This is a genomic window from Actinoplanes sp. NPDC004185 (assembly GCF_053603475.1).
In genome coordinates this window covers 1-179,731 of sequence record NZ_JBSGFR010000017.1, presented here as the reverse complement: position 1 = coordinate 179,731, position 179,731 = coordinate 1, and the positions used below count along the sequence as shown (strand labels likewise).

Here is a 179,731-nt window from a genome sequence, read left to right as displayed (position 1 = left end):
CCATGGCCACCAGATACGACAAGCTGGCCGTGCGCTACGAAGCCACCCTCACCGTCGCCGCCATCAACCAATGGCTCAAAGCTTTATGAAACGCGACCTAGTACCAGATGGCGATGCGGGCGCCGTTGTTCTCCTCCGGCGGGCTGGGATGGCTCTGCGCCGCCCCGGTCGCCATCCGGTGGGCGCTCCAGGCCACCGCGGCGGCGTCCAGGATGTCGTCGGGCGGGGCCTGCCCGGCCGGGCCGAGCTGGTCGGGCAGCACGATGCCGTGCTTGGCCAGCAGTTGCCGGCGGCGGGCCTGACCGGTCCAGGTCTTCTTCGCGTACGCCAGGGGCTCGCCCGCCATCTGCCGGAACGACACCTCGGGGTGGGCCTCGAAGAGCAGCCCCGGGTGCCGTTCCCAGATGGCGTTGGCTTCGAGCAATTTGGGCCGCAACGCCCAGGACTGGCGGCTGAGCCCGGCGCCGGTGAGCTCGCGGCAGAGCCGGTTGGCCGCGGCGAAGTCGCCCTCCTGCCACACCGCGCGCGGTGGCACCCGGAAGACGCTGCTGCGGCGAGGGCCGAGCTGGTCGGCGGCGAGGGTGTCCGCGGCGCGCCAGCGGTCGGGGAGCATGCCCAGCGGGATGTCGACGCCGATCACGGCCGCGCCGGAGCTGCCCGCGACGATCTCGTACAGGGTGGACGCCAGCATCGCCCGGCCGAACGCGCCGTCGCGCAGCTCGACCCCCACCCAGCCCAGGGCGTACGCGTCGACGCCGATCACGTGGATGCTCATCGGCAGCTCAGCGGGGGAGCAGTTTCTCGACGGCGGCGATGAGCTCGCCGTCCTGGGGGTCGGTCTGCGGGCCGAACCGGGCGGCCACCGCACCGTCCGGGCCGACCAGGAACTTCTCGAAGTTCCACTGGATGTCGGGGCCGTCGCCGACCAGCTCGCGGTAGAGCGGGTGGCGTCCGGGCCCGTTCACGTCCACCTTCTCGGTGAGCGGGAACGTCACGCCGTAGTTCACCTGGCAGAAATCTTCGATCTCCGCGGCGGTGCCGGGCTCCTGGCCGCCGAACTGGTTGCACGGGACACCGAGGACGACCAGCCCGCGGTCGGCGTAGATGTCGGCGAGCGCCTGGAGTCCGGCGTACTGCGGGGTGAGGCCGCAGCGGGAGGCCACATTGACCACCAGGACGACATGATCGCGGTAGCGTTCCATATCGGCCGGTCCGCCCGAGAGTGTGTGGATGTCGACGGCAAAGATGGTCATGACGGCAGACTACGCGCTGTGCGCGAGCGAGTGCACGCCGTGGCGACGTCCGGAAGAAAAGTTAAGGACGCGCTTAATCAGCGATGACCTTCTTGACTCATGTTCATAGATGTGACTACCGTCTCTTCAACTTCCCTTTGGAAAGTTTCCTAACTGTTCTTGAGGAGACGCAGTGAAGAAATCCCTCCGCCGCGCCCTATGGGCCGGGGCCATCGTGGCGGTCGCGACCGCTGCGGTCCCCGTGGTCCAGGCCTCGGCCGCCACCGCCTGTGCCCCCGCCTGGAGCGCCTCGGCGGTCTACGTCAAGGACAACTCCGTCTCGTACCAGTCGAAGAACTACACCGCGAAGTGGTGGACCCAGAACGAGGTGCCCACGGCCAGCGGCGAGTGGGGCGTCTGGGCCGACAAGGGTGCCTGCGGCGGTGGACCGACCACGCCCCCCACCACCACCCCGCCGACCACGCCCCCGACGACCCCTCCGACGACCCCGCCCACCACACCGCCGACGACCCCGCCGACCAACGGCCCGGCCGGTAAGGCCGTCGTGGGCTACTTCGCCGAGTGGGGCGTCTACGGCCGCAACTACCACGTCAAGAACCTGGTGACGAGCGGCTCGGCGGCCAAGCTGACCCACATCCTGTACGCCTTCGGCAACACCACCGGCGGCCAGTGCTCGATCGGTGACGCGTACGCCGACTACGACAAGGCCTACACCGCGGCCGACAGCGTGGACGGCGTCGCCGACACCTGGGACACCGGCGCGCTGCGCGGCTCGTTCAACCAGCTGCGCAAGCTCAAGAAGCTGTACCCGAACATCAAGGTGATCTGGTCGTTCGGCGGCTGGACCTGGTCCGGTGGCTTCACCCAGGCCGCCGCGAACCCGACCGCGTTCGCCAACTCCTGCTACAACCTGGTCAAGGACTCCCGCTGGTCCGACGTCTTCGACGGCATCGACGTCGACTGGGAGTACCCGAACGCCTGTGGCCTGCAGTGCGACGCCAGCGGCCCGGACTCGTACAACAAGGTCATCTCGGCCCTGCGCACCAAGTTCGGCCAGAACTTCCTGGTCACCTCGGCGATCTCGGCCGACGGCTCCAACGGCGGCAAGCTGGACGCGGCCGACTACGCCTCGGGCATCTCGAAGCTGAACCTGGTCTTCCCGATGACCTACGACTACTTCGGCGCCTTCGCCGCGCAGGGCCCGACCGCCCCGCACTCGCCGCTCACCTCCTACACCGGCATCCCGCAGCAGGGCTTCTGGTCCGACGCGGCGATCCAGAAGCTGAAGAGCAAGGGCGTCCCGTCGAACAAGATGCTGCTGGGCATCGGCTTCTACGGCCGCGGCTGGACCGGCGTCACCCAGGCCGCCCCGGGCGGCACGGCGACCGGCGCGGCACCGGGCACCTACGAGGCCGGCATCGAGGACTACAAGGTCCTCAAGAACAGCTGCCCGGTCACCGGCACGGTCGCCGGCACCGCGTACGCCAAGTGCGGCAGCAACTGGTGGAGCTACGACACCCCGAGCACCATCGCCGGCAAGATGACCTACGCCAAGCAGCAGGGTCTGGGCGGTGCGTTCTTCTGGGAGTTCTCCGGCGACACCGCCAACGGTGAGCTGATCACGGCCATCAAGAACGGCCTCAGCTGATCTCTTCCTAGATCGTGGGGCGCCGGGGATCCTCCCGGCGCCCCCTTTCGTTGCGCGGATTAGGCTTCCGACATGCGCCGAGAGTGGCACCAGCTCAGTCATCCCGGGGTCGGGACCACCGCCCTGCAGACGTCCCGCCCATCCACCGACTCCGCCGAGGACTCCGCCCTCGGGCTGGACAAGTGGCGGGAGCTCCCGCGCCTGCAGATGCCGCCGTGGGCGGACATGGACGAGGTCGCCTCGGTCTGCCGGGTCCTCGACACCGTCCCGTCGATCGTCGCGCCCTACGAGGTCGACCAGCTCCGGCACCGCCTCGCCGAGGTCTGCGAGGGCCGCGCCTTCCTGCTGCAGGGCGGCGACTGCGCCGAGACCTTCGCGGACAACACCGAGAGCCACCTGCTGGCCAACGCCCGCACGCTGCTGCAGATGGCCGTCGTGCTGACGTACGGCGCCTCGATGCCGGTGGTCAAGGTGGCCCGGGTCGCGGGGCAGTACACCAAGCCCCGGTCCGCGGCGACGGACTCGCTCGGGCTGCCGGCGTACCGCGGTGACCTGATCAACTCGCTGGACGCGAACGAGGCGGCCCGGGTGGCCGACCCGCAGCGCATGATCCGGGCGTACGCGAACTCGGCCGCGGCGATGAACATGCTGCGGGCGTACCTGGCGGGCGGCCTGGCCGACCTGGCCGGCCTGCACGACTGGAACAAGGACTTCGTCCGGGCCTCGCCGGCCGGCGAGCGCTACGAGGCGATCGCCCGCGAGATCGACCGCACCCTGGACTTCATCCGCGCCTGCGGCATGACCGAGGACGAGGCGCTGCGCACGGTCAGCCTGTACTGCTCGCACGAAGCGCTGGCGCTGGAGTACGACCGCGCGCTGACCCGCGTCTCCGACGGCAAGGCGTACGGCCTGTCCGGGCACTTCCTGTGGATCGGCGAGCGCACCCGGCAGCTGGACCACGCGCACATCGACTTCATCAGCCGCATCGCCAACCCGATCGGCGTCAAGCTCGGCCCCGGCACCAGCCCGGAGACGGCCATCGAGCTGTGCGAGAAGCTCAACCCGGACAACATCCCGGGCCGGCTCACGCTGATCAGCCGGATGGGCAACGGCAAGGTCCGCGACGCGCTGCCGGCCATCGTGGAGAAGGTCAGCGCCACCGGGGCCAAGGTGGTGTGGCAGTGCGACCCGATGCACGGCAACACCCACGAGTCGTCCAACGGCTACAAGACCCGGCACTTCGACCGGGTCGTCGACGAGGTCCTCGGCTACTTCGAGGTGCACCGCGGCCTGGGCACCCACCCGGGCGGCATCCACATCGAGCTGACCGGCGAGGACGTCACCGAATGCCTGGGCGGCGCGCAGGGCATCGAGGACCTCGACCTGCCGGGCCGCTACGAGACCGCCTGCGACCCGCGGCTGAACACCCAGCAGAGCCTCGAGCTGGCCTTCCTGGTGGCGGAGATGCTGCGTGGCTGATCTGCGGTCCGACACGGTCACCCGGCCGACCGCGGCGATGCGCGAGGCCATGGCGACGGCAGCGGTGGGCGACGACGTCTTCGGCGACGACCCGACGGTCATCGCGCTGGAACGGCAGGTGGCCGAGCTGTTCGGGCACGAGGCGGCCCTGTTCGCCCCGTCCGGCACGATGGCCAACCAGATCGCCCTGCAACTCGTCGTCCCGCGCGGCGGCGAGCTGCTGGCCGGCGCCGACGCGCACGTGGTCACTTACGAGCAGGGTGCGGCGGCTGCGCTCGGGGGCATCTCCACCCGTACCTGGCCGTCGGTGGGCGCGGCGCTGGATCCGGAGCAGATCGAGGCGATGATCCGCCCGGACGGCTACCCGTCGGTGGCAACCCGGGCCGTCGCCGTCGAGCAGACCCACAACCTCGGCGGCGGCACGGTGGTCCCGCTGAAGGTCCTGCGCCGCCTGCGTACGGTGGCCGACGCGGCGGGCGTGGCCCTGCACTGCGACGGCGCCCGCATCTGGCACGCGCACGTCGCGGAGGGTGTGCCGCTCGCGGCGTACGGGCAGCTCTTCGACACGCTGTCGGTCTGCCTGTCCAAGGGCCTGGGCGCGCCGGTCGGCTCGCTGGTCGTGGGCAGCGCGGCCCACATCGCGCAGGCCCGGGTGCTCCGCAAGCGGCTGGGCGGCGGCATGCGCCAGGTCGGCATCCTGGCCGCGGCCGGACAGCACGCCCTGGACCACCACCTGACGCGGCTGGCCGACGACCACGCGCGGGCCCGGCGGCTGGCCGAGGCCCTCGAGCCGCTCGGGGTGGTACGGGCGGAGGACGTGCGGACCAACCTGGTGCTGCTGGACCTGACGAAGTCGGCCCTGGACGCGCCGTCGCTGGTGGCGGCGGCAGCCGAGCGGGGAGTGCTGATGGCGGCGATGCTGCCGCGTACGGCCCGCCTGGTGACCCACCTGGACGTGACCGACGACGACATCGACGTGGCGATCACGGTGCTTCGGGGTCTGCTTTCCTGACGCTTCTGGTTACATCAGGAGCCGACGCTGTCCCGCATCGCCGAGGAGTTCCGATGACCCGCCGTGCCACCGGCACCTTCACCACCGCCTTCGAGCCGTTGCCCATCGACGACGACACGATCAGCCGGACGGAGGTGCGCAAGACCATCGAGGGCGACCTGACCGGCACGGGCCGCGCGGAGCGCTGACGACCGGATCGGCCAGCACCTGGTCCACGACGTGACGCCAGGCCGGACCGGCGCCCGGCTCGGCCAGCATGATCAGCGCCTTCCACAGCGCCCAGCCGCGGGCCCGCTGCCAGGTCTGCCGGTCCAGGCCGACGGCGTCGCGGAAGGCTGCGCGCTCGGCCCCTTCCAGGGTGTTCCAGGCGATCACCAGGTCGCAGGCCGGGTCGCCGACACCGCAGGTGCCGAAGTCGATGACGGCGGCCAGCCGCCCGTCGCGGACCAGCAGGTTGCCGACCGCGATGTCCCCGTGGAACCAGACCGGCGCCGACTCCCAGGACGAGTCCATCGCCTCGGCCCACACCGCCCGGCACGCCCGCACGTCCACGGCGTCCCCGAGGTCCTTCAGGGCCCGCTCGACCTCGTCGGCGTAGGCGCTGGGGTGGCAGCCCCGGAAGAACGAATGCCGGCCGCCGGGCGGCCCGGGCACGGGAGCCTGCCGCAGCACGGTGAGGAACTCGCCCAGGTCGCGGGCCAGCCGGACGCGGTCGACCGCCGCGGCGTCCTCGAGGGTGTCGCCCGCCAGCCATCGCCGGACCGACCACGGGTACGGGTAACCGGCCCCCGGACGCCCGGCCGCCACCGGAGAGGGCACCGGCAACGGCAGGTGCCCGGCCAGCTCGGGCAGCCAGCGGTTCTCCTTCTCCACCGCCGCCACGTAGCCCTCGGCGCTGGGCAGCCGCACGGACAGCTGATCACCGAGCCGGAACGTGCGGTTGTCCCAGCCCTGCCGGGGCACCGGCGTCACGGGCAGGTCGCTCCACTGCGGGAACTGCTCGGCGATCAGGGCGCGTACCAGATCGGTCGTGATCGTGGGCTTCACCGCTCGGGCCGCAGCTCCTTGAGCAGGGCGATGTCCGCCGCGTGGCCCTCGTGTTGCTCGGTCGGGGTCTCCACGATCACCGGCAGGCCCGCGGTCGCCGGGTGGGCCAGCAGCTCGGCGAAGGCCGCCGCGCCGATCCGGCCCTCGCCGATGCGCTCGTGGCGGTCGCGGGTCGAGCCGCACTCGTCCTTCGAGTCGTTGGCGTGGATCAGCTGCAGGCGGCCCGGGCCGACCGTGGCCACCAGGGCGTCCAGCGTCTCGGTCATGCCGCCCGGCCGGGCCAGGTCGTGCCCGGCCGCCCAGGCGTGGCAGGTGTCGAAGCAGACGCCCAGCCACGGGTGGTGCTCCACCGCCTCCAGGTACGGCCCCAGGTCCTGCACCTTCGACGCCAGGCTGCGCCCGCCGCCCGCGCTGGGCTCCACCAGCACCTTCGGCAGGCCCTGGGCCGCCGCGACGTCCAGCAGCGGCAGCAACGCCTCGCGCAGCTGGTGCAGCGCCTTGTCGTCGTGGGCCGGGTCGACCGAGCTGCCCGCGTGGTAGACGATCGCCGTCGCGCCGATCGCGGCTCCGCGGCGTAGCGCGTGCTCCAGCGTCTCCACCGACCGCTGGACCGTCTGCTCGGTGGGTGAGCCCAGGTTGACCAGCAGCGACGCGTGGATGTAGGCCGGCAGCCCCCGCTCGCCGCAGCCGTCCCGGAACAGCGTGTCCTGCTTCGGGTCACCGGGCGGCAGCGCCCAGCCGCGGGAATTCGAGACGTAGACCTGGACCGCCTCGGACCCGGCCGCGTCCGCGTACGGCAAAGCCGCCTTGGCCAGGCCCCCCGACGTCCTCGTGTGCGAGCCGACCGGCCTGCTCACGCGCACGTCAGCACCACCTCGGTCTGCGGCGGCACCGGCGTGCCGGCCGGCGGGTTCTGGATCCGGACCACGCCGTTGGGATTGAAGTCCAGGCGGGCGCGCAGGCCCTGCGACTCCAGGACGCCCTTCGCCTGCTGACAGGGCTGGTTGTTCACGTCCGGGACGCCGACCTGCGGCGGGCCCTTGCTGACCACGAGCTTGATCTCGTCGTCCTTCTCCGCGCCGGTGCCCGGCTTGGGGGACTGCTCGATGACCTGGTCGGCGGGCTGGTCGCCGTCCTTGTACTGCTCCACCACGGTCAGGCCGAGCCGCTGGGCCTCACCGCGGGCGTCGTTGATGTTCTTGCCCGTCAGGTCCGGCACGGTGATCGGCGCCCGGCCCTTGCTGACCACCACGGTCACCGTCGAGCCCGGCTTGAGCTGCGCGTCCGCCTTCGGGTCGGTGGAGATGACCACGCCCTGCGGGATGGTGTCGCTGTACTTGCCCTTGCCTTCCTTGAACTTGAGCTTGGTGCCCTCGATCTCGCCGCGGGCCACGGCCAGCTCCTTGCCGACCACGTCGGGCACCGGATAGCGCTCCGGGCCCAGCGAGAGGGTCAGCGAGACGACGCCACCCTTGAGGATGCGCTCGGTGGGCGGGGGATCCTGGCTGAGCACCACGTCCTTGGGGACGTTCTCGCTGAACGCGCCGTCGCGGATGCGCAGCTCGAAGCCCTCCTTGGTGGCGGCCTGCTCGGCCTGGGCCCGGCTCATGTTCACCAGTTGCGGGGTGTCCGTGTAGCGGCCGAGGGTGACCCACCAGGTGCTGCCGACGACGACGAGCACCATCAGCGCCACCGCCGCCATGATGAGAATCTGCCGCCGGTCGCCGTTGAAGCGACCGAGCAGACCGCCGGCGGCGCGCTGGGGCGGCGCTCCGGCCCGGCGCTGGCCGCCGCGGACCCGGCCCTGCTCCGGCAGGCGGGCCCAGCCGGGGCGGTCGCCGCCGGTGGCCGGGAAGGTCGTGGTGATGGCGGGCACGAGTGCGGTGGCGTCCGCGGCCGGCGGGCGGGCCGGGACCTGGCGCAGCAGCGCGGTCTCGACGTTCGCCGCGCCCAGGTCGTCGCGGACCACCTGCACCTCGGCCAGCAGTGCGCCGGCGTCGGTGGGGCGGGCGCCCGGGTCGCGGCGGGTGGCCCGGGCGACCAGGTCGTCGAGCACGGTGGGCAGGCCCTTGACGATGCTGGACGGCGCCGGGACGTCGTTGTCGACGTGCTGCCAGGCGACCTCGACCGGCTCGTCGCCGTCGTACGGGACCCGGCCGGTGAGCATCTCGAAGAGCACGATGCCGGCCGAGTAGACGTCCGTGCGCGCGTCGGCGTGCCCGTCGGTGACCAGCTCGGGCGCCACGTAGGCGACCGTGGCCATGAGCTGGCCGGACTCGTCGGTGCTGCTGGCCTCGACCGCGCGGGCCAGGCCGAAGTCGGCCACCTTGACCACGCTGTCGATCAGGTTGGCGATGCCGCCGCTGGGCGCCTCGGCGACCAGCACGTTCTCCGGCTTGACGTCGCGGTGCACGAGCCCGGCGCGGTGCGCGGCGGCGATGGCCGAGAGCATCTGCTCACAGATGGCCAGCGCCTCGACCGGGTTGAGCCGGCGGCGCTGGATCAGCAGGTCGCGCAGGGTGCGGCCCTGGACGTACTCCATGACCAGGTACGGCAGGCCCTGGTGGCGGCCCTGGTCGTACACGGCGACGACGTTGGGGTGGGTGAGCCGGGCGATGGTCTTCGCCTCGTCGGTGAAGCGGTCGACGAAGTGCACGTTCGTCGCCTGCGACGGGTGAATGATCTTCAGGGCCACCGTGCGTTCGAGCCGGTCGTCCACAGCGGTGTACACAGTCGCCATGCCACCACGGGCCACGCGACCGGTGATCCGGTAGCGCCCGTCAATCGTCGTGCCGATCAACGTGTCGGCGACAGTCGTGTCCATCGGCGTGAAGTGTATGTGTCCTTCGGGCTGGGGCAGCCCAGGATCTCACAGCTGAGACCGAACGGGTACAGCGCGCAGTCCTGACCAGGGCAAAGTGGAGAAAACGACCCGCGCGGCCGAGGCCCCGCGAGTCGTTTATCGTGACAAATCGGATCAGTGCCGTCCTGCGTGGCGTGCCCGGCTCTCGTCCTGGTCCGTCCCCGCGGTGTCGTCCGGCCCGGACGGCTCCGCCGAAACGGGCGATTCGCTCGGCTCCGGCGAGTCGCTGCCGTCCGGCGAGGACGACGGCGAAGGCGTCGCCGACGGGCTGTGCGGCGTCGGCACCGGCGCGGTGGGCGTCGGCACCGGCGGGGACAGGCAGCAGTCGGTCGGCCGGGTGTCCGGCCGCCCGGCCGTGGTGGTCCGCGGCGGCACCGGCGCGACCGCCGGCGGAGCGAGCGGCGCTTTGCCGCCGGCCGTGGTGGGCAACACCCGGATCGACCCGGGTACGGGCTCAGCGGTCGTTCTGGCCGCCGCCGCCGGCCGGCCACCGGGCGCGTAGGCGGTGCCCCGGCCCAGGCCCGAGTTGGACAGATCACCCTCGGAGCCGCGCGGCGCCTCGGCGGCCAGCGGGTACGGCTCCGCCCCGGCCGGCTTCTCGCCGACCAGCGCACCGATCCCGTTGACGACCGCGAAGTAGCTGCCCGCGGCCCCCGCCACCGCGAGGACGCCGAAGGCCGAGACCGCCGCGATCCGCCGGGGCCGGGGCACCAGCTGCTCGCCGTACGAGGTGCGCAGCCCACCGGTCATGCCGGCACCGCCGAAGGTGCTGAGCCCGGTCGAGGTCACGTCCGGGTGACCGGCGAACGGACGGCCGTCCCTGACGCCGGCCTCCGGCCCGTCGGCGTCCGGCTCGGGCCGGCCCAGGTCGTACCGCACCGAGCGCCACGCTCCGGCCACCTCGGTGCGGGCTTTGCGCCACATGGTCATCGGGACTGTTCTCCGATCTCGAGGAACCGGGGACTTCCCGGTTCCGCATGCTCCGCTTGGTCAGCCGCGGAGCGGGCATGGCACGCTGGTCGGGTGACCGATTCCGTAACCGTGGGTGAGGCGGGGGCCCCGCAGCCCACCGGCCCGACCGAGTGGATCAACCTGCCCGACGTGGCGGACAAGCTCGGCGTGTCGATCAGCAAGGTGCACCAGATGATCCGCGACGGTGCTCTGCTCGCCGTCCGGCGCGACGGTGTCCGCGTGGTGCCGGCGGAGCTGGTGGCCAACAGCACCGTGCTCAAGCACCTCCCCGGCATCCTCACGTTGCTTCGCGACGCTGGGTACAACGACGAAGAGGCGTTGCGGTGGCTCTACGAGCCGGACGAGACCGTGGACGGCTGCGGCGCCAAGGGCCTGGGCGGGGACCGGGCCCGCGAGGTCAAGCGGCGTGCCCAGGCGCTCGGTTTCTGACCGCCCACATGCGACACCTGGCGTACCTCCTCGTGCTCGCGGGCTGCCTGGTGTCCGCGATCTGGCTGGAACCGGTGCTGAAGGTCAACGTGCTGCGCCGGTGGCGGCGGCTGCTGCTCACGCTGTTGCCGGTCGTGGTGATCTTCGTGCTGTGGGACCTGGGCGCGATCGCCGCCGGGCACTGGACCTTCGACCCGGAACAGACCACCGGCGTGCTGTTCCCGGGCGGCCTGCCGCTGGACGAGGTGCTGTTCTTCGTCGTGGTGCCGGTCTGCGCCGTGTTGGGCTTCGAGGCGGTCCGGGCCGTGCTGCGCCGCCCGGCCGGTGACGAATGACCTACACCGTCGCGGCGCTGCTCGGCGTGGCCGGGGCGCTGATCGTGGACCTGGCGGTGCTGCGGACCCGGCTGGTGACCCGGGTGGTGTTCTGGGCCACGTACCCGATCATCATCACGTTCCAGCTGCTGTCCAACGGCATCCTGACCGGCCGCCGGATCGTCATCTACGACCCGGCGGCGATCATCGGCTGGCGGCTGGCCTACGCGCCGGTCGAGGACCTGCTGTTCGGCTTCGCGATGGTGCTGCTGACCCTGTCGGTCTGGGTCTGGCTGGGCCGCCGCGGGGTGCAGCGCACACCGGCGGCGGGCGAGGGCAGCCGGCTGCTGAGGTGGGCCCGGGCCCGGCTGGGACAGCGCGACTCCGCCGACATGTGACACCATCCCGCGGTGCGTCTGAGGCCGTGGCTCCTGACCGCCGCGGCTCTGCTGGCGGTGGTGCACGTGATCGGGGTGCTGTTCGCCAGGCCGCTGTACCGCCACGCCGAGGTCCTGGCGACGCTCTGTCTGCTCGCCTACGCGATCCGCGGTGACCTGCTGGCTGACCGCCGCCCGGCACGGTGGGGGTTGAGCATCGCGGCGGCTGTGCTGGTGGCCGGGGCCACACTCACCGTGCCACCGCCGCCCGGTGACGACGCGGGGTGGCAGTTCCTCAGCCCCGAGCAGTACGACGGCCTGATCCGGCGGCCCAGCTGGAAAGCATGATCCCGGTGACGGCCACTCTTCTCTTCGTGCTGGTGCTGCTGGTGGTCGGCACGCGCACCGCAGGCCGGCAGCGGCCGAGCCGGTCCGGGCTCCTGACGGGAATCGCAGCGGTGCCGCCCGGCTGCCCTACGCCGTCCGCGACGACGCGAGCATGTTCTCGCTGGATCTGTTCACGGCGACCGACGCGCTGCCCCAGCCGACCCAGGCGCTCCCGCCGGCCGTCGGCCGAACGGGTCTGACCACGCACGCACCCGGCATTCGGCGGGAGCGACGGTCAGCACCATGCAACCAGGCACGACCGCAATGTGACCTTGATCTTGATCCCGGTGACCTTGATCTTGATCCCGCTCAGACGGCTCGCCGCGTGGCCGCGTCGGCGAGCTCGAGCAGCACCCCCCGCGCCTCCGCCTCGACCTCCGCCGCCGCCAGCTCAGCCAGCGCCGCGGTCGTCAGCGCCGTGATCCGTTCCTCGGTCCGCGCCAGCGCCCCGCTGTCGCGGATGAGCGCACGCAGCCGCTCGACCCCGGCGTCGTCCAGCGCCGGATCGCCCAGCCGGGCCTCCAGCTCGGCGCGCTCCTCCGGGCCGAGTGCGGCGTGCGCGGCCGCCACCAGGTACGTGCGCTTCCCCTCGCGCAGGTCGTCCCCGGCCGGCTTGCCGGTCTGCGCCGGGTCGCCGAACACCCCGAGGACGTCGTCGCGCAGCTGGAAGGCCTCGCCCAGCGGCAGTCCGTAGCCCGAGTAGGCCCGCACCAGTGCTTCCGGCGCGCCGGCCAGGGCCGCACCGAGCAGCAGTGGCCGCTCGACCGTGTATTTCGCTGATTTGTACCGGGCCACCTTGCCGGCCCGCTCCGTCGACATGTCGCCGGTCACCACCGTGAGGACGTCCAGGTACTGCCCGGCGGTCACCTCGGTGCGCATCTCGTCGAAGACCGGGCGGGCCCGGGCCAGGTCGGCCGGTTCGATGCCGGAGGTGTGCAGCAGCTCGTCCGACCACACCAGCGCCATGTCGCCCAGCAGCACCGCCGCGCTGTCGCCGAAGCTGTCGCCGGCTCCGCGCCAGCCGGCCGCGGCGTGCCGGGCCGCGAACCGGCGGTGGATCGACGGCTCGCCGCGGCGGGTGTCGGAGCGGTCCATCAGGTCGTCGTGGATCAGGGCGCTGGCCTGCACCAGCTCGAGCGCCGCGGCGGCGGCGACGACCTGCTCGGAGTCGGCCCCGCCGGCGCCGCGGTAGCCCCAGTAGGCGAATGCCGGGCGCAGCCGCTTGCCGCCGAGCAGCACGAAGTCGTCGAGGGCGTCGGCCAGGTCGGCCAGCACCCCGTCGATGGCGAGCAGCCGGGACCGCTGGGTGGTGAGGAACGCGGCGAGGGCCTTGTCGACGCGGGACCGCAGGCCGGCGCGTTCTAGCGGGGACGTCACGGGGCCAACCTAGCGGGTCTGGCCGGGTCCGCCAGCCGGTAGAGTCTGCGGTGTGTCTCTCGGACTTCCTTCGCGGCTCCCGACGTCTCCGGCGATCGGGGAGCTCATCCGTCGTCCGGACCCCACCTTCTCGTTCGAGTTCATGCCGCCCAAGTCGCGCGAGGGTGAGCAGCTGCTCTGGCAGACCATCCGGGAGCTGGAGACGCTGCGGCCCGACTTCGTCTCGATCACGTACGGCGCCGGCGGCAGCACCCGGGACACCACCGTCGCGGTGACCGAGCGCGTCGCCACCGAGACGACGCTGCTGCCCATGGCCCACCTCACCGCGGTCAACCACTCCGTCGCCGAGCTGCGCAACGTCGTCGGGCGGCTCGCCGGGGCCGGCATCCGCAACGTGCTCGCCGTGCGGGGTGACCCGCCCGGTGATCCGATGGGCGAGTGGGTGCGCCACCCCGACGGCGTGCTCTACGCCGAGGATCTCGTGCGGCTGTTGCGCGAGGCCGGTGACTTCAGCGTCGGCGTCGCCGCTTTCCCCTACAAGCACCCGCGCTCGGCCGACATCGAGAGCGACACCCGCAACTTCATCAGCAAGTGCCGGGCGGGTGCCGACTTCGCCATCACGCAGATGTTCTTCGAGGCCGACGAATATCTGCGGCTGCGAGACCGGGTCGCGGCGGCCGGCTGTGACACGCCCATCGTGCCCGGGGTGATGCCCGTGCTGCGGATGGCGACCATCGCCCGGGCCGCTCAGCTGTCCGGTGCCCCGTTCCCGCCGGCGCTGCTGGCCCGTTTCGAGCGGGTCGCCGACGACGACGCGGCGGTGCGCGCGCTCGGCATCGACCTGTGCAGTGAGATGTGCCAGCGTCTGCTCGACGAGGGCGTGCCGGGCATCCACTTCATCACCATGAACCGATCCACGGCGACCCGCGAGGTGTGGCAACACCTGGCCGCCAACGTCCCGGCTTGACCTGGCAGGAGTACGCGGCGGCCTGGTCCAGGCTGCACGGCGGCTTCGACCCCGAGTCCGCCGCGCCGGTCGTGCGCGGCTGGATCAGGCTGGCCTACCGCGGCGGCAGCCTGCTCGGCCGGTTGCGGATCAGCCCGGCCACCGTCACCGCCTGCGGGCTGCTGCTCTGCCTCGCGGTGCCGTTCGCCGCGCTGCTCGGCCGGTCCGGCCTGCTCCTCGGGGCCGGGCTGGTGCTGCTCGCCGGTTTCGCGGACGCGCTCGACGGCGCGGTCGCCGTGGTGACCGACCGGACCAGCCGGCTGGGTTTCGTCTACGACTCGGTGGCCGACCGGCTGGGCGAGCTGGCCTGGCTGGCGGCCTTCTGGGTGGCCGGGGTGCCGGGCTGGCTGGCGGCGGCCGGCGCCGCGGTGAGCTGGCTGCACGAGTACGTCCGGGCCCGGGCCGCGGCCGGCGGCATGGACGGCCTGGGCATCGTGACGCTGGGAGAGCGCCCGACCCGGGTCTCGGTGGCCATCAGCGGGCTGCTCGTCGGCGGGGTGGCCGGCCTGGTCCACCCGGGCTGGGAGACGACGGTCGTGCTGGTGGCGGCGATCGGGTGGCTGCTCCTGGGCGTGATCGGGCTGGCCCAGCTCGGCGTCGCGGTACGCCGCGAACTGTCCGCCTGACGGATCTTTATTCGGTTGTCCACGGTGGCCCCGCCGCCTACCTTTCTCAGCAGCGACGTGTCCCGGATCACCGGGACCAAAGGGAGATTCACGTGACTGCCTTCCGGCACGAGAGCAGGGCCGACGGCCCCGGTTGACGCGCATCCGCGCCGACCGGCCGCCGTTCGTCCCCTGTGCCCGTGGGACGGACGGCTTTTTCGTGGCCGAGAACATGGGGGAGGTGACCCGCGATGAGTGTGGTGCTGGTTCTCAACGCCGACTTCGGGCCACTGCACCGGGTCAGCGTCCGGCACGCCATCCGCATGCTGTGCCGTGAGGTGGCGGTCGTGGAGGAGGCGCGGCCGGACGCCCGGATGGGTGTCTTCCCGATCCCGACCGTCGTCCGCCTGGTCAGCTACGTGGTGACGCGCTGGCGGCACGGCCGCGGCCCGGGCTGGTCCCGCGGCGGCGTGCTGACCCGCGACGGCCGGCGCTGCGCGTACTGCGGCGGCGCCGCGTCCACCATCGACCATGTCCTGCCGCGCTCGCGGGGCGGCGGCAACACCTGGCTCAACACCGTCGCGGCCTGCGGGCGCTGCAACCAGCGCAAGGGCGACCGCACGCCGGCGGAGGCGCGGATGCCGCTGCGCTGGGTGCCCACGGCGCCCGGCTGGGCGGCACTGACCGCGCACTGATGACGACGGCCGGCGGGTTCACACGGGGGTCCGTCGGTCGTCCATCAGGCCGGGAGCAGCAGCGTTTCCACCATCGCGCGGTACGCCACCGGGTGCACGACCGGGATGCCGTACTGGCGGGCCTTCTTGGCCTTGCCGGACATCGAGTCGGGGTCGGCCGCGACGAGCAGCTGGGTCCGCTTGTTCACGGCGTCGCCGACCACCAGACCGGCTGCTTCGGCTTCGGCGTGCCACTGCTCGCGGTCGGGTTCCATGGTCCCGGTGAAGACCACCAGGTCGCCGCGCCGCAGCTGCCAGAACTGCCGGTCCGCACCGGCCGTCGTCCGCGCGGCGTCGGCCAGGGCCTTGTCCACGGCTGTCGGGGCCAGCCCGAGGAGGGCGGCCACCCCGGCCAGGTCGTGTCGCTCGGCCGGGGTCAGGACGCCGTCGGCCAGCGCAACGGTGGCGAGACCGGTCAGGTACCGCTTGTGCAGGCATCGGACGTCGGCCTGCCCGAGCCCGAGGGACTCGGCCACGGCGAGCAGGCCGTCCGCCTCGGCGTTGGAGATGTGCCGGTCGAGCAGCGCCTGGTCGAGCAGGTCCAGGTAGGCGTCCGCCCGGGGCTCCTGCTGACGGGGGAGGCGGTCGGCGAGGCGGGTGAGGAAGTGCGGTTCCCGGACGCCGGGGGAGCGGCGGGGCACGGCGGCGGCCGTGGTCGCCGGCAGCGCGGGCCACGGCAGCGACCGGGCTCCGGCGAGGGTCGGTGACCACGGGGGCGGGGCGCCGGTGATCGTCAGGTAGTGGGCGAGCAGATCGGCTGCGGCGTGGGCGTCGTGCAGCGCGGAGTGCGCCTGGTGGGCGGGCATGCCCGCGGCCCGGCGGCAGTCCAGCAGGCTGCGGCCGGCGCTGGGCAGGAAGTGCGGGGCGAGCAGCATGGTGCACAGGCCGTACCGGGCGTCGATCGGCGCGGTGTGGCCGAGACGGCGGAACTCGGCCGCCAGGAACAGCGCGTCGAAGGCCAGGTTGTGGGCGACCAGCGTGCGTCCCCGCAGCCGGCCGGCGATCATCCCGGCGAGCTGCGCGAAGCCCGGGGCCCGGCCGGCCTCGGCGGCGGAGATGCCATGGATGTGCTGCGGCCCGAGATCCCGGTCCGGGTTGAGCAGGCTGCACCATTCGTCCTGCACCCGGCCCTGCTCGTCGAGGTGGACGACGGCGATCTCGATGATCCGGTCGTGCCAGCTCGCGCGCAGCCCGGTGGTCTCCACATCGATGACCGCATACATGGCTGCTCCTACGCGCTGTTGTCCTGATTGCCCCGAGCCGTCCGGCTCGGGGCATGACGCTAACAACGCACCGCAGGCGGGGGACTCCGCTGCGTGGGGGGTCTTCTCGGCCGGTGCCCGGCGAGAAGAAGACGACACGCTGAGCCGGGAAGTCGTCCGGAAAAGCAATCATCCGGTACGGGATGATCGCGCGTTACGCTTCGGTCATGTCGTCCGCAGCCCCCGAGCGCACCGAGCGCGATGTCACCGGCCTGCTCAACATGGCTGGTCACGCCCTGTCCAACCGGCTCGCCGCCGCGCTGGCCGCCGTCGATCTCACGCCGCGCATGCAGTGCGTCCTGGTGCACGCCCTCGAGGAGGAGCGCACCCAGATCCAGCTCGCGGCCCTGGCCGATCTGGACAAGACGACCATGGTCAGCACCGTGGACGACCTGGAGCGGCTCGGACTGGCCGAGCGCCGCCCGTCGGCGACCGACCGGCGGGCCCGGATCATCGCGGTCACCGAGGCCGGCCGGGCCGCCGCCGAGCAGGGTCAGCGGATCGTCGACCAGGTGCACGCCGAAGCGCTGGGGGCGCTGCCTGAGCAGGCCCGCGAGGCGTTCGTCGCGGCGCTGCGGCAGCTGGTCGACGGTGGCCTGGAGCCGGGGCCCAGGCCGGTGCGGCGAGCACGCCAGGCGGCAAATAGGTGACATCTAGATAGTCTGCAAGCGGACTATCTGTTACGGTCGCACCATGGTTGCTTCCGCGTACCCCCGTCGGGGCCCGGCGCTCGCCGTGCTCTGCGCGATGTCGCTGATGATCGTGCTGGACAGCACGATCGTGGCCGTCGCCGTGCCCGCCATCCAGCTGGATCTCGGCTTCTCGCCCGCCGGGGTGGCCTGGGTCGTCAACGGCTATCTGATCGGCTTCGCCGGTTTCCTGCTGCTCGCCGGGCGCATCGGCGACCTGCTCGGGGCCCGCCGGGTCTTCCTCGCCGGACTGGGTGTCTTCACCGCCGCCAGCCTGCTCTGCGGTCTGGCCGGCACGGCCGGGCTGCTGGTGGCGGGCCGGTTCGTGCAGGGAGTCGGTGGCGCGCTGGCTTCCGCGGTGATCTTCAGCCTGATCGTGCGGCTCTATCCGGAGCCGGGCCCGCAGGCCCGGGCGATCGGCGTCTACAGCTTCACCCAGGCCGGCGGGGCCGCCTTCGGCTTCGTGGCCGGCGGGCTGCTGACCGAGGCCGCCGGCTGGCCCTGGATCTTCCTGGTCAACGTGCCGATCGGCGTCGCGGTCCTGGCCGGCGCGCTGCGGGTGCTGCCCCGCGAGGCGGGCCTCGGCCTGGGCGACGGGATGGACGTGAGCGGAGCGGTCCTGATCACCGCGGGACTGTCGCTGGGCGTCTACGCCATTGTGGACGGTGTCCTCTGGTACGGCGTGACGGCCGCCCTCCTGGTCGTCGCCTTCCTGCTCCGCCAGCGGTACGCCCGCCGCCCGCTCGCCCCGCTACCCGTCCTGGGCCGCCGCCGGCTGCTGGGCACCGGTGCCGCGGTGGTGCTGATCTTCGCCACCGGCATGGGCTTCCAGTTCGTCAACGCGCTGTTCCTGCAGCGGGTGCTCGGCCTGGACGCGATCGGGACCGGCCTGGCGTTCCTGCCGACCCCGATCGTGATCGGCCTGATCTCACTGTTCGTGGCGCCCCGGGTGACGGCCCGGCTGGGTGCCCGGCCGGTGCTGCTGACCGGGCTGGGTGTGCTGGCCGCGGGCCTGCTGCTGCTGGTCCGGGTGCCGGTCGAGCCGCGGTACCTGACCGACGTCCTGCCGGCCCTGCTCATCATGGGTCTCGGTATCGGCGTGGTCATCCCGGCGATCATCATGCTGGCGATGGCCGGTGCCGGTCCGCGGGAGACCGGGCTGGTGTCCGGCCTGACGAACACGGCCCAGCAGGCCGGGGCCGCGCTGGGCCTCGCGGTGCTGGCGGTGGTGGCGGCCCGGGTCACCGATGCGAGCCTGGCCGCCGGCGCGGCCGAGGTCGCGGCGCTGCGCGACGGTTACAGCCGCGCCTTCCTGACCGCGGCCGGATTCACCCTCGGTGCGCTGCTCATCGGAGCCGTCGTGCTCCGCCGCGGCCCCTCATCGGTGGGCGACGGCGGAGGGCTCGTCGACGACGACGGCAGGTCGGGCGGGGAGGCGGCGGTCGCGGACGCGGCGGTTGCGGGTGCGGTCGCGCTCGAGCCACCACTCTGCCGCCAGTAGCGGCAGCGTCCACCCGAGCCAGGCCGCCACGGCGGACACGACCCAGCTGAACAACACCTCGTCACCGTGGAAGGTCGTGTCGAGCTGCGGGGAGAGCGTGATCACGGCGATCGCACCCCAGATCCGGTTGGTGATGATGGAGGCGGTCAGCGCGAAGCTGCGGATCATCCACCGCCGGTGCTCGGCGAAGCGGCGCTGCCGGGCCATCCGCCAGCCGGCCAGGGTGCAACCGAGCCACAGCACGGCCAGCAGCAGGTTGCTCGCCCGGGTCGCCGGCCCGAACGGCGTGAACGCGCCCACCACCAGCGCGGTCACTCCGGCCGGCAGCACCCCGCCGAAGACGTAGAGCCGGCCGAGCCGCCGGTGCCAGACCGGGTGCCGGGCCCGCAGCCAGGGCCAGATCTGCAGGACCGCCGTGGCCAGCGCGACGCTGCCGAACAGCACGTGCGGCACCAGCGTCCAGTAGTGCGCGACGCCGAGAGCCTCCGGCTGGGGGACGCGGGAGCGGTCCGGGTCGAGGCTGAGGTACGGCGGCAGCGAGAAAGCCAGGAACAGCGCCACCACCACCCCCAGCGGAAAGACCCACGGTCGCCGCCACCATCCCCGTTTTGTCGTCATCGCCGTCCCCCTCCGGTTGCGTATGTCGTACGCAGGGAGCGTATGGCATACGCACAAGCTTCGGAAGAGGCGCTCGTAGGATGGCCACCGTGACGACCGAGATCCCGCGTACGCTGCGCGTCCTCTGGGGTGAGCCGGACCGGCCCGGCGGCCGGGGCCTGAGCCGCGACCGGATCGTCGCGGCCGGCATCGCGCTCGCCGACGCCGACGGCATCGCGGCCCTGTCCATGGCCCGCCTGGCCGAGCGGCTCGGCAGCGCGCCGATGTCCCTCTACCGGCACGTGTCCAACAAGGACGAGCTGCTGGCGTTCATGACCGACGCGGCCCCGGGTCCGCCGCCCGAGCTGCCGGCCACCGGCTGGCGGGCGGCCCTGGAGACCTGGGCCCGGGCCCTGCGCGGCGTCTACTACACCCACCCGTGGATCCTGCAGGTCACCGCGGGCCGGCCGCCGCTGGACCCGGGTCAGCTCGCCTGGCTCGACCGCGGTCTGTCCGCCCTGGACGACACCGCCCTCAGCCCGGCCGAGCGGTTCGAGGTGCTGATGACGGTGCTGCACTTCGTCCGCGGCGAGGCCGCGCTCGGCGCCGTCCTGCTCCAGCGCCGGCCGGGCGACCAGGCCGAGTACGGCCGGCTGATCGCCCACTTCGTCACGCCGGACCGGATGCCCGCCCTGGCCGCGGCCTCGGCGGCCGGCATCTTCGCGGCCGGCGACGGCGATCCGGAGTCGTCCTTCACCTTCGGGCTGACCCGCGTCCTCGACGGTATCGACGTCATGGTGACGCGCGGTGGAGGCTGAGCTCGGGCACCTCGCCGAGCTCGGGGCGGCCCGCGCCGCCCTGGACGAGCGTGAGCTCGAGCTGATCGACCGGCGCGCCAGGCCGGGGCCACCTGGAGCCAGGTCGCCGCGGCGCTGGGCCTGACCAGCCGCCAGGCGGCCGAGCAGCGCCGGCAACGGCTGGTCGCGGCCGCGCGGTCGCGGCGCCACGAGCAGGACCTCCGGTACGCCCACAGCATCGTCACCCTGCGCGCGGCGGTCGACGACCTGCACCGCGGCATCGCCACCGACCGCCGCTGGACGACCCGGTTCCCGCGCGCCGCCCTGGTCCGGGCGACCGTGCGGACGGCCCTGGACGCACCACCGGGCGGCCTCTATGCGCTCGCCGCGCAAGCCGACGAGGACCTCGCCGCGGCGCCCCTGCCCGGCCACGTCCGGCTCGCCGCCGCTGCCCTGCACCGGGCGTTGTCAACGGATCGTTGACAACGCCGACAGGCATTGAGTCGGAACGACTCACCTGTTGAGGATGGACGGCATGCGTCGCAACGTCGTGCTCTTCGTGGCGATCTCGCTGCTGTCCGGCTTCGGCAGCACCGTGATGTCCCTGGTGGCGGGCATCTGGATGCTGGACCTGACCGGCTCGGCGAGCCGGGCGGCACTGACCGGCCTCTGCGTCTACGCGCCGGTGCTGGCCGGGCCGTGGCTGGGCGGCCTGCTCGACCGGGTGCCCCGCCGCCCGTTGCTGATCGCCACCAATCTCGTGCTGGCCGCGTCCCTGCTGAGCCTGCTGGCTGTACGCACCCCGGCCGGCAGCTGGCTGATCTACGCCGTCTCCCTCGCGTACGGGATCAGCTACGTCCTGCTCGACGCGGGGGAGTCGGCCCTGCTGCCGGCGGCCCTGCCGGCCGGCACCCTCGGCGAGGTCAACGGCTGGCGGTCCAGCGCCCAGGAAGGCATGAAGCTCGTCGCCCCGCTGGCCGGCGCGGGCCTCTACGCATGGCGCGGCGGCGCGGCCGTCGCCGTCCTCAGCGCGGCGCTGCCGGTGATCGTGGCAGTCCTCTACGCCGCGCTGCGCCTGACCACCACCCCGGCGGCGACCAGCACGAAGGCCCCGTCCGGACGAGGACTGCGCGCCGGCCTCGCCATCCTGGCCGGGCACCCCCTGTTGCGGGTGACCGTCACGCTGGCCGCGGTCTCGATCGCCATGTCCGGCCTCGCCACCGCCGCCCAGTACGAGGTCGTGACGGTCGACCTGGGCCTGGCCGCGACCTTCTTCGGTCTGCTGCTCAGCGCCCAGGGCGCCGGTTCCGTCGTGGGCGGCCTTCTCGTCGGGCGGCTGATCAGCCGCGGGGGTGTGACGGTCGCGGGCGTGGCCGGGACGGCGCTGTTCGCGGTGGGTCTCGGGGCGCGCTGCCTGCCGTGGTGGCCGGCGCTGCTGGTCGGCGGGGTGATCGGCGGCATCGGTCTGCCCTGGACGCTGGTCGCGGCGGTCACGGCCGTGCAGACCCACACCCCGCCCGAGCTGCTGGGACGGGTCGCGGCGACGGCGAACACGCTGATGTTCGGCCCGATCGCCCTGGCCACTCCGCTGGGCGCGGCGGCGGTCCGGTGGGGAGCCCGCCCGGTGCTGCTGGCCGGCGCCACCCTCTGCTTGGCCGCGGCGGTCGTGGCCGTCCGGTCCCGGTCCGGGCAGCAGACCGGGGCAACTGTGCACATTGGCAGGTAACCGGGCCCGACAGCCACCGCCCTCGGCGGCTGCGCCTCCCTCGCTCTCGCCGCCACGGCGTCCGCCGCCCCCGTCGTCGCCGTCAATCCGGGCAACGTCCCGGCGACCGCCGCGACCTACGAACACGAGTGCAGCGCCAACCTGGGCGGCGGGCCGTACCCGGACCGGGACGTCTGGGTCCTCAACCTGCCCGGCAACGCCGGCCAGACGGGCGTGTTCGACACCGATCAGGACGGTGCCGCGGACAAGACCGTGGTCATCGAGGCCGGCGCCGCGGACGACGACGACATCGTCTTCGTGGGCCAACAGCATGGCGTGGGTGGCCATCCCGCTGGCGACCACCCAGCCGGCCACGACAACGACCACCACGCCGCCCGGTGACGTGCCGGCCACGCCGACGGACACCGCCACCGGCGACAGCACGCCGACCCCCACCGTGACCCCGTCGCCCACGCCGGCCGCGGGCACCGGGACCGGCGGCGGTGGCCTGCCCCTGACCGGCGCCGCCGTCAGCAGCATCGCCGCGGTCGGGGTGGCCCTGGTCGGCGGGGGCGCGACCCTGCTGCTGCTGCTGCGCCGCCGCCGCAAGTTCATCGCCTGATCCCCGAACTTCGGGCCCGGCCCGCCCCGACGGTCATCGACCGCCCGGGGCGGGCCGTGGTGTTTCCGGCGGTGGCGTCGTCAACCCGTAGTCGAGAGTTCGCGGCGGATTTCCCTCCGCCTTGAAAACGTTGTAGCCGAAATACGTCGTGCCGATGACGGCCGGGTACCGCGAGCAATAGAAATGCGTGGTCGCGCGCAGGGCCGCGCGTTTAACCGTGACGTCGGCCACTAATCCCGCGGTTTGATCCGGCATCGAGTCGTGCCCGGCCAAGGTCTGGAATCCGTATTCGACGACGATCGGGGATCCCGGCTGGGCGGCCACCGCCCGATCCGCCGCCGACCGTAGCCGCGGCGCGTCGATCAGCTCCTCCGCGCTGCTGCCGGCCCGCGGTACCCGGCCGCCTGGATAGCTGTAGCTGGTCAGCACGTACCCGTCCGCGCCGCTGTCGCGATAGGACGGGATGCGGTACGACCCGTCCCAGCCGTAGAACAGGCCCACGAAGACGGGCACCGGGCCGGCGTGCGGCCGGACCAGGGCGACCAGCTCCTTCGCGTACGCGACCTGGCGGCGCCCGGACAGCTCCGAGTTGACCCCGCCGAGCCGCGCCTGCACCCGCGGGTCGTCCACCGGCATGTTCAGCGCCAGGTAGGCCACCGGCTTGTCCTGGACGTAACTGAGCAGCTCACGGTGCCGGTCGAGCACCTCGGCGGCGTCCTCGGGGCGGAACGCGAACGTCGCCGGGTCGTACGCCTCCACCCGGACGACCGCGCGCATCCGCAACGTTGTCAGCGCCGCGAAGAACTCGTCGAGGCGGGACCGGCCCCAGGTCTCGAGGCCGTAGACGTTCACCGTGTCGATGGCGTGCTCGTCGCGCATCCGCCGCAGATCACCGCTGACGTCGGCGGTCGGTGACCAGGTGGCGCCCTGGATCCAGCCGGCCGGGCCGGGATACGGCGTCAGCGCGGCCGGGGTGCCGGTCGGGCAGGCGCGGGCCGGCCGGTTGCCGTCCGACCCGCACGCCGTGAGCGGCAGCACCGCCAGTGTGAGGGTCAGCACATGGGCCAGCTTAAATGTCATGCCGCCATTTCTCCGGTATGGACACAACGTTTCCGTGGGCCCCACAATACCCGGCTGACCTGCCCCGGCGGCCGGGCCGTCAAATATTGACAGAGTTCATCCGGGTGAAACAATGCGGCACCGCCGCCGGCGTGAAACGCGGGCGAACGAACCGTTTTACCCGCCATTAATATCGCCGGTCCAAGGTGGGTCCCGGCAGCAACTTCCAGGGGAGGAACAATCATGTACGACAACTCGGCGTCATTGGCGCTCACCGGCAGCGGGATCACCATTCTCGGGCAGACCGCGAGCCTGACGGCGGTGACGGTCGGCGGCGCGCTGTTCGTCGGCATCGGCGCGGTCCTGGCGATCGGCGACCGGCTCAAGCGGCGACGGGACGGCTCCTGATGACCAAGTCCCCCCGGCTCTACCTGATCATTCTGGGCTGCTGGTCGGTGCTGCTCGCGGCGCTGCTGGAAACCTCCCTCGACCAGCTCGACGCGGCCACCCGGGCCGGCTGGCCGATCGTCGCGCTGGTCGTGGCCAGCACCGTCTTCATCGCGTACTTCTGGCTCAACGGCACCAAGGACGTCGTCTACACGCTCTACTACCACCTGGTCTCGGCCCGGCGGTCGCGGCCGGTGCCGCGCCGGGCGTCGGCGGCCCAGCCCCGGGTCGTGCTCGTCTACTGCACCTGCAACGACTTCTCCGCCGACAGCCTGCTGCGCAGCATGGGCCAGGACTACGGCAACGTCGACGTGGTCATCCTGGACGACTCGTCCAAGCCGGAATACCTCGCCCAGGTCGACGCCTTCGGCGCCGAGCACGGCGTCCGGGTGGTGCGGCGGGCGGACCGGGCCGGCTTCAAGGCCGGCAATCTCAACAACTACCTGGGTACGGCGGAGTACGACTACTTCGTCATCCTGGACAGCGACGAGATCATCCCGCCCGGCTACATCCGGCGCAGCCTGGACTACTTCGCGGCGTACCCGAACGCGGGCATCGTGCAGGCCAACCACATCGCCACCCGCAACCGCAACGCGTTCATGCGGATGTTCTCGATCGGCGTGGACTCGCACTGGATCGCGTACCAGACGGTCAAGGACCGGCACGGCTTCCTGTCGCTGCTCGGGCACGGCGCGATGGTCAGCCGCGAGTGCTACACCGCGGCCGGTGGCTTCCCGCACGTGGTCGCCGAGGACCTGTGCTTCTCGATCGCCGCCCGGGACGTCGGCTACTACACCGTCTTCGCGCCCGACGTGGTGTGCGAGGAGGAGTATCCGGTCGACTACCTGGCTTTCAAGAAGCGCCACTCGAAGTGGACCCAGGGCAACATGGAGTTCATCAAGCGCTACACCGCGGTGATCCTGCGCTCGCGGATGAGCTGGTTCGAGAAGCTCGACATCGTGCTGTTCACCTACAACCTGCCGCTGACCGCGGTGTTCTCGATCTACGTGGCCATCCACGTGGTGGTGCTGCCGGTGCTGGGCTACCGCATCGAATACCCGTTGTGGATGCTCGCCCCGACGGCGCTGTTCCTGCTGGCGCCGATGCTCAACGACGTGATCTTCCACTTCCGCGCCATGCCGAAGCTGCGCCTGGCCTGGTATCTGCTGCACACGATCCTGCTGTACGGCTCGATGCTGTTCATCAGCTTCCGGGCCTCGGTGACCTCGGCCTTCGGCAAGTCGGTGTTCGTGGTGACCCCCAAGGAGGACCAGCGGATCACCCTGCGCCAGGCGCTGGTGGCGAACCGCGCGGAGATCATCTTCGGGGTGCTGCTGATGGCCGTGTCGATCTACCTGACCGGCAGCGCCCTGCCGGTCCTGCTGATCGCAGTCCCGGCGATCCTCTGCTTCTACCTGGCTCTGAAGCACAACACAGCCACCCCGGTGGCGGAGGGCGCCGAGCCCGAGGCGCGCGAGCCCGTGCCGGCGGCCTGACGGTCCGGTCGCGCGGCGCCGGATCCGATGACGCGTCCGGCGTCGCGGCCGCTGCTCAGAACAGGCGGCTCAGCACGCCCGACTCGACGAGGATCACCAGGCCGATGGTGATGAAGACCAGCGGCACCAGCCAGTGCCCGTGCCGGCGGACCAGGTCGATGATCCGGCGGTGCGAACCGAGCCAGGACGCCGCCGCGCACCACACCGCGATCAGCACCGCGAAGACCAGCACCACCACGACACTGCCGCCGGCGCCCAGCGTGCGGAACATCGGCGTGTAGACCGCGATGTTGTCCGCGCCGTTCGCGATCGTCACGCCGGCCACCGCGAGCGCGTTCCCGGCCGCCACCGGGGAGTCGTCGCCGTCACCGCCGCGGGCCGCGCCGATCAGGCCACGGACGCCGAGCGCGATCGGGACCAGCCCGAGCAGGCCGACCCACTCGTCGGGGACCAGGGCCAGGCCCAGAGCGGCCAGCGCGGAGACCGTCACGAGCACGGTGATGCCGGCGTACTGCCCGGCCCAGATCTGCCAGGGCCGCGGCCGGCCCGCCGCCCGGGCGGCCAGGAACAGCACGGTGAGCACGATGATGTCGTCGACGTTGGTGCCCGCGAAGACACCGATCGCCGCCAGTACGGTCCCCAGCAACCTCTACCTCTGTCCCACGCCCGGCACCGGCCGGTCGATGTCGCTGTTGTCGATCACCAGGTCGGCGCGCTCCCACGGCCGGCACGCGGCGAAGTACAGGCGCTGACCCTGCACGTACCGGGCCATGCTCGGATGGTCCGGGTCCGGGTGGGTGCCGTCGCGCCGGGCCATCCGCCGCGCGGTGACGGCGAACGGCGCGGTCAGGAAGATCGAGAAGTCCCAGTACGCGGCCAGCTCGTCGCGGTGCAGGAACAATCCGTCCACGACGAGTACGGCGTCGGCCGGCCCCTGCACCCACGGCAGATCGAGCACCTCGTCGGTGGCGACGTCGTGCACGGCGCTGCGGTACCGCCGGTCCCCACCCGGCCCGAACGGCGTGAGCACGTCGGAGACCAGCGCCGGACAGTCGTAGGAGTCCAGCCAGAAGCCCTCGGGCGAGGTGCGTCCCCGCCGATGCCGGATGGCCCGTACCTGATGGAAGCCGTCGGCGGACACGTGCACGACCGGCCGCCCCAGCGCGCGCAGCGCGGCGGCGAGCTCCCGGGCGAACGTGGTCTTCCCGACCCCGTCGACGCCGTCCACGGCGACCCGCACGGCGCCGGCCGGCGCCGGGATCCGGGCCGCGACCTCGGCGATCACCTGCCCCCGGGTCACGGATTGACCAGGCCCGTGCGGTACGCGACGACGACGGCCTGGACCCTGTCCCGCAGGCCGAGCTTGGCCAGTATCCGGGCGACGTGGGTCTTCACGGTCGCCTCCGACAGATGCAGCCGGCCGGCCAGCTCGGAGTTGCTCAGCCCGTGCGCCAGCAGGCCGAGCACTTCCAGCTCGCGCGGGGTCAGGACGCCCAGGTCGCGGTGCACCACCGGCACGTCGGCGTCGCGCTGGGCGAAGCGTTCGACCAGCCGCCGGGTGATCGCCGGGGCCAGCATCGCGTCGCCGTCGCGGACCAGCCGTACGGCGTTCACCAGGTGCTCGGGGGTGACGTCCTTGAGCAGGAAGCCGCTGGCTCCGGCGGTCAGCGCCGCGTACACGTAGTGGTCGAGGTCGAAGGTCGTCAGCATGATGACCCGCGGCGCCGCACCGGTGCCGGAGAGAATCTGCCGGGTGGCCGCCAGACCGTCCATCTCGGGCATCCGGATGTCCATCAGCACCACGTCGGGCCGGTGCCGGCGGACCGCCTCGACCGCCTCGGCCCCGTTCCTCGCCTCGGCGACCACCTCGATGCCGTCCGCCGTGAGAATCATCCGGAAGCCGGCACGGACCAGCGCCTGGTCGTCGGCGACCACCACCCGCAGCGCCGTGGTCACGACACCTCCACCGGGATCCGGGCATGGACGCGGTATCCGCCGCTGAGCCGCGGTCCCGCCTGCAGGACCCCACCGTAGACGGCGAGCCGTTCGCGCAGGCCGATCAGCCCCCGCCCGGCCCCGGTGGCGGCCGCGGTACCGGACCGGCCACCGGTGTCGGCCACCTCGACCTGCACGTCGTCGTCGCCGTAGGCGAGCGTCACCCGCACCGAGGCGCCGGCCGCGTGCTTGACGATGTTCGTCAGCGCCTCCTGCACCAGCCGGTAGACCGTGAGCTCGACACCGGACGGCAGCGGCATCCGGTGCCCGCGGCGGGTGAGCTCGATCGGCACGCCGGTGTCCCGCATCCGCTGCACGAGCCCGTCGAGCCCGTCGAGACCCGGCTGCGGCGCCAGGTCCGCCTCGCTCGCCGGCTCCGGGCCCTCGCCCTGCATGGTGAGCAGGCCCATCACGTGGCGCAGCTCGGTCATCGCCGACCGGCCGCTGGCCTCGACCGCCAGCAACGCCTCCTTCGCCTGCTCGGGCGCCGAGTCCATGATCTTGCGGGCGCCGCCGGCCTGGATCACCATCACGCTGACGTTGTGCGTCACCACGTCGTGCAGCTCCCGGGCGATCCGCGCCCGTTCGTGCTCGGTGGCCCGGCGCACCGCCTCGGCCTGCTCGTGCGCCATCACCGCCATCCGCGCCTGCCCCTCGTCGGCGCGGTGTTTCCACCGGCGCAGGCCGTCGGCCGCGACGGCGATGGGCAGCAGGATCAGGTACGGAACCGCACTGTCCGACACCGAGCTGGCGTCCGACTGCAGGGTGTTGTGCAGCACCGCGGCCACGGGCAGGCTCGCCAGCGCGGGCAACCGGTACGGGCTGAACACCGCGGCGGTGTACCCCGCGATGACGCACGCGAAGAACGACAACCGCAACGCCGCCGGATTGTCACTGACCGCCGAGGCCAGGGCCAGCACGACCCACAGCACGCCCAGCGGATACCGGCGCCGGAACACCAGCGGCAGCACCACCAGCAGGAGCAGCAGGGTCGTCCGGCCGGCGGACTGACCGTCGTCGACCGGCAGGAACGGCGGCCACACCGGCTGGCACCGCGGCACCGGACCGGGACCGGGGTACGGGACCGGGCAGTTGACCAGCCCGACCCGGTCCTGGATGCCCTCGTCACCGGCCTGGATCGCCGCGATGCCCAGCGCCAGGGCCAGCAGGACATCGAACACCTGGCCCCGCCGCGACAGCGGCGGCAGCGGGCCGGCCGGCCGGATCAGCGCCCGCGCTCCGGCCCGCAGCCGGCTCAGCAGCGCACGTGCGGTCACCGGTTCATTCTCGTCGCCGTGGCGGCCCCGCGGTATCCGTCCCCGGACGGGTGCGCGCTACCTCGCTCGCCTACATCTCAGGGATGACGCCGCGCCGGGCTCATCCGGATGCGGTACCGAAGATGCCTCCCGCTGTCGATGTGTCCGGTCCGGGCCCGCCCCTAGCGTCAACCGTCCGACGAACCGAGGAGACCATCATGAGTGCGCCCTTGATCGAACTACGGGACGTGACCCGACGCTACGACGACGGTCCCCCGGCGTTGCGGGAGCTGTCCCTGACCGTGCAGCCGGGGGAGTCGGTGGCGATCCTCGGCCCGTCCGGCAGCGGCAAGTCCACGCTGCTCAACCTCATCGCCGGGCTGGACCGCCCGAGCACCGGCACGGTCACGGTGGACGGCGTCGCCGTGGACGAGCTGGGCGAGGCGGCGTCGGCCCGATACCGGCGGGCCCGGATCGGCCTGGTGTTCCAGTTCTTCAACCTGCTCGACGACCTGACCGTCGCCGACAACGTGATGCTGCCGGCCCAGCTCGCCGGCATGGCCCGGACCACCGCGCAGCGCCGGGCCACCGAACTGCTGACCGTGCTCGGCGTCGACCGGCACGCGGCCGCGTATCCGGGCCGGCTGTCCGGCGGGGAACGGCAGCGGGTCGCCGTGGCCCGCGCGCTGATGAACCGGCCGGCGTTGCTGCTGGCCGACGAGCCGACCGGGGCCCTGGACACCGCCGCCGGCCGGGAGGTCCAGCGGCTGCTCACCGAGCTGCACGCCGACGGTCAGACGATCGTCCTGGTCACGCACGACCTGGCGCTGGCCGAGAACTGCGCGACCCGTACGGTGCAGCTCCGCGACGGCCGGGTGGCCGCGGACACGACGGCGACCGTCCGATGAGCACGCTGGCACGGGTGGTCCGGGCCGGCGCGGGCCGCCACCGGGTCCAGACCGTGGTGATCACCATGGTCGTGCTGATCGCGGTGACCTCGGCCGTGCTCGGCGGCTCCCTGCTGGTCGCCTCCCGGGCGCCGTTCGATCGGGCCTTCGGCCAGCAGCGGGGCGCGCACCTGACCGCCCAGTTCGACCCGGCGAAGACGACCGTGGCGCAGCTGACGGCGTCCGCGGGGGCCGCCGGGATCGACGCCGCGGCCGGGCCGTTCCCCACCACCCAGCTCAGCGCGCGGGGGCCGGGCGGCCACCCGCGGCCACCGATGACCGTCGTCGGCCGGTCCGCCGCGGACGGCCCGGTCGACCGGGTCACCCTGACCGCGGGCCGGTGGGCCACGGCCCCGGGCGAGCTGGTGCTGGCCGAGGACAGCCGCTTCCGCGGACCACCGATCCCGATCGGTACGGTGTGGACGGTCGCCGACCCGCCCGGCAGCCCCGACGTGACCGTGGTCGGCATCGCCCGCTCGGTCAGCCGCACCGCCGACGCCTGGGCCACCCCCGGGCAGGTCACCGCCTGGACCGGCGACCGTGGCGCGGCCGGCTACCAGATGCTCTACCGCCTCACTGCCGCCGGCACCGCGGCGCAGGTCGACGCGGCCCGTACGGCGGTCGCCGCCACCGTGCCCGCCGGTGCCCTCACCGGAGCTGTGTCCTGGCTGGCCACCCGGCAAGACGCGGTCGGCCGGGCCGCGCTGCTGGTGCCGTTCCTGATCGCGTTCGGGGTGCTGGGCGTGGTGATGGCGGTGCTGATCATCGGCAACGTGATCGCCGGGGCGGTCAGCACCGGCACCCGCCGGATCGGCATCCTCAAGGCGCTGGGCTTCACCCCGGCCCAGGTCGTCCGGGCGTACGTCGGTCAGGCGCTGATCCCCGCCGCGGCCGGCGCCGTGCTCGGTGTCGTCGCCGGCAACCTGCTGACCCTTCCGGTCCTGGCCGAGACCAACCGGCTGTACGGCACCTCCGACAACGGGGTGGCGCTGTGGGTCGACGCGGTGGTGGCCGGCGGCGCGCTCGTCGTGGTGACGCTGACCGCCTGGGCCGCCGCCGCGCGGGCCGGCCGGTTGCGCAGCGTCGACGCGCTCGCGGTCGGCCGTACGCCCCGGCCCGGGCGCGGTCAGTGGGCGGCCCGGCTGGCCGGCCGGTTCCCGGTGCCCCGGCCGATGAGCCTGGGTCTCGCCCATCCCTTCGCCCGGCCGCTGCGGTCGGCCGGCATCGTCGCCGCGATCGCGTTCGGCGCCGCCGCCGTGACGTTCGCTGTGGGTCTCGGTACGTCGCTGAGCCTGATCCAGGAGGCCGAGGACCTCGCCGACGTGCGGATCGAGCCCCGGATGGAGGCGACGGGACCGAGACCGGGCGGCCCGGGCCCGCAGCCGATGCCGGACGGACCGGGGCCGCTGACCGACTCGGCCGGGGTCGTCGCGGCGATCACCGCGCAGGCCGGTACCGGCGGCTACGTGGGTCAGGCCCGGACCGAGGTGACCGTCGCCGGGATCACCGGTCCGCTCACCACCGTCGCTCTGACCGGCACCGACGGCGCCCGCTACTACCGGATGGTCGCCGGGAACTGGTTGACCGGACCGGGTCAGATCGTGGTGTCCACCCCGTTCCTGACCGCTGCCGGCAAGAAGGTCGGCGACACCGTCGTGCTCACCGATCACGGCACCGACGTCACCGCCCGGATCGTCGGCGAGGCCTTCAACACCGACGACCGGGGCATGCAGATCCTCACCGACCTCGCGACCCTGCGCGGTGCCGAGCCCGGCCTGTCACCGGAGACCTTCCTCGTCTCCGTACGGCCCGGGACCGACATCGGGGCGTACGCCTCCACCCTGGATACGGCGCTGCGGTCGCTCGGCGCGGAGGCCCGTCCCGTCGAGCACGAGACCGACGAGCTCGTACTGATCATCGACGCGCTGACCGCCCTGCTCAGCCTCCTGCTGGTGGTCGTGGCCGGCCTGGGCGTGCTGAACGTCGTCGTGCTGGACACCCGCGAGCGCGTACACGACCTGGGCGTGCACAAGGCCCTCGGAATGACGCCGCGGCAGACGACCACGATGGTCATCTCCTCGGTGCTGGTCACCGGGGTCATCGGCGGCGTGATCGGCGCGGCGGTCGGGGTCGCGTTGCAGCGTGCGGTCCTCAGCGCCATGGGCGGTACCGCCGGCTTCACCCTGCCCGCGGCCATCGTGGACGTCTACGGCTCCACCGAGCTGCTGCTGTTCGGCCTCGGCGGGCTGGTCATCGCGGTCGGCGGCGCGCTCCTCCCGGCCGGCTGGGCCGCCGGCACCCGCACGGTCACCGCACTGCGCACCGAATGACTCCCTCGTGGAAAGGGGCCGACATGAAACTGGCCTGCGTTGCCCTCGTACTCACCACCGGACTGCTGGTCCCGGCGCCGGCCCGGGCCGCGGACGTCCCGCAGCTGGTCCGGCCGACCGGCCACCATCCGGTCGGCACCACCGCGATCCACCTGACCGACACGTCCCGCCCGGACCCCTGGGTGCCCGGCTCGGCCGCGCGCGAGCTCATGGTCAGCATCTGGTATCCGGCAGCCGCGCCGGGCGGGCGCCGGGCCGAATACATGTCACCGCGGGAGTCCGAGCTCTACCTGGCCGGCAAACGGATCACCGACCTGCCGGCGGACACCCTGAGCCGGGTCCGCACCTATGCGTCCGTCGATGCCCGTCCCGCGGGCCGGGCCCACACCCTGCCCCTGGTGGTGCTCTCGCCCGGCTACACCCAGCCCCGCGGCACGCTGACCGGACTGGCCGAGGACCTGGCCAGTCACGGCTACGTCGTGGTGGGGATCGACCACACCCATGAGACGTACGCGGTCACCTTTCCCGGCGGCCGGATCGCCACCTGCGCCGCCTGCGAGCTCACCGAGGACGACGCGTTCTTCCGCAAGCTGTACGCGGGCCGGGCCGCCGACGTCTCGTTCGTGCTCGACCGGCTGACCGGGCCGAGGCCGGCCTGGCGGGGCAGCGCGCTGATCGACGCCTCCCGGATCGCGATGTCGGGTCACTCGGCCGGCGGGGCGAGCGCGATCGCGGCGATGGCCGGTGACGCCCGCATCGACGCGGGGATCGACATGGACGGTACGACGCGCGGCATCGTCCCGTCCGCCGGGCTGTCCCGGCCGTTCCTGTTCCTGGGCACGCAGGCCGAGCACTCACCGGGCGGCCGGGACGTCTCGTGGGACGACGACTGGAAGCGGCTGACCGGCTGGCGGCGCTGGATCGTGGTGGCCGGCACCGTGCACGGGTCCTTCACCGACCTGACGCTGCTGGCCGACCAGCTCGGCATCGACCTGGGGGCGACCACCACCGGTGCCCGTTCGCTGGAGCTCACCCGCCGGTACAACCGGGCGTTCTTCGACCGGCACCTGCGCCACCGGCCGCAGCCGCTGCTGGACCGGGCTTCGCCGCGCTACCCGGAGGTGGTCATCACCGCGCGCTGACACAGAGCTGGGCACGGTCATCGACCGTGCCCAACTCCGTTTCCGTGCTGCGTTACTTCTTACCGAGGGCCTTGCGGTAGTCGTTGTTGAGGCGGCCGATCAGCGTCAGCGGGATCCCCTTCGGACAGACCGTGGTGCATTCGCCCATGTTGGTGCAGCCGCCGAAGCCCGCGTCGTCCTGAGCCTGGAGCATGTCGACCACGCGGGTGTCGCGTTCCGGCTGGCCCTGGGGGAGCAGGTTGAGGTGGGCCACCTTGGCCGCGGTGAACAGCATCGAGGAGCCGTTCGGGCAGGCGGCCACGCAGGCGCCGCAGCCGATGCAGGTGGCCGCTTCGAAGGCCGCGTCCGCGTCCGGCTTGGGGACCGGGGTCGCGTGGGCGTCCGGGGCCGTGCCGGTCGGGGCCGTGATGTAGCCGCCGGCCTGGATGATCGAGTCGAAGGCGCTGCGGTCGACGACCAGGTCCTTGATGACCGGGAACGGTGCCGCCCGCCACGGCTCGACGTCGATCGTGTCGCCGTCCTTGAAGTGCCGCATGTGGAGCTGGCAGGCGGTGGTGGCCCGCTCCGGGCCGTGCGCCACGCCGTCGATCATGACGCCGCAGGAGCCGCAGATGCCCTCGCGGCAGTCGTGGTCGAACGCCACCGGGTCGTCACCGTCGAGGATGAGCTTCTCGTTGAGGACGTCGAGCATCTCCAGGAAGCTCGCGTCGGGGGAGATGTCCTTGACGTCGTAGCTGACCATGCGGCCCTTGTCCTGCGGACCTTGCTGACGCCACACGCGTACCTGGATGTCCATTACTTGTAGCTCCGGGTGCTGGGGTGAACGTATTCGAAGTCGAGCTGTTCCTTGTGCAGCACGGGCGTCTCGCCGAACTCCCAGGCCGCGACGTAGCTGTACTCGTCGTCGTGGCGCAACGCCTCACCGTCGGGGGTCTGGCTCTCGGCGCGGAAGTGACCGCCGGCCGACTCCGCGCGGTGCAGCGCGTCGATGCACATCAGCTCGCCCAGCTCGAAGAAGTCGGCGACCCGGCCGGCCTTCTCCAGGTTCTGGTTGAGCTGCTCGCCGGTGCCGGGCACCTTGACCCGCTGCCAGAACTCCTCGCGCAGGCCCCGGATGAGGCCGATGGCCTTGGTCAGGCCCTCCTCGGTGCGCTCCATGCCGCAGTACTCCCACATGATGCGGCCGAGCTCGCGGTGGAAGGAGTCGACGGTGCGGTCGCCGTTGACGGCCAGCAGCCGGGCCAGACGGTCCTCGACCTGGCCGCGGGCGGCGACGACCTCCGGGTGCGACTCGTCGATCTTGTCGAACGGGCCGGACGCGAGGTAGTTGTTCAGCGTGTTCGGCAGCACGAAGTAGCCGTCGGCCAGGCCCTGCATCAGCGCGGAGGCGCCGAGCCGGTTGGCGCCGTGGTCGGAGAAGTTGGCCTCACCGATCACGAACAGGCCCGGGATGGTCGACTGCAGGTCGTAGTCGACCCAGAGCCCGCCCATCGTGTAGTGCACGGCCGGGTAGATCCGCATCGGGACCTCGTACGGGTCCTCGCCGGTGATCCGCTGGTACATCTCGAAGAGGTTGCCGTACTTGGCCTCGACGGCCGGCCGGCCCAGCCGCTCGATCGCGTCCGCGAAGTCGAGGTAGACGCCGAGCCCGCCCGGGCCGACGCCGCGGCCCTCGTCGCAGACGTTCTTCGCCGCGCGGGAGGCGATGTCGCGGGGGACCAGGTTGCCGAACGAGGGGTAGATCCGCTCCAGGTAGTAGTCGCGGTCCTCCTCCGGGATGTCGCCCGGGGCGCGCTTGTCGTCGCCGCGCTTGGGCACCCAGACCCGGCCGTCGTTGCGCAGCGACTCCGACATCAGCGTCAGCTTCGACTGGTGGGAGCCGGACTCGGGGATGCACGTCGGGTGGATCTGCGTGTAGCAGGGGTTCGCGAACAGCGCGCCCTTGCGGTGCGCCCGCCACGAGGCGGTGACGTTGCAGCCCTTGGCGTTGGTGGAGAGGAAGAAGACGTTGCCGTAGCCGCCGGAGGCCAGCACGACCGCGTCGGCCAGGTCGGTGGTGATCTCGCCGGTGACCAGGTCACGGACGACCACCCCGCGGGCCTTGCCGTCGACGACGACCAGTTCCAGCATCTCGTGCCGGGCGAACATCTCGATGTTGCCCAGCCCGATCTGCCGTTCCATCGCCTGGTACGCGCCCAGCAGCAGCTGCTGACCCGTCTGCCCCCGTGCGTAGAAGGTGCGCGACACCTGGGTGCCGCCGAAGGACCGGTTGTCGAGCAGGCCGCCGTACTCGCGGGCGAACGGCACGCCCTGGGCCACGCACTGGTCGATGATGTTCACGCTGACCTCGGCCAGCCGGTACACGTTGGACTCGCGGGCGCGGAAGTCGCCGCCTTTGACCGTGTCGTAGAACAGCCGGTAGACCGAGTCGCCGTCGTTGCGGTAGTTCTTGGCGGCGTTGATGCCACCCTGCGCGGCGATCGAGTGCGCGCGTCGCGGGCTGTCCTGGTAGCAGTACGAGCGCACCTTGTAGCCGGCCTCGGCCAGCGTCGCCGCGGCCGAGCCGCCGGCCAGGCCGGTGCCGACCACGATGACGGACAGCTTGCGGCGGTTGGCCGGGTTGACCAGCTTGGCGGAGAACTTGCGGCGCTCCCAGCGGGTCTCGATCGGCCCGTCCGGAGCGGCCCGGTCGGCGATGTCCTCGCCCTCGGTCCAGAGATTCATGGTCAGTCCACCAATCCGGTGAGCACGGCGAACGGCACCGACAGGTAGCCGACCACCAGGACGACGGAGAGCAGCAGCGCGGCGCCGCGGGCGATGCGCTCGCCGCGGGCGGTGCGCTGGCCCAGCGTGCGGACCGCGCTGAACAGGCCGTGCCGCAGGTGGAAGCCCACGGCCACGATGGACAGCGTGTAGAACAGCGTCACGTACCAGCGGTCGGGCGCGAAGTCGGCGGCGACGTTCGCGTACGGCTGACCCGGCTTGCCGTTCGGGTTGAGCGTGCCGGTGGTCAGGTCGAGGATGTGGTAGATCACGAACAGCAGGATGATCACGCCGCCCCAGCGCATCGTCCGGGCCGCGTAGCTGCCCTGGACCTTGGGCCGGTGCACGTAGCGCACGGGCCGGGCCTTGCGGGCGCGGCGGGCCAGGACGGTGGCCGCCACGATGTGCGCGACGACCGCGAAGGTCAGCACGGAACGCTGGATCCACAGGTACCAGTCCTGGGGCAGCAGGGGCGTGCCGATGGTCCGCAGCCAGTGCGCGTAGTGGTCGAAGGTCTCGGCGCCGAAGAAGATCTTCAGGTTGCCGATCATGTGGGCGTACAGGAAGCCCACCAGGAGCAGCCCGGTCACTGCCATGAGGATCTTCAACGCCAGCGAGGAGCGCGCGCCCCGGCGCGGCTTGAGCGCCGGCTTCCGGGCCGGCGTCTTGCGGGCCGGCTCGGCCGTCGCCCGGGGAGTTGGAGTGCTGATGTCTACCGCCACCCCCTGAACGCTAGGAAGCCGCGGGCGATTCGTCTAATGCATGATCGTCGGGGTCGTCATAGACGTAAGCTATCAAGGTGCAGTTACAACAGCTCCGATACTTCGTAGCAGTAGCAGAAACCCGGCATTTCACCCAAGCGGCTGACTCGCTGAGCGTCTCCCAGCCAACTTTAAGTAAGCAGATTCACACCCTCGAAGAGACGCTCGGCGCGCCGCTCTTCGAACGCGTCCGGGGCGCGGTCGCCCTCACCGCCGCCGGCGAAACCCTGCTGCCGCTGGCCCGCCGGATGGTCGCCGACGCGGACGCCGCCCGCGACGCCGTGCAGGAGATCGTCGGGCTGCGCCGCGGCCGGGTCCGGGTCGGCGCCACCCCCAGCCTGTGCTCGTCGCTGGTCCCCACCGTGCTGCGCCGGTTCCGCACCGAGCACCCGGACATCGAGCTGCACGTCAACGAGGGCAGCTCGCAGGACCTGATCACCGACCTGCTGGCCCGGGACCTCGACCTGGCGCTGATCGTCCACCCGGAGCAGGGCGTCGACCCCGCCCTGCACGCCGCCCCGGTGCTGCGCGAGAGCCTGGTCGTCGCCTCGGTCGCCGCCGGACCGCCGCCGACGGCCAACCGGCAGCTCGCCCTCACCGAGCTGCGCGACACCCCGCTGGTGATGTTCCGGCCCGGCTACGATCTGCGCGACGTCACCCTGGAGGCGTGCCGGGGGGCGGGTTTCACCCCGCGCTTCGCGGTCGAGGGCGGCGAGATGGACGCGGTGCTCGCCTTCGTGGAGGCCGGCCTCGGGGTGGCGCTGGTGCCGAGCATGGTGCTGGTCAACCGGCCGCTGCTGCGGGCCACCCCGCTGGCGCCGCCGGGGATGCGCCGCACGATCGCGCTCGCGCACCGGCGCCGGGCGGTGCTCCCGCACGCGGCGGAGGCGCTGCGCGCGACCCTGCTGGACCACATCGCGACGGGCGAGCTGCCTTTCGGCGTGCAACCGCTCTAGCCGCCGGCCTGGGGGAGCTATCCCGCTGTGGTGGCTGCTTTGGCCGGCTCGACGGCCGACTTGAAGTCGGGGCCGGCCCCGATCTGAGCGAGCAGCACATTGGCCGCGTTGTAGCAGTTGAAGCTTTCGATTCCGTCCCGGAGATACCGGAGATCCGCCGTCGGCACGTCGATACGGTTACCGGTCGGACGGATCTCGCCGGCCGGAGTCGGGAATGCCTTCCGCCAGCCGGTATGCCTCGCGGACGACCTCTTCGCTGCTTTCCATTTCTGCACCTCGAGCCTGGTGACGATGCGTGTCCGACCAGGCTGAAGCGCTCGGGCACGACGACGCCTCGCCGCTGGAACGCATCCGGGGGCACATGCTCCGGATGGCGATCGAGTTCAGCAGCAGTGATCGGCGGGTCTCGCTCACCACGTGTGCGCTGGTCGAATCAACCGGTGAGGAGGATCCGCTTTCGACGGCCGGCCCGCCGATGCGGGAATGACGGCAAACTCCGGTCAGCGGAACTGCTCGGCGTGGTCGGTGGCCCACTCGGCGAACGTCCGGGCCGGGCGGCCGAGCACGTCGGCCACCGTCGTCGACGACGGGCCCGGGGTGCGCGCATAGTCGGCCAGCGAGCCCAGCAGACGGTCGGGAATCTCGGCCGGCAGGCCGGCGGCGAGCATGCCCTGGCGCGCCTGCTCCGGCGTGATCTCCGCGAAGCTCAGCTCCCGGCCGGTGGCCCGGCCGATCGCGTCGACCTTGGCCGCCTGGGTGAGTGGTTGCGGCCCGGTGAGCAGGTACGTCCGCCCGGCGTGCTCCGGCTCCAGCAGCGCCCGTACGGCCACCGCGGCCACGTCCCGCTCATCCACCGTCGAGGTCACCGCCGCCGCATGGGCCCCGCGTACGACCTCGCCCCGCCGCAGTTGCGGCGCCCAGGCCAGCGCGTTGGCGGCGAGGTCGGTGCACCGCAGGATCGTCCACTCCAGACGCGAGCGTTGCGCCGCCTGCTCCGCCGCGGTGAACTCCGCGATGAAGCGGGGGTCGCCGACCGGGTGGGCCACCGTGGCCGCCGACAGCACGACGACCCGCTTGGCGCCGCGCTCGGCAGCCCGGGTGAGCAGCTCCGGCGTGGCCGCCCGAGGGCTGTAGAGCACGGCCTCGACGTGCGCGATCGTCTCCAGGGGCGTGGTACGGGCCGGGTCCCGGGACAGTCCCGCGGCCCGGTCGCCCAGCAGCCGCATCGCTTCGCGGCCCACGTTTCCGGTCGCTCCGGTGATCAGCATCATGGCGGGCTCCTCAAGGCGCTTCGACAGCCGTACGATATGAATCTCATAGTAAAGTATTTTGGAGTTCATACAATATGGCGGACGTAACATCTCGTCGGCGGCTGGTGGCCGGGGTCAAGGAGTCGCTGCGGCTGGCCCGCAACCAGCTGTCGGTGTTCAGCCGGCAGGTCGGCACCCGGCTCGAGCTCAAGGACGCCGACCTGGACTGTCTGGACCTGATCGACCGGGCCGGCCCGCTGAGCCCGACCGCCCTGGCCCGGCTCACCGGCGTGCACCCGGCCACCCTCACCGGCATCCTCGACCGGCTGGAACGCGGCGGCTGGATCGCCCGGGAGCGCGCCGAGAACGACCGTCGCGCGGTGCAGATCCGTTCCCTGCGCGACCGCCAGGGCGAGCTCTACGGGATGCTCGCCGGGATGAACCGCTCGATCGAGGAGATCTGCGCCGGCTACTCGGACGCGGAACTGGCCGTGGTGGCCGACTTCCTGCGCCGCACCACCGAGGCGGGCGAGACCGCCGTCCGGGACCTACCGTGACGCGGTGCTGATCTCCGGCAGGCTCACGACGAGGTCGTAGGCGTCCAGCACCGGAGTGTCCAGGAAGGTCTCCGACAGGCGGATCTTCTCCGGCCCGCTCATCCGGTCCCGCGCCGCCCGCAGATCCACCAGCGCCGGCCCGGCCGACGGCGGGAACGCGGCCTCCACACTGTCCGCGGGCGCCGGCGGCAGCTCCTCGCTGGTCACCGCGACACCGCCCGGTGCGTCCGGGTCGGCGCGGCGCGCGGAGGTCCGGCCCGTCTGCGCGGTCACCGCCATCGCCACGTACTGCCCACCGAGGCGGTCGGCGAGATGGTGACCCATGGCGGACAGCGCGAACGTGGGAGTGCGTACCGGGGTGCGCTGGATGTGCGTGTTGTGCGCGGCCAGCACGATCTTCGTGTCCGGGCCCAGCAGGTGGAAGACGGTCTCGGCCATACCCCGGTCTCTGGCGGCCACCTTGGGATGGGCGAAGTCCGCCCTGAAGCTGCGCAACCCCTGGTCCAGCAGGCACGCCAGCCGCAGCTCGTGCCGGGCCGTCCGGTACGCCCCGGCACCGGCGGTCGCCGTGTAGTCCACGGCCAGGGCGTCGAAGCGGGTCGCCAGGTCGGCCAGCAGTGCGGTGGCCCGGTCCCGGTCCACCCCGTCGATCGCCGCATAGGCCCGGTACGCCAGCAGAGTGTGCTCGCCGGCGTAGGCCCGGGCGTACTCGGCGATCCGGTCGACCAGCGGCAGCGCGTCCGCGTCGACCTTGCCCAGGTAACGCCGCAGGCTGTCGAGGGCCGGCAGGGGAGAGGCGGTCGAACCGGGGACGTCCACCCCGCTGAACCGCAGCGGCAGCGGCGACGACCGCATCCAGCGGAGCAGGTCCCGCATCTCCGGGCACCGGCCCATCCGGTACGTGATCCCGTGCTCGGCCAGCTCGTCGAGGTCACCCGCCCCGCCCCGCACCCAGTCGTCCACGGCCAGGCCCTCGCTGAAGCCGGACTCCATCGCGAAGACCGTGAAGCCGCATCGCTCGGCCAGGAACCGCAGCAGCCGATGCCGCCACAGGGAGAACTCGCGGACGTGGTGGGCGCTCTCGCCGATGGCGACCACCCGCGCGTCCCGCAGGATCTCCACCAGCGGTTCCAGGTCGTCCAGCGGCGCGAGCGGATCGGTGGTGCCGAACGGGATCGCCCGCTCCGCGACGAAGGCACTGAAGGCAGCTGTCACGCCGGTCCGATCTCGTCCGCGACGATCTTGGCCGACAGGGTCACCATGGGCAGTCCGCCGCCCGGATGGGTGGAGCCGCCGACCAGGAACAGCCCGGCCAGCGGGCCACGGTTCGCCGGGCGGGTCAGGCCGCCCGCCGTACCGTAGATCGCGCCGCCCGGCGCGGCCGTGGCGTCCGCCAGATCCGCCGGGGTGCGGGTCTCGGTGAACAGCAGGCGGTCCCGCACGTCCAGCCCGCGGGCGGCCAGCACGTCCAGGATGTGCCGCCCGTAGGCGTCGGCCAGGCCGGGCCGCCGCCAGTCGACCGCCCCGGCCGACGTGCCGTGCCGGGGTGCGTTGACCAGCACGAACCAGGCCTCCGTGCCGGGCGGGCTCACCATGGGATCCGCGGCCCGGGTCACGAAGACGGTCGGGTCCGAGGGCGGCCGGGCGCGTTCGCCGGTGCCGGGAGAGCCGAAGACGGCGTCGAACTCGGCGTCGTAGTCGCGGGGGAAGAACACCGTGTGGTGCGCCAGCTCGGGTGTCTGCCCGCGGACGCCGAGCAGCAGGACGAAGCCCGCCAGGCTGCGAGCGGCCAGCCCACCGAGGCGGGACGGCGCCGGCAGCAGGTCGCGGTACACCGACAAGGCGTCCACATTGGCCACCACCACGTCGGCCGGGACCTCCGCGCCGGAGCGCAGCCGTACGCCGGTGGCCCGGCCCGCGGTCGAGCAGATCCGCTCGACCGGCGAGGACGTCACGACCCGCACCCCCAGCGCGCGGCAGCGGTCGAGCAGCGCCGTGGCCAGCACCCCCAGCCCGCCGTCGAGATACCAGCCGCCGAAGGCCAGCTCCGCGTACGGGATCGCGGCCAGCGCCGCCGGGGCCCGGCGCGGATCGGCGCCGGTGTAGGTCGCATAGCGGTCCAGCATCATGCGCAGCCGCGGGTCCCGCAGATAGTGCCGGCCCAGCGACCGCAGCGAGCGCCCGGGCGCGATGGCCGCCAGGTCAGCGACCCGCCAGGACAGCGCGGCCAGCGACGCCGGGGTGACCTCGCGCTGCAGCACCGAGCGCCAGGAGGCCCGCCAGATCCGCTCGGCGCGCACCCAGAACCGCGCCCAGTCCGCGCCGGCCGCGGCCCCGAAGGCGGCCTCGATGCGCTCGCGGAACACCTGCGGGTCGGACGAGGAGTCCAGCACCGAGCCGTCGGGGAAGTGGTGGCGCACCACCGGGTCCAGCGCCACCGGGGACAGCTCCAGGCCCAGGTCGGCGAAGACCTGCGGCAGCGTGAGCAGGCTGGGGCCGGTGTCGAAGCGGAAGCCGTCGCGCTCGTACCGGCCGAGCTTGCCGCCGACCTCGGCCGCCCGCTCGTGCACGGTCACCCGGTGCCCGGCAGCGGCCAGCCGCGCGGCGGCGGCCAGGCCACCCACCCCAGCCCCGATGACCACGACGTTGCTCATACGGGCCGTCCTCGCCAGGAAAGCGCTCCACGCCGCCGCAGCGCGTACGAGCGCACCACCAGAGCGGCGAAAAGCAGGATCGAGACCGGCTGGGCCAGGGCGTCGGGCCAGGCCCGGCCGCCGGTCGCCCGGGCCGCGACCACCCGGCCGGCAACCCCGAGCAGGTACGCCCCCAGCGCCCACCCGGCCGGCCCCACCGCCCCGGCGGCCAGCAGAACGACGGCGGCCACCGGCGGCACGACGTAGAGCAGCACCAGCAGCCCGACCACCGCGGCCGCCCCGGCCGGCGAACCGAAGGACGCCCACATCGACTTGCTGTAGCCGTCACGCAGCTCCCGCCACGAGGTGTACATCAGGCACTCCGCCAGCGCCGAGCCGTCGGCGAGGGCGATCCGGCCGCCGGCCCGTTTGACCGCCCGGGCCAGCCCGATGTCCTCCAGCACGTCGTCCCGTACCGCCGCGTGCCCGCCGGCCCGCTCGTAGCCGGCCCGGTCCAGCACCAGCCACTGGCCACCGGCCGCCGCCAGCGACGGCCGCGGCGAGCGTTCCATCGCCCGCAGCGGCAGGAAGGTCAGCCACGACCACTGCAGCAGCGGCTGCACGAGCCGCCCGGACCCGACGATCCGCGGGTACGGCGACAGCAGCTCCACCCCGGCCGAGCGCAGCAGCTCCACCCCGCCGGCGATCGCCCCGGGGGCCAGCACCACGTCGGCGTCCACAAGAACCAGTACGTCCACGTCGCCGGCCGCGGATGCGAGTTGCGCGCACGCGTGCGGCTTGCCGAGCCAGCCGGCCGGCAGGGGCGCGCCGGTCAGCAGCCGTACCTTGTCGCCGGCGACCGCCCGCACCACCTCGGCCGTGCCGTCGGTCGAGCCGTCGTCGAGCACGAGGATCTCCAGGTGGGGCACGCCGGACTGGCCCAGCAGCGCCTGCAGGCACGGCGTCACGCGGTCCGCCTCGTCGCGCAGCGGCAGCAGCACGGCGACCCGTTGGGTGGTCGTCGCCCCGGTCCGCGGGCGGCGCAGCAACGCCGCGTTGACGATCGTGTGGGCGGTCAGCGCGACGAGCGGGAGCAACACCGCCCACCTCATGCGGGCACCGGCTGCCGGACCCGCCGTACGGCCAGCGGCAGCACGATCGCGCCCATCAGCACGCCGCCCCACAGCGCCGAGGCCGGCAGGCCGAGGAAGACGGCGTGGGCGAGCACGGAGGAAGCGTACGTCCACCACCAGAGCGCGAGCATCGGTGTGTCCCCGGGCCGGGCCACGGCGGCGCGCGGCCCCGCGGCGGCGGCCAGCCCGGCCATCAGCAGCACCGCGAAGCCCAGCCAGCCCAGGTAGTTGCCGATCGGGATGCCGGGCACACCGGGCAGCGCGGGCGTGGGGGAGTCCCAGGTCCAGTAGCCCTCGGCGACCATCTGCGGGTCGAGGAACAGGTCCCAGGCCGCGAGCCCGGCCGCGGCCAGCGCGATCCGCGCCGGCGTGGACCGGGCCAGCCGCAGCGCGGCCAGCCAGGCCGGCCAGGCCATCCAGGTCCAGGCCAGCGGGATGATCAGCGGTACGCCGAGCAGCTTGGGACCGAGCTGGCCGGAGTAGTCGTAGGTGCCGAACGGGAACCCGGTCGCCACCCCGACCGCCTCGACGGCGAAGCCGCCCAGGGTCGCGGTCGCGATGAGCGCGGCGGCCGTCCGGACGCCCCGGGTCAGCAGCGCGTGCGAGACCGACAGCAGATAGCCGAGCACGACGGTCAGCACGGTCAGGCCGGCGCGCAGGCCGCCACCGGTCAGCGGATAGCAGATCTGGGTCAGGATCAGGGCGCCCAGCAGCACCCACGGTGTTGCCCGCTTCACTGTCAGATGCCGACGATCCCGGGCGCGTCCTCGGTCGCCGGGCGGCCGGCCAGCGGCAGCTCCCGCCCGAGGATCGCGAACGCCCGCTCGTCACCGGGGAAGATGAAGTCGCGCAGCACGTCGGAGAAGCCGAAGCGCCGGTACAGCCGCCACGCCCGCGACTTCTGCTCGTCGGCCTCGGGGGTGGACAGCAGCACGGTCGAGCCGTCGGCCATCGACAGCAGCGCGCGCAGCTGCCGGGCGCCGATGCCGTGGCCCTGCGCGCTCGGCTTGACGTGCAGCTCGACCACCTCGAAGCAGTCACCGAGCCAGTGCCGGCGGGCGGGCTCGTCCAGGGCACCGCGGACCTGGTCGTGCCACCACTGGCCGGGCCCGGACGAGTAGCCGTAGCCGAAGCCCGCGAGGTGGCCGTCGGTGGTGAGGGTGGCGACGGCGCGGAAACCGGCCCGGCGCACGTGGGCACCGATGTACCCGCGCCGGGTCTGCAGCAGCTCGGCGCGGTAGCCCATCGCCTCGCCGTACACGCTGACCACGTCGTCCAGCCGCCGGAGCATGTCGTCCGGCTGCCAGGGAACGAGCCTCATCGCTCTCCTTCTCGCCGGGGAACATCTTGCCAGCCCAGAACGGCTTTGTCGCCACTGATGCCGCGCACCGCGAACCGGGCGAACAGCTCCTCGGCGTACCACCCGGCGGACGGGGTGCGCTTGACCACGGCGCGATGCTCCGGCTGACGGTACGCGAACCCGGTCAGATCCGCCTCGGTGCGCCAGACGCTGACCGTGCCCTGCCAGCCGAGCGGCGCCTCCCCGACGCCGAACCGGGCCAGCAGGCCGGGCGCGGCGGCCAGCTCACGCGCCACCGGAGGCACGGCCCGCCAGAACGTCAGCGCGCGCGCCGGGCGCAGCCGGGCCCGGGTCAGCGCCAGCACCGGGGCGTCGGTGCGCCCGCCGGAGGGCGCGCCGAACGGGGTCTGCCCGGACCACTGCCCGCGACTGGTCAGCGGGGTCAGCTCGACCCGGGCCGACCCCTGGGCCAGCGCGTCCCAGGCGGCGCCGACCGGCCCGAGCTCCCCGCCGGCCGGGTCGTTCCAGGCGACCACGGCGGCGTACCGGGTCAGATCGGCGTCGCCGGGCCCGAAGCCGGTGCCGGTCCCGGTGCCGAGCAGCTTGCCGAACCGCACACCGGGCAGCCCGCGCAGCCGCCGCCGATCGAGCGCCATGCGCAGCAGCGCGCTGCCCAGGGCCCGGCGCGGAACCCGCCACACGTGCAGGGTGACCAGCGGCGGGACGTCATTCATGGAGGCCACGCTACGTCGCCGGCGGCGTAGCGTCCTCCTCGCCCTGGCGCCGCCGGCTCCGGACGCTGTACGCGCGGCGCATCTTGACGTGGTTGCCGCAGCCGGCCATCGAGCACCAGCGGCGTACCCGGTTGCGGGAGTCGTCGTAGAAGGCCCAGCGGCAGGTGTCACGCTCGCAGACCTTGAGCCGGGTCCACGTACCGTCCTCGGCGGCCTGCCGGACCGCGTCGATCAGCCCGGCCAGCGCCCGGTCGAACGCCGGGCCGCCGGCGGCGACCAGGTGGTATCCGTCGGCGGTGAAGGCCGGCCGCACCGGAGGCAGGGCCCGGTTGAGCGCGGCCAGCGCGGCCGGATCCGCGGGATGACCGGCGTGGGTGCGCAGGACCGCCCGCAACCCCTCCCGTACGGCCACGGCGGTGGCCAGGTCCGTCGGGCGCAGCCGCGCGCCGGGGGCCAGCAGCTGCCGCTGCGCCAGCCACTCCCGCAGCTGCTCGGGCGTGGTCAGCTCCTCCGCCCCGACCTGTCCACTGTGGTGCACCTGCTGGCGACGATCGGCTGCGCCCTCGCCCCCTCGGTCGAGGTGCTGGCCGCCTGCCGGTTCGTGCAGGGCGTGGGCGCGGCGGGCAGCGCGGTGCTCGTGCTGGCGATCGTCCGGGACGTGGCCGACGGGCGCACCCTGGTCGTGCTGCTGTCCCGGGTCACCCTCGTGGAGACCGTCGCGCCCCTGCTCGCCCCCGTGGCCGGCGCGGAGCTGCTGGCCCGGGCCGGCTGGCGGGGCATCTTCGGCCTGCTCGCCGCGGGTTCGGCCACGCTGCTCGTCGCGGCGCTGCTGATCGTGCCCGAGACCGCGAAACCGCCGCCCGAGCCGGTGCCACTCCGGGCCCGGCTGCGCGCGGTCGGTGCCGACCGCGACTTCCGGCTGGCCACGGTCAGCGGCAGCATGACCTTCGCCGGGGTCTACGCGTACGTCGCCGCGTCGCCCACCCTCCTGCAGGAGGTGTACGGCCTCGGCGCCCGCACCTGCGCCGTCGTCTTCCTGCTCAACTCCCTCGGCCTGGTAGCGGGCGTCCAGCTCAGCTCATTGCTCACCCGCCGGACCGGGCCGTCCCGGGTCCTGGCCGGCTGCACGGCGGTGACCCTGGTGGCCGCCGCCGCGATCGTGCCGCTGCAATGGGCGCACGCCGGACTCGCCGGCCTGCTGCCCTGCCTGTGGCTGTTCGTGGCCGGCTGCGGCGGCTGCTTCGCCGGGGCGGCGGGCCTGGCCCTGCACGGCCAGGGCGCCCAGTCCGGCACCGCGACCTCGGTCTACGGGTTCGCCACCTTCGCGGGGGCCGGTCTGGTCTCCCCGCTGGCCGGCCTGGCCGGGATCACCGACGCCACGCCGCTGGCCGTCGTCCTGCTCGCCACCGCCGCGGTCTCCCTGACGGCGGCCGGCTTCCTGCTGCGGGCCGGCGCCGCTCAGGCCACCTCGGTGGCGGTGCCGCCGGTGACCCGCAGCAGCTCGGCGTAGGTGATCGGGAAGACCACCTGCGGTACGCCGCCCGCCGCCCAGATCTCCGGATACTGCGCGAGCGCGGTGTCGACCAGGGTGCGCACCGGCTTCGGGTGTCCCAGCGGAGCGACCCCGCCGATCGCCTGCCCGGTGTGCGCCCGGACGAACTCGGGAGTGGCCCGCCCGAGCTCGGCCACCCCCAGCGCGGCGGCGACCTTCCTGGTGTCGACCCGGTGCGCGCCCGAGGTGAGCACGAGCAGCGGCTCCCCGTCGGCGTCGAAGATCAGCGAGTTGGCGATCTGTCCGACCTCGACGCCGAGAGCGGCGGCCGCGGCCGCGGCGGTGTGCACGCCCTCGTCGAAGACGACCATGCGCGGCGCGCTGCCGTCGGTGGTACGGGCATCGGCGTTCTCCAGGGCGGCCTGTACGGCCAGCACGTTGGGATGGCTCTCCATCCGCTCATTGTTCACCAGCTGAACCGCTCCCGGTGCAGGTGGGCGGCGGGCACCCCGACCGCCCGGGCCGCCGCGCGCACCGCGTCCGTCCACCGGTCCGGGCCGCACAGGTACAGGTCGTGGTCGGCCAGGTCGGGGGCGATCTCCCGCAACGCCTCGGCGTCCGAATAGTCCGCGTACTCCGCCGGCAGCCACGACGTCGGGTGGGCGCGCGGGCCGATCAGCGGGACCAGCCGGACGCCGCGGCGCTGGGCCAGCCATTCGAGCTCGTCCAGGAACGCCACCTCGGCGGCGTGCCGGGCGCGGTAGACCAGCGTCGCCTGCCCGTGGCCGTACGGCAGGTCCCAGAGCAGCGCGAGCAGCGGCGTGATGCCGACCCCGCAGGCCAGCATCGTCACCGGCCCGCCGCGGTACGACTCCGCGGTGAGCCGCCCGTACGGTCCCTCGATCAGCACCCGCGTCCCCGGGGTGAGCGTGGCCACCCGGGCACTGCCGTCGCCCAGGCCCTTGACGGTGATCCGCAACTGGTCGCCGCGGGGTGGCCCGGACAGCGAGAACGGGTTGCCCCGGGACCAGCCGCGGCCGTCCAGGAAGCGCCAGACGAAGAACTGCCCGGCGCGCACCGGCAGCCGGTCCAGCCGGCGACCGTGCAGGTAGACCGAGACCAGGCCGTGGGCCTCGGGGACCACGTGGTCGACGCGCAGGCGGTGGCGGGCGGTGCGCCACAACGGCGTGCCGAGCCGGAAGATCAGCACGCTGCCGGCGGCGGCCGCGTAGAGCGCACCCCAGTACGCGCGCGCGGCCGGGCTCGCGGTGAAGTCCCGGCCCGCCGTCAACTCGTGCGGCAACGCCAGGCCGACACCCAGGTACGCGTACAGGTGGAGGAGATGCCACGACTCGTAGCGCAAGCGGCGCCGGGCCGCGCGCACCGACGTGACGACCACCAGGACCAGGGCGGCCAGCGCGACCACCGCCAGCAGCATCCCGGGATCGCCGGCGACGAACGCGGCGAAGCTGCGGACCGGCGCCCGGCTCCAGGTGGCCAGCACGACGTGCGCGAGCAGCAGGTGGAACGACGTGAAGCCGGTGCGGCGATGCCAGCGGGTCAGCGTGTCCTGGCCGAAGGCCCGTTCCACCAGCGGGATCCGGGCCATCACCAGCACCTGCAGGAGCAGCAGATCGGCCGACCACAGCGCGGCCAGCCGGCCCGCCGCGCCCGCCGCCGGCCGGCCCCCGGCGGCCAGGTCGGCGACGCCGCCGCGGGCCCACAGGACGGTGACGACCACCAGGCTCAACCCGGCCGCGGCCCGCGCGGCGGGCGCCCACCAGCGCGGGGTGGGGGAGACGCGGGGGCGCACGGACGTCAACGTACAAACGGTTCCGCCGGCTGGGCAGGGGTTAGTGAGAAGGCTGACGAAGGCCCGGATATCCGTTATCCGGCGGCGCCCACACCCACCGCCGCGGCGCTGGCCTGCCACAGCCGGGCAGCCACCGCGGGGTCGGCGGCCACGGTGTCCGGCCGGGTCACCTTGTGCCCCACGTAGTAGGCGCCGTCGGTCACCTCGGCGGTGCTCAGCCAGGTCAGCAGGTCGCCGGCCTGCTCGGGCGTGGTCAGGAACGGCGCGAACCGGTAGAAGAACTTGGTCGCCGCGCCGACGCCGAAGTTGCTGCGCACCACACCCGGGTGGAACGACACCGAGGTGATCTCCGGCCAGCGCCGGGCCGCCTCGGCCGCGAACAGGATGTTCGCCGCCTTGCTGGCCCCGTAGGCGCGCCACGAGCTGTACTTGTCGGCCGAGCCGGTGAAGTCCTCCGGGTCCAGCCGGGCGCGCTGGTGCGCCCGCGACGCCGTGTTGACCACCCGGCCGCCGTCGAGCGCCCCGCGCAGCAGGTGGGTGAGCAGGAACGGTGCCAGGTGGTTGCCCTGGATGGTGGCTTCGAAGCCGTCCGCGGTGCGGACATAGGACTCCACCATGCCGCCGGCATTGTTGGCCAGGACGTCGATCTTCGGGTACGCGGCCAGCAGCTTGGCGGCCAGCTCCCGGACCTCGTCGAGCACAGTGAAATCGGCGCGGAACTCGTCCGGCTCGGGCCCGGTGGCGGCGGCCCGTACGGCGGCCATCGCGGCGCCCAGCCGGCCCGGATCGCGGCCCACCACGACCACCTGCTCACCCCGCGCGGCGAGTTGCCGGGCGGCGGCCAGGCCCACCCCTGAGCTGGCTCCGGTGATCACGAACGTGCGTGGCATGTGTCGCTCCTCATGTCTGCGGGGTACCACCCATCGTGCATCCTGGCATCGGTGATCGGTGAGGTGCCGGTCCGACGAAATGAGATCGATGAGCACCGAGATCGTCGTGCCGGAGTCCGTGGACAGCCCCGTCCAGGCGGCACCCCCGGCCCATCGCGTCACCCGCTGGCTGCTGGCCCACCGCGTGCAGCCGGTCGGACCGGAAGCCGCTGAGGGCTCGCACCCGCAGCCCTGGTGGAAGGTCATGGCGCTGACCGGCGTGGACTACTTCTCCACCCTGTCGTACCTGCCGGCCATCGCGGCGCTGGCCGCCGGGGCGCTGTCCCCGCTGGCCACCCTGCTGATCGTGGCGCTGACCCTGCTCGGCATGCTCCCGATGTACCGGCGGGTGGCCCAGGAGTCCCCGCACGGCCAAGGCTCGGTCGCCATGCTGGAAAACCTCCTGCCGTTCTGGCGCGGCAAGCTGTTCGTGCTGGTCCTGCTCGGTTTCGTGGTCACCTCGTGGATCGTCACGATCACCCTGTCGGCCGCCGACGCCACCGTGCACATGTCGGAGAACCCCTACCTGCCGGGCTTCCTGCACGGCCACGCGGTGCCGATCACCATCGTGCTGCTGCTCATCCTCGGCTTCGTCTTCCTGCTCGGCTTCTCCGAGGCCGTCAAGGTCGCCATCCCGCTGGTCGTGGTCTTCCTCGGCCTGAACGCGGTGATCACCGTGGTCGGCCTGGTCGACGTGTTCACCACCGCGGGCGCGCTGTCGGCCTGGGTGGACGCGCTCGGCGCCCACGGCACCGGCTTCTTCGACCTGCTCGGCCCGTCCGTGCTGGCCTTCCCGGCGCTGGTCCTGGGCCTGTCCGGCTTCGAGACCGGGGTCAGCATGATGCCGCTGATCGCGGCGTCCGGCGAGTCGGCGGCCGACCGGATGAGGTCCCGGGTCCGCAACACCCGCAAGCTGCTCACCACGGCGGCGCTGATCATGAGCGTCTACCTGATCGCGACGAGCTTCGTGACGACCGTGCTGATCCCGCCGGCCGAGTTCGAGGCAGGCGGGCAGGCCAACGGGCGGGCGCTGGCGTACCTGGCCCACGAGAAGCTGGGCGAGCTCTTCGGCACCGCGTACGACATCAGCAGCATCCTGATCCTGTGGTTCGCGGGCGCGTCGGCGATGGCCGGCCTGATCAACATCGTGCCGCGCTACCTGCCCGGCTACGGCATGGCCCCGGAATGGGCCCGCGCGATCCGGCCGGTGGTGCTGGTCTACACGGCGATCAGCATCGGCCTGACCATCGTCTTCAAGGCGGACGTGAACGCGCAGGCGGGCGCGTACGCCACCGGCATCCTGGCCATGATGGTCTCGGGCGCGGTGGCCGTGGCGATCTCGGCGGTCCGCCGCCGGCGCAAGGCGGCGATCGGCTTCACGATCCTCACCCTGATCCTGGTGTACGCCCTGGCCGAGAACATCGTGGAGAAGCCGGACGGCATCGCGATCTCGGCCGTCTTCGTGGCCGCGATCATCGTGGTCTCGCTGATCTCCCGCGTCACCCGCACCACCGAGCTGCGGACCGACCGCATCGAGTTCGACGAGCCGGCCCGCCGGTTCATCGCCGACTCCATCGAGTACGACGGTGAGCTCAACCTGGTCGCCAACCGCCGGCAGGCCGGCGACGAGCCGGAGTACGCGGGCAAGGAACGCGAACAGCGCGGCATGAACCCGGTGCCCGGCACGGCCGACATCCTGTTCCTGGAGATCAAGGTGATCGACCCGTCGGAGTTCAGCGAAGTCCTGCGCGTGCACGGCGAGCAGGTGGGACGGTACCGCGTCCTGCGGGTGCAGAGTCCGGCCGCGCCGAACGCGATCGCGGCGGTCCTGCTCGCCCTGCGCGACGCGACCGGGGTACGGCCGCACTGCTACTTCGAATGGGCGGAGGGCAGCCCACTGGTGCACCTGTTCCGCTATCTGCTGCTGGGCCGGGGCGACACGGCGCCGGTGGTCCGCGAGATCATCCGCAAGAGCGAACCGGACCCGGCCCGCCGCCCCGGCATCCACGTGGGCGGCTGACCGGGCCTCAGCGCAGGCGCGCTGTCCCGTACAGGTGAGCGAAGATGATCTGATCGACCGGGGACACCCGGTGCCGATCGGCATGGGTGAGCCAGACGATCTCCTCGATCTCGCTGTCCGGCCGCAGGACGCCCTGGTAGTCGGCGGTGTAGCAGGTCATCCGGACGACCGTCCCGGCGGAATGCCCGTGGGCGGCGGCCTCGAAGGTCCCGACATGCTCGGCGCTGTCGGGGGTGATGGCCACGCTGAGCTCCTCCCGGATCTCGCGGACGAGGGTTTCGATGTCGCTCTCGCCGGGCTCCCGCTTTCCGCCGGGAAGGTAGTAGACGTCCTTGCCGCGTGACCGGGAGCTGAGGATCGCGCCGTTCTCGATGCGGATCCACGCGATCTTGTCGATGACGGTCATGGGTTGCCGCTTCCTGACTCTCTTGTCCGTGGTGCGTTGCGTGCCAAGTCGCCGGCGGGGGTGGCGCCGACGCTTCATTCTTTCGTCTCCTGCTGGCCGGTCCTGCGGGGTGCACGCCCGGGCTCAGGGCGGGGCCCGGCGTGGTCGCCGGCTGTCGGCTGACCGATTCGCCGGTCCTGGACAGTAATTTCCGAGTGACCGGTACACCCGTCCTGACCAGCAGGTCCTTACCTCCGCGGGCCACTCCGGCGAAGGTGATCTCCACCGCTGCCGGCCGTCCCGCCGGAGCCCTCGCGTGTGTTGCGTTTTTGTCGTACCCGGGGTGTACTCTCATTCTTGGTTAGAACGAGTGTTCGATTGGTTCGAACTCCTGTGCCAGCGGATCGCTCGGCCTGACCACTCGGGAGCCGCGTTCGCGGCGGGGCTCCCGGATGCGGCGCCCGCGAAGTGCCGCATGCGAGGTCCGGGCATTCGCGGGTCCGGACCGGCACAAAAGGCAGGACCGTCGTCCGCTGTTCTCGACCCCCGAGCGGCGGGCGACGGACCCGCCGGCAAGTCCGGCCGGGTGTGGTGTGGGGAAGCTTCACACCCGGCCGGCTGCCCAACCGCTGTGTTCTTCCTCTTGCAGCGGATCGGTTCGACCAGCACGTCGGATGCGACACACGCGAGGAGACGACCATGGTGAGCAACCAGGCCCACCCGGTGCCCACTCTCAGACCGCCGAGCGCCTTCCCGGGCCCGATCCCGGGTCAGGCGGCGAGCCCCGGTCCGCTGGCCCACGCGCCCACGGCGGCGGCCCAGGCGGCGCCCACCGTCCCGGCCAATCTGCTGCCGAACCGCACCCCGGCCCAGCTGCTCGCCATAGCCCGCCAAGGCCTGGCGGAAGCGGCCGGCACCCGGCCGGACGGCCTGCGCTACGCGGCCGCCCACCTCGCGGCACTGCGCGCAGCCGCAGCGGTCCTCGCCGCCCGCGCCAGGCCGGCCGCGCCGACGAAGCGCAGCCGGGTGACGAGCGCCTGGTCGCTCCTGGTCCTGGTGGCACCCGAGTTCAGCGACTGGGCCGGCTACTTCGCCCTGGGCGCGACCAAGCGGGCCGCCGCCGAAGCGGGCATTCCCCGCGTGGTCAGCTCCCGCGAGGCGGACGATCTGCTCCGTGCGGCGGAGCACTTCGTCTCCCTGGTCGAGTCCACTCTCGGCGTGGCCTACCAGCCCACCCTCGAAGCCGCCTAGGCGGCCCGGCGGCTGCCCTCCCTCTGCTCCTGCCCGGATGCATCGGGTCGGCCAACCTTCTCGGTCGGCCGGGAACGGGCGATCCGGGTGGCGACGCCCAGCGCGAGCCTGCTTGTCAGGCGCGGCCGGCCGCGAGCCGGGCGAACGGTCCGGCGACGCCGGGGTGCCGGGTGCCGGAGTGCCGGGTGCTGGGTGCTGGACGTGCCCGGGCGGGCCTCGCCGGCGCTGGGCAGTGGGTCAAGCGGGCGCTGGGCAGTGGGTCAAGCGGGCGCTGGGCATCTCGCGGCGATCGCTCTGTGGCTCGCCGGGTGGTGCGGAGAGCGGAGTGCCTGCGGCTCCTTGTCGCAGCTGCTGAGCTGTGCGGACTCCACTGGCGGCCGCTCGGCACCGCACCGCCTGAGTTCTGGTCGCGGTGGGTGCGGGCCCTCCGGATCGCTGGTGGCAGCACCTCGTTCGCGGCGTCGCTCCGGCGGAGTCGTGACATTAAAGATCAACTTCGATGCACGTGTACAAACGGGGCGGGAAATGGCCGGGCGCATGATCAACGGTGCTGCGGCCCTTGCTGAGCTGATCCGGCCGGCCGGCGACCTCGGCGATTTCGGGACGCACCGGGTGCTGCCGGTCCTCCCCGAGCTGAGCAGTCTGCTGCCGAGCCGCGGCCTGCGCCGCGGGACCACCATCGCGATCGGCATCACCCCCGGCCCTTCCGTCCACCAGGGCGCCCTGCCCACCCCGCCGCCGCCACCCGCCGGCCCCCACGAGCGCGAAGCCCGCCGCGGTTCGCCGAGATCCGCAGCCGGCCCGCACGAGGCAGCCGGGAACGGGCCGGGCAGCCGGGCCCCGGAGATCGACGTCGTCGGCGGAGGACCAACGCGGCCGGGCGGTGAAGGCTTCGCGGCTGACGGCGCCGGAAGCGATTTCCTGGTGGGGCCGGGCGGCCGAGGGTCCGCGACCGCGCCGGCCCGGAGAGGATCCCCGGCCGACCGTTCCTCCTCGCTGCGGAGTGCACCGCCCGTCCCCGGCACCACCATCCGGGGTGGCGGCGCGGTGCAGCCCGGAGGAGGAAGCACCTCCCTGCTCCTGGCCCTGCTTGCCGCCGCCTCCAACGCCGGTTCCTGGTGTGCCGTCGTCGGCGTTCCCACGCTCGGCGCGCTCGCCGCCGCGGAGAGTGGGATCGCCCTGGATCGGCTGGCGCTTGTGCCTGATCCCGGTCCCGAGTGGCCCACCGTCGTCGCCGCGCTCATCGACGGGGTGGATGTCGTGGTCGTTGCCGTACCGGGGCAGGTTTCGGCTTCGATCACCAGCCGGCTCGTCGCCCGGGCCCGGCAGCGTGGGTGTGTGCTCGTGCCCTACGGGCGGTGGGACGGCGCGGATGTGACGCTGCAGGTCACCCAGGGCCGGTGGGAAGGTCTCGGCGCGGGGCACGGCCGGCTGCGCCGGCGCAAGGTCACCGTCGTCGCCCGGGGCCGGGGTACGGCGGCCCGCCCCAAAGAGATCACCATGTGGATGCCGGGACTCGCCGTCGTACCCCCGTCCGACCCCACGCCCGGCGCCCGGACCCGGCCCACCGCTGTCCGCCCGGCCGCCGACCAGCCGGCTGAAGCCGAGCGCGATGCCCAGCAGCCGTCGGCGGCTCCGAGCGTCGCGGGCCGTGTTGCCGGACCGGGCGCGACAAGATCCGGCTCTGCCTCGCTGGCGTCCGTCACGCCGATCCGCCCCGGCGCACCGGGCTCACCGGCGTCCACACCGCCGCAGTCGGTAGCAGAAGCGCAGACGGCCGGCGGTGAGCAGTTCGCCGGGTGGGTGCGGGCGGCCGAAGCAGGCTACGCATGAGCCCCACCACCGCCGGAGTCCGGACCCTCGTCCTCTGGTGTCCCGACTGGCCGGTCATCGCCGCGGAGATCGTGGAGGGGGTCGCGGCTTCCGGGGCCGTGGCCGTTCTCCACGGAAACAGAGTGCTGGCCTGTTCCGAGGCGGCCCGGGCGGACGGGGTGCGGCGGGGCCTGCGGCGGCGGGAGGCGCAGAGCCGGTGTCCTCAGCTCGTGGTCGTCGACCACGATCCGGGGCGGGATGCCCGGGCTTTCGAGCCGGTGGTCGCCGCCGTCGAGGAGGTCGCGGTCGGGGTCGAGGTGATCCGGGCCGGGGCTTGTGCGCTGGCCGCGCGGGGGCCCGCCCGGTACTTCGGCGGTGAGGAGCCGGCCGCCGAGCGGATCGTCGAGCAGGTCGCTCAGGCCTGCGCCGTCGAGAGTCAGGTGGGCATCGCCGACGGGGTGTTCGCCGCCGGGCTGGCCGCGCGGTCCGGGACGATCGTCGGCTCCGGGCGTACCCGGGAATTTCTCGCCGCCGTGCCCGTCGAGGCGCTGGAGCGGCCCGACCTGGCCGACCTGCTCCGGCGGCTGGGGGTCAAGACCCTGGGGGATTTCGCCGCTCTGCCCGCTTCCGACGTGCTCACCCGGTTCGGGTTCGACGGGGCGCTCGCGCACCGGCTCGCCGGCGGGTTCGACCATCGGCCGCTGGCGGTGCGGCAGCCGCCGCCCGACCTGGACGTCAGCGACACCTACGACGAGCCGCTCGAACGGGTCGACGTCGCCGCGTTCGCCGGCCGGGCCCTGGCCGAGCGGCTGCACGAGCGGCTCGCGGCGCACGGGCTGGCCTGCACCCGGCTGGGCATCGAGGCGGTCACCGCCGACGGGCAGGAACTGCACCGGGTCTGGCGGCACGAGGGCCTGCTCACGGCCGCGGCCATCGCCGAACGCGTACGGTGGCAGCTCGACGGCTGGCTCACCGGCGCCCGGCGTGGCGCACCGAACCGGCCCACCGCCGGACTGGTCCGGCTGCGGCTCGTCCCGGACGGAGTCCTCGTCCACCTCGGCCTGCAACCCGGCCTCTGGGGTGACACCGGCGCCGAACGCGAACGGGCCCACCGCGCCCTGAGCCGCATCCAAGGTCTGCTGGGGCCGGAGGCGGTGCTGACGGCGGTGCTCGGCGGGGGGCGTTCCGCGGACGACCAGGTACGCCTGGTCCCGTGGGGCGACGAGCGCACGCCGGCCCGGCCCGCCGGCGAGGCTGCCGTCCCGCTACCGGCGCTCGAACCGGTGGTGGTCTCCCTGGCCGACCCGCCGGCGTTGATCGCTCTCCCGGGTCCGCCGCCCGAGGCGCTCCCGGCCGGAAAGAACGAGGCCGGCGAGGAATGGGAAAGCGGTGCCCGCTTGTGGGCAGTTCCGAGTGGGGCAGTAGCCGGGTCTCAGCCGGGAGTGGCCCGCGAGGAAGGACCGAAGTCCGAGGCGGAAGCGGCCGGTTCGCGGCCGGATGTGGCGATGGAAGGGAAAGAGCGAACGCTCGAAGCGGAAGGGCGGCCGCCGAAGACGGCAGCGGAGAGGGAAGGAAGAGAACAAAAGCCGGAAGCGGGGGTCCGCCAGGAAGGACAGAAGCGAGGACGGAAAGGCGTCAAACGGCCCGTACCGATGCCGCCCTGGCCCGGTCGCCTGCCCCGCCCCGCGCCTGCCCTGGTTCTCCCGCAGGCCCTGCCCGCCGTCGTGCTCGATGCCGGCCGCCGGCCCGTCGGCGTCAGCGCCCGCCTCGAGCTCACCGGCGACCCCGCCTTCCTGCTCATCGGCGCCGCCGCCCCCGTCGTCATCGCCGGCTGGGCCGGCCCGTGGCCGGTCGACGAGCGCTGGTGGGCTCCCGCCGAGGCCCGCCGCCGGGCCCGCTTCCAGGTCTCCCTCGACGACGGCCGGGCCCTGCTGCTCTCGCTCGCCGCCGGGCACTGGGCGATCGAGGCCATCTATGACTAGGCCATCCATGACCAGGGCGCCCGCATCATGAGTTTCCACAATCCGCGGATGCCGTGGTCCAAGCTGGAGGGCACGCTCACCGGCCGGCCTCTGCACGTCGTCGATCCGCTCGCCGTCGACGGCGACGGCGGGGATTCCCCCGCCTGGAGCCGCAAGCGGCAGCCCTATCAGGCGCCGGCCCTGGTCCGGGCACCCAGCCGGGACCGGTACGCCGAACTGCACTGCCACACCAACTTCAGCTTCCTGGACGGCGCCAGCCACCCCGAGGAGCTCGCCGAGGAGGCCGCCCGGCTGGGGCTCACCGGCTTGGCCGTCACCGACCACGACGGGTTCTACGGAGTCGTGCGTTTCTCGCAGGCCGCCCGTGAGCTGGGGTTGCCCACGATCTTCGGCGCCGAGCTGTCGCTGGATCTCGCCAAGCCGCAGAACGGTGAGGCCGACCCCGAGGGCCGGCATCTGCTCGCCCTCGCGCACGGCCCCGAGGGGTACGCCCGGCTGGCCCGCACCATCTCCCGCGGGCAGCTCGACGGCGAGGAGAAGGGCAAACCGGCGTACGGGGAGCTGGAGGACGTCGCCGCGGTCCTGCGTGACCATGTGCTCGTGCTGACCGGGTGCCGCAAGGGCAGTGTGCCGCGGGCGCTGGCCGGTGGCGGGATGCCGGCGGCCGCGTACGAGCTGGACCGGCTCGTCCGGCTCTTCGGCCGCAGCAATGTCGTGGTGGAGCTGACCGCGCACGGCGACCCCTACGACGACGACCGCAACGACGCCCTGTACGAGCTGGCCCGCAGTCGCCGGCTGGAGGTGGTCGCGACCGGCAACGTGCACTATGCGACCCCGGCGCGGCGCCGGCTGGCCACCGCGCTGGCCGCCGTACGGGCACGGCGCAGCCTCGACGACATGGACGGCTGGCTGCCCGCCGCCGGCACCGCCCACCTGCGCAGCGGGGCCGAGATGCGGCGGCGGTTCGCGGCGTATCCGGGGGCGGTGGAGAACGCCGCGATGTTCGGTGATGATCTCGCCTTCGACCTGAACCTGGTCGCGCCGAAGCTGCCCGATTTCGACATCCCGCCCGGGCACACCGAGATGAGCTGGCTGCGGGAGCTGACCATGCGGGGCGCGCGGGAGCGGTACGGGCCGCCGCAGGCGCACCCGAAGGCGTACGCGCAGATCGAGCACGAGCTGAAGATGATCGAGGAGTTGCGCTTCCCCGGGTACTTCCTGGTGGTCTACGACATCGTGAAGTTCTGCCGGGACGCGGACATCTACTGCCAGGGGCGGGGCTCGGCCGCCAACTCCGCGGTCTGTTACGCGCTGCGCATCACCAACGTGGACGCCGTCGCGTACGACCTGCTGTTCGAGCGGTTCCTGGCCCCGGAGCGGGACGGGCCGCCGGACATCGACGTCGACATCGAGTCCGACCGTCGCGAGGAGGTCATCCAGTACGTCTACCGCCGGTACGGCCGGGAGCACACCGCGCAGGTCGCCAACGTGATCTCGTACCGGCCGCGGTCCGCCGTCCGGGACATGGCCAAGGCCTTCGGTTTCTCGCCCGGGCAGCAGGACGCGTGGAGCAAGCAGATCGACCGCTGGGGCAGTGTCGCCTCGGTCGACGTGGAGGACATCCCCGCCCACGTCGTCGCGTTCGCCAACCAGGTGCAGAACTTTCCGCGGCACCTGGGCATCCACTCCGGCGGCATGGTCATCTGCGACCGGCCGATCATCGAGGTGTGCCCGGTGGAGTGGGGCCGGATGCCCGGGCGCACGGTGCTGCAGTGGGACAAGGACGACTGCGCGGCGATCGAACTGGTCAAGTTCGACCTGCTGGGGCTGGGCATGCTGTCGGCGCTGCACTACGCGTACGACATGATCGAGTCGGACCTGGACATCGGCACCATGCGGCTGGACGATCCCGAGGTCTACGACATGTTGTGCCGGGCCGATTCCGTCGGCGTCTTCCAGGTGGAGAGCCGCGCGCAGATGGCCACGCTGCCCCGGCTCAAGCCCCGCGAGTTCTACGACCTGGTCGTCGAGGTCGCGCTGATCCGGCCCGGTCCGATCCAGGGCGGCTCGGTGCACCCGTTCATCCGCCGCAAGAACGGCCTGGAGGAGGTCACCTACCCGCATCCGCTGATGCGCAACGCGCTGGAGAAGACCCTCGGGGTGCCGCTGTTCCAGGAACAGCTGATGCAGCTGGCCATCGACGTCGCGGGCTTCGACCCGGCCGAGGCCGATCAGCTGCGCCGGGCGATGGGATCCAAACGGTCGGTGGAGAAGATGGAACGGATCAAGAGCCGCCTGTACGCCGGGATGGCCGCCCGGGGCATCACCGGTGAGCTGGCCGACGACCTGTTCGTGAAGCTGTCCGCGTTCGCCAACTACGGCTTCCCGGAGAGCCACGCGATGAGCTTCGCGTACCTGGTCTACGCCAGTTCCTGGCTCAAGCGCTACCACCCGGCGGCGTTCTGCGCGGCTCTGCTCAACGCCCAGCCGATGGGCTTCTACTCGCCGCAGTCGCTGGTCGACGACGCCCGCCGGCACGGTGTCGAGGTGCGCCGCCCGGACATCAACCTGAGCGACGCCGCCGCGGTGCTGGAGTCGACCGCGCAGACCCGCTGGGGCAGCGCGCCCGGGGAGCCGCCGCACGCCTGGGGACTGGGTGGCCCGGCCGTGCGGATGGGGCTGAGCAGCGTCCGTACCCTCGGCGACGACCTGGCCGGGGTCATCGAGCAGGAGCGCCGGGCGCACGGGCCGTACCGGGATCTGGCGGATCTCGCGCGCCGGACCGGATGCTCGACCGCCCACCTGGAGGCCCTCGCGACCGCCGACGCCTTCGCGGGTTTCGGCCTCTCGCGGCGCGAGGCGCTGTGGGCGGCGGGCGCCGCCGCCTCGGACAAACCGGACCGCCTGCCGGGTACGGTCACCGGCACGACCGCGCCCACGCTGCCCGGCATGGCCGATGTGGACAAGCTCGTCGCGGACGTCTGGGCCACCGGCCTGTCCCCGGACGCGCATCCCGCCCAGTTCATCCGGGCCGAGCTGGACCGGGCGGAGGCGGTGCCGATCGCCCGGCTGGGCCGGGTCGAGGCCGGCACCCGGATCCGGGTCGGCGGCATCGTCACCCACCGGCAGCGGCCGGCGACGGCGGGCGGGGTCACGTTCATCAACCTGGAGGACGAGACCGGGATGCTCAACGTGACCTGCTCGCCCGGGCTGTGGCAGCGGTACAAGCGGGTGGCGCGCAGCAGCGCGGCGCTGATCGTGCGGGGACGCCTGGAGAAGACCGAGGGTGTGCTCAATCTGGTGGCGGACCGGCTGGAGGCGGTCACCCCGCCGATCAGCCCGGCGTCCCGCGACTTCCGGTGAACGGACACTATATTTCCGTTCTGCGCGTCCTGCACCTTTTGTGGGGTAGACCGGATGCGCACCGGAAACGTGGCATCGGGGAGAGCAACATGATCAGCACCATCGCCGCCGCAGTTCTTCTGCTCGCGGCCCCGGCACCCGCGACCGCGCCGGCCGCCCAGGCCGGGGTGAAGAGGACCGACCTCACGGTGAGCTATCTGGCTGAGGCCGGCTACGCGGCGGCCGTGAAACTGCGGTGCGACCCGGCCGGCGGCGCCCACCCGCAGAAGGTCCAGGCCTGCCGGACGCTGAAGCGCGTCGGCGGCGACCCGGCCCGGCTCACGCCGGCGCCCCTGATGTGCACGCTGGAGTACGCCCCGGTCACGGCCCAGGTCAAAGGCACCTGGCGGGGCCGCCCGGTGAGCTGGTCGCACACGTTCGGCAACCTCTGCGACATGCGCCGCACGACCGGGGTGCTCACGGCCTTCTGAGCAGGGACTCGGCCATGGTCTCGGCCAGCCAGCGCTCGTAGCGGTCCAGGCTCCAGCCGCGCCGCCGGGTGAAGCGGTCCAGCAGTTCCGGCGCGCTCAGGGCCCACAGCACGTCGCCGGCCTCCGTCTCGGTCAGCCCGTCGCGCAGCCCGAAGCGCCGCGCGACGTGCCGGGCCACCCCGGCGGTGCCGATCGCCCGCTCACCCTCGATCTTGTCGACGAACGCGCGGACGTCCGGGTCGCGTCCCGCGCCCTGCACGAACACGATCGCGATCAGCGGCCCGGCCCGCTCGGCCAGCTCCCGGCCCATCCGGGCGTACAACCGCAGGCACTCCCGCGGGTCGGTGGCGGCGAGCATGGCCCGCGCGATCGGCCGCTCGATCATCGGTACGGGCTCGTCGTCGCCGGCCAGCGCCACGTCGTACACCGCTTTGAGCAGAGCCGCCTTGCCGCCGACCACGTTGTAGACGGTCTGCGGGCTGACCGCGGCCCGCTTGGCGATCGCCTCGATGGTCGCGCCGAAGTAGCCCCGGCGCAGGAACAGGTCACGGGCCGCCACCAGCACCTTCTGCCGGGTGGCCCGGACCTGTTCCGCTCTCGCCGTACTTCTCATGCCTCGCTCAGGGGGATCGGTGCCGGTGGCCGCAACGCGCCGACCTGCCACAGCACGCTCAACTCGTCGCGGACGCCCCAGTGCTCGGCGAGCAGGCCGCCCTCGGCGCGGTACAGGTGCATGGTCGGCATCGCGTACGGCTTGCCGGTGGGTGCGAAGCCGAGCGTATCGACGTCGTGGACGCCGTGCGCGGTGGCCCGGATCGCCACCTTGTCCCCGTCGGCCACCATGTCGTGCACCTCGTAGCGGACCTTCAGCACGGTGGTCAGGAACGTGAGGATCTGGAGATAGCCCGCGCGGCCCTGCGGCGCCCACGGTGGCGCGCCGTGATCGACGAAGTCCTCGGCGACCAGGTGTCCCGCGGCGGCGACGTCCCCGGTGTCGAAGACCTCGAGCATCTGACGGGCCAGCTTCTCGGCTGTGTTCATCGGTCGTGCCCCTTCTCCGGTACGGCGTTGACTGGAACCACGTTCCAGCCAGGGCACCGCCGCGGGCAACGATCATGGAAAGACCGGCCGTCATCCTCTAGCGAAGCGGCTCCGCACTCCGGCTGCGCGCCCGGCCGATACGCTGCCCAGGTGGACACCGCATCGGCGCGAACCCCCCGCCCGCCCGTCACCGTGCGTACCGCTGCCGTCTGGGCCGTGCTGCGCCGCGAGCTCGAGCGCAGCGCCGGGCGGGAGCTGACCGTGCTGGACGTCGGCGGTGGGACGGGCGGCTTCGCCGTACCGCTGGCCGAGGCCAAGCACACCGTGACCGTCGTGGATGCCAGCCCCGACGCCCTCGCCGCGCTGACCCGCCGGGCCGCCGACGCGGGCGTGGCCGACCGGGTCCGTGCGGTGCAGGGCGACGGCGACGCGCTCGCCGGGCTGGTCGCGCCGGGCAGCGCCGACCTGATCCTGTGCCACTCCGTGCTGGAGGTCGTCGACGACCCGGCCGGGGTGGTCGCGGCGATCAGCGCCGCCCTGCGCCCCGGCGGCGCGGTCAGCCTGCTGGTCGCGGGCCGGGCGGCAGCTGTGCTGGGCCGCGCGGTCAACGGCCACATCGCCGCGGCGGCCGCGCTCATCGGCGACGACGAGGGTCGCGCCGGCACCCGCGACACCCTGCGCCGGCGTTACGACGCGGAGACCGCGTCGGCGCTGCTGAGCGCGGCGGGCCTCACGGTCGAGGAGATCCACGGGGTACGCGTGCTCGCCGACCTCGTACCGGCCGCCGTGGTGGAGGCCGACCCGCAGGCGATGCTGGAGCTGGAACTGGCCCTGGCCGCCCGCCCGCCGTTCCGCGACATCGCCTCCCAGCTGCACCTCTTCGCGCGGCGCCCATGACCGATCAGCTGCCCCCGGAGGCCTTCACCCCGGTCCGGCCCGCGTACGGGAGCGCCAGCCTGGCCGACCTGATGCCCAGCGTCTCGGCGGTGCTCGGCGTGCCCGGGGCCACGGATGTGCTGGGGCTGGGCGCCCAGCTCGACGGCGTGGACCGGATCGCGGTGCTGCTGGTCGACGGGCTGGGCACGTACCAGATCCCGGTCGCCGCGGCCCACGCCCCGATCCTGGGTGAGCTGCCCCCCCCGGGCCCTGACCTCGGGTTTTCCCTCCACGACCCCGGTCAGCCTGGTCACCCTGGGCACCGGAGCACTGCCCGGCGCGCACGGCGTCCTCGGCTTCACGCTGCGCAAGCCCGACGGCGGCATCCTCAACCACATCAGGTGGGGCGACGACCCGGACCCGGCCGAATGGCAGCCGCAGCCGACCCGCTTCGAGACGGCGGCGGCGGCCGGCCTGCACGTCACCCAGGTGACCCGGCCCGAGTTCGAGGGCACCGGCCTCACCGTGGCGGCCAACCGGGGAGCCACCTTCTCCGGCGCCGCCGACCCGCTCGCCCTGTCCGACCGCATGCTGGCGGCCCTGTCCCGGCCCGGGCTGGTCTACGGCTACCACCCCGACCTCGATCACCACGGCCACGGCACCGGCGTCGACTCACCGCCCTGGCAGGAGGCGGCCCGGCAGGTCGGCCGGCTCGTGACCCGGCTCGCCGACGGGCTGCCCGAAGGCGCGGCGCTGCTGGTCACGGCCGACCACGGGCAGCTCGACGTGCCGGCCGAGGGCCGGATCGACCTGGGCCGGGACCCGGTGCTGGCGGCCGGGATCGTCGCGGTCGCCGGTGAACCCCGGGTCCGCTACCTGTACGTGGAGGACGGTGCCCGCGACGACGTGATCGCCGCGTGGCGCGGGGTGCTGGGCGACCGGGCCTGGGTGCTGACGCGCGAGGAGGCGATCGCGGGCGGCTGGTACGGGCCGGTGCCACCCGAGCACGAGAGCCGGATCGGTGACGTCGTGGTGATCTGCCAGGGGCGGACCGTGATCGTGGCCAGTGGGTGGGAGCCACCCGCGGTGGGGCAGCTGGTCGCGTACCACGGGTCGGTGACCGCGGCCGAGATGACCATCCCGCTGCTGATCGTGCGCTGACCCGGCTTTTTTGTCGTACCCGGCGGATAGCGTCCCCTCGTGGGACGAAGTCAGGCCATCGGCCGGGGGCGTGATCCGCGGTTCGGGCCGGAGGCCGACGACGCGGGCTGCACGATCCTGCACGTCGACATGGACGCGTTCTTCGCCGCCGTCGAGGTCCGCCGCCGCCCCGAGCTGCGCGGCAAGGCGGTCGTCGTGGGCGGGCTCGGCCCCCGCGGCGTGGTCAGCTCGGCCAGTTACGAGGCCCGCCGCTTCGGCGTGCGCAGCGCGATGCCGGCCATGCGGGCCCGCGCCCTGTGCCCGCACGCGGTCTTCCTGCCACCCGACTTCACCGAGTATTCGGCCGCCTCCACCGCCGTCATGCGGATCTTCCGCGATGTCACGCCGCTGGTCGAGCCGCTCTCCCTGGACGAGGCCTTCCTCGACGTGGCCGGCGCCCAGCGGCTGCTCGGCCGCCCGGCGGTCATCGCCCGCGACATCCGCGCCCGGATCGCCGAGGAGCAGCGGCTGACCTGCTCGGTCGGGGTCGCGCCGAGCAAGTTCGTGGCCAAGCTGGGCTCCACCCGGGCCAAGCCCGACGGCGTGATCGTCGTGCCGGCCGGCCAGGTGCTCGACTTCCTGCACCCGTTGCCGGTCGACGCGCTGTGGGGAGTGGGGGAGAAGGCCGCCGAGACGCTGCACCGGCTCGGCCTGATGACGGTCGGCGACCTGGCCGCCGCGCCGCTGGGCATGCTGCGGGCCGCGCTCGGCGAGGCGTCCGCCGCGCATCTGCACGAGCTGGCCTGGGGGCGCGACAACCGCCGGGTGGTCGCCGAGCACGTGGAGAAATCGATCGGCGCCGAGATGACGTACGACACCGACGTCACCGACCCGGTGACGATCCGGCGCAGCCTGCTGGCGCTGGCCGACAAGGTCGGGGCCCGGCTGCGCGCCGCCGGGCACGTGGGCCGGACCGTGACGATCAAGATCCGGGTGGCGGACTTCCGGACGGTCAACCGGTCCCGCACGATGCCGACGGGCACCGATGTGGCCCGGGAGATTTTTGCGACTTCCTGGACTCTTTTCGAGGCGCTGCGGGTCGCCGAGCCGATCCGCCTCGTCGGCGTCCGGGTCGAGGGCCTCAGCGCCGCCGCGACCACATCACGGCAGCTCACGCTGGGGGAGCCGGAGCGCGGCTGGCGCGAGGCGGAGGCCGCGACGGATGCTCTGGCGGCCCGTTTCGGCCGCTCCATCGTCGGACCGGCCAGTCTTTTGGGACAAACCGATCATCGCCGAACCGAAAATCACCCGCACTCGACGGTCGTCCCGCTTTCCGACCCGCCAACGCCCTCGTAGACTTGCGGTAAGGCAGCCGGTCGGCTGTCTCGCACCATCGGCCCGCCTGCACCACCGCCGGGGGGCCGGACATGCGCCCGGGGAGGAATGCCGTGCCGCTCTCGGAGCACGAGCAGCGGCTGTTCGACCAGATCGAGCAGTCGCTTGCCGAGGACCCCAAGTTCGCCTCGGCTGTGCGGGCCAGCGACCCGCGTTTCCACGCCCGGCGCCGACTCGTCGTCGCCGCGTTCGTGATCGTCGCTGGTTTGGCGTTGGTTGTCTACGGCACGGTGAGCAGCAACACGCTGCTCGGCGTGGCGGGCTTCGTGGTCATGCTGGCCGCGGCCGCGTTCGGGATGCAGAGCCGCCGGAAGGGTCAGGCCCCTGACCTGCACGCCGTCGGTGGCACCGCGACCCGCCGCACCCGCTCGACCCGGAAAGCGGGCTTCATCGACCGGCTCGAGGACCGCTGGCGTCAGCGTCCCGAGGGCCACCGCTAGCCCGGACAACCAGCGGCGACGAATGGCGGCCATCCGGCCGCCATCGCCGTATCCGCACGCTCATCACCCACGATGAGCAGGAAATATCGCAGCGGCGTCCTGCAGAGGGACGCCGCTCATTGCTACGCCCGGGACCGGCCTCTGCTGCAGCATGCAGCGCGCCGCCCGGTCTCAGCAATGCCCCGTGCCATCACGCCCGACGTGGTCCTGACCGGCGTCCCCGGCAGCACCTCGACGCCGGCGGCGGGCCCCTGCCGCGACGGAACCGGAAGCCCGGGCTACGGGTGGTCCAGGACCGGCGGTCCCCGGCAGATCGCGGCCGGCCAGAACACGCCGTCATCGCCTGGCGGGACTCACCGTGGCCGGGTCCGGGGACCGCGCGCGATCCCCGGACCCGGTTGTCACGATCGCTGATCGGCCCGGCGCACCATCTCGTCCCGTTCGGGGTCGGGCAGGAGCTCCCGGACCTCCTGCGCACAGCGGCAACTGGCGGCGATCTTGGCCGCCCACCCCAGCGCCTCCTCGCGCGATGCCACGTCGACGACCACGAACCCGCCGACGACCTCCTTGATCTCCGGGTAGGGCCCGTCGGTGACGATCCCGTCCGTGTCCACGACGCTCGCCCGCTGCCGCTCCAGCCCGGCCCCGAACACCCACACGCCGGCGTTCACGGCCTCCTGCAGCACCGCGTGCGCGGCCTTGCCCACGTCCGGCAGCTCCTCGCGGGAGATGTGGTCCATCGCGCCGTCGTTGAACGAGATCAAGTACTGCGTCATCTGCTCACTCCCGTGCTCCGGCGGCCTCCGCCGGCCGCCTCTCACCTGCTCTACGAACAACCCACCCCGGATCCGACAGTGCGCCGAGCACTTTCGCGCGGCCTCCGCAGCCCGGCGGGCGGACGATCGTCGTCGTCAGCGGCGGTCGGTGATCGCCGCCTCCAGCCGTAAACCGATGCCGGTGATCACGAGCAGGCCCGCGAAGAAGTAGCCCTTGGCGGGCGTGCTGTCCGTGACCAGTCCGATGACCGAGATCAGCAGCCCGGCCAGCACGGCGACGGTGCCCAGGATCCTGGTCGTGTCGATCCGTCGTCCTCGCGCGTCCACGCCGAGGACCATACGGGTCCTGACGAGACGAAGCCGCCCCGCCGGAACCCTCAGGCCCGGCCGGGCGGCTTCGTGTCGTGCGCGGATCTGCCCGGTCAGCGGGCCCTGTTCGCCAGCAGGCGCCGGGGGCTGAAGCGGACCAGCAGGTCCCGGCCCCGGCTGAAGCTGCCGACCCACCGGGCCGACGTGTCTCCCATGCCCAGCCGCCACCGCAGCAGCACCGACGGCGGCAGCACGACCGCCGTGAACCGGGTCCGCTTCGTCGCCGTCTTGGCCAGGCCCTTGCGGACCTGGTTCAGCGCCACCGTCAGCTCGCCGCCCTGCAGCGGCTGCCGGGCGTACCGGGCTCGTTCCTCGGCCCGGCCCAGCAGCGTCGCCGACTCCGCCGGCGTGCCGGTCAGGTCGGCCTCGCGGACCAGACGCTGGGCGGTGTGCCTCGGCGTTTCCGTCGGGTCCACCGGTACGCGGTAGTCGATCATCGTGTCGACCAGCTCGTCCCAGGCGGCGTGGGCGTCCTCGCGGGCGCGTACCGCTTCGGTGGTCACGACGACTTCTCGGATGCCCGGTGGGGCCGGGCCCGTCGCTGCCGCCACCGTTGTCTTCGGGGCCGTCGCCGCGTGCCGGCGCCGGCGGATGAGGACCCGGCGCAGGGCCGGCACCGCCAGCAGGACCAGGATCAGGGCGATGATCCCGGCCGTCAGCAGGGCCGTCGTCGAGGGGCCCGACTGGTTGGCCGAGTTGTTCAGGCCCTGCGCGCCCGCGTCGACGTCGCGGTCCGGGCGTTCCGCCGCGCCCGGTCCGGCCGAGGCGTCGGCGCCCGGGGCCACCGTGGCGGTCGACGTCGGGGACGCCGTCTCCACCGCGTCGGTGTCCGGGGCCCAGTCGGAGCGGGTCGAGCCGACCACCGCGGCCGCCGGGGTCGCGTCGAACGGGACCCAGCCGAAGCCGTCCAGGTAGACCTCGGTCCACGCGTGGGCGTTACGGTTCGTCAGCACGTACGCGTCGCCGTCGCGGGTGCTGCCGCGGGTGAAGCCGAACGCCACCCGGGCCGGGATGCCCGCCTCGCGGACCATCCAGGCCATCGCCGCCGCGTACTGCTGGCAGTAGCCCGCCTTACCCTCCAGGAACGTCGTGATCACCGACGCGCCCGCCTGCGGGTCCGCGGTCTGCAGGCTGTACGTGAAGCCGTTGTCCCGGGAGAAGTAGCGGTAGATCGCCGCGACCTTGTCGTACTCGGTGCGCTCGCCCTTGGTCAGGCCGTCGACCAGCTTCTCGACCTTGGCGTCCCGCGGGACCGTGGTGAACTGGGTCCGCAGCGGGTTGTCGCGGGGCAGGGCCTCGGCGCTGCGCAGCTCGGCGGGCGTGTACTTGGCCCGCACGTAGTCGAACGAGTACTTCTTCTCCTTGGTGGTCGTGCGGTTGGAGTAGACCACCTGGGTGTTCGGGTCGTACGACCAGGCACCGTCGAGACCGTCGGTGTCGATCGTGGTCGCGTAGACCGGGGCCAGCGTCTGGCCGAAGTCCTTCGTGATCTCCACCTCGGCGTGGTACTGGCGGTACTGCGCGCCGGCCGTGGTGCCGCTCTCGCGGGGGTCGTAGAGGCCGCGGGACAGCGGCTGGCCGTTCGGTGTGCGGTTGCTGAAGCCGTCCGAGGAGAGCACGTCGGCGACGCCGAACCGCAGGTAGAACGGGTCCGGCTCGTTGGTCGTGACCCGGACGTAGTTGGTGACCTGGGTCTGGTTGAGCTGGCCGCTGAGCGAGGCGAACAGGTTGATCCGGCCGGTGCCACCCTTGCCCGAGCCGCCCGTACCGGTGCCGCCGCCGGCCTGGGTGAGCGAGTTGAGCAGGCCGGTGTTGAGGCCCGGCACGATCACCGGCAGCAGCACGGCCGTGGCGACGCCGATCACGGCGAGCCGGCGTCCGGCCGCGGCCAGCGGCGACGGCTCCCAGACGTCGACGTCGCGGCCGTCGCCGGTGAAGCGGCGGCCGAAGCGGCGCACCCGGTCCACGTTGTCGGCGACCAGCAGCCAGAGGAAACCGGTCGCGCCGACGATGAACGGCAGCACCGGGACGCTGTCGACGTACACGGCGACCGGGACCGAGTAGATGGCCAGCATGGGCAGGCCGGCCAGGGCCGGCTTACGGGCCACGACGGTCAGCAGGTCGACCGCGATCGCGACCGCCCCGATGCCGAACACCGCGACGAACAGCAGGCCTTCGCGGTCGGGGACCGGCACACCGTACGAGCGGGTGTCGTTGCCGGCGTCGGTGAACAGCGCGCCGAAGTGCTCGAACGTCGCCGGGGACGGGATCAGCGCGAACAGCTCGTCGCCGCTGGGGAACATCCAGGTCAGGGTCAGCAGCAGCACCACGACCATGCCCAGGGCCTGCGCCCAGGACGGGAAACGCAGCGTACGGGCGAGCACCGCCGCGCCGGCCACCAGGCCGACCGCGAGGATGCACTCCAGCAGCCAGGTCCAGGTGTCGAAGATCGCCGACAGCGGCGCCGCCGCCAGCAGGGTCGCGGCCGCGGCCACGAGTCCCAGTCGTCGTCGCCCGGTCACCGTAGAACTCCCCTCATCGCCCGACCGTCTCGGCCATCGCCGCCCGGTAGGCGAAACCTTGCGAACCGCGTCCGGCCGCCGGCCAGAGCGCGGCGAGCGAGTCGCCGTGCGCGACCGGCACCGAACGCCAGCCGCTGCGGACCAGGGCCAGAGCCGTGGCGCCGTGCGCCCGGTCGGCCTCGGTGCGTTCCCCGGGCGGCATGTTCACCCAGGTGGAACTGTCGATCGCGAACCCGATGCAGGTGGCGCCGTTGCCCCGCAGCCCGGTGAGCACCTCGGCCTCGGCCACGCTGAGCGTGCCGAACAGGCCGATCACCAGGCCGCCGTCGGAACGCCGCCGGACCTGGTCCACCAGCACCGAGATATCGCCCGCCCGGGCCAGCTTGACGTCGGCCAGGGTGTCCAGGATCGCGCCCTCACCACCGATCTCGGTGGCGTCGACGTCGACTCCCTCCCCGGTGACCAGGCGCAGCTTGTAGCCGGCCTGGCGCAGGTGCATCGCGATGCTGGCGGCGGCCGAGACGGCCCATTCGAAGCTCGCCGTCGGGCCCTCGCCACGATGCGCGGCCTGACGGGTGTCCAGAACGACGGTAGCTCGGCTCTCCCACGGCTGCTCCTCGCGGCGCACCATGAGCTCCCCGGTGCGGGCGGTGGAACGCCAGTGCACCCGGCGCAGGTCGTCGCCGCGCCGGTACTCCCGGGTCGCCGCGTCGTCCTCGCCGTGCACGGCCACCGACCGGGCCCGGCTGTCGCCGGTGCCCGCGTATTCGCCGGCCAGACGCACGGCGGGCAGCGGGACGACCTGCGGGATGACGGTGAGCCGGTCGACACTGGGGAAGGAGCGGGTCAGCTCGCACAGCCCGAACGGGTCGGTCAGCCGGATCACCAGCGGGCCGACCGGATACCGGCCGCGCACGTCGGCGCGGACCGTGTACGCCACCGAGCTGGCCTGGTGCGCGCCGAGCCGTTCCAGCACCACCCGGGGCCGGCTGCCCAGGGCGTACGGCAGCCGGTCCTCCAGCAGCAGCGTGCCGGTGGGCAGCCGGGACATGTTCTGCAGGCGCAGGATGACGCGCGCGCTGGAGCCGACCGGGGCGCGGCCGGGCTCCAGCGAGCGGGTGCACGCCAGCTTGTAGCGGCTGCGCCCGACGTACGCCGCGGCCAGCAGCGGCAGCATGGCCAGCAGGATCGCCACGCGCAGCAGGTCCTTCTCGCCGAGGATGAACGCCGAGATGGCGGCGGCCGAGCCGGCGGCCAGGAAGGAACGGCCGCGGGTGGTCAGTCCCCGCATGGCCTCGCGCATGTCACCGCCCCCGGGACTCGTACTGCCCGCGGGTGTCGCCGACCGCGCGCGTGTCGTACGGCGAGCGGTTGCGGTCGTGCGGCAGGGGCAGCCGGTGCACGATCTCGGCCACGATGGCGTCGGTCGTCCGCCGGTTGAGCTGGGCGTCCGCGGTCGGGATGATGCGGTGGGCCAGCACCGGCACGGCCAGGGTCTGCAGGTCGTCGGGCAGGACGTAGTCGCGGCCCTCGAGGGCGGCGACGGCCTTGGCCGTACGGATGAGCTGCAGGGTGGACCGCGGTGACGCGCCGAGGCGGATCTCCGGCGCCTCCCGGGTGGCCGTGACGAGCGCGATCGCGTACTGCTGGACGGCGTCGGCCGCGTGCACGTCCCGGGCCGTGGCGATCAGCCGGCGGACCAGGGCGGCGTCGGCGACGGCGCGCAGGTCGTTCAGCGGGTCGTGGGCGCCGTGCCCGTTGAGCATCGCCATCTCGGCGCGCGGGTCCGGGTAGCCCATCGCGATGCGGGCGGTGAAGCGGTCGCGCTGGGCCTCGGGGAGGGGGTAGGTGCCCTCCATCTCGATCGGGTTCTGGGTCGCGATGACCATGAACGGCGCCTGCAGTTCGTACGTGGTGCCGTCGACCGTGACCTGGCGCTCCTCCATGCACTCGAGCAGGGCGGACTGGGTCTTGGGCGAGGCCCGGTTGATCTCGTCGCCGACCACCAGGTTGGCGAACACCGCACCCGGCTTGAACTCGAAGTCGCGCGTCTCCTGGTTGTAGACGCTGACCCCGGTCACGTCGCTGGGCAGCAGGTCGGGGGTGAACTGGATGCGCCGGACCGAGCAGTCGATCGAGCGGGCCAGGGCCTTGGCGAGCTTGGTCTTGCCGACGCCCGGCACGTCCTCGATCAGCAAGTGGCCCTCGGCGAGCAGCACGGCCAGAGCCAGCCGGACCGTCGCGCTCTTGCCCTCGATGACCTGCTCGATGTTGGCCATGATGGCCCCGCTTGCGGCGAGGAACTCATCACTCGGCAGGGGACCGCCGGGCTGGTCCCAGGTTGGCGTTGTCACGGGCCTCCTCCATGTCGTTCAAGCCCCTTCCTACGCGCACACGTAGAAAAGGAACCGAAGGTTCGCGGGCGGCCGGCGGTCCGTGGGCCTCCGGCGCTCGCCGCCCGTTCCCCACAGGTTAGCCCGGTCACAGCAACCTGCCGAGCGCGCGCTAGCGGCAGTGACGGCTTGTGGTCAACTGGACACGCATATCGGATGGGTTACGAATCGGCACGGTTGATACCGGGTGCCGCGCGAACCGGACGCCCGGTATCATGCAGTCATGGCTCGGTCCTTCCTGCTCCTTAGCCAGCCGTGCTGATCTCATAACAGAGAACAGCGCGGCGCCCCCTCCTGCGAGAGGGGCTTTTTTGTGCCCTGAAGTAGGTGATCCTGTCGACTGACTTTTCGAAAAGAACGAGATGGTGACGATGAGCGAGTCCGAGACCAACGCGGACGTCCCGCCGTACCGCTACACAGCGGCCCTGGCCGCGGAGATCGAGCCCCGCTGGCAGGAATTCTGGTCCGGCCACGGCACGTTCCACGCGCCGAACCCCACCGGTGAGCTGGCCGACCCCGGGCACCCGCGGGCCGGGGCACCCAAGCTGCACGTGCAGGACATGTTCCCCTACCCGTCCGGCGCCGGCCTGCATGTCGGGCACCCGCTGGGCTACATCGGCACGGACTGCTACACCCGCTACAAGCGGATGGCGGGCTACAACGTGCTGCACCCGATGGGCTTCGACGCCTTCGGCCTGCCCGCCGAGCAGTACGCGGTGCAGACCGGCACCCACCCCCGGATCACCACCGAGGCCAACGTCGAGCGCTACCGCGGTCAGCTGCGCCGGCTGGGCCTGGCCTACGACGAGCGGCGCAGCTTCTCCACCACCGACCCCGAGTACTACCGCTGGACGCAGTGGATCTTCCTGCAGGTCTTCAACTCGTGGTTCGACCCGTCCGACGCCAAGGCCAAGCCGATCGAGATCCTGGTCTCGCAGTTCGAGGCCGGCGAGCGCGAGACCCCCGACGGCCGGGCCTGGGCGGAGCTGTCCGACGTCGAGCGCCGGCAGGTCATCAACGACCACCGCCTGGCGTACGTCAGTGAGGCGCCGGTCAACTGGTGCCCGGGGCTGGGCACCGTGCTGGCCAACGAGGAGGTCACCCCGGACGGGCGCAGCGAGCGCGGCAACTTCCCGGTCTTCAAGCGCAGCCTGAAGCAGTGGATGATGCGCATCACCCGGTACGGCGACCGCCTGGTCGACGACCTGGACACGCTGGACTGGCCCGAGCCGGTCAAGCTGATGCAGCGCAACTGGATCGGGCGGTCCAAGGGCGCGCACGTCGACTTCCCGGTCGGCGCCGACGACGTGATCAGCGTCTTCACCACCCGGCCCGACACGCTGTTCGGCGCGACGTACATGGTGCTGGCGCCCGAGCACACCCTGGTCGACTCCGTCGTGCCGGCGGCCTGGCCCGAGGGCACCAAGGCGGTCTGGACGGGTGGGCACGCGAGCCCGGCCGAGGCCGTGGCGGCGTACCGGGCCGAGGCCGCGGCCAAGACCGAGGAGGAGCGGACCGCCGACGCCAAGGTCAAGACCGGCGTCTTCACCGGCGCGTACGCGACCAACCCGGTCAACGGCGCGCGCATCCCGGTGTTCATCGCCGACTACGTGCTGGCCGGCTACGGCACCGGCGCGATCATGGCGGTGCCGGGCCAGGACGAGCGCGACTGGGCGTTCGCGGAGGTCTTCGACCTGCCGATCATCCGTACGGTGCAGGCGCCCGACGATTTCGAGGGGGCCTTCACCGGCGACGCCCCGGCGATCAACAGCGACTGGCTGAACGGGATGGGCGTGGCCGACGCCAAGGCCGCGATGATCTCCTGGCTGGAGGAGCACGGCCACGGCCGGGGCGCGACCACGTTCCGGCTGCGCGACTGGCTGTTCAGCCGGCAGCGCTACTGGGGCGAGCCGTTCCCGATCGTCTACGACGAGACCGGCCTGCCCGTCGCGCTGCCCGAGTCGATGCTGCCGGTGGTGCTGCCGGACACCGACGACTTCTCGCCGCGCACCTTCGACCCGGACGACGAGCACAGCGAGCCGGAGACGCCGCTGTCGCGCAAGAAGGACTGGGTGACCGTCGAGCTGGACCTGGGCGACGGCCCCAAGACCTACACGCGCGAGACCAACACGATGCCGCAGTGGGCCGGCTCGTGCTGGTACGAGCTGCGCTACCTGGACCCGCACAACGACAAGGTGCTGGTCGACCCCGAGAACGAGGCCTACTGGATGGGCCCGAAGGACTCCGCGGACTGCGGCGGCGTCGACCTGTACGTCGGCGGCGTCGAGCACGCGGTCCTGCACCTGCTGTACGCCCGCTTCTGGCACAAGGTGCTGTACGACCTGGGCCACATCTCGTCCTTCGAGCCGTTCCGCAAGCTGTTCAACCAGGGCTACATCCAGGCGTACGCGTTCCGCGACGCGCGCGGCGTCATCGTGCCCGCCGAGGAGGTCGTCGAGCGCGACGGCAAGTGGTACTTCGGCGAGCAGGAGGTCGACCGCGAGTACGGCAAGATGGGCAAGTCGCTGAAGAACGTCGTCACCCCGGACGACATGAGCGCGCAGTACGGCGCCGACACGTTCCGGGTGTACGAGATGGCGATGGGCCCGCTGGACGTGTCCCGCCCCTGGGACACCCGGGCGGTGGTCGGCTCGCAGCGCTTCCTGCAGCGAGTCTGGCGTCTGGTGGTCGACGAGGAGACCGGCGCCGTCCGGGTCACCGACGAGCCGCTGGACGCCAGGACCCGCCGGGCGCTGCACCAGACCATCGACGGTGTCCGTGAGGACATGGACGAGCTGCGGTTCAACACGGCCATCGCCAAGCTGATCCAGCTGACCAACACGCTGACCCCGCTGGGCACGACGTCCCGCGAGGCGATCGAGCCGCTGGTGCTGATGACCTCGCCGTTCGCGCCGCACCTGGCCGAGGAGCTGTGGCGCAAGCTGGGTCACGAGGACACGCTGGCCTACGCCGACTTCCCGGTGCCCGACCCGGCCCAGCTGGTGGCCGAGTCGGTCACCTACCCGGTGCAGGTCAACGGCAAGGTCCGCGGCCGGGTCGAGGTCGCGCCGGACGCGAGCGAGGAGACCGTACGCACGGCAGCGCTGGAGTCGGTGGCCGAGGCGCTGGCCGGCCGGGAGCCCCGCAAGGTGATCGTGGTGGCCGGCCGGCTGGTCAGCGTCGTCGTCTGACCGTCGTTCCACATGCAGGACAGCGGCAAGGGCGTCGGGAGGTCAGGCCGGCCGTACCGGAACAATCCGGTACGTGCCTGATCTCCCGGACGTCCTGACCGTTGCCCCGCTGAGCTCACCCCTGGACGCGACCGTGCGCCCGCCGGGGTCGAAGAGCATCACCAACCGGGCGCTGCTGTGCGCCGCCCTGGCCCCGGGCACGTCGACGCTGACCGGGGCCCTGTTCGCCGACGACACCCGGGCGATGCTCGATGCGGTGGCCGCCCTGGGTGCGACCGTCGAGGCGGACCCCGAGGCGGCGGTGATCCGGGTGACCGGGGTCGACCCGCGTACCGGATCGGTCGATGCCGCCGTCGACGCCCGGCAGTCCGGCACCACGTCCCGCTTCATCCTGCCGGCGGCGGCGCTGCGTCCCGGCCGTACCGTCGTCGACGGCACCCCGCAGCTGCGCGCGCGTCCGTTCGGCCCGGTCCTGGACGCCCTGCGCGACCTGGGCGCGGAGGTCTCCACGACGGGGTTCCTGCCCGCGACCGTGCGCGGCCCGCTGCGCGGCGGCCCGGTGCGGGTCAGCGGCCACATCTCCAGCCAGTTCCTGTCCGGCCTGCTGATGGCCGGCCCCCTGATGACCGAGGGCCTGACGGTCGAGCTCACCTCGGCGCTGGTCTCGGTGCCCTACGTGGAGATGACCAGGGCGGTGATGGCGGCCTTCGGCGTCGAGGCGGCCGGGCTGAGTGTGGCCCCGGGCGGCTACCGGGCCACCGACTACCCGATCGAGCCGGACGCCAGCGCGGCCTCGTACTTCCTCGGCGCGGCGGCGGTCGCCGGTGGCCGGGTGACCGTTCGCGGCCTCGGGACCGGCAGCCTGCAGGGTGATGTCGGCTTCGCCGACGTGCTGGAGCGGATGGGCGCCACCGTGACCCGCTCGGCGGACTCGCTCACGGTGGGCGCCACCGGAGCGCTCCGCGGCGTGGACGTCGACATGTCCGACATCTCGGACACCGCGCAGACGCTGGCCGCGGTGGCGGTGTATGCGGACTCACCGACCCGGGTGCGGGGGATCGGCTTCATCCGCGGCAAGGAAACCGATCGGGTGGCGGCGGTGGTGACCGAGCTGCGCCGGGCCGGGATCGACGCGGTGGAGGACGAGGACGGCTTCACGATCAACCCGGGGGTGCCACGGCCGACGCGGTTCGAGACGTACGAGGACCACCGGATGGCGATGAGCCTGTCGCTGCTGGGGTTGCGGTCGCCGGGGATCGAGATCGCTGATCCGGGCTGCGTGGCCAAGACCTACCCGCACTTCTTCACCGACCTCGCCGCCTTGTCCTGACCCGGCCGCGCTCCGCCTGGCCCCGCAAGGGACTGCAGCCCCCTGCGCAGCCTTTGTCGCTCGGTCTTGGCCTGATCCCTGGCCGTGCACCGCTGACGGGCACGGGCTGCAGCCTGCTGCACCGCCTTTTGCTGGTCGATCTTGAGCTGATCCCGGGCCGCGCTCCGCTGGCCGGGCGTGGGCTGCAGCCTGCTGCACCGCCTTTGCCGGTTGATCTTGAGCCGAATCGGGCGGCCTCCGCTGACCTGGCACGGGGAGGTGGTGGGGGCGGCTGGGATGGCATGGGCGAGTGGGGGTGGCGGGGCATGGCGGGGACCGCTGGGTGGCGCGGGCCGCTCGGCTGTTGGGTCGCTCCAATTTCGTGGGGTGATGAGGCCACTAGCTGCTGGGGTCGCTGGGTCGCTGGCCGCCGTCGGAGGTGGGGAGGCTGCCCGGGCTGCCGGGCTGCTCCTGCTCGAGTGCTGAGCCGCTCATCGGCTCAGCCGGGCTGGGTTGATGGACCGCTGCGCCGCTGCGCCGCTGCGCCGCTGCGCCGCCGGCCCGTGGTCCCTCGCGTTGGCTTAGGTGTGTTGGGTGTTAGGCCCAGGCCGCTGACCATTGGGTGTCCGGCGTAGGCCGCCGAGTGTTGGGCGCGGGGTCGAGTGCTGGCGTTCGGCGTTGGGCGCCGGGTTTGGCGCGGGCCGCTGGGCACCGGGTGTTGGGCGCGGGCGGTTGGACTTTGGGCCCAGGCGGCTGGCCGCTGGCCGCCTGGGTGTTGGGCGCAGGCCGCTGTGCTCCACACCTCTTTGCTCCGAGCCTCTGTGTCCTGATGTCCCGTGGGGCCGCTGTGCTCTGTCGGGCCGCCGGAATGGCAGCGTTTGTGGCGACGTATGCACTGCCGTCCGTTCAGCTGCGGCGGGGACCACCGCCAAAGGAGAACGGCCCGCCGCGGATGCGGCGGGCCGTTCGTCGTTTCTCCGGTGCGTCGGCTCAGGCGGAAGCGACCGCAGCCGCAGCCGCGGCGTCGCGGCGGGCAGCCAGCCGCCACCGCAGCACGATCGTCGTCGTCAGGCCGATCCCGATCGCCGCCGGCGCCAGGGTCAGCGGGTTCAGCGAGCCCGGCGAGGTCACCGCCGCGCCGATCACCGCGTACGAGACCGCGGACGGCACCGATGCCAGTGTGGTGCCGAGCAGGTAGCGCTTGCGGCACACCGAGGTCGTGCCGTACGCGTACCCGATCAGGCCGAACGGGGCCAGCGGCAGGAAGCGGACCAGCAGCACCGCCGACAGGCCGCGGCGGTTCAGCCAGCCGTCCAGGCGGTCCAGTTTGCCGCCCGCCCGCGCGCCCAGGGCGCCTCGGCCGGCCCAGCGGCCCGCGTAGTAGGTCGCCACCGCGGCGATGATGGCCGCGGCCAGCGCGGTGGCCGCGCCGGTGGCCGGGCCGAGCAGGGCGCCGCAGGCCAGGGTGATGGCGGTACGGGGGACGAGCACCGACAGGAGCAGGCCGCCCACCACCGCGATCGCGACGGCTGCCGCCGGGCCGAGGCCGACGACCGAGTCCGCGATGGCCTGCAACGGCAGGACCGCTGCCGCCACGCCCAGGGCGGCGATGACGGCGGCCAGGATGCCGACGCGGGTGAGCCGGCGCCGCCAGCCGAGCGGGGTCGTCGGGTGCTGCGTGCTGACCTGAGGGTCCGTGGCGGGGGTGGCGATGCCCCGCGGGGCGATCAGGGTGTCAGTCATGCAGGCGTACCCCTAAGGTCTCGTCGTCCAGGTCTGGTGATCGGCGCCTGTGGTGCTCAGGCGGCGCCTGCCGCGGCGAGCCGCTCGCCTCTGAGCCGGTCGGCCCAGGTGTCGTCGAGCGCTTGAAGACTATCCGCGCCGATCGCCCAGCGCAGTAGCAGATCGGCTATCGCTGGGTTGCGGGCCAGCGCCGGGCCGTGCGCGTAGGTGCCGAGGATCTTGCCGTGCCAGGCGCCCTCGGTCTGGCCGTCGTTGCCGATGCCGGCGGTCACCCGGGCCAGGGGTGCCACTCCGGGACCCAGGTGGGTCCGGCCGCCGTGGTTCTCGAATCCGGTCAACGGGGGCAACCCTAGCCGGGGATCGATGTCGCCGCGAACCTCGCCCACCGCGCGTGTCTCGCCCCGGTCCGAGCTCAGGTCGAGCAGGTCCAGGCCGGCGCACTTGGCGCCCTTGGCGAAGAACGAGCTGCCGAACAGCTGGTAGCCGGCGCACACGGCGAGCACGGCCGCGCCCTGGTGGACGGCCCGGTGCAGGCCGCCGTCGGCGATCAGGCGCTGGGCGGCCAGGGCCTGCGGGCCGTCCTCGCCGCCGCCGATCAGGTAGATGTCGGCGGTGGTGGGCATGGCCTGGTCCGAGCGGACCTCGTACGTCTCCACCGGGATGCCTCGCAGCGCCGCGCGGCGCCCCAGGATCAGCAGATTCCCCCGATCGCCGTACGTCGACAGCAGGTCCGGGTAGATCCAGACGATCCGCAGAGTGCTCTCAGTTGACACGGTCCAACTCCGCTCGGATGTCCTGGAACGCCGTGTAGTTGGCGATCACTTCGAGGCGACCGGGCGGGCTGGCCTGCACCGCCTCGTCGAAGGTATGCACGTGCCGGAAGGCGACATCGTTCACTTCCAGCCGGACCGCCAGGTCGTAGGCCCGGTCGCCGGTGATCAGCACCTGCCGGCCGCGCAGCGGGGAGAAGTCGACGTCGTAGAGCCAGGACGTGTCGAAGCCGTCGGGGTCGCGGGCGTTGATCGACAGCAGGGTGGGGGCCACCTCGGCCATGTCGAACGCCTCGAGCCAGCTGGCCGGGTTCTTGGCCAGCAGCAGCCGGATGTTGCGGCCGTCGCGTTCGACCTGGGCGTAGCGGCCCGCCACCGAGGCGACGCCGGCCAGCCGGGGGACGGCCTCTATCGGGCGGACGCCGAACTCGGCGGCCACGGCCAGCGCGGTGGCGGCGTTGCCCAGGTTGACGTGCCCGGGCAGCTGGAGCTTGACCAGGTGCCAGTCGCCGCGGGGGTCGATGACGCCGTCGTCCTCGACGGTCCACTGGGCCTGCGGGCGGCGCAGCGGGCACCCGGTGCAGCGCCAGTCGCCGTTGGCGCGTTCGATCGGCGAGCCGCACTCCGGGCAGACGAACGAGTCGTCGTGCCAGCGCTGGCCGGCGCTGAACCAGACGACGTGCGCGGTGTTGACCGCCGCCCAGACCACCATCGGGTCGTCGGCGTTGGCGACCACGTGCACGTCGGGGTGGGCGGCCAGGGCGGTCCGCCACATCTGGGCCATCATGGCGACTTCCTTGGCCCGGTCGAGCTGGTCGCGCGAGAGGTTGAGCAGGGCCACCACCCGCGGGGTGGTCTCGTCGATGACCCGGGCCAGGTAGTGCTCGTCGACCTCGAGCACCGCGAACGGGGTGGCACCGGCCTTGGCCAGGGCCGAGGTGTGCCCGGTGGGCATGTTGGCACCGAAGGAGTTGGTGGCGACCGGGCCCAGTACGCCGAGGGCGGCCGCGGTGAACCGGGTCGTGGTCGTCTTGCCGTTGGTGCCCGAGACCAGCGCGATCGCGCGACCGGCGGCGAGGTTCTTCAGCAGGTCGGGATCGATCTTGAGACCGATCCACCCGCCGATCACCGAGCCGTCGCCGCGGCCGGCCGCCCGTGAGAGCGCCGCAGCGGTTCGCGACACGGAGGTCGCGACCTTGGCCCGTAGGGGCATCTTCCCGTCCGTCACGGCGACGAGGGTACCGGAAACGGACACTACGTCGAGTGGCCCCGGGGTCCGTCCGGGGGTGTCCGCCGCCGGGCCACCCCATCGGCCGAACGGATGATCTCCACTACGTCGCCTGTCGCCGAGTTTGCGCCGGTGGGGGCGTTTACGGTCACATTCTCCCGACCTCGGTCCGGCCCATGATCGACCTCGGTGGGGCTTTTTATGTGTTGTGTTTCACCCGTAACCTTCGACCGAAAGTGATCGCCTCATCACAAGGTGCACTGGCATTTGTCACGCGGAGGTCACAAACCGGACACCGTTTTCTATGCCAAGTACGGAGAGTAGCGAGCCGTAGCCCTGCAGTCCGGACGGAAATCGGGTAGCAAGGGTGAGCCGGTGAGCGCCCGCTCGCCGCTCGCACCGCACCGGACCACGCCGAGCCCTGCCCCGGTCCGAGCGGCGCGACCACAGGAACGCGAACGACAACACAGGCATACGGGGGCAGGGACGGGGGACCCAGATTCGGTCCACGGGGTACGCGCCACTCGCGGCGTACCACCGGGACCTTGGGGTGAAGCCACCAGCGGTGGCCGGGCAACCTTCCCGCCCGAACCCGACAGCTAACCTCGCAGGCGTGCCGGAGGGATCTCTCTACCGTGCACGAAAGCACCTCGCACCGGCGTCGTCGTACCACTGGCGCCGGTCCCGTCGCTCTGTCTCTGGGTCTCTGCCTCGGTGCCAGCCAGTTGGTCGCCACCGCACCGGCAACCGCCGCTCCCGCTCCCGTCACCGCGGCTGCGGCGGCGACAGTGAAGCCCAAGGCGAAGACCTCGTACAGCAGGAAGTCGATCGGCTGGGGCTCCACGGTCAAGGTGACCACCAAGCTGATCGACCCGAAGACCGGCAAGGCCGTCACCGGTGGCCGGGTCCGGCTCCAGATCAGGTCCAAGGCCGGCAAGGCGTGGAAGACCTATCAGACGAAGTCGGTCAACTCCAAGGGCGCGGTGTCGTTCTGGAGCAAGCCCTCGACGTCGGCGTACTACCGCACCCTGTTCGCCGGCACCAAGGGCTACAAGTCGGTCGCCACGCCGTCGACCCGGATCACCGTCAAGGCCAGTGGGGCCAAGATTCTGGCCGAGGCCAAGAAGCACAAGGGCAAGCGGTACAAGTTCGGCGCGTCGGGCCCCAGCCGATTCGACTGCTCCGGCTACACGATGTACGTCTACCGCAAGGCCGCCGGCAAGAAGCTGCCGCACAAGGCCAACTCGCAGCAGAAGTCCGGCAAGTCGGTCAGTAAGGGCAACAAGAAGGCCGGCGACCTCCTGGTCTTCCGCTCCGGCTCGTACGGCACCCACGTCGCCATCTACGCGGGCGGCGGCTACATGTGGGCTGCGCCGCACACCGGTGACAAGGTCAAGAAGCAGAAGATCTACGGCAAGAACTACGTCGTGCGCCGCCTCGTCTGAGTTCGGCTCAGCGGTACGGTCACGACAGCACCTGGTAAAAGCAGTACGACAGTTCAGTGGGGCGCGACCCGGTACGGGTCGCGCCCCACTGTCATGTCCGCTCCCTTTTCTCCTCCACTTTCCTCCCCGATGGGGTGCCGAAGGGCAGCCGGGCCTTCCCGAACGCCCGAATTCGGGGGACTTTCATGCCCGGGTGGGCGGCATGTCGGAAAGTGGACCATGGCGCGGCCCGCCCGGCCCTCCACTTCCACTCCACCGGCTCTGACGTGCGGATACATCCGCGAATCGGCTTCGCGGAAGCCGTCATTCTGGTTGCGAGTGGAGGGAAGTGGAGTAGAGTGGAGCGCAGTGGCAGGGCCTGAGGAGGAGCTGAATCCGAGGGGATTTGCCGGCCCAGACGACAGGTGATCCGCACAGAGCTGGCTCTGCGGCGGCGCCCGGGGCAGGGGGGTTGGGCCGATGTTCCTCGGCACGCACACCCCGCGCCTGGACGACAAGGGCCGACTGATCCTTCCGGCGAAGTTCCGCGACGAGTTGGCGGGAGGTGTCGTGATCACCAAGGGGCAGGAGCGTTGCCTGTACGTCTTCCCGATGCCGGAGTTCCAGCGGATCGCCGACCAGCTGCGCGAACAGCCGGTCACCCACAAGGCCGCCCGGGCCTACAGCCGGGTGTTCTTCGCCAGTGCGCACGACGAGATCCCCGACAAGCAGGGCCGGGTCACCATCCCGGCACATCTTCGGGAGTATGCGGCGCTGAACCGCGAGCTCGTGGTGATCGGCGCGAGCACGCGGGTGGAGATCTGGGACAAGCAGTCCTGGGAGCAGTACCTCTCGGCGAGCGAGGACGACTTCGCCGACATCGAGGAGGGGGTGCTGCCCGGCGGATTGTGAGGCGTGGCACCTGTGGGCCAGTGAAACGGCCCGGACGTCACTGCCGCCGTACTGCGAGATCTCCAGCCGCTCCCGCTCCTGGCGCCTCTTCCCCGGTGCCAGGCGTGTGTCCGGTCGGGCGCGCCCGATGGCAACGGGCACGAGCGGATGGGGATCTGGCGGTACGGACGGACGACCGGGTGGTGCCGGCACCGGGAATCGGTGCGGGTCGGACCGGGTGAGCGCGGAAAGAGCAGGCAATGGGGGTCAGGATGGGCGAGCTTCGCGGCACACACGTGCCGGTCTTGCTCGAGCGCTGCCTCGAGTTGCTCGCCCCCGCGCTCGCGCTGCCGGGTGCGGTGCACGTGGACTTCACCCTGGGCCTGGGCGGGCACGCCGAGGCCGTGCTGGAACGGCACCCGGACGTGGTCCTGATCGGACTCGACCGGGACACCGAGGCACTCGCGCACTCCCGGCAGCGGCTGGCACGGTTCGCGGACCGGACCCACTTCGTGCACGCGGTCTACGACGAGCTGCCGGCGGTGCTGGCCGACCTCGGTCACCAGCACTTCCACAGTGGCCTGTTCGACCTCGGTGTCTCGTCGCTGCAGCTGGACGAGCCGGACCGTGGGTTCGCCTACGCCCGGGACGCGCCGCTGGACATGCGGATGGACCAGTCGCGGGGGATCACCGCGGAGGAGGTCGTCAACGGCTACGAGCCGGGCGAGCTCGTCCGCATCCTGCGGGTGTACGGCGAGGAGAAGTTCGCCACCCGGGTCGTCTCGGCGATCGTCAAGGAGCGGGCGAAGGGCCGGATCGTCTCGTCGTCCCGCCTCGCGGACCTGGTCCGGGACGCCATTCCGGCCGCCGCGCGGCGAACGGGTGGAAATCCCGCGAAAAGAACGTTTCAGGCGCTACGTATTGAGGTAAATGCGGAACTCGCCGCGGTCGAGGCGGCGGTTCCCGCGGCATTGGACAGCTTGGCCCCGAAGGGGCGCCTTGTGGTGATGTCGTATCAATCGTTGGAGGACCGGATCGTCAAGCGCGCCTTCGCCGCGAGGGCGCGCAGCACCGGGCCGATCGACCTGCCGGTCGAACTGCCCGGAACGGGCCCTTCGGTGCGGCTCCTGACCCGCGGGTCGGAGCTGCCCAGCGCGGCGGAGGTGGCGGAGAACCCGCGGGCGGCTTCGGTGAAGCTGCGCGCGGTGGAACGGATCGACCAGCACGACCAGACGGCCGGGACCGCCCGCGAACGGTCCCGACTGTCTACAACGCACGGGGGACAAGGGCGGTTACGCCCGGGGGAACGCCAGGAGGGGGAGGGGCATTGAGCGAGCGCATGACCACTGCGCCGCGGTCGGGGGGCCGGACCACGGAGCAGGGTGGCAAGGGCCGGCGCACGCCGGCGGGCAAGACGACCGGTACGACCACGGGCGGAGGCGTCCGGGGGGCACGCCGCAACCCGACGGCCGGTACCAACCGGGACAGCGCTGTCCAGAGTGGCGCCGTTCAGGGTGCCACCGCCCTCAAGCTCAACGCCGAGCAGCAGCGTGACCCGATCACGACCCCGCGCCTGCGGGTGGCGCCGCCCGCGCCGATCAACGCTCCGCGGGCGCCGTTCATCGCGCTCGTGGTGGCGGTCGTCGTGGCCGGGGTGCTCGGGATCCTGCTGATCAACACCAAGACGGCGGAGAACTCGTTCCGGATCGACACGCTGCAGAAGCAGCAGGCCAAGCTGGACACCCAGCAGCAGGAGCTGGAGAACGAGATCGCCGCCAACAACAGCCCGGGCAGCCTGGACGCCGCCGCCCGCCGGCTGGGCCTGGTCAAGGCCGACAACCCGGCGTACATCCGGCTGCCCGACGGCAAGGTCTTCGGGGTGCCGAAGCCGGGCAGCGGCGAGGTGGCCGTGACCGCGCAGGAATCCGCCACCTCGGCGACCGGGCGGTAACGCATGCCGCCCCGCGCCGACGGGACACCGCGCCGGGGCCAGGAGCCCCGGCGCGGCGCTTCTGCTGACCTGCCGCCGGCCGACGGCTCCGGGCGTGAGGACGACCGGGCCCGCGGTTTCGGCGGCATCGGCGACGCGCGGGCCTACACTCCGCGCGGCCGGACCGTGCGCGAGGGAGATCAGCGCACCCGGTCGCCGCGCACCGGTCGTAACACCGATCCGTTCCGTCCCGCGCTGCAGGTCCTGGACGGCGGCCGGCCGGCCCGTGACCGGCGCCGCGAGGCCGAGGACGACCAGGAGCCGCCGTCGCACCCGGCCCGGGAGAAGCCGGGCCGCGAGTCGCGGGCCCGCGCCAAGCAGGACCGCGACACCCAGGACGGCGAGCCGGAAGGCCGCCGGACGCGCGACCGCCGGACCCGCGACCGCGAGCTGCCGGACCAGCGGGCGGAGAAGCTCACGCGCGAGCCGCGAGGGCGCGCCACTGAGGACCGTGCCACCGACGGCCGTGCGGCCCAGAGCCGAGGCACCCAGAGCCGTGCGGCCCAGGGTCGTGCGGCCGAGAGCCGGGCCGCGCAAAGTCGGGCTGCCCAGAGCCGGGCTGCTCAGAGCCGGGCCGCCCAGGACCCTTACGACGAGGACGAGTGGGACGAGGCACCACGCCGGGGCGGCCGGGCCACTGCCGGTGCCACCCGGTCGCGCTCGACCGCCAACCCGCGGCGGGGCGCTGCTGGTGCCCGTACCGAAGCAAGTGCCCGGACCGGCCGGGAGCGCAAGGTCGCCGTCCCGCCCGGACCCCGGCGTGGACCGGCCGGCCGTCCGGCCCGGTCCTCGGCGCCGGCCCGGCCCGGCGCCCGGCGCCCCGCACCGCTGATCCCCGCCGAGCCGCCCCGGCTGGCCAACGGCACCCGCCGGCTGCGGCTGGGCACCGTGCTCGCGCTCACCCTGTTCGTGGCGATCGGGGTACGGCTGGTCGTGTTGCAGGTCGGCGGTTCCACCGCGGCCGCGGAGAGCCTCCTCGAGCAGCGCCAGAAGCGTCTCACCGAGGTGGTGCTGCCGGCGCCGCGCGGCAGCATCCTGGACAGCTCCGGCGCGGTGCTGGCGCACAGTGTCGAGGCGCGGTACATCTACGCCGACCCGGAGATGATCAAGGATCCGGTCGCCGCGGCCGGCAAGCTCTCCCCGAAGCTCGGCATCCCGCCGTCCAAGCTGATCTCGCTGATGGCGAAGAAGAAGCGGCCCGGCGGCGGCGCGTCCCGCTTCGAGTACCTGGCCCGCGGGGTCGACATCGCGGTGGCCGACGAGATCGCCGCGATGAAGATCCCCGGCATCAGCTCCGACCGTGACGAGCGCCGGGACATCCCGGGCGCCGACCTCGCGGCCAACCTGATCGGTTTCACCGGCGACGACCACACCGGGCTCGAGGGCCTCGAGGCCCGTTACGACGAGCTGCTGCGCGGCTCCGACGGCAAGCGGGTGTTCGAGATCGGCCGCGGCGACCTGGCCAAGGAGATCCCGGGCGGCTACCACCGCCAGGACGACGCCTCGCCCGGCTCGTCGATCCAGCTGACCATCAACCGCGACCTGCAGTTCGAGGTGCAGCGGGTGCTGAGCCAGCAGGGTGAGAAGAGCAACGCGACCGTGGCCGCCGCCGTGGTGCTGAACGCCAGGACCGGCGAGGTCCTGGCCCAGGCGAGCTACCCGGCCTACAACGCGGCCAAGCCCGGCGACTTCAAGCCCCGCGACCGGGAGGACGTGGCGACCAGCGTCATCGCCGACCCGGGCTCGACCCACAAGGCGTTCACCATCGGCGCGGCCCTGGAGGAGGGCGTCATCACCCGGGACTCGCTCATCACGGTGGGCCCGGGCCTCAAGCGGGGCGGCTACGACTTCGTGGACACCCACCGCCAGCCGGCCGGCACCCGGCTCACCATCCCGGGCGTGCTGGCGTACTCGTCGAACGTCGGCACGATCCGCATCGCCGACAAGCTCGGCAAGGCCAAGCTGTACGAGTACCAGCAGCGCTTCGGCCTCGGCCGGGCGACCAACGAGGGCATGCCGGGCGAGGCGACCGGCAAGCTGCTGGCCCCCGACGAGTGGAGCGGTTCGGCGTCCGGCTCGGTGCCGATCGGCATGAGCGTCGACGCCACGCTGATCCAGATGACAGCCGGGTACGGCGCCATCGCCAACGACGGCACCTACATCCAGCCGCACCTGATCAAGGCGACCATCTCCGGCAAGGACGGCTCGGTCGTCGCGGCCCCGGCCCCGGAGACCCACCGGGTGATCAGCGCCGGCACGGCTCGGCAGCTGCGCGAGATGATGGAGTCGGTGGTCGACGCCGAGGGCGGCACGGGTGGCCGGGCCAAGGTCGACGGCTACCGCGTCGCGGGCAAGACCGGCACCGGCAAGATGCTGGTCGAGGGCCAGTACACCAAGCACAACGCCGGCTCGTTCATCGGCATGGCACCGGCCGAGAACCCGCAGTTCGTCATCGGGGTCTTCGCCGACGTGCCCGACGGCACCGGCGGCGACGTGGCCGCTCCGGCGTTCAGCAAGATGATGTCCTCCGCGCTGCGCCACTACCGGGTGCCGCCGTCGGGTAACCCGGAGCCGACCTTCACATTGAAGGGCTAACCGCACCGATGGCGTTCGCAGCGGGATGCCGGGCACGGGGTAGGGTCTGACGCCGTGTCCGGCATTCCCCGTCCCCAGACAGTCCGGCCCTCTCGGCTGGCCGACCTCGCGGCGCTGATCAGCGCCGAGCTGGTCGGTCCCGATGCCGAGGTCAGCGGCGTCACGCACGCCAGCGGCGAGGTGCGGCCGGGCGACCTCTACGCCGCGTTGCCCGGTGCCCGCCGGCACGGCGCCGAGTTCGCCGGTGCCGCCGCCGGGGCCGGTGCGGTCGCCGTGCTCACCGACCCGGCCGGCCGCGATGCCGCGGTCGCCGCCGGGCTGCCGGTGCTCGTCGTGGCCGACCCGCGGGCGGTCCTCGGTGCCGCCGCGTCGCGGATCTACGGCGACCCGACCGAGCGGCTCACCGTCATCGGGCTGACCGGCACCGCCGGCAAGACCTCGACGGCGTACCTGGTCGAGTCGGGGCTGCGGGCCGCCGGGCTGACCACCGGGCTGATCGGCACCGTCGAGACCCGCCTCGGTGACCTGGTCGTGCAGAGCGTGCGCACCACCCCCGAGGCCACCGACCTGCACGCGATCCTCGCCGCCGCCCTGGAGCGCGGGGTCACCGCCGTGGTCATGGAGGTGTCCAGCCACGCGCTGGCCATGGGCCGGGTCGGCGGGGTCCGCTTCACCGTCGGCGGCTACACCAACTTCGGCCTGGACCACCTGGACTTCCACGCCGACGCCGACGACTACTTCGCGGCCAAGGCCAAGCTGTTCGACGGCCGGTGCCGCTTCGAGGTGCTCAACGCGGACGAACCGGCCCTGGTGCCGCTGCGCAAGCCGGCCACCATCACGTACTCCGCCGCCGGGGACACCGCGGCGACCTGGTCGGCGAGCGACATCGCCGGCGACGCGTTCGGCCAGCGGTTCACCGCGCACGGTCCGGCCGGGGCGGTGCGCGCGGGTGTCGCGCTGCCCGGCCGGCACAACGTCGCCAACGCGCTGCTGGCGCTGTCCTGCCTGGTCGCGGCCGGCATCGACGCGCAGGTCGCGGCCGACGGCATCGCCGCCTGCCCGGGCGTGCCGGGCCGGCTGGAACGGGTCGACTCGCCCGGCGACGTGTTCGGGGTGGTCGACTACGCGCACAAGCCCGACGCGATCGTGGCCGCGCTGGCCGCGCTGCGTGAGCTCGCGACGGCCCGCGGCGGGCATCTGGTCTGCGTGATCGGCGCCGGCGGTGACCGGGACCGGGGCAAGCGTCCGCTGATGGGCGCGGCCGCGGCCCGCGGCGCCGACCTGGTCGTCGTCACCGACGACAACCCGCGCACCGAGGACCCGGCCGGCGTCCGGGCCGCGGTCCGCCAGGGCGCCGAGCAGGCCGGCGCGGCTGCGAAGATCATCGAGGTGGCCGGCCGCCGGGCCGCGATCGACGAGGCGGTACGCCTGGCCGGTCCCGGCGACGTGGTGGCCGTGCTGGGCAAGGGACACGAGCGAGGCCAGGAGGTGAACGGCGAGGTGCTGCCGTTCGACGACCGGATCGAGCTGGCCGCGGCGCTGGCCGTACGCGTGGGCGGTGCCGCGTGATCCGGATGACCCTGGACGAGATCGCCGAGATCACCACCGGCCATCTCGTCAACGCCGATCCGGCCGCCACCGTCACCGCGGGGGTCGAGTACGACACCCGGGCGTTGCAGCCCGGCGGCCTCTTCGTCGCCTTCGCGGGTGAGCGGGTGGACGGTCACGACTTCGCCGCCGCGGCCGTCGCCGCCGGGGCTGTGGGCGTGCTCGGCACCCGTGACACCGGGCAGCCGGGGATCGTCGTCGACGACCCGCTGCGGGCGCTGGCCGCGCTGGCCACCGTGGCCGTACGCCGGCTGCCGGAGCTGACGATCGTCGGGCTCACCGGCTCGTCGGGCAAGACCACGACCAAGGACTACATCGGGCAGCTGCTGGCCCGTCTGGGCCCGACCGTGGCGCCTGCCGGCTCGCTCAACAACGAGCTCGGCTTCCCGTACACGGTGCTCAAGGCCGACCCGGAGACCCGGTTCCTGGTGCTGGAGATGGGCGCCCGGGGCATCGGGCACATCCGCTACCTGACCGGCATGACCCGGCCCCGGATCGGGGTGGTGCTCAACGTGGGCGCCGCGCACATCGGCGAGTTCGGGTCCGTCGAGGGCACCGCGCAGGCCAAGGGCGAGCTGGTCGAGGCGCTCGGCGAGGACGGTGTCGCGGTGCTCAACGCCGACGACCCGCTGGTCGCGGCGATGGCCTCGCGCACCGCGGCCCGGGTCGTGTTCGTGGGCGAGTCCGGGACGGCCACCGTGCGGGCGGCCGACGTGACGCTGGACGAGCGCGGGCGGGCGGCGTACACGCTGGTCACCCCGGCCGGGTCGGCGCCGGTGCGGCTGGCCGTCACCGGCCGCCACCAGGTCGGCAACACCCTCGCCGCCGCGGCCGTGGCGCTGGAGGCCGGGATGGCGCCGGCCGCCGTGGCCGCCGCGCTGGGTGAGGTCGGCATCGTCTCCGGCCGCCGGATGGACGTCTTCGACACCCCGGGTGGCGTGACAGTCATCGACGACTCGTACAACGCCAACCCGTCGTCGACCGCCGCGGCGCTGCGGGCTCTCGCCGCGCTGGGGGAGGGCCGGCGCACCACAGCTGTGCTCGGTTACATGGCCGAGCTCGGTCAGTTCGAGACTTCGGGACACGAGGAGGTCGGCCGGCTCGCCGCCGAGCTGGGAGTCGACAGGGTGATAGCGGTCGCGGACAATGCCGCCCCGATCCTCGACGGCGCGGCAACGGTGCCCGCCTGGAAGGGCGAGGCGGTGCTCGCGGCCGACCAGGCGGCGGCCGTCGCGATGCTGCGGGGCGACCTGCGGCCGGGCGACGTCGTGCTGGTCAAGGGATCGCGGTACCGGACGTGGGAGGTGGCCGACGCGCTGCGCGCGGATCCGGCCACGCAGGAGGTAAGCCCGTGAGGGCAGTCATCGTCGCGGCCGCGGTCGCGTTCATCATCTCGCTCTTCGGCACTCCGCTGGCCATCCGCGTGTTCACCGCGCTGAAGGCCGGCCAGCCGATCCGGGCCGTCGGCCCGGCCAGCCACCAGGGCAAGAAGGGCACCCCCACGATGGGTGGGGTGGCGTTCATCTTCGCCACGGTGCTGGCGTACGTGGCCGGGCACATCGCCCTGACCACGCTGCCCTCCAAGCAGATCGCCCAGGTCCAGCCGACGATGACAGCGCTGGTCCTGCTCGGGCTGTTCGTCTTCTGCGGCGCCGTCGGCTTCCTCGACGACTTCATCAAGGTCCGCCGGCGCAACTCCGCCGGGCTCAGCGCCAAGGGCAAGCTGCTCGGCCAGCTGCTGGTCGGCGGCGGCCTGGGCGTCGCCGCGCTGTACGTGCCCAGCACCAACGGCCAGACGGTGGCGAGCGAGCACATCTCGTTCATCCGCGACATCAGCTTCCTCGACGTCGGCAAGGTCGGCTCGGTGCTGGTGTTCGTCTTCGTCATCATGTCGATGTCCAACGGCGTCAACCTCACCGACGGACTGGACGGGCTGGCCACCGGCGCCTCGATCCTGGTGCTGGGGGCGTACGGGCTGATCGGGTTCTGGCAGTACCGGCACTGGTGCGGTGACGACACGTACGTGGCCAACCCGGCGAACTACTGCTACGAGGTCCGTGACCCGTTGGAGGTCGCGTTGATCGCGGCCGCGGCGGCCGGCGCCTGTGTGGGCTTCCTGTGGTGGAACACGTCGCCGGCCCGGATCTTCATGGGCGACACCGGCGCGCTGGGCCTCGGCGGCTTGATCGGCGGGCTCGCGATGGCGACCCGCACGACGCTGCTGTCGATCATCATCGGCGGCCTGTTCGTCATCATCACGATGTCGGTGGTCATCCAGATCATCTCGTTCAAGACCACCGGCAAGCGGGTCTTCCGGATGTCCCCGCTGCAGCACCACTTCGAGCTGGCCGGCTGGAGCGAGGTCAACATCGTGGTCCGGTTCTGGATCGTGGCCGGCATCTGCGTGGCCATCGGTCTGGGCCTGTTCTACAGCGACTTCCTCGCGGTGATGGGATAGATCTCTCGCGACACGCCAGCGCCGCATCCCGGGGCTGGCGTGTCGCGCCACCATGATGGTCACCATGGGCGAGGACAAGGTAGACACCCGGCCCGCGGTCACCGTGTCGCCGGCGGCGACCGTGCAGCCCGCCGCACCCGCCGCCCGGCCCCGGTCGCTCAGCCAGCAGCTGCTGCCCGCGGTGCACGGCCTGCTGGCCCGGCCGCTGTCGTCGTACTATCTGCTGCTCGCCAGCTCCGGCCTGCTGCTGCTGATCGGCCTGACCATGGTCTTCTCCGCGACCAGCGTCAAGGCGTACGCCGAGGACGGCAGCGCGTTCTCCGCCATCCGCAACCAGCTCATCTTCGCCGTGCTGGGCCTGGTCGGCTTCTGGGTCTGCCAGCGGCTGCCCGCGAGCACCCTGCGTTTCCTCGGCAAGTACGTGCTCGGCTCGGCCATCGTCCTGCTGGTCCTGTTGGACCTGCTGATGGCGATGCGCTCGGTCGGCATGATCGACGCGGATCCGCAGACCGGCATCGTCGCCCTGGGTCCGCTGAAGGCCAAGCTGCTGTGGCTCTACATCGGCCCGATCGGCATCCAGCCGTCCGAGATCGCCAAGCTCGGCGTGGTGCTCTGGGGCGCTGACATCATCGCCCGCAAGGGTGCGGCGCTGGGCCACTGGCGCGAGCTCGCCATGCCGCTGTTCCCGCTGGTCGGCCTGCTGTTCGTGCTGGTCGGCTACAACGACCTGGGCACCATGCTGGTGCTGCTGTCGCTGGTGATCGGGCTGCTGTGGGCCGCCGGGGTCCGGATGCGGGTCTTCGCCGCCCTCGGGGTGCTCGGCCTGTCCGGCATCGGCCTGCTGATCGCCGCGGCGTCGCGCGGTGCGGGCTCGGGCGCGGTCGGCGAGGACAACTACCGGCTGGCCCGGATCACCGTGCTGTTCAAGCCGCTCGAGGACTGCCAGTCGGACTTCTGCTACCAGATGGTGCAGGGCCGCTCGGCGATCTACGAGGGCGGCTGGTTCGGCGTCGGGCTGGGCAAGGGCGCCCTGAAGTGGAACTGGCTGCCCGCGGCCGACAACGACTTCATCTACGCCGTCGTGGCCGAGGAGCTCGGGGTGGTCGGCTGTGCCGTCATCCTGGCGCTGTTCGCGGTGCTGGCGTACACCGGGTTCCGGATCGCGCGCCGGGTCGACGACCCGTTCCGCCGGCTGGCCGCCACCGGCATCACCACCTGGCTGGTGGCCCAGGCCGTGATCAACATCGGCGGGGTGGTGGGCCTGCTGCCGATCACCGGGCTGCCGCTGCCGTTCATCTCCACCGGTGGCAGCGCCCTGGTCGTGACCCTGGCCGCGATCGGCATCCTCGCCTCCTTCGCCCGCGCCGAGCCGGACGCGGCCCGGGCCCTGCACGCCCGTCCGCCCGCCCGATGGGTACGGCTACTCTGGGCCCCGCTGCCGCCGCTCCCCCCGCCGCGGCGGCCGTCCAAGCCGCGCCCGCCCGCCCGGTGATCGGGCACCCGGGCACCAGATCCGGCGGGGGAGAACTGGAGACCGTGATGGGCCTGCTGCGGTCTGTCGTGCTCGCCGGGGGAGGCACCGGCGGTCACATCTACCCGCTGCTCGCCTTCGCCGACGCCCTGCGCCGCCACTTCCCCGAGGTGCGGATCACGACGCTGGGCAGCCCGAAGGGCATGGAGAACGAGCTGATCCCGCCGGCCGGCTACGACCTGCGGGTCATCCCGGCCTTCCAGCTGCCCCGCGCGCTCAACCTGAACCTGCTGCGCACCCCGGACCGGATGTACAAGTCGGCCCACGCGGCCGGTCAGATCCTCGACGAGGTGCAGGCGGACGTGGTGGTCGGCTTCGGCGGCTACGTGTCTGTGCCGGCGTACCTGGCGGCCTGGCGGCGCGAGCTGCCCATCGTCATCCACGAGGTGAACGTGCCCCCGGGGGTGGCCAACCGGATGGGCATGAAGTTCACCAAGAACATCGCGGTGGGGTTCCCGACCCAGCCGCAGCAGGCCGAGTCGCTGCGCGACGCCCGGGTCGTCGGTGTGCCCCTGCGCACGGCCATCACCCGGATGGACCGCAACGCGCTGCGCCCGCAGGCCCTGGCCCACTTCGGGCTGCGCCCCGACCTGCCGGTGCTGTTCGTCTCCGGTGGCTCGTCCGGCGCCCGCACGATCAACCTGGCGGTGGCCGGCGCGGCCAAGAAGCTGGCCCACGCCGGCATCCAGGTGCTGCACGTGCAGGGCGGGCGCAACGACCCGTTCGAGATCCCCAGCGATCTGCCGGTGCCGTACGTCGTGGTGCCGTACCTGTCCGACATGAACCTGGGCTATGCCGCCGCCGACCTGATGCTGTGCCGGGGCGGGGCGATCACCGTCGCCGAGACCACCGCGATCGGGATGCCGGCGATCTACGTGCCGTACCCGTTCAGCAACCAGGAGCAGAAGCGCAACGCCCTGCCCGTGGTCGAGGCCGGCGGCGGTCTGCTGGTGGACAACGCCGAGCTGACCCCGGAGTGGATCGAGCGTACGGTCATCCCGCTCGCCCGGGACCCGCGGCGCCTCGCCACAATGGGTGCCGCGGCGGGCGGCTACGGCCGTCGCGACGGCGACGAGGCCCTGCTCGACTTCGTGTGCGAGGCAGTGGCCCGCCGATGAGCCCGACAACTAGGGGAGTGGTCCTGTGAACACGGCGGAACTGACGCCGGCCGGCGAGTTGACCGCCGAGCAGCTGGGCACCGTCCACCTCATCGGCATCGGTGGCGTGGGCATGGGCGGCCTGGCCCGGCTGCTGCTGACCCGGGGTGTCCCGGTCTCCGGCAGCGAGCTGCGGGAGTGGCCGGCCCTGGCCGCGCTGCGCGCGCTCGGTGGCACGGTGCACATGGCGCACGAGGCGTCCAACCTCGACGGCGTCGACACGGTCGTCTACTCGACGGCGATCCCGCAGGACCACGTCGAGATCGTCGAGGCCCGCCGGCGCGGGCTGCGGGTGCTGCACCGGTCCGAGGCGCTCGCCGCCGCGATGACCGGGCGCCGCACGATCGCGGTGGCCGGCACCCACGGCAAGACCACCACCACGTCGATCATGACGGTGATCCTGCAGCACGCCGGCGAGGACCCGTCGTTCGTGATCGGCGGCGAGATCTCCGCGGCCGGCTCCAACGGCCACCACGGCTCCGGCAGCTACTTCGTGGCCGAGGCCGACGAGAGCGACAAGTCGTTCCTGATCTACCGGCCGCACGTCGCCATCATCACCAACATCGAGGGCGACCACCTCAACAACTGGGGTGACCTGGCGGGGCTCAAGGCGGGCTTCCTGGAGTTCGCCGAGCTGACCGACCCGGACGGCTTCGTGGTCACCTGCGCCGACGACGAGGGCGTGCAGGAGCTGATCGCTTCGCTGCGGGCCGCCGGTCGCACGGTCTACACGTACGGCGAGTCCGAGGGCGCCGACCTGCGGATCACCGACGTGGTGTCCTCCGTGCAGGGCGTGCGTTACCAGGCCACCCTGGACGGCAAGCCGCTCGGCGAGATCGCGCTGGCGCTGCCCGGCCGGCACATGGGCCTCAACGGCGCCGCGGCGGTGCTGACCGCGATGCGGCTCGGCATCCCCCTGCAGAAGATCACCGAGGCGCTCAGCTCCTTCCCGGGGGTGCGGCGACGGTTCGAGCGCAAGGGCACGGTCGCCGGGGTGCGCGTCTACGACGAGTACGCGTACCACCCGACCTCGGTCAAGGCGGCTCTGCGCACGCTGCGCGAGGTGGCCGGGGACGGGCGGCTCGTGGTGGTGTTCCAGCCGTACCGCGTCTATCGCACCCGTGACCTGCAGACCGAGCTGGCCGAGGGGCTGGCCCTGGCCGACGAGGTGATCGTCATGGAGGTCTTCGGCCCCGGCGAGCAGCGCGGTCCCGGTGAGGGCGGCGTCGCGCTGACCGCGGCCGTCGACCTGCCGGCGGAGCACAAGGTCTTCGTGCCGTCCTGGGAGGACGTGCCGGCCGAGGTGCTGCGGCGCAGCCGGCCCGGTGATGTCGTGGTCACCATGGGCGCGCCGCCGATCTCGATGATGGGTGACGAGTTGCTGGCCGCCCTGGCCGAGGCCTGACCGGACCGGAGGACCCATGAGCGACGGCGGGGGCGGGCGCAGCTGGCGGCTGGTGCGGGCGGACACGGATGCCGTGCCGACCTCGGTCCGGCGGTTCATGGCCCGCGCCCGCCGGCGCAAGCTGCGTGCGGCGCTGCCCTGGGCGGTCGCGGCGGGCGTGCTGCTGGTCGCGGGGGCGGTCGCCTGGATCGTGTACGGCACGTCGGTGCTCGGCGTACGCCAGGTCGAGGTGGTCGGCACCGATTCGCTCACGCCGCTGCAGGTCGAGGAGGCTGCCGCCGTACGGATGAAGCAGCCCCTGGCCGGCGTCGACCTGGACCGGATCCGGGGCCGGGTGGAGGGCCTGCCCGCGGTCGACCGGGCCGTGGTGTCCCGCAGCTGGCCCGGGACCGTCGTAATCGAGGTCGTGGAGCGCACGCCGGTCGCCGTCGTGGCGGCGGGCAAGAATTTCACCCTGATCGACGGTGAGGGCGTCGCCTACCGCACGGTCTCGCGGCGCCCGCCCGGCCTGCCGCTGGCGCAGCTCACGGCGCCCGGCCCCGACGACATCAACACCCGGTCGGCGCTGACCGTGCTGTCGTCGCTGACCGCGGAGCTGCGCGAGCAGGTCGTCTCGATCTCCGTGCTGGCCCCCGCGCAGGTGCGGCTGGGGTTGCGCAAGGACCGCGAGGTCTTCTGGGGCGACGAGACGCAGAGCGAGCGCAAGGCTCAGGTGGCGACGGTGCTGCTCGAGCGCAAGGGCGACACGATCGATGTCAGTGCCCCGGATGTAGTGACCATCCGCTAACCGGACAAAGACGGCTGAACGGCGCATTCCGTCCAAGGTTACGGCTGAGTCGGATACTCGCCACGTAAGCGGACGCCGACACGCCGCGTCGGTCCTTGGTTGTCGCCTGTCCGCCGCTTACGTTGCCCCGAGAGGTTCGAGTAGTTGACATAACACTAAGCCTCTAGTAGAGGGTGAGGGTTTCCTCGCCCTCCCTTGTACGGCGCGGGTATCGATGGCGGTTCTTGGCCGGACCGCTGGGGCCCTCGACACCCACAACCCTGAAGGGAAGGCTGAGCCCGATGACACCTCCGCACAACTACCTTGCGGTCATCAAGGTCGTCGGCATCGGCGGCGGCGGCGTCAACGCCGTGAACCGCATGATCGAGGTTGGGCTCAAGGGAGTCGAATTCATCGCGATCAACACCGATGCGCAGGCGCTGCTGATGAGCGACGCCGACGTCAAGCTCGACGTCGGCCGCGAACTCACCCGGGGCCTCGGCGCCGGCGCGCAGCCGGACGTCGGCAAGAACGCCGCCGAGGACCACCGCGACGAGATCGAGGAAGTCCTCAAGGGCGCCGACATGGTCTTCGTGACCTGCGGCGAGGGCGGCGGCACGGGCACCGGTGGCGCGCCCGTGGTCGCCAACATCGCCCGCAAGCTGGGCGCCCTGACCATCGGCGTGGTGACCCGGCCGTTCTCGTTCGAGGGCAAGCGCCGCCAGGTGCAGGCCGAGGCGGGCATCGACGAGCTGCGCAACCAGTGCGACACCCTCATCGTGATCCCGAACGACCGGCTGCTCGCCCTGGGCGACCGCGGCATCAGCATGATGGACGCGTTCCGCCAGGCCGACCAGGTGCTGCTCTCCGGCGTGCAGGGCATCACCGACCTGATCACCACCCCGGGTCTGATCAACCTCGACTTCGCCGACGTGAAGAGCGTGATGAGCGGCGCGGGCAGCGCGCTCATGGGCATCGGCAGCGCGCGCGGCGACAACCGCGCCGTCGAGGCGGCCGAGAAGGCCATCTCCAGCCCGCTGCTGGAGCAGAGCATGGACGGCGCGCGCGGCGTGCTGCTCTCCATCGCCGGCGGCTCCGACCTCGGCCTGTTCGAGATCAACGACGCGGCCCAGCTGGTCACGGACGCGGCCCACCCGGACGCCAACATCATCTTCGGTGCGGTCATCGACGACGCGCTGGGCGACGAGGTGCGGGTCACGGTCATCGCCGCGGGCTTCGACGGGGGCACGCCCTCGTACAAGCCGGCTGAGCCCGCTCGCAAGGTGGTCCAGCAGGCGGCACCGCCCGCGGTCACGCCGTCCTCGCCGGTGCCGGTGACGCCGCCGGCGCCGCCTGCCGCGACCACCCCGCCGCCGCGCCGGGTTCTCTTCGACGACGTGGACGTGCCGGACTTCCTGAAGAACGGCTCCTGACAGCTTTGGGACAAGGGGCGCGCCGCGACGAGCTGGCAGCCTCGCTGGACGAGGTGCGCCGGCGGATCGAGCGTGCCTGCACGGCGGCCGGCCGCGACCCCGGGTCGGTGACCCTGGTCGCGGTGACCAAGACGTACCCGGCGAGCGACGTGGAGTTGCTCGCCGGGCTCGGCGTCACCGACGTCGGGGAGAACAAAGATCAGGAAGCGGCGGCCAAAGCGGCGGCCGTGACGGCGGCACTGCGCTGGCACTTCGTCGGTCAGTTGCAGCGCAACAAGGCCAAGTCGGTGGTCACCTACGCCGACGTCGTGGAATCGGTGGACTCGACGCGCCTGGCCGGGGCGCTCGCCCCGGCCGCGGCCCGGCTCCGCGACCGCCCGCTGGACGTGCTGGTGCAGGTCAGCATCGACGGTGATCCCGACCGTGGCGGGGCAGTGGCGGACGGCAGCGATCCCGATCGTGACCTGTGGCGGGTCGCGGCGGCGGTCGAGGCGGCCGAAGGGCTGCGGCTGGGTGGCGTGATGGCGGTGGCGCCGCGCGGGTGGGAACCGGCCCGGGCCTTCGAGGAACTGGCCGGCCTGGCCGCCCGGCTGCGGTCCGATTATCCGGACGCGACGGACATTTCGGCCGGCATGAGCGGTGACCTCGAGCAGGCGGTCCGGCACGGCGCGACACACGTACGGATCGGCACTTCTTTGCTCGGGATGCGAAACACGCTGCGGTAGCCTTGCGGCGGGCAGCAAACTACATACGTGTTGTTTACGCGCGACGTGCCTCGGCCGACGCGCCCGGACGACGCAGCGTCGCAGCGGGCCGCGGTCATGTTTACCGAACGCGGGATCCGTGCAAGGGGGGACGCGGCACGCCGAGGGGGCGCGGGCCGCACAGCGGACGGAGGTGGGGGCATGGACGAGCGGTTCGGCGCCGAGCAGGGGCGGGTGACGTCATGAGCGCTTTGCGAAAGGCCGGCGTGTGGCTCGGCCTCGTGGAAGAGGACGACCAGTACGACGACCGCTACCGCGACGGTGGCGGCTACCGCGAGCGTGAGCGCGACCGGGACCGCGACTCCGGTTACCGCTACGCCGACGAGTTCGCCGACGAAGAGGACGACGTCGAGGAGGCACCCGCGCTGCCGCGGGCCCGCCAGGAGCGCAGTGGCCGCCTGGAGCGCGCCGCCGCCCGCCTCGACCTCGACCGGGACGACCACGACCGGCCGGAACGGCAGGAGCGCGCCAGCGTGCGCTCGATCACCCGGCCGCCGGCGCCGGTCGCCGAGCCGACGGGCTACTCCACCCGCGACAACCTCGCGCTCGCCCCGCAGACCCAGGTGCACCAGCGGGTCGTCGAGGAGGACCAGCGCTACCAGATCACCACGCTGCACCCGACCACGTACCGCGAGGCGCGCACCATCGGCGAGCACTTCCGCGACGGCGTACCGGTCATCATCAATCTCACCGAGATGGATGAAGGGGACGCCCGCCGGCTGGTCGACTTCGCCGCCGGGCTGGCTTTCGGTCTGCGCGGTACGATCGAGCGCGTGACCAACCGGGTTTTCCTGCTCTCACCGGCCAACGTCCAGGTCACGGCAGAGGACAAGGCCAAGATCGCTGAGGGCGGTTTCTTCAACCAGAGTTGACCCTAACGAGGGACCCGCCTGACGTGCTGTCGATCGTGTTTCAGATCATCTATCTGCTGCTCTATGTGTTCTTCCTGACCCTGCTCGCCCGGTTCGTCCTGGGTGCGGTGCTGCAGTACGGGCGTCGGTGGCAGCCGGGCCGAGGGGCGTCGGCGGCATTGGAATCGGTGTGGAGCGTCACTGATCCACCCCTCAAGGCGTTGAGGCGTGTGATCCCACCGCTTCGAATTGGTACCGTGAGTTTGGACCTGGCGTCCCTGGTCCTGCTGGTTATCCTGTTCGTGCTTTTGAACTTCGTGTTAGCGCGTCTGATCATCGCGTTCGCGTGACAGCGTCCGCCTGATCGACTGCGCCCCACGCGGCCGCAACTGACCCGAGGAGTTTCGATGCCGCTGACCCCGGCGGACGTGCACAACGTCGCCTTCAAGAAACCCCCTATCGGCAAGCGGGGGTACGACGAGGAGGAGGTCGACGCCTTCCTGGACGAGGTCGAGCGCGAACTCGCCCGTCTGATCGAGGAGAACAACGAGCTGCGCGCCCAGGTGGAGCGCGGCGGTCGGGGTGGCGCACCAGCCGGCCCGAGCGCCGACCCGCGGCTGGCGGCGGAGCTCAACGAGATGAAGGCCCAGCTCGACCGGGTGCAGCGCGACAAGTCTGCCGCTGAGCAGGCTGCCCGGCAGATGCAGGCCGAGCTGGAGCAGGTCCGGGCCCAGGGCCCGGTCGGCGCCGGTGCCGGAGCCCCCACGGGCGCCGACGGCGAGCAGCAGGCGCTGCGCGTGCTGATGATGGCCCAGCGTACGGCCGACGACCACGTGTCCGACGCCCGCCGCGAGGCCGACAAGCTTCTCTCCGACGCCCGCTCCAAGGCGGAGGAGGTCACCCGCGAGGCCCGCGCCAAGGCGGACGCCCTGGAGCGCGACGCGCGCCAGCGGCACCAGGAGGCCATGGGCGGCCTGGACGCCAAGCGGTCGGCGCTGCAGAAGCACATCGAGGAGCTCAAGCAGTTCGAGCGGGAGTACCGCACGCGACTGAAGGCGTACCTCGAGAGCCAGCTGCGCGACCTCGACGGTCGTGGCCAGGGCCTCGAAGCCGAGATGACCCGCGCCGACGCCAACCGTTCGGTCGGCGGCTCCGGTGGCCTCGCGGCCGCGGGCCTCGCCGGCTCGTACGGCGGCAGCCGCGCCAACTCCATCGAGACCGGCCGCTGAGCCTCGGCTTGCGGAACGGTCGCACAGCGGCGGGGATGAGCCATGATCGTTGTTAGTCTGCTGCTCATCCTCGTCGCCGTCACGCTGCTCGTGCTCGGCCTCGTGGGCGGGTCGAGCACCCTGTTGATCAGCTCCATCGTCGCCAGCCTGCTGGCCGCGGTGGCCCTGGTCATCGGCGCCCGCCAGGCCTCGGCCGCCCGGCGCGCGGCAATGGCCCCGGCCGGCGATGCCGCACGCGCGGCCCGCCGCCGCCCGGAGCCGGACGCCGACTCCGCCTACGTGGCGGGCCTCCCGGACGACTCCGACGATTCCGAGGCCGCCTACGCGGCCGGCCGGCAGGACGCGGAGGAAAATCTCCCGGGCCCGGACGCGACCCAGCGGGTGCAACCGGACGCCGACCTCTACGACTACGACGACGCCGCGGCCGGCCGGCCTTCCTCGGGTCAGACGGCCGGCCCGGCGCCGACGGAACCGGCACCGGACCCCACGGACTACGAGCACGCCGCGAGCCTGATCGGCGGCGCTCGCGCGGACGACCAGTCCCCGGGAGAGTTCGACGAGCCGGACCCGGACGACCCGGACGACGAGCCCCTGCCCCAATCGGTCCGCCCGGCGGACGCGGTACGGGTGGCCAGCCTCGACGCCGAGGTCCTGGTGGTCGACGGCCGGCCCCGGTACCACCTGGCGGACTGTTCGCACCTGGTGGGCCGGTTGACCGAGGGGCTGCCGGTGGCTGAGGCGGTTGAGCTCGGGTTCAGCCCTTGCGGGCTGTGCCGGCCGGTCGACCGGCTGGTCGCCGCGGCCGCCCGCCGCTGACCATCCCACCCGGCGCGGTGGCAGCGCGGTTGCTGCCGACCGGGCTGCGTCTGAGTCGTCAGACTCGCCGCGCGGTTGCTGCTCCCGTAACGGTCGTCCCGGCTCGATCTTGGCACCACTCCGATCCGGCACCTCGACCTTTGTCCGAGCGGGGTGACGGGCCCTTCTCCCTCGTCCGGCCGCCTGGCGACGGGCATTTCGGCCTTGTCCGGCGGTCGGTGACCGGCACCCTGGGCGTGTCCCGGGGTTGGGGGAAAGGCGGGGTCGGGGAGGGCACGGCCGACGGAAGGCCGGGTTGGAAGAGGGACGGCCGGGGCGAGGCAGGGCCGGGGAGGACGAGGCGGGGAGAAGGCGGGGCTGGGGTAGGCGGGGCTGGGTGGAGCGGTGGCGGAACGTCTGATTTGGTGGCGTCTGGATGATCGGCACAATGGGGCATGGCCAAGCGGCGCGTCCCCCCACCCGATCCGGCCACCGACCGACCCGGCGCGAGCCGGCCGCGAGCTGCTCACGGCGGCAGCGGTGAGGGGCGGGTCGTCGTGGTTCGGGTGCGGCCGGGCGCCGGGCGTACCCGGGTCGGTGGGCGTTATGAGGGGCCGCACGGGCCCGCGCTGATCGTCGCCGTCGGGGCGCCCGCCGTCGATGGGAAGGCTACTGAGGCCGTTCGGCAGGCGCTGGCCGCTGCGCTCGGGGTCAAGGTCCGGGACGTTGTGCTCAAGGTCGGCGCCACCAGCCGGGACAAGGTTTTTGCGGTCGCCGGGGATGTCGGGGAGCGGTTCGCCGCCCTGCGTGACGGCAGCACATGACCGGCGGGCTCGACCTCGCGCTGCTTGTCGGCGCCGCTGTGCTGCTGGTCGCCGTCGGTGCTGTCCGGCTCTCCACCCGGCTCGGACTGCCCAGTCTGCTGGTCTACCTGCTGATCGGGGTGGTCATCGGGGAGGCCGGGTTCGGGATCCGGTTCGATGATGCCGAGCTCACCCGTACCCTCGGGTTCTGCGCCCTGATCATGATCATCGCCGAGGGTGGGCTGACCGCCCGCTGGAGCACGCTGCGGCCGGTTCTGGGGTTGTCGGCCACGCTGGCCACCCTCGGGGTGGCCGTGAGCATCGCCGTGGTCGGCGTCGTCGTGCATTTCGTGCTCGACGTGGACTGGCGCCTCGCCCTGCTCTACGGCGCGGTGCTCTCGTCCACCGACGCCGCCGCGGTTTTCGCCACCCTGCGGGTGTTGCGGCTGCCACCCCGGCTGGTCGCCACGCTCGAGGCCGAGTCCGGCATGAACGACGCCCCGGTGGTCCTGCTGGTCGTCCTGCTGTCGGCCACTGCCGGGATGACTCACCCCTGGTGGTACGAGCTCCTGATCGTCGGCTACGAGCTCGCCGCCGGCGCCGCGATCGGGCTGGCCGTGGGGGCGACCGGGCGCTGGCTGCTGCGCAATGCGGCCCTGCCGTCGGCGGGCCTCTATCCGATCGCGGCGGTCGCGCTCACCTTCCTGGCGTACGCGGCCGGCGCCGTCGCCCACGCCTCCGGTTTCCTCGCCGTCTACGTGGCCGGGGTGGTTCTCGGCAACGCCCGCCTGCCGCACCGTCAGGCCATTCTCGGGTTCGCCGACGCGCTGGCCTGGGTCGCCCAGATCGGCTTGTTCGTGCTGCTCGGGCTGCTCGCCTCGCCGGCCCGGCTGGGTGAGGCGCTGGTGCCCGCACTGGTTGTCGGGTGCGCGCTCGTGCTGCTGGCCCGGCCGCTGTCCGTCTGGATCTCGGCGCTGGCCAGCCGCAGTTTCCGGGAGCTGGGCCGGTCCGGGCGGACGTTCCTGTCCTGGGCCGGGTTGCGCGGGGCGGTGCCGATCGTGCTGGCCACCATCCCGCTGTCCAGCGCGACGCCCGGGGCCGGGACGCTCTTCGACGTGGTGTTCGTGCTGGTGATCATCTTCACGCTGGTGCAGGCCGGCACGCTGGCGCCGGTCGCCCGGCTGCTGCGCATCACCGCGCCCGCCGAGGCCATCGAGATCCAGGTCGAGACCGCACCGCTGGAGCAGATGCACGCCGACCTGTTACAGCTCGACGTGGCGCCGGGGTCGCGGCTGGCCGGGGTGCACATCGACGAGTTGCGGCTGCCGGTCGGTGCGGTGGTGACGCTGGTGGTGCGGGAGGGCGCGGGCTTCGTGCCGGGTCCGGACACCCGGCTGCGGACCGGCGACGGCCTGCTGATCGTCACCACGGCGGCTGCCCGGGACCTGGCCGAGCGGCGGCTGCGGGCGGTGAGCCGGCGGGGGCGGCTGGCCCGCTGGTTCGGTGAGGACGGCCGCGACCGATCCTGAGCGCGGGGTTGTGGCCGGTTTTCGGGCGGTGTCGGCGTTTGGTCTTGTCTGGCGATTCGGCTGCGTCGATTGGCCCACCCGCCGCCGGCGAACCCGGAGCGAGCGGCAGGTGCGAACGAGGCGGGTGCGGTCGTCGGGTATCCGACGAGGGGCGTACGGGGGATTCGTCCGGGTTAATCCGTCACCGGGCCGGTGCGCCGTGTTGTCGCTGCTCTTCACGTTCCGTATCCTTGCCACCCTCCGGAGTGCGCGGCGATCCATGGCCGCGCCGTTTGTGCACGTGGGGGCAGGTGCACGGGTCGCGTGGGGGCGCGGCCGGGGCGCCGATACGGGACGGGTGGCCGACCACGTCCCGATGACCGCTGGAAGACCGCCGATTCGCCGCGTGCAGCGCGGCTCAGGGGAGCGACGATGGCCAAGGCAACCGACACCAGGTCCGCGTCGACCGCGAAGGCCGCGCCCGCCAAGGCGCGCAGCGCGGCGGAGACCGAGAAGATCCGCGTCGCGCTCGTGGAGCGCCGCGACGAACTGCAGGCCGAGTACGACCAGACGCTCAGCGAGATCACCGAGCTGCAGCGTGACCGGCTCACCGACTCCGCCGGTGACGACGAGGGCGACCGGGGCACCAAGACCGGGGAGCGTGAGCAGGAGATCACTCTGGCCAACAATCTCCTCGACCGGATCACACAGGTGGAGCGCGCCATCGACCGGCTCGGGACGGGCAACTACGGTTGGTGCGAGCGATGCGGCAACGCCATCCCCGTCGAGCGGCTGGCGGCGTTCCCGGTCGCGACCCTCTGTGTGTCCTGTAAGCAGTTGGAGGAACGACGCTGAACGCCGACGAGGCTGCGGGTGGCACCACGGCGACCGCTTCCGGGCCCGGGGCTCTCTCCGGGTTCGGTCGCCGCGCTGTGGCTGTGCTCGCCATCACCGCCCTGCTCGCCGTCGTGCTCGACCAGGTCGTCAAGGAGCTCTGCACCAACGGGCTGACCGAGGGCGAGCCGGTCCGGATCCTGGGCGGACTGGTCTACCTCTCGCTGCTGCGCAACAGCGGGGCCGCGTTCAGTCTCGGCAGCGGTTACACCTGGGTCTTCCCGCTGGTCACGATCCTGGTGATCGGCTGGATCGGCTACATGGCCCGCAAGCTGCGCTCGGTGCCCTGGGCGATCGCGCTCGGGCTGGTGCTCGGCGGTGCGCTCGGCAACCTGGGCGACCGGCTGTTCCGGGCGCCCGGGCCGTTCCAGGGACACGTCGTCGACATGATCAGCCTGTTCGGACCGTACGGGGAGTACTTCGCGGTCTTCAACATCGCCGACAGCTGCCTGTCCGTCGGCGTCGTCCTCGCCGTGCTGCTGGAGCTCACCGGGCGCCAGCGCGACGGCAGCAGGGCCTCCTCCAGGAAAGCCGAGACCGCATGACCGACTGCACCGAGCCGCGCCGAGGGTGCGCGGGTCGCGACCGTGACGGCGAGGGCCAGAAGGGCATGCGAAAGGTGGGCTCCGCATGACCTCCCGTTCCTTGCCCGTGCCGGACGGTCTGGACGGCATGCGTCTCGATCAGGCCGTGTCGCGCATCTTCGGCCTGTCCCGCACCGCCGCCGCGACGCTGGTCGAGTCCGGTGACGCCCTCGTCGACGGCATCCCGCGGCCGAAGTCCGACAAGGTCTCCGCCGGTTCGTGGCTCGAGGTCACGCTGCCGCCGCCGGTGACCGCGCCGACGCTGGAAGCCACGCCGGTGCACGGCATGAAGATCATCTACAGCGACGACGACATCGTCGTGGTGGACAAGCCGGTCGGCGTGGCCGCGCACCCGAGCCCGGGCTGGACCGGCCCGACGGTCATCGGCGGCCTCGCCGCGATGGGCCAGAACGTCGCGACCAGCGGCGCCGCCGAGCGTCAGGGGGTCGTGCACCGCCTCGACGTCGGCACCACCGGGCTCATGGTGGTGGCCAAGAGCGAGCTGGCCTACAGCGCGCTGAAGCGGGCGTTCAAGGAGCGCGAGGTCGACAAGCGCTACCACGCGGTCGTGCAGGGCCACCTGGACCCGCTGCGCGGCACGATCGACGCGCCGATCGACCGGCACCCCACCGCCGACTACCGGTATGCGGTGATGAACGGCGGCAAGCCCAGCGTCACCCACTACGACACGCTCGAGGCGTTCCGCTCGGCCAGCCTGGTCGACGTCAAGCTGGAGACCGGCCGGACCCACCAGATCCGGGTGCACTTCTCGGCGATGCGGCACCCGTGCGTCGGCGATGTCACGTACGGCGCCGACCCGACCCTGTCCGCGCGGCTCAAGCTGGGCCGGCAGTGGCTGCACGCCCGCGAGCTCGGCTTCCTCCACCCCCGTACGCAGGACGAGGTTCGTTTCGTCAGCGACTACCCTGACGACCTGGGGTACGCACTGGACGTGCTCCGCGACGCGAGCTGACGACCGCCGTCTGAGGGGGCGACCTCGATGAGGACAGGGGACAGGGTGCTGCCGCCGCTGACCCGCGGCCTGTCCCGCATCGGCACGGCCCCGTCCCGGTTGCGGATCCTCAGCGGGCTGGCCGTGGCGTCGGTGACCGCCCTGCTCATCGCCGTGGTCTGGGCAGCCGACCACGGCCCCGAGACGGTCGATCCCAGCGGTGACGTGGTGCGGGTCGGGGTGGTCGAGGGCCAGTCCGTCTCCGGCTATCTGCGCTCCAGCCGCGGCGAGCTGGCCGCGCTGCTGCCCTCGTCGGGTTCACCGGTGGCGGGGGAGACGTGGGCGCTGGTCAGCCTGCGGGCGTACCTCCCGCCGGACAAGCTGCAGGCGACCCTCGCCGGGGTGCCGGTGGCCGAGGTCTACGCCCGGGCGCCCCTGCCGGGGGTACGCACCCCAGTGGTCAAGATCCCCGTCTACCGGATGCCGCAGGACGTGGTGACCGGCATGCTCAACGCCGCTCTGGCCCGTGACCAGGAGCAGGCCGACTATCACAAGCTGGGCGACGAGCTCGAAGGCGACGGCGTCGACCAGATCAGGCTGCGCCGGGCGTACGAGAACGCCGCGCAGATCGCCGCCTCGGAGGCCGCCGCCTACCGCGCCCATTGCGCCTGTGTCTTCGCCGCCGTGGTGCGGGCCACGCCGGCCGTGCTGGAGGACCTGGCCGGCCGGGCCGAGGTGCGGGTGGTCGATCCGGCCCCCGAGGTCCGCAGCCTCGACCGTACGGAGTTCCGCCCGGTCCGGCCGGAGCAGACCACCACGGTCCCCGACGATCCGGAGTCGGGTGCGCCCACCGTGCCTTCGCGGTCGCGCAGTGTTGCCCCCGCCCGCCCCGCGCCACTACCCTCATCGACCGGGGCTGCTGTGACTTCGGCCTCACCCGACGGCCCCGTCCTGGGGTCCGGTCCGTCTGCCCCGGCAGTTCAGGAGAGCGCTGCCGTTGCCTCCGCGTCACCCGTGGGACCGGGTCCCGGCCAGCCGCCGGCCGCCTCAGGAGCATCTCGCGACGCTTCTGGGCGTTGACATCCTGAACGACCGAGTCCTGTGGTGCGTACGGGTAGGTGCACGTGCACGTGGTTTCTGCCACTTGGTGATCAAGACCGCCGGGCATTTGCGGGTTCGGGGTGTGGCCTGAATAGGGTTGGCGTCCGTAGCCTGTCGGAGAACGGGCGGGCCCGTCAGGGCATCGGACAGGCGTCGTTGGGGCACATCGAGTAATCGCTGGGAGGACGAGCCGTGGATGGGACCGAGACCGGCTGGGGCCGGCCTGCGGAACCAGCCCCGCGTTGGCGGGCGCTGCTCGATCGTGCCCGGCATGGGTCACGGACGGCCGACGAGGCCGACACCGATCGTGATGATGCGGAGGCCGAGGCCCGCCGTCCGGCGGGCGGTCAACCGCTGCCCGGACGTCCCGCCCGGCCCTTCAACCCGCTCGATCCCCGGCAGAGCGATTCCCGGCAGAGCGACCCGGCCCGTGGTGCCTTCGACCAGCGGCCGCCGGAGCGCCGCCCGGTCAACCCGCTGGATCCGCGCCGTCCCGGCCGCGCCGGTCTGGGCGAGCGACTGGGCCAGTCCGAGCCGTTGGCGCCGCCGCTCGACCCGCGGCCGATGGATCCGCGGCTGGGTGAGCCGCGTCCCGACCCCCGGCCGATGAATCCGCTCGCGGAGGCCCGCCGCCAGTCGCGGATCGGCGAGGGCTTCCAGTCCCGGTCCGCGCCGGAGGAGCCGCACAGCTTCTTCAATCCCGCCACCCGGTCCGTACCCGCGTCGATCGGTCGGGTCACGCCCGAGCTGGCGCCTCCGCCGCCGAGCCGGGGTGCCGCCTCGGTCGGGTCGGCGTCGGTCATGCCGCCGCCGCCGGTGGCCCCCGCGCCGCCTCCGCCGGCCCTGCAGCCGCCGCCCACCCTGCCCGCGACCACCGCGCCCATGCCGACCTCGCCCGCGCCGGCGCGCATCGAGTGGCGGCAGGCCCGGCCCGAGCAGGAGGACCGCGCGGTCTCGGTGCTGCGCCGCAAGCTCGGCAAGCCGCGGGTGCTGGCGTTCGCCAACCCCAAGGGCGGCGTGCACAAGACGACCGCCACCGTGCTCGCCGCGGCCACCATCGGCAGCGTGCGGGGCCGGGGCGTGCTCGCCTGGGACGACAACGAGCTGCGCGGCACGCTGGGCCTGCGGGCCGGCAGTGCCCGGCACGCGCGCACGATCCGGCACCTGGTCAGCGAGCTGCTCGAGATCGAGAACATGCACGGCGAGCAGATGATGTCGCACCTGGACGACTTCCTGCGGCACGCCTCCGACGGCTCGTACGACGTGCTGGCCGGCGAGGAGAATCCGCGTTTCGCCCAGCGGCTCGACCAGAGCACCGTGCGCCGGGTGATGGACCTGCTGCGCCGCACCCACGACGTCATCTGCGTCGACACGGGCAACAACGTCGAGAGCGTCAACTGGCAGACCGTGATGCGCAGCGCCGACCAGCTGGTGATCACCACGGTGCCGCGGGAGGACGCCGCGTTCACCGCCGACTGGATGCTGGACGTGCTCAACGAGACCGGCATGGAGGATCTGGTCGCCAACGCGGTGACGTTGATCTCCTGCCCGTCGCCCGGCAAGCTGCCGCTGCTGGACGATCTGGCCAAGCATTTCGCCACCCGGACGCGGGCCGTCGCGGTGGTCCCGTACGACCCCGCGCTCGAGGTCGGGTCATCGATCGAGTACAGCGTGCTCCAGCCGGAGACGCGGCAGGCGTGGCTGCGCGCCGCGGCTGTGATGATCGAGCCATTCGCCGAATAGATCGGGTGTCAGCGGTGCCTTGCCGGGCCGCGCCGGACTAGGCTCTGGCGAGTCCGGAAACGCTGCGGTTAAGGGGGCCCTGGGTGTCTGACTCGTTCGTGCATCTCCACGTGCACACCGAGTATTCGATGCTCGACGGCGCCGCCCGGGTCAAGGATCTGCTCGCCGAGGCCAACCGCCTCGGCATGCCGGCCGCGGCGATCACCGACCACGGCAACATGCACGGGGCGTACGACTTCTACAAGCAGGCCACGGCGGCCGGGGTCACCCCGGTGATCGGTGTCGAGGCGTACGTCGCCCCCGAGTCCCGGCTGACCAAGAGCCGGATCAAGTGGGGCCGCCCGGAGCAGAAGGGCGACGACGTCGCCGGTAACGGCGCCTACACCCACATGACCATGTGGGCCCGTAACGCCGTCGGGCTGAAGAACCTCTTCCGGCTCAACTCGCGGGCCTCCATCGAGGGCCAGCTCGGCAAGTACCCGCGGATGGACTTCGACATCATCGCCGAGCACGCCGAGGGCATCATGGGCACCACCGGCTGCCCGTCCGGCGCCGTGCAGACCCGGCTGCGGCTGGGCCAGTTCGACGAGGCGCTCAAGTCCGCGGCGATGTACCAGGAGGCCCTCGGCCGGGAGAACTACTTCCTCGAGATCATGGACCACGGCCTGTCGATCGAGAAGCGGGTCCGCGACGGCCTGCTGGAGATCGGCCGCAAGCTCGCCATCCCGCCGCTGGTCACCAACGACTCGCACTACACGCACGAGGCCCAGGCCGAGGCGCACGACGTGCTGCTGTGCGTGCAGACCGGCAGCAACGTCGCCGACCCCAACCGGTTCCGTTTCGACGGCGCCGGCTACTTCGTCAAGTCGGCCGACCAGATGCGCGCGGTCGACTCGTCCGACGCCTGGCTGGAGGGCTGCCGCAACACCCTGCTGGTGGCCGAGCGGGTGGACACCGACGGCATGTTCTCGTTCAAGAACCTGATGCCCCGCTTCCCGGTCCCGGACGGGCACACCGAGGAGTCCTGGTTCCGCCACGAGGCGTTCGAGGGGCTCAAGCGCCGCTTCCCCGGCGGCATCCCGGAGACGCACCTCAAGCAGGCGGAGTACGAGCTCGGGATCATCATCCAGATGGGCTTCCCGTCGTACTTCCTCGTGGTCGCCGACTTCATCCAGTGGTCCAAGCGCAACGGCATCGCGGTCGGTCCGGGCCGTGGCTCGGCCGCCGGCTCCCTGATCGCGTACGCGATGGGCATCACCGACCTGGACCCGCTGCCGCACGGGCTGATCTTCGAGCGCTTCCTCAACCCGGAGCGCGTGTCCATGCCCGATGTCGACATCGACTTCGACGAGCGCCGGCGCGGCGAGGTCATCCGGTACGTGACCGAGCGCTGGGGCGAGGACAAGGTCGCCCAGATCGCCACCTTCGGCACGATCAAGGCCAAGGCCGCGATCAAGGACTCGGCCCGGGTGCTGGGTTACCCGTACGCGGTGGGCGACCGGATCACCAAGGCCATGCCGCCCGCCGTGATGGGCAAGGACATCCCGCTCTCCGGCATCTTCGACAAAGACCACAAGCGCTACAGCGAGGCCGGCGAGATCCGTGCGCTGTACGACACCGACCCGGACGTCAAGAAGGTCATCGACACCGCCCGGGGCATCGAGGGCCTGATCCGGCAGACCGGCGTGCACGCGGCCGGCGTGATCATGAGCGCCGAGCCGATCATCGACCACATCCCGCTGATGCGGCGCCCGGCCGACGGCGCGATCATCACGCAGTTCGACTACCCGACCTGCGAGACCCTCGGCCTGCTCAAGATGGACTTCCTGGGCCTGCGCAACCTGACGATCATCGACGACGCGGTCAAGAACATCGAGCTCAACCACGGCAAGAAGATCGACCTGCTGGCCCTGCCGCTGGACGACAAGCCGACGTACGACCTGCTGGCCCGCGGCGACACGCTGGGCGTGTTCCAGCTCGACGGTGGCCCGATGCGCTCGCTGCTGCGGCTGATGAAGCCCGACAACTTCGAGGACATCTCCGCCGTGCTGGCGCTCTACCGGCCCGGCCCGATGGGTGCCGACTCGCACACCAACTACGCGCTCCGCAAGAACAAGCTGCAGGAGATCACCCCGATCCACCCCGAGCTGGAGGAGCCGCTCGAGGAGATCCTCGGCCCGACGTACGGCCTGATCGTCTATCAGGAGCAGGTGCAGCGCGCCGCGCAGAAGCTGGCCGGCTATTCGCTGGGCCAGGCCGACCTGCTGCGCCGGGCCATGGGTAAGAAGAAGCGCGAGGTCCTCGACAAGGAGTACGTCTCCTTCCGCGACGGCATGAAGCAGCGCAACTACTCCGACGCCGCGATCAAGGCTCTCTGGGACGTCCTGGTCCCGTTCGCCGACTACGCCTTCAACAAGGCCCACACCGCCGGGTACGGCCTGGTCTCCTACTGGACCGGCTACCTCAAGGCCAACTATCCGGCCGAGTACATGGCCGGCCTGCTCACCAGCGTCGGTGACGACAAGGACAAGATGGCGATGTACCTGGCCGACTGCCGGCGCATGGGCATCCAGGTGCTGCCGCCGGACGTCAACCAGTCCGCCGGCCCGTTCACCCCGGTCGGCAAGAACATCCGCTTCGGCCTGGCCGCGGTCCGCAACGTCGGGCACAACGTCGTCGACGCCATCGTGCGCTGCCGCAAGGAGAAGGGCGACTACGGCGACTTCTACGAGTTCCTGTCCAAGGTGGACGCCGTCGCCTGCAACAAGAAGACCGTGGAATCGCTGATCAAGGCCGGTGCCTTCGACTCGATGGGGCACACCCGCAAGGGCCTGCTGGCCGTGCACGCCGAGGCGATCGACGCGTACGCCGACGTCAAGAAGAACGAGGCGGCCGGGCAGTTCGACCTGTTCGCCTCGTTCGGCGAGGACTCCGGCGCGGGCAGCGCGGCCACCGTGGCGATGCCCACGATCACCGACAGCGAGTGGGACAAGCGCGACAAGCTGGCCTTCGAGCGCGAGATGCTCGGCCTCTACGTCTCCGACCACCCCCTCGCCGGTCTCGAACAGCTGCTGCACAACTCGGCCGACACGACCATCGCCGCCCTCAACGAGGAGGGCTCGGTGCCGGACGGGCAGGTCGTCACGCTCGCCGGCATCCTCACCGGGGTGCAGCGCCGGATCACCAAGCAGGGCCGGGCCTGGGCGTCGGCCACGCTGGAGGACCTGGCCGGCGGCGTCGAGGCGCTGTTCTTCCCGAACACGTACGAGGTGATCGGCCAGTACATCGCCGAGGACGCCATCGTCATCGTCAAGGGCCGGGTCGACCGCCGCGACGACACCCCGCGGATCATGGCGATGGACATGTCGATGCCGGACGTGACCCACAACCCGGACAGCAAGCCGATCACCCTGACCATGCCGATCACCCGGTGCACCCCGCCGCTGGTCGACGAGCTCAAGGAGATCCTGGTCAGCCACCCGGGCGACGCCGAGGTGCACGTCCACCTGCAGAACGGCAGCCGCACCACGATCTTCCGGCTGGGTGCGGTGCGGGTGGCTCCGACGCCCGCGCTGCGGGCCGACCTGAAGATGATCCTCGGTCCGTCGGCGGTCCTCTGATGCCCGCTGCGGCGGTGCTCGGCACCGGGCGCACAGGCGGACCTGGCAGGATCGGGGAGTGAACCCCAGCCAGGAGCCGGGCCCCCAGCGCTATGAGCAGGGCCAGCCGTATGAGCAGGGCCAGCCGTATGAGCAGGGCCAGCCGTATGACACGCCGGCCTACCCGTACGGCGAGCCCGTCGACGCCATGGGCTGGATGCCGGTGCGGCCGAAGCGGCGGCCGTTACGCCGTACCGTGCTTGTCGCGGTCTTGATCACGGCCGCGATGGCCGTCGCCGGCGCCCCGCTCGGCCTGCTCTGGTCCTGGCTCTCGCCGACCATCCCGGTGATCAACGCCGGGCAGAACGGCATCGTGGTCAACGACCCGTCGCCGGAGGAGTACATCGCGGCGGACGCCTGGTTCACCCTGATCGGTTTCGCCTTCGGGCTGCTCGCCGCCGTGCTGATCTGGCTGGTCCTGCGCCGCGACCGGGGTCCCGGCCTGCTGCTCGGGGTGACCCTGGGCGGACTGGCCAGCACGCTGGTGATGTGGCAGGCCGGCCGGCTGGTCGGGCTGTCCGCCTGGAACGACTGGCAGGACAGCTCCACCGCCGGGCAGACCTACGACCGGCCGCCGGATCTGCACGCGCACGGCGCGCTGCTGGTGGCCGCCTTCGCCGCGGTGATCGTGACCACGCTGCTGGCCGGCTGGTCCAACGATCCGGACCTGGAGCTCCCCGGGGCCAGGCCGGGCTACGGCCACGACCTGCCGGGCGGGCCCTATGCGGGCGGGCCCGGCTCGGCCGAGCCCCACGCGGGCGGGTTCGGTTCGGAAGGTTCCGGGTCGGGCGGCTTCAGTTCGGGCTCACCGGCCGGGCCAGATCCGACAGCGGCACCGGCACCGCCCGCACCTTGGCCAGCAGACCCGCCTCGCGGTTGAGCAGCCGCAGCTCGGTGCGCAGCCGGGTGGCGGTGTCGACCGCGCCCAGCAGCTCCTGGCGCTCCTCGGTGGTGAGCTGCGCGGTCGCCGCGACCAGGTGGGAGAGCACGGTGGGGTCCTCGGGGACCTGGTCGAGCACCTCGGAGTCGGGCCGCAGCAGGTCCAGGTAGGTGCGGAAGGCGGTCAGCACCCGCGGGGCGAGCAGCGCCGACACCGGATCGCCGCTCTCCTCGTCGGGCAGCCACTCCACCTCGGCGGTCAGGTACGGATGGGTGTCCGCCGCGATCGCGAGCACCCGGAAGCGCCGGCGGCCGACCGTGACGATGTCGAAGCGGCCGTCGGGCAGCTCGGTGACCTGGCGCAGCTCCGCCGTGCAGCCGACGGCGTAGAGCTGCTCAGGGGTGATCGCCGCCTCGTCGGCCGGGCGCTCGGCGTCACCCTCGGCGGTGGCGACCTCCCAGCCGTACCGGAGGGTCACCACCCCGAACTCGTGCGGTTCGTCGTCCGTCGTCGCGACGAGATCGCGCACGAGCGTGCGGTATCGCTCCTCGAAGATGTGCAAGGGCAGCACCAGGCCGGGAAAGAGCACCGTGCCCAGCGGGAAGACCGGGATAATCGCGCCCACGGTGCGAGCGTATCGGCCCGGTAGCTGTCCGCGCGCGCCCCGTCCCGGTGATCTTCATTTCGCTGCGGCGCAAAAGTGGCAAAGGCCTCCTTCCCAGTGCCTGGAATGCCGCCCGGGGGCCGGCCGCAGGGCCGCCTAGACTTGACCCGTGCTGAATCGGATCGACCTGCGCGGCTCCCGTCGGGACCCCCGCGGTCTGCTGCCCCGTGCCCAGCTCGACGTGTCCGCTGCCGTCGAGAAGATCCGCCCCGTCGTGACGGCGGTCCGCGAGCATGGGTTCTCGGCGATCCGGGAGGCCACGGAGAGATTCGACGGCGTCGTGCTGGAGCGGCTGCGGGTGCCGGTGGCCGCGATCGCCGCCGCCGCCGAGGAGCTCGACCCCGACGTCCGGGCCGCCCTGCTGGTGGCCATCGAGCGCGCCCGCAAGGTGCACGGCGACCAGCGGCGCACCGACGTCACCACCCAGGTCGTGCCCGGCGGCAGCGTCACCGAGCGGCACGTCCCGGTGTCCCGCGTCGGCCTCTACGTCCCGGGCGGCCTGGCCGTCTATCCGTCCACCGTGGTGATGAACGTGGTGCCCGCCCAGGTCGCCGGCGTCGAGTCGCTGGTGGTGGCCAGCCCGCCGCAGCCGGAGAACGCCGGCCTGCCCGACGCCCGGGTGCTGGCCGCGTGCGCACTGCTCGGCGTCGAAGAGGTGTACGCCGTCGGTGGCGCCCAGGCCATCGCGATGCTCGGCTACGGCTCGGACGGCGCCGACGAGACCGACCGCTGCGAGCCGGTCGACGTGATCACCGGCCCGGGCAACATCTGGGTCACCGCGGCCAAGCGCCTGCTGCAGGGCACGGTCGGCATCGACGCCGAGGCCGGCCCGACCGAGATCGCGATCCTGGCCGACGACACGGCCTCGCCCGCGCACGTCGCGGCCGACCTGATCAGCCAGGCCGAGCACGACCCGGTCGCCGCCAGCGTGCTGGTCACCGACTCGCCGGAGCTGGCCGAGGCGGTCGAGGCGCAGCTGGCCGTGCAGGTGCCGGCGACCAAGCACGAGGCCCGGGTGCGCGAGGCGCTCGGCGGCCGCCAGTCCGGCATCGTCCTGGTCGACGACCTGGAGCAGGGCCTGCGGGTGGTCGACGCGTACGCGGCCGAGCACCTGGAGATCCAGACCCGCGACGCCCGCGCGTGGGCGATGCGGGTGCGCAACGCCGGGGCCATCTTCGTCGGCGCCTACTCGCCGGTCTCCCTCGGTGACTACGCCGCCGGTTCCAACCACGTGCTCCCGACCGCCGGCTGCGCGCGGCACTCCTCCGGCCTGTCCGTGCAGTCGTTCCTGCGGGGCATCCACGTGGTCGAATACGACGAGGCGGCGCTGCGCGACGTCGCCCCGCACGTGGTGGCGCTGGCCAACGCCGAGGACCTGCCGGGCCACGGGCAGGCCGTGACCGCGAGGTTCACCTCGTGACCACGATCGACGACCTGCCGATCCGGGACGACCTGCGGGGCAAGTCGCCGTACGGGGCGCCGCAGCTCGACGTCGCGGTGCGGCTCAACACCAACGAGAACTCGTACCCGGTGCCCGACGCCGTGGTGGAGGCGATCGGCAAGGCCGTGCAGGCCGAGCTGCGTGACCTCAACCGCTACCCGGACCGGGACGCGGTCGCGTTGCGGGCCGACCTGGCCGACTATCTCGGCCACGGGCTGGGCACGGCGCACGTCTGGGCGGCCAACGGCTCCAACGAGGTCCAGCAGCAGCTGCTGCAGGCGTTCGCCGGTCCTGGCCGCACCGCGCTGGGCTTCGGCCCGTCGTACTCGATGCACCCGCTGCTGGCCGCCGGCACCGGCACCCGCTGGATCGGCGCGCTGCGCGACCCCGACTTCGGGCTCACCCCGGAGTCGGCGGTCGAGCAGATCGACCGGCACGCGCCGGACCTGGTGTTCCTCTGCTCACCCAACAACCCGACCGGCACGGCCCTGGACCCGTCGGTGGTCGAGGCGGTGCTGGCCGCGGCGCCGGGCATGGTCGTCGTCGACGAGGCGTACGCGGAGTTCGCCCGGCCCGGCACGCCCAGCGCGCTCGCGTCGCTGCCCGGCCACCCGCGCCTGGTCGTCACCCGCACGATGAGCAAGGCGTTCGGCTTCGCCGGCGGGCGCCTCGGTTATCTCGCGGCCGACCCGGCCGTGGTCGACGCCGTCCAGCTCGTCCGCCTGCCGTACCACCTGTCGTCGCTGACCCAGGCGGCCGCGCGGGCCGCTCTCGCCCACCGCGCCGCCCTGCTCGTCACCGTCGACGCGATCAAGGAGCAGCGCGACCGGATCGTCACCACCCTGCGGGCGCGGGGGATCCGGGTCGCCGACAGCGACGCGAACTTCGTGCTCTTCGAGGTCGGCGGCGATCAGCACGTGGCCTGGCAGCGCCTGCTGGACCGGGGTGTGCTGGTCCGCGACGTCGGCCTGGCCGGCTGGCTGCGCGTCACCGCGGGCACCGCATCCGAAACCGACGCCTTCCTGGGAGCACTGCAGTGACCCGAACAGCGCGCATCGAGCGCGTCACCAAGGAGACCAAGGTGCTCGTCGAGATCGACCTCGACGGCACCGGCAAGGGCGACCTGGCCACCGGCGTGGGGTTCTACGACCACATGCTCAACCAGCTCGCCAAGCACGGCGGCTTCGACCTGACCGTGCGCACCGAGGGTGACCTCGAGATCGACGCCCACCACACGATGGAGGACACGGCCATCGCCCTGGGTGACGCCTTCGCGCGGGCGCTCGGCGACAAGGCCGGCATCCGGCGGTACGGCTCGGCAACCATCCCGATGGACGAGGTGCTGGTCCGCGCGGCCGTCGACCTGTCCGGCCGGCCGTACGTAGTGCACGAGGAGCCGGAGCTGGCGCCGTACATCGGGCCGGTCTATCCGACCAGCATGACCCGGCACATCTTCGAGTCGTTCGGCCACGCCGCCAAGGTGACGCTGCACGTCAGTGTGCTGCGGGCGGCCCGTGACGGCGGCAAGGCGGACGCCCACCACGTGGTCGAGACGCAGTTCAAGGCGTTCTCGCGGGCGCTGCGCGAGGCCGTGGAGATCGACCCGCGCAACGCCGGCGCGCTGCCGTCGACGAAGGGCGTGCTGTGAGCAGCATCGTCCCGATCCTGCTGCTCGGGCTGGGCGGCATGCTCGTCGGCGGGGTGATCTCGCTGTCCCGGCAGGGCGCCACCAAGTTCAGCGTCGGCCTGGTGGCCGCGCTGGCGGTGCTGGCGCTGGCCGGTGGCGTCCTCTGGCTGATCCCGGGAGACAGCTGATGAGCAATGTGGTGATCCTGGACTACGGCTCCGGAAATCTGCGGTCCGCCGAGCGGGCGGTCGCGCGCACCGGGGCCGACGTGACGGTGACCGACGACCTGGCCGCCGCGGCCGACGCGGACGGCCTGGTCGTGCCCGGGGTGGGCGCCTACGCGGCGTGCATGGCCGGCATCGAGAAGCTCGGCGCGGGCCCGGTCATCGCCGAGCGGGTCGCCGCCGGCCGGCCGGTGCTGGGCATCTGCGTCGGCATGCAGATCCTGTTCGAGTCCGGCGTCGAGCACGGCGTCGAGACCCGGGGGCTGGGCCTGCTGCCGGGCGCGGTGACCCGGCTGGCCGCCCGGCGCATCCCGCACATGGGCTGGAACACGGTGTCCGTGCCGGACGGGTCGGTGCTGCTCGACGGGCTGTCGGCGACGACCCGGTTCTACTTCGTCCACTCGTACGCGGCGTCGGACCTCGGTGCGCTGCAGGCCGTCGGGGCCCGGGTGACGACGGCCGCGCACGATCAGCCGTTCGCCGCTGTCGTGGAGCACGGCTCGCTGTCGGCCGCGCAGTTCCACCCGGAGAAGTCCTCCGACGCCGGATACGCGCTGCTGAGCAACTGGGTGTCGGGTCTGCCCTCTGCCGCCGTACGGTGAGCAAGGAGCGCGCCCGGCGGCGGGCCGAGCGGCTCGCCGTGCTGGAGAAGGAGAAGGCCGTCCGGGCCCGCCGGTCCACCCGGCGGCAACGCCGCCGCGCCCTGGTGCGTTCCCTCAAGCTCAAGCGCCGCCCCAGCTCCGGCACCCTGCACCGGCGCAGCCGGGCCCAGCGCACCGGCATCGCGATCATCCCGTTGATCGCGGCGCTGGCCGTCTGGTTCCTGGTGCCGGAGCTCGCGCTGCGCCTGGTGCTCATCGCCATGATCGTCCTGGTGCTGCCGGCCCTGGTGGTCGTCGTGCTGGGCCGCCGTTTCTGACCGTTCCCGCTGTCCTTGATCGGAGTTCCGCTGTGACCCTCACCCTGCTGCCCGCTGTCGACGTCGCCGACGGTCAGGCGGTCCGCCTCGTCCAGGGCGCCGCTGGCTCGGAGACGAGCTATGGCGACCCGCTCGAGGCGGCGCTCGCCTGGCAGAACGACGGCGCGGAGTGGGTGCACCTGGTCGACCTCGACGCCGCGTTCGGCCGGGGCTCGAACGCCGCGCAGCTGGCCGACGTGATCAGCCGGCTCGACGTGAAGGTGGAGCTCTCCGGCGGCATCCGCGACGACGCGTCGCTGCGGGCGGCCCTGGCCACCGGCGCGGCCCGGGTCAACATCGGCACGGCGGCGCTGGAGGACCCGGAGTGGTGCGACCGGATCTGCGCCGAGTACGGCGACCGGGTGGCGATCGGGCTCGACGTGCGCGGCCGTACCCTCGCGGCCCGGGGCTGGACCCGCGAGGGCGGCGACCTCTTCGAGATCCTGGAACGCCTCGACAAGGCGGGCGCGGCCCGGTACGTGGTCACGGACATCACCAAGGACGGCACCATGCGCGGCCCGAACCTGGACCTGCTGCGCGAGGTGTGCGCCCGTACCGACAAGCCGGTGATCGCCAGCGGTGGCGTGTCCACCCTGGACGACCTGCGCGCCCTGGCCACGCTGGAGCCGATCGGGGTCGAGGGCGTGATCGCGGGCAAGGCGCTCTACGCGGGCGCGTTCACGGTCCGCGAGGCGATCGAGGCGCTGGCCTCGGCATGATCACGCGTTTCGGCTCCGGCGGTCCGTGGGAGGAGCGCTACGGCTACTCCCGCGTGGTGCGGGCCGGCAATCTGCTGGTCACTGCCGGCTGCACCGCCACGGTGGACGGTGTCGTGACGGGGATCGGCGATCCGCGGGCGCAGGCGCTGACGGCGTTCGGGATCGCGCTGGACGCGCTGGCCGGGGCGGGTGCCGGGATCGAGAGCGTGATCCGCACCCGGATGTACGTGACCGACGCGGCGTACTCGGACGCGGTGGCGGGGGCGCACGGGTCGCTGTTCGCGGCGGTACGGCCGGTGGCGACACTGGTCGTGGTCGCGGGCCTGCTCGATCCTCAGCACCTGGTGGAGGTCGAGGTCGAGGCGTGGCTGAGCCGGCCCGCGGCGGAAAACCCAGGCAGATTCGTTACCTGAGCCGGGGTCAGTCGATCCGGAAGACGGCGACCCGGTCCGCGATCGCCTCGAACTGGCCGGGGTCGGCCCGGTCGACCAGCCCGAGCCGCACGTAGAAGGTCACCCCGCCCGGCACTTCGCGGGGGAACGCCCGCAGCACCGCCCGGGCCACTGCCGGGTCGGTGACCTCGGTCAGCGTCACCGGCGTGCGGCGGCGTCCGGCCGCCAGTTCACCGCGCCCGGCGGCCCTGATGTTGCGGGCCCAGTCGCTCTGCGGCAGCGCCGAGACCACATAGCGCCGGCCGTCCACGGTCAGTGGGGAGACCGGGGTGGGACGCGGCTCGCCGCTGCGCCGCCCCGGCACGATCAGCACCCGGACCGTGCCCAGCGGCAGGCCGAGCCGGGACAGCAGCCGGACGACCCGGTTGGCGAACGGGAGCCAGGACGGCAGGCTGCCGGTGGACGGGGTCATGACTTCCCTTCGATTATCGAAGCTTTCCGGTCGAGGGTAGACTCCTTCGAGTGTCGAAGCAACTGAGCGCGGACCTGCGCGACGAGGCGGCCCGGGCCGCGGCGGACTTCGGGGCCGCGGCCGACGTGGTCGACGAGGCGGCGGCGGCCGCCTTCGGGGTGAACCGCACCGACCTGCGCATCCTGGGCCTGATCCACACCGCCGGCACCATGTCCGCCACGGCGCTGGCCGGCGCGGCCGACCTCAGCCCGGCGGCGACCAGCACGGCGATCCAGCGGCTGGCCGCGGCGGGTCACCTGACCCGTACGGTGGACGACAACGACCGGCGGCGGGCCGTGGTCGCGCTGACCCCGCACGCCGAGGAGCTGATCGGTCGCGTCTACGGTCCGGTCGAGCGGGCCGGGCGCCGGGTGCTGGCCGCGTACTCCCCGGAAGAGCTCGCCCTGATCACCGGTTTCCTGCGCCGCGGCATCGACCTGCAGCTGGCCGAGGCCGACCGGATCCGCACGCTGACCGTCTAGCGTGCCGTCTCGTGGCGGAGCCACGCCTCCCGCAGGACCGCGACGGCGGCCGGCACCGCGGGCCGCGCCGCCGAGGCCTCCCGCCAGGCCACCACCACCCGCCGGGCCGGCCCCGGCCGCACCGGCACCACCCGCACCCCGGCCGGCAGCGGCGGCCGGGCCAGCCGCGGGATGACCGCGATCCCGAGGCCCGCCGCGATCAGGGTCAGCTGCGTCTCGAACTCGCCCACGTGGAAGTCCGGCCGCACCCCCGGCACGACCCGGATCAGCCACTCGTGACAGATGTCCCCGGCCTTGGCCGCGATCCACCGCTCGTCGCGCAACTGTGCCAGCCGCACCTCACGACCCGCCGCGAACCGGTGGCCGTCCGGCACGACCAGATCAGCCGTGTCCCGGCCGAGCTCCAGATGGGTGACCCCGGGCGGATAGCGCAGCGCCACCTCCGGCCAGTCGTCCAGCACCGCCAGATCCACATGCCCGCGCCGCAGCATGTCCAGGCCCTCGTGCGGGCTGACCTCCACCAGGCCCGTCGTCAGCTGCGGGTGCTCGGTGGCCAGCCGGTGCAACGCGTACGGCAGCAGCGCCCGGCACGCCGTCGCGAAGGCCGCCACCTCCAGCCGGCCGATGACCGTGTCCCGATGCGCCGCCAGAGCCGCCTCGGCCTCGTCGACACTGGCCAGCACCCGCTCGGCGTGACCGGCGAGCACCCGCCCGGCCTCGGTCAGCCGCAGCCGGCGGCCGTCCTTCTCCACCAGGGTGGCCCCGGTCTCGCGTTCCAGCTTGGCCAGCTGCTGCGACACGGCCGACGGCGTGCAGTGCAACGCCTCGCCGGCCGCCAGCACCGTCCCGTAGCTGGCCACGGCGTGCAGGGCGCGGAGCCGACCCAGATCGATCATGTAGTCACGCTACATCGTCGCTGTAGCATTATTCGCTGGTGCTTCAGCATCACCGGCGGTGAGGCTGGGCTGGTGAAACCACGTGACATCGCTCTCGCCGTGGCCGTGGCCGCCGCCTGGGGCGTCAATTTCGTCGTGATCGACATCGGCCTGGACCACTTCCCGCCCCTGCTGTTCTCGGCGCTGCGGTTCCTGCTGGCCGCGTTCCCCGCGGTGCTGTTCGCCGGGCGGCCACCCACCCGCTGGCGGTGGGTGATCGCCGTCGCCCTCACCCTCGGGGTGGTGAAGTTCTCCCTGCTCTTCGCCGGGATGGCCGCCGGCATGCCGGCCGGCCTCAGCTCCCTGGTCCTGCAGAGCCAGGCGGTGTTCACGACGGTCTTCGCGGTGCTGCTGCTGCGCGAACGCCCCGGCCGGCGCCGCGTCGCCGGGCTGGCCGTGGCGGCCCTCGGCATCGGGATCGTCGCCGTCCGGCTGGGCGCGGACGGATTGCCGGCCGGCGCATTCGGCCTGGTCCTCGGCGCGGCGGTGGCCTGGGGCCTGTCCAACGTGGCCACCCGGCAGGCGGCGCCGACCGACACACTGCGCTTCATGATCTGGGTCAGCGCGCTGGCGACCCTCCCGCTCGCGGTGCTCTCACTGATCGTCGAAGGCCCGGCCACGGACCTGGCCGCGCTGCGCGCGATCAACGTCCCGGCGGTCGGCGCGCTGCTGTACGTCGCGCTGATCTCGACCCTGGCCGGCTTCGGCGCCTGGGGCGCCCTGATCAGACGGTACGGCGCATCGACGGTCGCCCCGTTCTCGATGCTGGTGCCGATCTTCGGCCTCGCCTCGGCGGCCCTGCTGCTGGACGAGACCGTGCACGCGACCGACGTGGTCGGCGGAGTGCTCGTGATCGGCGGCGTCCTGATCGGCGTACTGGGCCCGGCCCGGCCTGTGGATACTCCGGAGCCGGCGGACCGGCCGCTCGATAGGGTTGGGGCATGACGGTGGCGGTGCGGGTGATTCCCTGTCTCGACGTGGACGCGGGACGGGTGGTCAAAGGAGTCAACTTCGTCGACCTGCGCGACGCGGGCGACCCGGTGGAGCTGGCCGCGGCCTACGACGCCGCCGGAGCCGACGAGCTGACGTTCCTGGACGTGACGGCGTCGTCCGACGACCGCGGCACCATGCTCGACGTGGTCCGTCGCACGGCGGAATCGGTCTTCATCCCGCTGACGGTCGGCGGCGGTGTCCGCTCGGTCGACAACGTCGACACGCTGCTGCGCGCCGGGGCCGACAAGGTCGGTGTCAACACGGCGGCGATTCACCGGCCGGAGCTGATCGCGGAGATCGCCGACCGCTTCGGCAACCAGGTGCTGGTGCTCTCCCTCGACGTGCGCCGGTTGCCGTCCGGGCCGACCCCGGAGCACCCCAGCGGCTGGGAGGTGACGACCCACGGCGGTCGTAAGAGCGCCGGGCTGGACGCGGTGGAGTGGGCGCGCCGGGCGGCCGAGCTGGGCGCGGGGGAGATCCTGCTCAACTCGATGGACGCGGACGGGACCAAGGCGGGTTTCGACCTGGAGCTGATCGCGGCGGTCCGGGCGGTGGTCGACATCCCGGTGATCGCCAGTGGCGGGGCGGGGGCTGTGCAGCACTTCCCGCCGGCGGTGGCGGCGGGGGCGGACGCGGTGCTGGCGGCCAGTGTCTTCCACTTCGGAGAGCTGACGATCGGTGAGGTCAAGGAGAGTCTGCGGGCGGCGGGCAATCCGGTCCGCTGAGCGACGGCTCTCCGTCCGGGGGCCGGCGGCCGGGTCCGGCAGTTCGGCCTGGAGGTCCGGGCTGGTCGGCGCCGCCCGGCGGCGCGGTTCGGCGGCCGGGCCCAGGCCGGCTACCTGGCGCTGCTCGGGGTGGCCGGGGCGTGGGGCTGGTTCGGTCAGCGGCCGTCGGCCAGGCGCAGGGAGTATTCGCGGACGGCCGCGTTGTAGGTGCGCTCGTCGAGCTTCCAGTCGGACTCGCCCGGGGTGGCCGCCCGGTTCAGCTGCGTCTGCAGCGTCACGACCGCCGAAGACAGACCGCTGAACGGCCGGGTGCGCCACAGCTGCTCGCCCGCCGGTGCGACCTCGACCAGGTCGTCGTCCACCGTGAGCAGGCCGGCCCCGGCCAGGCGGCGCACGGCGTCCTCCAGCTCGGACCGGCTGGGCACGCTGTGGTGCAGGAAGTCGGCCGCGGCCAGCACGTCAGCCAGGCTCGCGCCGGTCACCGGGAGCGCCGCGTGCAGGGCCCGGTCGCGCTCCAGGCGCTCGGCGATGACCGCGGACACGAAGATCCAAGCGTCGTTCCAATGCCAGTCGCCAGCCCCCATGTCGCCATGATGCCGTGCGCCCGCCGAACCGGAAAGCGATTGTGTCGTGATGATCACCAAGCTGTGTCCGCCCGCCCGGACATATCGCCCGCTTCGCCGACCCCGCGAGTGGCGCGATCGCCACGGCGCCACCGCGAGGCCGCGTCCGGTCTGGGCTCGCTGTGCTCCAGTCGGCAGCGCTGTGCTCCGGCCGGGACGGCTGTGCTTCGGCCGGGAGCGCCGTGCTTCGGCCGGGAGCGTTGTGTTCCGGCCGGGATTGGTGTCAGGCCGCCACGGCCGGCGCGATCTGGGGCGTGCCCGGCTGCGGTTCGCCCTCTGTCGCCGCGGCCGGATCGTCAGCCGCCGCCGGCACGGCGAAGACCGGCATGAACAACTGCACCAGCGGCCCGATGCCCAGCGCGTACGCCACCGTGCCGAACCCGATCGTGCCGCCCAGCAGCACCCCCACACCCAGCACCAGCACCTCGATGCTCGTCCGGACCACCCGGATGGACAGCCGCGGCCACCGGTTGACGATCCCGGTCATCAGCCCGTCGCGCGGTCCCGGCCCGAACCGGGCACCGATGTACATCGCCGTCGCGACCCCGTTCAGCGCGATCCCCACCACCAGGTAGGTGATCCGCATCGCCATCGATCCGCCCGGGGTCAGCACCGCCAGGGCGCCGTCGGCCGCGAAGCCGATCACCACCAGATTGGCGATCGTGCCGAAGCCGGGGCGCTGCCGCAGCGGGATCCACAGGAGCAGGACCGGGATGCCGGTCAGCAGCACCACCCAGCCGAAGCTGACGCCGGTGGCCTTCGACACACCCTGGTGGAAAACGTCCCACGGGTTCAGCCCGAGGTCGCTCTCCACCATGAAAGCCATGCTTATGCCGTACAGGACCAGGCCCGCGAAGAGCTGGGTCACGCGGCGGGGCAGGCGGGTGCCGGCCGGAACGAGGTTGCTCAGACGACTCATAAGTGCCACTCTGAAGGCCAATTAGCGGCGATCAAAGAGCCAATTTGCCGGAGGTGGCCATGACGACATCGGTTCGCGGGGGCCAATTGGCTCGGCTGCTCGGTCAGTGGCACTCGCTACCGGGGCGGCACCGCAGTCCCGACTACGCCGCGCTGGCCGGGGCGATCCGGGGTCTGCTCACCGACAGCCGGTTGCCGCTGGGCGTCCGGCTCCCCGCGGAACGGGAGCTCGCCGAGGCGCTGGGCATCAGCCGGACGACCGTCACTGCCGCGTACCGCTCGCTCCGCGAGACCGGCCACCTGACCAGCCGGCGCGGCGCCGGCAGCTGGACCACCCTGCCGAACGGCCATCGGGTCGCCTCCTCGGGCCTGTGGACGCCGGACGACGACATGGACATGATCGACCTGGGTGTGGCCGCATCGGCCGCGCCGGTCGAGCTCGTGCCCGCTGCGCGGGCCGCCGCCGACGACCTGCCGCGTTTCCTCGGCAGCGCCGGCTATCACCCGACCGGCCTGATGGAGCTGCGCGAGACCGTCGCGGCCGGCTACACCGCCCGCGGCGTGCCGACCAGCCCGGAGCAGATCCTGATCACCAGCGGTACGCAGCACGCCCTCGACCTGGTGCTGCGCCTGTCCGTCCCGGCCGGCGCGACGGTGCTGGTCGAGTCGCCGACATACCCGAACGCCCTGGCCGCTCTCTCCGCGCGCCGCGCCCGGATCAACACGCACGGCCTCGACGCGGCCGCCGGCTGGGACGGCGAGATGCTGCTCGGGGCGCTGCGCCAGACCCGGCCCCGGCTGGCGTACGTGATCCCGGAATTCCAGAACCCGACCGGCCACCTGATGCCCGCCGACCTCCGCGAACGCCTGGTCGCCGCGGCCCACGCCACCGGCACCGAGCTGGTCGTCGACGAGTCCTTCGTGGACCTGCCGCTGGACGGCACGCCGGTCCCGCCGCCGGTGGCCGTCTTCGACCGGCACTCCCGGGTCGTCTCGATCGGCGGCATGAGCAAGGCCTACTGGGGTGGCCTGCGGATCGGCTGGGTCCGTGCGTCCGCGCCGCTGGTGCAACGCCTGGCCGCCCTGCGCGTCGGCGTCGACATGGCCAGCCCGGTCCTCGAACAACTGGTGGCGTGCCACCTGCTGCGGGACGCGGAAACCATCGTCGCGGCCCGCCGCGCGGAGCTCTCATCCCGGCGGGACGCGCTGGTCGCGGCGCTGGCCGAGCACCTGCCGGAGTGGCGCTTCACGGTGCCGGCCGGCGGGGTGATGCTGTGGGCGGAACTCGACGGACCGATCTCCAGCGCGCTGGCCCGGGCGGCCGAGGACGTCGGCGTACGGCTCGCGCCCGGACCCCGCTTCGGTTTGGACGGCACCCTCGAACGCTTCATCCGGCTGCCGTTCGCCCTGCCCGCCGACGATTTGCGGGAAGCGGTCCGCCGGATCGCGTCGGTCCGCCACGACTTGGACCGCGCCGCCCGGCCGGCCTGGCGCACGCCCGCCGTCATCGCCTGACCTCTGTCCGGCCGGCTCGCTGCCCGGTTGGCTCGCTGCCTGGTTGGCTCGCCGCGTCCGTTGGCGTCGCCGGCCGAGCCGAGCCTCCGGTGCGCCACCGCCCGCAGATGCGGCCGCGAAGCACCGCGCCACCTGGTCCAGGGTGCTCACGCGACCTCGCCGCAGCGAAGGCCGTCTGCGGCGCCCTGCTCGGCGTGGCCCCGGATGTGGATCAGCCCTACTATGTCGGCTACACCGCGGATGGTCAGCACATCGGCCGCAACCCGGGCCACACCCGCCCGGTGACAGACATCAGGACGGACCCGCAGGAGGTCAAGGGCGTGGGCGACGGCAAGCTGATCGCGGAGGACGGCACCGTCCTGGTCCTCCTCCAGCTGTCATGACCCTCCCGGAGCCGCGCCCGCCGGCGATCCGCCGAGCAGACGTCCTGGCCAAACTGACCGCCCCGGTCGCCGACGCCTGGGTGGCGACCGGCGCCGCCGACGGGCCGTACCTGGTTCCGCTCACCCTGGCCTGGCTGCGCGAGCGGATCGTCCTGGCCACCGACGGCAGGTCCCGCACGGCCACGAACATCGCGGCGACCGGCACGGCTCGGCTGGCCCTGGGCGGGACCCGCGACGTCGTCATGATCGACGCGGTGCTGGAGGAGACCTTCCCGGTGGCGCAGGTGCCGTCCTGGGTGGCCGACGGCTACGCGACCGGCACCGACTGGGATCCGCGCAGCGCCGGCGGCACCTACCTCTACCTGCTCCTGCGCCCGGACCGCATCCAGGCCTGGCGCGAGGAGAACGAGCTCAAGGACCGCACCCTGATGCGCGACGGCGTCTGGCTGATCTGACCCGCGGAAAGGCACGAGCGCCGCGATCGGAGATCACGGCGCTCGGTGCTGCTCGGTGCACAGCTACATCTGGACGAGCGTCCCGGCGTACATCTTGTCGATCTGCTCGGCGAAGTTGGTCTCCACGCTGCGCCGCTTGATCTTCATCGACGGGGTGATCTCGCCCTGCTCGATGCTCAGGTCGCGGGGCAGGATGGCGAACTTCTTGATGGTCTCCCACCGGTTCAGCTTGCCGTTGAGCTCCTCGATGTATCCCGCGATCAGCGCTTCCGTCTCGGCCGCGGTGACGATCTCGCGGTAGCTCTTGCCGGCCAGCGGGCCACCGGCCGCCCAGCCCGCGATCGCTTCCTCGTCCAGCGAGATCAGCATCGTCACGTAGTTGCGGGCCTGGCCCACGACGACCGCCTGCGACGTGTACGGGCAGACCGCCTTGAACATGCCCTCGATCGCCGACGGGGCGATGTACTTGCCGCCGGAGGTCTTGACCAGGTCCTTCTTGCGGTCGGTGATCTTGAGGTAGCCGTCGCCGTCCAGCTCGCCGATGTCGCCGGTACGGAAGAAGCCGTCCTCGGTGAACGACTCCTCGGTCTCCTTGGGCAGGTTGTGGTAGCCGCGCATGACCGGGGCGCCGCGCAGCAGGATCTCGCCGTCGCTGTCGATGCGGCATTCCAGGTCGCCCAGCGGCTGGCCGACCGTACCGATCTTGAGCTTGCCCATCCGGTTGACGAAGTTGGCCGCGCTGGACTCGGTGAGACCGTAGCCCTCCATGATGGGCAGGTTCGCCGCCGCGAAGAATTCCGCGATGTCGCGGCTCAGCGGGGCCGAGCCGGAGACCAGCACCCGCAGCCGGCCGCCGAGGCGCTGCTGCAGCTTGCTGAAGACCAGCTTCTCGGCGACCGCGTACTTGGCCTTGAGCACCCCGCCGACCGGCTTGCCGGCCTGCTCCAGGGCGACCTTCTGCTTGCCCACGCCGACCGCCCAGCCGAAGATCTTGGCCTTGGCGCCGCCGGCGCTCAGCGCGGTCGTCACCGTCTTGTTGTAGACCTTCTCGAAGATCCGGGGCGCCGCGCACATCAGCGTCGGCTGCACCACCGCGAGCATGTCGACCAGCTTGTCGACCCGCCCGTCGACGTACGTCGGCACGCCCACGTGCAGGATGCCGCAGAGCAGGGTCTTGCCGAACGAGTGCGACAGCGGCAGCCACAGATATTGCAGGTCGGTCGACTCGAACAGGCCCAGGTCGGCCTGCGCCACGCCCTCCCACGTCCAGCCGCGGTGCAGCAGCTGCACGCCCTTGGGCCGGCCGGTCGTGCCGGAGGTGTAGATCAGGGTGGCCACGTTGTCGGGGCCGACGCCCTCGACGATCCGCTCCACCAGGTCGGGCTGCTCGGTGAGCGCCGCCCGGCCGCGCTGCTCGAGCTCGGCCAGGGTGAGCTGCGGCGGGGTGGCGTTCGCGTCGGCCAGGCCGTCGATCAGCACCACGTGGGTGACCGAGGTGTCCGCGCCGGCCAGCTTCAGGGCCTGCTGCGGGTTCTCCGCCACCAGCACCTTGGAGCCGGAGTCGGCCACGATGTAGGCCGCGTCCTCGGGCTCGGTGGTGGGGTAGACCGTGGTGGTCGCCGCGCCGGCGCAGTTGATGCCGAGGTCGACCAGGACCCATTCGAGGCGGGTGCCGGACAGGATCGAGACCCGGTCCTCCAGGCCCACGCCGAGCCCGGCCAGTCCGGCGGCGATCGCCGTGGCCCGCTCGCCGACCTGCGACCAGGTCAGCCAGCTGATCGCGGTGTCGTTCGCCGTCGGTACGGCGAAGGCCTGACCGTTCGGGGTCGCCTGCACACGTTGCAGGAACATGTCCGGGATCGACCGGTAGGGAACCTCGAGAGCCATCGGGCGCCGCCTCTTTGCGTCTATGGGGGATTACGTGACAGCCGTGTTACCGCAGAGTATTGCCCGGGCGTCGCGAGGGCCAGAGTGCGGTGGTTGGACCTGCACAGGTGATCCTAACCGGGTCCCTCCCGAAGATCCTTTACCCGCGGCGGTATGGCCCTTTCGATATAGAGGAATGTCGACGTCGTGCCCCTAATCTCAGCTCAACGGACCGGGTGGGCCACAAGCCCAGGACACGGGTCTGCAGGCGCGAGAGAGGAAGAGCATGGCGATTCGACGCCCCCGAAGCGGCCGGTTCCTGGCCGTGAGTGTGCTCGTCGTGGCAACGACGACCGTCGCGACGGTGACCCCGGCGACGGCAGCCCCCGCCACCGGGCAGATCCGGCTCGCCGGCACCGCCGACGCGGTGGCCGGCAGCTACATCGTGGTTCTCAAGGACAGCGCGGTCGCGAAGACCAACCGCGTGGCGGCCGTCGGCGACAAGTCGTCGAGCCTGGCCCGCGGCTACGGCGCGGAGGTCCGCCGCACGTTCGGCGCGGCGCTCAACGGATTCGAGGCCGGGATGAGCGAGGCCGCGGCCAAGCGGCTCGCCGCCGACCCGAGCGTCGCCTACGTCGAGCAGAACCAGCGGGTCTCGCTGCTCGCCACGCAGACCGGCGCCACCTGGGGCATCGACCGCATCGACCAGCGGGCCCGGCCGCTGAGCACCACGTACACGTACACCACCACGGCGAGCAACGTGACGGCGTACATCATCGACACCGGCATCAAGTACACGCACAACGACTTCGGGGGCCGGGCCCGGGTGGGCTACGACGCCGTCGGTACCGGCGGGGTGGACTGCAACGGCCACGGCACGCACGTCGCCGGCACGGTCGGTGGCGCCACGTACGGCGTCGCGAAGGCCGTCAAGCTCGTCGGCGTCCGGGTGCTCAACTGCTCCGGCAGCGGCACCAACGCCGGGGTCATCGCCGGCGTCAACTGGGTCACCCAGAACGCTGTCAAGCCGGCCGTGGCCAACATGAGCCTCGGCGGCGGCGTCAGCACCGCGCTCGACAACGCGGTGGCCAACTCGATCAGCTCGGGTGTCACGTACGCGCTGGCGGCCGGCAACTCGAGCGCGAACGCCTGCAACTCCTCGCCGTCGCGGGTCGCCTCGGCCATCACCGTCGGCGCCACCACGAGCACCGACGCCCGCGCCTCGTACTCGAACTACGGCACCTGCCTGGACATCTTCGCGCCGGGCTCGGCCATCACCTCGGACTGGTACAGCAGCAACACCGCGACCAACTCGATCAGCGGCACGTCCATGGCCTCGCCGCACGTGGCCGGGGCCGCGGCCCTGGTGCTGGCGGGCAGCCCGTCGCTGACCCCGGCCCAGGTGCGCGACACCCTGGTCAACACGGCCACCACGGGCGTGGTGACGAGCCCGGGCACCGGCTCGCCGAACCGCCTGCTCTACGTCGGCAGCTGACCTTCGCGCAACGCGACGGAGCCCCGGACCACCAGGTCCGGGGCTCCGCTCCTGCCGCGGTACGGCGTCAGTCGTCCGAGCCGTCGTCGTCGGAGTCGTCATCCGAGTCGTCGCCGGAGTCCGGACCGTCGTTGTCGTCGGTCTCGTGCCGCAGCACCTCGCCGCTGGCGCGGTCCACGTCGATGTCGTGCTCGACCGCACCGGCCTGGACCTCGATGTCCCAGACCGCGCGGCCGTGCTCGGTCTCCCGCTCGCTGTCGGTGACCTGGCCACCGCCGGCCGCCTTGACCGCGATCTCCTCGGCGGCGTCCAGGCTGACGGCATCGGCGGCCGCGGGCGCCGAGGAAGCCGACGAGGACGGATCCGCCGAGGACGGGACCGAGGACGAAGGCACGGGGGAGTCGGTGGAGGCCGACGGCGCCGGCGCGGCGACGATCGCCGTACCCGCAGTGTCGTCACTGCCCGCCGCCATCGCCGTGCCGCCGAGAGCGAGCGCGGCCACCGCGCCGGCGGCGAGGGCGGAAGCGGTACGAAGCCTGATCATGAAAACCTCCGGTGTCGTGAACGGAACACCGACAGGTTCGCGCCCGGCGCGCTATGGCCGCGCTGTGCGATCGCTAAGAGCGGGTTAAGCCCGTTCCGAGCCGGTAGACGGAGACGTGGTCGGTGCTCGTCGCGTCGAACGGGCGGCGGTGCCAGTCGGCGTAGCGGGCCTCCAGGTGCAGGCCGGCCTGGGCGGCCAGCCGGTCGATCTGCTCCGGCCACAGGTAGCGCAGGCCGAACGGCTGCAGCTGGACGCCGCCCGGGGTGAAGCTCACGTTCTGGCGGATGTACGTCTGCGCGGCGCGGTCGTAGCGGTGCAGCCGCAGCGAGGCCTCGTCCTCGGTCACCGAGCGGATCTGCGGGTGCTGCTCGTCGCGTTCGAAGTCGGCCGGGTTGGGCACGAACGCCTCGATGACGAACGCGCCGCCGGGGGTCAGCACCCGGGCGACGTTGCGGAAGCAGACCGCCTGCCGGTCGGCGTCGACCAGGTTGAACAGGGTGTTGAAGACCAGGTAGGCCAGCGGGAACCGGCCCCGGACGGCGACGTCGGCCATGTCGCCGATGACCACCGGCAGGTCGGCGCCGCCGGGCTTGGCGCGCAGCTTGGCCACCATCTCGGGGGAGCCCTCCACCCCTTCGACGCGCAGGCCGCGGGCCGCCAGCGGCAGGGCCACCCGGCCGGTGCCGATGGCGAGCTCCAGCACCGGGCCGCCGTCGGCGATCCCGGCGAGGAAGTCCACGGCCGCGGCCGGGTCGGGGTTGTCCGTCGCGTCGTACGCGGCGGCCCACTGGCGCCCGAACAGGCCGGGGTCATCGAACATCGACATGCCCGTCAGGACAACAGAGGATCAATCGGGCGGCAACCGCTTTACCGCGGCCAGTTCCAGCCGGACCCGCGCGCCGCCGCCCGGGGCGGTCCCCACCTGCAGGGTGCCGCCACCGGCTTCGGCGGCCCGGCGGGCGATGTCCAGCCCCAGGCCGGTCGAGCCACTGCCGGACGCACCGCGGCGCAGCGCCTCGGCCGGGAAGCCCGGGCCCGAGTCGTCGACGGTCAGCACCGCCCCGCCGCCCGGGCGTCCGGTCAGCGACACGACCAGGGCGGTGCCGTCCGGGGTGTGCGCGAAAACGTTGCCGAGCAGGGCGTCCAGCGCCGCCGCCAGGTCGTCGGCCGGCAGTGCCACCGGCAGGGGGGCCGACGGGAGCTCACGCCGTACCTCTCGATCGGTGTCCTCGGCCAGCACCGTCCAGAAGGCGACCCGGTCCGCGACCACCGCGGTGGCGTCGGCCGCGGCCGCGCGGTCGCCGCCGCGCCGGCGGGCCTGCTGGATCACCGCCGTGACCGCCCGCTCGATGCTGTCCGCGGCGGCCGAGACCCGTGCGGCCTCCTCCTCGTCGCGCAGCGACTCGGCCTCCAGCCGCAGCGCCGTCAGCGGCGTGCGCAGCCGGTGCGACAGGTCGGCGACCTGCTCGCGTTCCTCGCGCAGCAGGTCCTGGATGCGCCCGGCGAGATGGTTCAGCGCGACGGCGACCTCGCGCACCTCGCGCGGGCCGGACGGGCTCGCCCGGGCGGTCAGCTCGGCCCGGGCCAGCCGGTGCGAGACCGCGGACAGGTCGGCGATCGGCGCCACGATGCTGCGGGCCAGCCGGTCGGCCACCACCAGCCCGAGCAGCACCAGGGCCAGGCCGAGCCCGGCCAGCACCAGCCAGGACCGGGCCACCCCGCCGGTGAGCTCCGCGGCCGGGACCACGGTCCGCAGCACGTACGTCGCGTCGCCGCTGAGCACCGGCACCACGATCTCCCGGCCGGTGTCGGTGTCCACGGTGAAGGACCGGCCGTTGGCCTGGGCCAGCCGCACGGCCGGGGTGCGGTCGGCCGCCGCGCCCAGCACCGGGCCGTCCGGCGGGAAGACGCTGACCGGCAGCGGCAGCCCCTGCACGGTCAGGGCCAGCGACCCGGGATCGCTGGTGCCGATCTGCGGCACGATCGTCTGCAGCACGTCGTTGGCCCGGCTGATCGCCCGGTCCTCGGTGACCTGGCGGATCAGCAGCGCGAGCGGCACCAGGAAGGCGAGGAGCACCAGGCAGGTGGTGGCCGCGACCAGCAGAGTCAGCCGCCGTCTCATGCCGGACCGCTCAGCCGGACTCCCACCCCGCGGACCGTGTGCAGGTAACGTGGCTCCTGGGCGGTCTCACCGAGCTTGCGGCGCAGCCACGACAGGTGCACGTCGACCGTCTTGTCGGCGCCGCCGTACGGGACCTGCCACACCTCGCTCAGCAGTTCCCGCTTGCTCACCACCTGCCCGGCCCGGGTCGCCAGGTGGTGCAGCAGGTCGAACTCGCGGGGCGTCAGGTCGAGGTCGGCACCGTCCAGGGTGGCCGTGCGCGCGCCCGCGTCGATGCGCAGCCCACCGACGGCCAGCGCCACCGGTTCGGCGCCGGTCACGCCGCCGCGGCGCAGCACCGCGCGCACCCGGGCGTCGAGCTGCGCCGCGGTGAACGGTTTGACGATGTAGTCGTCGGCGCCCGCGTCCAGCACCCGGACGATCTCCTCCTCGTCGTCGCGGGCGGTCGCCACGATGACCGGCATCGCGCTGACCGCGCGCAGCATCCGCAGCAGCTCCCGGCCGTCCAGGTCGGGCAGCCCGAGGTCGAGCACGACCAGGTCGGGTCGCTCGGCCAGGGCGGTGCGCAGGCCGTCCATCGCGGTGTGCGAGGCGGCCACGGCATGGCCGCGCTCGCGCAGGGCGCGCAGCAGAGTGGTACGGATCGCCGAGTCGTCCTCGATCAGCAGGAGGTGGGCCACGCTGCACGGTAACCCGGCACCCCGGGCGCGATGACGCTCTTAACCGTCCCTTAGCGTCCCTGCGGGCCCGGCTTAGGGTGGCGCCCGGCATAGTCGGTCAGGTGAATCGTCGAATGCTGCTGGTGACCGCCGGCTGGCTCGGCGCGGCGGTGCTCGCCGTGCTGGTCGGTCTCGCGGCGGTCAGTGTCATCGGTAACGGGCTGACCACGCCGGAGACCCGCCCGCTGAGCGCCGCCGAGGTGGCGGACGAACTGGCCCGCCAGGTCGCCGTGTCGCCGTCGGCCGCGCAGGGCTCCGGCAGCCGCCCGCCGGTCACGCCGTCGGCGGCGGCTTCGGTCGCCCCGCCCACCCAGACCTTCCCGACCCGGGCGGGCACGGTCGTCGGTCGCTGCGTGGGCACCCGTCCCGAGGTGGTGAGCATGTCGCCGCGGCAGGGCTACGAGCTGCACGAGCAGGACCGCGGCCTGCAGGACGACGACGCCGAGGGTGAGTTCCGCGCCCAGGGCGGCGGCGGCAAGGACCGGGTGAAGTTCGAGATCGTCTGCCGCGCGGGCATCCCGGCGCTGCTCGCCGACGACTGAGAATGTTTGCGCTGGAGTGCACTCCAGCGGATAGCGTCGCCGGCATGACGACCGTGACCCGGGAGCCCGGCATGGGCATCCGCGCCGTCTCCCAGCGCACCGGCCTGAGCATGGACACGCTGCGCTGGTACGAGAAGGAAGGCCTGCTGCCACCGGTGGGCCGCGACGCCGAGGGCCGGCGCCGCTACGACGAGGCGTCGATCGGTTTCCTGCGCCTCATCCAGGCGCTGCGCCGCACCGGCATGCCGGTCGCCGAGGTGCGCGACTTCGTCCGGATGGCCGGGGAGGGCGCGGCCTCGCACGGGCGCCGGATGTCGCTGCTCGAGCAGCAGCGCGCCGCGATCCGCCGGCAGCAGGAGCAGCTCGCCGAGGACCTGCGGCTGGTCGACGACAAGATCGAGCACTACCGGGACCTGATCGACAGAGGCCTCGACTGCGACGGCGAGCCCGTCGGCGAGGTCACCGCGGCGCTTCAGCGCCTCTGCTCCTAGGAGTCCTCATGCACACCATCGAGCTGGGCGACGGCCTGATCGTGAGCGCCCTCGGCTACGGAGCGATGGGCCTCGCCGACGTGTACGGCCCCGCGCAGGAGGACGAGTCGCTCGCCACCCTGCACCACGCCGTGGACGCCGGGGTGACCTTTCTCGACACCGCCGACCTGTACGGCGCCGGCAGCAACGAGCGCCTGCTGGGCCGGCTGCTGGCCGACCGCCGCGACGAGGTGACGCTGGCCACCAAGTTCGGCATCACCACCGAGGACGGCGACCTGACCACCATGGCCACCCGGGGCGACGCCGCGTACGTGCGCCAGGCCTGCGACGCCAGCCTGAGCCGGTTGGGCATCGACGTCATCGACCTCTACTACATGCACCGCCGCGACGTACGGGTGCCGATCGAGGAGACCGTCGCGGCGATGGCCGAGCTGGTCCGCGCCGGCAAGGTACGCCACCTGGGCCTGTCCGAGGTGACCGCCACCGAGCTGCGGCAGGCGTACGCGGTGCACCCGATCGCCGCCGTGCAGAGCGAGTGGTCGCTGTGGAGCCGGGACGTGGAGCGGGCCGTGGTGCCGGCCGCCGCTGAGCTCGGGGTGGGCTTCGTGCCGTACTCGCCGCTGGGCCGAGGTTTCCTCACCGGCACTCTCGACCAGGCGGCGATCGCGGGGGACTGGCGGGCCGGGTTGTCCCGCTTCTCCGGCGCCGCGTTCGACCGCAATCAGGCCGTGGTGGACGGCGTGCGCGGGGTGGCCGGCGAGGTGGGCGCGACCCCGGCCCAGGTGGCGCTGGCCTGGCTGCGCCTCCGAGGTGAGCAGCTGGGGCTGCCGGTCGTGCCGATCCCGGGCACCCGGCGCGCCGCGCGGGTCGACGAGAACGTCGCGAGCCTCGGCGTACAACTGGATCCGGCCCGGCTCGGGCTGCTGGACGAGCTGGCCGGTGCGGTGGTCGGCCCACGGTCGGACCACAGCGACCCGAACTGGGTCTCCGACACTCGGGAGTAGCCGGGTCAGAGGCCGATCGCGGCGGTCGTCAGCTTCGCCACCGCGTCGGACTCCCCGGTGACCTGCACCTCGGCCACCCGCTGCCGGCCGGAGACGAACAGGGCCAGCTCACCCGGCTCACCGGTGACGGTCGCCCGGGGCTCGCCGCCGCCGATCCGCAATGACCCGAAACCGGGCGCGTCGACCTGCACACCGAAGCCGACCTTGCGCAGGGCCAGCCGGGCGGTGAACTTGGTGGCGTTCCAGATCGCCTGCTGCTCGCCGTGCTCCAGGCCGCGGCGGGTGAAGCCGGGCGTGGCCCGCCGGACGTCCTCGTGGTGGATGAAGAACTCGACGGTGTTGCTCAGCGAGTCGACCAGGGGGTTGCTGACCGGGCTCCACCAGGGCGGGGTGCGCACCTCCTGGATGATCTCCGCGTACGGCTGGGCGGCCTTGGCCAGCCGTACGTGCTCGCCGTGCCCGGCCAGCGGCGGGATCAGCATGCCGACCATGGCGTCCGGCCGCCGTTCGCGCACCACCAGGTGCGCCGCGAGGTCCCGGGTGGTCCACCCCGTGCACACCGTGGCCAGGTCCGGGCCCACCTGGTGCAGCAGGTCGGCGAGCTGCCGGCGCTCCGCGCGCGCGTAGTCGGTCATGTGCCGATGGTAGGCGTGGTGCGGGTCTCCCGCCCGGCGGCTCGGTCCGGGCTGCACGTCAGTGTGCTTGTTGCCACAATATAAATCTGTGGCGTTTCGCGGTCGGTTCGGCAGGATGGACCGGTAAGGCAGGAACAGCCGGTCGGCACTTACCGCAGGGCGGGGGACTTTGACCACGAGGGCCAGTCGTGACGTGCTGGGCAGAGGCCTGCGCGTGCTCGGCCGGGCGATCCGGACCGAACCCCGGCTCTTCGTCATCGGCACCATCGGCAGCAGCCTGTTCGGCCTGCTCGTCATCGCGAACTCGTACGTGGTGGGCGGGGTGATCGGCAACGTCGTCGTGCCCGCGTTCGCCGAGCACCGGGCCGGCGCCGGCGAGCTGGCGCTGATCGCCGCCGCGTTCATCGGCATCGCGGTGCTGCGGGTGGCCAGCATCTTCGGCCGCCGGCTGGGCGCGGGCTACATGCAGTTCCGGCTCCAGGCCCGCTACCGCCGCGCGGTGACCCGGCGCTATCTGGCCCTGCCGCCCGCCTGGCACCAGCGGCACGCCACCGGCACGCTGCTGTCGAACGCCAACTCGGACGTCGAGGCGGCCTTCGTGCCGATCGCGCCGTTGCCGTTCGCGGTCGGCACCATCGTGATGATCGCCGCCGCGCTGGTCTCGCTGTTCCTCACCGATTGGGTCCTGGCCATGGTCGGCGTCTGCCTCTTCCCGGCGCTGTTCGGCCTCAACCTGGTCTACTCGCGCCGGATGTCACCCCGGCAGATCCGCGCCCAGCAGCTGCGCGGCAAGGTCAGCGCGGTCGCCCACGAGAGCTTCGACGGCGCGCTGGTGGTCAAGACCATGGGCCGCGAGGCCGACGAGTCCCGGCGCTTCGCCGTGCACGTGAGCGAGCTGCGCGACGCGCTGATCTCGGTCGGCCGGCTGCGCGGCCTGTTCGACCCGGTGATGGACAGCCTGCCCAGCGTCGGCACGCTGGCCGTGCTGATGCTCGGCGCGTGGCGGCTGCAGTCCGGCGCGATCAGCGTGGCCGAGCTGGTCAGCGTCTCGTTCCTGTTCACCGTGCTGGCCTTCCCGGTCCGGGCGATCGGCTGGGTGGTCGCCGAGCTGCCGCGCAGCGTGGCCGGCTGGGAAAGGGTCCAGGCGGTGCTCGGCGCCGACGGCGACCTCGCGTACGGCTCGGCCGACCCGGCCCGCACCGGACCGGCGGAGATCACCTTCGATCATGTGCACTTCTCGTACGGCGACGGCACCGAGGTGCTGCACGACGTCTCCTTCACCGTCCCGGCCGGGCGCACCGTGGCCCTGGTCGGCGCGACCGGCTCGGGCAAGTCGACCATCGCCTCGCTCGCCGTCCGGCTGGTCGACCCCGACAAGGGCACGGTCTGCATCGACGGCACCCCGCTGGCCGAGCTGAGCGTGCCCGCCCTGGCCTCGGCGGCAGCCCTCGTGCCGCAGGTGCCGTTCGTCTTCGACGACACCGTGCGCGGCAACGTGACCCTGGACCGTGAGGGCCTCGACGACGAGGTGGCCTGGTCGGCGCTGCGCCAGGCCCAGGCCGAGGGCTTCGTCGCCCACCTCCCGGAGGGGCTGGACACCGCGGTCGGCGAGCGCGGCACGTCGCTGTCGGGCGGCCAGCGCCAGCGGCTGACGTTGGCCCGCGCCCTGGCCGGGCGGCCGCGCCTGCTGGTGCTCGACGACGCCACCAGCGCGGTCGACCCGCGGGTCGAGGCGGCCATCCTGGCCTCGCTGCGCGGGCACGACTCCGGCGCCTCGATCCTGGTGGTGGCCTACCGGCGGGCCACGATCGCGCTCGCCGACCTGGTCGTCTATCTGGAGGACGGCCGGGTGGTCGCCACCGGCACGCACACCGAGCTGATGGCCACCGAGCCCGGCTATCTCAACCTGGTCACCGCGTACGAGCAGGCCGAGGCCGTTCGCGAAGAGGACAGCAAGGTCATCGCGTGAGCACCGCAGTACTGGAGAAGCCGGAAGCCGAAGAGGGCGCCCTCGCCACGTTCCGCCGGGGTGTCGCGCTCTCGCCCGAGCTGCGCCCCGGCCTGATCGGCACGCTCGCGCTCGCGCTGGTCTCGATGGCCGGCCGGGTCGCCGTGCCGATCGCCATCCAGCAGGGCATCGACCGCGGCATCCGCGCGCCCGGCGGGCCGGACCTGGGCATCGTCGCGCTGATCGTCGGCCTGACCCTGGCCGTCCTGGTCGTCTCGACGGCCTGCGGTTATGCGATGACCCGCCGGCTGTTCACGGTCAGCGAGACCGCGCTGGGCGCGCTGCGGTCGCGCACGTTCCGGCACATCCACGATCTGTCGATGCTGCACCAGCAGTCCGAGCGGCGGGGTTCGCTGGTCTCGCGGGTCACCGGCGACGTCGACCAGATCACCCAGTTCCTGCAGACCGGCGGCGTGATGCTGCTGCTCACCTCGGGGCAGCTGGTGGTCACCACGATCGTCATGTTCTTCTACTCCTGGCAGCTCACCCTGGTGGTGTTCGCCGCGTTCCTGCCGGCCGTGATCGTCATCCGGCTGTTCCAGAAGCGGCTCGCCGGCGTCTACCGGATCGTCCGCGAGCGCACCGGCGTCATGCTCGGCGCGGTCGCCGAGAGCGTGGTCGGCGCGACGGTCATCCGCGCGTACGGGGTGGCCGGGCGCACCGGCCGGCGGCTGGACACCTCGATCGACAATCTGCGGGTGGCGCAGCAGAAGGCGTTGCGGACCAGCGTGGTCAGCTTCTCCACCGGGGAGCTGGCGGCCGGCGTGGCGCTGGCCGCCGTGGTGGTCGTGGGCCTGCTGCTCGGCGTCGACGGCGGCCTGAGCGTGGGCAAGCTGACCGCGTTCCTGTTCCTGGTCACGTTGTTCATCCAGCCGGTGCAGATCGCCACCGAGGTGCTCAACGAGGCGCAGAACGCGGTGGCCGGCTGGCGGCGGGTGCTCGACGTGCTCGACATCGAGCCGGACGTGGCCGACCCGGACGCCGAGGGTGTGGAGCTGCCGCCCGGCCCGCTGTCGGTGCGCTTCGCCGACGTGTCGTACCACTACCCCGGCGGGCCGGTCGTGCTCGACGACGTGGATCTCGAGATCGCGCCGAAGACCCGGGTCGCGGTGGTCGGCGAGACCGGCAGCGGCAAGACGACGTTCGCCAAGCTGCTCACCCGGCTGATGGACCCGTCCGGCGGCCGGGTGCTGCTGTCCGGCACGCCGCTGACCTCAGTGCGGTTCACGTCGCTGCGCTCGCGGGTGGTGATGGTGCCGCAGGACGGCTTCCTGTTCGACGCGACGGTGGCCGAGAACATCCGCTTCGCGGCGCCCGAGCTGACCGACGAGGATCTCCAGCGGGCCTTCACCGAGCTGGGCCTGGCGGACTGGCTGGCCGGGCTGCCGCTCGGCCTGCAGACCGCGGTGGGCGAGCGCGGCGAGGCGCTCAGCGTGGGGGAGCGGCAGCTGGTGGCTCTGGTACGCGCCTACGTGGCCGACCCGGACCTGCTGGTGCTGGACGAGGCGACCAGCGCGGTCGACCCGGCCACCGAGGTGCGCCTGCAGCGGGCCCTCGACACCGTGACCCGCGGCCGCACCACCGTGGCGATCGCCCACCGGCTGTCCACCGCGCAGTCCGCCGACGAGGTGATCGTGGTGGACGCGGGCCGCGTGGTGCAACGCGGCCCGCACGCCACCCTGATCCGGGACGAGGACTCGATCTACGCCAAGCTCTTCGCCTCGTGGCTGGAGCAGACCCGCTGACTCAGCGCGCGTAGAACTCGACGACCAGCTGCTCATCGCAGACCACCGGGACCTCGGCGCGCAGCGGCTTGCGGATCACCGTGGTGCGCAGCTCCTCGACCACCGTGGACAGATACGGCGCGGTCGGGCCGTCGAGGTGGGCCCCGGTGGCCGCGATCTGGAACGGCGGCTTCTGCCGGCTGGTCTCCCGGACCTCGACGACCTGTCCGGGCCTGAGCCGGTACGACGGGCGGTCGACCTTCTTGCCGTCGACCAGGAAGTGGCCGTGCGCGACGAGCTGACGGGCCTGATAGATGGTGCGGGCCAGGCCGGCGCGCTGCACGGTGGCGTCCAGCCGGCTCTCCAGCAGGGCGACCATGTTCTCGCCGGTCTTGCCTTCCTTGCGGTGCGCGTCCTCGTAGGCCCGGCGCATCTGCGCCTCGCTGATGTTGTACTGATGCCGCAGGCGCTGCTTCTCCAGCAGCCGGACCTGGTAGTCCGACGCCTTGCGCCGCCCCCGGCCGTGCACGCCCGGCGGGAACGGCCGCTTCTCGAAGTACTTCACGCACTTGCGGGTCAGCGGAATGCCGAGTGCCCGCGAGAGCCGGGCCTTGGGACGGGAGTTGTTCACGGGCGATCTCACTTCGCATCAGGGGTGTTGTACGGTTAGGCTCACCTTACTAAGGCAATCCTAACCGGTGCTCGGAGGTACCTGACATGCAGCCCACGCCCGCCGAGGTCGCCCGTACCCTGGCCGCCGGTCACCTGCCCGCCGTCGCGCACATCGCCTGCCGGCAGGGCCCGTATCCGGTCTGGCACGTGACCGACAGCCAGGGCCGGGTGCTGCTGCTGGCCCCGCGCAACGGCGCGCTCACCACCGCGCTGCGCCCGAGCGAGGGCAACGACGACACCGCGCTCGTGCTGGACATCAGCGACGTACCGCCGGTCGCCGGCGCCCCCTCGCTCGGCCGGGTGTGGGTGGCCGGCTGGGCCGTGGCGCTCACCGGCGAGCAGGCCCGCGAGGCCGCCCTGGACTACGCCGACTCCGACCCGGCCCCCGATCTGCTCGACGTGGGCGACACCCAGGTCCTGCACCGGATGGAGGTCGCCGAGGTGCGCCACGAACGCAACGGCGTGCTGGTCGACGTCGACCCCGACGACTACGCCCTGGCCGGCCCGGACCCGCTGCACACCATCGAGTTCGACCTGATCGCCGACCTCGCCGACCACCACCTCGACGAGATGGCCGGCTACGTGCGCCGCCAGCTCGGCCCGGCCGCCCGCCCCGGCGACGAGCCCAGGGTCGTGCGCCTGGACCGGTACGGCTTCATGGTCCGGCTGGGCGACCGGCTCGCCCGGCTGGCCTTCCCGCGCCCGGTGACCGACCGCCACGACCTGGCCCACCTGCTGCACCCCGTGCTCTGCCACCGCTGCACCCGCGACAGTGAGGCCGAAACAATCCGCTGATCGGATGTTCACCCGGAAGTGGTCCCGGCGGTAGACCAGAAGGACCAGGATGGTCGTCGGCGCAACCGCCGCCCGGACCGATGGAGGCATCATGGGCACGATCACCACATCCGACGGTACGGAGATCTTCTACAAGGACTGGGGCTCGGGTCAGCCGATCGTCTTCAGCCACGGCTGGCCGTTGTCGGCCGACGACTGGGACGCCCAGCTGCTGTTCTTCGTCCAGCACGGCTACCGGGTCATCGCCCACGACCGGCGCGGGCACGGGCGTTCCACGCAGACCAGCGACGGCCACGACATGGACCACTACGCCGACGATCTGGCCGCCCTCACCGCCCACCTCGACCTGCACGACGCCGTGCACGTCGGGCACTCCACCGGCGGCGGCGAGGTCGTGCACTACATCGCCCGCCACGGCGAGTCCCGGGTGGCCAAGGCGGTCCTGATCAGCGCGGTCCCGCCGCTGATGGTGCAGACCGAGGCCAACCCCGGCGGCCTGCCCAAGAGCGTCTTCGACGATCTCCAGGCGCAGCTGGCCGCCGGCCGCTCCGACTTCTACCGGGCCCTGCCGTCCGGCCCGTTCTACGGCTTCAACCGCCCCGGCGTGGAGCCCTCCGAGGCGATCATCCAGAACTGGTGGCGGCAGGGCATGATGGGCGGCGCCAAGGCCCACTACGACGGCATCGTCGCTTTCTCGCAGACGGACTTCACCGAGGACCTCAAGAAGATCACCGTGCCGGTCCTGGTGATGCACGGCGACGACGACCAGATCGTGCCGTACGCCGACTCCGCCCCGCTGTCCGCCAAGCTGGTGCAGAACGGGACGCTGAAGACCTATCCCGGTTTCCCGCACGGGATGCCGACCACGCAGGCCGAGACGATCAACGCCGACCTGCTGGCCTTCATCCAGTCCTGAACGCGGCCACCGCCCCGGCGGCGCGGGTCAGGCGTCGAAGACGCCCGGCAGGTCACCCGTCAGATAGCGCTGCACGGTCGGGCCGATCGCGGCCACCAGCCGTTCGGCCGGGGCGGAGGCCACCGGCTCGACCTTGATCAGGTAGCGGATCACCGCCAGGCCGCCGATCTGGGTGGCGACCAGCGCCGCCCGGGTCGGCGCCTCCTTCTCGTCGATGTCCAGCTCGGCGATCGCGCGGCGCAGCACCTGGGTGACCACGAACTCGCGCATCAGCCGGGCGGTCCACTCGTTGCTCATCGCCGAGCGCATCAGGGCCACCGCGGCCACGCCGGCGGGGGAGTCCCAGATCCTGAGGACCAGGGCGACGAGCCGCTCGCCGGCCTGCTCCCGGGGGCCGGCCATCGCCTCCGGGATCAGCTCGGCCGGGTTGATCGGCGAGTTCATCGAGGCCAGGAAGAGCTTCTCCTTGGTGCCGAAGTAGTGGTGGACCAGGGCCGGGTCGACCCCGGCGGCGGCGGCGATGGCCCGTACCGAGGCCTTGTCGAAGCCCACCTCGGCGAACACGGTGCGGGCGGATTCCAGGATGGACTGCTTGGTGTCCTGGTTGCCCGGACGCCGCCCGCTACGCCGTACCAAAAGAGCTCCTTGTCAGGGGGTGCGGCGCCGCAGCGTCGCGGCGGCCAGGACCAGCGCGACGACCACCGCACCGGTCACGACCGTCACGTCGCGCCACATCGTCGCGGTGGCGTCGGGATGGGCGCCGACCTGGGTCAGCGCCTCGATCGCGTACGACAGCGGCAGCACGTCCGAGGTCGCCTGCAGCCAGCCGGCCATCTGCCCGCGCGGCACGAACAGCCCGCACAGCAGGATCTGCGGCACGACGACCACCGGTAGGAACTGTACGGCCTGGAACTCGGTGCGCGCGAAGGCGCTGCAGAACAGCCCGAGCGCCACCCCGAGCACGGCGTTGACCACGGCGATCAGCACGACCAGCCCGGCGGTGCCGACCGTGTCCAGCCCCAGCGCCCAGTACGCCACCGCCACCGCGACCCCGGCCTGCACCGCCGCGGCCAGCCCGAACGCGAGCCCGTAGCCGAAGAGCAGATCGAGTTTGCCCAGCGGGGTGGTGAGCAGCCGTTCCAGGGTGCCGGTGGTGCGTTCGCGGAGCATCGCGATGCTGGTCACCAGGAACATGATCACGAACGGGAAGATCCCGAGCATGACCAGGGCGATCCGGTCGAAGGTGCCGCCCGCCCCGTCGTACATGAAATAGAGCAGGACCAGCAGGACCGCCGGCACGACGACCAGCAGGGCCACCGTGCGCCGGTCGTGCCGCAGCTGCCGCAGGATCCGCGCGGCCGTGGAGAGAGTGATCCGCAAGCTCATGCCGCCACCTGCTCGCTGTCGCGGATGAGGCGCAGGAAGGCCTCTTCCAGGTCGTCGGTGCCGGCCGCGGCGCGGATCGCTGCGGGGGAGTCGTCGCCGATCAGCCGGCCCTCGCGGATCAGCAGCAGCCGGTCGCAGCGCCCGGCCTCGTCCATCACGTGGCTCGAGACCAGCAGGGTCGTGCCCGCCGCGGCCAGCGCGTGGAACTTGGCCCACAGGTCGGCGCGCAGCACCGGGTCCTGCCCGACGGTGGGCTCGTCGAGCACCAGCAGGCGGGGTGCGCCGATCATCGCGCAGCCCAGCGAGGCCCGGCTCCGCTGGCCGCCGGACAGGTTGCCGACGAGCTGACCGGCCGCGCCGGCCAGGCCGACGTCGGCGATCGCCCGGTCCGCCTCGGCCGCACCGAGGCCGTAGAGCGAGGCGAAATAGCGGGCGTTCTCCCGGACCGACAGGTCGGCGTAGACGCTGGGGGCCTGGGTGACGTAGCCCACCGTACGCCGCAGAGCCGGCGCCCCGGCCGGCTCGCCGAGCACCGTGACCGTGCCCGACTTCACCACCTGGACGCCCACGATCGCCCGGATGAGCGTCGTCTTGCCGCTGCCACTGGGACCGAGCAGTCCCGTGACGCTGCCGGCCGCGGCCGCGCAGCTGACCCCGTGCAACACGCGACGCTTGCCGCGCTCGACCACGAGGTCCTCGACCTCGATGGCGCTGGTCATCGTGCCTCCCTGAGTAATTCATCGCCTGATGAGTTCAACGCTAGATGAATTCCGCGGGCCTGGCAATGACAAAAGCCGCGACCCCCGAACTCGGGATCGCGGCTCTCGGGCCGTGCGGTGCGGGCCTACAGGGCCAGGATGCGGTCCAGGAACTCGCGGTAACCGCGCATCGCCATCCGCATGCTCTCGGTGTCCGGCGTCGAACCCGCGCGCAGCGGGTCCAGCTTGTCGCGTTCGGCCAGCATCGACTCGGTGAGCTCGTGCACGGCCTCGGTCAGCAGGTCGTGCGCCCGGGTCAGGGCGGCCACCGGGTCGTCGACGAACTGCGCCTTGACCTCGTGCCACTCGGCCCGGAACTGCTCGCTGGCCGACTCCTCCCAGAAGGTGATCGAGACGTCGTTGACGTCGCCCGGGCGCAGCGGCGTCTCACCGGCCGCCTTGGCGGCGCGCCGGCCGGCCGCGGCCTCCACGTCGTCCAGGTTGGCCGACCGCCGGGGAGCGGGCGCGACCTGCTCGTCGGTGGCCTCATCGTCGCGGCTGCGCCGGCCGCCGGATCCGCTGACCGGGACGCTGGCGCTGCCGGAGGCACCCGCCCGCGGGCCGGCGGTGGCCCAGCCGGTGGGCTCGAGCCGGGTCGGTGCCGACGGGTCGACCGCCGGGGCGTGCGGCGCCGGCGCCTGCGAGGTCTGGGCCTGCGACGTCTGAGCCTGCGACGCCGAAGTGTGCGACGCCGAAGTGTGCGACGCCGGGGCCGGCGCGGCGGCCGGCGGCGTGCTGATCGGACGCCCGGGCATCGGCACCGGCACCTGGGCGGAGCCGGCCGCCGACGGCGTGGCGCTGACCGGCCGGCCGGCGGACTGCTGTGAGCTTTCTTGCTGCGGGCCCGGCTGCTGGGGAGCGGCCGGCTGCTGCGGGGGGATGGGCGTGGACGGGGTCACGCTCGGCGCGGTCTGCTGGCCGGGGCCGGTCACCGAGGCCGAACCGGAGGCCTGCGGCGCGAACGGCGAGGGCGCGAACGGGGGACCGGCCGGACCGGCGTCGTCGGCCGGCGCGAACGGCGAGCGCGCACCAGGCTGACTGTCACCGCCGGTGGGCGCGAACGGCGAGCGGGCACCGGGCTGACTGTCACCGCCGGCGGGCGCGAACGGTGACCGGGGGCCGGGCGCGGCGTCGTCACCGGACCCGCCGAACACCGGCCGGTCCTCGCCGGGGCCGCCGAAGGCCGACCGGTCGTCACCGGGGCCGCCGAAGGCCGACCGGTCGTCGCCGGGACTGCCGAAGGTGGACCGCTCCTCGCCGGCGCTGCCGAAGGCCGGCCGCTCCTCGGCGGGGCTGCCGAAGGTGGGCCGGTCGTCGGCGGGCATGAACGCGGACCGCATCGCCTCGTCACCGGGCGGCGCGAACGGCGACGGCTCGTCGCCGGACGGGGCGAACGGCGAACGCGGGCCGCCGCTCACCGGCGACTGCCCGTTGGCGATCGGGATGCCGCCGTGCCGGGGGCCGGCGTCGCCGTTGCGGTGCCCGTTGGTCTCCACCGGCGGGAAGCCGCCCTGGTTGGTCCACCGGGCGCCGTTGGTGCCGAGCAGCGCGTCCGCCGGGCGCCGCGAGCCGAGGGCCACCATCTGGGTGTCGCTGGTCAGCGCCGGGTGCGGCCGCGCGGCGAACGGAGCCGGCTGCTCGTCGGGCTCCGGCTGGTCATCGTGCGGCTGGGACTGCTGATCGCTCACCTGCGGGTGCTCCCCGTTCGGGCCGGCGGCGCCGGCTTGCTGGTCGGACGTGTGCGCCGCGGCGCCGGTGGCGTCCGGCCGGACGCCCGGGTCCTCTTCGGACTCGCGGGGCGCCGGCGTGGACATCCCGTGCACCGGCCAGAAACGGGCCAGGCCGCGTGACTGCCGGTTCTCGGGCTCGGACGTCGGCTCCATCGGTTCAAGACTCCCGTTCCAGTGGCGGCGCCATCCGCGGGGCGGGCCGGTCGGACGGCGGGCGCTGCACCTTCTCAGGTGCGGCGCACGACGACGGTACCGTCCCCGGCCTCCCGGTCACACCCCCAGTGCGGGTCCGTGACCGGATCGTGGGCTACCGGTACGGCCCCGTGGACGCTGGTACCCGATACGAGAGAATGTGACACTGTGCCCGCGACTGACCTTGTGAACGGACCTGTCTCCGCGCTGGACCCGGCGATCGCCGCCCGTCTGCGCCGCACCCCCGACGGCCTGGTGGCCGCGATCGTCCAGGAGGCCGGCACCGGCGACGTGCTGATGCTGGCCTGGATGGACGACGAGGCGCTGCACCGCACGCTGACCACCGGCCGGGCCACCTACTGGTCCCGCAGCCGAGGTGAGTACTGGGTCAAGGGCGCCACCTCCGGCCACCACCAGTATGTCCGCTCCGTGGCGCTGGACTGCGACGGTGACGCCCTGCTGGTCACGGTCGAGCAGGTCGGCGCGGCCTGTCACACCGGCACCCACACGTGTTTCTCCGACGACCTGCCCGCCGTTCCCGGGGAGAGCTCATGACCAGCGGGTCGGTCACTCCGGACGAGGACGCCTTCGTCGCGCAGGCGGCCCGGCGCCGGGTGGTTCCCGTGGTGCGGCGGCTGCTGGCCGACGGCGAGACCCCGATCGGCGTCTACCGCAAGCTGGCCGGCGGCCCCGGCACCTTCCTGCTGGAGTCCGCGGAACAGGGTGCCGGCTCGGCCGCCTGGTCGCGCTATTCGTTCATCGGCGTGCGCAGTGCCGCCACTTTGGTGGAGCGTGACGGCGAGGCCGCCTGGCTCGGCAACCCGCCGGCCGGCGTACCGGTCGACGGTGATCCGGTGGTCGCGCTGCGGGAGACCGTCGCGGCCCTGGCCGCTCCCGAGGAGCCCGGTACGGGCGACGATCTGCCCCCGCTGACCGGTGGCATGGTCGGTTACCTCAGCTACGACCTGGTCCGCCGGTTCGAGCGGCTGCCGTCCACCACCGTCGACGACGTGCCCCTGCCCGAGCTGGGCATGATGCTCGCCACCGACCTGGTGGTGCTCGACCACTACGACGGCTCGGCCATCCTGGTGGCGAACGCGGTGCTCGACCCCGGCGCCGACGCGCGGGCCGCCCGGGCGGCGTACCACCAGGCGGTCGGCCGGCTCGACGCGATGACCACCGCACTGTCCCGGCCCACCCCGCCGATGATCTCCACCGTCGAGCGGCGCCCGGCCGGTGACGTGGTCAGCCGCACCGCGCCGGGCGACTACCAGAAGGCGGTCGAGACGGCCAAGGAGGCCATCCGGGCCGGCGAGTGCTTCCAGATCGTCGTCGCGCAACGGTTCGAGCGGGCCACCGACGCCGATCCGCTGGACGTCTACCGGGTGCTGCGCGCGACGAACCCGAGCCCGTACATGTATCTGCTGCGCTTCGACGACTTCGACATCGTCGGCTCGTCGCCGGAGGCGCACCTCAAGGTCAGCGCCGAGCAGGGCGGGGTGCGCCGGGCGCTGCTGCACCCGATCGCCGGCACCCGCTGGCGCGGCGGCACCCCCGAGCAGGACAACGCGCTCGCGGCCGAGCTGCTGGCCGACCCCAAGGAACGCGCCGAGCACGTCATGCTGGTCGACCTGGGCCGCAACGACCTGGGCCGGGTGTGCCGGGCGGGCACGGTCGAGGTGCCGGACTTCGCCCGCATCGAGCGCTACAGCCACGTCATGCACATCGTCTCGACCGTCGTCGGTGAGCTGCGCGCCGACCGCAGCGCCTTCGACGCGCTGGCCGCCACGTTCCCGGCGGGCACCCTGTCCGGTGCCCCCAAGGTCCGGGCCATGGAGATCATCGAGAGCCTCGAGCCGACCCGGCGCGGCCTGTACGGCGGCACGGTCGGCTACTTCGGCTTCGCCGGCGACATGGACATGGCGATCGCGATCCGTACGGCGCTGATGCACGGCGGGACCGCGTACGTGGGGGCCGGCGCCGGCATCGTGGCGGACTCCGACCCGGCAGCCGAGGAGCAGGAGACCCGCAACAAGGCCGCGGCCGTGCTGGCGGCGATCGCGGCCGCCGAGACGCTGCGCGCGGCCCGCTGATGACGCCCGGCCGCCGGCTGGCGTACGCGGTCCTGCTGTGCGCCGCCGGGGCCGGGCTGGCCGTCTACGGCGTGACCCGCACCTGGTCGGAGATCGTCACCGCGCGGCCGGGCCTGTCGTCCCTGCGCGACGCCCGGACGGGCGCGGACCTGGAGCCCTGGGTGATCGGTCTGGCGCTGGTCGCGCTGGCCGGGGCGGGCGCGCTGCTCGCCACCCGCGGCCTGCTCCGCCGTTGCTTGGGCGGGCTGCTGGCGCTGGTCGGCGCGGGTGTCGCGGCCGGGGCTGTCGCCGGGCGGGCCGGCCTGGACGTCGGCGCGGCCGGAACCGGCGCCACCGTCTGGCCGGTGGTCTGCGTGCTGGGTGGGCTGCTGATCGTGCTGGGCGGTGTCTGGGCGGCCCGTTCCGGTCACGAGTGGCCGTCCATGGGCGCCCGCTACGAACGCCGGGGCGCCGCTGCCGCGCCGGTCACCGACGCGGACGTGGATCAGCGGGTGGACACCAGGGCGGCCTGGGACGCGCTCGACCGCGGCGACGACCCGACGGCGCGCTGACCGTTGCGCCGCTGACCCCGGCGCGCGTTCGCGGCCAGGGCCGCCACCATCGCGTCCATGTCGGCACGGGCCTGGGCCCGGGCGCGGTCGGCGCAGATCGCCGCCCACGCGTTGCCCTGGGCGGTCCGGACGTTCTCGTCGCCCACCACGCGGCGCTCCACCTCGGCCGCGAGCTCGGCGGCGGCCGCGACGACGGCCCGGGAGACGGCGACGAAACCAACCTCTGCAGTAGCCATGGTCAACCTCACGAGACTCGTGCCGGGGGCCGGCGTTGCTGACGCCGCCGACCAGTGTGCCGGAGTCCGATGATGCCGGAGTCGTATTTCCGATCGGTGACACCACCGTCACCGCCAGGGGGGATCATCCGATCATCCAGGGGGCCGCAGGTAGTCGCCTGATGCCGGCGAGGAGGATGTGACGGATGAAACAGCGCGCCGCCCGGGTGCGCATTATGCCGCAGCCCATCTCGTGAGGCGCGCCATACCCCGGGGGGCTGGACATGTCGGCGGCCACCTAGCATCGGGCCGAGGACACCCGGAGAGGGGAGTCATTAGGTGACATCCGATCAGGCGGCGGGCAGTGGCGGACCCGCGGAGCGTGGTGCGGGACCGCAGAACGTGCTCGAGGAGATCCTGGCCGGGGTCCGCGAAGACGTCGCGGCCCGCCAGCAGCAGATCTCGCTGGAGCAGGTGCGTGACCTCGCCGCGGCGGCACCGCCGGCGATCGACGCGTACGCGGCTCTGCGCAAGCCCGGCGTGGCGGTGATCGCGGAGGTCAAGCGGTCGTCGCCGTCCAAGGGCGCGCTGGCCGACATCCCGGACCCGGCCGAGCTGGCCGGCGAGTACGCGGCGGGCGGTGCGCGCTGCATCAGCGTGCTCACCGAGGGCCGCTGGTTCGGCGGCTCGCTGGAGGACCTGGCCGCGGTGCGGGCCGCGGTCGGCGTGCCGGTGCTGCGCAAGGACTTCGTCGTGTCGAGCTACCAGGTGCACGAGGCCCGGGCCCACGGTGCCGACCTCGTCCTGCTCATCGTGGCCGCGCTGGAGCAGAACGTGCTCACCGGCCTGCTCGAGCGCATCGAGTCGCTGGGCATGACCGCCCTCGTCGAGGTGCACAACGAGGAGGAGGCCGACCGGGCTCTGGACGCCGGGGCCCAGGTCATCGGCGTCAACGCCCGCGACCTGCGCACCCTGGAGGTGGACCGGTCCGTCTTCGAGCGGATCGCGCCCGGCCTGCCCAACAACGTGGTCAAGATCGCCGAGTCCGGCGTGCGCGGCCCGCACGACCTGATCCGGTACGCGTCGGCCGGCGCCGACGCGGTGCTGGTCGGTGAGGGCCTGGTGACCAAGAAGAGCCCCCGCGACGCGGTCGCCGAGCTGGTCAACGCGGGCAACCACCCGGCGACGCCCCGGCCCGTCCGATGAGCGCGCCGGCCCTGCCGGATCTCGCCGGGCACTTCGGCCGCTACGGCGGCCGGTTCGTGCCCGAGGCGCTGGTCCGGGCGCTCGACGAGCTCGACGCGGCGTACCGGGCGGCCAAGGTCGACCCGGTCTTCCAGGAGCGGTTCACCGGCCTGCTGCGCGACTACGCGGGCACGCCCTCGCTGCTCTACCGGGCCGAGCGGTTCTCCGCCGCGATCGGCGCGGAGGTGCTGCTCAAGCGCGAGGACCTGAACCACACCGGCGCCCACAAGGTGCGCAACGTGCTGGGCCAGGCCCTGCTGGCCAAGCAGATGGGCAAGCCGCGGGTCATCGCCGAGACCGGCGCCGGCCAGCACGGTGTGGCCAGCGCCACCGCGGCCGCGCTGCTCGACCTCGAGTGCGTCGTCTACATGGGCGAGACCGACACCGAGCGCCAGGCGCTGAACGTGGCCCGGATGCGCATGCTCGGTGCCACCGTCGTGCCGGTGACCAACGGCTCCCGCACCCTCAAGGACGCGCTCAACGAGGCCCTGCGCGACTGGGTCTCCAGCGTCGACACGACCCACTACCTGCTGGGCACCGCCGCCGGTCCGCACCCGTTCCCGGAGATCGTGCGTGACTTCGTCGGCGGCATCGGCATCGAGGCCCGCGCCCAGTGCCTGGACAAGCTGGGCCGGCTGCCCGACGCGGTCGCGGCCTGCGTGGGCGGCGGCTCCAACGCGATCGGCATCTTCCACGCCTTCGTCCCCGACGAGGACGTGCGCCTGTACGGCTTCGAGGCCGGCGGCGACGGGGTGCAGACCGGCCGGCACGCCGCGTCGATCACCGGCGGCTCGGCGGGGGTGCTGCACGGTGCCCGCACGTACGTGCTGCAGGACGAGGACGGCCAGACGGTCGAGTCGCACTCGATCTCGGCCGGCCTGGACTACCCGGGTGTCGGCCCGGAGCACGCCTGGCTGCACGACACCGGCCGCGCCCGTTACGAGCCGGTCACCGACGCCGAGGCGATGGCCGCGTTCCAGCTGCTCTGCCGCACCGAGGGCATCATCCCGGCCATCGAGAGCGCGCACGCGCTGGCCGGTGCGCAGCGGATCGTGCCGGCGCTGACCGAGGAGCTCGGCCGCACCCCGACGATCGTGATCAACCTGTCCGGGCGCGGGGACAAGGACGTGCACACCGCGGGCGCCTACTTCGGCATCCTCGACGAGGTCGAGACGATCGTCCCGGGGGAGAACTCGTGAGCATCGCCGACACCTTCGGCAAGGCCAAGGCCGAGGGGCGCGCGGTGCTGGTCGGCTGCATGCCGGCCGGCTTCCCGAGCGTCGACGAGAGCATCGCCTCGATGGTCGCCATGGCCGAGTCCGGCTGCGACGTCATCGAGGTCGAGCTGCCGTACAGCGACCCGGTCATGGACGGGCCGGTGATCCAGAAGGCCAGCGACATCGCGCTGGCCGGCGGCGTGCGCACCCGCGACACGCTGCGTATCATCGAGGCGGTCGCGAACGCCGGGGCCACCGTCGTGCTGATGACGTACTGGAACCCGGTCGAGCGTTACGGCGTGGACGCGTTCGCCCGCGACCTCGCCGCGGCCGGCGCCACCGGCATGATCACCCCGGACCTGATCCCGGACGAGGCCGGCGAGTGGATCGCCGCCGCCGACCGGTACGCGATCGACCGCACGTTCCTGGTCTCGCCCTCGTCGACCGACGAGCGCCTGGCCATGACCGTCGCCCAGTGCCGCGGCTTCGTCTACGCGACCGCGTTGATGGGCGTCACCGGCGCGCGCACCGCGGTCTCGTCGCAGGCACCCGAGCTCGTCGCCCGGATCCGCGCGGCCGACCCGGAGATGCCCGTCGGTGTCGGCCTGGGCGTCGGCACGGGGGCGCAGGCGGCCGAGGTGGCCGCGTTCGCCGACGGCGTGATCGTCGGCAGCGCGCTGATCCGGTGCGTGCTCGACGCGCCCGACCGGGGCACCGGCCTGGACCGGCTGCGCGCGCTCAGCGCGGAGCTGGCGGAAGGCGTACGGGTCAGCAAGACCTCTTGATGATTCTGTCAGGACCGGGCGGTAGGGTGCGCCCGTGAACCTCGCCGCTATCCCCAGCCCCACGACGTCGGTCTGGCACGTGCTCGGCCTGCCGATCCGGGCGTACGCACTCTGCATCGTCGCGGGCATCGTGGTCGCCGTCCTGGTCATGGAGTGGCGGCTGCGCCGTCGCGGCGTCGCGCCGTGGGCGTCGCTCGACATGGCCGTGTGGGCGGTGCCGTTCGGCATCATCGGCGCGCGGATCTACCACGTCATCACGTCGCCGGGCGACTACTTCGGCGCCGGCGGCGACCCGATCCGTGTCTTCCAGATCTGGGAGGGCGGCCTCGGCATCTGGGGCGCGGTCGCCGGTGGCGCGCTCGGCGCCTGGTTCGCCGCCCGCCAGCTCGGCCTGCCGCTGAGCGTCTTCGCCGACGCGCTGGCCCCGGCGCTGCCGCTGGCCCAGGGGATCGGCCGGCTCGGCAACTGGTTCAACAACGAGCTGTACGGCAGTGTCACCACCCTGCCGTGGGGCCTGCGGGTGCATGACATGGACCGGGCCAACCCGGGCCACGCCACCGTGATCGACGGCAAGGCCGTGACCCTGCCCGACCTCTACCACCCCGCCTTCCTGTACGAGCTGATCTGGGACTTCGGCGTCGCGGGGCTGGTGTTCCTGCTGGACCGCAAGTTCAAGTTCGGCCGCGGCCGGGCGTTCGCGCTCTACGTGATGGCGTACACGGCGGGCCGCTTCTGGATCGAGATGCTGCGCGTCGACGAGGCCAACCACATCTTCGGCCTCCGGCTCAACGTGGTCACCTCCGTCGTGGTGTTCCTCGGCGCGCTGATCTACTTCCTGATGGTCAAGGGCCCCCGCGAGTACGTGGTGCCGATCGACGCCCCCGACTCGGCCCCGGAGCCCGGCGCCGAGAGCGACGTCTCCCAGGTCGAGGTGGGCGGGGCGCCGGCCACGACCAAGCCGCCGTCGGCGTACCAGGTGGTCAGCGAGGAGCGCTTCCACGCGTACGAACGCACGGGTGTGCTGCCGCCCGCCGCCGACGCACCGGCCGAGCCCGACCCTGCTGAGCCCGGTCCCACCGAGCCCGCGGAGCCCGACAGCAAGTCGTCGGCCTCCGCATCCGCCGACGAACACTGACGGCCAGGCCCCGGCGGAAGGCGGCGGCGTGCGCACGGCCGTGGTGGTGGGAGCGGGCATAGCCGGACTGGCGGCCGCCGGAGCGCTGGCCCGCGACGGCTGGCAGGTCACCCTGCTCGAGTCCGGCGAACGCATCGCGGCCTCCCCGACGGCCCTGGTGCTGTGGCCCAACGGGCGGCGCGCCCTGCAGGCCCTCGACCCCGACGGCGGCTGGTCGGCGATCGCCTCGCCGCTGCCCGACGGAGGCGTCCGCCGCCCCGACGGCCAATGGCTCGCCGCGCCCCGCGCCCGCCCCGGCGCCGGCCCGGCCCCGGCGGTCGTCCACCTCGAGGACCTCTACGACGCCCTGGTGGCCGGCCTCGGCGACCGGGTGGACATCCGCACCGGCATCGAGATCACCGGCGTACGCACCGGCGGTGCCCAGCGGCCCTCGGTGACCGACGGCCGGAGCCGTTTCGAGGCGGACCTGCTGGTCGCCGCCGACGGCATCGACAGCCGGGTCCGCCGCGCCCTGGCCCCCGAGGCGGCTGCCGTGGGCTCCGGCTTCGCGGCGTGGCAGGCGGTCATCCCCGGCTACCGCGTACCGGACCTGCCGGCCGACCAGGCAGCCGGCGGCGAGACCCTCGGCGCCGGCTACCGCTTCGTCTCGATGCCCCTGGGCGGCCGCGCAGCCGGCCGGGGCGGCGTCTACTGGGTGGCCACCGCAGCCGGCGCGCCGCGCCCGGAGTCACCCGCGACTCAGCTGGAGCTGCTGCGGCGCTGGTTCGCCGGCTGGCACGCCCCGGTCGGAGCGCTGCTGGCGGCGACCCGCCCGGAGGACCTGGTGCCGCAGGAGGTCCGGGAGCTGCGGCCGCTGCCACGCGCCTACGGCTTCCGGGCCGGACCGGGCGGCGTGGTGCTGCTCGGCGACGCTGCTCACGCCATGCCGCACCACCTGGGGCAGGGTGCCTGTCTGGCCTTCGAGGACGCGGCCACCTTGCGGGCCCTGGTGGCGGAAACGCAGCCCGGTCCGGCGTTGTGCACGGCGGTGGAGGAGTACGACCGGGCGCGACGGCCGCGCACGACGAGCGTGGTCCGCCAGAGCCGGCGGATGTCGGCGGTGGTGCAGGCCCGCGGGCGGCTGGCGCTGCGGGCCCGCAACGCGGCGCTGGGGTCGCTGCGGCCGCGGATCCTCGGCCACGCCCATGGCCTCACGGCGGACTGGCAACCCCCGGAGTAACAGCGCCGGACCGGCGACCGGGCGCCCGCCGCCTACAAAGCCGCCGTAGCAGCCGGCTCCGCGATGCAGGCCGTGCCGATGCGGCGGAACCCGACCTTGGAATACAACCGCGCCACGTCGTCGTCACCCGCGGACAGGAACACCAGTTCGCTGCCCTCCATCAGGGTGCGCCGGGCCAGGCTCGCCGTCAGCTGGGACGCGTAACCGCGACGCCGGGCCGACGGCAGCGTCGCCACTCCGGCGACCTCGGCCACCACGCCCACCCGCTGAACCGATCCGCAGGCCAGGATTCCCTCGGTCGGGGACTCCACCACAGCGCTGAGGAACCGCCCGGACAGGTGCCGGCGCACCAGCTCCGCCACCGCCTCTTCGTCCAGCGGTGGCACCGAGTCGCGCTGGGCCGGGCCGGCGACCTCCACCACCAGCGACCCCGCCTGCACGGTCGTCGCGTTGGCCGGCGCGCCGAAGCCCAGGCGGCCCACCGCGCGGCTCTTGCTGATGTCGGCCGGGAAGGTCGGTGCCGCCGGGTCGAGGAAGCGGATGGTGGCGCCGGGCAGCGGCAGGTCCGGCACCAGCGCCGCGCTCTCCAGCACCATCAGGGGCGCGAGCAGCACGTCGAGGCCCGCCGAGCGGGCCACGGGCAGCAGGTCCGGGGTGGTCTCGTGCACCCATTCGAAAGCCTCGGGCACGCCGAGGTCTCGTTGCCGCTGCCGCACGGCGGTAACATCAGCGGCGGACGGTGTGCCGGCGCCGCCCAGGCGGGGACGGGCGTAGTAGGGCCAGCCCTTGCCGTCGTTGACGAAGAGCACGAAACCACCGATCTCCTCCGCGACGGCGGCGTCGCGGGGTACGGCATCGTAGAAGCGTTCCAGCCGGGTGAAGACGTCGGTATCCTCTAGCGCCACCGCGCGAGACTACCCGTTGAGCCCTCGGCGCCTCTCGCCCGGCAGTGACATACCGCCCTCCGGATCGTCACCGAGGACATTTCGGTGGGGCAAAAGTGTGATCCATCCGCACCTGGCGGAGATCGGTCACGACTAACGTAGACTCTAGAGACTTTTGCAGGGCCGACGTCGTCCCGACCTTGAACGGAAACACCAGTGACGATCGGAGGCCCGGTGGCTCTTCCGCACCCTCAGGGGCTAGACCAATCCACGGCAGAAGCCCGTGGCTTGTACGACCCGGCCCAGGAGCACGACGCCTGCGGTGTGGCCTTCGTGGCCGACCTGTACGGACGGCGCTCCCACGACGTGGTCGCGAAGGGCCTCTCGGCGCTGATCCGGCTCGACCACCGTGGTGCCCGCGGCGCCGAGTACAACACCGGCGACGGTGCCGGCATCATGATCCAGGTCCCGGACGCGTACCTGCGCGACGTGGTCGACTTCGAGCTCCCGCCCGCCGGTTCGTACGCGACCGGTCTGGTCTTCCTGCCCAACGACGCCGACGAGGCCGAGCGTTCCGTCGCGGTCTTCGAGAAGTACGCCCTCGTCGAGGGCGGCGACATCCTCGGCTGGCGGGACGTGCCCGTGGACCCGTCCGGGCTCGGTGAGACCGCCGAGGCCGCCCGCCCGCGGATCCGCCAGGTCTTCCTGGCCGCGCACCGGCTCACCGGCGGCAGGTCCGGCCCGGCCGGCGAGCCGCTGTCCGGCCTGGAGCTGGACCGGGTCGCGTTCTGCATCCGCAAGCAGGCCGAGCGGGAGAGTTCGCAGCGTGGCGTCGCGGCGTACTTCCCGTCGCTGTCGGCGCGGACCATCACCTACAAGGGCATGCTGACGCCCGACCAGCTGCCCGCGTTCTTCCCGGACCTGACCGACGAGCGCGTGGACAGCGCCATCGCGCTGGTGCACTCGCGGTTCTCCACCAACACGTTCCCGTCGTGGCCGCTCGCCCACCCGTACAGGTTCATCGCGCACAACGGTGAGATCAACACCATCCGCGGCAACCGGAACTGGATGGCCGCCCGCGAGGCGCTGCTCGCCTCGCCGACCGTGCCCGGCAACATCAAGCGGCTGTTCCCGATCTGCACGCCGGAGGCGTCCGACTCGGCGAACTTCGACGCCGTGCTGGAGCTGCTGCACCTGTCCGGCCGCAGCCTGCCGCACGCCGTGCTGATGATGATCCCGGAGGCCTGGGAGAACGACCCGGGCATGGACCCGGCCCGGCGGGCTTTCTACCGCTTCCACGCCAGCCTGATGGAGCCGTGGGACGGCCCGGCCAGCGTGGCGTTCACCGACGGCAGCATCATCGGCGCCGTGCTCGACCGCAACGGCCTGCGTCCCGGCCGCTGGTGGCACACCAGCGACGGGCTGGTCGTGCTGGGCAGCGAGGCCGGGGTGCTCGACCTCGACCCGGCCACCGTGGTCGCCAAGGGCCGGCTGCAGCCGGGCCGGATGTTCCTGGTCGACACCGAGGCCGGCCGGATCGTGCACGACGACGAGATCAAGGCCGAGCTGGCCGCGGCGCAGCCCTACGACGAGTGGCTGCACGCCGGGCTCATCGACCTGGCCGACCTGCCCGCCCGCGAGCACGTCATCTACACCCACGACTCGGTCATGCGCCGCCAGCAGGTCTTCGGCTACTCCGAGGAGGAGCTGAAGATCCTGGTCGCGCCGATGGCCCGCAGCGGCGCCGAGCCGCTGGGGTCGATGGGCACCGACACGCCGATCTCGCCGCTGTCGACCCGCCCGCGGCTGCTGTTCGACTACTTCCACCAGCTGTTCGCCCAGGTCACCAACCCGCCGCTGGACGCCATCCGCGAGGAGCTGGTGACCAGCCTGTCGACCACCATCGGGCCGGAGGGCAACCTGCTCGACCCGGGCCCGGCCAGCTGCCGCCAGATCGTGCTGCCGTACCCGGTCATCGACAACGACGACCTGGCCAAGCTCCTCTCCATCGACGAGGACGGCGACCTGCCCGGCTTCAAGGCGGTCCGGGTCTCCGGGCTGTACCCGCTGCGGGACGGCGCGGCCGGCATGAAGGCGCGCCTGACCCAGATCTGCCGGCACGTGTCCGAGGCGATCGAGGACGGCGTGCGCATCCTGGTGCTGTCCGACCGCGACTCCAACGCCGACCTGGCGCCGATCCCGTCGCTGCTGCTGACCGCCGCGGTGCACCAGCACCTGGTGCGGGAGCAGACCCGCACCCAGGTGGCGCTCGTCGTGGAGAGCGGCGACTGCCGGGAGGTGCACCACGCGGCCGTGCTGATCGGGTACGGCGCCGCGGCGGTCAACCCGTACCTGGCGTTCGAGAGCGTCGACGACCTGATCGCCACCGGCCCGCTCGCCGGGATGGACTCGAAGAAGGCGGTCGGCAACTACGTCAAGGCGCTCGGCAAGGGCGTCCTGAAGATCATGTCCAAGATGGGCATCTCCACTGTGTCCTCCTACTGCGGCGCGCAGGTGTTCGAGGCCGTCGGCCTGGACAACAAGCTGCTGCAGCGCTACTTCGCCGGCACGTCGGGGCGGATCGGCGGCTCCGGCCTGGCCGAGATCCACGCGGAGGTCGCGGCGCGGCACGCGAAGGCGTACCCGAAGAACCCGGCCGAGCGCAGCCACCGCCGCCTCGAGGTCGGCGGCGAGTACCAGTGGCGCCGCGAGGGCGAGGTCCACCTGTTCAACCCGGAGACCGTCTTCCTGCTGCAGCACGCCACCCGCAGCAAGCAGTACGACGTCTTCAAGCAGTACACGGCCAAGGTGGACGGTCTGGCCGAGGCGGCCGGCTCGCTGCGCGGGCTGTTCCGCTTCAAGGACCGCGAGGCGATCCCGCTGGAGGAGGTCGAGCCGGCCAGTGAGATCGTCAAGCGGTTCGCCACCGGCGCGATGAGCTACGGCTCCATCTCGGCCGAGTCGCACGAGACCCTGGCGATCGCGATGAACCGCCTCGGCGGCAAGTCCAACACCGGTGAGGGCGGCGAGGACGTCGAGCGCCTGTACGACCCCGAGCGCCGCTCGTCGGTCAAGCAGATCGCCTCCGGCCGGTTCGGCGTGACCAGCGAATACCTGGTCAACGCCGACGACCTGCAGATCAAGATGGCGCAGGGCGCGAAGCCCGGCGAGGGTGGCCAGCTGCCCGGTAACAAGGTGTGGCCGTGGATCGCCAAGACCCGGCACGCCACCCCGGGCGTCGGGCTGATCTCGCCGCCGCCGCACCACGACATCTACTCGATCGAGGACCTGGCCCAGCTCGTCCACGACCTCAAGAACGTCAACCCGGCTTCGCGCGTACACGTGAAGCTGGTCTCCGAGATCGGGGTCGGCACCGTCGCCGCGGGCGTGGCCAAGCTCAAGGCCGACGTGATCCTGATCTCCGGCCACGACGGCGGCACCGGCGCGTCCCCGCTCAACTCGCTCAAGCACGCCGGCTCCCCGTGGGAGCTGGGCCTGGCCGAGGCCCAGCAGACGCTGCTGCTCAACAAGCTTCGCGACCGGGTCACCGTGCAGGTCGACGGTCAGCTCAAGACCGGCCGCGACGTGATCATCGCGGCGCTGCTCGGCGCGGAGGAGTTCGGCTTCGCGACCGCGCCGCTGATCGTCTCGGGCTGCATCATGATGCGGGTCTGCCACCTGGACACCTGCCCGGTCGGCATCGCCACGCAGAACCCGGTGCTGCGCGAGCGGTTCACCGGCAAGCCCGAGTTCGTGGAGAACTTCTTCCTGTTCCTGGCCGAGGAGGTCCGCGGCTACCTGGCCGAGCTGGGCTTCCGCAGCATCGACGAGGCCATCGGGCACGCCGAGATCCTCGACGTGCAGCCGGCCGTGTCGCACTGGAAGGCCAAGGGCCTGGACCTGGCCCCGGTGCTGTTCGTGCCGGAGCTGCCCGAGGGCGCCGCCCGCCGCGGCATCGTCGCCCAGGACCACGGACTGGAGAAGGCGCTCGACAACGAGCTCATCGCCTTGGCCGCCCCGGCCCTGGCCGAGGGCACCGAGGTCCGCGCCGAGGTGGCCGTGCGCAACGACCACCGCAGCGTCGGCGCGATGCTCGGCGGTGAGGTCACCCGCCGCTACGGCGGCAACGGCCTGCCCGACGACACGATCCACTTCACCCTGCGCGGCACCGGCGGGCAGTCGTTCGGCGCGTTCCTGCCGCGCGGCGTCACCCTGCGGCTGATCGGTGACACCAACGACTACGTCGCCAAGGGCCTCTCCGGCGGCCGGGTCATCGTGCGCCCGGCCGAGACCGCGCCGTTCGTCGCGGAGGAGAACATCATTGCCGGCAACACCATCCTGTACGGCGCCACCGGCGGTGAGGTGTTCCTGCGGGGACGCGCGGGTGAGCGCTTCGCGGTCCGCAACTCCGGTGCCGCGGCGGTCGTCGAGGGCGTCGGTGACCACGGCTGCGAGTACATGACCGGCGGCACCGTGGTGGTGCTCGGCACGGTCGGGCGCAACTTCGCCGCGGGCATGAGCGGCGGCACCGCGTTCGTGCACCGCCTCGACCCGGGCCGGGTCAACCCGGAGCTGGTCGACCTGACCCCGCTCAACGCCGAGGAGCAGGAGCAGCTGCACACCCTGGTGCACAAGCACTTCGCCGAGACGGGCTCCGCCGTGGCGCAGCGCCTGCTCGCCGACTGGCCGGCCGCGGTGAGCGAGTTCACCGCGGTGGTGCCGCGCGACTACAAGCGCGTGATGGAACTGATCAAGACCGCCGAAGCCGCCGGTCGGAACATCGACGAGGCGGTTATGGGGGTTACCCGTGCCTGATCCCAACGGTTTCCTGCGCTACGAGCGGCAGTTGCCGAAGCGCCGGCCGGTGCCGGTGCGCATCCGCGACTGGCGCGAGGTGTACCCGCCCGCGGGCGAGGAGCTCATCCGCGACCAGGCCACCCGGTGCATGGACTGCGGTATCCCGTTCTGTCACGAGGGCTGCCCGCTGGGCAACCGCATCCCGGACTGGAACGACCTGGTCCGCACCAGCGCCTGGGACGCGGCGGCGGAGAGCCTGCACGCGACGAACAACTTCCCGGAGTTCACCGGCCGGCTCTGCCCGGCGCCGTGCGAGGCCGCGTGCGTGCTGGGCATCGCCGACGACCCGGTGACGATCAAGCAGGTCGAGGTGGAGATCGCGAACCACGCGTTCGCCACCGGCCTGCGCCCGCAGCCGGCTCCGGCGCAGTCCGGGCGCAGCGTGGCCGTCGTCGGTTCCGGCCCGGCCGGGCTCGCCGCCGCCCAGCAGTTGGCCCGGGCCGGTCACGCCGTCACGGTCTACGAGCGCGACGACAAGATCGGCGGCCTGCTCCGGTACGGCATCCCCGACTTCAAGCTGGAGAAGGAACGCATCGACGAGCGGCTGGCCCAGATGGCCGCCGAGGGCGTGGTCTTCGAGACCGGCGTCAACGTCGGCGTCGACATCACCGCCGACGACCTGCGGGAACGCTTCGACGCGGTGCTGCTCACCTGCGGCGCCCTGGCCGGCCGGGACGCCACCGACACCCCGGGACGCCACCTCGGCGGCGTGCACCTGGCCATGGACCACCTCGTCCCGGCCAACCGGGTGGTGGCCGGCCAGCAGGAGAGCACGCCGATCGACGCCGCGGGCAAGCACGTGGTGATCATCGGTGGTGGCGACACCGGCGCGGACTGCCTCGGCGTCGCCCACCGGCAGGGCGCGGCGGGCGTGATCCAGCTCGACCAGTACCCGCTGCCGCCGGAGACCCGGCTCGGCGAGCTGCACCCGTGGCCGACCTGGCCGGTCATCCTGCGCAACTACCCGGCCCACGAGGAGGGCGGCGAACGCGTCTTCGGCGTCGCGGTCCAGGAGTTCGTCGACGACGGTACGGGCAACGTGGCGTCGGTACGGGTCGCGGACGTGGTCGTGGAACGGGTCGACGGGCGCCGTACGGTCACCGTCCAGGAGGGCTCCCAGCGCGACCTGCCCGCCCAGCTGGTGCTGCTCGCGATCGGCTTCGAAGGCACCGAGCAGCAGCCGCTGCTGGAGCAGTTCGGCGTGACCCGCAACGGCCGCGGCGCGGTCGACGCCGGCGACGACTGGCAGACCGGCGTGCCGGGCGTCTTCGTCGCGGGTGACATGCACCGCGGCGCCTCGCTGATCGTCTGGGCCATCGCCGAGGGCCGGGCGGCCGCCGCCGCGATCCACACCTACCTGGGCGGCTTCGGCGAACTGCCGGCCCCGGTACGCCCGTCGTCGCAGCCACTGGCCGCGGTGCGCTGATCCACCGGCCGGTCACGGGGCGGTGCGTCCGCCCCGTGACCGACTACGCTCCCCGCCGTGGGACAGGTCTTCACCCGGCTCGCCGGGCACGGTCTGGTGCTGATGCCGCATTGGCCGTACAGCTTCGAACGGCTCCCGGGCGAGCCGCACACGGTCCGGGTGGGCCGGGGTCTGCCGGACGGCCCGGCCTGGGCGGTGGTGCGCCCGGGCGAGCCGGTCGAGCCGCACGAGGCGGTGGACGTCGCCGACGGGCCCGCGCACGACCACTGGGAGATCCAGACCTCGGTCGTCAACCTGCGCTGGCCGACGGGTTTCCGCGTCGACTCACCGCTCGACGAGGCCGACCAGACCCGCGAAGCGGTCGACACCGCGCTGTCCTGAACCTGCCTCGTCCGGCCACCTGGTCCGCTCCGCGCTGCCGGGCACCCCCGTGCTGACGGTCGCGCGGATGCGGCACCTAGGCGGCCAGCCGGTGTTCCGTCCCGGCCGCGGCAGCGAGTCGCAACAGCCTCTCTCGCGCTGCCTCGGACTCCCGGGCCTGCTCACGTCGGGCCTGCTCCAACACGCGGCGCCGTTTCGCCGCCGCCCATCCGAACCTGTCCGCGTGCTCCCCGAACGCCATCGTCACACCTCCAGGACAACCGCCGCTGAACAACCGGCTGCTGTCAACACGTGACGATGCGTAAAACGGTTCAGGGTCATCCGCGCGGGGCGGGCTGCGCCGTACCCCGTCTGCCCGCGACCGCACCGGGGCGACCGATAAGCTGAGGCTGATCGCGGTCGCTGAAGCCCGCCGACGCCGGCCGGAAACTCACGGCGCGTCGCTACTTGCAGTTCATCCCCATGACGGGGGTCGGCCAGCGGGCCGATCCGAAAGAGAGACTAGCCTGATGGCTGTGACACGCCGCGCAAAGATCGTCTGCACCATGGGTCCTGCCACCGCCTCCCCCGAGCGCATGCTCGGACTGGTCGAGGCCGGCATGGACGTGGCCCGGCTGAATTTCAGCCACGGCAGCCACGAGGACCACCGCCAGATCTACGACATGGTCCGCAACGCCGCCCGGGAGACCGGCCGCGCCGTCGCCGTCCTGGCCGACCTCCAGGGCCCCAAGATCCGCCTGGGCAAGTTCGCCAACGGGCCGCACATCTGGGCGAACGGTGACACCGTCACCATCACCAGCGACGACATTCTCGGCACCCCCGACCGCGTCAGCTGCACATACACGAAGCTGCCGCAGGAGGTCAAGGTCGGCGACCGGCTCCTGATCGACGACGGCAAGGTCGCCGTCGAGGTCTCCGCCGTCGAGGGCAACGACATCCGCTGCCTGGTCACCGAGGGCGGCCCGGTCAGCAACAACAAGGGCGTCTCGCTGCCCAACGTCGCCGTCAGCGTCCCCGCCATGAGTGACAAGGACGAGGCCGACCTGCGCTTCGCCCTCAGCCTCGGCGTCGACCTGATCGCCCTGTCGTTCGTCCGCTCGCCCGACGACATCAAGCTCGTCCACGCGATCATGGACGAGGAGGGCGTCCGCCTGCCGGTCATCGCCAAGGTGGAAAAACCGGAAGCCGTGGTCCATCTGGAAAGCATTGTGCTGGCCTTCGACGGCGTCATGGTCGCCCGCGGTGACCTCGGTGTCGAGCTGCCCCTGGACCAGGTGCCCCTGGTGCAGAAGCGGGCCGTGCAGCTCTGCCGGGAGAACGCCAAGCCGGTCATCGTGGCCACCCAGATGCTCGACTCGATGATCGAGAATTCCCGCCCGACCCGCGCCGAGGCCTCCGACGTCGCCAACGCGGTCCTCGACGGCGCCGACGCGGTGATGCTCTCCGGCGAGACCTCGGTCGGCAAGTACCCGGTCCTCACCGTCAGCACCATGGCCAAGATCGTCACCACCACGGAGAGCGGCGACTTCGGCGTCCCGGTCCTGCAGCACGACCCGCGCACCCACAGCGGCGCGCTGACCGTGGCGGCCAGCCGCATCGCCCGCAACATCGGCGCCAAGGCCCTGGTCGCGTTCTCCCAGACCGGCGACACCGTCCGCCGCCTCTCCCGGCTGCACTGCGAGCTGCCGCTGCTCGCCTTCACCCCGGTCCCCGAGGTCCGCGACCAGCTGGCCCTGTCCTGGGGCGTCGAGACGTTCCTGACGGACTTCGTCGAGCACACCGATGACATGTTCCGCCAGGTCGACCACAGCATGCTGGGCCTGGGCCTGGCCAAGCCGGGCGAGTACGTCGTCGTCGTGGCCGGCAGCCCGCCGAACGCGCCCGGTTCGACCAACACCCTGCGCGTGCACCAGCTCGGCTCGCTCGTCGACCCGGCCACGGTGACCGAGCAGAAGTGAGCACCCCGCTGACGGGACAGGCCGCCGTCGATCAGCTCCTCGAGGTCCTCGACCTCAAGCAGATCGACGCGGCCACGTTCCGGGGCGAGAGCCCCCAGGTCGGCGCCCAGCGGGTCTTCGGCGGCCAGGTCGCGGGTCAGGCCCTGGTCGCGGCGGGCCGTACGGTCGACCCGGAACGCCGCGTGCACTCGCTGCACGGCTATTTCGTGCGCCCGGGCGACCCAACGGTCCCGATCGACTTCGCGGTCGAGAAGATCCGCGACGGCCGGTCCTTCTCGGTCCGCCGCTCCACGGCCCAGCAGCACGGCCGCACGATCTTCTTCATGTCGGCGTCGTTCCAGGTCACCGAGCAGGGCCTCGACCATCACACCCCGCCGCCGCAGGGAGTGCCGGGCCCGGACGAGACCCGCACGATGCTCGACTGGCTGGCCCGCTACCCGGACCGCGCGGCCGCGTTCAAGGCGGCCCCGCAGGCGATCGACGTCCGCTACGTGGGCACCCCCGGCTGGGTCCCCCCGGGCGACCGCGACGCCGCCGACGAGCAACGCGTCTGGATGCGCATCAACGGCAAACTGCCGGACGACCCGCTGATCCACGCCTGCGCTCTGACGTACGCGTCGGACCTGTCCCTGCTGGACTCGGTCCTGTCGATGCACGGCGAGGTGTGGGGGCCGGGCGGCGTGATCGGCGCCAGCCTGGACCACGCACTGTGGCTGCACCGCCCGTTCCGCGCGGACGAATGGTTCCTGTACGACTGCACGAGCCCGTCGGCGAGCGGCAGCCGGGGACTGGCCAGCGGCCGGATGTTCACCGAGGACGGCCGGCACATCGCCAGTGCGGTCCAGGAGGGGCTGCTCCGCCGCGTCGGCGCCTGAGCGGGGACCTGCCCGTTCCGGGCCCGGCTTTGGTTCGGCCCGGCCGGCTGTGGTTCGGCCCGGCCCGCTTTGGTTCGGCTCGGCCCGCTGGATTCGGCCCCGGCCGGCTTTGGTCCGATCCGGCCCGCGGGACTCGGCCCGGCCCGGCCCGCGGGACTCGGCCCGGCCCGGCCCGCGGGACTTGGCCCGGCCCTCCGGGCCCGACCGGCCTGGAACGGAAAGGGCCCCGCCGGGGCGGGACCCCGGCCCGGCGACTGGCCGTTCAGCGGGTCCCGCCACCAGCGGGGCAGGGGAAACTTTCAGTCCACCCGCCGCCCGCGGCCGACGCTCGACGAGTCGTCCGTCCCCGCCTCGCCCGCCGCTTCCAGCGATGCCTCATCCGACCCGGGCGTCACCCGCTGCCCCGCGGACGCCTCGGCCGGCAACTCCGCGCCCTCGGCCGTGTCGGGCACCTCGACCTGCTCATCGGCCGCCGCTTGAGCCGCCGCACCCGGCACCGCCGCACCGGTCACCCCGGCCAGCGCCAGCATCGCGTCGAGGTCGGCGGTCGTCCGCAACACCTCTTCGTGGAAGCTGCCGGCCGGCCCGTCCTGCGGTAGCTGCGCCTGCGCCCGTACCGGTGCGGAAGCCGGCGCCGAAAGGTCCGACATCGCCGAAGCCGAAGGCCGGGTCGTGGCCCGGTGCCGCGGGCCCGAGGCCCGCTGCGACCCGGACTCGAAATCGGTCAGGCCCGCCGCATACCCGGCAACTCCGACAGCCCGCTGCGGCGTCAGCTCCAGCAGCCGTCCCGCCCGCGCGGCGACCGAGGCCTCCCGCAGCCGCAACGAGGCGACCAGATCGGCGATCCCACGGCTCAGCGCGGCCCCGCCCAGCACCAGCACGACCAGCTCCGGCGTCCGCACGTACGCGCTGGCCGAGAAGAACCCCAGCGCGGCCTCGACCACGCCGACCACCATGAGCAGGCCCCAGATCCGGTCACTCTCGCGGGTCAGCATCGAGATCGCGATGTCGGCCGCGCCCCGGACCATGAGATACCAGCCGATCAGCGCGGCCGGCGTGGTCCACGTCGTGTCCCCGTCCCGCAGCATGATCACGCCGGTGGCGGCGAACAGCACGGCCATGCCGGCGTTCAACCACCAGGTCCGGGTCCCGGCCAGCGCGCGCACCGCCTCGGTCACCGCCGCGAACAGGATGACCGGCCCGGCCACGTGCACCAGGTCGGCGGGCTCCAGCCGCAACACACTCCAGGCGATCGCCAGCCACGCCACACCAGCGAACAGAAGGAACCCCCACATCCCGTCGCGGACGACGGTCAGGGGCGACGAGCCGGACCACAACATGGAGCCTCCTGGCAGTGCTGGTACTGCCATGACAACACCAGCGAGACCGGCAAACCGGTCTTTCCCGGAATTCCCCCGGGCCGGTACGCTGCCCGGTCGGGTCGTCACCCTGAGGGTTACCGGGCATCGTGTCAGTGCTTGGGTCCCACGTATTGGTCCAACTCGCGGACGTCGTCGCGGCGCGCGACCGACAGGAGGTTACGCCTGCACATCCGCCATCGGAGGCCGAGCTGATCGAGCGATTCCTGGCAGAGCACCATGATGTCGGCTGATTCGTTGGAGAACATGTACCTCGGATAGAAATACGTTTTCCCTGATCGCACCACCTTGTTGGTAACCCGGCAGCCATCGGAGTGAAATAGTCCGCGCAGGAAGCTCCCCGGATTTTCGTCGATTATCGGCCGCTGCCAGTCCGTCAGCTGAATGGGTCGTTCGTGCTTTCGCCCGGGCCCGTGCTGAGGCAGCAGGCAGGGCCAATGTCTGGAGTAACTCTGCACATTGATGCAGCCGGTCTGCCGCACCCTCTGCACGCTCCTCGCCAGGACCGCCAGCATCGCCGTCTCGCACTGGGCGATCAGGCCCGGCCACGTCGCGGTGCAGGAGACGCGCAACACCGGCACCTTGGCGCTGGTGACCAGGTGGCCGTCGCCGAGGTAGAGGCCGAGAAGGTACGAATAGCTTTTCTGATCTTGCGGTGGGCCGGGAATCGGCCGGCAGCGCGGGCATCTTGACGGCTCGGGAGGATGCATCAGTCGCCGCCTGGCGCGCTCACCGTAGAACCAATGAGCAACCGTGCCGCGGGGTAGCCCGACGGCCTTGCAGACGTCGCCGAAAGGCATGCCGGCCGCCATCATTGCTGTCGCGCGTTCGCGCAGATGAGGTGGATGCACCCCGGCATTGTCGAACAGGGGTACGACAGTTTTTCGTGGTGCCGGGGACGGGATTCGAACCCGCATGTCCTTTCAGACAGATGATTTTGAGTCATCCGCGTCAGCCGATTGCGCCACCCCGGCATGCCCGGTCCGATCGTGACAAGGTCACGCTGACCAGAGCACGTCGAAGCTTACCCACTACGCTGAGGGCGGTGGCACCCAGATACCCGGGTGTCGCGACTTCACCAGCGTTGGGGGTAGGGGTTCGTGGCCGACACGCAGGCGGGTGCCGAGCGCAGGCGGGTTCTGATCGCCGAGGACGAGGCGCTCATCCGGCTGGACCTGGCCGAGATGCTCGTGGAGGAGGGCTACGACGTCGTCGGTGAGGCCGGTGACGGCGAGACCGCCGTACGGCTGGCCGAGGATCTGACGCCGGACCTCGTCATCCTGGACATCAAGATGCCGATCATGGATGGCCTGGCGGCCGCGGAGCGGATCGCCGGCGGGCGCATCGCGCCGGTCGTCATCCTGACCGCTTTCAGTCAGCGGGACCTGGTCGAGCGGGCCCGGGCCGCCGGTGCGATGGCGTACCTGGTGAAGCCGTTCCAGAAGTCCGACCTGGTGCCGGCGATCGAGATCGCCCTGTCCCGGTATTCGGAGATCTCCGCGCTGGAGTCCGAGGTCGCGGGGCTGACCGACCGGCTGGAGACCCGCAAGTCGGTCGAGCGGGCCAAGGGCGAGCTGATGACGAAGTACTCGATGACCGAGCCGCAGGCGTTCAAGTGGATCCAGCGCACCGCGATGGATCACCGGATGACGATGCGTGAGGTCGCCGACCGGATTCTCGCCGAGGGCGAGGAGTCCACCGGTACGCCCGCGCCATGACCGGTGACCTCTGAGAACTGCCTGTTTGTTACACCTTCTCCGGCGGGGGATCACCGGACGTAACGGTTCGGTGAATGCCCGTGCGAACACTTACTACGGTGCCGGATCGTGGGATAGCGTCCCGCCCCATGACGGGCGCAGTTGTGTCGTGCCGGTGCGCAAGTGCCAATCGACCGGCGGTGGCTCGGTGGGTTCGGTATGGAGGAGGGTTCCAACCTTGAGGCAGGTTCTCGTACGTGCCATCGGCGGGTTGGCCGTTATCGGCCTCATCGCCGGTGCTGCTGCTTGCAACAGCGACAGCGGCAGTGATGACACGGCCAGCGGCAACTGCGGCTACAAGCTCGCTTACTTTGGCGCCCTGACGGGGTCCTCGGCGAACCTCGGTGTGAACATCGAGCAGGGCTTCGAGCTGGCGATCAACCAGTACAACGACAAAAAGGGCTCGAAGTGCATCGAGGTCGCCAAGTTCGACTCGCAGGGCGAGCCGGGTGTGGCGCCGGGTGTGGCTCGTAACCTGGTCGCCGACAAGAAGATCCTGGGCATCGTCGGTCCTCCGTTCTCGGGTGAGTCCGAGGCCGCTGTGCCGATCTTCGAGGCCGCCGGCATCCCGTCGGTCTCCCCGTCCGCGACCCGCGTGTCGCTGACGGCCAACGGCTGGAAGACCTTCCACCGCGCGGTCGCCAACGACGACGCGCAGGGTCCGGCCGCGGGCAACTACATCAAGAACGTCATGAAGGCCGACAAGGTGTTCGTGGCCAACGACCAGTCCGCGTACGGTGCGGGTCTGGCCGAGGTCGTGCAGAAGACCCTGGGTGCGGCCGTGATCGGCACGGACAAGACCGAGGCCGACGGCAAGCAGACCGACTTCTCGGCGCTGGTGACCAAGGTCGTCTCGTCCAAGGCGACGGTGCTGTTCTACGGCGGCTACTACCAGAACGCCGGCCTGATCCGGAAGGCCCTCACCACGGCCGGCTGGAAGGGCGTGCTCGTCGGCGGCGACGGCATGAAGGACGGCGGCCTGGCCAAGGCGGCCGGTAACGCGGCTGCGGTCGGCACCATCGTGACCTGCCCGTGCTCCCCGCCGGAGAAGGCCGGTGGCACGTTCGTCACCGACTACAAGGCGAAGTGGAACGTCGACGCCGGTACCTACAGCGACGTGGCCTACGACGCCGCGAACATGCTGCTGCAGGGCATCGACGCGGGCAACACCACCCCGGCGAAGCTCAACACGTACCTGTCGACGGCGGAGTACAAGGGCATCGCGAACACCTACAAGTTCACCGACAAGGGCGAGCTGGACCCGAACTACATCAAGGTCTGGACGTTCAAGTTCGACGCGACGGGCAACCAGCTCGCGGACCAAGAGGTTCCGACCGCCTGATCGACTGAGTAACTTTTCGTAGGGCCGGTGCGGCCGGATGATCTCCGGCCGCACCGACCTTCTCGTTTCAGGAGCCCCTTGTGAACTTCTCCGGTCTGATCCAGGACTTCGGGCCGCTCACGATCACGGGCCTGGCCCAGGGCGCGATCATCGCCCTCTTCGCCCTGGGTTACACCCTGGTCTACGGCGTCCTCCGCCTGATCAACTTCGCGCACTCCGAGGTCTTCCTGCTCGGTTCGTACGCCTGCCTCATCGTCTGGGGCTTCTTCGGACTCGACCAGAACTCGGCTACCCCCTCCGTCGGTGGCGTCATCGGCCTGCTGCTGCTGGGACTGGTGGCGGCGATCGTCGTCTCCGGTCTGACCGCACTCGGTGTGGAGCTGGTGGCCTACCGGCCGCTGCGCAAGCGCAACGCCCCGCCGCTCGCGTTCCTCATCACCGCGATCGGCGCGTCCCTGTTCATCTCCGAGACCGTCGGCGTCATGACCCAGCGCAACATCAAGGGTGTGCCGCCGCTGATCCAACCTCGTGACGTCTTCGTGATCGGCAACATGCATGTGACGAATCTGCAGATTCTGATCATCGTGCTGGCGCTCGTGATGATGTTCCTGCTGGACCGCTTCATCAACCGTTCGCGGCTGGGCCGGGGTATCCGCGCGGTGGCGCAGAACCCGGACAGCGCGGCGCTGATGGGCGTGAACAAGAGTCGCGTGATCTCCCTGGTCTTCCTGCTGGGTGGCCTGATGGCGGGTATCGCGGCGGTGATGTACGACCTGAAGATCGGTGTCACGCGGTTCGACGCCGGCTTCCTGCTGGGCATCGAGGCGTTCACCGCGGCGGTGCTCGGCGGTATCGGCAACCTGCGTGGCGCGCTGCTCGGCGGCCTGCTGCTGGGTCTGCTGCAGAACTACGCGGCCTCGCTGTTCGGCACCGAGTGGCTGCACGCCGCGTCGTTCGTGCTGCTGGTGTTGATCCTGCTGGTCCGTCCGACGGGCCTGCTGGGCGAGTCTCTCGGGAGGGCACGGGCATGACAACCGAGGCGACGAGTTCCCCCGCGCCGAAGACGCCGGCCTCCGGGTCGATGTCCGCGCAGGAGAAGAAGAACGCCCGCGAGGACCGCGGCGGCGTGCGCGGCTGGTACGGCCGGCAGCCCAAGGCGGTCCGGATCGTGCTGGGTGTGGTCTTCGCCGCGCTGGCGTTCCTGCTGCCGTACGTGGGCGAGATCCCGCTGCTGGGCCCGCAGATCGTCACGCAGGGCATCGACTGGCCGAGCGCGCTGTTCAACATGTCCTACTACGTGCTGCTGGCCCTGGGCCTGAACGTGGTGGTCGGTTTCGCCGGTCTGCTCGACCTGGGGTACGTCGGCTTCTTCGCCGTCGGCGCCTACACGGTCGCGCTGCTGGCCTCGCCGGACAGCGTGCTGCGCACCGAGTGGGGCTGGCTGGCCGCGGTGCCGATCGGTCTCGCGGTGGCGATGCTCTCCGGGCTGGTGCTGGGTTATCCGACCCTGCGGCTGCGCGGTGACTATCTGGCCATCGTGACGCTGGGCTTCGCGGAGATCATCCGGATCGTGGCCACGAGCACCGAGACGCTGCGCGGTGACCGGGGCTTCTCGGACATCCCGCACCCGCCGGGTGAGTTCTCCGACGGCAAGCCGATCTTCGGCGTGGCCGACGCGATCCCGTACTACTGGCTGGGTCTCGGAGTGATCATTCTGGTCATCTTCGCGGTCCGGAACCTGGACAACAGCCGGGTCGGCCGTTCGTGGCTGGCGATCCGCGAGGACCAGGAAGCCGCCGAGATCATGGGCGTGCGGACGATCAAGTACAAGCTGTGGGCGTTCGCGATCGGCGCCTTCATCGGTGGCCTGGGCGGCGTGATGTTCGCCGGTCAGCAGGGCTTCATGAACTCGCAGACGTTCGTGCTGCAGTTCTCGATCCTGGTGCTCGCCGGTGTGGTCATGGGTGGTTCCGGCAACATCGCCGGGGCGATCCTGGGTGGTGCGCTGATCTCGTACATCCCGGACCGGCTGCGTGGCATCGAGGACCCGATCTGGCACACCGACCTGTTCGGTTTCCGGTTCGCCATCTTCGGTGCGGTGATCATCGCGATCATGATCTTCCGCCCGCAGGGCCTGATCCCGAGCCGGCGCCGCGCGATGGAGCTCAAGGACCGCGAGAAGGAGGTGGCTCCCATTGAGTGAGCCGCATGTGGAGACGCCGCAGGAGGCCGACGCGGCCAACGCGGGTCCCGTCGACCAGGCCGGGCCCAAGGACAACGCCCCGGCGAAACCGGCCGGTGACGTCCTGCTCGAGGTGGACAACGTGACGCTGCGCTTCGGCGGTGTCGTCGCGCTCAACGAGGTCAGCTTCAGCCTGCGCAAGGGTGAGATCTTCGGTCTGATCGGCCCGAACGGGGCCGGCAAGACCACCTGCTTCAACGCCATGACCGGCGTGTACCGCCCGACCAGCGGCGGGATCCGGTTCCAGGGTGAGTCGATCGTCGGCAAGAAGAAGCACGAGATCACCCGTGGCGGGATCGCCCGCACGTTCCAGAACGTGCGGCTGTTCCCGGAGATGACCGCGCTGGAGAACGTGATGGTGGGCGCGGACGCCCACCACAAGACCAGCGTGATCGCCGCGTTGTTCCGGCTGCCCCGGCACCACCGCGAGGAGCGTACGGGCCGGGACCGGTCGTACCAGCTGCTCCGCTTCGTCGGCATCGAGCACCGCGCCGGCGACGTCGCCCGCAACCTGTCGTACGGCGAGCAGCGGCGTCTGGAGATCGCCCGGGCCCTGGCCACGAACCCGACGCTGCTGTGCCTGGACGAGCCGGCCGCCGGCTTCAACCCGGCGGAGAAGACCGAGCTGCTCGCGCTGATCCGCAAGATCCGCGACAGCGGGGTGACCGTGCTGCTCATCGAGCACGACATGCGCCTGGTCATGGGTGTGACCGACCGGATCGTGGTGCTGGAGTTCGGCAAGAAGATCGCTGAGGGGACGCCCGCCGAGGTGCGGGACAACCCGGCTGTGATCGCGGCGTACCTGGGAGTGCCGACCGATGCTGCTTGAGCTGAAAGACGTCACGCTGATGTACGGGCGCATCCAGGCCCTGCACGGCATCAGCCTGACCGTCGGCCAGGGCGAGATTGTCGCCCTGATCGGCGCGAACGGCGCCGGGAAGTCGACGACCATGCGGGCGATCTCCGGGCTGCGCCCGGTCGCCCAGGGGAGCATCACCTTCGACGGTGAGGACATCACCAAGCTCCGCGCTGACCTGCGGGTCGTGCGGGGTGTCTCGCAGTCGCCGGAGGGCCGGGGCATCTTCCCGGGCATGTCGGTGCGCGAGAACCTGGAGATGGGCGCCTACACGCGCCGCAACCGGGCCGAGATCAACGAGGATCTGGACCGGGTGTTCACGCTGTTCCCGCGGCTCAAGGAGCGCGAGAAGCAGGTCGGTGGCACCATGTCCGGTGGTGAGCAGCAGATGCTGGCCGTCGGCCGGGCGCTGATGAGCCGGCCGAAGCTGCTGCTGCTCGACGAGCCGTCGATGGGCCTGGCGCCCATGCTGATCCAGCAGATCTTCGACATCGTCGTGGAGATCAACCAGCAGGGCACGACCGTGCTCCTGGTTGAGCAGAACGCCCAGCAGGCGCTGTCCCGGGCACACCGGGCGTACGTGCTGGAGACCGGCGAGATCGTGAAGTCCGGTACCGGCGCCGAGCTGCTGACCGACCCCTCGGTCAAGGACGCCTACCTCGGCGTGGCTTGAGCCCACCCGAACACCATTGAGGAGTTGACGACGATGTTCCGCACCACCCCCATGCGGCGCGCGTTCGTGGGCCTGACCGCCGCGTTCGCGATGACCCTCTCCCTGACCGCCTGCGGCGAGGAGTCCGACGACCCGGGCACCGGGTCGGACGCTCCGGTGCCGTCGGCTTCGGCCGACACCTCGCTGGCCGACAAGGTCCCGGCCGACATCAAGTCGGCCGGCAAGCTCATCATCGGTACGGACTCCACGTACGCGCCGAACGAGTACCTGGACGCCGACGGCAAGACGGTCATCGGCTTCGACGTGGACCTGTTCAACGCCGTGGCGCAGAAGCTGGGCCTGACCACCGAGTGGCAGTCGTCCAAGTTCGACGCGATCATCCCGGGCGTGACCTCCGGCAAGTACACCGTCGGGGTGTCCTCGTTCACCGTCAACGCCGAGCGGTTGAAGGAGGCCACCATGGTGTCCTACTTCAACGCCGGCACGCAGTGGGCGGCCAAGGCCGGGGCGACGATCAACCCGGACGACGCCTGCGGCAAGAAGGTCGCCGTGCAGGTCGGCACCGTGCAGCTCGACGACGTCACCGCGCGGTCGAAGAAGTGCACCGACGCCGGCAAGGCGAAGATCACCATCGACCAGTACCAGTCCCAGGCCGACGCGACCAACGCCGTCGTCTCGGGCAAGGACGAGGCCATGCTGGCGGACTCGCCGATCGGCGCGTACGCGGTCAAGCAGACCAACGGCCAGCTGGCCCTGGTCGGCGACATCTACGACGCGGCGCCGTACGGCTACGTCCTGCCCAAGGCGCAGGCGGAGTTCGGCGCCGCGATCGAGGCCGCGCTGGAGGCGCTGATCGCCGACGGCACGTACAAGACGATCCTCACCAAGTGGGGCGTCGAGGCCGGCGGCATCACCGACCCGGCCGTCAACCCGCAGGTCTCCTGACCCGCGCAATGACGACGGAGACACAGTCCGGACGGGCACGACCCGAGGCCATCAAGGCCGTGCCCGTCCGGCACCCCGGGCGCTGGGTGGCGATCGCGGTCCTGGCCGTGCTCACCGCCATGTTCCTCCACCTGGTCCTCACCAACGACCGGTTCAACTGGCACTTCATCTTCGTCAGCATGGGCGAGGGCAAGCGCGGTGCCATGTTCACCGGTCCGGTGCTGGAGGGTCTGCGCGGCACGCTGCTGCTGACCGTGCTGGCGATGCTGATCGGTGTCGGGCTGGGCATCGTGGTGGCGGTCATGCGGCTGTCGACGAACCCGATCCTGTCCAACGTCGCCTTCGTCTACACCTGGGTGTTCCGGGCGCTGCCCCGGCTGGTGCTGGCGATCCTCTTCGGCAACCTGGGCATCCTGTGGGAGCGGATCGGCTTCGGGCTGCCGTTCGATCAGCAGATCGGCAACCTGTTCGGCATCCACGACCTGAACGCGCAGTTCTACAGCATCAAGGCCACCGACCTGCTCTCCGGCTTCCTGGCCGGCGTGCTGGCGCTGGGGCTGTCCGAGGCCGCGTACATGGCCGAGATCGTCCGGGCCGGCATCCAGTCCGTGGACGAGGGCCAGTCCGAGGCGGCGTCGGCGCTGGGCCTGTCGCGCGGTCAGGTGCTGCGGCGCATCGTGCTGCCCCAGGCGATGCGGGTGATCGTCCCGCCGACCGGCAACGAGACGATCGCGATGGTCAAGGACACGTCGCTGGTGGCTTTCGTACCGGTGTCGTTCGAGCTCTTCTTCCAGTTGCAGGCGATCAGCTCGCGCACGTTCATCGTGCTGCCCGTCCTGATCGCGGCCTGTCTCTGGTATCTGATCATCTGCAGTGTGCTGATGGTCGTGCAGTTCTTCGTGGAACGGCACTTCAGCCGCGGTTACGGCACTGCCGGCAAGGCCCGGATGCGGCTCAGCGGCCTGTCGGCCGAGCAGGGCGGCGGGGGAGGGATGGGAGTATGACCGGCGAGATGGTGCGCGCGGACAACGTGCACAAGTCCTTCGGCTCCCTGGAGGTGCTCAAGGGCATCGACCTCGTGGTGAAGCCGGGCGAGGTGAGCTGCGTGCTCGGCCCCTCCGGCTCCGGCAAGTCGACGTTCCTGCGCTGCATCAACCACCTGGAGAAGATCAACGCCGGCCGGATCTTCGTCGACGGCGACCTGATCGGCTACCGGGAGCGCGGCGGCAAGCTGCACGAGCTCAAGGAGAAAGAGGTCGCCGCGCAGCGCCGGGCCATCGGCATGGTGTTCCAGCGGTTCAACCTCTTCCCGCACATGACGGTCCTGCAGAACGTCATGGAGGCGCCCTGCCGGGTCAAGCGGGAGAACAAGGGCGAGGTCCGTGACCGGGCGGCGGCGCTGCTCGACCGGGTCGGCCTGGGGGAGAAGAAGGACAGCTACCCCAGTCAGCTCTCCGGCGGCCAGCAGCAGCGCGTGGCGATCGCCCGGGCGCTGGCCATGCGGCCCAAGCTGATGCTCTTCGACGAGCCCACCAGCGCCCTGGACCCCGAGCTGGTCGGCGAGGTCCTGGACGTGATGAAGGACCTGGCCCGCGACGGCATGACCATGATCGTGGTGACCCACGAGATCGGCTTCGCCCGCGAGGTCGGCGACTCGCTGATCTTCATGGACGGCGGCGTCGTGGTCGAGCAGGGACCGCCGCGCGAGGTCATCAGTAATCCGCAGCAGGAACGAACCAAGGCATTCCTGAGCAAGGTGCTGTGAAGCGGGCGGGGCGGTCCCGGTTCTTGTCGTACGGCGAGACTAGAGTTCTGCGACGTGAGTAACGACGCCCAGACCCCCCGCTTGCTGCTGCTCGATGGGCATTCGCTGGCCTATCGCGCCTTCTTCGCGCTGCCGGTGGAGAATTTCTCGACGCAGACGGGCCAGCCGACCAACGCCGTGTTCGGCTTCACGTCGATGCTGATCAACATGCTGCGGGACGAGAAGCCCACGCACATCGTGGTCGCCTTCGACGTCTCCCGGGTGTCGTTCCGCACCGAGAAGTACGCCGACTACAAGGCCGGCCGCGCCGAGACCCCGCAGCCGTTCCAGGGCCAGGTCAGCCTGGTCAAGGAGATCCTCGAGGCGCTGCGCATCCCGGTGGTGGAGAAGCCCGGCTACGAGGCCGACGACGTCATCGGCACGCTGGCCTGCCAGGCCCGCGACGCCGGCATGGAGGTCGTCATCTCCACCGGCGATCGTGACGCGTTCCAGCTGGCCGGCGAGCACGTCACGATCCTCTACCCGGTCCGCGGCGTGTCCGAGGTCTGGCGGATGACCCCCGAGGCCATCGAGACCAAGTACGGCGTCCCCCCGGGCCGCTACCGCGACAAGGCCGCCCTGGTCGGCGAGGCCAGCGACAACCTGCCCGGCGTGCCCGGCGTCGGCGACAAGACCGCAGCCAAGTGGATCAACCAGTACGGCGGGCTGGACGGCATCATCGCGCACGTCGACGAGATCAAGGGCAAGGCGGGGGAGAACCTGCGCGCCCACCTGGCCGACGTCATGCGCAACTACGAGCTCAACGGCCTCGTCTGCGACCTGGAGCTGCCGCTGCGCCCGGAGGACGTCAAGTGGCAGGGCTGGGACCGCGAGGCCGTCCACCAGGTCTTCGACGCGCTGGAGTTCCGGGTGCTGCGCGAGCGGCTCTACTCGTATCTCGACGCCGTCGAGCCCGAGGCGGAGTCCGGCTTCGACCTCTCCGGCACGGTCCTGGCCGCCGGTCAGGTCGAGGGCTGGCTGAGCGAGCACGCCCGCGAGGCGCCCGTCGGCGTCGCGGTCACCGGCCGCTTCGGCCGCGGCACCGGCGAGCTGACCGGCATCGCGATCGCCACCGGCGACGGCCCGGCCGCCTGGTTCGACCCCACGACCCTCGACGAGAGCGACGAGCAGGCGGTCGCCGCCTGGCTCGCCGACCCCGACCGCCCCAAGGTCATCCACGAGGCCAAGCCGGCCATGCTGGCCTTCCGCGCGCACGGCTGGGCCCTGGCCGGGGTCCGCGTCGACACCGCCCTGGCGGCCTATCTGGCCAAGCCCGACCAGCGCGCGTACGACCTGACCGACCTGGCCCTGCGCTACCTCAAGCGCGAGCTGCGCGTCGACGCCCCGGAGACCGGCCAGCTGACCCTGGACGGCCTCGGCGACGACGAGGGCACGGCCGAGCAGAACGTCATGCTCCGCGCCCGCGCCACCCTCGACCTGGCCGACACGATCACCGAGGAGCTGTCCCGCGACGACGGCGCCTCGCAGCGCCTGCTGGCCGAGGTGGAGCAGCCGCTGGCGATCGTGCTGGGCGAGATGGAGCACGTCGGCATCGCCGCCGACACGGAATACCTCTCCGAGCTGGAGGCGCACTTCGCCGCGGAGGTGAAGGCGGCCCAGCAGGCGGCGCACGAGGTGGTCGGCCGCGAGTTCAACCTCGGCTCACCCAAGCAGCTGCAGGAGATCCTGTTCACCGAGCGCGGCCTGCCCAAGACCAAGAAGATCAAGTCCGGCTACACCACGGACGCGGACGCCCTGCAGAGCCTGTTCGCCCAGACCGGCGACCCGGTCCTGGAGCACCTGCTGCGCCACCGCGACGTGGCCAAGCTGAAGTCGACAGTGGACGGCCTGCTCAAGTCGGTCTCCGACGACCGCCGCATCCACACGACGTTCAACCAGACGGTCGCGGCGACCGGCCGGCTGTCCTCGACCGACCCCAACCTGCAGAACATCCCGATCCGCACCCAGGAAGGCCGCCGCATCCGCCGCGCGTTCGTGGTCGGCGAGGGCTTCGAGTCGCTGATGACCGCCGACTACAGCCAGATCGAGATGCGCATCATGGCGCACCTGTCCAAGGACGAAGCCCTGATCGCGGCCTTCAACTCGGGCGCCGACTTCCACGCGGCCACGGCCTCGTCGGTCTTCCACGTCCCGGTCGAGGAGGTCGTCCCCGACCAGCGCCGCAAGATCAAGGCGATGAACTACGGCCTCGCGTACGGCCTGAGCGCCTTCGGCCTGTCCAACCAGCTCACCATCTCGACGGACGAAGCCCGCACCCTGATGGAGGAATACTTCCAACGCTTCGGCGGCGTCCGCGACTACCTCCAGACGGTGGTCCGCCGAGCGGTGCAGGACGGCTACACCGCCACCATCCTCGGCCGCCGCCGCTACCTGCCCGACCTGAGCAGCGACAACCGCCAGCGCCGAGACATGGCCGAACGCATGGCCCTGAACGCCCCGATCCAAGGCTCCGCAGCCGACATCATCAAGGTCGCAATGCTCCGCGTCGACGGCGCCCTGCGCACCGCCGGCCTGCGGTCCCGCATGCTCCTCCAGGTCCACGACGAACTGGTCTTCGACGTAGCGCCGGGCGAGCGCGAGGCGCTGGAGTCCCTGGTCCGGCAGGAGATGGGCGGGGCCTATCCGCTGTCCGTGCCGCTGGAGGTCTCGGTCGGTGTCGGCCAGGACTGGAACGGGGCCGACCACTAGGTCTCGGGCTGGGTGCATGGGGGGCTTTGGGGCGGGGACGACCCACTCCGGGCGGTCAGGCTTGATCCCTGCGTGGGTCGCCCCCGCCCCAAAGCCTGCCTCTGGTCGCCCTCCTGCATCCCGCGCAGAACGCCTGTCGCCTCCCGCCGGTCCTGATCCGCCTCCCGGCGCCCTGCGTACCGCCTCGCGTGCCTGCGCGGTGCCCGCGCCTCGCGCGCCTGCGCCGAGTCTGCCGCCCTCGCGTGCTTGCGCCTCGCGTGAGTGCCTAGGGATTGCTTCGCCTGCCCCGCCGAAGCTGCCCGCCGCGCCTCGCGTGCCTGTGCCGGGACTGCCCGCCGGACCTTTCGCGCCTCGCGTGCCTGCGCCGGCCTGCCCATCGGACCTGCTGCGCCTCGCTTGCCTGCGCCGGGACTGCCCGCCGGGCCTTCCGCGCCTCGCGTGCCCGCCCGTCGGGCCCGACGGGCGTACCGCGCCTCGCTTGCCTGCCCGCCGGGCCTACCGCGCCTCGCTTGCCTGCGCGCCGGGCCTGCCGCGCCTTGCTTGCCTGCGCCTGGCATGCCTGCAACTCGCCTGCCTGCGTCGGGCATTCCGCGCCTCGCGTGCCTGCGTCTGCCTAAGCTCTGCCTTGCTGCCTGCGCCAACCTGCCCCGCGCCTGGCCAGCCCTGTCTCGCGCCTGCCCAACCCCGCCCCGTGCCTTCCTGCTGCGCCCGCGTGCCCCTTTCCTTCTTGCTCTCCTCCGCGCCACCGCCTGTCCGCCCCGCCTGTCCGCTCCGCCTGCCGCGCTCCGTCTGCCCCGCGCCCGCCCCGCCTGCGCCCCGCCCCGCCTGCGCCCCGCCCCGCCTGCGCCCCGCC

Annotated in this window: 164 protein-coding genes, 1 tRNA gene, 5 pseudogenes and 1 riboswitch; of the genes and pseudogenes, 109 read left to right on the top strand and 61 right to left on the bottom strand. The window is 72.3% G+C overall.

Annotated elements, in window-relative coordinates:
* Positions 1–97 precede the first annotated feature (97 nt).
* Positions 98–775, bottom strand: coding sequence for a DUF429 domain-containing protein (locus ACWEOZ_RS19645; protein WP_433726548.1), 678 nt, complete (start codon positions 773–775; stop codon positions 98–100).
* Between the two features lie 7 nt (positions 776–782).
* Entirely contained in the window at positions 783–1,253 is a 471-nt protein-coding gene (locus tag ACWEOZ_RS19640) for a glutathione peroxidase (RefSeq protein ID WP_451912104.1), read from the bottom strand.
* Positions 1,254–1,425: 172 nt separating this feature from the next.
* On the opposite strand from ACWEOZ_RS19640, the gene ACWEOZ_RS19635 reads away from it, so the two are divergent.
* From ACWEOZ_RS19635 to ACWEOZ_RS19625, 3 genes are all read left to right on the top strand, one after another.
* Positions 1,426–2,901 (top strand): glycosyl hydrolase family 18 protein, encoded by a 1,476-nt coding sequence (locus ACWEOZ_RS19635; protein WP_451912103.1) that lies wholly within the window; start codon positions 1,426–1,428, stop codon positions 2,899–2,901.
* Positions 2,902–2,973: 72 nt separating this feature from the next.
* Positions 2,974–4,380, top strand: a complete 1,407-nt coding sequence (locus ACWEOZ_RS19630; RefSeq protein ID WP_451912102.1) for a class II 3-deoxy-7-phosphoheptulonate synthase — start codon at positions 2,974–2,976, stop codon at positions 4,378–4,380.
* Positions 4,373–5,392 carry a threonine aldolase family protein gene (locus ACWEOZ_RS19625; protein WP_451912101.1) on the top strand — a complete coding sequence of 340 codons (1,020 nt, stop codon included), beginning with the start codon at positions 4,373–4,375 and terminating at the stop codon, positions 5,390–5,392. Before ACWEOZ_RS19630 ends, ACWEOZ_RS19625 begins: the two co-directional genes overlap by 8 nt.
* A gap of 120 nt (positions 5,393–5,512) precedes the next feature.
* Here ACWEOZ_RS19625 and ACWEOZ_RS19620 read toward each other — a convergent pair whose 3' ends face one another.
* The 4 genes from ACWEOZ_RS19620 to ACWEOZ_RS19605 all read right to left on the bottom strand — a co-directional run bounded on the left by ACWEOZ_RS19620 (position 5,513) and on the right by ACWEOZ_RS19605 (position 10,232).
* Complete coding sequence (locus ACWEOZ_RS19620; RefSeq protein ID WP_451912100.1) at positions 5,513–6,439, bottom strand: aminoglycoside phosphotransferase family protein; 927 nt, start codon at positions 6,437–6,439, stop codon at positions 5,513–5,515.
* Positions 6,436–7,302, bottom strand: a complete 867-nt coding sequence (locus ACWEOZ_RS19615) for a deoxyribonuclease IV (RefSeq protein WP_451912099.1) — start codon at positions 7,300–7,302, stop codon at positions 6,436–6,438. The genes ACWEOZ_RS19620 and ACWEOZ_RS19615 overlap by 4 nt, the downstream gene beginning before the upstream one ends.
* The gene (pknB, locus tag ACWEOZ_RS19610) at positions 7,293–9,263 is read right to left on the bottom strand and encodes a Stk1 family PASTA domain-containing Ser/Thr kinase (RefSeq protein WP_451912098.1); all 1,971 of its coding nucleotides are present in this window, start codon (positions 9,261–9,263) and stop codon (positions 7,293–7,295) included. Before pknB ends, ACWEOZ_RS19615 begins: the two co-directional genes overlap by 10 nt.
* Before the next feature lie 153 nt (positions 9,264–9,416).
* Entirely contained in the window at positions 9,417–10,232 is an 816-nt protein-coding gene (locus ACWEOZ_RS19605) for a hypothetical protein (protein WP_451912097.1), read from the bottom strand.
* Positions 10,233–10,325: 93 nt separating this feature from the next.
* On the opposite strand from ACWEOZ_RS19605, the gene ACWEOZ_RS19600 reads away from it, so the two are divergent.
* Genes ACWEOZ_RS19600 through ACWEOZ_RS19585 form a run of 4 tightly spaced genes read left to right on the top strand, consistent with a single transcriptional unit; the run spans position 10,326 to position 11,742 of the window.
* Positions 10,326–10,703 carry an Rv2175c family DNA-binding protein gene (locus ACWEOZ_RS19600; RefSeq protein WP_451912096.1) on the top strand — a complete coding sequence of 126 codons (378 nt, stop codon included), beginning with the start codon at positions 10,326–10,328 and terminating at the stop codon, positions 10,701–10,703.
* A gap of 8 nt (positions 10,704–10,711) precedes the next feature.
* Positions 10,712–11,038, top strand: coding sequence for a lycopene cyclase domain-containing protein (locus tag ACWEOZ_RS19595; RefSeq protein WP_433726564.1), 327 nt, complete (start codon positions 10,712–10,714; stop codon positions 11,036–11,038).
* Positions 11,035–11,415 carry a lycopene cyclase domain-containing protein gene (locus ACWEOZ_RS19590; protein WP_451912095.1) on the top strand — a complete coding sequence of 127 codons (381 nt, stop codon included), beginning with the start codon at positions 11,035–11,037 and terminating at the stop codon, positions 11,413–11,415. The genes ACWEOZ_RS19595 and ACWEOZ_RS19590 overlap by 4 nt, the downstream gene beginning before the upstream one ends.
* A gap of 12 nt (positions 11,416–11,427) precedes the next feature.
* Positions 11,428–11,742: a hypothetical protein gene (locus ACWEOZ_RS19585; RefSeq protein WP_451912094.1), complete on the top strand. Its 315-nt coding sequence runs from the start codon at positions 11,428–11,430 to the stop codon at positions 11,740–11,742.
* A gap of 348 nt (positions 11,743–12,090) precedes the next feature.
* Here the strand turns inward: ACWEOZ_RS19585 and ACWEOZ_RS19580 are convergent, their stop codons facing one another.
* Positions 12,091–13,158 carry a polyprenyl synthetase family protein gene (locus tag ACWEOZ_RS19580; RefSeq protein ID WP_451912093.1) on the bottom strand — a complete coding sequence of 356 codons (1,068 nt, stop codon included), beginning with the start codon at positions 13,156–13,158 and terminating at the stop codon, positions 12,091–12,093.
* A gap of 52 nt (positions 13,159–13,210) precedes the next feature.
* On the opposite strand from ACWEOZ_RS19580, the gene metF reads away from it, so the two are divergent.
* The 3 genes from metF (at position 13,211) to ACWEOZ_RS19565 (ending at position 15,464) form a co-directional block, all read left to right on the top strand.
* Positions 13,211–14,125, top strand: coding sequence for a methylenetetrahydrofolate reductase [NAD(P)H] (gene metF, locus ACWEOZ_RS19575; protein ID WP_451912092.1), 915 nt, complete (start codon positions 13,211–13,213; stop codon positions 14,123–14,125).
* Complete coding sequence (locus ACWEOZ_RS19570; RefSeq protein ID WP_451912091.1) at positions 14,122–14,790, top strand: CDP-alcohol phosphatidyltransferase family protein; 669 nt, start codon at positions 14,122–14,124, stop codon at positions 14,788–14,790. Before metF ends, ACWEOZ_RS19570 begins: the two co-directional genes overlap by 4 nt.
* A gap of 230 nt (positions 14,791–15,020) precedes the next feature.
* Complete coding sequence (locus ACWEOZ_RS19565; RefSeq protein WP_451912090.1) at positions 15,021–15,464, top strand: HNH endonuclease; 444 nt, start codon at positions 15,021–15,023, stop codon at positions 15,462–15,464.
* Positions 15,465–15,508: 44 nt separating this feature from the next.
* Here the strand turns inward: ACWEOZ_RS19565 and ACWEOZ_RS19560 are convergent, their stop codons facing one another.
* Positions 15,509–16,726, bottom strand: a complete 1,218-nt coding sequence (locus ACWEOZ_RS19560) for an exonuclease domain-containing protein (protein ID WP_451912089.1) — start codon at positions 16,724–16,726, stop codon at positions 15,509–15,511.
* A 206-nt stretch (positions 16,727–16,932) separates the two neighbouring features.
* On the opposite strand from ACWEOZ_RS19560, the gene ACWEOZ_RS19555 reads away from it, so the two are divergent.
* Complete coding sequence (locus ACWEOZ_RS19555; protein ID WP_451912088.1) at positions 16,933–17,415, top strand: MarR family winged helix-turn-helix transcriptional regulator; 483 nt, start codon at positions 16,933–16,935, stop codon at positions 17,413–17,415.
* 43 nt (positions 17,416–17,458) lie between these two features.
* Complete coding sequence (locus ACWEOZ_RS19550) at positions 17,459–18,955, top strand: MFS transporter (protein WP_451912087.1); 1,497 nt, start codon at positions 17,459–17,461, stop codon at positions 18,953–18,955.
* Between the two features lie 27 nt (positions 18,956–18,982).
* Here the strand turns inward: ACWEOZ_RS19550 and ACWEOZ_RS19545 are convergent.
* Positions 18,983–19,573: pseudogene (locus ACWEOZ_RS19545) on the bottom strand (DUF2306 domain-containing protein); the annotation flags it as partial.
* Between the two features lie 89 nt (positions 19,574–19,662).
* Here ACWEOZ_RS19545 and ACWEOZ_RS19540 point away from each other — a divergent pair.
* The 5 genes and pseudogenes from ACWEOZ_RS19540 to ACWEOZ_RS19520 all read left to right on the top strand — a co-directional run bounded on the left by ACWEOZ_RS19540 (position 19,663) and on the right by ACWEOZ_RS19520 (position 22,676).
* The gene (locus ACWEOZ_RS19540; RefSeq protein ID WP_451912086.1) at positions 19,663–20,370 is read left to right on the top strand and encodes a TetR/AcrR family transcriptional regulator; all 708 of its coding nucleotides are present in this window, start codon (positions 19,663–19,665) and stop codon (positions 20,368–20,370) included.
* A pseudogene (locus ACWEOZ_RS19535) lies at positions 20,360–20,832 on the top strand (hypothetical protein). The gene ACWEOZ_RS19540 and the pseudogene ACWEOZ_RS19535 overlap by 11 nt, the downstream one beginning before the upstream one ends.
* 52 nt (positions 20,833–20,884) lie before the next feature.
* The gene (locus tag ACWEOZ_RS19530; protein ID WP_451912085.1) at positions 20,885–22,075 is read left to right on the top strand and encodes an MFS transporter; all 1,191 of its coding nucleotides are present in this window, start codon (positions 20,885–20,887) and stop codon (positions 22,073–22,075) included.
* Positions 22,076–22,288: 213 nt separating this feature from the next.
* A complete protein-coding gene (locus ACWEOZ_RS19525) occupies positions 22,289–22,456 on the top strand; it encodes a hypothetical protein (RefSeq protein ID WP_451912084.1) in 168 nt (55 codons plus the stop codon).
* Positions 22,395–22,676, top strand: coding sequence for an LPXTG cell wall anchor domain-containing protein (locus ACWEOZ_RS19520; protein WP_451912083.1), 282 nt, complete (start codon positions 22,395–22,397; stop codon positions 22,674–22,676). Before ACWEOZ_RS19525 ends, ACWEOZ_RS19520 begins: the two co-directional genes overlap by 62 nt.
* 33 nt (positions 22,677–22,709) lie before the next feature.
* Here the strand turns inward: ACWEOZ_RS19520 and ACWEOZ_RS19515 are convergent, their stop codons facing one another.
* The gene (locus ACWEOZ_RS19515) at positions 22,710–23,756 is read right to left on the bottom strand and encodes a hypothetical protein (protein WP_451912082.1); all 1,047 of its coding nucleotides are present in this window, start codon (positions 23,754–23,756) and stop codon (positions 22,710–22,712) included.
* Between the two features lie 222 nt (positions 23,757–23,978).
* On the opposite strand from ACWEOZ_RS19515, the gene ACWEOZ_RS19510 reads away from it, so the two are divergent.
* A complete protein-coding gene (locus ACWEOZ_RS19510) occupies positions 23,979–24,143 on the top strand; it encodes a hypothetical protein (RefSeq protein ID WP_451912081.1) in 165 nt (54 codons plus the stop codon).
* Positions 24,143–25,678, top strand: coding sequence for a glycosyltransferase (locus ACWEOZ_RS19505; protein WP_451912080.1), 1,536 nt, complete (start codon positions 24,143–24,145; stop codon positions 25,676–25,678). The genes ACWEOZ_RS19510 and ACWEOZ_RS19505 overlap by 1 nt, the downstream gene beginning before the upstream one ends.
* A gap of 55 nt (positions 25,679–25,733) precedes the next feature.
* Here ACWEOZ_RS19505 and ACWEOZ_RS19500 read toward each other — a convergent pair whose 3' ends face one another.
* Genes ACWEOZ_RS19500 through ACWEOZ_RS19485 form a run of 4 tightly spaced genes read right to left on the bottom strand, consistent with a single transcriptional unit; the run spans position 25,734 to position 28,950 of the window.
* Positions 25,734–26,324, bottom strand: a complete 591-nt coding sequence (locus tag ACWEOZ_RS19500) for a cadmium resistance transporter (protein ID WP_451912079.1) — start codon at positions 26,322–26,324, stop codon at positions 25,734–25,736.
* A 3-nt stretch (positions 26,325–26,327) separates the two neighbouring features.
* On the bottom strand, positions 26,328–26,978 hold the full coding sequence (locus ACWEOZ_RS19495; RefSeq protein ID WP_451912078.1) for a uridine kinase: 651 nt from the start codon (positions 26,976–26,978) through the stop codon (positions 26,328–26,330).
* Entirely contained in the window at positions 26,975–27,634 is a 660-nt protein-coding gene (locus tag ACWEOZ_RS19490; protein WP_451912077.1) for a response regulator, read from the bottom strand. The genes ACWEOZ_RS19495 and ACWEOZ_RS19490 overlap by 4 nt, the downstream gene beginning before the upstream one ends.
* Positions 27,631–28,950, bottom strand: a complete 1,320-nt coding sequence (locus tag ACWEOZ_RS19485; RefSeq protein WP_451912076.1) for a sensor histidine kinase — start codon at positions 28,948–28,950, stop codon at positions 27,631–27,633. Before ACWEOZ_RS19485 ends, ACWEOZ_RS19490 begins: the two co-directional genes overlap by 4 nt.
* A 197-nt stretch (positions 28,951–29,147) precedes the next feature.
* Between ACWEOZ_RS19485 and ACWEOZ_RS19480 the strand changes: the two genes are divergently transcribed.
* The 3 genes from ACWEOZ_RS19480 to ACWEOZ_RS19470 are packed head-to-tail and all read left to right on the top strand — an operon-like array spanning position 29,148 to position 33,348.
* The gene (locus ACWEOZ_RS19480) at positions 29,148–29,837 is read left to right on the top strand and encodes an ABC transporter ATP-binding protein (RefSeq protein WP_451912075.1); all 690 of its coding nucleotides are present in this window, start codon (positions 29,148–29,150) and stop codon (positions 29,835–29,837) included.
* Positions 29,834–32,206, top strand: a complete 2,373-nt coding sequence (locus ACWEOZ_RS19475) for an FtsX-like permease family protein (RefSeq protein WP_451912074.1) — start codon at positions 29,834–29,836, stop codon at positions 32,204–32,206. Before ACWEOZ_RS19480 ends, ACWEOZ_RS19475 begins: the two co-directional genes overlap by 4 nt.
* 23 nt (positions 32,207–32,229) lie before the next feature.
* Entirely contained in the window at positions 32,230–33,348 is a 1,119-nt protein-coding gene (locus ACWEOZ_RS19470; RefSeq protein WP_451912073.1) for an alpha/beta hydrolase family protein, read from the top strand.
* 52 nt (positions 33,349–33,400) lie between these two features.
* Here the strand turns inward: ACWEOZ_RS19470 and ACWEOZ_RS19465 are convergent, their stop codons facing one another.
* The 3 genes from ACWEOZ_RS19465 to ACWEOZ_RS19455 are packed head-to-tail and all read right to left on the bottom strand — an operon-like array spanning position 33,401 to position 36,707.
* Positions 33,401–34,144: a succinate dehydrogenase/fumarate reductase iron-sulfur subunit gene (locus ACWEOZ_RS19465; protein ID WP_451912072.1), complete on the bottom strand. Its 744-nt coding sequence runs from the start codon at positions 34,142–34,144 to the stop codon at positions 33,401–33,403.
* Positions 34,144–36,072: a fumarate reductase/succinate dehydrogenase flavoprotein subunit gene (locus ACWEOZ_RS19460; protein WP_451912071.1), complete on the bottom strand. Its 1,929-nt coding sequence runs from the start codon at positions 36,070–36,072 to the stop codon at positions 34,144–34,146. Before ACWEOZ_RS19460 ends, ACWEOZ_RS19465 begins: the two co-directional genes overlap by 1 nt.
* 2 nt (positions 36,073–36,074) lie before the next feature.
* A complete protein-coding gene (locus tag ACWEOZ_RS19455; protein WP_451912113.1) occupies positions 36,075–36,707 on the bottom strand; it encodes a succinate dehydrogenase cytochrome b subunit in 633 nt (210 codons plus the stop codon).
* 197 nt (positions 36,708–36,904) lie between these two features.
* On the opposite strand from ACWEOZ_RS19455, the gene ACWEOZ_RS19450 reads away from it, so the two are divergent.
* Positions 36,905–37,828 carry a LysR family transcriptional regulator gene (locus tag ACWEOZ_RS19450; RefSeq protein ID WP_451912112.1) on the top strand — a complete coding sequence of 308 codons (924 nt, stop codon included), beginning with the start codon at positions 36,905–36,907 and terminating at the stop codon, positions 37,826–37,828.
* A gap of 17 nt (positions 37,829–37,845) precedes the next feature.
* On the opposite strand, the gene ACWEOZ_RS19445 is transcribed toward ACWEOZ_RS19450, so the two are convergent.
* Positions 37,846–38,103 (bottom strand): hypothetical protein, encoded by a 258-nt coding sequence (locus ACWEOZ_RS19445; protein WP_451912070.1) that lies wholly within the window; start codon positions 38,101–38,103, stop codon positions 37,846–37,848.
* A gap of 20 nt (positions 38,104–38,123) precedes the next feature.
* On the opposite strand from ACWEOZ_RS19445, the gene ACWEOZ_RS19440 reads away from it, so the two are divergent.
* On the top strand, positions 38,124–38,315 hold the full coding sequence (locus ACWEOZ_RS19440) for a hypothetical protein (RefSeq protein ID WP_451912069.1): 192 nt from the start codon (positions 38,124–38,126) through the stop codon (positions 38,313–38,315).
* Positions 38,316–38,328: 13 nt separating this feature from the next.
* On the opposite strand, the gene ACWEOZ_RS19435 is transcribed toward ACWEOZ_RS19440, so the two are convergent.
* Positions 38,329–39,099 carry an NAD(P)H-binding protein gene (locus ACWEOZ_RS19435; RefSeq protein WP_451912068.1) on the bottom strand — a complete coding sequence of 257 codons (771 nt, stop codon included), beginning with the start codon at positions 39,097–39,099 and terminating at the stop codon, positions 38,329–38,331.
* Between the two features lie 74 nt (positions 39,100–39,173).
* On the opposite strand from ACWEOZ_RS19435, the gene ACWEOZ_RS19430 reads away from it, so the two are divergent.
* Positions 39,174–39,635, top strand: a complete 462-nt coding sequence (locus tag ACWEOZ_RS19430; RefSeq protein WP_451912067.1) for a MarR family transcriptional regulator — start codon at positions 39,174–39,176, stop codon at positions 39,633–39,635.
* Here ACWEOZ_RS19430 and ACWEOZ_RS19425 read toward each other — a convergent pair.
* Genes ACWEOZ_RS19425 through ACWEOZ_RS19395 form a run of 7 tightly spaced genes read right to left on the bottom strand, consistent with a single transcriptional unit; the run spans position 39,627 to position 45,973 of the window.
* Complete coding sequence (locus ACWEOZ_RS19425; protein WP_451912066.1) at positions 39,627–40,850, bottom strand: erythromycin esterase family protein; 1,224 nt, start codon at positions 40,848–40,850, stop codon at positions 39,627–39,629. The genes ACWEOZ_RS19430 and ACWEOZ_RS19425 overlap by 9 nt on opposite strands.
* Positions 40,847–42,289, bottom strand: a complete 1,443-nt coding sequence (locus tag ACWEOZ_RS19420) for a phytoene desaturase family protein (RefSeq protein ID WP_451912065.1) — start codon at positions 42,287–42,289, stop codon at positions 40,847–40,849. Before ACWEOZ_RS19420 ends, ACWEOZ_RS19425 begins: the two co-directional genes overlap by 4 nt.
* Positions 42,286–43,380: a glycosyltransferase gene (locus ACWEOZ_RS19415; protein ID WP_451912064.1), complete on the bottom strand. Its 1,095-nt coding sequence runs from the start codon at positions 43,378–43,380 to the stop codon at positions 42,286–42,288. The genes ACWEOZ_RS19420 and ACWEOZ_RS19415 overlap by 4 nt, the downstream gene beginning before the upstream one ends.
* The gene (locus tag ACWEOZ_RS19410; RefSeq protein ID WP_451912063.1) at positions 43,377–44,138 is read right to left on the bottom strand and encodes a carotenoid biosynthesis protein; all 762 of its coding nucleotides are present in this window, start codon (positions 44,136–44,138) and stop codon (positions 43,377–43,379) included. Before ACWEOZ_RS19410 ends, ACWEOZ_RS19415 begins: the two co-directional genes overlap by 4 nt.
* Before the next feature lie 2 nt (positions 44,139–44,140).
* Positions 44,141–44,722 carry a GNAT family N-acetyltransferase gene (locus tag ACWEOZ_RS19405; protein ID WP_451912062.1) on the bottom strand — a complete coding sequence of 194 codons (582 nt, stop codon included), beginning with the start codon at positions 44,720–44,722 and terminating at the stop codon, positions 44,141–44,143.
* Entirely contained in the window at positions 44,719–45,435 is a 717-nt protein-coding gene (locus ACWEOZ_RS19400; RefSeq protein ID WP_451912061.1) for a monooxygenase, read from the bottom strand. Before ACWEOZ_RS19400 ends, ACWEOZ_RS19405 begins: the two co-directional genes overlap by 4 nt.
* Before the next feature lie 10 nt (positions 45,436–45,445).
* Positions 45,446–45,973, bottom strand: a complete 528-nt coding sequence (locus ACWEOZ_RS19395; RefSeq protein ID WP_451912060.1) for a CGNR zinc finger domain-containing protein — start codon at positions 45,971–45,973, stop codon at positions 45,446–45,448.
* On the opposite strand from ACWEOZ_RS19395, the gene ACWEOZ_RS19390 reads away from it, so the two are divergent.
* On the top strand, positions 45,965–46,945 hold the full coding sequence (locus tag ACWEOZ_RS19390) for an MFS transporter (RefSeq protein ID WP_451912059.1): 981 nt from the start codon (positions 45,965–45,967) through the stop codon (positions 46,943–46,945). The two genes, ACWEOZ_RS19395 and ACWEOZ_RS19390, sit on opposite strands and share 9 nt — an antisense overlap.
* Here ACWEOZ_RS19390 and ACWEOZ_RS19385 read toward each other — a convergent pair.
* From ACWEOZ_RS19385 to ACWEOZ_RS19375, 3 genes are all read right to left on the bottom strand, one after another.
* The gene (locus ACWEOZ_RS19385) at positions 46,894–47,382 is read right to left on the bottom strand and encodes a YbaK/EbsC family protein (protein WP_451912058.1); all 489 of its coding nucleotides are present in this window, start codon (positions 47,380–47,382) and stop codon (positions 46,894–46,896) included. The genes ACWEOZ_RS19390 and ACWEOZ_RS19385 overlap by 52 nt on opposite strands.
* Before the next feature lie 11 nt (positions 47,383–47,393).
* On the bottom strand, positions 47,394–48,740 hold the full coding sequence (locus ACWEOZ_RS19380; protein WP_451912057.1) for a ferredoxin reductase family protein: 1,347 nt from the start codon (positions 48,738–48,740) through the stop codon (positions 47,394–47,396).
* Positions 48,741–48,814: 74 nt separating this feature from the next.
* Positions 48,815–49,630, bottom strand: a complete 816-nt coding sequence (locus ACWEOZ_RS19375; RefSeq protein ID WP_451912056.1) for an SDR family NAD(P)-dependent oxidoreductase — start codon at positions 49,628–49,630, stop codon at positions 48,815–48,817.
* A gap of 88 nt (positions 49,631–49,718) precedes the next feature.
* Between ACWEOZ_RS19375 and ACWEOZ_RS19370 the strand changes: the two genes are divergently transcribed.
* Positions 49,719–51,689 (top strand): amino acid transporter, encoded by a 1,971-nt coding sequence (locus ACWEOZ_RS19370; protein ID WP_451912055.1) that lies wholly within the window; start codon positions 49,719–49,721, stop codon positions 51,687–51,689.
* A gap of 7 nt (positions 51,690–51,696) precedes the next feature.
* Here ACWEOZ_RS19370 and ACWEOZ_RS19365 read toward each other — a convergent pair whose 3' ends face one another.
* The gene (locus tag ACWEOZ_RS19365) at positions 51,697–52,095 is read right to left on the bottom strand and encodes an NUDIX hydrolase (RefSeq protein WP_451912054.1); all 399 of its coding nucleotides are present in this window, start codon (positions 52,093–52,095) and stop codon (positions 51,697–51,699) included.
* Positions 52,096–52,773: 678 nt separating this feature from the next.
* Here ACWEOZ_RS19365 and ACWEOZ_RS19360 point away from each other — a divergent pair.
* From ACWEOZ_RS19360 to ACWEOZ_RS19340, 5 genes and pseudogenes are all read left to right on the top strand, one after another.
* Positions 52,774–53,325 carry an SAV_6107 family HEPN domain-containing protein gene (locus ACWEOZ_RS19360; protein WP_451912053.1) on the top strand — a complete coding sequence of 184 codons (552 nt, stop codon included), beginning with the start codon at positions 52,774–52,776 and terminating at the stop codon, positions 53,323–53,325.
* 921 nt (positions 53,326–54,246) lie between these two features.
* Positions 54,247–54,921: pseudogene (locus ACWEOZ_RS19355) on the top strand (hypothetical protein); the annotation flags it as partial.
* Positions 54,922–55,154: 233 nt separating this feature from the next.
* On the top strand, positions 55,155–57,119 hold the full coding sequence (locus ACWEOZ_RS19350) for a Y-family DNA polymerase (protein ID WP_451912052.1): 1,965 nt from the start codon (positions 55,155–55,157) through the stop codon (positions 57,117–57,119).
* A 27-nt stretch (positions 57,120–57,146) separates the two neighbouring features.
* Positions 57,147–60,482: an error-prone DNA polymerase gene (locus ACWEOZ_RS19345; RefSeq protein WP_451912051.1), complete on the top strand. Its 3,336-nt coding sequence runs from the start codon at positions 57,147–57,149 to the stop codon at positions 60,480–60,482.
* A gap of 89 nt (positions 60,483–60,571) precedes the next feature.
* A complete protein-coding gene (locus ACWEOZ_RS19340) occupies positions 60,572–60,952 on the top strand; it encodes an SSI family serine proteinase inhibitor (protein WP_451912050.1) in 381 nt (126 codons plus the stop codon).
* On the opposite strand, the gene ACWEOZ_RS19335 is transcribed toward ACWEOZ_RS19340, so the two are convergent.
* Both ACWEOZ_RS19335 and ACWEOZ_RS19330 read right to left on the bottom strand, forming a co-directional pair.
* Positions 60,939–61,565, bottom strand: a complete 627-nt coding sequence (locus ACWEOZ_RS19335; RefSeq protein WP_451912049.1) for a TetR/AcrR family transcriptional regulator — start codon at positions 61,563–61,565, stop codon at positions 60,939–60,941. The two genes, ACWEOZ_RS19340 and ACWEOZ_RS19335, sit on opposite strands and share 14 nt — an antisense overlap.
* The gene (locus ACWEOZ_RS19330) at positions 61,562–61,993 is read right to left on the bottom strand and encodes an ester cyclase (RefSeq protein ID WP_451912048.1); all 432 of its coding nucleotides are present in this window, start codon (positions 61,991–61,993) and stop codon (positions 61,562–61,564) included. Before ACWEOZ_RS19330 ends, ACWEOZ_RS19335 begins: the two co-directional genes overlap by 4 nt.
* 150 nt (positions 61,994–62,143) lie before the next feature.
* Between ACWEOZ_RS19330 and ACWEOZ_RS19325 the strand changes: the two genes are divergently transcribed.
* The 4 genes and pseudogenes from ACWEOZ_RS19325 to ACWEOZ_RS19310 all read left to right on the top strand — a co-directional run bounded on the left by ACWEOZ_RS19325 (position 62,144) and on the right by ACWEOZ_RS19310 (position 65,844).
* Complete coding sequence (locus ACWEOZ_RS19325) at positions 62,144–62,890, top strand: methyltransferase (protein WP_451912047.1); 747 nt, start codon at positions 62,144–62,146, stop codon at positions 62,888–62,890.
* Positions 62,887–64,030 (top strand): annotated as a pseudogene (locus ACWEOZ_RS19320) (alkaline phosphatase family protein). Before ACWEOZ_RS19325 ends, ACWEOZ_RS19320 begins: the two are co-directional and overlap by 4 nt.
* A 39-nt stretch (positions 64,031–64,069) precedes the next feature.
* Positions 64,070–65,365: a DNA polymerase IV gene (locus tag ACWEOZ_RS19315; RefSeq protein ID WP_451912046.1), complete on the top strand. Its 1,296-nt coding sequence runs from the start codon at positions 64,070–64,072 to the stop codon at positions 65,363–65,365.
* A 92-nt stretch (positions 65,366–65,457) separates the two neighbouring features.
* The gene (locus ACWEOZ_RS19310) at positions 65,458–65,844 is read left to right on the top strand and encodes a DUF3040 domain-containing protein (protein WP_212993889.1); all 387 of its coding nucleotides are present in this window, start codon (positions 65,458–65,460) and stop codon (positions 65,842–65,844) included.
* A gap of 401 nt (positions 65,845–66,245) precedes the next feature.
* Here ACWEOZ_RS19310 and ACWEOZ_RS19305 read toward each other — a convergent pair whose 3' ends face one another.
* From ACWEOZ_RS19305 to ACWEOZ_RS19285, 5 genes are all read right to left on the bottom strand, one after another.
* Complete coding sequence (locus ACWEOZ_RS19305; RefSeq protein ID WP_451912045.1) at positions 66,246–66,620, bottom strand: YciI family protein; 375 nt, start codon at positions 66,618–66,620, stop codon at positions 66,246–66,248.
* Between the two features lie 135 nt (positions 66,621–66,755).
* Positions 66,756–66,947: a hypothetical protein gene (locus ACWEOZ_RS19300; RefSeq protein WP_451912044.1), complete on the bottom strand. Its 192-nt coding sequence runs from the start codon at positions 66,945–66,947 to the stop codon at positions 66,756–66,758.
* 95 nt (positions 66,948–67,042) lie between these two features.
* Positions 67,043–69,511, bottom strand: coding sequence for a transglutaminase TgpA family protein (locus ACWEOZ_RS19295; RefSeq protein ID WP_451912043.1), 2,469 nt, complete (start codon positions 69,509–69,511; stop codon positions 67,043–67,045).
* A gap of 13 nt (positions 69,512–69,524) precedes the next feature.
* Positions 69,525–70,814, bottom strand: coding sequence for a DUF58 domain-containing protein (locus ACWEOZ_RS19290; protein ID WP_451912042.1), 1,290 nt, complete (start codon positions 70,812–70,814; stop codon positions 69,525–69,527).
* Position 70,815: 1 nt separating this feature from the next.
* Positions 70,816–71,865 carry an AAA family ATPase gene (locus ACWEOZ_RS19285; RefSeq protein ID WP_451912041.1) on the bottom strand — a complete coding sequence of 350 codons (1,050 nt, stop codon included), beginning with the start codon at positions 71,863–71,865 and terminating at the stop codon, positions 70,816–70,818.
* A 410-nt stretch (positions 71,866–72,275) separates the two neighbouring features.
* Here ACWEOZ_RS19285 and leuS point away from each other — a divergent pair, with 410 nt between their 5' ends.
* Entirely contained in the window at positions 72,276–75,095 is a 2,820-nt protein-coding gene (gene leuS / locus ACWEOZ_RS19280; RefSeq protein WP_451912040.1) for a leucine--tRNA ligase, read from the top strand.
* Positions 75,096–75,168: 73 nt separating this feature from the next.
* Positions 75,169–76,425: a 3-phosphoshikimate 1-carboxyvinyltransferase gene (aroA, locus tag ACWEOZ_RS19275; RefSeq protein ID WP_451912039.1), complete on the top strand. Its 1,257-nt coding sequence runs from the start codon at positions 75,169–75,171 to the stop codon at positions 76,423–76,425.
* Positions 76,426–77,394: 969 nt separating this feature from the next.
* On the opposite strand, the gene ACWEOZ_RS19270 is transcribed toward aroA, so the two are convergent.
* Genes ACWEOZ_RS19270 through ACWEOZ_RS19260 form a run of 3 tightly spaced genes read right to left on the bottom strand, consistent with a single transcriptional unit; the run spans position 77,395 to position 80,130 of the window.
* Positions 77,395–78,147: a TVP38/TMEM64 family protein gene (locus ACWEOZ_RS19270; protein ID WP_451912038.1), complete on the bottom strand. Its 753-nt coding sequence runs from the start codon at positions 78,145–78,147 to the stop codon at positions 77,395–77,397.
* Between the two features lie 56 nt (positions 78,148–78,203).
* Positions 78,204–78,920: a type 1 glutamine amidotransferase gene (locus ACWEOZ_RS19265; protein WP_360825878.1), complete on the bottom strand. Its 717-nt coding sequence runs from the start codon at positions 78,918–78,920 to the stop codon at positions 78,204–78,206.
* Positions 78,910–80,130: a Mur ligase family protein gene (locus ACWEOZ_RS19260; protein WP_360549016.1), complete on the bottom strand. Its 1,221-nt coding sequence runs from the start codon at positions 80,128–80,130 to the stop codon at positions 78,910–78,912. Before ACWEOZ_RS19260 ends, ACWEOZ_RS19265 begins: the two co-directional genes overlap by 11 nt.
* A 502-nt stretch (positions 80,131–80,632) precedes the next feature.
* Positions 80,633–80,753: riboswitch (cyclic di-AMP (ydaO/yuaA leader) on the top strand.
* Positions 80,754–80,933: 180 nt separating this feature from the next.
* Here ACWEOZ_RS19260 and ACWEOZ_RS19255 point away from each other — a divergent pair.
* The 27 genes and pseudogenes from ACWEOZ_RS19255 (at position 80,934) to ACWEOZ_RS19125 (ending at position 113,166) form a co-directional block, all read left to right on the top strand.
* Positions 80,934–81,590, top strand: a complete 657-nt coding sequence (locus tag ACWEOZ_RS19255) for a C40 family peptidase (protein ID WP_451912037.1) — start codon at positions 80,934–80,936, stop codon at positions 81,588–81,590.
* A gap of 459 nt (positions 81,591–82,049) precedes the next feature.
* Positions 82,050–82,481 carry a division/cell wall cluster transcriptional repressor MraZ gene (gene mraZ / locus ACWEOZ_RS19250; protein ID WP_212993900.1) on the top strand — a complete coding sequence of 144 codons (432 nt, stop codon included), beginning with the start codon at positions 82,050–82,052 and terminating at the stop codon, positions 82,479–82,481.
* 251 nt (positions 82,482–82,732) lie between these two features.
* Entirely contained in the window at positions 82,733–83,791 is a 1,059-nt protein-coding gene (gene rsmH / locus ACWEOZ_RS19245) for a 16S rRNA (cytosine(1402)-N(4))-methyltransferase RsmH (protein WP_451912111.1), read from the top strand.
* An 8-nt stretch (positions 83,792–83,799) separates the two neighbouring features.
* A complete protein-coding gene (locus ACWEOZ_RS19240; protein WP_451912036.1) occupies positions 83,800–84,411 on the top strand; it encodes an FtsB family cell division protein in 612 nt (203 codons plus the stop codon).
* Positions 84,412–84,414: 3 nt separating this feature from the next.
* Positions 84,415–87,045, top strand: a complete 2,631-nt coding sequence (locus ACWEOZ_RS19235; protein WP_451912035.1) for a penicillin-binding transpeptidase domain-containing protein — start codon at positions 84,415–84,417, stop codon at positions 87,043–87,045.
* Between the two features lie 54 nt (positions 87,046–87,099).
* Positions 87,100–88,614, top strand: coding sequence for a UDP-N-acetylmuramoyl-L-alanyl-D-glutamate--2,6-diaminopimelate ligase (locus ACWEOZ_RS19230; RefSeq protein WP_451912034.1), 1,515 nt, complete (start codon positions 87,100–87,102; stop codon positions 88,612–88,614).
* Entirely contained in the window at positions 88,611–90,008 is a 1,398-nt protein-coding gene (locus ACWEOZ_RS19225; protein WP_451912033.1) for a UDP-N-acetylmuramoyl-tripeptide--D-alanyl-D-alanine ligase, read from the top strand. The genes ACWEOZ_RS19230 and ACWEOZ_RS19225 overlap by 4 nt, the downstream gene beginning before the upstream one ends.
* Positions 90,005–91,111: a phospho-N-acetylmuramoyl-pentapeptide-transferase gene (gene mraY, locus ACWEOZ_RS19220; RefSeq protein ID WP_451912032.1), complete on the top strand. Its 1,107-nt coding sequence runs from the start codon at positions 90,005–90,007 to the stop codon at positions 91,109–91,111. Before ACWEOZ_RS19225 ends, mraY begins: the two co-directional genes overlap by 4 nt.
* 52 nt (positions 91,112–91,163) lie before the next feature.
* Positions 91,164–92,730: pseudogene (locus tag ACWEOZ_RS19215) on the top strand (FtsW/RodA/SpoVE family cell cycle protein); the annotation flags it as partial.
* The gene (gene murG / locus ACWEOZ_RS19210) at positions 92,651–93,760 is read left to right on the top strand and encodes an undecaprenyldiphospho-muramoylpentapeptide beta-N-acetylglucosaminyltransferase (RefSeq protein WP_451912031.1); all 1,110 of its coding nucleotides are present in this window, start codon (positions 92,651–92,653) and stop codon (positions 93,758–93,760) included. The pseudogene ACWEOZ_RS19215 and the gene murG, both read left to right, overlap by 80 nt.
* Positions 93,761–93,785: 25 nt before the next feature.
* A complete protein-coding gene (gene murC / locus ACWEOZ_RS19205; protein WP_451912030.1) occupies positions 93,786–95,204 on the top strand; it encodes a UDP-N-acetylmuramate--L-alanine ligase in 1,419 nt (472 codons plus the stop codon).
* Between the two features lie 16 nt (positions 95,205–95,220).
* A complete protein-coding gene (locus ACWEOZ_RS19200; RefSeq protein ID WP_451912029.1) occupies positions 95,221–95,991 on the top strand; it encodes a cell division protein FtsQ/DivIB in 771 nt (256 codons plus the stop codon).
* Between the two features lie 281 nt (positions 95,992–96,272).
* Complete coding sequence (gene ftsZ / locus ACWEOZ_RS19195) at positions 96,273–97,403, top strand: cell division protein FtsZ (protein WP_451912028.1); 1,131 nt, start codon at positions 96,273–96,275, stop codon at positions 97,401–97,403.
* A gap of 5 nt (positions 97,404–97,408) precedes the next feature.
* Positions 97,409–98,128: a YggS family pyridoxal phosphate-dependent enzyme gene (locus tag ACWEOZ_RS19190; RefSeq protein WP_451912027.1), complete on the top strand. Its 720-nt coding sequence runs from the start codon at positions 97,409–97,411 to the stop codon at positions 98,126–98,128.
* Between the two features lie 221 nt (positions 98,129–98,349).
* A complete protein-coding gene (locus tag ACWEOZ_RS19185) occupies positions 98,350–99,039 on the top strand; it encodes a cell division protein SepF (protein WP_433726689.1) in 690 nt (229 codons plus the stop codon).
* Between the two features lie 23 nt (positions 99,040–99,062).
* Positions 99,063–99,368, top strand: a complete 306-nt coding sequence (locus tag ACWEOZ_RS19180) for a YggT family protein (RefSeq protein WP_203762600.1) — start codon at positions 99,063–99,065, stop codon at positions 99,366–99,368.
* Positions 99,369–99,425: 57 nt separating this feature from the next.
* The gene (locus ACWEOZ_RS19175; protein WP_451912026.1) at positions 99,426–100,247 is read left to right on the top strand and encodes a DivIVA domain-containing protein; all 822 of its coding nucleotides are present in this window, start codon (positions 99,426–99,428) and stop codon (positions 100,245–100,247) included.
* 42 nt (positions 100,248–100,289) lie between these two features.
* Complete coding sequence (locus ACWEOZ_RS19170; RefSeq protein WP_451912025.1) at positions 100,290–101,063, top strand: hypothetical protein; 774 nt, start codon at positions 100,290–100,292, stop codon at positions 101,061–101,063.
* A gap of 536 nt (positions 101,064–101,599) precedes the next feature.
* Positions 101,600–101,866 (top strand): DUF167 domain-containing protein, encoded by a 267-nt coding sequence (locus tag ACWEOZ_RS19165; RefSeq protein WP_451912110.1) that lies wholly within the window; start codon positions 101,600–101,602, stop codon positions 101,864–101,866.
* Positions 101,863–103,374: a potassium/proton antiporter gene (locus ACWEOZ_RS19160; protein WP_451912024.1), complete on the top strand. Its 1,512-nt coding sequence runs from the start codon at positions 101,863–101,865 to the stop codon at positions 103,372–103,374. Before ACWEOZ_RS19165 ends, ACWEOZ_RS19160 begins: the two co-directional genes overlap by 4 nt.
* A 411-nt stretch (positions 103,375–103,785) precedes the next feature.
* Complete coding sequence (locus ACWEOZ_RS19155; RefSeq protein ID WP_360547991.1) at positions 103,786–104,208, top strand: TraR/DksA family transcriptional regulator; 423 nt, start codon at positions 103,786–103,788, stop codon at positions 104,206–104,208.
* A complete protein-coding gene (gene lspA, locus ACWEOZ_RS19150; RefSeq protein ID WP_451912109.1) occupies positions 104,205–104,792 on the top strand; it encodes a signal peptidase II in 588 nt (195 codons plus the stop codon). Before ACWEOZ_RS19155 ends, lspA begins: the two co-directional genes overlap by 4 nt.
* Before the next feature lie 85 nt (positions 104,793–104,877).
* Complete coding sequence (locus tag ACWEOZ_RS19145; RefSeq protein ID WP_360547987.1) at positions 104,878–105,804, top strand: RluA family pseudouridine synthase; 927 nt, start codon at positions 104,878–104,880, stop codon at positions 105,802–105,804.
* 27 nt (positions 105,805–105,831) lie between these two features.
* On the top strand, positions 105,832–106,863 hold the full coding sequence (locus tag ACWEOZ_RS19140) for a hypothetical protein (RefSeq protein WP_451912023.1): 1,032 nt from the start codon (positions 105,832–105,834) through the stop codon (positions 106,861–106,863).
* A gap of 213 nt (positions 106,864–107,076) precedes the next feature.
* Positions 107,077–108,627, top strand: coding sequence for an AAA family ATPase (locus ACWEOZ_RS19135; protein ID WP_451912022.1), 1,551 nt, complete (start codon positions 107,077–107,079; stop codon positions 108,625–108,627).
* Between the two features lie 83 nt (positions 108,628–108,710).
* Positions 108,711–112,247, top strand: a complete 3,537-nt coding sequence (gene dnaE / locus ACWEOZ_RS19130; RefSeq protein WP_451912021.1) for a DNA polymerase III subunit alpha — start codon at positions 108,711–108,713, stop codon at positions 112,245–112,247.
* A 58-nt stretch (positions 112,248–112,305) separates the two neighbouring features.
* Entirely contained in the window at positions 112,306–113,166 is an 861-nt protein-coding gene (locus ACWEOZ_RS19125) for a hypothetical protein (RefSeq protein ID WP_451912020.1), read from the top strand.
* Here ACWEOZ_RS19125 and ACWEOZ_RS19120 read toward each other — a convergent pair.
* Positions 113,081–113,791, bottom strand: a complete 711-nt coding sequence (locus ACWEOZ_RS19120; RefSeq protein ID WP_451912019.1) for an LON peptidase substrate-binding domain-containing protein — start codon at positions 113,789–113,791, stop codon at positions 113,081–113,083. The genes ACWEOZ_RS19125 and ACWEOZ_RS19120 overlap by 86 nt on opposite strands.
* 148 nt (positions 113,792–113,939) lie before the next feature.
* Here ACWEOZ_RS19120 and hisD point away from each other — a divergent pair, with 148 nt between their 5' ends.
* Genes hisD through ACWEOZ_RS19080 form a run of 8 tightly spaced genes read left to right on the top strand, consistent with a single transcriptional unit; the run spans position 113,940 to position 119,212 of the window.
* Positions 113,940–115,250: a histidinol dehydrogenase gene (gene hisD / locus ACWEOZ_RS19115; RefSeq protein ID WP_451912018.1), complete on the top strand. Its 1,311-nt coding sequence runs from the start codon at positions 113,940–113,942 to the stop codon at positions 115,248–115,250.
* Entirely contained in the window at positions 115,247–116,311 is a 1,065-nt protein-coding gene (locus ACWEOZ_RS19110) for a histidinol-phosphate transaminase (protein WP_451912017.1), read from the top strand. The genes hisD and ACWEOZ_RS19110 overlap by 4 nt, the downstream gene beginning before the upstream one ends.
* The gene (gene hisB / locus ACWEOZ_RS19105; RefSeq protein ID WP_451912016.1) at positions 116,308–116,919 is read left to right on the top strand and encodes an imidazoleglycerol-phosphate dehydratase HisB; all 612 of its coding nucleotides are present in this window, start codon (positions 116,308–116,310) and stop codon (positions 116,917–116,919) included. Before ACWEOZ_RS19110 ends, hisB begins: the two co-directional genes overlap by 4 nt.
* Entirely contained in the window at positions 116,916–117,086 is a 171-nt protein-coding gene (locus ACWEOZ_RS19100; RefSeq protein ID WP_451912015.1) for a hypothetical protein, read from the top strand. Before hisB ends, ACWEOZ_RS19100 begins: the two co-directional genes overlap by 4 nt.
* The gene (gene hisH / locus ACWEOZ_RS19095) at positions 117,086–117,724 is read left to right on the top strand and encodes an imidazole glycerol phosphate synthase subunit HisH (RefSeq protein ID WP_451912014.1); all 639 of its coding nucleotides are present in this window, start codon (positions 117,086–117,088) and stop codon (positions 117,722–117,724) included. The genes ACWEOZ_RS19100 and hisH overlap by 1 nt, the downstream gene beginning before the upstream one ends.
* Positions 117,721–118,041: a hypothetical protein gene (locus ACWEOZ_RS19090; RefSeq protein WP_451912013.1), complete on the top strand. Its 321-nt coding sequence runs from the start codon at positions 117,721–117,723 to the stop codon at positions 118,039–118,041. Before hisH ends, ACWEOZ_RS19090 begins: the two co-directional genes overlap by 4 nt.
* 32 nt (positions 118,042–118,073) lie before the next feature.
* Complete coding sequence (gene priA, locus ACWEOZ_RS19085) at positions 118,074–118,799, top strand: bifunctional 1-(5-phosphoribosyl)-5-((5-phosphoribosylamino)methylideneamino)imidazole-4-carboxamide isomerase/phosphoribosylanthranilate isomerase PriA (protein ID WP_433726722.1); 726 nt, start codon at positions 118,074–118,076, stop codon at positions 118,797–118,799.
* The gene (locus tag ACWEOZ_RS19080; RefSeq protein ID WP_451912012.1) at positions 118,796–119,212 is read left to right on the top strand and encodes a Rid family hydrolase; all 417 of its coding nucleotides are present in this window, start codon (positions 118,796–118,798) and stop codon (positions 119,210–119,212) included. Before priA ends, ACWEOZ_RS19080 begins: the two co-directional genes overlap by 4 nt.
* Before the next feature lie 7 nt (positions 119,213–119,219).
* Here ACWEOZ_RS19080 and ACWEOZ_RS19075 read toward each other — a convergent pair whose 3' ends face one another.
* Positions 119,220–119,663, bottom strand: a complete 444-nt coding sequence (locus ACWEOZ_RS19075) for a nitroreductase family deazaflavin-dependent oxidoreductase (RefSeq protein ID WP_451912011.1) — start codon at positions 119,661–119,663, stop codon at positions 119,220–119,222.
* A 50-nt stretch (positions 119,664–119,713) separates the two neighbouring features.
* Here ACWEOZ_RS19075 and ACWEOZ_RS19070 point away from each other — a divergent pair, with 50 nt between their 5' ends.
* A complete protein-coding gene (locus tag ACWEOZ_RS19070) occupies positions 119,714–120,184 on the top strand; it encodes a MarR family winged helix-turn-helix transcriptional regulator (RefSeq protein ID WP_451912010.1) in 471 nt (156 codons plus the stop codon).
* Here ACWEOZ_RS19070 and ACWEOZ_RS19065 read toward each other — a convergent pair.
* The gene (locus tag ACWEOZ_RS19065) at positions 120,181–121,080 is read right to left on the bottom strand and encodes a LysR substrate-binding domain-containing protein (protein ID WP_451912009.1); all 900 of its coding nucleotides are present in this window, start codon (positions 121,078–121,080) and stop codon (positions 120,181–120,183) included. The two genes, ACWEOZ_RS19070 and ACWEOZ_RS19065, sit on opposite strands and share 4 nt — an antisense overlap.
* 72 nt (positions 121,081–121,152) lie before the next feature.
* Here ACWEOZ_RS19065 and ACWEOZ_RS19060 point away from each other — a divergent pair, with 72 nt between their 5' ends.
* Both ACWEOZ_RS19060 and hisF read left to right on the top strand, forming a co-directional pair.
* A complete protein-coding gene (locus tag ACWEOZ_RS19060; RefSeq protein WP_451912008.1) occupies positions 121,153–122,064 on the top strand; it encodes an EamA family transporter in 912 nt (303 codons plus the stop codon).
* A complete protein-coding gene (gene hisF / locus ACWEOZ_RS19055) occupies positions 122,061–122,837 on the top strand; it encodes an imidazole glycerol phosphate synthase subunit HisF (RefSeq protein ID WP_451912007.1) in 777 nt (258 codons plus the stop codon). Before ACWEOZ_RS19060 ends, hisF begins: the two co-directional genes overlap by 4 nt.
* Positions 122,838–122,992: 155 nt before the next feature.
* On the opposite strand, the gene ACWEOZ_RS19050 is transcribed toward hisF, so the two are convergent.
* Positions 122,993–123,421, bottom strand: coding sequence for a hypothetical protein (locus ACWEOZ_RS19050; protein WP_451912006.1), 429 nt, complete (start codon positions 123,419–123,421; stop codon positions 122,993–122,995).
* Positions 123,422–123,683: 262 nt separating this feature from the next.
* Positions 123,684–124,379, bottom strand: a complete 696-nt coding sequence (yczE, locus tag ACWEOZ_RS19045; protein WP_451912005.1) for a membrane protein YczE — start codon at positions 124,377–124,379, stop codon at positions 123,684–123,686.
* Positions 124,380–124,438: 59 nt separating this feature from the next.
* Between yczE and yczR the strand changes: the two genes are divergently transcribed.
* Entirely contained in the window at positions 124,439–125,893 is a 1,455-nt protein-coding gene (gene yczR, locus ACWEOZ_RS19040; protein ID WP_451912004.1) for a MocR-like transcription factor YczR, read from the top strand.
* A gap of 379 nt (positions 125,894–126,272) precedes the next feature.
* Complete coding sequence (locus ACWEOZ_RS19035) at positions 126,273–126,731, top strand: pyridoxamine 5'-phosphate oxidase family protein (protein ID WP_451912003.1); 459 nt, start codon at positions 126,273–126,275, stop codon at positions 126,729–126,731.
* A 63-nt stretch (positions 126,732–126,794) separates the two neighbouring features.
* Here the strand turns inward: ACWEOZ_RS19035 and ACWEOZ_RS19030 are convergent, their stop codons facing one another.
* The gene (locus tag ACWEOZ_RS19030) at positions 126,795–128,618 is read right to left on the bottom strand and encodes an AMP-dependent synthetase/ligase (RefSeq protein ID WP_451912002.1); all 1,824 of its coding nucleotides are present in this window, start codon (positions 128,616–128,618) and stop codon (positions 126,795–126,797) included.
* 265 nt (positions 128,619–128,883) lie between these two features.
* Here ACWEOZ_RS19030 and ACWEOZ_RS19025 point away from each other — a divergent pair, with 265 nt between their 5' ends.
* Positions 128,884–130,092, top strand: a complete 1,209-nt coding sequence (locus ACWEOZ_RS19025) for a S8 family peptidase (protein WP_451912001.1) — start codon at positions 128,884–128,886, stop codon at positions 130,090–130,092.
* A gap of 67 nt (positions 130,093–130,159) precedes the next feature.
* Here the strand turns inward: ACWEOZ_RS19025 and ACWEOZ_RS19020 are convergent, their stop codons facing one another.
* The 4 genes from ACWEOZ_RS19020 to ACWEOZ_RS19005 all read right to left on the bottom strand — a co-directional run bounded on the left by ACWEOZ_RS19020 (position 130,160) and on the right by ACWEOZ_RS19005 (position 133,438).
* On the bottom strand, positions 130,160–130,636 hold the full coding sequence (locus ACWEOZ_RS19020) for a PepSY domain-containing protein (protein ID WP_451912000.1): 477 nt from the start codon (positions 130,634–130,636) through the stop codon (positions 130,160–130,162).
* 73 nt (positions 130,637–130,709) lie between these two features.
* The gene (locus tag ACWEOZ_RS19015; protein WP_451911999.1) at positions 130,710–131,462 is read right to left on the bottom strand and encodes a class I SAM-dependent methyltransferase; all 753 of its coding nucleotides are present in this window, start codon (positions 131,460–131,462) and stop codon (positions 130,710–130,712) included.
* 21 nt (positions 131,463–131,483) lie between these two features.
* A complete protein-coding gene (locus ACWEOZ_RS19010; RefSeq protein ID WP_451911998.1) occupies positions 131,484–132,758 on the bottom strand; it encodes a sensor histidine kinase in 1,275 nt (424 codons plus the stop codon).
* Positions 132,755–133,438 (bottom strand): response regulator, encoded by a 684-nt coding sequence (locus ACWEOZ_RS19005; protein ID WP_433726753.1) that lies wholly within the window; start codon positions 133,436–133,438, stop codon positions 132,755–132,757. The genes ACWEOZ_RS19010 and ACWEOZ_RS19005 overlap by 4 nt, the downstream gene beginning before the upstream one ends.
* 101 nt (positions 133,439–133,539) lie before the next feature.
* On the opposite strand from ACWEOZ_RS19005, the gene ACWEOZ_RS19000 reads away from it, so the two are divergent.
* The 3 genes from ACWEOZ_RS19000 to ACWEOZ_RS18990 are packed head-to-tail and all read left to right on the top strand — an operon-like array spanning position 133,540 to position 135,514.
* Complete coding sequence (locus ACWEOZ_RS19000) at positions 133,540–134,019, top strand: hypothetical protein (protein ID WP_451911997.1); 480 nt, start codon at positions 133,540–133,542, stop codon at positions 134,017–134,019.
* A gap of 44 nt (positions 134,020–134,063) precedes the next feature.
* Positions 134,064–134,510 carry a MerR family transcriptional regulator gene (locus ACWEOZ_RS18995; RefSeq protein WP_451911996.1) on the top strand — a complete coding sequence of 149 codons (447 nt, stop codon included), beginning with the start codon at positions 134,064–134,066 and terminating at the stop codon, positions 134,508–134,510.
* Between the two features lie 8 nt (positions 134,511–134,518).
* Complete coding sequence (locus tag ACWEOZ_RS18990) at positions 134,519–135,514, top strand: aldo/keto reductase (RefSeq protein ID WP_451911995.1); 996 nt, start codon at positions 134,519–134,521, stop codon at positions 135,512–135,514.
* A 5-nt stretch (positions 135,515–135,519) separates the two neighbouring features.
* Here ACWEOZ_RS18990 and ACWEOZ_RS18985 read toward each other — a convergent pair whose 3' ends face one another.
* A complete protein-coding gene (locus tag ACWEOZ_RS18985; RefSeq protein WP_451911994.1) occupies positions 135,520–136,149 on the bottom strand; it encodes a TIGR03085 family metal-binding protein in 630 nt (209 codons plus the stop codon).
* A 169-nt stretch (positions 136,150–136,318) separates the two neighbouring features.
* Between ACWEOZ_RS18985 and ACWEOZ_RS18980 the strand changes: the two genes are divergently transcribed.
* On the top strand, positions 136,319–138,118 hold the full coding sequence (locus ACWEOZ_RS18980; protein ID WP_451911993.1) for an ABC transporter ATP-binding protein: 1,800 nt from the start codon (positions 136,319–136,321) through the stop codon (positions 138,116–138,118).
* On the top strand, positions 138,115–139,902 hold the full coding sequence (locus ACWEOZ_RS18975) for an ABC transporter ATP-binding protein (RefSeq protein ID WP_451911992.1): 1,788 nt from the start codon (positions 138,115–138,117) through the stop codon (positions 139,900–139,902). Before ACWEOZ_RS18980 ends, ACWEOZ_RS18975 begins: the two co-directional genes overlap by 4 nt.
* Before the next feature lies 1 nt (position 139,903).
* Here ACWEOZ_RS18975 and rpsD read toward each other — a convergent pair whose 3' ends face one another.
* Positions 139,904–140,512, bottom strand: a complete 609-nt coding sequence (rpsD, locus tag ACWEOZ_RS18970; protein ID WP_451911991.1) for a 30S ribosomal protein S4 — start codon at positions 140,510–140,512, stop codon at positions 139,904–139,906.
* A gap of 86 nt (positions 140,513–140,598) precedes the next feature.
* Here rpsD and ACWEOZ_RS18965 point away from each other — a divergent pair, with 86 nt between their 5' ends.
* Both ACWEOZ_RS18965 and ACWEOZ_RS18960 read left to right on the top strand, forming a co-directional pair.
* Complete coding sequence (locus ACWEOZ_RS18965) at positions 140,599–141,348, top strand: DUF2470 domain-containing protein (protein WP_451911990.1); 750 nt, start codon at positions 140,599–140,601, stop codon at positions 141,346–141,348.
* A gap of 91 nt (positions 141,349–141,439) precedes the next feature.
* Positions 141,440–142,264 (top strand): alpha/beta fold hydrolase, encoded by an 825-nt coding sequence (locus tag ACWEOZ_RS18960; protein ID WP_451911989.1) that lies wholly within the window; start codon positions 141,440–141,442, stop codon positions 142,262–142,264.
* A 27-nt stretch (positions 142,265–142,291) separates the two neighbouring features.
* Here ACWEOZ_RS18960 and ACWEOZ_RS18955 read toward each other — a convergent pair whose 3' ends face one another.
* The 4 genes from ACWEOZ_RS18955 to ACWEOZ_RS18940 all read right to left on the bottom strand — a co-directional run bounded on the left by ACWEOZ_RS18955 (position 142,292) and on the right by ACWEOZ_RS18940 (position 146,291).
* The gene (locus tag ACWEOZ_RS18955; protein ID WP_451911988.1) at positions 142,292–142,900 is read right to left on the bottom strand and encodes a TetR/AcrR family transcriptional regulator; all 609 of its coding nucleotides are present in this window, start codon (positions 142,898–142,900) and stop codon (positions 142,292–142,294) included.
* 12 nt (positions 142,901–142,912) lie between these two features.
* The gene (locus tag ACWEOZ_RS18950; protein ID WP_451911987.1) at positions 142,913–143,650 is read right to left on the bottom strand and encodes an ABC transporter permease; all 738 of its coding nucleotides are present in this window, start codon (positions 143,648–143,650) and stop codon (positions 142,913–142,915) included.
* Entirely contained in the window at positions 143,647–144,369 is a 723-nt protein-coding gene (locus tag ACWEOZ_RS18945; protein WP_451911986.1) for an ABC transporter ATP-binding protein, read from the bottom strand. The genes ACWEOZ_RS18950 and ACWEOZ_RS18945 overlap by 4 nt, the downstream gene beginning before the upstream one ends.
* Positions 144,370–144,494: 125 nt before the next feature.
* Positions 144,495–146,291 carry a hypothetical protein gene (locus ACWEOZ_RS18940; RefSeq protein WP_451911985.1) on the bottom strand — a complete coding sequence of 599 codons (1,797 nt, stop codon included), beginning with the start codon at positions 146,289–146,291 and terminating at the stop codon, positions 144,495–144,497.
* A gap of 225 nt (positions 146,292–146,516) precedes the next feature.
* Here ACWEOZ_RS18940 and hisI point away from each other — a divergent pair, with 225 nt between their 5' ends.
* Genes hisI through ACWEOZ_RS18925 form a run of 3 tightly spaced genes read left to right on the top strand, consistent with a single transcriptional unit; the run spans position 146,517 to position 148,974 of the window.
* Entirely contained in the window at positions 146,517–146,885 is a 369-nt protein-coding gene (hisI, locus tag ACWEOZ_RS18935; protein ID WP_451911984.1) for a phosphoribosyl-AMP cyclohydrolase, read from the top strand.
* Positions 146,882–148,423 (top strand): anthranilate synthase component I, encoded by a 1,542-nt coding sequence (locus ACWEOZ_RS18930; protein WP_451911983.1) that lies wholly within the window; start codon positions 146,882–146,884, stop codon positions 148,421–148,423. Before hisI ends, ACWEOZ_RS18930 begins: the two co-directional genes overlap by 4 nt.
* Complete coding sequence (locus ACWEOZ_RS18925) at positions 148,423–148,974, top strand: Trp biosynthesis-associated membrane protein (RefSeq protein ID WP_451911982.1); 552 nt, start codon at positions 148,423–148,425, stop codon at positions 148,972–148,974. Before ACWEOZ_RS18930 ends, ACWEOZ_RS18925 begins: the two co-directional genes overlap by 1 nt.
* Here ACWEOZ_RS18925 and ACWEOZ_RS18920 read toward each other — a convergent pair.
* A complete protein-coding gene (locus tag ACWEOZ_RS18920; RefSeq protein ID WP_451911981.1) occupies positions 148,908–149,210 on the bottom strand; it encodes a hypothetical protein in 303 nt (100 codons plus the stop codon). The genes ACWEOZ_RS18925 and ACWEOZ_RS18920 overlap by 67 nt on opposite strands.
* A 381-nt stretch (positions 149,211–149,591) precedes the next feature.
* On the opposite strand from ACWEOZ_RS18920, the gene trpC reads away from it, so the two are divergent.
* From trpC to ACWEOZ_RS18895, 5 genes are read left to right on the top strand one after another with little or no spacing between them, the layout of a single operon-like run.
* Complete coding sequence (trpC, locus tag ACWEOZ_RS18915) at positions 149,592–150,395, top strand: indole-3-glycerol phosphate synthase TrpC (protein ID WP_451912108.1); 804 nt, start codon at positions 149,592–149,594, stop codon at positions 150,393–150,395.
* The gene (gene trpB / locus ACWEOZ_RS18910) at positions 150,392–151,633 is read left to right on the top strand and encodes a tryptophan synthase subunit beta (RefSeq protein WP_212993635.1); all 1,242 of its coding nucleotides are present in this window, start codon (positions 150,392–150,394) and stop codon (positions 151,631–151,633) included. The genes trpC and trpB overlap by 4 nt, the downstream gene beginning before the upstream one ends.
* Complete coding sequence (gene trpA / locus ACWEOZ_RS18905) at positions 151,630–152,436, top strand: tryptophan synthase subunit alpha (RefSeq protein WP_451911980.1); 807 nt, start codon at positions 151,630–151,632, stop codon at positions 152,434–152,436. The genes trpB and trpA overlap by 4 nt, the downstream gene beginning before the upstream one ends.
* A gap of 34 nt (positions 152,437–152,470) precedes the next feature.
* Complete coding sequence (gene lgt, locus ACWEOZ_RS18900) at positions 152,471–153,571, top strand: prolipoprotein diacylglyceryl transferase (protein ID WP_451911979.1); 1,101 nt, start codon at positions 152,471–152,473, stop codon at positions 153,569–153,571.
* A gap of 28 nt (positions 153,572–153,599) precedes the next feature.
* A complete protein-coding gene (locus ACWEOZ_RS18895; protein WP_451911978.1) occupies positions 153,600–154,790 on the top strand; it encodes an FAD-dependent oxidoreductase in 1,191 nt (396 codons plus the stop codon).
* Between the two features lie 32 nt (positions 154,791–154,822).
* On the opposite strand, the gene ACWEOZ_RS18890 is transcribed toward ACWEOZ_RS18895, so the two are convergent.
* Positions 154,823–155,695 (bottom strand): GNAT family N-acetyltransferase, encoded by an 873-nt coding sequence (locus ACWEOZ_RS18890; protein WP_451911977.1) that lies wholly within the window; start codon positions 155,693–155,695, stop codon positions 154,823–154,825.
* A 213-nt stretch (positions 155,696–155,908) separates the two neighbouring features.
* On the opposite strand from ACWEOZ_RS18890, the gene gltB reads away from it, so the two are divergent.
* The 5 genes from gltB to ACWEOZ_RS18865 all read left to right on the top strand — a co-directional run bounded on the left by gltB (position 155,909) and on the right by ACWEOZ_RS18865 (position 165,171).
* Positions 155,909–160,489 carry a glutamate synthase large subunit gene (gltB, locus tag ACWEOZ_RS18885; RefSeq protein WP_451911976.1) on the top strand — a complete coding sequence of 1,527 codons (4,581 nt, stop codon included), beginning with the start codon at positions 155,909–155,911 and terminating at the stop codon, positions 160,487–160,489.
* Positions 160,482–161,957: a glutamate synthase subunit beta gene (locus ACWEOZ_RS18880; RefSeq protein WP_451911975.1), complete on the top strand. Its 1,476-nt coding sequence runs from the start codon at positions 160,482–160,484 to the stop codon at positions 161,955–161,957. The genes gltB and ACWEOZ_RS18880 overlap by 8 nt, the downstream gene beginning before the upstream one ends.
* A gap of 57 nt (positions 161,958–162,014) precedes the next feature.
* Positions 162,015–162,338 (top strand): hypothetical protein, encoded by a 324-nt coding sequence (locus ACWEOZ_RS18875; RefSeq protein WP_451911974.1) that lies wholly within the window; start codon positions 162,015–162,017, stop codon positions 162,336–162,338.
* A 509-nt stretch (positions 162,339–162,847) separates the two neighbouring features.
* Entirely contained in the window at positions 162,848–164,296 is a 1,449-nt protein-coding gene (pyk, locus tag ACWEOZ_RS18870) for a pyruvate kinase (RefSeq protein WP_451911973.1), read from the top strand.
* Positions 164,293–165,171: an acyl-CoA thioesterase gene (locus ACWEOZ_RS18865; RefSeq protein WP_360831474.1), complete on the top strand. Its 879-nt coding sequence runs from the start codon at positions 164,293–164,295 to the stop codon at positions 165,169–165,171. The genes pyk and ACWEOZ_RS18865 overlap by 4 nt, the downstream gene beginning before the upstream one ends.
* Before the next feature lie 299 nt (positions 165,172–165,470).
* Here ACWEOZ_RS18865 and ACWEOZ_RS18860 read toward each other — a convergent pair whose 3' ends face one another.
* From ACWEOZ_RS18860 to ACWEOZ_RS18850, 3 genes are all read right to left on the bottom strand, one after another.
* The gene (locus tag ACWEOZ_RS18860) at positions 165,471–166,511 is read right to left on the bottom strand and encodes an HdeD family acid-resistance protein (RefSeq protein ID WP_451911972.1); all 1,041 of its coding nucleotides are present in this window, start codon (positions 166,509–166,511) and stop codon (positions 165,471–165,473) included.
* A gap of 131 nt (positions 166,512–166,642) precedes the next feature.
* Positions 166,643–167,401, bottom strand: a complete 759-nt coding sequence (locus tag ACWEOZ_RS18855; RefSeq protein WP_451911971.1) for a transcriptional regulator — start codon at positions 167,399–167,401, stop codon at positions 166,643–166,645.
* 36 nt (positions 167,402–167,437) lie between these two features.
* A tRNA-Leu gene (locus ACWEOZ_RS18850) sits at positions 167,438–167,524 on the bottom strand.
* A gap of 126 nt (positions 167,525–167,650) precedes the next feature.
* On the opposite strand from ACWEOZ_RS18850, the gene ACWEOZ_RS18845 reads away from it, so the two are divergent.
* The 10 genes from ACWEOZ_RS18845 (at position 167,651) to polA (ending at position 178,878) form a co-directional block, all read left to right on the top strand.
* A complete protein-coding gene (locus ACWEOZ_RS18845; protein WP_360547871.1) occupies positions 167,651–168,268 on the top strand; it encodes an ANTAR domain-containing response regulator in 618 nt (205 codons plus the stop codon).
* A gap of 217 nt (positions 168,269–168,485) precedes the next feature.
* Positions 168,486–169,649: a branched-chain amino acid ABC transporter substrate-binding protein gene (locus ACWEOZ_RS18840; protein WP_451911970.1), complete on the top strand. Its 1,164-nt coding sequence runs from the start codon at positions 168,486–168,488 to the stop codon at positions 169,647–169,649.
* A gap of 80 nt (positions 169,650–169,729) precedes the next feature.
* Entirely contained in the window at positions 169,730–170,680 is a 951-nt protein-coding gene (locus ACWEOZ_RS18835; protein ID WP_451911969.1) for a branched-chain amino acid ABC transporter permease, read from the top strand.
* Positions 170,681–170,730: 50 nt separating this feature from the next.
* A complete protein-coding gene (locus ACWEOZ_RS18830) occupies positions 170,731–171,852 on the top strand; it encodes a branched-chain amino acid ABC transporter permease (RefSeq protein WP_451912107.1) in 1,122 nt (373 codons plus the stop codon).
* A gap of 7 nt (positions 171,853–171,859) precedes the next feature.
* Positions 171,860–172,720 carry an ABC transporter ATP-binding protein gene (locus ACWEOZ_RS18825; protein WP_451912106.1) on the top strand — a complete coding sequence of 287 codons (861 nt, stop codon included), beginning with the start codon at positions 171,860–171,862 and terminating at the stop codon, positions 172,718–172,720.
* On the top strand, positions 172,710–173,420 hold the full coding sequence (locus ACWEOZ_RS18820; RefSeq protein WP_451911968.1) for an ABC transporter ATP-binding protein: 711 nt from the start codon (positions 172,710–172,712) through the stop codon (positions 173,418–173,420). The genes ACWEOZ_RS18825 and ACWEOZ_RS18820 overlap by 11 nt, the downstream gene beginning before the upstream one ends.
* Before the next feature lie 33 nt (positions 173,421–173,453).
* Complete coding sequence (locus tag ACWEOZ_RS18815) at positions 173,454–174,365, top strand: ABC transporter substrate-binding protein (RefSeq protein WP_451912105.1); 912 nt, start codon at positions 173,454–173,456, stop codon at positions 174,363–174,365.
* An 8-nt stretch (positions 174,366–174,373) separates the two neighbouring features.
* The gene (locus ACWEOZ_RS18810; protein ID WP_451911967.1) at positions 174,374–175,369 is read left to right on the top strand and encodes an amino acid ABC transporter permease; all 996 of its coding nucleotides are present in this window, start codon (positions 174,374–174,376) and stop codon (positions 175,367–175,369) included.
* Complete coding sequence (locus ACWEOZ_RS18805; RefSeq protein ID WP_451911966.1) at positions 175,366–176,130, top strand: amino acid ABC transporter ATP-binding protein; 765 nt, start codon at positions 175,366–175,368, stop codon at positions 176,128–176,130. Before ACWEOZ_RS18810 ends, ACWEOZ_RS18805 begins: the two co-directional genes overlap by 4 nt.
* Before the next feature lie 54 nt (positions 176,131–176,184).
* Positions 176,185–178,878, top strand: coding sequence for a DNA polymerase I (gene polA / locus ACWEOZ_RS18800; RefSeq protein WP_451911965.1), 2,694 nt, complete (start codon positions 176,185–176,187; stop codon positions 178,876–178,878).
* Positions 178,879–179,731: the final 853 nt, after the last annotated feature.

What these genes read in the sequence shown, in the direction of transcription:
- ACWEOZ_RS19170 (WP_451912025.1), top strand. Translation starts at nt 100,290, where the DNA reads ATGATCGTTGTTAGTCTGCTGCTCATCCTCGTCGCCGTCACGCTGCTC.
- ACWEOZ_RS19330 (WP_451912048.1), bottom strand. Translation starts at nt 61,993, where the DNA reads ATGAACACAGCCGAGAAGCTGGCCCGTCAGATGCTCGAGGTCTTCGAC.
- ACWEOZ_RS19460 (WP_451912071.1), bottom strand. Translation starts at nt 36,072, where the DNA reads ATGAATCTCTGGACCGAGGGCGAGGACATCGCCGACCGGGCCGCTCCG.
- hisF (WP_451912007.1), top strand. Translation starts at nt 122,061, where the DNA reads ATGACGGTGGCGGTGCGGGTGATTCCCTGTCTCGACGTGGACGCGGGA.
- ACWEOZ_RS19480 (WP_451912075.1), top strand. Translation starts at nt 29,148, where the DNA reads ATGAGTGCGCCCTTGATCGAACTACGGGACGTGACCCGACGCTACGAC.
- ACWEOZ_RS19240 (WP_451912036.1), top strand. Translation starts at nt 83,800, where the DNA reads ATGACCACTGCGCCGCGGTCGGGGGGCCGGACCACGGAGCAGGGTGGC.
- ACWEOZ_RS19035 (WP_451912003.1), top strand. Translation starts at nt 126,273, where the DNA reads ATGACCCTCCCGGAGCCGCGCCCGCCGGCGATCCGCCGAGCAGACGTC.
- ACWEOZ_RS18815 (WP_451912105.1), top strand. Translation starts at nt 173,454, where the DNA reads ATGTTCCGCACCACCCCCATGCGGCGCGCGTTCGTGGGCCTGACCGCC.
- ACWEOZ_RS18945 (WP_451911986.1), bottom strand. Translation starts at nt 144,369, where the DNA reads ATGACCAGCGCCATCGAGGTCGAGGACCTCGTGGTCGAGCGCGGCAAG.
- ACWEOZ_RS19175 (WP_451912026.1), top strand. Translation starts at nt 99,426, where the DNA reads ATGCCGCTGACCCCGGCGGACGTGCACAACGTCGCCTTCAAGAAACCC.
- ACWEOZ_RS19565 (WP_451912090.1), top strand. Translation starts at nt 15,021, where the DNA reads ATGAGTGTGGTGCTGGTTCTCAACGCCGACTTCGGGCCACTGCACCGG.
- ACWEOZ_RS19145 (WP_360547987.1), top strand. Translation starts at nt 104,878, where the DNA reads ATGACCTCCCGTTCCTTGCCCGTGCCGGACGGTCTGGACGGCATGCGT.
- ACWEOZ_RS19305 (WP_451912045.1), bottom strand. Translation starts at nt 66,620, where the DNA reads ATGACGCAGTACTTGATCTCGTTCAACGACGGCGCGATGGACCACATC.
- pyk (WP_451911973.1), top strand. Translation starts at nt 162,848, where the DNA reads ATGGCTGTGACACGCCGCGCAAAGATCGTCTGCACCATGGGTCCTGCC.
- yczE (WP_451912005.1), bottom strand. Translation starts at nt 124,379, where the DNA reads ATGAGTCGTCTGAGCAACCTCGTTCCGGCCGGCACCCGCCTGCCCCGC.
- ACWEOZ_RS19630 (WP_451912102.1), top strand. Translation starts at nt 2,974, where the DNA reads ATGCGCCGAGAGTGGCACCAGCTCAGTCATCCCGGGGTCGGGACCACC.
- ACWEOZ_RS19365 (WP_451912054.1), bottom strand. Translation starts at nt 52,095, where the DNA reads ATGACCGTCATCGACAAGATCGCGTGGATCCGCATCGAGAACGGCGCG.
- ACWEOZ_RS19260 (WP_360549016.1), bottom strand. Translation starts at nt 80,130, where the DNA reads ATGCCCCTACGGGCCAAGGTCGCGACCTCCGTGTCGCGAACCGCTGCG.
- ACWEOZ_RS19375 (WP_451912056.1), bottom strand. Translation starts at nt 49,630, where the DNA reads ATGCCACGCACGTTCGTGATCACCGGAGCCAGCTCAGGGGTGGGCCTG.
- ACWEOZ_RS19010 (WP_451911998.1), bottom strand. Translation starts at nt 132,758, where the DNA reads ATGAGACGGCGGCTGACTCTGCTGGTCGCGGCCACCACCTGCCTGGTG.
- ACWEOZ_RS19360 (WP_451912053.1), top strand. Translation starts at nt 52,774, where the DNA reads ATGGTGAGCAACCAGGCCCACCCGGTGCCCACTCTCAGACCGCCGAGC.
- ACWEOZ_RS19140 (WP_451912023.1), top strand. Translation starts at nt 105,832, where the DNA reads ATGAGGACAGGGGACAGGGTGCTGCCGCCGCTGACCCGCGGCCTGTCC.
- ACWEOZ_RS19335 (WP_451912049.1), bottom strand. Translation starts at nt 61,565, where the DNA reads ATGAGAAGTACGGCGAGAGCGGAACAGGTCCGGGCCACCCGGCAGAAG.
- ACWEOZ_RS19080 (WP_451912012.1), top strand. Translation starts at nt 118,796, where the DNA reads ATGATCACGCGTTTCGGCTCCGGCGGTCCGTGGGAGGAGCGCTACGGC.
- leuS (WP_451912040.1), top strand. Translation starts at nt 72,276, where the DNA reads ATGAGCGAGTCCGAGACCAACGCGGACGTCCCGCCGTACCGCTACACA.
- ACWEOZ_RS19350 (WP_451912052.1), top strand. Translation starts at nt 55,155, where the DNA reads ATGAGCCCCACCACCGCCGGAGTCCGGACCCTCGTCCTCTGGTGTCCC.
- ACWEOZ_RS19270 (WP_451912038.1), bottom strand. Translation starts at nt 78,147, where the DNA reads ATGACTGACACCCTGATCGCCCCGCGGGGCATCGCCACCCCCGCCACG.
- ACWEOZ_RS19505 (WP_451912080.1), top strand. Translation starts at nt 24,143, where the DNA reads ATGACCAAGTCCCCCCGGCTCTACCTGATCATTCTGGGCTGCTGGTCG.
- ACWEOZ_RS19430 (WP_451912067.1), top strand. Translation starts at nt 39,174, where the DNA reads ATGGCGGACGTAACATCTCGTCGGCGGCTGGTGGCCGGGGTCAAGGAG.
- ACWEOZ_RS18995 (WP_451911996.1), top strand. Translation starts at nt 134,064, where the DNA reads ATGACGACCGTGACCCGGGAGCCCGGCATGGGCATCCGCGCCGTCTCC.
- ACWEOZ_RS19160 (WP_451912024.1), top strand. Translation starts at nt 101,863, where the DNA reads ATGACCGGCGGGCTCGACCTCGCGCTGCTTGTCGGCGCCGCTGTGCTG.
- ACWEOZ_RS19455 (WP_451912113.1), bottom strand. Translation starts at nt 36,707, where the DNA reads ATGGCAGTGACCGGGCTGCTCCTGGTGGGCTTCCTGTACGCCCACATG.
- ACWEOZ_RS19030 (WP_451912002.1), bottom strand. Translation starts at nt 128,618, where the DNA reads ATGGCTCTCGAGGTTCCCTACCGGTCGATCCCGGACATGTTCCTGCAA.
- ACWEOZ_RS19510 (WP_451912081.1), top strand. Translation starts at nt 23,979, where the DNA reads ATGTACGACAACTCGGCGTCATTGGCGCTCACCGGCAGCGGGATCACC.
- ACWEOZ_RS19515 (WP_451912082.1), bottom strand. Translation starts at nt 23,756, where the DNA reads ATGACATTTAAGCTGGCCCATGTGCTGACCCTCACACTGGCGGTGCTG.
- ACWEOZ_RS19025 (WP_451912001.1), top strand. Translation starts at nt 128,884, where the DNA reads ATGGCGATTCGACGCCCCCGAAGCGGCCGGTTCCTGGCCGTGAGTGTG.
- ACWEOZ_RS19415 (WP_451912064.1), bottom strand. Translation starts at nt 43,380, where the DNA reads ATGAGGTGGGCGGTGTTGCTCCCGCTCGTCGCGCTGACCGCCCACACG.
- ACWEOZ_RS19155 (WP_360547991.1), top strand. Translation starts at nt 103,786, where the DNA reads ATGGCCAAGGCAACCGACACCAGGTCCGCGTCGACCGCGAAGGCCGCG.
- ACWEOZ_RS19595 (WP_433726564.1), top strand. Translation starts at nt 10,712, where the DNA reads ATGCGACACCTGGCGTACCTCCTCGTGCTCGCGGGCTGCCTGGTGTCC.
- trpB (WP_212993635.1), top strand. Translation starts at nt 150,392, where the DNA reads ATGAGCGCGCCGGCCCTGCCGGATCTCGCCGGGCACTTCGGCCGCTAC.
- ACWEOZ_RS18805 (WP_451911966.1), top strand. Translation starts at nt 175,366, where the DNA reads ATGACCGGCGAGATGGTGCGCGCGGACAACGTGCACAAGTCCTTCGGC.
- ACWEOZ_RS19550 (WP_451912087.1), top strand. Translation starts at nt 17,459, where the DNA reads ATGGTTGCTTCCGCGTACCCCCGTCGGGGCCCGGCGCTCGCCGTGCTC.
- ACWEOZ_RS19015 (WP_451911999.1), bottom strand. Translation starts at nt 131,462, where the DNA reads ATGTCGATGTTCGATGACCCCGGCCTGTTCGGGCGCCAGTGGGCCGCC.
- ACWEOZ_RS19290 (WP_451912042.1), bottom strand. Translation starts at nt 70,814, where the DNA reads ATGCGCGAGGCCATGCGGGGACTGACCACCCGCGGCCGTTCCTTCCTG.
- mraZ (WP_212993900.1), top strand. Translation starts at nt 82,050, where the DNA reads ATGTTCCTCGGCACGCACACCCCGCGCCTGGACGACAAGGGCCGACTG.
- ACWEOZ_RS18925 (WP_451911982.1), top strand. Translation starts at nt 148,423, where the DNA reads ATGACGCCCGGCCGCCGGCTGGCGTACGCGGTCCTGCTGTGCGCCGCC.
- ACWEOZ_RS19435 (WP_451912068.1), bottom strand. Translation starts at nt 39,099, where the DNA reads ATGATGCTGATCACCGGAGCGACCGGAAACGTGGGCCGCGAAGCGATG.
- ACWEOZ_RS18950 (WP_451911987.1), bottom strand. Translation starts at nt 143,650, where the DNA reads ATGAGCTTGCGGATCACTCTCTCCACGGCCGCGCGGATCCTGCGGCAG.
- ACWEOZ_RS19185 (WP_433726689.1), top strand. Translation starts at nt 98,350, where the DNA reads ATGAGCGCTTTGCGAAAGGCCGGCGTGTGGCTCGGCCTCGTGGAAGAG.
- ACWEOZ_RS19385 (WP_451912058.1), bottom strand. Translation starts at nt 47,382, where the DNA reads ATGGAGAGCCATCCCAACGTGCTGGCCGTACAGGCCGCCCTGGAGAAC.
- murG (WP_451912031.1), top strand. Translation starts at nt 92,651, where the DNA reads ATGGGCCTGCTGCGGTCTGTCGTGCTCGCCGGGGGAGGCACCGGCGGT.
- ACWEOZ_RS19405 (WP_451912062.1), bottom strand. Translation starts at nt 44,722, where the DNA reads ATGAGGCTCGTTCCCTGGCAGCCGGACGACATGCTCCGGCGGCTGGAC.
- ACWEOZ_RS19590 (WP_451912095.1), top strand. Translation starts at nt 11,035, where the DNA reads ATGACCTACACCGTCGCGGCGCTGCTCGGCGTGGCCGGGGCGCTGATC.
- hisH (WP_451912014.1), top strand. Translation starts at nt 117,086, where the DNA reads ATGAGCAATGTGGTGATCCTGGACTACGGCTCCGGAAATCTGCGGTCC.
- ACWEOZ_RS19640 (WP_451912104.1), bottom strand. Translation starts at nt 1,253, where the DNA reads ATGACCATCTTTGCCGTCGACATCCACACACTCTCGGGCGGACCGGCC.
- ACWEOZ_RS18920 (WP_451911981.1), bottom strand. Translation starts at nt 149,210, where the DNA reads ATGGCTACTGCAGAGGTTGGTTTCGTCGCCGTCTCCCGGGCCGTCGTC.
- ACWEOZ_RS18965 (WP_451911990.1), top strand. Translation starts at nt 140,599, where the DNA reads ATGCAGCCCACGCCCGCCGAGGTCGCCCGTACCCTGGCCGCCGGTCAC.
- ACWEOZ_RS19645 (WP_433726548.1), bottom strand. Translation starts at nt 775, where the DNA reads ATGAGCATCCACGTGATCGGCGTCGACGCGTACGCCCTGGGCTGGGTG.
- ACWEOZ_RS19065 (WP_451912009.1), bottom strand. Translation starts at nt 121,080, where the DNA reads ATGATCGATCTGGGTCGGCTCCGCGCCCTGCACGCCGTGGCCAGCTAC.
- ACWEOZ_RS19345 (WP_451912051.1), top strand. Translation starts at nt 57,147, where the DNA reads ATGAGTTTCCACAATCCGCGGATGCCGTGGTCCAAGCTGGAGGGCACG.
- ACWEOZ_RS18810 (WP_451911967.1), top strand. Translation starts at nt 174,374, where the DNA reads ATGACGACGGAGACACAGTCCGGACGGGCACGACCCGAGGCCATCAAG.
- ACWEOZ_RS19420 (WP_451912065.1), bottom strand. Translation starts at nt 42,289, where the DNA reads ATGAGCAACGTCGTGGTCATCGGGGCTGGGGTGGGTGGCCTGGCCGCC.
- ACWEOZ_RS19530 (WP_451912085.1), top strand. Translation starts at nt 20,885, where the DNA reads ATGCGTCGCAACGTCGTGCTCTTCGTGGCGATCTCGCTGCTGTCCGGC.
- ACWEOZ_RS18960 (WP_451911989.1), top strand. Translation starts at nt 141,440, where the DNA reads ATGGGCACGATCACCACATCCGACGGTACGGAGATCTTCTACAAGGAC.
- yczR (WP_451912004.1), top strand. Translation starts at nt 124,439, where the DNA reads ATGACGACATCGGTTCGCGGGGGCCAATTGGCTCGGCTGCTCGGTCAG.
- rsmH (WP_451912111.1), top strand. Translation starts at nt 82,733, where the DNA reads ATGGGCGAGCTTCGCGGCACACACGTGCCGGTCTTGCTCGAGCGCTGC.
- ftsZ (WP_451912028.1), top strand. Translation starts at nt 96,273, where the DNA reads ATGACACCTCCGCACAACTACCTTGCGGTCATCAAGGTCGTCGGCATC.
- ACWEOZ_RS19200 (WP_451912029.1), top strand. Translation starts at nt 95,221, where the DNA reads ATGAGCGACGGCGGGGGCGGGCGCAGCTGGCGGCTGGTGCGGGCGGAC.
- ACWEOZ_RS19370 (WP_451912055.1), top strand. Translation starts at nt 49,719, where the DNA reads ATGAGCACCGAGATCGTCGTGCCGGAGTCCGTGGACAGCCCCGTCCAG.
- ACWEOZ_RS18990 (WP_451911995.1), top strand. Translation starts at nt 134,519, where the DNA reads ATGCACACCATCGAGCTGGGCGACGGCCTGATCGTGAGCGCCCTCGGC.
- ACWEOZ_RS19020 (WP_451912000.1), bottom strand. Translation starts at nt 130,636, where the DNA reads ATGATCAGGCTTCGTACCGCTTCCGCCCTCGCCGCCGGCGCGGTGGCC.
- ACWEOZ_RS18860 (WP_451911972.1), bottom strand. Translation starts at nt 166,511, where the DNA reads ATGTTGTGGTCCGGCTCGTCGCCCCTGACCGTCGTCCGCGACGGGATG.
- ACWEOZ_RS19050 (WP_451912006.1), bottom strand. Translation starts at nt 123,421, where the DNA reads ATGGGGGCTGGCGACTGGCATTGGAACGACGCTTGGATCTTCGTGTCC.
- ACWEOZ_RS19605 (WP_451912097.1), bottom strand. Translation starts at nt 10,232, where the DNA reads ATGACCATGTGGCGCAAAGCCCGCACCGAGGTGGCCGGAGCGTGGCGC.
- ACWEOZ_RS19235 (WP_451912035.1), top strand. Translation starts at nt 84,415, where the DNA reads ATGCCGCCCCGCGCCGACGGGACACCGCGCCGGGGCCAGGAGCCCCGG.
- ACWEOZ_RS19075 (WP_451912011.1), bottom strand. Translation starts at nt 119,663, where the DNA reads ATGACCCCGTCCACCGGCAGCCTGCCGTCCTGGCTCCCGTTCGCCAAC.
- ACWEOZ_RS19400 (WP_451912061.1), bottom strand. Translation starts at nt 45,435, where the DNA reads ATGAATGACGTCCCGCCGCTGGTCACCCTGCACGTGTGGCGGGTTCCG.
- ACWEOZ_RS19475 (WP_451912074.1), top strand. Translation starts at nt 29,834, where the DNA reads ATGAGCACGCTGGCACGGGTGGTCCGGGCCGGCGCGGGCCGCCACCGG.
- ACWEOZ_RS19465 (WP_451912072.1), bottom strand. Translation starts at nt 34,144, where the DNA reads ATGGACATCCAGGTACGCGTGTGGCGTCAGCAAGGTCCGCAGGACAAG.
- ACWEOZ_RS19340 (WP_451912050.1), top strand. Translation starts at nt 60,572, where the DNA reads ATGATCAGCACCATCGCCGCCGCAGTTCTTCTGCTCGCGGCCCCGGCA.
- ACWEOZ_RS18830 (WP_451912107.1), top strand. Translation starts at nt 170,731, where the DNA reads ATGTCCGCGCAGGAGAAGAAGAACGCCCGCGAGGACCGCGGCGGCGTG.
- ACWEOZ_RS19470 (WP_451912073.1), top strand. Translation starts at nt 32,230, where the DNA reads ATGAAACTGGCCTGCGTTGCCCTCGTACTCACCACCGGACTGCTGGTC.
- ACWEOZ_RS18820 (WP_451911968.1), top strand. Translation starts at nt 172,710, where the DNA reads ATGCTGCTTGAGCTGAAAGACGTCACGCTGATGTACGGGCGCATCCAG.
- ACWEOZ_RS18930 (WP_451911983.1), top strand. Translation starts at nt 146,882, where the DNA reads ATGACCAGCGGGTCGGTCACTCCGGACGAGGACGCCTTCGTCGCGCAG.
- ACWEOZ_RS18940 (WP_451911985.1), bottom strand. Translation starts at nt 146,291, where the DNA reads ATGGAGCCGACGTCCGAGCCCGAGAACCGGCAGTCACGCGGCCTGGCC.
- ACWEOZ_RS19560 (WP_451912089.1), bottom strand. Translation starts at nt 16,726, where the DNA reads ATGTATGCGGTCATCGATGTGGAGACCACCGGGCTGCGCGCGAGCTGG.
- pknB (WP_451912098.1), bottom strand. Translation starts at nt 9,263, where the DNA reads ATGGACACGACTGTCGCCGACACGTTGATCGGCACGACGATTGACGGG.
- ACWEOZ_RS18985 (WP_451911994.1), bottom strand. Translation starts at nt 136,149, where the DNA reads ATGACCGACTACGCGCGCGCGGAGCGCCGGCAGCTCGCCGACCTGCTG.
- ACWEOZ_RS19555 (WP_451912088.1), top strand. Translation starts at nt 16,933, where the DNA reads ATGTCGTCCGCAGCCCCCGAGCGCACCGAGCGCGATGTCACCGGCCTG.